Origin of the sequence: Agromyces sp. Marseille-Q5079 (genome assembly GCF_051016555.1) — a bacterium.
In the GTDB taxonomy this organism is placed as follows: Bacteria; Actinomycetota; Actinomycetes; order Actinomycetales; family Microbacteriaceae; genus Agromyces.
In genome coordinates this window covers 112,822-337,671 of the sequence record NZ_JBPEJF010000001.1, presented here as the reverse complement: position 1 = coordinate 337,671, position 224,850 = coordinate 112,822, and the positions used below count along the sequence as shown (strand labels likewise).

At 70.2% G+C, this 224,850-nt stretch carries 223 protein-coding genes, 5 tRNA genes and 1 pseudogene (1 of these 229 only partly in view); 169 read left to right on the top strand and 60 right to left on the bottom strand.

Annotated features, from left to right (window positions below; genetic code table 11):
• Positions 1-249, bottom strand: the 5' portion of a protein-coding gene (gene mobF / locus ACR3IO_RS01635) for a MobF family relaxase (protein WP_434069413.1). Its footprint begins 2,388 nt before the window's first position; 249 of the gene's 2,637 nt are visible here — the first part of the coding sequence; it begins with the start codon at positions 247-249; the stop codon falls past the left edge of the window.
• 371 nt (positions 250-620) lie between these two features.
• Between mobF and ACR3IO_RS01630 the strand changes: the two genes are divergently transcribed.
• The 5 genes from ACR3IO_RS01630 to ACR3IO_RS01610 all read left to right on the top strand — a co-directional run bounded on the left by ACR3IO_RS01630 (position 621) and on the right by ACR3IO_RS01610 (position 6,829).
• Positions 621-1,472, top strand: a complete 852-nt coding sequence (locus ACR3IO_RS01630; protein WP_434069412.1) for a bacteriophage abortive infection AbiH family protein — start codon at positions 621-623, stop codon at positions 1,470-1,472.
• Between the two features lie 596 nt (positions 1,473-2,068).
• Positions 2,069-4,000, top strand: a complete 1,932-nt coding sequence (locus ACR3IO_RS01625) for a KAP family P-loop NTPase fold protein (protein ID WP_434069411.1) — start codon at positions 2,069-2,071, stop codon at positions 3,998-4,000.
• A 2-nt stretch (positions 4,001-4,002) separates the two neighbouring features.
• On the top strand, positions 4,003-4,770 hold the full coding sequence (locus tag ACR3IO_RS01620) for a hypothetical protein (RefSeq protein WP_434069410.1): 768 nt from the start codon (positions 4,003-4,005) through the stop codon (positions 4,768-4,770).
• A gap of 2 nt (positions 4,771-4,772) precedes the next feature.
• Positions 4,773-6,065 (top strand): hypothetical protein, encoded by a 1,293-nt coding sequence (locus ACR3IO_RS01615; RefSeq protein WP_434069409.1) that lies wholly within the window; start codon positions 4,773-4,775, stop codon positions 6,063-6,065.
• The gene (locus ACR3IO_RS01610) at positions 6,062-6,829 is read left to right on the top strand and encodes a TatD family hydrolase (RefSeq protein ID WP_434069408.1); all 768 of its coding nucleotides are present in this window, start codon (positions 6,062-6,064) and stop codon (positions 6,827-6,829) included. The genes ACR3IO_RS01615 and ACR3IO_RS01610 overlap by 4 nt, the downstream gene beginning before the upstream one ends.
• A 650-nt stretch (positions 6,830-7,479) precedes the next feature.
• Here ACR3IO_RS01610 and ACR3IO_RS01605 read toward each other — a convergent pair.
• The 3 genes from ACR3IO_RS01605 to ACR3IO_RS01595 all read right to left on the bottom strand — a co-directional run bounded on the left by ACR3IO_RS01605 (position 7,480) and on the right by ACR3IO_RS01595 (position 9,862).
• A complete protein-coding gene (locus tag ACR3IO_RS01605; RefSeq protein ID WP_434069407.1) occupies positions 7,480-8,178 on the bottom strand; it encodes a hypothetical protein in 699 nt (232 codons plus the stop codon).
• Positions 8,132-9,070 (bottom strand): hypothetical protein, encoded by a 939-nt coding sequence (locus tag ACR3IO_RS01600; RefSeq protein WP_434069406.1) that lies wholly within the window; start codon positions 9,068-9,070, stop codon positions 8,132-8,134. The genes ACR3IO_RS01605 and ACR3IO_RS01600 overlap by 47 nt, the downstream gene beginning before the upstream one ends.
• 102 nt (positions 9,071-9,172) lie before the next feature.
• Complete coding sequence (locus tag ACR3IO_RS01595; protein WP_434069405.1) at positions 9,173-9,862, bottom strand: hypothetical protein; 690 nt, start codon at positions 9,860-9,862, stop codon at positions 9,173-9,175.
• A gap of 139 nt (positions 9,863-10,001) precedes the next feature.
• Between ACR3IO_RS01595 and ACR3IO_RS01590 the strand changes: the two genes are divergently transcribed.
• Together ACR3IO_RS01590 and ACR3IO_RS01585 are read left to right on the top strand one after the other, a co-directional pair.
• Positions 10,002-10,199, top strand: coding sequence for a hypothetical protein (locus ACR3IO_RS01590; protein WP_434069404.1), 198 nt, complete (start codon positions 10,002-10,004; stop codon positions 10,197-10,199).
• Complete coding sequence (locus ACR3IO_RS01585; protein WP_434069403.1) at positions 10,199-11,428, top strand: tyrosine-type recombinase/integrase; 1,230 nt, start codon at positions 10,199-10,201, stop codon at positions 11,426-11,428. The genes ACR3IO_RS01590 and ACR3IO_RS01585 overlap by 1 nt, the downstream gene beginning before the upstream one ends.
• A 34-nt stretch (positions 11,429-11,462) precedes the next feature.
• Here ACR3IO_RS01585 and ACR3IO_RS01580 read toward each other — a convergent pair.
• From ACR3IO_RS01580 to ACR3IO_RS01570, 3 genes are all read right to left on the bottom strand, one after another.
• Positions 11,463-11,538: transfer RNA gene (locus ACR3IO_RS01580), tRNA-Phe, on the bottom strand.
• Between the two features lie 70 nt (positions 11,539-11,608).
• Positions 11,609-11,682, bottom strand: a tRNA-Asp gene (locus tag ACR3IO_RS01575).
• Positions 11,683-11,765: 83 nt separating this feature from the next.
• Positions 11,766-11,838 (bottom strand) — tRNA-Glu (locus ACR3IO_RS01570).
• Positions 11,839-12,080: 242 nt separating this feature from the next.
• Here ACR3IO_RS01570 and ACR3IO_RS01565 point away from each other — a divergent pair.
• On the top strand, positions 12,081-13,376 hold the full coding sequence (locus ACR3IO_RS01565) for a M23 family metallopeptidase (protein ID WP_434069402.1): 1,296 nt from the start codon (positions 12,081-12,083) through the stop codon (positions 13,374-13,376).
• Complete coding sequence (locus tag ACR3IO_RS01560; protein ID WP_434069401.1) at positions 13,369-14,718, top strand: C40 family peptidase; 1,350 nt, start codon at positions 13,369-13,371, stop codon at positions 14,716-14,718. The genes ACR3IO_RS01565 and ACR3IO_RS01560 overlap by 8 nt, the downstream gene beginning before the upstream one ends.
• Before the next feature lie 86 nt (positions 14,719-14,804).
• Here the strand turns inward: ACR3IO_RS01560 and ACR3IO_RS01555 are convergent, their stop codons facing one another.
• Positions 14,805-15,290, bottom strand: coding sequence for an inorganic diphosphatase (locus ACR3IO_RS01555; protein ID WP_055862396.1), 486 nt, complete (start codon positions 15,288-15,290; stop codon positions 14,805-14,807).
• 195 nt (positions 15,291-15,485) lie between these two features.
• Here ACR3IO_RS01555 and tilS point away from each other — a divergent pair, with 195 nt between their 5' ends.
• The 19 genes from tilS to ACR3IO_RS01460 all read left to right on the top strand — a co-directional run bounded on the left by tilS (position 15,486) and on the right by ACR3IO_RS01460 (position 34,877).
• Positions 15,486-16,490: a tRNA lysidine(34) synthetase TilS gene (gene tilS, locus ACR3IO_RS01550; protein ID WP_434069826.1), complete on the top strand. Its 1,005-nt coding sequence runs from the start codon at positions 15,486-15,488 to the stop codon at positions 16,488-16,490.
• A gap of 160 nt (positions 16,491-16,650) precedes the next feature.
• A complete protein-coding gene (hpt, locus tag ACR3IO_RS01545) occupies positions 16,651-17,202 on the top strand; it encodes a hypoxanthine phosphoribosyltransferase (RefSeq protein WP_434069400.1) in 552 nt (183 codons plus the stop codon).
• Positions 17,203-17,233: 31 nt separating this feature from the next.
• The gene (locus ACR3IO_RS01540) at positions 17,234-18,931 is read left to right on the top strand and encodes an MFS transporter (RefSeq protein ID WP_434069399.1); all 1,698 of its coding nucleotides are present in this window, start codon (positions 17,234-17,236) and stop codon (positions 18,929-18,931) included.
• A 61-nt stretch (positions 18,932-18,992) separates the two neighbouring features.
• Entirely contained in the window at positions 18,993-19,715 is a 723-nt protein-coding gene (locus ACR3IO_RS01535; RefSeq protein ID WP_434069398.1) for a DUF2652 domain-containing protein, read from the top strand.
• 60 nt (positions 19,716-19,775) lie between these two features.
• Positions 19,776-21,794, top strand: coding sequence for an ATP-dependent zinc metalloprotease FtsH (gene ftsH, locus ACR3IO_RS01530; protein WP_434069397.1), 2,019 nt, complete (start codon positions 19,776-19,778; stop codon positions 21,792-21,794).
• Between the two features lie 40 nt (positions 21,795-21,834).
• Positions 21,835-22,449 (top strand): GTP cyclohydrolase I, encoded by a 615-nt coding sequence (gene folE / locus ACR3IO_RS01525; RefSeq protein ID WP_434069396.1) that lies wholly within the window; start codon positions 21,835-21,837, stop codon positions 22,447-22,449.
• Positions 22,446-23,264 carry a dihydropteroate synthase gene (gene folP / locus ACR3IO_RS01520; RefSeq protein WP_434069395.1) on the top strand — a complete coding sequence of 273 codons (819 nt, stop codon included), beginning with the start codon at positions 22,446-22,448 and terminating at the stop codon, positions 23,262-23,264. The genes folE and folP overlap by 4 nt, the downstream gene beginning before the upstream one ends.
• The gene (gene folB / locus ACR3IO_RS01515) at positions 23,257-23,628 is read left to right on the top strand and encodes a dihydroneopterin aldolase (RefSeq protein WP_434069394.1); all 372 of its coding nucleotides are present in this window, start codon (positions 23,257-23,259) and stop codon (positions 23,626-23,628) included. The genes folP and folB overlap by 8 nt, the downstream gene beginning before the upstream one ends.
• Positions 23,625-24,113 (top strand): 2-amino-4-hydroxy-6-hydroxymethyldihydropteridine diphosphokinase, encoded by a 489-nt coding sequence (gene folK / locus ACR3IO_RS01510; protein WP_434069393.1) that lies wholly within the window; start codon positions 23,625-23,627, stop codon positions 24,111-24,113. The genes folB and folK overlap by 4 nt, the downstream gene beginning before the upstream one ends.
• Positions 24,110-24,583 (top strand): DUF3180 domain-containing protein, encoded by a 474-nt coding sequence (locus tag ACR3IO_RS01505; protein WP_434069392.1) that lies wholly within the window; start codon positions 24,110-24,112, stop codon positions 24,581-24,583. Before folK ends, ACR3IO_RS01505 begins: the two co-directional genes overlap by 4 nt.
• Positions 24,576-25,154, top strand: a complete 579-nt coding sequence (locus tag ACR3IO_RS01500) for a PH domain-containing protein (RefSeq protein WP_434069391.1) — start codon at positions 24,576-24,578, stop codon at positions 25,152-25,154. Before ACR3IO_RS01505 ends, ACR3IO_RS01500 begins: the two co-directional genes overlap by 8 nt.
• Positions 25,151-26,938 carry a PH domain-containing protein gene (locus tag ACR3IO_RS01495; RefSeq protein WP_434069390.1) on the top strand — a complete coding sequence of 596 codons (1,788 nt, stop codon included), beginning with the start codon at positions 25,151-25,153 and terminating at the stop codon, positions 26,936-26,938. The genes ACR3IO_RS01500 and ACR3IO_RS01495 overlap by 4 nt, the downstream gene beginning before the upstream one ends.
• A complete protein-coding gene (locus ACR3IO_RS01490; RefSeq protein WP_434069389.1) occupies positions 26,931-27,686 on the top strand; it encodes a Rossmann-like and DUF2520 domain-containing protein in 756 nt (251 codons plus the stop codon). The genes ACR3IO_RS01495 and ACR3IO_RS01490 overlap by 8 nt, the downstream gene beginning before the upstream one ends.
• A 26-nt stretch (positions 27,687-27,712) precedes the next feature.
• Entirely contained in the window at positions 27,713-28,567 is an 855-nt protein-coding gene (gene panC, locus ACR3IO_RS01485) for a pantoate--beta-alanine ligase (protein WP_434069825.1), read from the top strand.
• Between the two features lie 80 nt (positions 28,568-28,647).
• Positions 28,648-30,174 (top strand): lysine--tRNA ligase, encoded by a 1,527-nt coding sequence (lysS, locus tag ACR3IO_RS01480; protein WP_434069388.1) that lies wholly within the window; start codon positions 28,648-28,650, stop codon positions 30,172-30,174.
• Positions 30,175-30,202: 28 nt separating this feature from the next.
• Positions 30,203-30,346 carry a hypothetical protein gene (locus ACR3IO_RS01475; RefSeq protein ID WP_434069387.1) on the top strand — a complete coding sequence of 48 codons (144 nt, stop codon included), beginning with the start codon at positions 30,203-30,205 and terminating at the stop codon, positions 30,344-30,346.
• A gap of 79 nt (positions 30,347-30,425) precedes the next feature.
• Positions 30,426-30,626 carry a hypothetical protein gene (locus ACR3IO_RS01470; RefSeq protein WP_434069386.1) on the top strand — a complete coding sequence of 67 codons (201 nt, stop codon included), beginning with the start codon at positions 30,426-30,428 and terminating at the stop codon, positions 30,624-30,626.
• Between the two features lie 5 nt (positions 30,627-30,631).
• A complete protein-coding gene (gene cls, locus ACR3IO_RS01465) occupies positions 30,632-32,107 on the top strand; it encodes a cardiolipin synthase (protein ID WP_434069385.1) in 1,476 nt (491 codons plus the stop codon).
• A 199-nt stretch (positions 32,108-32,306) separates the two neighbouring features.
• The gene (locus ACR3IO_RS01460; RefSeq protein WP_434069384.1) at positions 32,307-34,877 is read left to right on the top strand and encodes a M14 family zinc carboxypeptidase; all 2,571 of its coding nucleotides are present in this window, start codon (positions 32,307-32,309) and stop codon (positions 34,875-34,877) included.
• A gap of 123 nt (positions 34,878-35,000) precedes the next feature.
• Here the strand turns inward: ACR3IO_RS01460 and ACR3IO_RS01455 are convergent, their stop codons facing one another.
• Positions 35,001-36,056 carry a pirin family protein gene (locus ACR3IO_RS01455; RefSeq protein ID WP_434069383.1) on the bottom strand — a complete coding sequence of 352 codons (1,056 nt, stop codon included), beginning with the start codon at positions 36,054-36,056 and terminating at the stop codon, positions 35,001-35,003.
• A gap of 56 nt (positions 36,057-36,112) precedes the next feature.
• On the opposite strand from ACR3IO_RS01455, the gene ACR3IO_RS01450 reads away from it, so the two are divergent.
• Positions 36,113-36,583, top strand: coding sequence for a hypothetical protein (locus ACR3IO_RS01450; protein ID WP_434069382.1), 471 nt, complete (start codon positions 36,113-36,115; stop codon positions 36,581-36,583).
• Here ACR3IO_RS01450 and ACR3IO_RS01445 read toward each other — a convergent pair.
• Entirely contained in the window at positions 36,576-36,818 is a 243-nt protein-coding gene (locus ACR3IO_RS01445) for a helix-turn-helix domain-containing protein (protein WP_434069381.1), read from the bottom strand. The genes ACR3IO_RS01450 and ACR3IO_RS01445 overlap by 8 nt on opposite strands.
• On the bottom strand, positions 36,818-37,435 hold the full coding sequence (locus ACR3IO_RS01440) for a hypothetical protein (RefSeq protein ID WP_434069380.1): 618 nt from the start codon (positions 37,433-37,435) through the stop codon (positions 36,818-36,820). The genes ACR3IO_RS01445 and ACR3IO_RS01440 overlap by 1 nt, the downstream gene beginning before the upstream one ends.
• A gap of 202 nt (positions 37,436-37,637) precedes the next feature.
• Between ACR3IO_RS01440 and ACR3IO_RS01435 the strand changes: the two genes are divergently transcribed.
• The 4 genes from ACR3IO_RS01435 (at position 37,638) to ACR3IO_RS01420 (ending at position 42,121) form a co-directional block, all read left to right on the top strand.
• Positions 37,638-40,163 (top strand): ATP-dependent Clp protease ATP-binding subunit, encoded by a 2,526-nt coding sequence (locus ACR3IO_RS01435; RefSeq protein ID WP_434069379.1) that lies wholly within the window; start codon positions 37,638-37,640, stop codon positions 40,161-40,163.
• A 165-nt stretch (positions 40,164-40,328) separates the two neighbouring features.
• Positions 40,329-40,835, top strand: coding sequence for an amino-acid N-acetyltransferase (locus ACR3IO_RS01430; RefSeq protein ID WP_434069378.1), 507 nt, complete (start codon positions 40,329-40,331; stop codon positions 40,833-40,835).
• Between the two features lie 86 nt (positions 40,836-40,921).
• A complete protein-coding gene (locus ACR3IO_RS01425; protein ID WP_434069377.1) occupies positions 40,922-41,557 on the top strand; it encodes a hypothetical protein in 636 nt (211 codons plus the stop codon).
• A gap of 144 nt (positions 41,558-41,701) precedes the next feature.
• Positions 41,702-42,121: a dehydrogenase gene (locus tag ACR3IO_RS01420; protein ID WP_434069376.1), complete on the top strand. Its 420-nt coding sequence runs from the start codon at positions 41,702-41,704 to the stop codon at positions 42,119-42,121.
• Between the two features lie 188 nt (positions 42,122-42,309).
• Here ACR3IO_RS01420 and radA read toward each other — a convergent pair whose 3' ends face one another.
• A complete protein-coding gene (gene radA, locus ACR3IO_RS01415; protein ID WP_434069375.1) occupies positions 42,310-43,671 on the bottom strand; it encodes a DNA repair protein RadA in 1,362 nt (453 codons plus the stop codon).
• Between the two features lie 138 nt (positions 43,672-43,809).
• On the opposite strand from radA, the gene ACR3IO_RS01410 reads away from it, so the two are divergent.
• Positions 43,810-43,899: transfer RNA gene (locus tag ACR3IO_RS01410), tRNA-Ser, on the top strand.
• A 56-nt stretch (positions 43,900-43,955) separates the two neighbouring features.
• Here ACR3IO_RS01410 and ACR3IO_RS01405 read toward each other — a convergent pair.
• Both ACR3IO_RS01405 and ACR3IO_RS01400 read right to left on the bottom strand, forming a co-directional pair.
• Positions 43,956-44,795, bottom strand: a complete 840-nt coding sequence (locus ACR3IO_RS01405) for an alpha/beta fold hydrolase (protein WP_434069374.1) — start codon at positions 44,793-44,795, stop codon at positions 43,956-43,958.
• 161 nt (positions 44,796-44,956) lie between these two features.
• Positions 44,957-46,483 carry an MFS transporter gene (locus tag ACR3IO_RS01400; RefSeq protein ID WP_434069824.1) on the bottom strand — a complete coding sequence of 509 codons (1,527 nt, stop codon included), beginning with the start codon at positions 46,481-46,483 and terminating at the stop codon, positions 44,957-44,959.
• 215 nt (positions 46,484-46,698) lie between these two features.
• On the opposite strand from ACR3IO_RS01400, the gene ACR3IO_RS01395 reads away from it, so the two are divergent.
• A complete protein-coding gene (locus tag ACR3IO_RS01395) occupies positions 46,699-47,844 on the top strand; it encodes a DUF998 domain-containing protein (RefSeq protein WP_434069373.1) in 1,146 nt (381 codons plus the stop codon).
• The gene (locus ACR3IO_RS01390) at positions 47,841-49,280 is read left to right on the top strand and encodes a DUF2252 domain-containing protein (protein WP_434069372.1); all 1,440 of its coding nucleotides are present in this window, start codon (positions 47,841-47,843) and stop codon (positions 49,278-49,280) included. Before ACR3IO_RS01395 ends, ACR3IO_RS01390 begins: the two co-directional genes overlap by 4 nt.
• Positions 49,281-49,373: 93 nt before the next feature.
• Here the strand turns inward: ACR3IO_RS01390 and ACR3IO_RS01385 are convergent, their stop codons facing one another.
• Together ACR3IO_RS01385 and ACR3IO_RS01380 are read right to left on the bottom strand one after the other, a co-directional pair.
• Positions 49,374-50,261 (bottom strand): EamA family transporter, encoded by an 888-nt coding sequence (locus tag ACR3IO_RS01385; protein WP_434069371.1) that lies wholly within the window; start codon positions 50,259-50,261, stop codon positions 49,374-49,376.
• 216 nt (positions 50,262-50,477) lie between these two features.
• Positions 50,478-50,843: a DUF2255 family protein gene (locus ACR3IO_RS01380; RefSeq protein ID WP_434069370.1), complete on the bottom strand. Its 366-nt coding sequence runs from the start codon at positions 50,841-50,843 to the stop codon at positions 50,478-50,480.
• Between the two features lie 186 nt (positions 50,844-51,029).
• Here ACR3IO_RS01380 and ACR3IO_RS01375 point away from each other — a divergent pair, with 186 nt between their 5' ends.
• Genes ACR3IO_RS01375 through ACR3IO_RS01365 form a run of 3 tightly spaced genes read left to right on the top strand, consistent with a single transcriptional unit; the run spans position 51,030 to position 53,548 of the window.
• The gene (locus ACR3IO_RS01375) at positions 51,030-52,076 is read left to right on the top strand and encodes a zinc-binding dehydrogenase (RefSeq protein ID WP_434069369.1); all 1,047 of its coding nucleotides are present in this window, start codon (positions 51,030-51,032) and stop codon (positions 52,074-52,076) included.
• Positions 52,077-52,119: 43 nt separating this feature from the next.
• Positions 52,120-53,106, top strand: a complete 987-nt coding sequence (locus ACR3IO_RS01370; protein WP_434069368.1) for an aldo/keto reductase — start codon at positions 52,120-52,122, stop codon at positions 53,104-53,106.
• A 37-nt stretch (positions 53,107-53,143) separates the two neighbouring features.
• Complete coding sequence (locus ACR3IO_RS01365; RefSeq protein ID WP_434069367.1) at positions 53,144-53,548, top strand: (R)-mandelonitrile lyase; 405 nt, start codon at positions 53,144-53,146, stop codon at positions 53,546-53,548.
• A 51-nt stretch (positions 53,549-53,599) separates the two neighbouring features.
• Here ACR3IO_RS01365 and ACR3IO_RS01360 read toward each other — a convergent pair whose 3' ends face one another.
• Positions 53,600-54,487 carry a helix-turn-helix transcriptional regulator gene (locus ACR3IO_RS01360; protein ID WP_434069366.1) on the bottom strand — a complete coding sequence of 296 codons (888 nt, stop codon included), beginning with the start codon at positions 54,485-54,487 and terminating at the stop codon, positions 53,600-53,602.
• A 187-nt stretch (positions 54,488-54,674) separates the two neighbouring features.
• Between ACR3IO_RS01360 and ACR3IO_RS01355 the strand changes: the two genes are divergently transcribed.
• The 10 genes from ACR3IO_RS01355 to ACR3IO_RS01310 all read left to right on the top strand — a co-directional run bounded on the left by ACR3IO_RS01355 (position 54,675) and on the right by ACR3IO_RS01310 (position 66,318).
• Complete coding sequence (locus tag ACR3IO_RS01355) at positions 54,675-55,217, top strand: GNAT family N-acetyltransferase (protein ID WP_434069365.1); 543 nt, start codon at positions 54,675-54,677, stop codon at positions 55,215-55,217.
• Between the two features lie 155 nt (positions 55,218-55,372).
• Positions 55,373-57,370 (top strand): glycoside hydrolase family 127 protein, encoded by a 1,998-nt coding sequence (locus tag ACR3IO_RS01350; protein WP_434069364.1) that lies wholly within the window; start codon positions 55,373-55,375, stop codon positions 57,368-57,370.
• A 70-nt stretch (positions 57,371-57,440) separates the two neighbouring features.
• Positions 57,441-59,132 carry an ABC transporter substrate-binding protein gene (locus ACR3IO_RS01345; protein WP_434069363.1) on the top strand — a complete coding sequence of 564 codons (1,692 nt, stop codon included), beginning with the start codon at positions 57,441-57,443 and terminating at the stop codon, positions 59,130-59,132.
• A 5-nt stretch (positions 59,133-59,137) separates the two neighbouring features.
• Entirely contained in the window at positions 59,138-60,097 is a 960-nt protein-coding gene (locus tag ACR3IO_RS01340; protein WP_434069362.1) for an ABC transporter permease, read from the top strand.
• Positions 60,097-61,092, top strand: coding sequence for an ABC transporter permease (locus tag ACR3IO_RS01335; protein ID WP_434069361.1), 996 nt, complete (start codon positions 60,097-60,099; stop codon positions 61,090-61,092). The genes ACR3IO_RS01340 and ACR3IO_RS01335 overlap by 1 nt, the downstream gene beginning before the upstream one ends.
• Positions 61,089-61,949, top strand: coding sequence for an ABC transporter ATP-binding protein (locus ACR3IO_RS01330; RefSeq protein WP_434069360.1), 861 nt, complete (start codon positions 61,089-61,091; stop codon positions 61,947-61,949). Before ACR3IO_RS01335 ends, ACR3IO_RS01330 begins: the two co-directional genes overlap by 4 nt.
• Positions 61,946-62,794 carry an ABC transporter ATP-binding protein gene (locus ACR3IO_RS01325; RefSeq protein WP_434069359.1) on the top strand — a complete coding sequence of 283 codons (849 nt, stop codon included), beginning with the start codon at positions 61,946-61,948 and terminating at the stop codon, positions 62,792-62,794. The genes ACR3IO_RS01330 and ACR3IO_RS01325 overlap by 4 nt, the downstream gene beginning before the upstream one ends.
• On the top strand, positions 62,791-64,110 hold the full coding sequence (locus ACR3IO_RS01320; RefSeq protein ID WP_434069358.1) for an alpha/beta fold hydrolase: 1,320 nt from the start codon (positions 62,791-62,793) through the stop codon (positions 64,108-64,110). Before ACR3IO_RS01325 ends, ACR3IO_RS01320 begins: the two co-directional genes overlap by 4 nt.
• Positions 64,107-65,606 (top strand): aminopeptidase P family protein, encoded by a 1,500-nt coding sequence (locus tag ACR3IO_RS01315; protein WP_434069357.1) that lies wholly within the window; start codon positions 64,107-64,109, stop codon positions 65,604-65,606. The genes ACR3IO_RS01320 and ACR3IO_RS01315 overlap by 4 nt, the downstream gene beginning before the upstream one ends.
• 40 nt (positions 65,607-65,646) lie before the next feature.
• Positions 65,647-66,318 (top strand): GntR family transcriptional regulator, encoded by a 672-nt coding sequence (locus ACR3IO_RS01310; RefSeq protein ID WP_434069356.1) that lies wholly within the window; start codon positions 65,647-65,649, stop codon positions 66,316-66,318.
• Positions 66,319-66,349: 31 nt separating this feature from the next.
• On the opposite strand, the gene glsA is transcribed toward ACR3IO_RS01310, so the two are convergent.
• On the bottom strand, positions 66,350-67,612 hold the full coding sequence (glsA, locus tag ACR3IO_RS01305; protein WP_434069355.1) for a glutaminase A: 1,263 nt from the start codon (positions 67,610-67,612) through the stop codon (positions 66,350-66,352).
• Positions 67,613-67,805: 193 nt separating this feature from the next.
• Here glsA and ACR3IO_RS01300 point away from each other — a divergent pair, with 193 nt between their 5' ends.
• The 9 genes from ACR3IO_RS01300 to ACR3IO_RS01260 all read left to right on the top strand — a co-directional run bounded on the left by ACR3IO_RS01300 (position 67,806) and on the right by ACR3IO_RS01260 (position 76,029).
• Positions 67,806-68,990 (top strand): NAD(P)/FAD-dependent oxidoreductase, encoded by a 1,185-nt coding sequence (locus ACR3IO_RS01300; protein WP_434069354.1) that lies wholly within the window; start codon positions 67,806-67,808, stop codon positions 68,988-68,990.
• Positions 68,990-69,313, top strand: coding sequence for a (2Fe-2S)-binding protein (locus ACR3IO_RS01295; RefSeq protein ID WP_434069353.1), 324 nt, complete (start codon positions 68,990-68,992; stop codon positions 69,311-69,313). Before ACR3IO_RS01300 ends, ACR3IO_RS01295 begins: the two co-directional genes overlap by 1 nt.
• Positions 69,310-70,794: an FAD-dependent oxidoreductase gene (locus tag ACR3IO_RS01290; RefSeq protein WP_434069352.1), complete on the top strand. Its 1,485-nt coding sequence runs from the start codon at positions 69,310-69,312 to the stop codon at positions 70,792-70,794. The genes ACR3IO_RS01295 and ACR3IO_RS01290 overlap by 4 nt, the downstream gene beginning before the upstream one ends.
• Positions 70,791-71,708: a dihydrodipicolinate synthase family protein gene (locus ACR3IO_RS01285; protein ID WP_434069351.1), complete on the top strand. Its 918-nt coding sequence runs from the start codon at positions 70,791-70,793 to the stop codon at positions 71,706-71,708. Before ACR3IO_RS01290 ends, ACR3IO_RS01285 begins: the two co-directional genes overlap by 4 nt.
• Positions 71,709-71,744: 36 nt before the next feature.
• A complete protein-coding gene (locus tag ACR3IO_RS01280) occupies positions 71,745-72,746 on the top strand; it encodes a proline racemase family protein (protein ID WP_434069350.1) in 1,002 nt (333 codons plus the stop codon).
• Positions 72,747-72,819: 73 nt separating this feature from the next.
• Positions 72,820-74,304 carry an aldehyde dehydrogenase (NADP(+)) gene (locus ACR3IO_RS01275; protein WP_434069349.1) on the top strand — a complete coding sequence of 495 codons (1,485 nt, stop codon included), beginning with the start codon at positions 72,820-72,822 and terminating at the stop codon, positions 74,302-74,304.
• A gap of 75 nt (positions 74,305-74,379) precedes the next feature.
• A complete protein-coding gene (locus ACR3IO_RS01270) occupies positions 74,380-74,649 on the top strand; it encodes a GlsB/YeaQ/YmgE family stress response membrane protein (RefSeq protein WP_434069348.1) in 270 nt (89 codons plus the stop codon).
• 156 nt (positions 74,650-74,805) lie between these two features.
• Positions 74,806-75,096, top strand: a complete 291-nt coding sequence (locus ACR3IO_RS01265) for a DUF6412 domain-containing protein (RefSeq protein ID WP_434069347.1) — start codon at positions 74,806-74,808, stop codon at positions 75,094-75,096.
• 96 nt (positions 75,097-75,192) lie between these two features.
• Positions 75,193-76,029 (top strand): YidC/Oxa1 family membrane protein insertase, encoded by an 837-nt coding sequence (locus ACR3IO_RS01260; RefSeq protein ID WP_434069346.1) that lies wholly within the window; start codon positions 75,193-75,195, stop codon positions 76,027-76,029.
• 39 nt (positions 76,030-76,068) lie between these two features.
• On the opposite strand, the gene ACR3IO_RS01255 is transcribed toward ACR3IO_RS01260, so the two are convergent.
• Positions 76,069-76,812 carry a glutamine amidotransferase gene (locus ACR3IO_RS01255; RefSeq protein ID WP_434069345.1) on the bottom strand — a complete coding sequence of 248 codons (744 nt, stop codon included), beginning with the start codon at positions 76,810-76,812 and terminating at the stop codon, positions 76,069-76,071.
• Positions 76,809-77,528, bottom strand: a complete 720-nt coding sequence (locus tag ACR3IO_RS01250) for a LysR family transcriptional regulator substrate-binding protein (RefSeq protein ID WP_434069344.1) — start codon at positions 77,526-77,528, stop codon at positions 76,809-76,811. The genes ACR3IO_RS01255 and ACR3IO_RS01250 overlap by 4 nt, the downstream gene beginning before the upstream one ends.
• Positions 77,529-77,716: 188 nt before the next feature.
• Between ACR3IO_RS01250 and ACR3IO_RS01245 the strand changes: the two genes are divergently transcribed.
• A complete protein-coding gene (locus tag ACR3IO_RS01245; RefSeq protein ID WP_434069823.1) occupies positions 77,717-78,127 on the top strand; it encodes a DUF5997 family protein in 411 nt (136 codons plus the stop codon).
• A gap of 4 nt (positions 78,128-78,131) precedes the next feature.
• Here ACR3IO_RS01245 and ACR3IO_RS01240 read toward each other — a convergent pair whose 3' ends face one another.
• Positions 78,132-78,770, bottom strand: coding sequence for an alpha/beta hydrolase (locus ACR3IO_RS01240; RefSeq protein ID WP_434069343.1), 639 nt, complete (start codon positions 78,768-78,770; stop codon positions 78,132-78,134).
• A 41-nt stretch (positions 78,771-78,811) separates the two neighbouring features.
• Between ACR3IO_RS01240 and ACR3IO_RS01235 the strand changes: the two genes are divergently transcribed.
• Positions 78,812-79,396 carry an NUDIX hydrolase family protein gene (locus ACR3IO_RS01235; RefSeq protein WP_434069342.1) on the top strand — a complete coding sequence of 195 codons (585 nt, stop codon included), beginning with the start codon at positions 78,812-78,814 and terminating at the stop codon, positions 79,394-79,396.
• Here ACR3IO_RS01235 and ACR3IO_RS01230 read toward each other — a convergent pair.
• The 5 genes and pseudogenes from ACR3IO_RS01230 to ACR3IO_RS01210 all read right to left on the bottom strand — a co-directional run bounded on the left by ACR3IO_RS01230 (position 79,363) and on the right by ACR3IO_RS01210 (position 83,856).
• Entirely contained in the window at positions 79,363-79,887 is a 525-nt protein-coding gene (locus ACR3IO_RS01230) for a nitroreductase/quinone reductase family protein (RefSeq protein WP_434069341.1), read from the bottom strand. The genes ACR3IO_RS01235 and ACR3IO_RS01230 overlap by 34 nt on opposite strands.
• Before the next feature lie 258 nt (positions 79,888-80,145).
• The gene (locus tag ACR3IO_RS01225; RefSeq protein WP_434069340.1) at positions 80,146-80,652 is read right to left on the bottom strand and encodes an N-acetyltransferase family protein; all 507 of its coding nucleotides are present in this window, start codon (positions 80,650-80,652) and stop codon (positions 80,146-80,148) included.
• Positions 80,653-80,848: 196 nt separating this feature from the next.
• Positions 80,849-82,412 (bottom strand): annotated as a pseudogene (locus ACR3IO_RS01220) (DEAD/DEAH box helicase).
• Positions 82,413-82,675: 263 nt separating this feature from the next.
• Complete coding sequence (locus tag ACR3IO_RS01215) at positions 82,676-83,305, bottom strand: DUF1684 domain-containing protein (RefSeq protein ID WP_434069339.1); 630 nt, start codon at positions 83,303-83,305, stop codon at positions 82,676-82,678.
• Complete coding sequence (locus tag ACR3IO_RS01210; protein WP_434069338.1) at positions 83,302-83,856, bottom strand: hypothetical protein; 555 nt, start codon at positions 83,854-83,856, stop codon at positions 83,302-83,304. Before ACR3IO_RS01210 ends, ACR3IO_RS01215 begins: the two co-directional genes overlap by 4 nt.
• A gap of 101 nt (positions 83,857-83,957) precedes the next feature.
• Here ACR3IO_RS01210 and ACR3IO_RS01205 point away from each other — a divergent pair, with 101 nt between their 5' ends.
• Both ACR3IO_RS01205 and ACR3IO_RS01200 read left to right on the top strand, forming a co-directional pair.
• Positions 83,958-85,220: a hypothetical protein gene (locus ACR3IO_RS01205; RefSeq protein WP_434069337.1), complete on the top strand. Its 1,263-nt coding sequence runs from the start codon at positions 83,958-83,960 to the stop codon at positions 85,218-85,220.
• A 47-nt stretch (positions 85,221-85,267) separates the two neighbouring features.
• Positions 85,268-85,954 carry a 2-phosphosulfolactate phosphatase gene (locus ACR3IO_RS01200; protein WP_434069336.1) on the top strand — a complete coding sequence of 229 codons (687 nt, stop codon included), beginning with the start codon at positions 85,268-85,270 and terminating at the stop codon, positions 85,952-85,954.
• A 46-nt stretch (positions 85,955-86,000) separates the two neighbouring features.
• Here the strand turns inward: ACR3IO_RS01200 and ACR3IO_RS01195 are convergent, their stop codons facing one another.
• From ACR3IO_RS01195 to ACR3IO_RS01185, 3 genes are all read right to left on the bottom strand, one after another.
• Positions 86,001-86,645, bottom strand: coding sequence for a CGNR zinc finger domain-containing protein (locus ACR3IO_RS01195; protein ID WP_434069335.1), 645 nt, complete (start codon positions 86,643-86,645; stop codon positions 86,001-86,003).
• Between the two features lie 190 nt (positions 86,646-86,835).
• Positions 86,836-87,330 carry a SprT-like domain-containing protein gene (locus tag ACR3IO_RS01190; RefSeq protein ID WP_434069334.1) on the bottom strand — a complete coding sequence of 165 codons (495 nt, stop codon included), beginning with the start codon at positions 87,328-87,330 and terminating at the stop codon, positions 86,836-86,838.
• A gap of 41 nt (positions 87,331-87,371) precedes the next feature.
• Positions 87,372-88,556, bottom strand: a complete 1,185-nt coding sequence (locus ACR3IO_RS01185) for a PQQ-dependent sugar dehydrogenase (protein WP_434069333.1) — start codon at positions 88,554-88,556, stop codon at positions 87,372-87,374.
• A 38-nt stretch (positions 88,557-88,594) separates the two neighbouring features.
• On the opposite strand from ACR3IO_RS01185, the gene ACR3IO_RS01180 reads away from it, so the two are divergent.
• The 3 genes from ACR3IO_RS01180 to ACR3IO_RS01170 are packed head-to-tail and all read left to right on the top strand — an operon-like array spanning position 88,595 to position 90,863.
• On the top strand, positions 88,595-89,356 hold the full coding sequence (locus tag ACR3IO_RS01180; protein ID WP_434069332.1) for a LamB/YcsF family protein: 762 nt from the start codon (positions 88,595-88,597) through the stop codon (positions 89,354-89,356).
• Positions 89,353-89,979 (top strand): 5-oxoprolinase subunit B family protein, encoded by a 627-nt coding sequence (locus ACR3IO_RS01175; RefSeq protein ID WP_434069331.1) that lies wholly within the window; start codon positions 89,353-89,355, stop codon positions 89,977-89,979. Before ACR3IO_RS01180 ends, ACR3IO_RS01175 begins: the two co-directional genes overlap by 4 nt.
• On the top strand, positions 89,976-90,863 hold the full coding sequence (locus ACR3IO_RS01170) for a biotin-dependent carboxyltransferase family protein (protein WP_434069330.1): 888 nt from the start codon (positions 89,976-89,978) through the stop codon (positions 90,861-90,863). Before ACR3IO_RS01175 ends, ACR3IO_RS01170 begins: the two co-directional genes overlap by 4 nt.
• 98 nt (positions 90,864-90,961) lie before the next feature.
• Here the strand turns inward: ACR3IO_RS01170 and ACR3IO_RS01165 are convergent, their stop codons facing one another.
• The 3 genes from ACR3IO_RS01165 to ACR3IO_RS01155 form a co-directional block, all read right to left on the bottom strand.
• Positions 90,962-91,822 (bottom strand): spermidine synthase, encoded by an 861-nt coding sequence (locus ACR3IO_RS01165; RefSeq protein WP_434069329.1) that lies wholly within the window; start codon positions 91,820-91,822, stop codon positions 90,962-90,964.
• Between the two features lie 27 nt (positions 91,823-91,849).
• Positions 91,850-92,605, bottom strand: a complete 756-nt coding sequence (locus ACR3IO_RS01160; protein ID WP_434069328.1) for a spermidine synthase — start codon at positions 92,603-92,605, stop codon at positions 91,850-91,852.
• A 96-nt stretch (positions 92,606-92,701) separates the two neighbouring features.
• Entirely contained in the window at positions 92,702-93,595 is an 894-nt protein-coding gene (locus ACR3IO_RS01155; protein ID WP_434069327.1) for a hypothetical protein, read from the bottom strand.
• A 325-nt stretch (positions 93,596-93,920) separates the two neighbouring features.
• Here ACR3IO_RS01155 and rpoB point away from each other — a divergent pair, with 325 nt between their 5' ends.
• The 3 genes from rpoB (at position 93,921) to ACR3IO_RS01140 (ending at position 102,659) form a co-directional block, all read left to right on the top strand.
• Positions 93,921-97,409 carry a DNA-directed RNA polymerase subunit beta gene (gene rpoB, locus ACR3IO_RS01150; RefSeq protein ID WP_434069326.1) on the top strand — a complete coding sequence of 1,163 codons (3,489 nt, stop codon included), beginning with the start codon at positions 93,921-93,923 and terminating at the stop codon, positions 97,407-97,409.
• A 43-nt stretch (positions 97,410-97,452) separates the two neighbouring features.
• On the top strand, positions 97,453-101,349 hold the full coding sequence (gene rpoC, locus ACR3IO_RS01145; RefSeq protein ID WP_434069325.1) for a DNA-directed RNA polymerase subunit beta': 3,897 nt from the start codon (positions 97,453-97,455) through the stop codon (positions 101,347-101,349).
• Between the two features lie 170 nt (positions 101,350-101,519).
• Entirely contained in the window at positions 101,520-102,659 is a 1,140-nt protein-coding gene (locus tag ACR3IO_RS01140; protein WP_434069324.1) for a hypothetical protein, read from the top strand.
• A gap of 22 nt (positions 102,660-102,681) precedes the next feature.
• Here ACR3IO_RS01140 and ACR3IO_RS01135 read toward each other — a convergent pair whose 3' ends face one another.
• The gene (locus ACR3IO_RS01135; RefSeq protein WP_434069323.1) at positions 102,682-103,452 is read right to left on the bottom strand and encodes a hypothetical protein; all 771 of its coding nucleotides are present in this window, start codon (positions 103,450-103,452) and stop codon (positions 102,682-102,684) included.
• Complete coding sequence (locus tag ACR3IO_RS01130; RefSeq protein WP_434069322.1) at positions 103,452-104,000, bottom strand: hypothetical protein; 549 nt, start codon at positions 103,998-104,000, stop codon at positions 103,452-103,454. Before ACR3IO_RS01130 ends, ACR3IO_RS01135 begins: the two co-directional genes overlap by 1 nt.
• A 101-nt stretch (positions 104,001-104,101) precedes the next feature.
• Here ACR3IO_RS01130 and ACR3IO_RS01125 point away from each other — a divergent pair, with 101 nt between their 5' ends.
• From ACR3IO_RS01125 to ACR3IO_RS01115, 3 genes are all read left to right on the top strand, one after another.
• The gene (locus tag ACR3IO_RS01125; protein WP_434069321.1) at positions 104,102-105,181 is read left to right on the top strand and encodes a hypothetical protein; all 1,080 of its coding nucleotides are present in this window, start codon (positions 104,102-104,104) and stop codon (positions 105,179-105,181) included.
• 25 nt (positions 105,182-105,206) lie between these two features.
• Entirely contained in the window at positions 105,207-109,538 is a 4,332-nt protein-coding gene (locus ACR3IO_RS01120) for an FtsK/SpoIIIE domain-containing protein (protein ID WP_434069320.1), read from the top strand.
• Positions 109,539-109,599: 61 nt separating this feature from the next.
• Positions 109,600-110,220: an FHA domain-containing protein gene (locus tag ACR3IO_RS01115; protein WP_434069319.1), complete on the top strand. Its 621-nt coding sequence runs from the start codon at positions 109,600-109,602 to the stop codon at positions 110,218-110,220.
• Between the two features lie 128 nt (positions 110,221-110,348).
• Here ACR3IO_RS01115 and ACR3IO_RS01110 read toward each other — a convergent pair whose 3' ends face one another.
• Together ACR3IO_RS01110 and ACR3IO_RS01105 are read right to left on the bottom strand one after the other, a co-directional pair.
• The gene (locus ACR3IO_RS01110; protein WP_434069318.1) at positions 110,349-111,095 is read right to left on the bottom strand and encodes a hypothetical protein; all 747 of its coding nucleotides are present in this window, start codon (positions 111,093-111,095) and stop codon (positions 110,349-110,351) included.
• Positions 111,095-111,715 (bottom strand): hypothetical protein, encoded by a 621-nt coding sequence (locus ACR3IO_RS01105; protein WP_434069317.1) that lies wholly within the window; start codon positions 111,713-111,715, stop codon positions 111,095-111,097. The genes ACR3IO_RS01110 and ACR3IO_RS01105 overlap by 1 nt, the downstream gene beginning before the upstream one ends.
• Positions 111,716-111,889: 174 nt before the next feature.
• Between ACR3IO_RS01105 and ACR3IO_RS01100 the strand changes: the two genes are divergently transcribed.
• The 19 genes from ACR3IO_RS01100 (at position 111,890) to ACR3IO_RS01010 (ending at position 130,793) form a co-directional block, all read left to right on the top strand.
• Positions 111,890-112,183 (top strand): WXG100 family type VII secretion target, encoded by a 294-nt coding sequence (locus ACR3IO_RS01100; protein WP_056010942.1) that lies wholly within the window; start codon positions 111,890-111,892, stop codon positions 112,181-112,183.
• 64 nt (positions 112,184-112,247) lie between these two features.
• Entirely contained in the window at positions 112,248-112,901 is a 654-nt protein-coding gene (locus ACR3IO_RS01095) for a WXG100 family type VII secretion target (RefSeq protein WP_434069316.1), read from the top strand.
• A complete protein-coding gene (locus tag ACR3IO_RS01090) occupies positions 112,894-113,205 on the top strand; it encodes a WXG100 family type VII secretion target (RefSeq protein ID WP_434069315.1) in 312 nt (103 codons plus the stop codon). Before ACR3IO_RS01095 ends, ACR3IO_RS01090 begins: the two co-directional genes overlap by 8 nt.
• A gap of 76 nt (positions 113,206-113,281) precedes the next feature.
• The gene (locus ACR3IO_RS01085) at positions 113,282-116,086 is read left to right on the top strand and encodes a hypothetical protein (protein WP_434069314.1); all 2,805 of its coding nucleotides are present in this window, start codon (positions 113,282-113,284) and stop codon (positions 116,084-116,086) included.
• A 91-nt stretch (positions 116,087-116,177) separates the two neighbouring features.
• Positions 116,178-116,609 (top strand): hypothetical protein, encoded by a 432-nt coding sequence (locus ACR3IO_RS01080; RefSeq protein ID WP_434069313.1) that lies wholly within the window; start codon positions 116,178-116,180, stop codon positions 116,607-116,609.
• A 113-nt stretch (positions 116,610-116,722) separates the two neighbouring features.
• Positions 116,723-117,142 (top strand): hypothetical protein, encoded by a 420-nt coding sequence (locus tag ACR3IO_RS01075; RefSeq protein WP_434069312.1) that lies wholly within the window; start codon positions 116,723-116,725, stop codon positions 117,140-117,142.
• Between the two features lie 61 nt (positions 117,143-117,203).
• On the top strand, positions 117,204-118,094 hold the full coding sequence (locus tag ACR3IO_RS01070; RefSeq protein ID WP_434069311.1) for a hypothetical protein: 891 nt from the start codon (positions 117,204-117,206) through the stop codon (positions 118,092-118,094).
• A gap of 397 nt (positions 118,095-118,491) precedes the next feature.
• Complete coding sequence (locus ACR3IO_RS01065; protein ID WP_434069310.1) at positions 118,492-123,732, top strand: toxin glutamine deamidase domain-containing protein; 5,241 nt, start codon at positions 118,492-118,494, stop codon at positions 123,730-123,732.
• Between the two features lie 4 nt (positions 123,733-123,736).
• Entirely contained in the window at positions 123,737-124,021 is a 285-nt protein-coding gene (locus tag ACR3IO_RS01060) for a hypothetical protein (RefSeq protein WP_434069309.1), read from the top strand.
• A 122-nt stretch (positions 124,022-124,143) separates the two neighbouring features.
• Positions 124,144-124,503, top strand: coding sequence for a hypothetical protein (locus ACR3IO_RS01055; protein WP_434069308.1), 360 nt, complete (start codon positions 124,144-124,146; stop codon positions 124,501-124,503).
• Between the two features lie 101 nt (positions 124,504-124,604).
• The gene (locus ACR3IO_RS01050) at positions 124,605-124,979 is read left to right on the top strand and encodes a hypothetical protein (RefSeq protein WP_434069307.1); all 375 of its coding nucleotides are present in this window, start codon (positions 124,605-124,607) and stop codon (positions 124,977-124,979) included.
• Positions 124,980-125,204: 225 nt separating this feature from the next.
• On the top strand, positions 125,205-125,555 hold the full coding sequence (locus tag ACR3IO_RS01045; RefSeq protein ID WP_434069306.1) for a hypothetical protein: 351 nt from the start codon (positions 125,205-125,207) through the stop codon (positions 125,553-125,555).
• A 4-nt stretch (positions 125,556-125,559) separates the two neighbouring features.
• A complete protein-coding gene (locus ACR3IO_RS01040) occupies positions 125,560-125,925 on the top strand; it encodes a hypothetical protein (RefSeq protein ID WP_434069305.1) in 366 nt (121 codons plus the stop codon).
• Between the two features lie 187 nt (positions 125,926-126,112).
• Entirely contained in the window at positions 126,113-126,973 is an 861-nt protein-coding gene (locus ACR3IO_RS01035; protein ID WP_434069304.1) for a T6SS immunity protein Tdi1 domain-containing protein, read from the top strand.
• Positions 126,973-127,314 carry a hypothetical protein gene (locus ACR3IO_RS01030; RefSeq protein ID WP_434069303.1) on the top strand — a complete coding sequence of 114 codons (342 nt, stop codon included), beginning with the start codon at positions 126,973-126,975 and terminating at the stop codon, positions 127,312-127,314. The genes ACR3IO_RS01035 and ACR3IO_RS01030 overlap by 1 nt, the downstream gene beginning before the upstream one ends.
• A 107-nt stretch (positions 127,315-127,421) precedes the next feature.
• The gene (locus tag ACR3IO_RS01025) at positions 127,422-127,733 is read left to right on the top strand and encodes a hypothetical protein (protein ID WP_434069302.1); all 312 of its coding nucleotides are present in this window, start codon (positions 127,422-127,424) and stop codon (positions 127,731-127,733) included.
• A 34-nt stretch (positions 127,734-127,767) separates the two neighbouring features.
• Entirely contained in the window at positions 127,768-128,151 is a 384-nt protein-coding gene (locus ACR3IO_RS01020) for a hypothetical protein (RefSeq protein ID WP_434069301.1), read from the top strand.
• A 190-nt stretch (positions 128,152-128,341) separates the two neighbouring features.
• Positions 128,342-130,237, top strand: a complete 1,896-nt coding sequence (locus ACR3IO_RS01015; protein ID WP_434069300.1) for a hypothetical protein — start codon at positions 128,342-128,344, stop codon at positions 130,235-130,237.
• Between the two features lie 79 nt (positions 130,238-130,316).
• Positions 130,317-130,793, top strand: a complete 477-nt coding sequence (locus tag ACR3IO_RS01010) for a DUF6121 family protein (RefSeq protein ID WP_434069299.1) — start codon at positions 130,317-130,319, stop codon at positions 130,791-130,793.
• Between the two features lie 11 nt (positions 130,794-130,804).
• On the opposite strand, the gene ACR3IO_RS01005 is transcribed toward ACR3IO_RS01010, so the two are convergent.
• The gene (locus ACR3IO_RS01005; protein ID WP_434069298.1) at positions 130,805-131,446 is read right to left on the bottom strand and encodes a YigZ family protein; all 642 of its coding nucleotides are present in this window, start codon (positions 131,444-131,446) and stop codon (positions 130,805-130,807) included.
• Positions 131,447-131,582: 136 nt separating this feature from the next.
• Between ACR3IO_RS01005 and ACR3IO_RS01000 the strand changes: the two genes are divergently transcribed.
• The 6 genes from ACR3IO_RS01000 to ACR3IO_RS00975 all read left to right on the top strand — a co-directional run bounded on the left by ACR3IO_RS01000 (position 131,583) and on the right by ACR3IO_RS00975 (position 138,252).
• Positions 131,583-132,230, top strand: a complete 648-nt coding sequence (locus ACR3IO_RS01000) for a spermidine/putrescine ABC transporter substrate-binding protein (RefSeq protein ID WP_434069297.1) — start codon at positions 131,583-131,585, stop codon at positions 132,228-132,230.
• 249 nt (positions 132,231-132,479) lie between these two features.
• Positions 132,480-132,854: a 30S ribosomal protein S12 gene (gene rpsL / locus ACR3IO_RS00995; RefSeq protein WP_022889720.1), complete on the top strand. Its 375-nt coding sequence runs from the start codon at positions 132,480-132,482 to the stop codon at positions 132,852-132,854.
• On the top strand, positions 132,854-133,324 hold the full coding sequence (gene rpsG, locus ACR3IO_RS00990) for a 30S ribosomal protein S7 (RefSeq protein ID WP_055860217.1): 471 nt from the start codon (positions 132,854-132,856) through the stop codon (positions 133,322-133,324). The genes rpsL and rpsG overlap by 1 nt, the downstream gene beginning before the upstream one ends.
• An 82-nt stretch (positions 133,325-133,406) precedes the next feature.
• Positions 133,407-135,521, top strand: a complete 2,115-nt coding sequence (gene fusA, locus ACR3IO_RS00985; protein ID WP_434069296.1) for an elongation factor G — start codon at positions 133,407-133,409, stop codon at positions 135,519-135,521.
• Positions 135,522-135,632: 111 nt separating this feature from the next.
• On the top strand, positions 135,633-136,826 hold the full coding sequence (tuf, locus tag ACR3IO_RS00980; RefSeq protein WP_434069295.1) for an elongation factor Tu: 1,194 nt from the start codon (positions 135,633-135,635) through the stop codon (positions 136,824-136,826).
• 199 nt (positions 136,827-137,025) lie between these two features.
• A complete protein-coding gene (locus tag ACR3IO_RS00975; RefSeq protein WP_434069294.1) occupies positions 137,026-138,252 on the top strand; it encodes an acyltransferase family protein in 1,227 nt (408 codons plus the stop codon).
• A gap of 65 nt (positions 138,253-138,317) precedes the next feature.
• Here ACR3IO_RS00975 and ACR3IO_RS00970 read toward each other — a convergent pair whose 3' ends face one another.
• Entirely contained in the window at positions 138,318-138,791 is a 474-nt protein-coding gene (locus ACR3IO_RS00970) for an OsmC family protein (RefSeq protein WP_434069293.1), read from the bottom strand.
• 569 nt (positions 138,792-139,360) lie between these two features.
• Here ACR3IO_RS00970 and rpsJ point away from each other — a divergent pair.
• The 35 genes from rpsJ (at position 139,361) to glmM (ending at position 162,059) form a co-directional block, all read left to right on the top strand.
• Complete coding sequence (rpsJ, locus tag ACR3IO_RS00965) at positions 139,361-139,669, top strand: 30S ribosomal protein S10 (RefSeq protein ID WP_030147986.1); 309 nt, start codon at positions 139,361-139,363, stop codon at positions 139,667-139,669.
• A gap of 8 nt (positions 139,670-139,677) precedes the next feature.
• Positions 139,678-140,334 (top strand): 50S ribosomal protein L3, encoded by a 657-nt coding sequence (gene rplC, locus ACR3IO_RS00960; RefSeq protein ID WP_156999946.1) that lies wholly within the window; start codon positions 139,678-139,680, stop codon positions 140,332-140,334.
• 3 nt (positions 140,335-140,337) lie between these two features.
• Complete coding sequence (rplD, locus tag ACR3IO_RS00955; protein ID WP_434069292.1) at positions 140,338-141,000, top strand: 50S ribosomal protein L4; 663 nt, start codon at positions 140,338-140,340, stop codon at positions 140,998-141,000.
• On the top strand, positions 140,997-141,299 hold the full coding sequence (gene rplW, locus ACR3IO_RS00950) for a 50S ribosomal protein L23 (protein ID WP_022889726.1): 303 nt from the start codon (positions 140,997-140,999) through the stop codon (positions 141,297-141,299). The genes rplD and rplW overlap by 4 nt, the downstream gene beginning before the upstream one ends.
• A gap of 16 nt (positions 141,300-141,315) precedes the next feature.
• Entirely contained in the window at positions 141,316-142,155 is an 840-nt protein-coding gene (gene rplB, locus ACR3IO_RS00945) for a 50S ribosomal protein L2 (RefSeq protein WP_157428794.1), read from the top strand.
• Between the two features lie 12 nt (positions 142,156-142,167).
• Complete coding sequence (gene rpsS / locus ACR3IO_RS00940; protein ID WP_055860184.1) at positions 142,168-142,449, top strand: 30S ribosomal protein S19; 282 nt, start codon at positions 142,168-142,170, stop codon at positions 142,447-142,449.
• Between the two features lie 26 nt (positions 142,450-142,475).
• Entirely contained in the window at positions 142,476-142,841 is a 366-nt protein-coding gene (gene rplV / locus ACR3IO_RS00935) for a 50S ribosomal protein L22 (RefSeq protein WP_055860181.1), read from the top strand.
• Positions 142,841-143,593, top strand: a complete 753-nt coding sequence (gene rpsC, locus ACR3IO_RS00930) for a 30S ribosomal protein S3 (protein WP_434069291.1) — start codon at positions 142,841-142,843, stop codon at positions 143,591-143,593. Before rplV ends, rpsC begins: the two co-directional genes overlap by 1 nt.
• Positions 143,594-143,595: 2 nt before the next feature.
• A complete protein-coding gene (gene rplP / locus ACR3IO_RS00925) occupies positions 143,596-144,015 on the top strand; it encodes a 50S ribosomal protein L16 (protein ID WP_022889731.1) in 420 nt (139 codons plus the stop codon).
• Entirely contained in the window at positions 144,015-144,338 is a 324-nt protein-coding gene (rpmC, locus tag ACR3IO_RS00920) for a 50S ribosomal protein L29 (RefSeq protein WP_434069290.1), read from the top strand. The genes rplP and rpmC overlap by 1 nt, the downstream gene beginning before the upstream one ends.
• 2 nt (positions 144,339-144,340) lie before the next feature.
• Positions 144,341-144,646 carry a 30S ribosomal protein S17 gene (gene rpsQ / locus ACR3IO_RS00915; RefSeq protein WP_156999951.1) on the top strand — a complete coding sequence of 102 codons (306 nt, stop codon included), beginning with the start codon at positions 144,341-144,343 and terminating at the stop codon, positions 144,644-144,646.
• A gap of 32 nt (positions 144,647-144,678) precedes the next feature.
• The gene (gene rplN / locus ACR3IO_RS00910) at positions 144,679-145,047 is read left to right on the top strand and encodes a 50S ribosomal protein L14 (RefSeq protein WP_156999952.1); all 369 of its coding nucleotides are present in this window, start codon (positions 144,679-144,681) and stop codon (positions 145,045-145,047) included.
• A 2-nt stretch (positions 145,048-145,049) separates the two neighbouring features.
• Positions 145,050-145,409, top strand: coding sequence for a 50S ribosomal protein L24 (rplX, locus tag ACR3IO_RS00905; protein ID WP_434069289.1), 360 nt, complete (start codon positions 145,050-145,052; stop codon positions 145,407-145,409).
• Positions 145,409-145,993, top strand: a complete 585-nt coding sequence (gene rplE / locus ACR3IO_RS00900; RefSeq protein WP_434069288.1) for a 50S ribosomal protein L5 — start codon at positions 145,409-145,411, stop codon at positions 145,991-145,993. The genes rplX and rplE overlap by 1 nt, the downstream gene beginning before the upstream one ends.
• Before the next feature lie 127 nt (positions 145,994-146,120).
• Positions 146,121-146,519: a 30S ribosomal protein S8 gene (gene rpsH, locus ACR3IO_RS00895; RefSeq protein WP_434069287.1), complete on the top strand. Its 399-nt coding sequence runs from the start codon at positions 146,121-146,123 to the stop codon at positions 146,517-146,519.
• Positions 146,520-146,523: 4 nt separating this feature from the next.
• Complete coding sequence (rplF, locus tag ACR3IO_RS00890) at positions 146,524-147,060, top strand: 50S ribosomal protein L6 (RefSeq protein ID WP_434069286.1); 537 nt, start codon at positions 146,524-146,526, stop codon at positions 147,058-147,060.
• A gap of 2 nt (positions 147,061-147,062) precedes the next feature.
• The gene (gene rplR / locus ACR3IO_RS00885) at positions 147,063-147,422 is read left to right on the top strand and encodes a 50S ribosomal protein L18 (protein ID WP_156999956.1); all 360 of its coding nucleotides are present in this window, start codon (positions 147,063-147,065) and stop codon (positions 147,420-147,422) included.
• A 26-nt stretch (positions 147,423-147,448) separates the two neighbouring features.
• On the top strand, positions 147,449-148,120 hold the full coding sequence (gene rpsE, locus ACR3IO_RS00880; protein WP_372493386.1) for a 30S ribosomal protein S5: 672 nt from the start codon (positions 147,449-147,451) through the stop codon (positions 148,118-148,120).
• Entirely contained in the window at positions 148,120-148,305 is a 186-nt protein-coding gene (rpmD, locus tag ACR3IO_RS00875; protein WP_055860148.1) for a 50S ribosomal protein L30, read from the top strand. The genes rpsE and rpmD overlap by 1 nt, the downstream gene beginning before the upstream one ends.
• The gene (gene rplO / locus ACR3IO_RS00870; protein ID WP_434069285.1) at positions 148,305-148,973 is read left to right on the top strand and encodes a 50S ribosomal protein L15; all 669 of its coding nucleotides are present in this window, start codon (positions 148,305-148,307) and stop codon (positions 148,971-148,973) included. Before rpmD ends, rplO begins: the two co-directional genes overlap by 1 nt.
• A 115-nt stretch (positions 148,974-149,088) precedes the next feature.
• On the top strand, positions 149,089-150,408 hold the full coding sequence (secY, locus tag ACR3IO_RS00865) for a preprotein translocase subunit SecY (RefSeq protein ID WP_434069284.1): 1,320 nt from the start codon (positions 149,089-149,091) through the stop codon (positions 150,406-150,408).
• The gene (locus ACR3IO_RS00860) at positions 150,405-151,037 is read left to right on the top strand and encodes an adenylate kinase (protein WP_434069283.1); all 633 of its coding nucleotides are present in this window, start codon (positions 150,405-150,407) and stop codon (positions 151,035-151,037) included. The genes secY and ACR3IO_RS00860 overlap by 4 nt, the downstream gene beginning before the upstream one ends.
• A gap of 5 nt (positions 151,038-151,042) precedes the next feature.
• Positions 151,043-151,870, top strand: coding sequence for a type I methionyl aminopeptidase (gene map, locus ACR3IO_RS00855; protein WP_434069282.1), 828 nt, complete (start codon positions 151,043-151,045; stop codon positions 151,868-151,870).
• Between the two features lie 150 nt (positions 151,871-152,020).
• A complete protein-coding gene (gene ptsP, locus ACR3IO_RS00850) occupies positions 152,021-153,688 on the top strand; it encodes a phosphoenolpyruvate--protein phosphotransferase (RefSeq protein ID WP_434069281.1) in 1,668 nt (555 codons plus the stop codon).
• 234 nt (positions 153,689-153,922) lie between these two features.
• Positions 153,923-154,144, top strand: coding sequence for a translation initiation factor IF-1 (infA, locus tag ACR3IO_RS00845; protein ID WP_021759551.1), 222 nt, complete (start codon positions 153,923-153,925; stop codon positions 154,142-154,144).
• A 68-nt stretch (positions 154,145-154,212) separates the two neighbouring features.
• Positions 154,213-154,326: a 50S ribosomal protein L36 gene (gene rpmJ / locus ACR3IO_RS00840; protein ID WP_047561540.1), complete on the top strand. Its 114-nt coding sequence runs from the start codon at positions 154,213-154,215 to the stop codon at positions 154,324-154,326.
• A gap of 173 nt (positions 154,327-154,499) precedes the next feature.
• The gene (gene rpsM, locus ACR3IO_RS00835) at positions 154,500-154,880 is read left to right on the top strand and encodes a 30S ribosomal protein S13 (RefSeq protein WP_156999964.1); all 381 of its coding nucleotides are present in this window, start codon (positions 154,500-154,502) and stop codon (positions 154,878-154,880) included.
• 32 nt (positions 154,881-154,912) lie between these two features.
• A complete protein-coding gene (rpsK, locus tag ACR3IO_RS00830) occupies positions 154,913-155,311 on the top strand; it encodes a 30S ribosomal protein S11 (protein WP_156999966.1) in 399 nt (132 codons plus the stop codon).
• Positions 155,312-155,488: 177 nt separating this feature from the next.
• Positions 155,489-156,475 carry a DNA-directed RNA polymerase subunit alpha gene (locus ACR3IO_RS00825; protein WP_055860115.1) on the top strand — a complete coding sequence of 329 codons (987 nt, stop codon included), beginning with the start codon at positions 155,489-155,491 and terminating at the stop codon, positions 156,473-156,475.
• Between the two features lie 48 nt (positions 156,476-156,523).
• Entirely contained in the window at positions 156,524-157,042 is a 519-nt protein-coding gene (gene rplQ, locus ACR3IO_RS00820) for a 50S ribosomal protein L17 (RefSeq protein ID WP_434069280.1), read from the top strand.
• Between the two features lie 202 nt (positions 157,043-157,244).
• Positions 157,245-158,537, top strand: coding sequence for an acyltransferase family protein (locus tag ACR3IO_RS00815; RefSeq protein WP_434069279.1), 1,293 nt, complete (start codon positions 157,245-157,247; stop codon positions 158,535-158,537).
• 84 nt (positions 158,538-158,621) lie between these two features.
• Positions 158,622-159,560 carry a tRNA pseudouridine synthase A gene (locus ACR3IO_RS00810; RefSeq protein WP_434069278.1) on the top strand — a complete coding sequence of 313 codons (939 nt, stop codon included), beginning with the start codon at positions 158,622-158,624 and terminating at the stop codon, positions 159,558-159,560.
• 136 nt (positions 159,561-159,696) lie between these two features.
• Complete coding sequence (gene rplM, locus ACR3IO_RS00805; protein WP_156999971.1) at positions 159,697-160,143, top strand: 50S ribosomal protein L13; 447 nt, start codon at positions 159,697-159,699, stop codon at positions 160,141-160,143.
• 41 nt (positions 160,144-160,184) lie between these two features.
• Complete coding sequence (gene rpsI / locus ACR3IO_RS00800) at positions 160,185-160,670, top strand: 30S ribosomal protein S9 (RefSeq protein ID WP_434069277.1); 486 nt, start codon at positions 160,185-160,187, stop codon at positions 160,668-160,670.
• A 21-nt stretch (positions 160,671-160,691) separates the two neighbouring features.
• A complete protein-coding gene (gene glmM / locus ACR3IO_RS00795) occupies positions 160,692-162,059 on the top strand; it encodes a phosphoglucosamine mutase (RefSeq protein WP_434069276.1) in 1,368 nt (455 codons plus the stop codon).
• Positions 162,060-162,141: 82 nt separating this feature from the next.
• Here glmM and coaA read toward each other — a convergent pair whose 3' ends face one another.
• Entirely contained in the window at positions 162,142-163,098 is a 957-nt protein-coding gene (gene coaA, locus ACR3IO_RS00790) for a type I pantothenate kinase (protein ID WP_434069275.1), read from the bottom strand.
• Between the two features lie 88 nt (positions 163,099-163,186).
• Here coaA and glmS point away from each other — a divergent pair, with 88 nt between their 5' ends.
• The 10 genes from glmS (at position 163,187) to ACR3IO_RS00740 (ending at position 171,203) form a co-directional block, all read left to right on the top strand.
• Positions 163,187-165,037, top strand: a complete 1,851-nt coding sequence (gene glmS / locus ACR3IO_RS00785; RefSeq protein ID WP_434069274.1) for a glutamine--fructose-6-phosphate transaminase (isomerizing) — start codon at positions 163,187-163,189, stop codon at positions 165,035-165,037.
• Positions 165,038-165,056: 19 nt separating this feature from the next.
• Positions 165,057-165,419, top strand: coding sequence for a holo-ACP synthase (locus ACR3IO_RS00780; RefSeq protein WP_434069273.1), 363 nt, complete (start codon positions 165,057-165,059; stop codon positions 165,417-165,419).
• On the top strand, positions 165,416-166,552 hold the full coding sequence (gene alr / locus ACR3IO_RS00775) for an alanine racemase (protein WP_434069272.1): 1,137 nt from the start codon (positions 165,416-165,418) through the stop codon (positions 166,550-166,552). The genes ACR3IO_RS00780 and alr overlap by 4 nt, the downstream gene beginning before the upstream one ends.
• Entirely contained in the window at positions 166,552-167,079 is a 528-nt protein-coding gene (gene tsaE / locus ACR3IO_RS00770) for a tRNA (adenosine(37)-N6)-threonylcarbamoyltransferase complex ATPase subunit type 1 TsaE (protein ID WP_434069271.1), read from the top strand. Before alr ends, tsaE begins: the two co-directional genes overlap by 1 nt.
• Before the next feature lie 9 nt (positions 167,080-167,088).
• A complete protein-coding gene (tsaB, locus tag ACR3IO_RS00765) occupies positions 167,089-167,709 on the top strand; it encodes a tRNA (adenosine(37)-N6)-threonylcarbamoyltransferase complex dimerization subunit type 1 TsaB (protein WP_434069270.1) in 621 nt (206 codons plus the stop codon).
• Entirely contained in the window at positions 167,706-168,284 is a 579-nt protein-coding gene (rimI, locus tag ACR3IO_RS00760; RefSeq protein WP_434069269.1) for a ribosomal protein S18-alanine N-acetyltransferase, read from the top strand. The genes tsaB and rimI overlap by 4 nt, the downstream gene beginning before the upstream one ends.
• Positions 168,281-169,336 carry a tRNA (adenosine(37)-N6)-threonylcarbamoyltransferase complex transferase subunit TsaD gene (tsaD, locus tag ACR3IO_RS00755; protein ID WP_434069268.1) on the top strand — a complete coding sequence of 352 codons (1,056 nt, stop codon included), beginning with the start codon at positions 168,281-168,283 and terminating at the stop codon, positions 169,334-169,336. The genes rimI and tsaD overlap by 4 nt, the downstream gene beginning before the upstream one ends.
• 129 nt (positions 169,337-169,465) lie before the next feature.
• Complete coding sequence (locus ACR3IO_RS00750; protein WP_434069267.1) at positions 169,466-170,050, top strand: DUF4190 domain-containing protein; 585 nt, start codon at positions 169,466-169,468, stop codon at positions 170,048-170,050.
• 29 nt (positions 170,051-170,079) lie between these two features.
• Entirely contained in the window at positions 170,080-170,667 is a 588-nt protein-coding gene (locus ACR3IO_RS00745; protein ID WP_434069266.1) for a DUF4190 domain-containing protein, read from the top strand.
• A gap of 5 nt (positions 170,668-170,672) precedes the next feature.
• The gene (locus tag ACR3IO_RS00740; RefSeq protein WP_434069265.1) at positions 170,673-171,203 is read left to right on the top strand and encodes a DUF4190 domain-containing protein; all 531 of its coding nucleotides are present in this window, start codon (positions 170,673-170,675) and stop codon (positions 171,201-171,203) included.
• On the opposite strand, the gene ACR3IO_RS00735 is transcribed toward ACR3IO_RS00740, so the two are convergent.
• Positions 171,182-172,402: a THUMP-like domain-containing protein gene (locus tag ACR3IO_RS00735; protein WP_434069264.1), complete on the bottom strand. Its 1,221-nt coding sequence runs from the start codon at positions 172,400-172,402 to the stop codon at positions 171,182-171,184. The two genes, ACR3IO_RS00740 and ACR3IO_RS00735, sit on opposite strands and share 22 nt — an antisense overlap.
• Before the next feature lie 130 nt (positions 172,403-172,532).
• On the opposite strand from ACR3IO_RS00735, the gene groES reads away from it, so the two are divergent.
• The 3 genes from groES (at position 172,533) to ACR3IO_RS00720 (ending at position 175,504) form a co-directional block, all read left to right on the top strand.
• Positions 172,533-172,829, top strand: a complete 297-nt coding sequence (gene groES, locus ACR3IO_RS00730; RefSeq protein WP_434069263.1) for a co-chaperone GroES — start codon at positions 172,533-172,535, stop codon at positions 172,827-172,829.
• Positions 172,830-172,986: 157 nt separating this feature from the next.
• On the top strand, positions 172,987-173,940 hold the full coding sequence (gene rarD / locus ACR3IO_RS00725; RefSeq protein WP_434069262.1) for an EamA family transporter RarD: 954 nt from the start codon (positions 172,987-172,989) through the stop codon (positions 173,938-173,940).
• A gap of 277 nt (positions 173,941-174,217) precedes the next feature.
• The gene (locus tag ACR3IO_RS00720; RefSeq protein ID WP_434069261.1) at positions 174,218-175,504 is read left to right on the top strand and encodes an ABC transporter substrate-binding protein; all 1,287 of its coding nucleotides are present in this window, start codon (positions 174,218-174,220) and stop codon (positions 175,502-175,504) included.
• A 613-nt stretch (positions 175,505-176,117) separates the two neighbouring features.
• On the opposite strand, the gene ACR3IO_RS00715 is transcribed toward ACR3IO_RS00720, so the two are convergent.
• From ACR3IO_RS00715 to ACR3IO_RS00700, 4 genes are read right to left on the bottom strand one after another with little or no spacing between them, the layout of a single operon-like run.
• Complete coding sequence (locus ACR3IO_RS00715; RefSeq protein WP_434069260.1) at positions 176,118-176,858, bottom strand: ABC transporter ATP-binding protein; 741 nt, start codon at positions 176,856-176,858, stop codon at positions 176,118-176,120.
• On the bottom strand, positions 176,855-177,853 hold the full coding sequence (locus ACR3IO_RS00710) for an ABC transporter ATP-binding protein (protein ID WP_434069822.1): 999 nt from the start codon (positions 177,851-177,853) through the stop codon (positions 176,855-176,857). The genes ACR3IO_RS00715 and ACR3IO_RS00710 overlap by 4 nt, the downstream gene beginning before the upstream one ends.
• Before the next feature lie 52 nt (positions 177,854-177,905).
• On the bottom strand, positions 177,906-178,886 hold the full coding sequence (locus tag ACR3IO_RS00705) for a branched-chain amino acid ABC transporter permease (protein WP_434069259.1): 981 nt from the start codon (positions 178,884-178,886) through the stop codon (positions 177,906-177,908).
• Positions 178,887-178,895: 9 nt separating this feature from the next.
• Positions 178,896-180,179: an ABC transporter permease subunit gene (locus ACR3IO_RS00700; RefSeq protein ID WP_434069258.1), complete on the bottom strand. Its 1,284-nt coding sequence runs from the start codon at positions 180,177-180,179 to the stop codon at positions 178,896-178,898.
• Between the two features lie 327 nt (positions 180,180-180,506).
• Between ACR3IO_RS00700 and guaB the strand changes: the two genes are divergently transcribed.
• Positions 180,507-182,009, top strand: a complete 1,503-nt coding sequence (gene guaB, locus ACR3IO_RS00695) for an IMP dehydrogenase (RefSeq protein WP_434069257.1) — start codon at positions 180,507-180,509, stop codon at positions 182,007-182,009.
• Positions 182,010-182,070: 61 nt separating this feature from the next.
• On the opposite strand, the gene ACR3IO_RS00690 is transcribed toward guaB, so the two are convergent.
• The gene (locus ACR3IO_RS00690; RefSeq protein ID WP_434069256.1) at positions 182,071-183,222 is read right to left on the bottom strand and encodes a MalY/PatB family protein; all 1,152 of its coding nucleotides are present in this window, start codon (positions 183,220-183,222) and stop codon (positions 182,071-182,073) included.
• Between the two features lie 162 nt (positions 183,223-183,384).
• Here ACR3IO_RS00690 and ACR3IO_RS00685 point away from each other — a divergent pair, with 162 nt between their 5' ends.
• The 7 genes from ACR3IO_RS00685 (at position 183,385) to ACR3IO_RS00655 (ending at position 192,387) form a co-directional block, all read left to right on the top strand.
• A complete protein-coding gene (locus ACR3IO_RS00685) occupies positions 183,385-185,085 on the top strand; it encodes an ABC-F family ATP-binding cassette domain-containing protein (RefSeq protein WP_434069255.1) in 1,701 nt (566 codons plus the stop codon).
• Between the two features lie 124 nt (positions 185,086-185,209).
• A complete protein-coding gene (locus tag ACR3IO_RS00680; protein ID WP_434069254.1) occupies positions 185,210-186,334 on the top strand; it encodes a GuaB3 family IMP dehydrogenase-related protein in 1,125 nt (374 codons plus the stop codon).
• Positions 186,335-186,466: 132 nt separating this feature from the next.
• A complete protein-coding gene (locus ACR3IO_RS00675; protein WP_434069253.1) occupies positions 186,467-188,263 on the top strand; it encodes a glycerol-3-phosphate dehydrogenase/oxidase in 1,797 nt (598 codons plus the stop codon).
• A 133-nt stretch (positions 188,264-188,396) separates the two neighbouring features.
• Positions 188,397-189,209, top strand: a complete 813-nt coding sequence (locus ACR3IO_RS00670) for an SURF1 family protein (protein WP_434069252.1) — start codon at positions 188,397-188,399, stop codon at positions 189,207-189,209.
• A gap of 44 nt (positions 189,210-189,253) precedes the next feature.
• Positions 189,254-189,751, top strand: coding sequence for a DUF3817 domain-containing protein (locus tag ACR3IO_RS00665; RefSeq protein ID WP_434069251.1), 498 nt, complete (start codon positions 189,254-189,256; stop codon positions 189,749-189,751).
• Positions 189,748-191,331 (top strand): glutamine-hydrolyzing GMP synthase, encoded by a 1,584-nt coding sequence (gene guaA, locus ACR3IO_RS00660; protein ID WP_434069250.1) that lies wholly within the window; start codon positions 189,748-189,750, stop codon positions 191,329-191,331. Before ACR3IO_RS00665 ends, guaA begins: the two co-directional genes overlap by 4 nt.
• A gap of 111 nt (positions 191,332-191,442) precedes the next feature.
• The gene (locus ACR3IO_RS00655; RefSeq protein ID WP_434069249.1) at positions 191,443-192,387 is read left to right on the top strand and encodes an L-lactate dehydrogenase; all 945 of its coding nucleotides are present in this window, start codon (positions 191,443-191,445) and stop codon (positions 192,385-192,387) included.
• Between the two features lie 136 nt (positions 192,388-192,523).
• Here the strand turns inward: ACR3IO_RS00655 and ACR3IO_RS00650 are convergent, their stop codons facing one another.
• Positions 192,524-193,333 carry a Bax inhibitor-1/YccA family protein gene (locus ACR3IO_RS00650; protein ID WP_434069248.1) on the bottom strand — a complete coding sequence of 270 codons (810 nt, stop codon included), beginning with the start codon at positions 193,331-193,333 and terminating at the stop codon, positions 192,524-192,526.
• A 157-nt stretch (positions 193,334-193,490) separates the two neighbouring features.
• Between ACR3IO_RS00650 and ACR3IO_RS00645 the strand changes: the two genes are divergently transcribed.
• Positions 193,491-194,546 (top strand): glycerophosphodiester phosphodiesterase family protein, encoded by a 1,056-nt coding sequence (locus ACR3IO_RS00645; protein ID WP_434069247.1) that lies wholly within the window; start codon positions 193,491-193,493, stop codon positions 194,544-194,546.
• A 94-nt stretch (positions 194,547-194,640) separates the two neighbouring features.
• Here ACR3IO_RS00645 and acs read toward each other — a convergent pair whose 3' ends face one another.
• A complete protein-coding gene (gene acs, locus ACR3IO_RS00640) occupies positions 194,641-196,593 on the bottom strand; it encodes an acetate--CoA ligase (protein ID WP_434069246.1) in 1,953 nt (650 codons plus the stop codon).
• Between the two features lie 463 nt (positions 196,594-197,056).
• Here acs and ACR3IO_RS00635 point away from each other — a divergent pair, with 463 nt between their 5' ends.
• From ACR3IO_RS00635 to ACR3IO_RS00615, 5 genes are all read left to right on the top strand, one after another.
• Positions 197,057-198,202, top strand: coding sequence for a TadA family conjugal transfer-associated ATPase (locus tag ACR3IO_RS00635; RefSeq protein ID WP_434069245.1), 1,146 nt, complete (start codon positions 197,057-197,059; stop codon positions 198,200-198,202).
• 95 nt (positions 198,203-198,297) lie between these two features.
• Entirely contained in the window at positions 198,298-199,260 is a 963-nt protein-coding gene (locus tag ACR3IO_RS00630) for a type II secretion system F family protein (RefSeq protein WP_434069244.1), read from the top strand.
• A 166-nt stretch (positions 199,261-199,426) separates the two neighbouring features.
• A complete protein-coding gene (locus ACR3IO_RS00625) occupies positions 199,427-199,603 on the top strand; it encodes a DUF4244 domain-containing protein (protein ID WP_434069821.1) in 177 nt (58 codons plus the stop codon).
• 16 nt (positions 199,604-199,619) lie between these two features.
• Positions 199,620-199,928: a TadE family type IV pilus minor pilin gene (locus tag ACR3IO_RS00620; protein ID WP_434069243.1), complete on the top strand. Its 309-nt coding sequence runs from the start codon at positions 199,620-199,622 to the stop codon at positions 199,926-199,928.
• Positions 199,928-200,353 (top strand): Rv3654c family TadE-like protein, encoded by a 426-nt coding sequence (locus ACR3IO_RS00615; protein ID WP_434069242.1) that lies wholly within the window; start codon positions 199,928-199,930, stop codon positions 200,351-200,353. Before ACR3IO_RS00620 ends, ACR3IO_RS00615 begins: the two co-directional genes overlap by 1 nt.
• A gap of 29 nt (positions 200,354-200,382) precedes the next feature.
• Here the strand turns inward: ACR3IO_RS00615 and ACR3IO_RS00610 are convergent, their stop codons facing one another.
• Positions 200,383-200,619: a hypothetical protein gene (locus ACR3IO_RS00610; protein ID WP_434069241.1), complete on the bottom strand. Its 237-nt coding sequence runs from the start codon at positions 200,617-200,619 to the stop codon at positions 200,383-200,385.
• Positions 200,620-200,832: 213 nt separating this feature from the next.
• Here ACR3IO_RS00610 and topA point away from each other — a divergent pair, with 213 nt between their 5' ends.
• From topA to ACR3IO_RS00555, 11 genes are all read left to right on the top strand, one after another.
• The gene (topA, locus tag ACR3IO_RS00605; RefSeq protein WP_434069240.1) at positions 200,833-203,685 is read left to right on the top strand and encodes a type I DNA topoisomerase; all 2,853 of its coding nucleotides are present in this window, start codon (positions 200,833-200,835) and stop codon (positions 203,683-203,685) included.
• Positions 203,682-204,302 carry a dTMP kinase gene (tmk, locus tag ACR3IO_RS00600; protein ID WP_434069239.1) on the top strand — a complete coding sequence of 207 codons (621 nt, stop codon included), beginning with the start codon at positions 203,682-203,684 and terminating at the stop codon, positions 204,300-204,302. The genes topA and tmk overlap by 4 nt, the downstream gene beginning before the upstream one ends.
• 57 nt (positions 204,303-204,359) lie before the next feature.
• Positions 204,360-205,559, top strand: a complete 1,200-nt coding sequence (locus tag ACR3IO_RS00595; protein ID WP_434069238.1) for a DNA polymerase III subunit delta' — start codon at positions 204,360-204,362, stop codon at positions 205,557-205,559.
• Positions 205,556-207,133, top strand: coding sequence for an alpha/beta hydrolase (locus ACR3IO_RS00590; RefSeq protein ID WP_434069237.1), 1,578 nt, complete (start codon positions 205,556-205,558; stop codon positions 207,131-207,133). Before ACR3IO_RS00595 ends, ACR3IO_RS00590 begins: the two co-directional genes overlap by 4 nt.
• A gap of 79 nt (positions 207,134-207,212) precedes the next feature.
• A tRNA-Thr gene (locus ACR3IO_RS00585) sits at positions 207,213-207,288 on the top strand.
• A 54-nt stretch (positions 207,289-207,342) separates the two neighbouring features.
• Positions 207,343-207,732 carry a PPOX class F420-dependent oxidoreductase gene (locus ACR3IO_RS00580; RefSeq protein ID WP_434069236.1) on the top strand — a complete coding sequence of 130 codons (390 nt, stop codon included), beginning with the start codon at positions 207,343-207,345 and terminating at the stop codon, positions 207,730-207,732.
• Positions 207,733-207,766: 34 nt separating this feature from the next.
• Positions 207,767-208,750, top strand: coding sequence for a Gfo/Idh/MocA family protein (locus ACR3IO_RS00575; RefSeq protein ID WP_434069235.1), 984 nt, complete (start codon positions 207,767-207,769; stop codon positions 208,748-208,750).
• A 102-nt stretch (positions 208,751-208,852) separates the two neighbouring features.
• Entirely contained in the window at positions 208,853-210,664 is a 1,812-nt protein-coding gene (locus ACR3IO_RS00570) for a D-alanyl-D-alanine carboxypeptidase/D-alanyl-D-alanine-endopeptidase (protein WP_434069234.1), read from the top strand.
• Between the two features lie 136 nt (positions 210,665-210,800).
• Positions 210,801-211,430 carry an isochorismatase family protein gene (locus tag ACR3IO_RS00565; protein WP_434069233.1) on the top strand — a complete coding sequence of 210 codons (630 nt, stop codon included), beginning with the start codon at positions 210,801-210,803 and terminating at the stop codon, positions 211,428-211,430.
• Positions 211,430-212,275 carry an alpha/beta fold hydrolase gene (locus ACR3IO_RS00560; protein WP_434069232.1) on the top strand — a complete coding sequence of 282 codons (846 nt, stop codon included), beginning with the start codon at positions 211,430-211,432 and terminating at the stop codon, positions 212,273-212,275. The genes ACR3IO_RS00565 and ACR3IO_RS00560 overlap by 1 nt, the downstream gene beginning before the upstream one ends.
• 197 nt (positions 212,276-212,472) lie before the next feature.
• Complete coding sequence (locus ACR3IO_RS00555) at positions 212,473-213,138, top strand: hypothetical protein (protein ID WP_434069231.1); 666 nt, start codon at positions 212,473-212,475, stop codon at positions 213,136-213,138.
• 110 nt (positions 213,139-213,248) lie between these two features.
• Here ACR3IO_RS00555 and hpaD read toward each other — a convergent pair whose 3' ends face one another.
• From hpaD to ACR3IO_RS00495, 12 genes are all read right to left on the bottom strand, one after another.
• Positions 213,249-214,364: a 3,4-dihydroxyphenylacetate 2,3-dioxygenase gene (gene hpaD / locus ACR3IO_RS00550; RefSeq protein WP_434069230.1), complete on the bottom strand. Its 1,116-nt coding sequence runs from the start codon at positions 214,362-214,364 to the stop codon at positions 213,249-213,251.
• A 97-nt stretch (positions 214,365-214,461) separates the two neighbouring features.
• Complete coding sequence (gene hpaE / locus ACR3IO_RS00545; RefSeq protein WP_434069229.1) at positions 214,462-215,970, bottom strand: 5-carboxymethyl-2-hydroxymuconate semialdehyde dehydrogenase; 1,509 nt, start codon at positions 215,968-215,970, stop codon at positions 214,462-214,464.
• Positions 215,967-216,674, bottom strand: coding sequence for a GntR family transcriptional regulator (locus tag ACR3IO_RS00540; RefSeq protein ID WP_434069228.1), 708 nt, complete (start codon positions 216,672-216,674; stop codon positions 215,967-215,969). The genes hpaE and ACR3IO_RS00540 overlap by 4 nt, the downstream gene beginning before the upstream one ends.
• Entirely contained in the window at positions 216,671-218,230 is a 1,560-nt protein-coding gene (locus tag ACR3IO_RS00535) for a fumarylacetoacetate hydrolase family protein (protein WP_434069227.1), read from the bottom strand. The genes ACR3IO_RS00540 and ACR3IO_RS00535 overlap by 4 nt, the downstream gene beginning before the upstream one ends.
• Before the next feature lie 72 nt (positions 218,231-218,302).
• Positions 218,303-219,124: an HpcH/HpaI aldolase family protein gene (locus ACR3IO_RS00530; RefSeq protein WP_434069226.1), complete on the bottom strand. Its 822-nt coding sequence runs from the start codon at positions 219,122-219,124 to the stop codon at positions 218,303-218,305.
• Positions 219,109-219,894, bottom strand: coding sequence for a 2-oxo-hept-4-ene-1,7-dioate hydratase (hpaH, locus tag ACR3IO_RS00525; protein ID WP_434069225.1), 786 nt, complete (start codon positions 219,892-219,894; stop codon positions 219,109-219,111). Before hpaH ends, ACR3IO_RS00530 begins: the two co-directional genes overlap by 16 nt.
• A 530-nt stretch (positions 219,895-220,424) precedes the next feature.
• A complete protein-coding gene (locus ACR3IO_RS00520; protein ID WP_434069224.1) occupies positions 220,425-220,688 on the bottom strand; it encodes a hypothetical protein in 264 nt (87 codons plus the stop codon).
• 106 nt (positions 220,689-220,794) lie between these two features.
• On the bottom strand, positions 220,795-221,781 hold the full coding sequence (gene trxB, locus ACR3IO_RS00515; protein WP_434069223.1) for a thioredoxin-disulfide reductase: 987 nt from the start codon (positions 221,779-221,781) through the stop codon (positions 220,795-220,797).
• Positions 221,774-222,424: an arsenate reductase ArsC gene (locus tag ACR3IO_RS00510; protein WP_434069222.1), complete on the bottom strand. Its 651-nt coding sequence runs from the start codon at positions 222,422-222,424 to the stop codon at positions 221,774-221,776. The genes trxB and ACR3IO_RS00510 overlap by 8 nt, the downstream gene beginning before the upstream one ends.
• Positions 222,425-222,451: 27 nt before the next feature.
• The gene (locus ACR3IO_RS00505; protein ID WP_067872561.1) at positions 222,452-222,871 is read right to left on the bottom strand and encodes an arsenate reductase ArsC; all 420 of its coding nucleotides are present in this window, start codon (positions 222,869-222,871) and stop codon (positions 222,452-222,454) included.
• Between the two features lie 24 nt (positions 222,872-222,895).
• Positions 222,896-223,651 carry an MIP/aquaporin family protein gene (locus ACR3IO_RS00500; RefSeq protein ID WP_434069221.1) on the bottom strand — a complete coding sequence of 252 codons (756 nt, stop codon included), beginning with the start codon at positions 223,649-223,651 and terminating at the stop codon, positions 222,896-222,898.
• A gap of 16 nt (positions 223,652-223,667) precedes the next feature.
• Positions 223,668-224,552: a metalloregulator ArsR/SmtB family transcription factor gene (locus ACR3IO_RS00495; RefSeq protein ID WP_434069220.1), complete on the bottom strand. Its 885-nt coding sequence runs from the start codon at positions 224,550-224,552 to the stop codon at positions 223,668-223,670.
• Positions 224,553-224,850 lie beyond the last annotated feature (298 nt).

The window sequence follows — 224,850 nt, the reverse complement described above, 5'->3', positions numbered from 1 at the left end:
GTCGCCGGCGTGGCGGGGCGTGCCCATCGACTCGCCGGTGAGCGGGTTGATCCAGTCGACCCACTGGGCGTACTGGTCGGGGGTGAGTGCGCCCTCGCCGATCAGATCGCCGTCTCCGTCGACGACTGAGAACTCAGCCAGCGCCGTGCCGCCCTCGAGGTAGTAGTCGTCGGCGCGGGAGCGATCGGACTCGAGGTATCGGCGCGCATCTGCGCCGGAACCTCGGTACAGGATCACTCCACCTCGCATCGCCTTCCTCCGGCTAACTCAGGTTCTTGCAACTACCTACGGTAGTATACGTCCATTCGCTCGGAAATGGGGTGACGCAGGGGGTGTGACATTAGAGCGACCTCGGAGCAGTTCGCATAGAAACTCTTTGCGTGCCTGGTAGTAGTGCTCAGCAGCATGCGAGGATCGCGTGATTGGGTCGTTGGTGGAGAGCCAAAGGCCCCTGCACGATGATGGGGCGTCCAGGAGCGACACCCAACCGGGCGGGGAGCGATTGACGCACCGCCGGGGTGCGCTCGGTCCAGATTGTGATCTTCGGGCGAGCGTCGAAGGGGCCCGCACGAACCTGTACGCTTCACGGCGGGTGTCAGGTCGGGTCGGGAGGACGTTGGGTGTCGACGCTGTTTGTGCTGGGTAACGGTTTCGACTTGCAGCATGGTCTACCGACCAGATACGACCCGGACCTTAAGGCCCTTGCTCTCAAAGCGGAGCGTTTCCCGGGGGAATGGGAGAGCTACAGCATCGAGGGGGACCTTTGGTCCGACGTGGAGGCGCAACTTGCCCACCCGGATGTCGACCTCGTCTTGGAGCACCTGGGGCAGTACTGTCCGGATTACTCGTCGGATCGAGAGAGCGACCGGGATGGGGTCATCCACGAAGCAGAGCAGCTCCTCACCTTTCCTTTGGACGAGTTCGCGCAGAACGCAGATGACGAGCTCGACGGCGTCACGCCGCTCCACAAGTTCTCTGGCTTGTTCGGCAGAGACGACTACTTTTTGACGTTCAACTACACGCACACTCTTGAGCGCCTCTACGGCGCTGACCCCTCGCGCGTCCTGCACATACACGGCGAGGTTGGCGTGAGCCGGCTCATGCTTGGCTACACGCCCGGCTCTCTGCAAGGGACCGAGGTGCTGCGCAAGTGGGATGACGAGGAAAGTTTCGAGTTCTATCAGTCCCGCGCATACGGGGCGGTTGCACAACGGCTCGCCACCTTCGAAAAGCCATATCAGCACGAAGCGCTGATCGAATTCACGTGTCAGATCAGCCGGAGGCCAGCTCAGGTCTTTGTCTACGGCCACTCGTTCGGGAGCGTAGACAGACCTTATTTCGAGCACGTGGCGCGGAGATTCATCAATGTGCCTTGGACGGTGGCCGCCTACAACGAGCGAACCCTCGATGAGGTCTGCGGAGCTCTACACGCCTATGAGTTGGGGATCGCGTATGAGCGCAGCGTCTTCTGAGCTCGGAGCGCTGCCGCGGGGTTCTCGGCCGCTCCGGTTCCGCCGTGGCCTCGTCTCTCGACCCTCGACCGAGGGATCCCGATCCGGCCGCTGCGCGTACGTGGCTCCGCTGCGTGCAACGTGGACTCTACGAGTTTCCTATCCCCTCGAACTCTCCCACTGTCGGCGACGCTTGGTCTCGTGCACGCCAGCAATAGCGCGTGGCAGTTCGCATCCCTGACGCGCATCCCGGGGGGCGAAACGTACATCCTTTACGACCAGGAGTATGCCTGCTTTTACCAGGCAATCTGCGCGTGCGCAATTGTTCGCACGATTGTTCTCGCGCGCCCGAGCGACGACGACACCTTGCTGGAAGGGTTCGCCGGACTCTCGGATGAACTCCAACTCGCCACGCACCCGCTGACCAGATAGACCTCCGCGCGAGCGGCGCTCCGGCATCTGAATCTCACGCGAGCGCTACTGTTCGCTATACATGACGGAGTAGATGGGTCGATCGCTTACGTCAGCGAATGTCTGTGGTGGCAAATTCAGACGTACAGCGAAGCATCTGCGAGTTCGAGGATGAAGCGCGGAGAGCTCTATTGGGGGACTTGAGCATGACAGAACTGGAGGAAGGCATTAGCGATTCGAAACGCTACCCCCTTCTACTCGATGAGCCGACGGAAGTTGACCTGCTCTCCTTTGATGCTGTCGCGTCGACGGTGGTGGATGCAGTCCTCGATCCCCGCCTCGATCCCATTGCTCTCGGCCTTTCTGGTAGCTGGGGCAGCGGCAAGACCTCAGTGCTTCGTCTAATCGGACGCCAGCTGCGCCCAGCCGCGGGCGCGAAGTCGACCCGCATCGTGATCGAAACCGACCCATGGCGCTACGATCCCCAGCTCGGCATCAAGGAATCGCTGATCGGCGAGATCCTCACTGCCATCGAGGCCGCACTCCCAGCCGATGGCCTGGGCGAGAAATCGAGGTCGCTTCTCAAGCGGCTAGTAAGACGTGTCGACTGGACCAAGGCGATGAAGCTCGCGGCGACCTCAGCGATTACGGTCACCCTGCCGTCCGTCGACAAGGTGCTCGAACTTGTGAAGCCGAAGGGTGAAGTCGAGGGCGATGCGCAGCCTGAACCGATTACTGACATGGTGCAGTTCCGAGCCGAGTTCGAGAAGCTTCTCGAGTCCGAGGGATTGGCTGAGATCGAGAACGTCGTGGTGCTGGTCGATGACCTCGATCGCTGTCTTCCCGAGACTGTAGTTGAGACGCTCGAGACCATCCGACTGTTCCTGTCGGTGCCGAAGATGTCCTTCGTTATCGCCGCCGATGAGGAGCGAGTTGCGGAAGCGATCGCGACCCGGTTCTCGGATAACGGCGAGATCGGTGAGGAGTCCCCGGCGCGGCTGTATCTCCACAAGATCGTCCAGACTTCCGTGCCAGTTCCGGCGCTCAGCGATTTCGACACTGAGGCCTACCTCGTGCTCCTTCAGATTCGCTCGCTCGTGCCGGACGATGCTGACTATGAAGTGATCGTCGCTGAGGTTGCGGAAGCGCGTCGCGCGGCCGCGACCCTCGAGTCCGTCAAGTCATTGCAGCGCGCAGACTTCGCCGAACAGCGCAACAACGCGGCGCGCATCCGTCCGATCATCCACGAAAAAACCCGTGGCAACCCGCGCCGCATTAAGCGGTTCCTGAATGACCTCTCCGTGAGGCTCTCGATCGCTGCTAAGCGGGGTATCGCACTCGATGAGGCGACGATCGCCAAGCTGATGGTGCTTGAGCAGTATTTTCCCGAGGACTTCAAGACCCTGACGGATTGGCTGCGTCAGCGCACACTTCGCACAAACCTCGAAGCGCTCGAAGCTTTCGCGGGCACGCCAGAAGCGACCGAGTCGACTGAAGAGACGCCCGGTAGCGAGGTCGCCGAGTCTGCAATCGAGCCCAAATCTGATGCGAAAGGCAACTCTGACGTAGAGGGCTCAAAGAAGGCGGTCACGAAAGCTGCGAAGCCCGAGCCGGAAGCCAAGCCTCAGTTCAGCGAGGGTCTTGTTCGGTGGGCTCGGCTCTCGCCCGCTCTCGCGAAGAAGGACATCACGCCGTACCTCGTCTTCGCGGCGAGCTTTAAGAGCGTCTTCCTCGAGTCTGACGCGCTTCCGGAGTCGACCCGTGACATGGCAACGCAACTGCTTTCTCGTTCTGTGGGTGAGGCTCGTCGCGTCACTGACGGAATGCTTCAAAGGCTCGAGCCAACCAATGCGACGCGCCTCGTCGCGTATATCGGCGGCGTCATTGTGGACGAGCCGGCTCGTCAGACGCAGGGCGTCATCGCGATGCTGCGCATCGCCCGGCTGCAAACGAACTCAGTCGAGTCCGTGGTGAATGCACTCAAGCGCATCAAGCCTTCCGATCTCAAGATCTCTTCGCTTACGACCCTTCGTGCCACCGATGCTCCCGAGATCCTTGCGCAATTTGAGGCGATGACGAGCGCCAGCGGCAAGGAAGCGCTTGTGGGCGCGTTCGGTGCCGTGAAGGAGGGCATCTAGTCGTGGGAACGAGCTCGTCCTACAAGGGCTCGACGGGTAAAGCCGCGAGTGCGCTGCGCAGCGGCGTTGATTCTTGGTCGCAGTCGCAGACCGACGGATCCAAGACTCCGGTACCACCGAGCGTGGTCGCGCAGGCGCTCAGAATCCCTGTCTTCTCGCGCTCGGGTGGCGGTTCCGGAGGAGGAGGCGGCGCTGCTGGTGGAGGAAGTCGCCAAGGCGGAGGCCCGAAGAAGCAGAGTTCCCCTCGCCGCGATGCGCGTGCCTACGCTTCAACCGCTAGTCGTGCCGCCGGGCTCGCAAGGGCGTTTCGGGAGGGCGACCGCGACGCGCTCGCCAAGGCGGGCCTCGACTTCGATCGTCTTTCCGAACTCCCATCTCGCTCCGAGCTCGTGCGAGCGATTCTCGATGTCGTCTGCGACGCTGACATGGGTAGCGACATCCCAGCTGAGGAACAGCGGGATATTGCTGCGCATCTGCTCGACTGGATGTTCGACACGGAAGAGAACCCGGCTTTGCCGGACGCTGTCGCGACGGCTGAGCATGCCATTGGGCTGATCGTTGCCGAGATTTTCTTGTCCGAAGCTGGTGAATTCACGTCCACCGATGCGCTGTCGCGAGAAGAATTCGTTAGCGGCGTGTACGAGTCCAGCCAACAGCTCGCGGCGGGATCGAACCTGGCCCAGACCGGCGCAAGCCAACAGGAGATCGACAAAGCCATTCAGCGAGGACTGCGGTGGCTTCGCCGCGCGCATCGAAAGGATGAGGCGTAGACATGTTTGAGTTTCGCCTCTCGGTCCTTCCCCCGACCGATCCGCTCCCGGCGGACGCGGCCACAACGTTCTTCTGGCACAGTAAGCACAGCCTGCCGTACTTTCATGCCAATGTTGGGCCGCGTCTTGCGGAGTATGGGCTGGTCAAGCCCCGCAACGTTGACTTCGTCCGAATTGCCGCAGCGGTGCTTGCTGCTGATCGATCAGCCAGCCGCTCGGGGCGGCTGTCGCGATGGAACCAGCGGGACATCTCACTCACAATCGACGTTCTCGCCGTTGGGCCGTGGAATGCAGTTAGGGCGGATCTTGAACGGCTCTTGGGCTTCCTGACCGGCGATGCCTGGTCGCTCACCTTCCGGCGCGAGGTCGGAGCGTCGGAACAACTCGGTAGCGCTGCAGTTGGAGCAGAGCGCGCCGTCCTGCTTAGTGGCGGGGCGGACTCCGCCACCGGTGCACTGCTCTCGGCGATCGACCTTGCGAGTCGAGGCGAGAAGCAAGTGCTCGTGTCTCACTGGGCTTCGACCAACCTGCGCCCTCTTCAGACGCGTGTCGCCAGCGAGATCGAGCGCATCGCTAGGGGGACTACTGCGGATCACATCAAGGTGCGCATCGCGCGGGGTCGCCACGCGCCGGGCGGTGAGTCGTATGGACGTGAGGACTCGACTCGTTCGCGTTCCCTGCTCTTCATCGCGCTTGGTCTTGCCGTGGCGTCGGTCCGGGAGCTGCCCCTTTGGCTCCCGGAGAACGGCTACGCTTCGATCAACCCACCGCTCTCGAAGAGCCGGCGTGGAAGCCTCTCGACGAAGACGACGCACCCGAAATTCATTGCTGACCTCAAGAGGGTCCTTGCGGCGGTGGACGCTCATCATGACGTGGTAAACCCGTACGCCTACTCAACCAAGGGCGAGATGTTCTCGTCGGTGAGCGACGCGATCGGTGCAGCGGAAGCCAGCACATTCTTGTCCGTGACGTGGTCTTGTTCCCACACGGGAGCTCGCACTTACGGCAGCGGACCGAATGTTGCGTGTGGTGTTTGCTTCGGGTGTGTCCTGCGGAAAGCCTCGTTCGTGGCGAGCGGTCTCGACGATCACACGCAGTACCTAGTGCCGGCGAATGCCGAGCAGCGCAACTGGCTGGCTGACAAGACTGTTGTGTCCGCAATGCGGGACTTCCTCGCCGCACCATTCGGCGAGTATGAACTTTCTCGCCTGCAGATTCCGGCAGACATTCCGCTTGCCGATGTCGCATCGCTGGTCGACCGCGGCCGCGATGAGCTCGGACACTTGGCGCTATGAAGACTCCGCCCCCGCTGGATACTCATGCGCACCTCGATGTGGACATCGATGCATCGGCCGTCCGTAGCCTTGGCGCGTTCGTCTTCGCAATGACCCGATCTCTTGACGAGTTCGCAGCGGTCTCGCTGCGAAATGATCTTCGAGCCAGTTGGGGCGTCGGCGTGCATCCAGGGCTTGTCCGCACCATCAAGGCGTTTGACGCAACCGCCTTCAGCAGGGCCATTGCGTCTGCTGCCTTCGTCGGAGAAGTGGGGCTCGACGGAGCGAGTCGTGTGCCGATGGCCGAGCAGGTGCGGGTCTTTCGCGCTGTGCTCGAGGAGCTTGAGCGTCAGCCGCGCGTCGTCAGCGTACATAGTTCGGGGGCGCATTTTCAGCTGCTTCGTGAGCTTCACAGGACGCCAGTCTCCGGGGTCATCCTTCACTGGTGGACTGGATCGCCCGAGCTCACTGAGGAGGCTGTCCGGCTCGGCTGCTACTTCTCGCTGCCTCCCGCGATGATGTCGTCGCTCGACTTGATCGATCTCATACCGCTCGAGCGGTTGTTGCCGGAGACGGATCATCCGTATGGCGACCGCCGGACGGCTACCTCGAAGCAACCTGGGGCGGTGGGCGAGGTCGAACACCGGATCGCGAAGCTGCGCGGCCTCGAGCCACGTGACGTCCGCATTCGGTTCTGGAGGAACCTTCGCACGCTCGTCGATGACGTGGACGGTCGGGATCGGTTTGGCGCTGCATGGCAGGTGACCTTTGAGCACCTGGATTAGCTCTCTCGCCTCGTCTAGCGTTGAGCGAGAGAGAACCTCCTCGAACTCTGGTTACCGGTGTGAACACCGGGGAGCGATCGTTGACCGGGAGTAGTCAGCCAACCCGACGCCCGCTGGACGGTCGACCTCGGCTCGATTGCCGGTCGTTGATCGGTCGGCGTAGACACCGCATCGAATGTGACTGGCGTCTGGCGTGGCGGCACGAGCGACTCCCTGCAGCTCGATGCGCACGTGACCCGCTATCTCCAGCCTGCCGCAGAATGCTTCCAACGAAACGTCCGTGTGAGAGCCGTTGATACGCTCACGAATTGGACGCTCAACCTGAGCCGCTCGCGGTTATCTCGAGTATCGAAGATTGGTGGGGCGACCAACTGAGCTCCGGCTTGATCGATCGGATCGCCTCTGCTCCCTTAGAGCACCTCGAGGAATTTCACTCGCGGGGAGTCGAGATCCAAGGTCTTTACCAGCCGGGGCACCTTCCAGCGAATCTCAGGGAACGGCGGGTAGGCGAAGGCCCGTGGTTGGCACTGCGACCCACCCTTTCGAGATCCGTTGCGTCGGCCAGATGAAGCGGCCCGCCCCATGCGTCATCCTGTGACCTCTTCGGCGCAAGCATAGATTCGCCTCAGCCTCCGATGGCTATCACCATCTCAGCGATGCGAAGTTGCTACAGGTGTACTTCCGCCGTCGAGCGCGACGGTGAGCGCATCGAGTGCATCGAGGGTGTCGACGCGAAGCCGAGCCGGCGTTGCCGAAACTGTGGTCGCGCTGGGTGTGCTGAACACAAGAGGGCCTTCGCCGCGATTGTCTTCAATCGAGCGGACGAGCGTGACTGTCGGCACCATCGTCACGGTATTAAGGTGGACCGTCCGACTAGGAATCGCGTACACGGTCCCGGCGGGCACTCGACGACTCTCAATTGTCTCAAGATTGAAGCGGCCAACGAGCTCGGACGAGTTCCGGTCGCCGTAGATGATTCTGGAGCCTTGATAGGTGCCCATCGGTGTCAGAGAGGCGCGAAGAGTGGTGTCGTCCACCTCGCCGGCAAGAACAAGACTTGTGAGATCCCACGTGTGCTCGTGGAGATCGCCGAGATCATCGCGAGTTCCCGCATTGCCGAGCCAGAAATGAAATCGAAACCGTTCGCCGACGGGGGCGCCCACGCACGGTGTCAACTCTGCATGCGTAAAGCCGAGCGGATGACGACGTGTGATGACGCTCTTGGCGTCAACCGCGATCGCGCTCAGAACATCCGCCAATGTGATCGACGAGTAGGACTCGGAAATAAACGACTCGTAGATCTCACGCAGACTTGGTCCGTGTTGTGCCAGCGAGCTCAAAAACTTCACCCCAATCAGAGTCCTTGAAGCCGTGGTCCCAATTGGATGTGGCGCGGGGATTGAGTCGCACGAGTTCATCGAAGAACTCCGCGACATCCTTCCACCCCCTCGTATCGCCTGCGTCGGACGGCAGATCGAGGTGCGTCGCGTAGCCAGCCTCGAACTCGAACTCGTCGAGGAGAGACGAGTGATACCAGTTTCCCTGCTTGGTTCTCAGGCCGTTCTTATTGACGTCCGCGACAGTGATTATGAAGCTCCCTGCATTGCCGTCTAGGCGGAACGGTGAAAAGCGATGGAGGAGGGTTACATCTGCTCGAATCTTGGAACGCGATTGCCACACGACAGTCGCGTAGATGTACGCCAGCAGTTCGAGTCGGATCTGCCGAGAGTTGCCTCTGGGATCTCCCGGCTGACTCTTTTGACGATAAAGCGCGTATTTGTCGCAGAGCTCGTCCTCGAATGGCGAAATGATCTGAACCTTGTAATGAACTGGCCGGTCTGTGACCGCGGCGAGTTTTGGCAGTACCGCTTCCCGTTGCCAACGAGCTGATCCGCCTCTGAAGTACCACTCGGTAGAACCTTCGAGTAGCGAATTCAGCTCGTCTCGAATCTGCTGCGACGGCACTTCGTGCACCGCATCCCGATCCACGGAGCTGACGACAAGCGATTGAAGACCATGCATGTCGGTCGAGAGTGACTTACCTGTCTCGCGCGCGTCGATCTGCGCAAGCACTATCGCTGAGAGAGTCGCTGCTCCCAGTGCGATAACAGTTCCCAGAAACCAAGGGTCCGTCACTTTCGCAAAGGGTAGAAGCGGAACAAAGGTAAGGAGTACGAAGATCACGCTGAAAACGAACGTGATCCAATCGAGTTTGGAGAACGCGCCAAAGAACCTCTTCACGGACCTCCGCCTTCGGTGAGCAGTTGCCGTCAAACTCTACACACGGGCGGCGCTAAGTCGCTCTCCGATGCCGGGCTTCGCTTGCCACTACATCGTGGTGTCTCAGCCCGCCCGCCCGCGCCTTCCGGGCGGCAGGAGCCCACGGTCGCGGGCTTTGGTGATCCAGCCTTGCGCGGTCGATAGCGCGACCATATTGATCTGCGCCATCGTCGCGCTCGGGTTTGCGTCGCCCTGCTGCGTGAGCCGGCCATGCTGCAGCGCGACCAGCTCATAGAAGTCGGCCACTTTCTTCGGATCACCGATCGGCTTCAGTAGATCCCGCTCGCTGACCTTCCGGCCTGATGGGAGCACGATCTTGCCGCCCGTGATCGTCTCGGTCCGCTTCATCGCGAACAACCGCTTGTTGATCGCCGCCTCGATGCGGGCCGTCGGCAGCTCGCGCAGGAGCTGGCTCGTGATCGGGTCGCCTGGTCGCCACGGCAGGTAGATAACGCCCGTGATACGGATCTCCTCCGGCGCGGCGAGCAGTTGCCGCTGTAGGCGGATCATCACGCGGGTGTGTGTGGCCTCGTGCTCGAGGTAACGCCAGCGACCGCCGGTGGTCTCGTTCTGGTCGGAGTCGGCCGGCGAGCCCTGGTCGTCGTAGCCGAGCACCGCATCGATCTGCTCGCTCGCGTCGTCGTTGCGCTCGCCGGGGAACCGGCTGGGCAGGAACCAGCCTTCGGGCAGGTCGTCGGCGACGAGCAGGCCGTCGTGCGACTGGTCACCGGGGAGGGGCGTCGAGGCGGGCATGCGTCGAGTCTAACCACTCAACTCAGGTACTTGCCGAAATACGCGTGGCGGTGATATTCTCAGGTACTTGCAAATAGCCGCGCTTGCGCTGGCATGCACGAGATGCCAACACTGCGGTGATTAGCCGAAGGGGTGCATCATGGTCGACGTCGCGCTGAGGGTCGAGTATCTGAGCCGAGTCGAGGCGGCCGAGCGGTGCCGCATCCCGGTCTCGGGCTTCGACAAGCTGCGCCACGACGGCCTCATCCCCGAGCCAGACGCGCGAATGGGCAAGCACCTGCTCTGGAGTGCCGACACGATCGACGACCTGCTCGCTCGGGGCGGCACGGAGTACTGATGGCCGGGCGGCCCACCCGCGATACCCCGAGCCGTGTCGATCCGCGCACGGGTCGGCCGCTGCCCGAGGGCATCCGCTGGCGCGCCGACCGCCAGCGCTACCAGATCCGGGTCGTCGGCCCGAGCGTCGACGGGGGAGCGGCCGAGCGATCCCGCACGTTCCTGACGCTGGCCGAAGCCAAGCGCGAGCTCGCGAAGGCGGTCGCCGGCCGCAACCCTAACGGGTCGATGACCCTCGAGCAGTGGCATGAGAAGTACTGGCCGGCTATCGCGTCATCCGTCCGCCCGGCGACCGGGCGCAGTTATGGCGTGGCCTGGCGCCTGCGGGTGAAGCCGAGCCTGGGGCGGCACCGGCTCGAAGACATCACCTCGCCCATGATCGAGTCGGCGATGGTGGCGTGGTCGGGCGGGGCATCCGCCAAGAACGATGCGCTCGCCGTACTGTCTCGCCTGCTCGACGGCGCGCGCCGCTCGCGGTTCATCGACTACAACCCGGCCCGCGAGGTCAAGCGGCCGAGCATGCGCGATTCCATCTCGCCGGTCTCACGGGCGCTCACGCTCGACCAGATCCAGACCTTGCTCGATCTCGTTCCCGAGGGCGCCTACCGCGGCTATCTCGCGGCGCTCGTCTACACCGGCATGAGGGCGGGGGAGGCGACCGCGCTGCGCGTCGGCGACGTCGACTTCGAGCGCGGCATCATCCGCGTGAGCCGGTCGCTGAGTCCTGGCCAGCGCGGCGAGCTGATCGAGCAGTCGCCGAAGAGCCATAAGTCCCGCGACGTCCCGCTGATCGACGCGCTCCGTCCCTACGCCGAGGCAGCAGCCCGCGGCAAGCAATCCAACGACCTGCTGTTCGCCGGGCCCGACGGCGGCCGGCTCACGAACCACAACGCGCGTCGCGGGGCCGACTGGGAAACGCTGCGCGAGGCGATCGGCAGACCCGATCTGCGCATCCACGATCTTCGGCACACGTTCGCGACCATCCTGTTCGACGCCGGGGCCAGTGCACCCGACGTGCAGGCGACGCTCGGGCACTCGAGCCTGCAGGTCACCGAGCGCTACTCGCGGGCTCGTGAGGGCGTCGCGCTCCGTGCCGGCGCGGCGTTGAACGACGCGCTCAAGAGTGCAGCCGGCGAACCACCAAAACGAACCAGTCGGCGAGCCCCCGCCGACCTTAATGGCACATTAATGGCACAGCCTCGCGAGCGCCCCGGCGGAATCGCCCGCTGAAACAAGAAAACCCCCGGTTGCCCGGGGGTTTCAATGGTGGCTCCGACCGGCATCGATCCGGTGACCTTTCGATTTTCAGTCGAACGCTCTACCAACTGAGCTACAGAGCCTCGGGATGAGGAACACCCCGAATAAGGAGAAAGCCCCTTCTCTCGTAAGGGAAAGGGCTTGTCGCCTGAGCGACCCTGACGGGACTTGAACCCGCGACCTCCGCCGTGACAGGGCGGCACGCTAACCAACTGCGCTACAGGGCCTCGATGTGCTTTCGCACGTGAAGCTATTCAATTGTACGTGATGTTCTGAGTGCTTTTGACCTTCAGAATTTGACCTTCGTGAGTGACCCCAACGGGATTCGAACCCGTGCTGCCGCCGTGAAAGGGCGGTGTCCTAGGCCACTAAACGATGGGGCCGGAGGTCTTGCCTGGGGCATGACCGCCGAGAAGCAAGCATACGGGTCGATTCGCAGAATGGCAAAACGAGCGGATGCCGCACCTCGAAGTCCGCCTCGCGGCATCCGCCTCACGCCGTCGCGGCATCCGCCACACGCCCCGGAATTGCCCGAACCGCGCGGTGACCCGTGCCTAGGGTGAGGCTGCCACCCCTGCATGGAAGACCGAGGAGCGACGGGCCGAGCACGCCTGCACGGAGACACATGACACGCACCACCACGCGCACATCGCATCCCAGGACCCGGCGCATCGTCGCGTCGATCGCGGTGATCGCCGCGACGCTGGTGGGGGTGGTGCTGCAGCCGGTGTCGAGCCCGCAACCGGCGTGGGCCGTCGACTATCCGACGTGGGACGAGCTGCAGGCCGCGAAGGCCAACACCGAGGCGGGGGCCGCCGCGGTGAAGGAGATCACCGCGCTCATCGGCCAGCTCGAGGACAACGTCGCGGCCACCCGCGCCGAGGCCGAGCGCCGCACCGACGAACTCATGGTCGCGCAGCAGCAGTACGACGACGCCGTGCTGCGCGCCGACCAGATCCAGGGGCAGGCGGATGCCGCCGCGGCCGAGGCGACGGCCGCCGAGGAGAACGCGGGCCAGGTCGCGGCGCAGCTCTACCGCGCGGGCACCGCCGACGTGGGCGTGAGCCTGTTCCTCGACCCCGGCGACTCGACCGCGACCGACGCGCTGCTCGGCAAGCTCGGCAACATGGAGAAGATGGTCGAGCGCACGTCGGACATCTACGACGAGGCGAACGAGAAGGCCAACGCGGCGACCGCACTCGCGGGCCAGGCCGAGGTCGCCCGCGGAGAGCGCGAACGCCTCCGCATCGCCGCCGAGGAGGCGCTCGTCGCGGCCCAGGAGGCGCAGGCCGCCGCGGAGGCAGCGCTGGCGGAGTCGCAGGCGAAGAAGATCGAGCTCGACCAGCAGTTGAAGTTCCTGAAGGACACGGAGGCCAAGACGAGCGCGGCCTACGAGGAGGGCGAGCGCAAGCGCAAGGAAGAGGAGGAGCGCCGCCGCAAGGAGGAGGAGCGCCGCCGTCAGGAGGCGATGAGCCAGGGCTCTCCCGGAACGATCGCCAGCTCGGGCTGGGCCCTGCCCGCCTGGGGCTACATCACGGGCGACTTCGGCCCGCGCGCCTCGATCTGCACCTCGGGCGGATGCTCGAACAGCTTCCACTACGCGACGGACCTCGGCACCGGATGCGACGCGCCGATCTTCGCGGCGAACAGCGGCGTCGTGCGCTACGCCGGGTGGTCGGGCACGTACGGCAACTACGTCCAGATCGACCACGGCGGCGGCGTGTGGACGGGTTACGCGCACATCCGCGACGGCGGCACCTTCGTGGGCACCGGCCAGTGGGTCGAGTCCGGACAGAACATCGCCGCCAGCGGCACCACCGGGGCGTCCACCGGATGCCACCTGCATTTCGAGGTCTTCATCGGGGGTGGACGAATCGATCCGGTCCCCTTCATGGCGGAACGGGGGGTGAGCCTTGGTTGACAACCGAACCAGGCCGGTCTCGCGGGTGAAGCCCGCGACGGTCTTCTCGACGGTCGCCGTCGGCGCGGTCGCGGCATCCGTCGCGGCAGCCGGCGGGCCGGCGATGGCCGATCCCGACTACCCGTCGTGGAGCGAGATCGAGCAGGCGAAGCAGAACGAGCACACGAAGCAGGCCGAGATCGACCGGGTCGGCGAGCTGCTCGTCGGCCTCCAGACGGCGGCGGATGCCGCGGCCGAGGCCTCGATGCGAGCCGACGAGGCCTGGCGGGTCGCCGTCGACGAGCGCGACCAGGCGGCCGAGCGCGAGCAGCGCCTCCGCACGCAGGCCGACGAGGCCGACGCGGTCGCCGAGATCTCGAAGATGCGGGCGGGCCTGCTCGCCGCGCACCTCGCGAAGACCGCGGGCAACGACCTGTCGGCCGAGCTCATGTTCTCGGGCGAGGACGCGAGCGAGCTGCTGGAGCAGCTCGGCATGGCGAACCGGCTCGGCGCCCAGGCGAACGAGGTCTACGAGCAGGCGACCGCCGACCGCAACACGGCCGAGTCGCTGCGCGAGCAGGCGGCGGATGCCGCGGCCGAGCGCGAGCGCCTCGCAGCGCTCGCCGAGCAGCGGGCCGATGAGGCGAGCGCCGCCGCGGATGCCGCGATCGCCGCGGTGGCGAGCCAGCAGCAGCGCTCCGAGGAGCTCTACGCGCAGCTCGCGAGCCTGCAGGGCACGACCGCGCAGCTCGAACGCGAGCGTGCCGAGGGGCAGGCGCGCGAGGCGGCCGAGGCCGCAGCGGCAGCGCGCGCCGCGGCGGAGGCCGCAGCCGCGGCGGCCGCAGCTGAGGCCGCAGCTGAGGCCGCCGAGGAGGCCGCAGGCGGCTCGGGCGGCTCGGACGGCGGATCCGATGGCGGCTCGGGCGGCTCCGGGGGCGGCGACTCCGGGGGCGGGACGCCCGCACCCCCGCCGGCGCCCGCACCGCCGAACGCCGGCGCCGTGGAGTCCGCGATCTGGTTCGCGAGCCAGCAGCTCGGCGAGCCGTACGTGCTCGGCGGCGCGGGTCCCGGCATCTGGGACTGCTCGGGCCTCACCCAGCAGGCGTACGGGTACGCCGGCATCGGCATCGGCACCCACTCGGCGACGAACCAGTACTACACGCTCGCAGGCCAGGGAAAGGCGGTGTCGCTCTCGGACATCCAGCGCGGCGACCTGCTCTTCTGGGGCGGGGGCGGCGATTATTACCACGTGGCGATCTACCTCGGTGGGGGCCGCATCCTCGAGGCGCCGCGCGAGGGCGTGCCCGTGCGCGAGTACTTCATCTGGGGCTCGCCCGCGGCGGCGGCGCGTCCCGCCGCCTGACCCGCGAACGCGGAAGGGGCGAGCCGCAACGGCCCGCCCCTCCTGCCCACGGATGCTCGCGGCATCCGCTCGACTGCGCCTCGGTCTCAGTGACCGGGGAACGCGGTGATGCCCGCCTGGATGATGGCCTCGGCCTCGGCGGCGTCGCCCCAGCCCTCGGTCTTGACCCACTTGCCGGGTTCGAGGTCCTTGTAGTGCTCGAAGAAGTGCTCGATCTCCTTGCGCGTGAACTCGGGGATCGAGTCGACGTCCTGGATGTGGTTCCAGCGCGGGTCGCCCGCGGGCACCGCGATGACCTTGGCGTCGCTGCCGCCGTCGTCGGTCATGTTGAAGACGCCGACGGGGCGCACCTTGACGCCGACGCCCGGGAACAGCGGGTAGTCGAGCAGCACGAGCACGTCGACGGGGTCGCCGTCGAGGCCGAGGGTGTTCTCGAAGTAGCCGTAGTCGGTGGGGTAGACGAAGGTCGTGTAGAGCACGCGGTCGAGGAACACCCGGCCGGTCTCGTGGTCGACCTCGAACTTGTTGCGGCTCCCCTTGGGGATCTCGATGACGGCGGCGTACTCGCCCATGTGGGTTCTCCTTGGTTGTGGAAGCACGGTCTGAAGCGTGCGCCGGCACGGGCCTCGGGCCTGTCGCGATCGGCGGAATAAGGTTACTTGATGCCCTCTGCAACCGAACCGGATGAGTCGGCGGATGCCGCGGCCGCCGATGCCCGCGTCGCCGGCGACACGTCGTCCGAGCGCCGACCGCGCCTGACGCCGGCGATGGCCGACGTGCGTCGTGCCGTGCGCCAGGTGCTGCCGGCCGCTCCAAGCGCCGACGCGACGGCCGACGCGCCACTCGTGCTGGTGGCGCTGTCCGGAGGCGCCGACTCGCTCGCGCTCGCCGCCGCCACGGCGTTCGAGGCGCCGCGCGCGGGGCTCCGCGCGGGCGCCGTCGTCGTCGACCACGGGTTGCAGGAGGCCTCCGCCGAGGTGGCCGAGCGCGCGGCGGACCAGGCGCGCGGCCTCGGGCTCGACCCGGTCATCGTGCAGCGCGTCGAGGTCACGGGCGACGGCGGGCCCGAGGCATCCGCTCGCCAGGCCCGCTACGCCGCACTCGACGAGACGGCGCGAGCGACGGATGCCGCGTGCGTGCTGCTCGGGCACACGCTCGACGACCAGGCCGAGACCGTGCTGCTCGGGCTCGCCCGCGGGTCGGGGGCGGCGAGCCTCGCGGGCATGCCCGCTCGGGCGGGGCGCTACGCGCGGCCGCTGCTCGGCATCCGGCGCGCCACCACGAGGCAGGCCTGCCTCGACGCCGGGATCGAGCCCTGGGACGACCCGCACAACCTCGACCCCTCCTATGCGCGGGTGCGCGTGCGCGAGCGCGTGCTGCCCGTGCTCGAGGCCGAGCTCGGACCGGGCATCGCCGAGGCGCTCGTGCGCACCGCCGAGCAGCTGCGCGAAGACGACGACGCCTTCGAGGCGCAGATCGAGGAGTTCATCGAGGAGATCTGCGAACCCGCCGAGGCGGGCATCGCGATCTCGGTGGGCGCGCTGTCGGCCAACCCGGCCGCGCTCCGGCAGCGCATCATCCGCCACGTCGTCGGCAGCGAGTTCGGGGTGTCGCTCTCGCGCGTGCAGACGCTCGAGGTCGCCCGGCTCGTGACCGACTGGCACGGCCAGGGGCCGCTCGAGCTGCCCGACGGCGTGCGCGCGACCCGCTCGGGCCGGCACGTGGTGTTCTCCACGACCGGCTCGACCGAGGTGCTGCCGCACGACCACTGAACGCGGTGCCGCACACAGGGTCGTCTCCCGGGCGGACGGCCCGAACGCACGGCGGGCACGAACTCAGCGCCGCCCCGGCGGGGGCGATTAGGCTCGTGGCATCCGTTCGCCGCGCACCCACGGCCGACGTGCCCCGATCGCCCCACCAGGAGGAGCAGCAATGTACGCGAACGAGATCGAAGCCGACCTCACCGAGGTGCTCGTCACCGAAGCCGAGATCCACGCGAAGCTCGCCGAACTCGCGCGTCGCATCGAGGCCGACTACGAGGGCAAGGACCTCTTGCTCGTCGGGGTGCTGAAGGGCGCGGTCATGGTCATGGCCGACCTCGCGCGCGAACTCCGCACGCACCTCAGCATGGACTGGATGGCCGTCTCCAGCTACGGCGCCGGCACGAAGTCGTCGGGCGTCGTGAAGATCCTGAAGGACCTCGACACCGACCTCACCGGTCGCCACGTGCTCATCGCCGAGGACATCATCGATTCGGGACTGACCCTGTCGTGGCTGCTCGAGAACCTCGAGTCCCGCGGTGCCGCATCCGTGGAGATCTGCGCACTGCTCCGCAAGCCGGATGCCGCCAAGGTCGAGGTCGACGTCAAGTACCTCGGCTTCGACATCCCGAACCAGTTCGTCGTCGGCTACGGCCTCGACTACGCGGAGCGCTACCGCAACCTCCGCGACGTGGCGATCCTCGCGCCGCACGTCTACTCCTGACACCGCGGGCACAGGGGCCTAGAGTCATCGCATGGGCGATGGCCGGCGCCGAAGCAGAGTGCGCGACGCTGCCGCTGCGTTCTCGAGCAACTGGCGCAACCCCAACCTCCGTCGCGCACAGCTGAGCTTCCTCGGCGCCTGGACCGCCGAGTGGGCGTTCACGGTCGCCCTCGGCATCGTCGCCTACCGCGACGGCGGCGCCGTGGCCGTGGGCCTCGTCGGGCTCCTGCGCATGGTGCCCTCGGCGATCCTCGCGCCGCTCCTCTCGCCGATCGCCGACCGGGGCCGACGCGAACGGGTCCTCATCCTCGTGTCCGTGCTGCGGGGCATCGCGACGGCGGGGGCGGCCGTCGTGCTCGCACTCTCCGGCCCCACCGCCGTCGTCTACGCGCTCGCCGTGCTCTCCACGATCGCCGCGACGCTCTACCGCCCGGCGCACTCCGCGTTGCTGCCGTCGCTGTGCCGCACCGGCCACGAACTCGCGAGCGCCAACATGGTGCGAGGGCTGCTCGACTCGTCGGCCACGCTCGTGGGGCCCCTGCTCGCCGCGGTGCTGCTGGCGTTCACGGGTGTCGACGTCGTGTTCGCGGTGGCCGCGGCGGCATCTTTCATCGCGGCCGCGTTGCTCGTGGGCATGACCTACGACGCCCCGCCCCGCCCCGCGGCGCCCAGCCGGCCCAACCTGGCGAGGGAGGCCGCCGACGGGGTGCGGGCCGTCGCGGGCAACCGCGACCTGATCCTCATCCTCGGCCTCGCCGCCGCGCAGGCCATGACCCGCGGCGCCCTGACCGTCCTCTCCGTGGTCGTGGCGATCGAACTGCTCGGCACGGGGGAGCCGGGCGTCGGCGGCCTCATGACCGCGGTCGGCGTGGGCGCGGTCGTGGGTTCGCTGGCCGCCTCGTTCCTCGTCGGCACCGGTCGCCTCGGTGCGTGGTTCGCGGTCGGGGTCGCGCTGTGGGGCCTGCCGCTCACGCTCGTCGGACTCGTGCCGCAGCAGTCGGCCGCCCTCGTGTTCCTGGCGTTCATCGGTGTCGGCAACGCGCTGATCGACCTCGCCGGCTTCACCCTCATCGCCCGGATGGCGCCCGACGACGTCCTCGCGCGCGTCTTCGGCGTCCTCGAGAGCCTCGTCGCGGTCGCCATCGGCGTGGGCGCCGTCGTCGCGTCGGCCATGATCCAGTGGCTCGGCGTCCAGGGGGCGCTGATCGCCATCGGGCTCGTGTGCCCACTCCTCGCGGTCGCCTCCTGGCGGCGCCTGCGCACGCTCGACCGCTCGGTCGACGTGCTCGATGCGGACGTCGGCCTGCTCGGGATGGTGCCGATGTTCCGCACGCTGCCGCTGCCGTCGATCGAGCAGCTCGCCCGGAGTCTCGAGCCCGTCTCCGTGCCGGCCGGCACCGCGGTGTTCGCGCAGGGAGACCGAGGCGACCGCTACTACGTGATCGAGACGGGCGAGGCCGAGGTGCTGGGCGACGGACGCCTCGTCGCGACGCTCGGGCCGGGGGAGGGCTTCGGCGAGATCGCCCTGCTCCGCAGCACGCGTCGCACCGCGACGGTGATGGCCGGGAGCGCGCTCGAGCTCCGCGCGCTCCGGTCGGAGCGGTTCCTCTCCGTGGTGCTCGGCTACACCGCGAGCGCGCAGGCCGCGGCCGCGGGGGTTGACGGACAGCTCGATCGGTTCGCCCCCAAGGAGCCGTTCGGCGGCGACGCCCCCGCGCCACCGCCCTGAGGCGCGGCACCCCCCCCGAAGTGAGTATTGAGGAGTCCTCGCATCGGTGGGATGGTGGGGCATGATCTCCGGCCGTGCCGTCCTGCTGATCGCCGATATCGGTGGCTACACCGACTACATGAGCTCCCACCGCATGAGTCTCGCCCACGCCGAGGTCAACACGGCTCGGATGCTCGAGCGCATGATCGATGCGGCACCCGGGTTCGACCTCATCGAGATCGAGGGCGACGCGGCCTTCCTCTCACGTCAGGCCGAGGCGGGCGACGCCGACGGCACCGACACGCTCGTCGGGATCCTGCAGGCCGCATCGGCCATGCACCACGCCTTCCACCTCGAGCGGCAGTACGTCGCGGCCAACCTGTGCCCGTGCTCGGGCTGCAAGGGCCCCGACGGACTCAAGCTGAAGTTCGTGGCGCACGTCGGCGACGTGGCGACCCAGAGCATCCGCGACCGCACCAAGCTCGTCGGCATCGACGTGATCCTCGTGCATCGCATGCTGAAGAACCCGGTCGAGATCCCCGAGTACGTCCTGCTCTCCGAGGAGCTCTACCGCACGGGCGAGGGATCGGTGCCGGGTCCCGTGCACGAGGTCTCGCCCGAGTTCGAGGGGTTCGGAGAGGTGCGGGCCTACTTCGTGGACGTCGGCGACCTCGACTACCCGCTGCCGACGGTCGCCGCCCCGACCTGGCGCGGCCGGCTCGGGCGCACGTTCGGCGCCGTCGGCCGCGGACTGCCCTACATGGTCGGCATCCGACGCCCCCAGCACGTCGTCCCGGCCGGGTGAGATAGCCCACAGCGAACATTCGGCTCCTCGTCAGCGGCCGCGGGGTAGCCTGTCAACACCATGAACATCAAGAAGATCCTGCGCGGGCCGATCATCTACATCCTGTTGGCGATCGTCGCCGTCTGGATCGGATCGAGCCTGATCACCGCCTCCGGTTTCAAGGAGGTGTCGACGCAGCAGGGTCTCGAGTTCCTGCAGGACGGCAAGGTGTCCGAGGCGAAGATCGTCGACGGCGAGAATCGCGTCGACCTGACCCTCACCAAGGCCGACGAGGAGTACGGCGACCAGGTGCAGTTCTACTACGTGACGCCCCGTGGCGCCGACGTGGTGGCGGCCGTCGACGACGCGAACCCCAAGGACGGCTACAACGACGAGGTTCCGCAGCCGAACTGGTTCCTCTCGATGCTCGGCATCCTGCTGCCGCTCGTGCTCATCGGCCTCTTCTTCTGGATCATGCTCTCGGGCATGCAGGGCGGCGGCAACAAGGTCATGCAGTTCGGCAAGTCGAAGGCGAAGCTCGTCTCGAAGGAGAGCCCGAAGGTCACCTTCGAGGACGTCGCCGGCTCCGACGAGGCCATCGAGGAGCTCGAGGAGATCAAGGACTTCCTGAAGGAGCCCGCGAAGTTCCAGGCCGTCGGCGCACGCATCCCCAAGGGCGTGCTGCTCTACGGCCCTCCCGGCACCGGCAAGACGCTGCTCGCCCGCGCGGTCGCGGGTGAGGCGGGCGTGCCGTTCTACTCGATCTCGGGTTCCGACTTCGTCGAGATGTTCGTCGGCGTCGGCGCGAGCCGCGTGCGCGACCTCTTCGACCAGGCCAAGCAGAACGCCCCGGCCATCATCTTCGTCGACGAGATCGACGCCGTCGGCCGTCACCGCGGCGCCGGCATGGGCGGCGGCCACGACGAGCGCGAGCAGACCCTCAACCAGCTGCTCGTCGAGATGGACGGCTTCGACCCCAAGACCAACGTCATCCTCATCGCGGCGACCAACCGCCCCGACATCCTCGACCCCGCGCTGCTGCGCCCCGGCCGCTTCGACCGCCAGATCGGCGTCGACGCGCCCGACCTCAAGGGCCGCCACCGCATCCTCGAGGTGCACTCGAAGGGCAAGCCGCTCGCCAAGGGCGTCGACCTCGAGGTGCTCGCCCGCAAGACGCCCGGCTTCACCGGCGCCGACCTGGCGAACGTGCTCAACGAGGCCGCGCTGCTCACCGCACGGTCGAACGCGCAGCTCATCGACAACCGCGCGCTCGACGAGGCCGTCGACCGCGTCATCGCCGGTCCGCAGCGCCGCAGCCGCGTCATGAAGGACAAGGAGAAGCTCATCACGGCCTACCACGAGGGCGGACACGCGCTCGCGGCGGCGGCGATGAACTACACCGACCCCGTGACGAAGATCACGATCCTCCCTCGCGGTCGGGCACTCGGCTACACCATGGTGATGCCGCTCGAGGACAAGTACTCGATCAGCCGCAACGAGCTGCTCGACCAGTTGACCTACGCCATGGGCGGGCGCGTCGCCGAGGAGATCGTGTTCCACGACCCCTCGACCGGCGCCTCGAACGACATCGAGAAGGCCACGTCGACGGCGCGCAAGATGGTCACCGAGTACGGCATGAGCTCCAACGTCGGGGCGGTCAAGCTCGGACAAGCGCAGGGCGAGGTCTTCCTCGGCCGCGACATGGGCCACCAGCGCGACTACTCCGAGGAGATCGCCATGCAGGTCGACGGCGAGGTCCGCTCGCTCATCGAGCAGGCGCACGACGAGGCCTGGCAGGTGCTCAACGACAACCGCGACATCCTCGACCGCCTCGCGGCCGAGCTCCTCGAGCACGAGACCCTCGACCACAACCAGATCGCCGAGATCTTCAAGGACGTGCGCCGTCTTCCCGAGCGCCCGCTCTGGCTCTCGAGCGACAAGCGGCCCGTCTCCGACATCCCGCCGATCTCGTTCCCGACCGACAAGGCGCCGATCGACCCGGGCGCGGTCGACGGCGGCATCGACTCGAGCGAAGAGCCGATCGAGGAGCCCGCTCCCAAGCGCTCGCCTCGACAGAACCCGCGCCCCGCGACGGCGTAACCCGCCGTCGGCGCCCACCGCCGACCTGAGAGGGCCTGCCATGGCCGGTGTCGACACCGAACGCATCGAACGCGCCGTGCACGAGATCCTGCTCGCCATCGGCGAGGATCCCGAGCGGGCAGGGCTCGTGCGCACCCCGCAGCGCGTGGCCGAGGCCTACGCGGACTTCTTCGGCGGGCTCGCGGTCGACCCGCTGAGCCACCTGGCCGATGCGGTCCCGATCGGCGCGTCCGAGGCCGGCGTGCCGGCGACCTCCGACGCGGTCGTGCTGCGCGACCTCGCGTTCCGGTCGGTGTGCGAGCACCACCTGCTGCCCTTCGTCGGCACCGCGCACGTGGCCTACCTCCCGGGCGACCGGGTCGTCGGGCTCGGCCGCATCCCGGCCGTCATCGACACGCTCGCGGCACGGCCGCAGCTGCAGGAGCGCCTCGCCGAGGAGATCGCCGACGCGCTCGAGACCGGACTCGAGCCGCGAGGCGTGCTCGTCGTGCTCGATGCGCAGCATCGCTGCGTGACCACCCGCGGATCGCGCCAGGAGCGCAGCTCCACGATCACGGTCGTCGGTCGCGGCGCCCTCTCCGAGCCGGTCGCCCGCGCCGAGATCATCGCCCTCATCGGCGGGCACGCGGCATCCGTCCCTCCGGAGCGGGCATGAGCCTCGCCGAGCCGACGCTCGTCATGGGCGTCGTGAACGTGACGCCCGATTCGTTCAGCGACGGCGGCGAGTGGTTCGACGCCGAGCGCGCCGTCGCCCACGGGCTCGACCTGGTCGCGGCCGGCGCCGACATCCTCGACGTCGGCGGGGAGTCCACCCGTCCCGGCGCCGCACGCGTCGAACCCGCCGAGGAGCTGCGACGCGTCGTGCCCGTCGTGCGGGAGCTCGCGGGGCGCGGCATCCGGGTGAGCGTCGACACCATGCGGGCCGCGACCGCGCGTGCGGCCGTCGAGGCGGGCGCCGAGATCATCAACGACGTCTCCGCCGGCCTCGCCGATGACGCGATGGTGCCCACGGTCGCCGAGACGGGCGCCCTCTACGTCGCGATGCACTGGCGCGGGCACTCCGATCGCATGGACTCCCTGATCGAGTACACCGATGTCGCCGCCGAGGTGCGCGACGAACTCGCCCGCCGGGTCGACGTGCTCACGGCGGCCGGCGTCGCGTCCGAGCGCATCATCCTCGACCCGGGGCTCGGCTTCTCGAAGACGGGCGCGCAGAACTGGGAGGTGCTGGGGCGGCTCGACGTGCTCGGCGCGCTCGGGTTGCCGATCCTGATCGGCGCGTCGCGCAAGCGGTTCATCGGGTCGCTGCTGCCCGACGACGCCCCGATGACCGATCGCGACCTGCCGACGGCCGTCGTCAGCGCGCTCTCGGCGCGGGCGGGCGCGTGGGGCGTCCGGGTGCATGACGTGCAGTCCACGCGCCGCGCGCTCGACGTGGTCGGAGCGTGGCAGAGTGGAAGCCGTGGCTGACACGCGCGATCGCATCACCCTGACCGGACTCCGAGTCACGGCTCATCACGGCGTCTTCGACTTCGAGCGCGAGCAGGGCCAGGAGTTCGTCATCGACGTCTCGGTCGTGGTCGACCTCGGTGCCGCGGCATCCGACGACGACCTGTCCAAGACCGTGCACTACGGCGAACTCGCCGAGGCGGTGGTCGCGGCGGTCGAGCGCGACCCGGTCGACCTCATCGAGACCGTCGCCGAGCGGGTGGCCGAGGTGGCCCTCTCCTTCCCGGCGGCGCTCGAGGCCGCCGTCACGGTGCACAAGCCGCAGGCGCCGATCACCGTCCCCTTCGCGGATGTCTCGGTGTCGATCGTCCGGAGTCGCTCATGAGCCGCGCCGTCATCGCCTTCGGGGCGAACCTCGGCGACCGCGAGGCGACCATCGCCGGAGCGGTGCGCGATCTCGCCGAGATGTCGGGCGTCGAGCTCGTCGCGATCTCGCCGATCTACGAGACCCCCGCGCTCACCGACGCCGGCGTCGACCATGACGCACCCGGCTACCTCAACGGCGTCGCCATCGTCGAGACGTCGACGTTCACGCCGCACCAGCTGCTCGCCGCACTGCACGACATCGAGGCGTCGCACGGGCGTCAACGGCTGAAGCACTGGGGCGACCGCACGCTCGATCTCGACCTCATCGACGTCGACGGGCTCGTGATCGACGACACCGGCCTGCAGCTGCCGCATCCGAGGGCGTGGCAGCGCGCGTTCGTCCTGCAGCCGTGGCTCGACCTCGACCCCGACGCGGTGATTCCCGGTCGTGGCCGCGTGGCAGACCTCCGTGCCGGCGCGCACGACGAGGTGACCAGGCGATGAGGCGAACCCACCCGAGCGCCGTGGTGATCGCGGTGATCGTCGGTGCCGCCGTCGGCTACCTCCTCGACCTGGCCGTCGTCTCGGCGGGCGGCAAGGCGATCGTGCCGCCGCTCTCCCTGTCGATCACGCTCGTCGGCATCGCCGCGGTGGTGGTCGCCCTCGCCTGGCCCATCCGGCGGGCCGTGAAGCAACGGGCGACGAAGCACCTCGACCCGTTCCGGGCGATGCGCATCGCCATCCTGGCCAAGGCGAGCAGCCTGAGCGGGGCGCTGCTGCTCGGCCTCGGCCTCGGCATCACGCTCTACCTCCTCACGCGCACCGTGCTGCCGCCCGCCTCGACGGTCTGGCTCGCCGTCGCATCCGCCATCGGGGCCGCCGTCCTGCTCGTCGGAGGGCTCGTCGCCGAGCACTTCTGCACGCTTCCGCCCGATGACACCGACGCCGAGAAGGAAGAGCACGCGCATGCCTGAGCCCGAGGCGCCGACGCCCGCTGCCGAGGCATCCACCGGGGCGGACCCGACCGCCGAGGCATCCGTCGAGGCGTCGGGCCACGCGGCCCTCGGCCATGAGGTGCCAGAAGACGCGCACTGGCACCGCGTCTCGCCGAAGTACGTCATCGTCGAGGTGGTGGGCTCGCTCGTCGGCGCCGTGATCTTCGTGGCCGCGTTCCTGGTCGCCTACTTCCTGTTCGACTGGTGGTGGGCGCTGTGGGCCGCCATCGCGGTCGGCGTCGTCTCGCTCGTCTCGATCGCCTTCGAGCCGCGCCGGGTGAGGTCGATCGCCTATCGGCTGCGCGACGACGACCTGCTGTTCCGGCGGGGCATCATGTACCAGCGCCAGGTCGCGGTGCCCTACGGGCGCATGCAGCTCGTCGACATCACGCGCGGGCCGGTCGCACGCGCGCTCGGCCTCGCCGACCTGAAGTTCGTGACGGCGTCGGCCGCCACGGGGGTCTCGGTGCCGGGTCTCCCGATCGACGACGCCGAGCGCCTTCGCGACGAGCTGGTGGCGCTGGCGGAGTCCCGTCGGGCGGGGCTGTGACCGCTCCGGTCGCCCCGAAGACGGTCACGGCGCTGGCCGACGGCGAATGGCATCGACTCCATCCGGCGAGTCCGCTCCTGCGTGGCGGGCTCGTGTTCATCGCCGTGCTCGGGTTCGTGCTCGCGAACCTGCGCGAACGCATCGTCGACATGTTCGTGGTCGTCTTCGTGCCCGACATGGGCGACGAGTTCGACGGCCGCTACGGCGAGTGGCAGAACGACTGGGCCAATGATCCCGTGGGCGCGATCGTGGTCAGCGGTCAGACGGGCTGGGCGCTGCTCGCCGTCGCGGTCGTCGTCATCGGCGTCGTCATCGGCTTCTGGCTGTCGTGGCGCATGCACACCTTCCGCATCACGCACGAGGCCGTCGAGGTGCGCAGCGGCATCCTGTTCCGGTCCCACCGCTCGGCGCGGCTCGACCGCGTGCAGGGCGTCAACCTCAGTCGTCCGCTGTTCGCGCGCCTGTTCGGCACGGCGAAGCTCGACGTCTCGGTCGCCGGCCAGTCGGGCAACGTGCAGCTGTCGTACCTCGGGTCCGCGCTGGCCGACGGCCTCCGCGCCGACATCCTGCGCCTCGCCTCCGGAGCGCGCGCCGAGCGGGCGAAGCCGACCGCGCCGGAGGATGCCGCGAGCCCGGCGAATTCCGCGAGCCCGGCGAATTCCGCGACGGACGCTCCTGCGGCATCCGCTCACGGCCAGGTCTCCACGGTGATCGGGCGCCGGGTCGACGAGTTCCTCGCACCCGAGCTGGACCCCTCGCTCGCGCCGCCCGAGTCGGTCGTGCACCTCTCGATCGGTCGCGTGATCGGCTCGACGCTGCTCGGCGGCACGACGATCTCGATCCTCGTGTTCGTCGGCATCATCGTCGCCGGCATCGCGATGGGGCAGACCTGGGTGCTCTTCTCGTTCATCCCCGCGGTGATCGGCCTCGTCGGGTACCTGTGGTCGCGCATCACGAAGTCGCTCCGGTACTCGATCGCGGGCACGCCCGACGGCGTGCGCATCGGCTACGGCCTGCTGTCCACGGCGAACCAGACGATCCCGCCGGGGCGGGTGCACGCGGTCGCGGTCACGCAGTGGATCCTCTGGCGCCCGTTCGGCTGGTGGACGATCAAGGTCAACCTCGCCGGGCACTCGATCAGCTCGTCGAGCGAGCAGAACCAGCGCACGATCGTGCTCCCGGTCGGCACGGCCGACGACGTCCGGCGCGTGCTGGCGCTCCTGCTTCCCGAGCCGGCCGACGCACTCTCGCCGCTGCTCGCGACGGGGCTGACGGGGCGCGGCGCCGGTGCCGGGTTCACGGCGACGCCGCGGCGCGGCGCGTGGCTGCGGCCCTTCTCCTGGCGCCGCATCGGCTGGGCCGCCGAGGCCGGGGTCGTGCTGTTCCGCACGGGCGCGCTCACGCGGTCGCTCGTGCTCATGCCGTTGGCGCGCATGCAGTCGGTGGCGATCTCGCGCGGGCCAGTTCGACGCCTGCTCGACCTCGCCTCGATCCGCGTGCACACCGTCATGGGGCCTGTCGTCGTCGAACTCGGCGTCATCGAGGCGCACGCGGCACGGGACCTCTTCGAACGGCTCTCCGCCGATGCCGTGGCCTGGGCCGCGATGGACGAGAGCGACCACTGGGGCGCTTCGCGCGACGACGCCGCGTCACCCGTCGCCCCCACGGCGGCCCTCGTGGCTCCGGCACCCGCGGCGACGGCGACCCCGACCTCCGCGCCGCCGGAGTCTGCGGAGCCCGCTTCCGCGACATCCGCCCACGCACCGGAGGGTTCCCATGACTGACCGCCCCGGACGCCTCGGCGTCGGCACCATCGGCGCCGGACGGGTGGGCGCCGTGCTCGCCTCGGCACTCGCGGGGGCGGGGCACGGGCTCACGGGCATCGCCGCGGTCTCCGACGCGAGCCGTGAGCGGGCGGCGGCCATGCTGCCGTCGGTGCCGGTGCTCACGGTTCCGCAGATCGTCGAGCGCAGCGAGCTCGTGCTGCTGGCCGTGCCCGAGGAGGAGCTCGCGGCGCTCGTCGCCGGGCTCGCCGAGGCGGGCGTCTGGCAGCCCGGGCAGCTCGTGCTGCACACGAACGCGCGCCACGGCACGGCGGTGCTCGACCCGGCTCGTCGCGCGGGCGCGATCCCGCTCGCGGTGCACCCCGCCATGACGTTCACGGGCACGAGCATCGACCTCGCCCGGCTGCCGGGCACGTGGTTCGCGGTCACGGCTCCGGCTCCGGTGCTGCCGATCGGGCAGGCGCTCGTCGTCGAGATGGGCGGCGAGCCGTTCGTCGTCGCCGAGGCCGATCGAGCGGCCTACGGCGAGGCGATCGACACGGCGGTCTCGTTCTCGAGCGCGATCGTCGACCAGGCCAGCGGGCTCCTCGAGGGCATCGGCGTGCCGCGAGCCGGGGCGATCCTCGCACCGCTCGTGCGCAGCACCGTCGAGAACGCGCTCGCCCGACACGACCCGGGGCCGCGCCTGCACGAGGCGAGTACGATCGACGAGGCCGACGACGATCGGCCGCTGGGAGGTGCCACGTGACCGAGGTGGCGACGAGCGTCCGCACGATGAACACCATCGCCGAACTGCGCACCGCGCTCGACGAACGACGCCGAGGCGGGGCATCCGTCGCCCTCGTGCCGACCATGGGCGCGCTGCACGAGGGTCACCTCGCGCTCGTGCGCCGGGCCCGCGAGCTCGCCGACGTGGTCGTCGTGTCGATCTTCGTGAACCCGCTGCAGTTCGGTCCGACCGAAGACCTCGACCGCTATCCGCGCACCCTCGACGCGGATGTCGCGGCGCTGTCGGGGCTCGGCGTCGACGTCGTCTTCGCGCCCGACGTGAGCGAGATGTACCCGCGCGGGTCGGCCGCCGGCACGACGGTGAGCGCCGGTCCCGTGGGCGCCCGCTACGAGGGCGCCTCGCGGCCCGGGCACTTCGACGGCATGCTCACGGTGGTCGCCAAGCTCTTCTCGATCGCCCAGCCCGATGTCGCGGTGTTCGGGCAGAAGGACGCCCAGCAGGTCTTCCTCGTGTCCCGCATGGTCGCCGACCTCGACCTGCGCGTGCGCGTCGAGGTCGTGCCGACGGTGCGCGAGCACGACGGCCTCGCGCTCTCGAGCCGCAACCGCTTCCTCGACGGCACCGGCCGAGCCGCGGCGCTCGTGCTCGCCGAATCGCTCGACGCCGCGGCCGCCTCCGCCGACGAGGGAGCGTCGGAGCTGCTCGCCGAGGGCGTCGCCGCGTTCGGCGACCACGACGGCGTCGAGCTCGACTACCTCGTGGTCGTGGACCCCGACACGTTCCTGCCGATCGACGACGCGTTCCGAGGTCGGGCCCTCGCGCTGGTCGCCGCGAAGGTCGGCTCGACCCGGCTCATCGACAACGCGTTCGTCGAGGTCGGTCCGAGCCCGTCCGAGTAGTACCGGCGGTCGGCGCGGAGCAACCGTCCAGTCCGGCTGAGTAGGCTGGTCGGGCACGTGCCCCGCGACGAGAGAGAACGATGGCCGAGACCCAGACGGATTCCGCCCAGCCCGCAGACGAGCCCACCGCGGCGGAGATCTCCGAGCAGAAGGCGGTGCGCCTCGCCAAGCGCGAACGCCTCATCGCGGCATCCGACGACCTGGGTGGCGGCGCCTACCCGGTGCGCCTGCCCATCACCGCGACGATCCCGCAGGTGCGCGACCGCTTCGTGAGCCTCGGCGTCGACGAGGCGAGCGGCGAGCAGGTCGGCCTCGCGGGCCGCGTCGTGTTCTCGCGCAACACGGGCAAGCTCTGCTTCGCCACGCTGCAGTCGGGCGACGGCAGCCGCATCCAGGCGATGGTCTCCCTCGCCGAGGTGGGCGAGGCCTCGCTCGCCGACTGGAAGGAGCTCGTCGACCTCGGCGACCACGTCTTCGTCGCGGGCGAGGTCATCACGAGCCGTCGGGGCGAGCTCTCGATCATGGTGAAGGAGTGGCGCATCGCCTCCAAGGCGATCCTGCCCCTGCCGAACCTGCACAACGACCTCAACGAGGAGACGCGGGTCCGCAGCCGCTACCTCGACCTCATCGCGCGCGAGCAGGCACGCAAGAACGTGCTCGACCGGGCGAAGACGAACGCCAGCCTGCGGCGCACGTTCGCCGGCCTCGGGTTCGTCGAGGTCGAGACGCCCATGCTGCAGGTCATGCACGGCGGCGCGTCCGCCCGCCCGTTCGTGACCCGCTCGAACGCGTTCGACACCGAGCTCTACCTGCGCATCGCGCCCGAGCTGTACCTCAAGCGCGCCGTCGTCGGCGGCATCGAGCGCGTGTTCGAGATCAACCGCAACTTCCGCAACGAGGGCGCCGACTCCACGCACAGCCCCGAGTTCGCGATGCTCGAGGCCTACGAGGCCTACGGCGACTACACCACCATGGCCGACCTCACGCAGCGCCTGATCCAGGATGCCGCGCTCGAGACGAGCGGCTCGCACGTCGTCACCTGGGCCGACGGCACCGAGTTCGACCTCGGCGGCGAGTGGGACCGCATCTCGATGTACGGCACCCTGTCCGAGGCCGTCGGCGAGCAGATCACCGCCGAGACCCCGATCGAGCGCTTGAAGCAGCTCGCCGACGAGGCCGGCGTCGAGGTCGAGCACCCGCTGCCCGGCAAGTACGTCGAAGAGCTGTGGGAGCACCACATCAAGGGCGGCCTCGTGCGCCCCACCTTCGTCATGGACTTCCCGCTCGACACCTCGCCCCTCGTGCGCGCGCACCGCAGCACGCCCGGCGTCGTCGAGAAGTGGGACCTCTACGTGCGCGGCTTCGAGCTGGCCACCGGCTACTCCGAGCTCGTCGACCCCGTCGTGCAGCGCGAGCGCTTCGTCGAGCAGGCGAAGCTCGCCGCGGGCGGCGACCCCGAGGCCATGCGCCTCGACGAGGAGTTCCTGCGCGCGCTCGAGTTCGGCATGCCGCCGTCGGGCGGAATGGGCATGGGCATCGACCGCCTGCTCATGGCGCTCACCGGCCTCGGCATCCGCGAGACGATCCTCTTCCCGTTGGTCAAGTGACCCGGGCGAACCGGAACGGATGCCGCGAATGAACGACTACCTCCCCAAGGGCGAACTCGAGCCCGAGCAGGACCCGAAGCGCCCCTCGAACGCACGCCTCCTCATCTGGATCGTCGTCGCCGCCGTCGGCCTCTACCTGGTGGGCTCGGGCATCTGGGGCCTCATCACCTGATCTCCTCGGGCGGATGCCGCAGCCGGCCGGCCGGCCGCGGCATCCGGATTCCCAGCAGAAGCACGTATCCTGAAGCCCTATGAATGATTTCTGGGCGAATGCGATCTGGTCGCTCGCGCCGACCGTGCTCATCGGACTCATCTTCTGGTTCGTGATGCGCTCGATCCTGCGCGCCGACCGCACCGAGCGTGCCGCATATGCGCAGATCGAAGCCGAGGAGCGCGCGAAGCTCGGACTCGAGCGCCGCCCCGACCGCGGCGCAGAGCGCACTGCCGACTGACCTCGATGACGTCGGAGGAGGCCGCGACGGTCACGGCGATCGTGACGTTCGCGCTGCTCGCGATCGACCTCGTCATCCGCGTGATCGCGATCATCGTGGTCCCGCGCAATCGCCGACCGACCGCCGGCATGGCGTGGCTGCTCGCGATCTTCTTCATCCCGTACATCGGCGTGCTCTTCTTCCTGCTCATCGGCAATCCGAAGCTGCCGAAGAAGCGGCGTGAGAAGCAGGCGCAGGTCGACGAGGTCATCCGCGACTCCACGCACGGCTACGAGCGCGTGAGCGACTCGCGCACCTGGCCGTCGTGGTTCGAGGGCGTCGTGCACCTGAACCGCAACCTCGGGTCGATGCCGCTCATCGGCTCCAACAGCGCGAGCCTCATCGGCGGCTACCAGGAGTCCCTCGACGCGATGACCGCGGCGGTCGCCGACGCCGAGCGGTACGTGCACGTCGAGTTCTACATCCTCGCGCTCGACCCGACGACCGAGCCGTTCTTCGCCGCCCTCGACGATGCCGTCGCGCGGGGCGTGAAGGTGCGGGTGCTGCTCGACCACGTCGCGTCGCTCCGCTCGAAGGGCTACCGCAAGACCCTGCGCCGGTTGCAGCGGTCGGGCGCCGACTGGCGCCTCATGCTGCCCGTGCAGCCCTTCCGGGGCCGGTACCAGCGCCCCGACCTGCGCAACCACCGCAAGATCCTCGTGGTCGACGGCGACGTCGCCTTCATGGGCTCGCAGAACATGATCGACCGCAGCTACAACAAGCGCGGCAACATCCGACGCGGCCTGAAGTGGAAGGAGCTCGTCACGCGGGTCGAGGGGCCGATCGTGTCGGGCCTCGACGCGATCTTCCGCACCGACTGGTTCCTCGAGTCCGGCGAGGAGCTCACCCGCGACATCCCCGACGCGTTCGACCAGCCGAGCGAGGCGCAGGATCTCGACTGCCAGGTGGTGCCGAGCGGACCCGGGTTCCCCAACCAGAACAACCTCAAGCTCTTCCTCGCGCTGCTCTACGCCGCGAAGGAGAAGCTCATCATCACGAGCCCGTACTTCGTGCCCGACGAGGCGATGCTCTACGCGATCAGCGGTGCCACCCAGCGCGGCGTGCACGTCGAGCTCTTCGTCTCCGAGATCGGCGACCAGGCCCTCGTCTACCACGCGCAGCGCTCGTACTACGAGGCGCTCCTGCGGGCGGGCGTCAAGATCTACATGTACAAGTCGCCGTACATCCTGCACGCCAAGCACTTCACGATCGACGACGACGTCGCGGTCATCGGCTCCAGCAACATGGACATCCGCTCGTTCGAGCTGAACATGGAGGTGTCCCTGCTCGTGCGGGGTCGCTCGTTCGTCGACGAGATGCGCGCGGTCGAAGACGGCTATCGCGCCGACAGCCGCGAGCTCACGCTCGAGGACTGGATGCGCCAGCCGATCCGCTCGACCGTGCTCGACAACCTCGCCCGGCTCACCTCGGCGCTGCAGTAGCGCGCGGATGCCGCGAACGAGCGAATCTCGCGAGATCGTTTACGCAGACGCAACAAATCCCTCTGGAAAGCGCCTCCGCCGACTGCCAGAGTGATATGTACCGCCGTACGACGCAGGATTCCATCACCACGGAACGCCGTCGATCGCGCCTGCCCGCCGACCGCGGCATCGGGTGCGCCGACCCACCATCCGAACTCGCATGAATTGGAGCACCATGTCGTTCCATCGCATCATCGCCGGAGTCGGCGTCGCGGGGGTCATCGCCGCGACGCTCGTCGTCGGCACGGCACCGGCCGTCGCCCTCGAGATGACGACCGCGATCCCGATCTCGACCCCGATCTCGCCGCTCGTCTCCCCGCCGAAGAGCTATCCCTCGCAGCCGGTGCTGCCGGTCGAGCCCGACAACCCGGCCGATGCGTCCATCGCCCGCGGCGCGACGCCGTACGACGACATCGCGCCGAAGCTCAACGCGCTCATGGCGAAGAGCGACCGCATCTCGGCCCAGGTCGTCGGGAAGTCGGCACTCGGCCACGACATCCACCTCGTCACGCTCACGGCGAAGGAGACCCCGGCGCAGACCCGCAAGCAGGCCGAGTTCCGCGAGCAGATCAAGCACGACCCGGTCGCGGCCGCGAAGAACAAGCCGCTCCAGAACCAGTACAAGGTGCCCATCTGGTTCAACGGCAACATCCACGGCAACGAGTGGGAGGGCGCTGACGCGATCCTCGAGTCCGTCGAGTACCTCGCGACGGCACCGTGGCCCGAGGTCAAGGACGTCCTCCAGAACTACCGCGTGTACTTCACCGTGACGAACAACCCCGACGGCCGCATCCTCGGCCAGCGCGCGACGGGCGACGGGTTCGACGCCAACCGCGACCTGATCACGGGCGTGACGCCGGAGGCCCGCGTCATCCGGGACCTCGCCGGCGTCATCCAGCCCACGTTCTACGTCGACCTGCACGGGTACACGGGCATCCTGCAGGTGGAGCCCTGCGGCCCGCCCCACGGCGAGAACTACGAGTACGACCTGTTCCTGCCGCACGCCTACGAGATGGCGCTCGAGATCGAGAAGGCGGTCACCGCGGCGGACATCCCGGGCAACACCTACCAGGATGCGAACGGCAACCCGACCACCGAGAACACGGGCAAGATCCTGATCCCGTTCCGCGACATCCGCAGCGGCTGGGACGACTGGCCCCCGATCTTCACGCCGCAGTTCGTCGCCTATCAGGGCGCGGTCACGAACACCGTCGAGCTGCCGCTCGGCCGCACCGGCGACCCGGCCACGAACCAGGCCAACTCGAAGATCGACGTCGAGGTCGCGGGCGTGGTCGTCGACACGGCGGTCGACTACGTCGCCGAGCACCGCGACGCCCTGCTCGCGAACCAGATCGAGATCTTCCGTCGGGGCGTCGCCGGCGAGCCGATCGAGACGATCCCCGCCGACGTCGACCCCGCACAGGTGCCCGAGCCGAACTCGTGGGCGGATGTCTGGGACGAGACCGATGTCTACGCCACCGAGCTGCCGCGTGCCTACGTGATCCCGGTCGACGAGACCCAGCGATCGGTGACGGATGCCGCGACCCTCGTCGACCAGCTCGTCGCGAACGGCGTCGAGGTCTCGCGGGCCACGAGCACGTTCACGGCGGAAGGCGTGGACTACCCGGCCGGCACCTACGTCGTCGACATGCACCAACCGCTCCGGGGCATGGCCAACGTGCTGCTCGCCGACGGCTCCGACATCTCGGAGCGGGTGCCCGACATGTACGACATCTCGGCGTGGAGCCTCGCGTTGCTCTGGGGTGCCGATGTCGAGGCGATCGGCTCGACGACGGATGCCGCGTTGCCGGTCGCGGTCGAGCACGTGACCGAGTCGGCGCCCACGGGCTTCGTGCCCGCCGTCGGCGCGTACCTCGAACTCGCCACGAGCGGGGTCGCGGAGTACCAGGCGGTGAACGAACTGCTCGAGGCGGGCATCGCCGTGACGGCGTTCGAGGACGGCAGCGTCATCCTCGGCGCGGATTCCGCGACCCGCAGCGCGGCGAGCGACGTCGCCGACGCCTACGGCGTCGCGTTCACCGAGTCCGACGGATCACGTCTGGCGACCGAGGAGAGCGTCGAGCTCGAGGACCTCACGGTCGGCTACACGGGCACGCAGGATGAGCGCGTCACCCTGGGCAAGCTCGGCTTCGACGACCTCGTGCCGGTCACCTCCGCGACGCTCACGAGCGGCGCGGTCGCGCTCGACGACGTCGACGTGCTGTGGGTGGGCGCGAACCTCGCGTTCAACGCGTCCCAGGCGGCGGGTCGTGCCGAGGTCGCGGAGTTCCTCGCGGCGGGCAAGGGCGTGGCCGGCAAGGGGACCGCGATCGCGGCCTTCTCGAACACGTTCGGACTCGTCACCTCGACGGCCACGCAGGGCACGAGTGGATCGAACGGCATCGTGTCGGTGTCCGACGTCGAGGGCGGCCTGCTCTCGACCTACCCGCAGGACACGGCGTTCGTCTATCCGGCGACGTGGTACTCGGGCCTCGGCGCGAACGCGACGGTCGAGCAGACCTACGCTGCCGGCGACCCGTTCGTCTCGGGGCACTGGCGTGCCAGCGCCGGACGTGCTCAGGCGGATGCCGCGGGCAAGCCCTCGATCGTCTCGGCCGAGTCCGCGGCGGGCAACAAGGTGCTCATGTTCGGCACGTCGCTGAACTTCCGCACGCACCCCGTCGGCGGATTCAGCCAGCTGGCACGCGGCCTCTTCTGGGCGGCCGGATGACGCGCCCGCCGGTCGGGTAGCCGCAGAGCGGCGCGTCGGGGCCATCTCCGTGGGAACGGGGGTGGCCCCGACGCGTGTCGTCCTTCGCCGGCGACGGCCGTCGTGGCCATCGTGGAGTCGTGGCTACGCGCGCGGCTTCAACCGCACCGTCGGCAGCTCGGGCGCCGGGAGCGGGGGGCCGTCGAAGCCCTCGACGGTGCCGAAGCGCCCGTCGGCGTCGCCGCCGGAGATGACATCGGCCTGCCATTGCCGTCGGAACTCGGCGACCTCGTCGTGGTTCCGCCCGATGAAGTTCCACCACATCACGAGCTCCTCGCCGAACGGGACGCCGCCGATGAGTATCACTCGGACGGGCGCGCTGCTCGCGGCCCGCAGGCGGACGCCCTCGTGTCCGAGCGCGACGTAGCCGAGTTCGCTCCGTTCGAGGTGCGTCGAGTGGCCGGTGACCGCGATCGGGTCGGCGTCGGCCGGAGCGTCGTCGGCCTCGCCCTCGATGGGCGGGATCGTCGCCGTGACGGGGCCGAGGTCGACGAGCAGGCCGTGCTCGAACGACGGGTCGAGCTCGATCCACGCCTCGCCGCCCGCCGGCAGCTCGATCTGCGCACCGACGAGGGGGGAGAAGACGGTCACGGATGCCTCGGCGTCGACGCCCGGCAGCGATCCGGCGAACACGCGCACGATGGCGTCGTCGATCGCCACGGGCTCCGTGTCGGCATGCTCGAAGAACGGGGCGACGCGTCGCGAGGCATCCGGGAGCGCGACCCAGAGCTGCACGCCGTGCAGCCTCGTCGTGCCGGGCGTGGAGACCTCGGAGTGGGCGATGCCTCGGCCGGCGGTCATGAGGTTGACCGCGCCGGGGCGCACGAACTCGGCGCTGCCCGTGCTGTCGTGGTGCTCGATCTCGCCCTCGAAGAGCCAGCTGACGGTCTGCAGCCCGGTGTGCGGGTGCGGCGGCACGAGCATGCCCCCGGATGCCGCCACCTCGTCGGGCCCGTAGTGGTCGGCGAAGCACCAGGCGCCGATCGTCGTGCGACCGCGCTGGGGGAGCGTGCGCCGCACGTTCATGGCCCGCGGCCCGCCGAGCGGCACGTCGCGCGGCGCGAGCACCTGGATCGCGGTCGCATGCGAGGGCGCCGGAGGACCCACCAGCTCGACGGGGTCGCGTTCGAGATTGCTCATGCCCGCATGCTAGCGCCGACGCGCGCCGACGTCGGCCGAACCGATACCATTACGGCATGCGCTCCTCCCTCATCCTTCGTCGCGCGGGCGTCGTGGCCGTGGCCGTGGCATCCGTGTTCCTGCTCTCCGCCTGCAACCCCAGCCCCCGGGCCGTCGAGAACTTCGCCGGCATGCCCGTGAGCGACCACGTGGGCGAAGAGGGCACCGGAGACGACGAGGGCGTCGCCGACGAGGAGTCGGCCACCGAGGGCCTGTCCGCCCAGTGGCTCGGCGACGGCGGACAGCTCGCCGTCACGATCTCGGGCAGCTCGACCTGCCCGCCCGTCGGCACGCGCGTCAACGTCGAGGACCGCGCCGGCGAGGGCAACCGCGTGTCCGTCGACCTCGCCGAGCAGCCCGCAGACCAGGTGTGCACCATGGACTTCGTGCCGCACACCACGATCTTCTGGAGCCCCGTCTTCGTGACCACGACCGAGCCGCTCGTCGTCGAGGTCGGCGACCAGTCGATCACCGTCCCGATCAAGTAACCGGGCGGGCGCGGCGCACCAGCAGTTCGCCGATCTCGCAGTCGAGCGCCTCGCAGATCGCCTGAAGGGTCGAGAAGCGGATGGCGCGTGCGCGGTCGTTCTTCAGCACGCTGAGGTTCACCACCGTGACGCCGACGAGCTCGCTCAGGCGGGCGAGGGTCATGCCGCGGGCTTCCAGCAGTTCGTCGAGCCGGCAGTGCACATCGGATGCCTCGTCGGGTTCGGCCGGCGCCATCAGACGAGTCCTTCGCTGTCGCGCTGCAGGCGCTCGCCCACCTGGAACGCCGCACCGATCGCGGCGATCGCGAGGATGCCGAACATCGCCCCGAAGTTCGTGCCGAACGTGATGCCCTCGTACTGGTAGTCGCTGATCGCCGAGAGCGCCCCGTTCACGGACATGGTGGTGAACAGGCTGCCGACCACCCAGCCGATGGCAAGCGTGCCACCACCCCAGCCGATGATGCGCACCGTGCTCCGGGTGAACGCGCGGCCCCGGGCGAGGTTCCAGCAGAGCAGCCCGAGCAGGGTGATGCCCGCGATGATCGCGAGTCCGTAGACGATCGGCTCGGCGACGATGGCGAACTGCGTGGCCGCGGCCGGATGCGGCACGATCACGGTCGCCTCGTCGACCGCGACCTCGATCGGCGCGCCGTCGGGGCCGATCGGCAGGTCGGCGGTCTCGCCGACGAAGGGCACGCGCACCGGGACGTCCGTGCCCGGCAGCACCTCGACCAGCCGGGCGAGCATCGTCCAGGCGGCGACGGCGATGCCGATGAGGCCGAGCACGATCGTGACGTAGAGGCCGACGCGGTCGCTGCGGCCGAGGCGCGTGCCGTCGGTGTTCGTGGACATGATGGCTCCTTCATCCGTCGCTGGACCTCGCGTCACAGCATATCGAAAAACGATGGTATCGATGATCGATAGGTTACGAAGTCGGATGTCCCGCTGTCAAGCCCCGGTGCGCCCACGGCGAACACCGGCCCACGCGGCATCCGTGCTGGTTACGCTCGATGTATCGGCGCCCCCTGCCCTGAGGGGTCGAGAGGAGTAGAGCATGTTCGAGAGATTCACCGACCGAGCCCGTCGTGTCGTCGTCCTGGCCCAAGAAGAGGCCAAGATGCTCAATCACAACTACATCGGCACCGAGCACATCCTGCTCGGGCTCATCCACGAGGGTGAAGGCGTCGCCGCCAAGGCACTCGAATCGCTCGGCATCTCGCTCGACGCGGTGCGCGAGCAGGTGCAGGACATCATCGGCCAGGGCCAGCAGCAGCCGACCGGGCACATCCCGTTCACGCCGCGCGCCAAGAAGGTGCTCGAGCTCTCGCTCCGCGAGGCGCTGCAGCTCGGCCACAACTACATCGGCACCGAGCACATCCTCCTCGGCCTCATCCGCGAGGGCGAGGGCGTCGCAGCCCAGGTGCTCGTCAAGCTCGGCGCCGACCTCAACCGCGTGCGCCAGCAGGTCATCCAGCTGCTCTCGGGCTACCAGGGCAAGGAGCAGGTGCAGGTCGGTGCGAACGACCAGCAGCAGCCGCAGGGCGGCTCGCAGATCCTCGACCAGTTCGGCCGCAACCTCACGCAGGCCGCTCGCGAGTCCAAGCTCGACCCCGTGATCGGGCGCGAGAAGGAGATCGAGCGGGTCATGCAGATCCTCTCGCGTCGCTCCAAGAACAACCCCGTGCTGATCGGCGAGCCCGGCGTCGGCAAGACCGCCGTCGTCGAGGGCCTCGCGCAGGCGATCGTCAAGAACGAGGTCCCCGAGACGCTGAAGGACAAGCAGCTCTACTCGCTCGACCTCGGCTCCCTCATCGCCGGAAGCCGCTACCGCGGCGACTTCGAGGAGCGCCTGAAGAAGGTCACCAAGGAGATCCGCACGCGCGGCGACATCATCGTCTTCATCGACGAGATCCACACGCTCGTGGGCGCGGGCGCCGCCGAGGGCGCGATCGACGCCGCGTCGATCCTGAAGCCGCTGCTCGCCCGCGGTGAACTGCAGACCATCGGCGCCACCACGCTCGACGAGTACCGCAAGCACTTCGAGAAGGATGCCGCGCTCGAGCGCCGCTTCCAGCCGATCCAGGTGCAGGAGCCGTCGCTGCCCCACGCGATCAACATCCTCAAGGGGCTGCGCGACCGCTACGAGGCGCACCACAAGGTGTCCATCACCGACGGCGCCATCGTCGCCGCGGCGAACCTCGCCGACCGCTACATCAGCGACCGTTTCCTGCCCGACAAGGCCATCGACCTGATCGACGAGGCCGGCGCACGCCTTCGCCTCTCGATCCTGTCCAGCCCGCCCGAGCTGCGCGAGTTCGACGAGAAGATCGCCGTCGTGCGCGCCGCCAAGGAGACCGCGATCGAGGAGCAGGACTTCGAGAAGGCCGCGTCGCTCCGCGACGAGGAGAAGAACCTCCTCGGCGAGCGTCTGCGCCTCGAGAAGCAGTGGAAGGCCGGCGACGTCAAGACCACCGCGGTCGTCGACGAGGGCCTGATCGCCGAGGTGCTCGCACAGGCCACCGGCATCCCCGTCTTCAAGCTCACCGAAGAGGAGAGCTCGCGCCTCGTCTTCATGGAGAAGGCCCTGCACGAGCGCGTCATCGGCCAGGAGGAGGCCATCTCGGCGCTCTCCAAGACGATCCGCCGTACCCGCGCCGGCCTCAAGGACCCGCACCGCCCGTCGGGCTCGTTCATCTTCGCCGGCCCCACAGGCGTCGGCAAGACCGAGCTCGCGAAGGCGCTCGCCGAGTTCCTCTTCGACGACGAGGCGGCGATGATCTCCCTCGACATGTCGGAGTACGGCGAGAAGCACACGGTCTCGCGCCTGTTCGGCGCCCCTCCCGGATTCGTCGGCTTCGAAGAGGGCGGCCAGCTCACCGAGAAGGTGCGCCGCAAGCCGTTCTCGGTCGTGCTCTTCGACGAGATCGAGAAGGCCCACCCCGACATCTTCAACTCGCTCCTGCAGATCCTCGAAGAGGGTCGCCTGACCGACGGCCAGGGTCGCGTGGTCGACTTCAAGAACACCGTCATCATCATGACGACGAACCTCGGCACGAAGGACATCTCGAGCGGGCCGGTCGGCTTCGCCCTCGAGGGCGACTCCCGCACGGGCTACGACCTCATGAGCGGCAAGGTGAAGGAGGAGCTGAAGAAGCACTTCAAGCCCGAGTTCCTGAACCGCGTCGACGAGATCATCGTGTTCCCGCAGCTGTCCAAGTCCGAGCTGCTCGAGATCGTCGACCTGTTCGTGAAGCGCCTCAGCGACCGCATGCTCGACCGCGACATGACGATCCAGCTCACGGTGCCGGCCAAGGAGCGACTCATCGAGCTCGGCTACGACCCGGCGCTCGGTGCACGCCCGCTGCGCCGTGCCGTGCAGCGCGAGGTCGAAGACGCCCTGTCCGAGAAGATCCTGCACGGCGAGCTCAACGCGGGCGACCACGTGCACGTCGACTTCCAGGACGGCAAGTTCGTCTTCACGACGACCCAGCGCGCCCTGCCCGTGGGCATCGGCGTCAACACCGGGGCGGCCATCGGCACCGGGCCGGCGACGCCGGACCTCGCCGCGACCGCCGACTGAGCACCGAGCGGATGCTTGGGCCCACGCGCCCGAGGCTCCGCGCATCGCGAAGCGATGTGTGGAGTGGCGTGGGGAGGCATCCTCCGACAGGGGTCGGGCCTTCGGGCCCGGCCCCTTCGTCGTCTCGGTGCGTCATGGCCGCACGCACGCGAATACGATGAACGGATGAGCCGGTACACGGTGCGCCCGGCGCGCACGAGCGACGTTCCCCAGATCATCTCCCTGGTCGAACCGCTCGTGTCCCGACGCATCCTGCTCGGCAAGGAGCGGGTCGACCTGTACGGGGCGATCCAGGAGTTCCGCGTCGCCGAGGTGCTCGACAGCGGCGAGATCATCGGAGCCGGCGCGCTGCACGCCATGTGGGAGGACCTCGGCGAGGTGCGCACGCTCGTCGTCGCCGACGACTGGCTCGGCCACGGGGTCGGCCACGCGATCGTCGAACGGCTCGAGGCCGACGCACGCGAGCTCGGACTCAGCCGGCTGTTCTGCCTCACGTTCGAGGTCGACTTCTTCGCCCGTCACGGCTTCGAGGACATGGGTGAGGAGACCGTGGCGCCCGAGGTCTATGCAGAACTCGTGCGATCGCACGACGACGGCGTCGCCGAGTTCCTCGACCTGGCCCGCGTGAAGCAGAACACGCTCGGCAACACGCGCATGCTGAAGCGGTTCTGAATCGGCGTGAACCTCGGTTTCATCGGGCATTTCGGCGCGCCGAGCGCGCGCCCGCGGCATTCGGCCGCCGGTCGTACCCTGTGAACATGTCGACGAATCAGGCACCGGCACGACGGCACTCGCCGCAGGTGTACCGTCGGCGAAGGCTGGTCGTGCTGCTCGGCCTCCTCGCCGTGGTCGTCGCGGTGGTGCTCATCATCGTGCGCCCGGGCGGCGCGCAGGGCGAACCCGGCGCGACCCCCAGCCCGACCGCGCCCGCATCGAGCACGCCCGAGGCGACGACGATCCCGACCGAGGCGACCGCGCTCGACGGCGACCCGTGTTCGCCCGAACAGGTCACCGTCGAACCGGTGACCGACAAGACCGTGTACGAGGCCGGCGAGCAGCCGCAGCTCTCGGTCACGATCACGAACACCGGCAAGAACGTCTGCGTGCTGAACGCCGGCACCGCGGCGCAGGTGTTCACCGTGACGAGCGGTGACGAGCCGTACTGGACCTCGACCGACTGCCAGTCCGATCCCGTCGACGCCGAGGTGTCGTTGAAGCCCGGTGTCCCCGTGAGCTCGGCGGCACCCATCATCTGGGATCGCACGCGCTCGACGCCCGACACGTGCGACGGCGCCCGCGAGGCGGTACCCGCCGGCGGCGCGTCGTACCACCTGTCGGTGTCGGTCGACGGGTACGAGTCCGCCGACCTCACCAAGCAGTTCCAGCTGTACTGACGCCCGCCTGGCCGGCTCACCAACCAGCGAGTGGTGGGCGGAGCGCGCGGGTAGCGCAGGGCACCGCGGTGACGGTGACCGGGCTGCTCCCGACGTGGGCCGGCTCCCGGCATCCGGTCGGCGTGCGCTGGGTACGCTTGGGGGATGGCGCAACGCAAGAAGTCGGGTCGGCCGGGCAAGGCTGCCGAGCCCGTGGAGTTCACGTCGCCGGCACTCGCGGCCGCGCTCGAGAAGCAGGACATCGCGGCGGTCGCGCTCGCACTGCGCCACGGCAACACGGTCGTGCCGCTCGTGAAGCCGGGCCCGCGCGACAAGCCGCTCGACGGCGGCGAGGTGTGGACCTACCGCGACCCCAACACGGGAGAGGTGGCGCTGCTGCTCTTCAGCGACGCCGCGAACAAGCCCGACAACCTGCCGCCCGCGGTCGGCCTGCAGAGCCCGGCGTGGTTGCGCACGTTCCTCAAGCGCTACGAGTCGACGATCACGACGGTGTTCCTCGACATCGCGGGCCCGCACCCGATGCAGGCGCCGCCCGCGGAGCTGCTCCGGGCGCTCGAGGCCTGACCTACCGGGTCCGATCCCGCGGGCCCGGTACCGACGTGAGTCGGCGTCGGTGCTCGCGGTAACCGGATGGAAGTCGGCACCGTGGTAGCCGGCATCGACGTGAGTCGGCGTCGGTGCTCGTCGGTAACCGGATGCGAGTCGGCGCCGCTGTAGCGGGCACCGCTGCGAGCCGGCACCGATGCGAACGGTCAGAACGCGGCGTCGAGTTCGCGCTCGCGCGCCGAGGCACCTGCGGCGAGGGCCTGGCCGACGGCGGCCTGCACGCTGCCCGCCTCGACGTCGAGGATGGTCGTGTAGCCGAGGCGGCGCGCCTCGCTGCCGCGCTGCCGGGCCGAGCTCACCGGCCGCACCTCGCCCGCGAGGCTGATCTCGCCGAACGCCGCGAGGTCGTGCGGCACGGCGCGGTCGCGCATGGCCGAGGCGATGGCGATGGCGATGGCGAGGTCTGCACCGGGCTCGACGAGTCGCACCCCGCCGACGGTCGAGACGTACACGTCGTGCTCGCCGATCTGCCGGAGTCCGGCACGACGTTCGAGCACGGCGAGGATCATGGCGACGCGCGACGGATCGACGCCGTTGACCACCCGGCGCGGCTGCGGCGCCTTGGTGGCCACGACCAGCGCCTGCACCTCGACGGGCAGCGCACGGCGGCCCTCGAGGGCGACCGTCACGCACGTGCCGCTCACGCCGGCTCCGCGGCTGAGGAACAGCCCGCTCGGGTCGGGCACCTCGCTGATGCCGTCGCCGGTCATCTCGAAGCAGCCGACCTCGTCGGTGGGTCCGAAGCGGTTCTTGAGCGCCCGCACGAAGCGCAGCGCGGTCTGGCGGTCGCCCTCGAACTGGCAGACGACGTCGACGAGGTGCTCGAGCAGGCGCGGGCCGGCGATCGTGCCGTCTTTCGTGACGTGGCCGACGAGCAGCACGGGCAGCTCGCGCTCCTTCGCGAGCCGGATGAGCGTGGATGCGACCTCGCGCACCTGGCCGGGCTGGCCGGCGATGCCGTCGTTCAACGAGCTCGTGACGGTCTGCACGGAGTCGACGATGAGCAGTTCGGGCTGCACCGCGTCGACCTGGCCGATGACGGTCGCGAGGTCGGTCTCGGCGGCGAGGAACAGCTCGGGCTGCATGGCGCCCGTGCGGCCCGCGCGCAGGCGCACCTGGGCCACCGATTCTTCGGCGCTCACGTAGAGCACCCGGCGACCGGATGCCGCGACGCGGGCGGCGACGTCGAGGAGGAGCGTCGACTTGCCGACGCCGGGCTCACCGCTCAGCAGGATGGCGGCTCCGGGCACGATGCCGCCGCCCAGCACGCGGTCGAACTCGCCGACGCCGCTCGGCCAGTGCCCGCGCTCTTCGGTGGTGACCTCGGTGATCGACCGCGCGACCTGCGACGCGCCGATGGCGACGGGCTTCAGGGTGCGCGTGATGCCGGTCGGCTCGCCGGCCTCGACGACGGTGCCCCACTGCTGGCACTCGGCGCACCGGCCGACCCACTTGACGGTGCTCCACCCGCACTCGGTGCAACGGAACGCGGAGACGGGTTTGGCCATGGTGAGAGCGTAGGGCCGACCGCCGACATCGACGCCGGGCGCCGCGCGCCGGGCGTGGCATCCGCTCATCCGGTCGCCGCCGAAGGCCGGAGCGCGCTCGTTTTGGTCGATTGCGCGGTGTCGTCTAACATTGACCCCGGTACCGTGTCCGAGCGGCCGAAGGTGCAACTCTCGAAAAGTTGTGTGCGTGAAAGCGCACCGTGGGTTCAAATCCCACCGGTACCGCCACAGAACGCCCCGCCTCCCGTCAGGGAGGCGGGGCGTCCGCCGTTCAGGGGGCGTGGCTACTGCGCGGCGTCGAGGATCACGTCGACGACCTCGCCCGGGTGGCTCATCATGACCACGTGCGAGCTGTCGATCTCGACCGTCGTCGACCCGGCCCGTGCGGCCATGGCGCGCTCGGCCTCCGGCGGGATCGTGTGGTCCTCGGATGCCACGACGTACCAACTGGGGATGCTCCTCCAGGCCGGCTCGCCCGAGGGCGTGAACAGCGCCTGCAATGCCGCCGGACGCTGCGAGGCGGCCAGCACGGCGGCCTGCTTCTTCGGCAGGTCCGCGGCGAACAGCTCGCGGAAGTAGGCGGGGTCGATGTATCCGTCGGCGTCGCCCTCTGGCGCACCCGGATACGGCCGGATGACGAGGTGTTCGGCCAGTGAGGAGTGCCCGCCGCCGAGTTCGTTCGCATCGATGAGGCGCTCGCCCGCATCGAGGGCGTAGGCGGCGACGTAGACGAGCGAGACCACGTTCGGGTTGCCCGTCGCGGCATTCGTGATGACGGCCCCGCCGTAGGAGTGGCCGACGAGCACGATCGGGCCCTCGATGGTCGCGAGGATCGACTTCACGTACTCGGCATCCGTGCTGAGGCCGCGCAGCGGGTTGGATGCCGCGAGCACGGGGTAGCCGCGCTTCTGCAGGCGCTCGATCACGTCGTTCCAGCCCGAGGAGTCGGCGAATGCGCCGTGCACCAGCACGACGGTCGGCTTCGGTGCGGGCGCCGGGCGACGCGCATCCTCGATGGCGGCGGCAGGGAGCGCGACCGACACGGCGGTCAGGGCGGCGGCGCCGGCGAGCGCGAGCGCGATGCGCACCGGTCGTCTGCGCCCTCGGGCGTGTGTGCTGGGCATGGAGGTCTCCTCGCATCGGTGGACGACGGCGATGGATGCCCGGAACGGGCTCGGCCGTCCTGCACATGCTCCCGCCGGCCGGGCCGGGCCCGCACCACGCATGCCGCGTAGTCGTTGCAGCGCCGGCTCACGGCCGATGGGCGTCGCGGCGCGACGGATGCTCAGCCGAGGAGCATGCCCTCGGCCGCGTCGTTCGGCTTCGGATCCGGTTGGCGTCGCATGCGGAAGCCGTTGAGGAGACCCAGGAGGGCCGCGATGAGCGGGATGAAGAGGGCGACCTGCAGGGCGATCGGCCGCGCCTCGGTGTTGATGCGCACGATCTCGTCGGCGATCGCCTCCGGCTGCTCGACCAGCAGTTCGTCCAGTTGCACGTTCGACATGATCTCGGCGTCCTCCTCGAGGACCTGGGCGACCTGCGCCTTCTCGTCGGCGGGGAGCACCGCGCTCGAATTCGCCATGCTGGTGAACGTCAGCGAGAGCACGGCGAGCATGATGGCGCCGGCGAAGGCGAGGCCGAAGGACAGGCCGAAGGACCCCGCCGCGGAATTCACGCCGGCCGCCTCGCTCACGCGCTCGTTCGAGATCGGCGAGAGCGTGTAGTTGTTCAGCTGGGAGACCAGCAGGCCGAGCCCGGTGCCGGCGACGATCAGCGGACCGAGGAGCCACCAGCCGGAGTCCGCGCGGGGCACGATCGGGATCAGGATGCCGAGGCCGACCGTGAGCAGCACGAATCCCCAGAGGATGAGGTTCGCCGGTCGTCGCCCGCCCGCCCGACGGCCGACGAGCATCGCCACGACGAACATGCTGAGCGAGAGGGGTGCGATCGAGAGTCCGGCGAGCAGGGCGTTGTAGCCGAGCACCATCTGCAGGTAGATCGGGAGCACGATCATCGTGCCGCCGAGTGCGATCTGCTGCAGCAGCTGCCCGGTGATGCCGAGCCGGAACAGCTTCGATGCGAACAGCGCCGGATCGATCAGGGTCGGCTTTCCCTGACGCTTGCGCCGGACCAGCCAGTACGCCAGGCTGCCGAGCCCGACCAGGCCGACGGCGATCAGGATGCCGACCGCCTCGCCGCCCTCCTGCCACACGAGAATGCCGATGACGACGCCGCCCATGCCGAGCACCGACAGGACGGAGCCGACGAGGTCGATGTGCCGTGGCCCGGTGTAGGGCACGTCGTGCACGAGACGGATGCCGGCGAGGACCACCGCGATGATGACGGCCTCGAGGAGGAAGGAGACCCGCCACGACAGGAACGTCGTGATGACGCCGCCGATCAGCGGGCCGACGGCGGCGGCGATGGCGGCCGAGGCGCCGACCATGGCGTAGACCCGCGTCTGCGCCTTGCCCTCGAAGTTGCCGTGGATGAGCGACTGCATCGAGGGCAGGAGCAGCGAGGCGCCGAGGCCGCCGATGACGGCCCAGAAGAGGATGATCGGCACGAGGCTCTGCGCGAGGGTCATCGCCAACGCGCCGGTGGCGTAGCAGAGGAGCCCGATCACGTAGGCGCGCTTGCGCCCGATGAGGTCGCCGACCTTGCCGCCGATCAGGATGAACGCGGCGGAGACGAGCGCCTCGAGCGCGATCGCCCCCTGCACGCCGCTGACGGTGGTGCCGATGTCCTCGACGACCGCGGAGATCGACACGTTCATGATCGACGTGTCGACGACGAGCACGAACATCGCCATGGACAGGAGAAGCGCGAGCTTTCCGTTGAACGTCGGGGTCTCGGTGTTGTCGGGTGCGCTCACGGGGCCTCTCCTCCGAGCAGGTGACGTCTTTCGCCAAAACTAGCCCGAAAGCCGACGGAAAGTCATGCTTCTCCGGCAAGTCCTGTGGGGGTACTCTCCGAATTGGGAGCGCAGAGCACGCCGACTGCGTCGAGCCCGAGACGGAGGTTCCCGTGAGTCAGCCGACATCCCTCGTCCGCATCATCCGCCATCCCATCGCGGATGCCGAGTCCCGCGAGTCCTCCGCGCTCCTCGTCGGCACCGTCGCCTTCGTGGTCGGCGTGGTTCCCGCGCTCGTCCTCTTCTGGGGGCGCGACCTGCCGATCGCGGGCCGCGGATCCGTGGGCGACGCCGCCGCCGTCGGGTCGGCGATCGCGGCCCTGCTCGCCTTCGGGTACGGATGCCTCCTGCGCCGGGCGGAGCACCGTCGAACCCTCGCCGACGGGCGAACCCCGACCCGCGTCTGGCGTCGCCTGCGCTGGTTCGACGTCGCGGCCCTGTGCCTCGCGCACGCCGTCATCGCACTGCTCGGGTGGATCAGCCTCGCGGCGGTCTTCAGCTCGGGCTTCGAGGGGGCGCGGATCTACGCGACCGCGGCTGCGGCCCTCGTGGGGGTGGCCATGGCGATCACGGCCTACGCCGCGTTCCTCTCGGCCGTGAACCTCACGCCGATGCTGCTCTCGATCGTGCTGGCGCTCTTCCTCGTGGTCGGCACGCTCGCGAGCACCCTGAGCGCCTCCGACCCGCTCTGGTGGCAGAAGAACCTCAGCACGCTGGGCATCAGCGACGACATCTCGGCCCTGGCGTTCAACCTCACGCTGATCATCGCCGGCGTGATGGTGACCACGATCTCGCACTACGCCACGGCGTGGCTGCCGACCACCACGCCCGCCGAGGCGCGGGGCCGGAACCTGGTGCGCCTGGGCCTGATCGTCATCGGCATCCTCCTCGCCTGCGTCGGGCTGTTCCCGGTCGACGACTTCCTCGAGATGCACAACCTGTCGGCGTCGGGCATGGCGGTCGTCTACGTGGCGATGGTCGTGGCCCTCCCCGTGCTCGTGCCCTCGATGCCGAGGGTCTTCATCCTGCTCGGCTACGTGTTCGTCGGCGTCATCGTTGTGCTCGCGGTCTTCTTCATCACGGGGTACTACAACCTGACCGCGGTGGAGCTGGTGGCGTTCGCGCTCATCTTCGCCTGGCTGATCATGTTCCTGCGGAGCGCGGGATCGGTCGCCCCGACGACCGAACCCGATCCGGCGGCCGCGCCGAACGCGTCGGCGTCGCCGATCGGCACCGAATCGACGGAGGTGGGCGCATGACCGAGGCCGATGCGGCATCCGTGGCCCGGCTGGCGCCGGCGTCACCCGACTTCGAGGCACGCCGGGAGGCGGGGCGTGCCCTGCGGGCGCGCATGCCCCGCTCGAGTCACGCGGAGTGGTCGCCCTCGCCGACGCGGGCCGATCCGGTCTCGCTGCTCGAGGAGCAGGCCGCGCAACGGGACCCCGAACTCGTGCCGATCCGGCACGGACGCATGCGGGTGTCGCCGTTCGCCTTCTTCCGCGGCGCCGCGCTGATCATGGCGGGGGATCTCGCCCCGAGGCCGGACAGCGGGCTCGTCGTCCAACTCTGCGGCGACGCGCACCTCTCGAACTTCGGACTGTTCGGCACACCGGAGCGCCGGCTGGTGTTCGACATCAACGACTTCGACGAGACGCTGCCCGGCCCGTTCGAGTGGGATGTGAAGCGGCTCGCCGCGAGCTTCGAGATCGCCGGTCGGCATCGGGGATTCACCGACGACGAGCGGCGCGACCTGCGACGCGAGGCCGTCCGCGGCTACCGGGAGCAGATGCAGGGCTCGGCCGAGGCATCCGTGCTCGACGCGTGGTACGACTCCGTCGCCATCGAGCGACTGCAGGAATGGGTGCGCCGCGAACGTGCCGCGGACCATATCGGGAAGCGGCAGGTGAACCAACTCGACTCGATCGTCGCGAAGGCGTTCACCAAGGACCGGATGAAGGCCTTCTCGAAGCTGGTCGCGGTCGAGGACGGTCGCATGAGGATCATCGCGGACCCGCCGATCGTCGTGCCCATCGAGGACTTCGAGGGCGTCGGGCAGGCCGTGACCGCGGACGTGATGCACGACGTGCTGACCTCGTACCGGTCCACGCTCGTCGCCGATCGCCACCCGCTCGCCGAGTACTCCTACGTGCACATGGCTCGCCGGGTCTCCGGGGTCGGCAGCGTCGGCACGCGCGCCTGGATCCTGCTGCTCAAGGGACGCGACGACGGCGATCCGATCCTGCTGCAGGCGAAGGAGGCGCAGGCGTCCGTGCTCGAACGCTTCCTCGGGTCGAGCGAGTTCGAGAGCCACGGCGAACGCGTCGTGCGCGGCCAGCGGATGATGCAGGCGTCGGGCGACATCTTCCTGGGATGGCAGCGCGGCATCGCCGACGCGACCGGGCGGCAGCGGGACTTCTACGTGCGCCAGCTCCATGACTGGAAGGGCTCGTTCGACCCCGAGGGGATGGTGCCGGCCGGTGGGATGCTCTACGCCCGGCTCTGCGGGCAGACGCTCGCGAGGGCGCACGGGCGCACGGGCGACCGCGTGCAGATCGCGGCCTACCTCGGACGCTCGCACGTGTTCGACGAGGCGATCTCCGACTTCGCCGTGACCTACGCCGACCAGAACGAGGACGACTTCCGCACGTTCACCCGGGCGATCGAGAGCGGTCGGCTCGAGGCCGTCGACGCCTGACCCCGCTGGAGTCGTCGTTCGGCCAGCCCTGGCGCCTCGACGGGTTCGCACCGATCGCCCGAAGCCCCAGAGCCGCGATCCGGCGCACCTGGGTCACGTCGCCATGAGCGCGACCCCGGCGACGACGAGCACGGATGCCGCGACGCGCCATCCGGCGCGCCCCTCGCGAAGGGCGATCGCCCCGAAGAGGCTGACGAGCACGACGCTGACCTCCCGCATGGGCGCCACCAGCGCGACCGGGGCCATGGTCATCGCGACGAGCACGAGGATGTACGACAGCGGCGAGAGCAGGCCGAAGAGCAGCAGGCGCGGCCAGTGGCCGCGAGCGACCGCGCCGACCTCGCGCCAGCGCCGGCCGAGCGCGGCGCCGAAGAGCACGAGCTCGCCGAGCGTGCAGCCGACCATGAAGGCGACCGGGGTGACCGACCAGTCGCGCACGGCCTGGGCGTCCCAGATCGTGTAGGCGGCGATCGCGACCCCGGTGACGAGTCCCCACACGATGCCGGCGTCGAGTCGAGGTCGGCGCCCGTGCTGCGGCATCGCTGTGGATGCCGCACGTCCGCGGTCGAGCATGCCGATCGCGACGACCGCGCCGATGATCACCGCGACGCCGGCGAGCGCCCATCCCGAGGGTCGTTCGCCGAGCACGAGCACCGCGACGAGCACGCTGATCGTGGGGCCCGTGCCGCGGGCGGTCGCGTAGACCGTGGACAGGCGGCCCGTGGCGTAGCCGCGCTGGAGCACGAGCATGTAGGCGCAGTGCAGCACGGCCGAGACCGCGACGGCCAGGGCGAAGTGGCTCCACGACGCCTCGCCGAGGCCGCCGGTCAGGGGCACGAGCGGAAGCCAGAGGACCGATGAGGCGACGGCCCCCAGCCAGAGGAACGGCAGCCCGATGCGGCTCACGCCGTGCGCGAGGATGTTCCAGGCCGCGTGGCAGACGGCGGCGGCGAGCACGAGGACGAGCGCGATGGGGGACAATCCGGGACCCTTCAGGTCGCCGCGGGCGCGACGAACCGGGTCCTCCGGGCTTTTGTCCTGTCAGATGACGCCCGCCGTCGGACGGCTGGCGTGGCGCCGCTCGGACCAGGCGGACCTCACGATCCCGGAACCCTAGGCGCTATCGCGGGTGACGTTAGCACAGCCCCGTGAACGGGCCGTTCACCTGTTCACCCGTGCACGTCGGCCGGTCTCGGCTCAGCTCGGGTCGATTCGCAGCGTCGTCTGCCTCGCGACGTCGCTCGTGATCGACTGGCTCGCCGACCCGCGTCCGTACTTGGCGAAGTAGGCGTCGTCGATCGCATCGTCGTGCGAGGCGTCGAGCGTGTACGAGACCTCGCGCGTCTGCCCGCCCCAGGTGATCGTGCCTGTGCCGTTTCGCATGACGCCCACGAACCACTTGCCCTCGGGGCCGCGGACCGAGCGGGCGTAGAGCACGCCGTCGATGACGACGTGCCAGATGATGACGGGCGTTCGCAGGGATCCGTCGTCGCGGCGTCCGGCGACGCGGATCTCGCCCGCGCGGTCGAGCGTCTCGAGTTCGTCGGCGGTCCAGGTGCTCATGGTCTTCCCTTCGCGGCATCCGCTCGGCTGCGGCATCCGCTCATCATGATCCTCCCGACGCGCATCGGGAGACAGGGTCTGTCGGTACCTGTTCCGTCAGGGGCTCCCGGGCGCGGGCGCATGCGCGTGGAATGGGAACCGTCGCGATGCCGACCGGCTCGCGACGAAACCGATGCGAAGGATTCCATGAAGGCGACATTCATGTACGGCGCGGGCGACGTGCGGGTCGAGACCGTGCCCGACCCCGTCATCCGCCACGAGACCGATGCGATCGTGCGCGCGGTGCGCGCGTGCGTGTGCGGCAGCGACCTGCACCCCTACCACTCGATGCCCGGCAGCGCGCACGGCACGGCTATGGGCCACGAGCTCATCGGCGTCGTCGAGGAGATCGGCTCGGCCGTCACGACCCTGCGGCGCGGCGACCTCGTGGTCGCGCCGTTCGCGTTCCAGGACAACACGTGCGTGTTCTGCCGCGAGGGGTTCCAGACCTCGTGCGTGCACGGCGGCTGGTACGGCGGCGACAACGGCGGCCTGCAGGCCGAGCTGGCCCGCATCCCGCAGGCCGACGGCAGCCTCGTGGTGGTGCCCGGCATCGACCCGGCCATGGCCGACGAGCGACTGCTCGGGTCGCTGCTCGCGCTGTCGGATGTCTACCTGACGGGCTATCACGCGGCGCACATGGGCCGGGTCGCGCCGGGGAAGACCGTCACCGTGATCGGCGACGGCGCGGTCGGCCTCTCGGCCGTGCTCGCGTCGCGGCAGCTGGGCGCCGAGCGCGTCATCCTCATGGGCCGCCACACCGCCCGCACCGACCTCGGCGTCGAGTGGGGCGCGACCGACGTCGTCGCCGAGCGCGGCGACGAGGGCATCGCGCGGGTCATGGAGCTCACGGGCGGCGAGGGCAGTCACGTCGTGCTCGAGGCCGTCGGCCACATGCCCGCGTACGAGCAGGCGTACGGCGTCGTGCGTCCGGGCGGCGTGATCTCGCGGGTCGGCGTGCCGCAGTACGAGGCCGCGCCCATCGGGTTCGGCTCGCTGTTCGGGAAGAACGCCACCCTCACGGGCGGGCCCGCCCCCGTGCGCGCCTACCTCGAGCCCGCCATCGGGCAGGTGCTCCGCGGCGAGATCGACCCGGGTCGCGTGTTCGACCGCACCGTCTCGATCGACGACGTGCCCGCCGGCTACGCGGCGATGGACGCCCGCGAGGCGCTGAAGGTCATGGTCGCCTTCTGAGCCCCACCGGTTCATGATCGAACACAGAGCGAAGGAGCAGCAGATGCACACGCGAACACTCGGCCAGGGCCTGGAGGTCTCGGCCATCGGGCTCGGGGCCATGGGCATGTCCATGAGCTACGGCCCGAACCCCGGCGACCGCGACGACATGATCGGCGTGCTGCGGTACGCCGTCGAGCAGGGGGTGACCTTCATCGACACCGCGGAGGTCTACGGCCCCTGGGTCAACGAGGAGCTCGTCGGCGAGGCGATCGCCCCGATCCGCGACCGGGTCGTGATCGCGACGAAGTTCGGCTTCAATCTCGTCGACGGGCAGATGCGGGGCACCGACTCGCGCCCCGAGCACATCCGCGAGGTGGCGGATGCCTCGCTGCGGCGTCTCGGCGTCGACGTGCTCGATCTCTTCTACCAGCACCGGGTCGACCCCGACGTGCCGATCGAGGACGTCGCCGGCACGGTCGGCGAGCTCGTCGCCGAGGGCAAGGTGCGCCACTTCGGGCTCTCGGAGGCCGGAGCCGGCACCATCCGCCGCGCGCACGCCGTGCACCCCGTGACCGCCGTCCAGAGCGAGTACTCGCTCTGGACCCGCGACCCCGAGGCCGAGGTGCTGCCGACGGTCGCCGAGCTCGGCATCGGCTTCGTGCCCTTCAGCCCGCTCGGCAAGGGGTTCCTCACGGGATCCGTGTCGGCCGACGCGACCTTCGCCGAGGGCGAGATCCGCGCCAGGGTCCCGCGCTTCGAGCGCGAGAACCTCCTGGCCAACCAGGCGCTCGTCGATCACGTGCGCGCGCTCGCCGAGGGTCGCGGCGCGACACCCGGCCAGGTCGCGCTCGCGTGGCTGCTGGCGCAGCATCCGTTCATCGTGCCGATCCCGGGCACGCGTCGCCGCGAGCGCATCGACGAGAACGCGGGCGCGACGTCCGTCGCCCTCTCGGCCGACGACATCGCCGATCTCGACGCGCTCGTCGACCGCATCGGCGTGGCCGGCAACCGCTACGACGACGCGGGCATGGCCGCGGTCGGCCTGTGACGCACGAACGAATCCATCACGAAGGAGAACAGGGACGATGAGCACCGAGCTGCAACCGAAGACCCCCACCGTCAAGGGACCCGAGGCGTGGTTCACGGGCGACGTGTACTTCAACGCGTACTACGCCGGCGAGCAGCCCTCGCGCACCCGCCTGAACCTCGTGCGGTTCACGCCGGGCGCGCACACGGCCTGGCACCGGCACGCCGTCGGCCAGACGCTGCACGTGACCGAGGGGCTCGGATACGTGCAGAGCCGCGGCGAGGAGCTCATCGTGCTCCGCCCCGGCGACACGGTGTACACGCCGCCGGGCGAATGGCACTGGCACGGTGCGACGGCCGAGCACTTCATGTGCCACCTCGCGCTCTGGGAGTCGCCCGGCGCGGGCGAACCCGAGACGGAGTGGGGCGACCTGTTGGCCGATGGGGAGTACCCCGGGAGCTGATCACGGCGACGAGCGGATGCCACGGCGCGGCATCCGCTCGTCGCGTGGTCGTCAGCCGGCGGCGGGCGACGGCGCGTCGGCCGTGAGGGCGGCCTCGTTCGTCGCGGCCCACGACGCGAGCAGCTTCAGGGCGTCGGCCGACGCGGAGCCCGCCGGCGCCGTGTAGACGTTCAGCACGAGGCCCGGCTCGCTCGGCAGTTCCATCGACTCGTAGTTCAGGTCGAGATCGCCGACGACCGGGTGGTGCAGGCGCTTCAGCCCGCTGCGGTGGAACTTCACGTCGCGCGACGCCCACCGCTCGCGGAACAGCTCGCTCTGCGTCGACAGCTCGCCGATGAGCCGGATCAGGTCGGGATCGTGCGGGGTGCGCCCCGCCTCGAGCCGCAGCATCGCCGCGGCATCGTGCGTGATCTGGTCGTAGTCGCGCCAGAACTCCCTCGCGGCCGGGTTCAGGTACGCGAACCGAGTCGTGTTGACCGGGCGGCGCGGGTCGTCGAAGACGGGGGAGTACAGGGCGCGCGCGAGCAGGTTGGCCGCGAGGATGTCGTGGCGCCCGTTGCGCACCCACGCCGGGGCGTCGCCGATGGCGTCGAGCACCTGCTGCACCGCGGGCCGGACCGTGTTCTTCGGCTTCGAGGCGCGCCGGGGCGCCGGCCCGGCGGCACGGGCCAGGTCGAAGAGGTACTCGCGCTCCGCGTCGTCGAGCTGCAGCGTGCGCGCGAGCGCGTCGAGCACGCTCTCGGATGCCCCGGCCAGGTCGCCGCGCTCGAGGCGCACGTAGTAGTCGACCGAGACGCCCGCGAGCATCGCGACCTCCTCGCGTCGGAGCCCCGGCACGCGGCGGTTGCCTCCGTACGCGGGCAGCCCGGCCTGTTCGGGCGTGATGCGGGCGCGGCGGGAGCTCAGGAACTCCTTGATATCGGCGCGGACGTCTTCCATGCCTCCACGCTACGTCGGACGGCGCGCGCAAGGGAGGCCCTGCGGGAACCACGTTCGCGCGGCGACAACGGGGTCGGCGCCGACGCCGCGAGGACGTCGCAGGGCCGTTCCTGCCCGCAGGGGCGGCTGCTAGCGTGGTTGGCTGCCCCGCGGCATCCGCGGTGCCCACCGCAGGGGAGGAGATCGCATGCGCGACCCGGTCGAGCTCGACGACGGCATCGTCGTGCGGTTGCTCGCCGACGACGACGGGCCCGCGCTCGCCGAGGCGTACCGGCGCAATCGCGAGCACCTCGCGCCGTGGGAGCCCGAGCGCTCCCCGGGCTTCTTCTCCGATGCGGTGCACGTGCGCGAGGTGAGGGCGCTCCTCGAGCGGTACGCGTCGGGCCGGGCGATCCCGCTCGTGCTCGTCGACGACGACGACGAGATCGTCGGCCGCGTGAACCTCTCCGACATCGTGCGCGGCGTCTTCCTGAACGCGAACCTCGGCTACTGGGTCGACGGCCGACTCACCGGTCGCGGGCTCGCGACCACGGCGGTCGGCGTGGCCCTCCACGCGGCCCGCGAGCACGGCCTGCACCGCGTCCAGGCGGGCACGCTCGTGCACAACGCCGCCTCGCAGGCCGTGCTCGAGCGCAACGGCTTCGAGCGCATCGGCCTCGCACGCCGATACCTGCGCATCGCCGGGAGCTGGCAGGACCACGTGCTGTTCGAGCGCCTGCTCGAGGACTGAGCCGTCGGTCGAGGGCGAACGTTTCGATCGCGTTAAGCCTGACCCGAACGTCCCGTCCTGGCTTGACCGGGCCACGGTCCGCGTGAGTAATATGTCACCCACTACAAAGTGCCGTAGTGTGATGTGTCACACGGTACAGAAGGGCCTGAATCGTCATGTCAGACATCGTCGTCGGATCGACCGCGCATGCGACCGCCGCTGCGAGCGCGACTCCCGCGGGCGTTCGCCGCCCGGCCGTCGCCCCCATCGCGAGTGCGCGGGTCCCGCTCGGCGCCGACGCCGCGCGGATCACCGGCGGCGTGCTGGCGACCTGGCAGCGGCGCAATCGCGACGAGACCGTGCCGCACACGCTCGGCGAGCTCCGCACGGCCGGCAACCTCGAGAACCTCCGCCGCATCGCCGAGCCCGAGACGCTCGCGCGGACCGCCTACCGCGGCCGCTACCCGTTCCTCGACACCGACGTCTTCAAGACGCTCGAGGGCCTCGCCTACGAACTCGCCCGGCCCGCCGGTGAGCGAGCGGATGCCGCGACCGAGGCCTTCTACGAGGAGGCGGTCGACCTCATCGAGCGGGCCCAGCGCGAGGACGGCTACCTGAACTCCTACTACCAGGCGCCCGACGTCCCCAAGGAGCCGTGGGAGGACCTGGCCTGGGGGCACGAGCTCTACAACCTCGGCCACCTGATCCAGGCCGCCGTCGCCGCCGCCCGCCAGCTCGGCGACGAGCGCCTGCTCACCGTCGCGCGCCGCTTCGCCGACCTCGCCGTCGAGCGCTTCGGCCCGACCGGCGCGGAGGCCGTGTGCGGGCATCCCGAGATCGAGATGGCCCTCGTCGAGCTCACCCGCGAGACGGGGGACGACCGCTACCTCGACCTCTCCCGTCGCTTCATCGACCGGCGCGGGCACGGCACCGTCGAGCTCCGCGTGTTCCCGGCCGAGTACTTCCAGGACAGCGCCCCGCTCCGCGAGCTCGACTCCGTGACCGGGCACGCGGTGCGCATGACCTACCTCGCGGCCGGTGCTGCGGACGTCGCCCTCGAGACCGGCGACGCCTCGCTCGACGCCGCCATGCGCCGGCTCTGGGACGACATGCTCGCCTCCAAGCTCTACATCACCGGCGGCCTCGGCGCCCGGCACTCCGACGAGGCCATCGGCGACCGGTTCGAGCTGCCGTCGGAGCGCTCGTACAGCGAGACCTGCGCGGCGATCGCGACCATGCAGTGGGCGTGGCGCATGTTCCTCGCCTCGGGCGAGGCCGCCTTCCTCGACACGTTCGAGACCGTGCTCTACAACGCCTACGCCGCCGGCCTCAGCGACGACGGCCGGGCGTTCTTCTACGACAACCCGCTGCAGCGCCGCCCCGACCACCAGCAGCGCACGGGTGCCGAGCCCGAGGGCGAGCTGCTCCGCCGCGGCTGGTTCGTCTGTCCCTGCTGCCCGCCGAACATCATCCGCTGGACCGCCGAGCTGCAGGACCACCTCGCCGTGCTCGACGGCGGAACCCTGCACGTCGCCCAGTACGCGACCTCGGACCTCGACGTCGACGGGCTCGCCCTCTCCGTCACGACCGACTACCCGTGGGACGAGCGCATCGCCATCGACGTGCGCGCCGCCGACGGGCGCACTCGACTGGCCCTGCGCATCCCCGCCTGGTGCCGGGGTGCGAGCCTCACGATCAACGGCGAGCAGGTCGAAGCGGATGCCGCGGCCGGCTGGCTGCACGTCGACCGAGTGCTCGCGGCGGGCGACCGGCTCGAGCTCACGCTGCCGATGCCCGTGCGCGCGCACGGCGCCGACCCGCGCGTCGACGGTCTGCGCGCCTCGCTCGCCGTCGCTAGAGGGCCGGTCGTCTACTGCGCCGAGCAGGCCGACACCGACGCAGACCTCGACCTCGTGGTCGTCTCGCCGGCCGCCGTGCCGACGGCGCGCACCGAATCCCGCCGCGTGACCCCGAACAGCGAGGCGAGCACACGCGTCGTGCTGCTCGACGCCGGCGTCGCGCCCCTGCCGACCGACGGGCTCTACCCCGAGCTCGTCGCCGATCGGGTGACGGATGCCGCGGCATCCGCCGCCACCACCGTCACGCTCGTGCCCTACCACCTCTGGGGCAATCGCGGGGCGGCGGCCATGCGCGTGTGGCTGCGCCGGGCCTGAACTGCACCACCCGTCGTCGGGGCGTCCGCCCCGAACGCAGAAGAACCCGAACACAGAGAGAGAACAGAGCATGAAGAGACGCACTGCGTTCCTCGGACTCGCGATCGCGACGTCCATCGCCCTGGTGGGCTGCACCGCCTCGAACACCGGGTCAGGGTCGACCGACGGTGTCGGGGGCCAGCCCGTCGAGGGCGGAACCCTGCACGTGCTGCAGAACACGGACTTCTCGCACCTCGACCCCGCGCAGGGCTTCGACGGCGGCGTGAACAACTTCTACCGCCTCATCTACCGCACGCTCACCACGCAGGGCGTCGGCGAGGGCGCGAAGGGCACCGAGATCGTCCCCGACCTCGCGACCGACACCGGCACGCCCAACGAGGACGCCACCGTCTGGACCTTCACGCTGAAGGACGACATCTTCTTCGAGGACGGCACCCCCATCACGAGCGCCGACGTGAAGTTCGGCGTCGAGCGCTCGCTCGACCCCTCGATCTCGATCGGCTCGCCCTACGCGAAGATCGTGCTCGACATGCCCGAGGACTACCAGGGCTTCTACATCTCGGGCCCCCTCGACACCATCGAGACGCCCGACGAGAAGACCATCGTCTTCCACCTCAACCAGCCGTACGCCGACTTCGCGGCCGTGGTCGGGCAGGCGCCGTTCACCCCGTTCCCGGCCGACGAGGGCGTGACGACGACCTCGATCGACCAGCAGCCCATCGCGTCCGGCCCGTACCGGGTCACCGAGTACCAGCGCGGCAGCACGCTCGTCCTCGAGCGCAACGAGCACTGGGATGCCGCGACCGACGACGTGCGCAAGGCGTACCCCGACTCGTTCGAGTGGACCTTCGGGCTCGACGGCGCCACGATCGACGAGCGCATGATCGCCGGCCAGGGCGCCGACAAGGACGCCATCGCGGGCTCCGTGCAGGCGGCCTCGATCGCGCGCATCCAGACCCCCGAGATCCAGGAGCGCACCATCCAGGGCCTCCAGGGCTGCACCACCTACATGCCGCTGAACACCACGAAGCCCGGCATGGACAACCCGCTCGTGCGCCAGGCGATCAACCTCGCCGTGAACAAGCAGGCCGTCAAGGACGGCACCGGCGGCAGCCAGCTCGCCGACATCGCCACCACGATGATGCCGCCGACCGTCGCGGGCTTCACCGAGTTCGACCTCTACCCGAGCGAGAACTCCGAGGGCGACCCCGAGGCCGCGAAGGCGCTGCTCGCCGAGGCGGGCTACCCCGACGGATTCGAGTTCACCCTCGACATCCGGAACAACCCGAAGATGCAGGCGCAGGCCGAGGCGATCCAGCAGGCGCTCGCCCAGGCCGACATCACGGTCGAATTCAACCTCATCGACTCGGCGACCTTCTACGAGGTCATCGGCACGACGTCGCAGCAGCACGACGCGGCGATCACGGGCTGGTGCCCGGACTGGGCCTCGGGCGCGACCTTCCTGCCGCCGATCTTCGAGGGCACCCAGATCTTCGAGAAGGGCAACTCGAACGTCGCCCAGCTGAACGACCCCGACGTCAACCAGCGCATGACCGAGATCCGCGCGATGACCGACGTCGAGGAGGCCAACGCGGCCTGGGGCGCGCTCGACGAGCAGATCATGGAGCTCGCACCCGCCGTGCCGCTGCTCTTCGAGAAGGCCGTCATGGTCGTCGGCTCCAACATCGCGGGCGCCTACGCGCACGCGGGCTTCTCGGGCGGCATCGACTACGTGTCGGTCGGCCTGGCCAGCGCCGAGTAGGTCCCATGTCGACGGTTCCCAGCGAGCTGGCCGTCGAGACGGAGCCGAAGGGGGTGCTGCCCACGGGCAGCGCCCCCACCCCCGCTCGACGCGTGATCTCCACGCTCAGAAAGTCCCCCGCAGTCGTCTTCAGCGTCTGCATCATCGTGTTCATCGTGCTGCTCGCGGTGTTCGCGCCCGTGCTCTCGGCGATCACCGGCTGGGATCCGTACGAATTCGACCCGACCGCCATCGACTCCGACCTCGGCGGCATCCCGATCGGCCCGCTCGGCGGCATCAGCGCGTCGCACTGGCTGGGCGTCGAGCCCGGCAACGGCCGCGACATCCTCGTCCGCATCGCCTACGGCGCGCGCGTCTCGCTCATGATCGCCGTCTCGGCGACGATCATCACGACCACCTTCGGCGTCATCCTCGGCATGATCGCCGGATTCTTCGGCGGTCTCGCCGACCAGATCATCTCGCGCGTCATGGACTTCCTCATGGCGTTCCCCTCGCTCATCTTCATGATCGCGCTGCTGTCGGCGCTGCCGTCCGGCAATCGGCCCGCCCTGCTCGTGCTCGTGCTCAGCATCTTCGGATGGCCGTACACCGCCCGCGTCATCCGCGGCCAGGCCATGTCGTTGCGCAACTCCGAGTTCGTCGAGGCGGCCAGGGCCTCGGGCGCTCGGCCGGTCAAGATCGTGTTCCGCGAGGTGCTCCCCAACCTGAGAGGCACCATCATCGTGCTCGCGACGCTCGCCGTGCCCAGCTACATCGGCACCGAGGCGGGGCTCTCCTTCCTCGGCGTCGGCGTCATGCCGCCCACCCCCTCGTGGGGCCAGATGATCTCGACCGCGGTCGGCTGGTACGCCGTCGACCCGATGTTCTTCCTCATTCCCGGCACGTTCCTCTTCCTCACGGTGTTCGCGTTCACTGTGCTGGGCGACAACCTGCGCCGCGTGCTCGATGCGGGGGATGCCGCGTAATGGCCCTCACCATCCTCCGTCGTCTCCTCGCCGCCGCGGGTGTGCTGCTGCTCATCTCGCTGTTCACGTTCATGATCTTCTTCTGGCTCTCGCCCGACCCCGCGGTGCAGATCTGCGGCAAGACGTGCACGCCCGAGCGCATCGACCAGATCCGGGCCCAGCTCGGCCTGAACCTGCCGTTCTGGGAGCAGTACTGGCAGTTCCTCTCGGGCATCTTCACCGGCCGCACCTACGGCGAGGGCGCGGCGGCGATCGAGTGCGCCGCTCCGTGCCTCGGGTTCAGCTTCCAGACGAACCAGCCGGTGACCGACATGATCGTCGATCGGATGCCGGTCTCGGTCACGCTCGCGGTCGGCGCCGCGGCCCTGTGGCTGCTCGCCGGCATCGGCGGCGGCCTCCTCAGCGCCGTCAAGCAGGGCACCGGCTGGGACCGCGGCGTCATGATGTCGGCGCTCGCCGGCATCAGCCTGCCGAACTACTTCGTCGCGCTGCTCCTGCAGTACCTGCTCGTGGTGCAGCTGCGCTGGCTGCCGTTCCCGCAGTCGGTGACCTTCGCCGAGGATCCGCTCCTCTGGTTCCAGTCGTACCTGATGCCGTGGCTCGTGCTCGCCTTCGGGTACGCGGCGATGTACTCGCGCATCGTGCGCACGAACGTCATCGACACGCTCGGGCAGAACTTCATGCGAACGGCCAGGGCCAAGGGCCTCGACGCCCCGGTGGTGCTCCGACGCCACGCGCTGCGCCCGTCGCTCACGCCCGTGGTCACGCTGTTCGGCATGGACTTCGCCGGCCTCCTCGGCGGCGCGCTCATCACCGAGACGGTCTTCGGCCTGAACGGCGTCGGCAAGCTCACCGCCGATTCGATCGCGAAGAACGACCAGCCCGTGATCATGGGCGTGACCCTGCTCGCCGCGGCGCTCGTGGTGATCGCGAACATGGTCGTCGACGTCGCGTACACGTACCTCGACCCGAGAGTGAGGGTGAAGTCCGCATGAGTCTCACCGCACCGCGAACCATCTCGATCCCCGTGCCCGGGGCGACCCTCCTCGAGGTCGAGCACCTCACCGTGACGTTCCCGACCTCGGCCGGGCCGGTCGAGGTCGTGAAGGACGCCTCGTTCCGCGTCGAGGCGGGCGACACGCTCGGCATCGTCGGCGAGTCCGGGTCGGGCAAGTCGATGACCTCGCTCGCGATCATGGGCCTGCTGCCGCGCGGCGGAACCGCGACCGGCAGCATCCGCCTGAACGGCCACGAGTTGCTGGGACGCACCGACCGCGAGATGCGGCGCGTGCGCGGCGACAAGGTCGCGATGGTCTTCCAGGACCCGCTCTCGTCGCTGAACCCGTACTACACGGTCGGCCTCCAGATCGAGGAGGCCTACCGGGCCCACAACGGCGGCAGCCGCAAGGACGCCCGCAGGGTCACCATCGAGGCGCTCGAGCGCGTGCGCATCGCGGATGCCGCGCGTCGCGTCGACCACTACCCGCACCAGTTCTCGGGCGGCATGCGCCAGCGCATCATGATCGCGATGGCCCTCTGCCTCGAACCCGACCTGCTCATCGCCGACGAGCCGACCACGGCGCTCGACGTGACCGTGCAGGCGCAGATCCTCGAGTTGCTCGCCGACCTCCAGCGGGAGACGGGCACGGGCATGATCTTCATCACGCACGACCTCGCGGTCGTCAGCCAGGTCGCGCAGGACGTGCTCGTCATGAAGGACGGCGCGCAGGTCGAGAGCGGCACGGCCGAAGAGATCTTCTCGAACCCGCGGGCGCCGTACACCCGCGCCCTGCTGGCCGCGCTGCCTCGCATCGACGACCCGTTCGAGGAGCTGAAGGGAACGATCCGATGACCGACGCCATCCTGACGGCGAGCAACCTGACCAAGGAGTTCACGACCCGCGGCGACGGCGCCTTCATCGCGGGCACGAACACCTTCACGGCGGTCGACGACGTGAGCTTCGAGGTCCCGCGGGGCAGGACGCTCGGCATCGTCGGCGAGTCCGGCTCCGGCAAGTCGACGACCGCGCGCATCGTCGCGAAGCTCATCGATCCGACGCGCGGCACGCTCGAGTTCGACGGCGTCGACGTGACGAAGGCGAGCGGCCGGGCCCTGGCGTCGTTCCGGTCGAACGTGCAGGTCGTCTTCCAGGACCCGTTCTCGTCGCTGAACCCGCGCCACACGGTCGAGAAGATCATCACGGCCCCACTCGACTACCAGGGCATCTCGCCGAAGGGCGGCAAGCGCGCACTCGTGCGGGAGTTGCTCGACCGTGTCGGGTTGAACCCCGACCATGCCCAGCGCTATCCCGCCCAGTTCTCGGGCGGCCAGGCGCAGCGCATCGGCATCGCCCGGGCACTCGCCGTGAGCCCGAAGCTCGTGATCTGCGACGAGGCGGTGTCGGCGCTGGACGTCTCGGTGCAGGCCAAGGTCATCAACCTCCTGAACTCGCTGCAGGCGGAGCTCGGCCTCAGCTACGTCTTCATCGCCCACGACCTCGCGGTCGTCCGCCAGATCGCGGACACCGTGGCCGTGATGAGCCGGGGGCGTATCGTCGAGCAGGGCGACCGGGACGCGATCTTCGAGCGCCCCCAGCACGAGTACACGAGGGCGCTGCTCGCCGCGGTGCCGAAGATCGACCCCGAATGGGAGCTCCGACGTGCTCGGATGCTCGCCGAGGAAGGAGCCGGCGCGTGATCACCGCCGAGTACACGATTCCGGGCATGCACGTGCGCGACCACGTCGTCGAGGTGCCGCTCGACTGGTTCGACGACGACGACGCCCGCACGATCCAGGTCTTCGCGCGCGAGCTCGTCGACCCCGTCAAGCGACGCGACGACCTGCCCGTGCTGGTCTACCTCCAGGGAGGCCCGGGTGGCAAGGGCCCACGGCCCACCGGTCCCGACGGTTGGGTCGGCGAGGCGCTGAAGGAGCATCGGGTGGTGCTCCTCGACCAGCGCGGCACGGGCCGCAGCTCGCGCATCGACGGCCGCCTCATCACCTCGATCGGGGATGCCGCGGCGCAGGCCGAGTACCTCGCCCACTTCCGCGCGGACTCGATCGTGGCCGACGCCGAGCACCTGCGGAAGGCCGTGTTCGGCGGCCGCCGCTGGTCGACCCTCGGCCAGAGCTACGGCGGATTCATCACGCTGGCCTACCTCTCGCACGCCCCCGAGGGCCTCGCCGCCTGCTACGTCACGGGCGGCCTCGCGAGCGTCCGTCCTGATGCCGCGGAGGTCTACCGACGCACGTACCCCCGCGTCGAGGCGAAGAACCGCGAGTTCCGAGCCCGCTATCCGCATCACGAGGCCACGCTCGCGCGCATCGCCGACCGCCTCGACTCGGGCGACGTGCTCCTGCCCGGCGGCGACGTCCTCACGGTGCGCCGGTTCCAGAGCCTCGGCATCGACTTCGGCATGAAGCCGGGATACGAGCGCCTGCACTTCCTGATTGACGAGGCCTTCGACGCGGCATCCGACGAGCTCACCGACACCTTCCTCGCACAGGTCGAGGCGCGCAGCTCGTACAGCGACAACCCGCTGTTCGCGGTCATGCAGGAGTCGATCTACGCGTCGGATGCCACGGGCGCGACGAACTGGGCCGCGCAGGCCGAGCGCGACCGGCTGCCGCAGTTCGCCGAGTCCGCCCGGCCGCTGCTCATGACCGGCGAGATGATGTACCCCTGGATGTTCCGCGAGATCCGCGCGCTGCAGCCCTTCGAGGCGGCCGTCGAGCTGCTCGCGGCGCGCACCGAGTGGAGCGCGCTGTACGACCTCGACCGCCTCGCCGCGAACGAGGTGCCGCTCGCGGCGGCCGTGTACTACGACGACATGTACGTCGACGCCGGCCTGCAGCTGGAGACCGCCGAGCACGTCGGCAACGCCCGCGCGTGGGTGACGAACGAATACGAGCACGACGGCATCGGGGCGGAGCGGGTCGTCCCGCGACTGTTCCGACTCGTCGACGAACTGGGCGGACCGATCCGCGACCGAGCAGAGGAGCACGCAGCATGACCGAGGCCACCACCACCACGACCTCCCACGCCGGCCACGGCCACGAGGGTTCGGCGCAGGCGTCGGCGTCCGCAGCCGCGTCGATGCCCGCGCCCGCCACCCGCGATCCCCGCCTCCCGAGGCTGCGCGAGGTGCCCGCGTTCCTCGAGTACATGGCGACCGGATGGGACACCCCCGATCGCACGCCCCCGACCGAGCCCGGCGTCGCCGCGGCATCCGCTGCCCATCGGGCCCGCCTGAGCGCCGCGCTGCCCGGTCGCACGATCGTCGTGGCCGCGGGCCGCGCCCCGGTGCGGGCGAACGACACGAACTACGACTTCCGGCCCGACAGCGACTTCTTCTGGTTGAGCGGATGCTCCGCCGAGGACGCCGTCGTCGTGCTGACCCCCGCCGGAACCGGCCACGACGCGACCCTCTTCGTTCCGGCACCCGCGTACCCCGGCAACCCCGACTTCTTCGCGAACGCCGCGCACGGCGAGCTCTGGGTCGGCTCGGCGCCCGACATGGGCGACTGGGCCGCCGCGCTCGAGATCGACGTGCGCCCGCTCGAACGACTCGCCGAGGCCGTCGGGCGAACGGGCGAGGTGCTGCTGACCGGCACCCTGAACTCCGGGCATCCCGCGCTGTCGGGCGTCGCACGGTCGACGGAGCTCGGCCGCGTGCTCGCCGAGCTCCGCATGATCAAGGACGACTGGGAGGTCGAGGAGCTGCGGCGCGCCGTCGACAGCACCGTCGAGGGGTTCCGCAGCGTCATCCGCGAGGTGCCGAACGCGATCGAGTTCGGCGGCGAGCGCTGGCTGCAGGGCACGTTCGACCGACACGCGCGCACGTTCGGCAACGGCCCGGGCTATTCGACGATCGTCGGGTCGGCGGAGCACGCGCCGACCCTGCACTGGGTCCGCTGCGACGGGCCGGTGAAGCCCGACGAACTGCTCCTGCTCGACATGGGCGTCGAGAACCGCACCTACTACACGGCGGACGTGACGCGGACGTTCCCGGCATCCGGGACCTTCAGCTCAGCGCAGCGCGAGGTGCACGACCTCGTCGAGCGATCGCACCGCGCCGGGCTCGCGGCCGTGGCTCCAGGACGGCCCTTCACCGACTTCCACACGGCCGCCATGGAGGTCATCGCGAACGGCCTCTCCGACTGGGGGCTGCTGCCCGTCTCGGTCGACGAGGCGCTCTCGCCCGAGGGTCAGCATCACCGTCGCTACCTCGTGTGCGGCATCGGCCACCACCTCGGCCTCGACGTGCACGACTGCGCCCAGTCGAGCTACGAGGCGTACCAGGGCAGCGTCATGACGCCCGGCATGGTGCTCACGGTCGAGCCGGGCCTGTACTTCCACGCGTTCGACACGACCGTGCCGCCGGAGCTCCGCGGCGTCGGAGTTCGCCTCGAAGACGATATTTTGGTCACGACCGGCGGCTCCGAGGTGCTGTCGGCGGCGCTGCCGATCGACGCGACCGGCATCGAGCAGTGGATGCGAGCGCAGTGACCTGCACCTCGTCAGCACCTCCGACAGAGAGGACATCGAGATGGCCGTCACGGCGATCCGACCGGTCGAAGCACAGCTGAGCCTCCGGGCGCGCGTGGAGCAGGCGCTGTCGGCGGCGATCATCTCGGGCGAACTCGCGCCCGGCGAGCTGCTGACCGTGCCGACGCTCGCGGCGCAGTTCGACGTCTCCGCCACGCCCGTTCGCGAGGCGATGCTCGACCTCGAGAGCCGCGGGTTCGTCGAGCCCGTGCGCAACAAGGGATTCCGCGTCACCACGGTGAGCCCAGAGGCACTGCGCGAGATCGTCGAGGTTCGCCAGCTGCTGGAGCCGCCCGCCATGGAGGAGCTCGCCCGCCGGTTCCCCGCCGACCGGCTGCCCGCGCTGCAGGCGCTCGCCGAGCAGATCGTCGACGGTGCGAGGTCGGGCGACCTGCGGAGCTACCTCGAGGCCGACCTCGAGTTCCACCTCGCCCTCACACGGCTGCTCGGCAACCGGCTGCTCGTCGCCACCGTCGCCGACCTGCGCTCGCGCACCAGACTCGTCGGCCTCTCCGACATGCTCGAGACCAAGCGCCTCGACGAGTCGGCGGCCGAGCACCTCGTGCTGCTGCGTCACCTGGCCGAGGGCGACGCCGCAGCGGCGCGGGCGCTCATGCACCGGCACATCCACCACACGCTGGGGTGGTGGGCGGGCAACCCCGAGGGGGAGTAGCCCGCTCCGACCTCGCGCGGCCCGCGCGCCGTCAGGCGCCGAGCACGCCATCGGGGTCGCGCAGCTCGACGCGCGCGCGACCGTCGGCCGTCTCGCCGAGGGCCTCCGCGGCCCACCGGAAGATGCGCGCCGCCGGCTCGCCCACCCGGGTCACGGAACCGAAGTCGAGCGTGATGCTCCGCTCGGACTCGAGCAGCGGCAGCAGGCGGGTGAGCACCTCCTCGGCGTTGCCGAACGTCAGGTCTCCGCGCAGCATCGCGACGACGTCGTCGCCCGCGACCTCGGAATCGGCGCCCGCCCCGCCGACCGAGATCTCGCCGATCGGCGACAGCGGCGCATCGCGGTGCTCGAGCATGTGCAGGCCGTGCCGTTCGCTGAGCTCCTCGAGCATCGCGACGCCGCGCACGCTGTTGCCGCGCCCGTCGAGCCTCGGACTGAACGTTCCGATGCCGAACTCCTCGGGCTGCAGCGCCGCGATTCCGCCGCCGACCCCGCTCTTGGCGGGCAGCCCGACGCGCACGAGCCATTCGCCCGACGCGTCGTACATGCCGCTGCTGGTCATGACCGCGGTCGTCCATCGGGCGACGTCCTCGCTCACGACCCGTTCGCGCGTCACGGGGTTCACGCCGCCTCCCGCGAGCGTGGCGGCCATGATGGCGAGGTCGCGGGCGGTGACGGTCACCGCGCACTGGCGGAAGTACGCGGTCGTCGCGACCTCGGAGGTCGAGGCGAGCGTGCCCGCGGCGCGCGCGAGGTACCCGAGGGCCCGATTGCGGTCGCCGGTGTCGGCCTCGGACGCGAACACCGCCTCGTCGACGTCGAGCGTGCGCCCGGCGAACGCCGAGAGTCCGGCGTCGATCACCGCGAACTTCTCGTCGGCGCCGTCTCCCCGGATGAGCGAGGTGGTCACGATCGCGCCGGCGTTGATCATCGGATTGAGCGGTCGTCCCGTCGCCTCCTCGAGGCTGATGGCGTTGAACGGCTCGCCGCTCGGCTCGAGGCCGACGTGCCGGGTGACGGCCGCGAGTCCCGACTGCTCGAGCGCGAGGGCGAAGACGAACGGCTTGGACACCGACTGGATCGTGAACTCCGCGTCGCTGTCGCCCGCCTGGTGCACGGTGCCGCGCACGCTCGCGAGGGCGATGCCGAGCTGTTCGGGGTCCTCGTTCGCGAGTTCGGGGATGTAGGTGGCGACCGCGCCGGAGGTCTTCGGCCGTGCATGCTCGAGGACCGAGCCGAGCACGGCGGCGAGTGCGGAATTCAGCGGGCTCGGGGCGGACTCTGCGGCGGCCATGCCGTCAGCCTAGGTGCCCCGGTCGTCGCGGCGGTCGGGACACGGCGTCGGCGGCGCGGGGATTGCGCGCCGCATGGCGTCGCCACGACACTGAACGCATCGATGAGCCGGCGCGCCGTGCACGAGGGCGTTGAATCCGCCATCGATATGTGACATATTACTGTTGTCGGACCAGACGCGGAGAGGAGCGCCCATGACCAGCGACGTCGTCATCGTGGGCGCGGGCATCATCGGTGCGGCCTGCGCCCGGGCGCTCGCCGTCGCAGGGCTGCGCGTCACCGTGCTCGAGCGCGGAGCCGCGGCATCCGGAACCAGCGCGAAGGGCGAGGGCAACCTCCTCGTCTCCGACAAGGGGCCGGGCGCCGAGCTCGAGCTCGCGGTCTACGCGTCGTCGCTCTGGCCGAGCCTCGTCGCCGAGCTCGCCGACGAACTCGGGCCCGCGTTCCCGGCGCTGGAGTACGAGCGCAAGGGCGGACTCGTGGTCGCCACGACCGAGGCCGGCGCCGAGCCGCTGCTCGCCTTCGCCGAGGGCCAGCGCGCCGCCGGCGTCGACGCCCGCGCGGTCCGCATCGCGACCGCCCTCGAGCTCGAGCCGTGGCTGAACCCCGCGATCACCGCGGCCGTGCACTACCCCGACGACGCGCAGGTGCAGCCCGTCATCGCCACCGAGGCGCTCCTCGCCTCCGCGCGCAGGCACGGTGCCGTCGTGCGCACCGGCGTCGAGGTCACCGGCGCGACGCGCGACGCATCCGGGCGCATCGTCGGCGTCACCACCACCGAGGGCGACGTGCTCGCGGGTGCCGTGCTCATCGCGGCCGGCCCCTGGTCGGGCGAGGTCGCCCGATCGTTCGGCGCGACCCTGCCGGTCCGGCCGCGCCGCGGCATGGTGCTCGTGACCAGCCGCATGCCGCACCGGGTCTTCCACAAGGTCTACGACGGCGACTACTTCGGTGCGACGCAGTCGTCGGATGCCGCGCTGCAGACCTCGAGCGTCGTCGAGTCCACCGCCGCCGGAACCGTGCTCCTCGGCTCCAGCCGCGAGCAGGTCGGGTTCGACGAGCGCCTCCGCGTCGACGTGATCCGGGAGATCGCCGGAAAGGCGCTGCGCCTCTTCCCCTTCCTCGCGGACGCCTCGATCATGCGCACCTACGGCGGGTTCCGGCCGTTCATGCCCGACCACCTGCCGGTCATCGGCGAGGACCACCGCGCCGCGGGACTCTGGCACGCGAGCGGGCACGAGGGCGCCGGCATCGGGCTCTCGCTCGCGACGGCCGAGATGCTCGTCGCCGGCATGCTCGGCTCCGAGCCCCCCATCGACGCCGCGCCGTTCGCCCTCGATCGGGCGAGCCTCGCCCCCCACCTGGAGGAGGTCTCCTGATGGCCGCACGCATGGTGCCCGCCAAGCGCGATCCGATCCGCCCCGCGCCGGCGAACCCGATCGTGATCTCCATCGACGGCGACCCCGTCGCGGGCGTCGAGGGCCAGACCATCGCGGGCGTCGTGCTCGCGGCCGGCCGGCTCGCCTGGCGCAGGACCTCGGTCGACGCCCGTCCGCGCGGGCTCTTCTGCGGCATCGGCGTCTGCTTCGACTGCATCGTGACCGTGAACGGCGAGCGCGACGTGCGCGCGTGCCAGCGGCGCGCCGGCGACGGCGACGTCGTGCGCTCGCAGCACGACGAGCTCCCCGAGGTCGCGCGATGACCGCCCGCACGGTGCTCGTCGTCGGCGCGGGGCCGGCCGGCCTCGCCGCGGCCAGGGCGGCGCGCGAGCGCGGGGCATCCGTCACCCTGCTCGATGCCGCCGACGCCACGGGCGGCCAGTACTGGCGGCACCTGCCCGAGGCCCGGCCGTCGGCGAACGAGCGCGTGCTGCATCACGGCTGGTCCACCTACCGGGCGCTGCACGAGGAGCTCGAGCGCGACCCCGGGTGCGAGATCGTGCTCGGCGCGCAGGTCTGGGCGATCGAGCAGACCGATGATGCGGGTGCTCCGGATGCCGCGGGCCGGGCCGCCCCCGTCGCCGTGCACGTGCTCGTGGGTCCGCCCGACGGCGCGCGCCGCACCGGGCGCACCTTCCGGCCCGACGCACTCGTGCTCGCGACCGGCGCCCACGACCGCACGCTGCCGTTCCCCGGGTGGGACCTGCCCGGGGTGTTCACCGCGGGCGCGGCCCAGGCCTTCGCGAAGGGGGAGCGCGTCGCGCTCGGGGAACGCGTCGTGATCGCGGGCGCCGGCCCGTTCCTGCTGCCCGTCGCGGCCTCCGTCGCGGCCACCGGCGCGCGCGTGCTCGGCGTCTACGAGGCGAGCCGCGTCCCGGGCCTCGTGAGGGGCTGGCTGCCGAAGCCGTGGCAGCTCCTCGGCGCCGCGAAGAAGGGCGGCGAGCTCGCGGGCTACGTGGGCACGCACCTGCGCCACCGCATCCCCTACGTGACCGGGCGGGCCGTCGTCGCCGCCCACGGCACCGACCGGGTCGAGGCCGTGACCATCGCCGACGTCGACGCGAACTGGGCCCCGATCGCCGGAACCGAGCGTCGCATCGAGGCCGACGCGGTGTGCGTCAGCCACGGCTTCACGCCGCGCCTCGAACTGCCGATCGCCGCGGGCTGCGAGCTCACGGGCGACCGGTTCGTCCGCATCGACGACGGCCAGCAGACGAGCGTTCCCGGGGTGTACGCCGCGGGCGAGATCACCGGCATCGGCGGCGTGGACGCGGCCCTGGCGGAGGGCGCCATCGCCGGACACGTCGCGGCCGGCGGCAGCGCCGACGACACCGGGATCGCCGCGGCCGTCCGCGCCCGATGCACCTTCACCGGCTTCGCCGCCCGCATCGAGGCGGCGCACGGCATCCGCCCGGGCTGGAGCGGCTGGCTCGAGGACGACACGCTCGTCTGCCGCTGCGAGGAGGTGCCCTACGGCCGCCTCCGCGAGACGCGCGAGGCGACCTGCGGCAGCGGCCTGCGCTCGATGAAGCTCACCACGCGCGCCGGGCTCGGCATCTGCCAGGGCCGCATCTGCGGGCGGACGGTCGAGGAGCTCGTCGGCGCGCCCGCGGCATCCGTCACCACCGACCGCCGGCCCATCGCGTCGCCGATCCGCATCGGCGAGCTCGCGGCGGGCCACCACGAACCATCGGACCACGCGTCCGAGACCCTCACCACCGACGTCCGGAAGGGACACCCATGACCACGCAGAAATTCGACCTCGGCGGCGTCGTCGTCGCGACGACCCTCGCCTTCAAGGAGGACGCCTCCGCACCCGCCGGCCTCGCGGTCGACTACGACCGGTTCGCCGAGCACTGCGACTTCCTCATCTCGAACGGATGCCGCGGCGTCGGTCCGAACGGCTCGCTCGGCGAGTACTCGTCGCTGACCGACGAGGAGCGCCGCAAGGTCATCCAGGTCGCCGTCGAGGCCGTCGACGGGCGCGGCCTCGTCGTCGCGGGCGTGCACGGCGTGGGCTGGCACCAGGCCGTGAAGTGGGCCGAGTACGCCAAGGAGGACGGCGCCGACGGCGTGCTGCTGCTGCCGCCGACGATCTACCGCGCGAACCGCGCCGAGGTCATCGAGCACTACTCGCGCGTGAACGAGGTCGGCCTGCCGATCATGCTCTACAACAACCCCTTCGACACGAAGGTCGACCTCACGCCCGACCTCGTCGCCGAGCTCGCGCAGCTCGAGAACGTCGTTGCGATCAAGGAGTTCACGGCCGACATCCGCCGCGTGCTCGAGATCAAGGAACTCTGCGACATCGACGTCATCGCGGGTGCCGACGACCTGCTGTTCGAGTCGCTCGTCGTGGGCGCGACCGGCTGGTTCGCGGGCTACCCGAACGCGTTCCCCAAGGAGGCCGTCGAGATCTACGACCTCGTCAAGGCCGGGCGCATCGACGAGGCGCGCACGCTCTACACGCAGCTCGTCGCGGTCTTCCGCTGGGACTCGAAGACCGAGTTCGTGCAGGCGATCAAGCTGTCCATCGACATCGCCGGGCAGAGTTACGGTGGACCGACACGTCCTCCGCGCGGCCCGCTGTCGGCCGAGCACGAGGCGCAGGTGCGCCGCGACACGCAGAAGGCGCTCGACTACATCGCGAGCCGCTGAGCTCGCGCCGAATCGGACTGAAGGGCTGGAGGACGAATGCGCTCGAACCGGGTGATCTCGGCCGTCGACTCGCACACCGAGGGCATGCCGACCCGTGTCGTGACCGGAGGCGTCGGGGTCATCCCGGGCGCCACCATGAACGAGAAGCGGCTCCACTTCATGGAGCACCTCGACGACCTGCGGCTGTTCCTCATGAACGAGCCGCGGGGGCACGCCGCGATGAGCGGCGCCATCCTCCAGCCCCCGACGCGGCCCGACTGCGACTGGGGCGTCGTCTACATCGAGGTGAGCGGGTGCCTGCCGATGTGCGGGCACGGCACCATCGGCGTCGCGACGGTGCTCGTCGAGACGGGCATGGTCGAGGTCGTCGAGCCGGTCACCGAGATCCGCCTCGACACGCCCGCCGGCCTGGTGATCGCGCGCGTCGCGGTGAGCGACGGGCACGCCGACTCCGTGACGATCGAGAACGTGCCGAGCTACGTCGACGTGCTCGACACCACCGTCGAGGTGACGGGCTACGGCACGATCCCGTACTCCATGGCCTTCGGCGGCAACTTCTACGCCATGGTCGACCTCGACGCGGTCGGGCTGCCCTACGAGCGCTCGCGCCAGCAGGACATCATCGCCGCCGGACTCGCGATCATGGAGGCGATCAACGAGACCGCCCCGCCGCGGCATCCGAGCATCGAGGGCCTCGACCACTGCCACCACGTCGAGTTCATCGCACCGGGGTCGGATGCCGCGCTGTCGCGCCACGCCATGGCCATCTACCCGGGTTGGTTCGACCGGTCGCCGTGCGGCACGGGCACGTCGGCGCGCATGGCCGAGCTCTGGGCGCGCGGCGAGCTGGCCCTCGACACCGACTTCGTGAACGAGTCGTTCATCGGCAGCCGGTTCGTCGGGCGCCTCATCGCCGAGACCGAGGTCGACGGCCGCCCGGCCGTGATCCCGACCATCACGGGTCGCGCGTGGGTCACGGGAACCGCGCAGTACCTGCTGGATCCGAGCGACCCGTTCCCGACCGGATTCCAGTTCTGACGATCGCGCACGCGCACCCGCGCCCCGTTCCGACCAGCCCGACCGCGGCGCCTCGTCGCACCCAGGAGAGAGCATGACCCCCGAACTCGAGACCATCGCCGCGAACGCAGCGGCTGCCGCCCAGCCGTTCGCCGACACGAACCCGCGCGATCGCGCGCGGGCGCTCGTCGCCGTCGCCGACGCGATCGAGGCGAACGCCGACGCGCTCGTGCCGATCGCCATGGCCGAGACCGGGCTCGCCGAGGCGCGCCTGCGCGGGGAGCTCCGCCGCACGGCCGTGCAGCTGCGGCTCTTCGCCGAGGCCGTCGCCGACGGCGCCTACCTCGACGTGCGCATCGATGCGGCCGACCCCGAGTTCGCGCTGGGGCCGCGCGCCGACGTGCGCCGCTACCTCGTGCCGCTCGGACCGGTCGTGAACTTCGCCGCGTCGAACTTCCCGTTCGCGTTCTCGGTCGCGGGCGGCGACACCGCGTCGGCCCTCGCCGCCGGATGCCCGGTGATCCTCAAGGGTCACCCCGGGCACCCCGAGCTCACCGGACGCACGGCGGCGATCGTCGCCGAGGCGCTCGCGGCCGCGGGCATGCCCGACGGCGTGTTCCAGGTCGTCATGGGCCAGGAGGAGGGCGTCTCGATCCTCCAGGACCCGCGCGTGAAGGCCGGCTCGTTCACGGGCTCGATCCCGGCCGGGCAGTTCCTCGCCGGCATCGCCGCCGCACGCGAGGTCCCCATCCCGTTCTTCGGCGAGCTCGGCAGCCTGAACCCCGTCTTCGTGACCGAGGGCGCGCTCGCCGAGCGCACCGACGAGATCGTCTCCGGCTTCGTCACGAGCGTCAGCGGGTCGGCGGGCCAGCTCTGCACGAAGCCCGGCTTCGTCTTCGCGCCGACCGGTCACGGTCTCGACCAGGGCATCGCGGATGCCGCGGCATCCGTCGCCCCGCACCGACTGCTGAACCCGCGCATCGCCGAGGGCTACGTCGCCCGGCGCGAGGCCGTCCTCGCATCCGCGGGCGTGCGCGCCATCGCGGAGGGCCGCGTCGAGATCGACGGTGCCGGTCAGGGCTGGGTCACCCCGACCATCGTCGCCGTCTCCCTCGACGACCTCGTCGCCGCCCGCGCGACGCTGCTCGAGGAGTCCTTCGGCCCGCTCGCGGTGGTCGTGGAGGTCCCGCCCTCCACCGACCTCGCCGCGCTCGTGCCGACGCTGCTCGACGGCAACCTCACCGCCACCGTGCACGCCGCCGCGGGGGAGGCCACGCCCGAGCTGCGATCGCTCGTCCGGGTGCTCACCGAGCACGCCGGGCGGGTGCTGTTCGGCGGATGGCCGACCGGGGTCGCCGTCACCCCCGCCATGCAGCACGGCGGACCGTGGCCGGCCACCACGAACGACTCGTCCACGTCGGTCGGCACCGCCGCGATCACCCGGTTCCTGCGGCCGGTCGCGTACCAGGGCGCACCCGAGGAGCTGCTGCCCGAACCACTGCAGACCGCGAACCCGTGGGGCGTGCCGCAGGCCGTCTCACCGGCCGGCGAGTCGACCGGGTGGGGTGCGAACCTCTGACGCGCCGAATCAGCGCTTGCGCGCAGGCCCCGCGAGTGGTTGGTTGAGGAACAACGCCAGAGTAAGGAGCACATCATGGGTTTCTTCGCATTTCTGATCCTCGGCCTCATCGCCGGGGCGATCGCCAAGCTGATCCTGCCGGGCAAGCAGGGTGGCGGCTGGTTCATCACGCTGCTGCTCGGCGTCGTCGGAGCGTTCCTCGGAGGCTGGCTCGGCAGCCTGATCTTCGGGGTCGGCCTCAACGAGTTCTGGTCGTGGAGCACGTGGCTCCTCGCCATCGCCGGGTCGATCATCCTCCTGCTGATCTACGGCCTCGTCACGCGCAACAGCCGCAAGGCCGCGTAGCGGGCCACGACATCGGGTCGCGAACGAGCGGATGACGGTCGATCCGTCATCCGCTCGTTCGCGTTCGGCGTCACATTCCCCCATCGGCGGCGGGTCCGCCGGTGCTAGCGTGAGAACGCGATCGCACCATGCGTCATCGCCCGGAAGGAGACCGTCGTGGAACACGTCGTCGCCCTCCTCCGCCTGATCGGCGGGCTGCTCGAACCGCAGCTCGCGGGCGACGGGCACGTCTCCATGCTCGTCATCGGGGCGATCGGCATCGCGGCCGTCGCGGTCCTCGTCACCGCGTACCGGGCCGTGCCCGCTCTCGTCGGCGCCGATCCGACGGGCGCCGCCGTACGACTCCGGCAGACGGCCGATCCCGGCCGGCTCATCGCCCAGAGCGACCCCGACGCGGCAGGGCGCCCGCGCCCCAGGGCGCCGGGACGCGGCATCCAGGCCGCGTAGCGACATCCGCCCACCCGACCCGCGAACGCGGGTGCACCGGCGACCCCTGCCTCGCGGCCAGACGGATCCCCTTCCGCTCCGACCGCTAGGACTCCCTTGGACCTCTACGCCTTCCCGCCCATCGCCGCCGTGCTCGACCTCGCCTACGGGCTGCTCATGGCGCTCTCGAACCTCCTCGAGCCCCTCGCGGGCGCATCGAGCGCCGCGCTCGCCATCGTGCTCGTGACGCTGCTCGTGCGGGCCGCGCTCATCCCCGTCGGCATCTCGCAGGCCAAGGCCGAGCGCACGCGTGCCCGGCTCGCCCCGAAGCTCGCCGAGCTGCAGCGCAAGCACAAGGCGAACCCCGAGCGCCTGCAGCGCGAGATGATGGCGCTCTACGCCGAGGAGGGCACCTCGCCCCTGGCGGGCTGCCTGCCGATGCTCGTGCAGATCCCCGTCGTCGGCGTCATCTACGCCCTGTTCATCCTCCCCGTCATCGCGGGGCACCCCAACGAGCTGCTGACGCACACGCTGTTCGGCGTGCCCCTCGGGTCGAGCCTCGCCGGGTCGCTCGCCGCCGGCACGGTGACCCCGACCGTCGTGGCCGTGTTCGGGGCGATCGTGCTGCTCATCGCCCTCGTCGGCGAGATCACGCGTCGCGCGTTCCGACCCGTGCCCGGTGCTCCGGTGGTTCCGGGAGCTCCGATCGGCGCGCCGTCCGGGGCATCGGCGGGTGCGTCGACGGGGGCGGGGATGTCGCCGGCCGGCGTCGCGCGCATGCAGGGCGTGCTCGGCCTGCTGCAGTTCATCACCGCGGTCGTGGCGATGTTCGTCCCGCTCGCCGCGGCGATCTACCTGCTCGTCACGGTAACGTGGACGCTCGGCCAGCGCCTCGTGCTGCGCCGCGCGTACCCGGCCGTGCCGCCGCAGGTGCCGCCCGCACTGCCGGCGTGAGTCGCGCCGACGCCTGGGGTCGGGGCCCGATGCCCGACGTCAGGCGTCGGCGAGTGCGGCGAACCGTCGCAGCAGCTGTTGCGGCTCGGTGACGGATGCCGCGGCCAGCCGCTCGCTCACCGCGCGCAGCTCCGCTGCGGGGAAGTACCCGTGGTGGCGGTACACGTTCGCGCGGGCGACGAAGTCGGTCGCCGTGACCTCGGGGTGGAACTGGGTCGCGTAGACGCCGCTGGTGCCGACCCGGTAGACCTGCACGGGGCACGCGACGGACGAGGCGAGCAGCACGGCGCCCTCGGGGAGCCGCTCGGTGGCCTCCTTGTGCCCGACGAGCGCGTCGAAGCGCCGGGGGAGGACACCCGTGAGCGGGTCCTCGACGCCGGCCTCGGTGAGCGTGATCTCGACCGCGGCGGCATCCTCGCCGTGCTCGGTGCCCACCTCGCCCCCGAGCAGGCGGGTCAGCACGCCGATGCCATAGCAGGTGAAGAGCAGCGGACGGCCACCACCGAGGGCGGACTCGGCGACGCGCGCGAGGTCGTCCTCGACCCGCCGCTGCACGGGGTGCTTGTGCTCGTCGGCCGTGGTCACGTTGTACGGGCTGCCGCCGACGACGACTCCCGCGTAGCGCGCGAGGTCGGACGACCGCAGGGTCTCGACGTCGAGGCGCACATGTTCGAGGCGGTCGGAGTCCACGCCCATCGCCCGGCGGACCGACTCGTACTCGGGCCCGACGGCCTCGACCTCGGGCCGCGCCGAGAGGAACAGGAACGGCCTCGCCCCGGTCATCGACCTCTCCGCTGGTTGCGCTGCTTGCCGCCGGTTCGCGGCGCCGGCCGCGAGGTCCTGCCGCCCTTGCCCGACTTCGCGCCGCCCTTGCCCTTGCCGGCCTTCGCCGCCTCGGCGGCGCGTCGTTCGGCGGCCGCCTTCTTGGCCGCCTTCGCGGGCGAGAGCGCCGGCTCGTCGTCGTCACGGCCGCGCGAGCTCTTCGCTCCGCGGCCGCGCACGACGCCGACGAACTCCTGGATGTCGGCGTCGTCGCGCGCGAGGGTCCAGACGAGCGCGATGCGCGTGGTCGCGCCATCCGTCACCGGGATGGCGACGACGTCCTTACGTGCGTGCAGGCGCGCGACGCCGTGCGGCAGGATCACCATGCCGGTGCCGGCGGCCACGAGTTCGATGGTCATCGCGGCGTCGTCCTGCACCGGGGCGAGCGGTTCGTCGGCGAGGTCGGCGAGGGTCAGCGACGTCTCGTCGGCGAACGCGTGGTCCTTCGCGAGCACGACGACGGGCTGCTCCTCCCACAGCGGGATGACGTGCAGGCCCTCGTCGTCGACCGGCAGGCGCACGAACGCGACGTCGACCTCGCCGTCGCGCAGACCGGCGAGCTGCGACGCCTCGTCGACCCGGTGGGCCTCGAGCGGCAGGTCGGGTCGCCGCTCGTTCCAGGCCCGGAGCCATCGTGCGGGGCTGACCCCGGCGACATAGCGCAGTTGCAGGGTCATCTCGCCCCCTCCTGTACCGCGGAAACGCCCACCACAGGCTATCGCGCCGCAGCGGTCGGTCGTGGGCCGCGCGCGGGCGCGATCCACCGAGCCGCGGATCCGGGCGATGACGGAGGCCAGAGGGGACGGCGGCGGATGCCGTACACAGGTGGACCGGCTAACGTGTGAGGGTGAACGCCTCCCAGTCGATGAAACCCGAGACCGCCGCCAAGAAGCTCGGGATCCTCCTCGACGCGACCCCCGAGGAGTTCCGCGAGGGCGACGTCACGCGCGCCGAGCTCGCCGAACTGCAGGCCGACCCGCCCGCGTGGCTCGAGACGCTGCGTCGTGAGGGCCCGCACCCGCGCACGGTCGTGGCCGCGAAGCTCGGCATCTCCAACTCCGGTCTCGCCCGCGGCGGCGTCACCGAGCCGCTCACGAGTGCCGAGATCAAGTCGCTGCTCGAGGCGCCGCCGCAGTGGCTCGTGCAGGAGCGCGCCACGCAGGCCGCCGTGCGCCAGGAGAAGATCCGCGTCGGCGAGCGCGACAAGGAGCGCGCCGCGCGCTGGGCCGCCGAGGGCCGCACCTCGGGCGGCGGCGGTGGCGGCGCCGGCGTCTGATCCGTCAGGCCGCGTACTGCGCGCGCACGAACGCCGCGACATCCGCGAGTTCGAGCTCGGAGACCGAGTGGGCGAGCCCCTCGTAGATGCGCTCGTCGAGCGACGAGTGCGACGGCAGCCAGGTGCGGGTGCGCTCGACCGAGGCATCCGGAATCACCGTGTCGGCCGTGCCGCGCCCCCAGAACACCGGCGGCGCGAGCTCGGCGAGCCGCGCGTCGCCGTCGCCCGGGCGTTCGCCCGGGAGCACGAATCCGGCGAGGCTCACGGCGAACGCGAAGCGCTCGGGCGCGCGCCGGAGCAGTTCGAGCGCCATCGCGCCGCCCTGCGAGAAGCCGAGCAGGCCGACGGATGCCGCGTCGGGCGCGACCCGGTCGAGCCACGCGAGGATCGCGTCGGTCGCGGCATCCGCCCCCTGCACCGACAGCTCGGCACCCTCGGCGAGCAACGGGAACCAGGCGTACCCGTAGCCCGTGAACTCGGGTGCCCGCAGCGAGGCGAGCGTCGGCTCGAGCGGGAGGTACGGGCCGAGGCCGAACAGGTCGCCCTCGTTCGAGTTGAAGCCGTGCAGGAGCACGAGCAGCGGCCGGCCGGCACGGTCGGCTTCGGAGGCCGACCAGAGCACCGCCTCGTCATCGATTCGCATCCACGCATCGTATCCCGGCCGGGCTGGGGCAGAATCGAGGCATGAGCGTGCGCACCCCCGACCCCGACTGGAACGGCGACGAGCCCGTGAACCAGCCGGCGTCCAACCCGACTCCCGGCTGGCTGACCGACATCGAGTTGGCCGAGATCCGCGGGCGGCTGCCCCTGCTCTACGTCGAGGCGGTGCCGGTGCGCGTCGACGGGCTGGGGCAGGTCACCGAGGTCGGCGTGCTCCTCCGCGCGAACGCGGTGGGCGAGATGACCCGCACGCTCGTGTCGGGACGGGTGATGTTCGGCGAGACCGTGCGCGACGCCCTGTTCCGCCACCTCGAGAAGGACCTCGGGCCGATGGCGTTCCCGCTGCTGCCCGCGAGCCCCGTGCCGTTCACGGTGGCCGAGTACTTCCCGATGCCCGGCATCTCGCCGTTCACCGACGACCGGCAGCACGCCGTGTCGCTCGTCTTCGTCGTGCCCGTCACCGGCACGTGCGAGCCGCGCCAGGACGCGCTCGAGGTCACCTGGATGACGCCCGCCGAGGCCTCCTCCGACGCGGTCGGCGATGAGTTCGAGGGCGGCCGCGGCCTGCTCGTGCGTCAGGCGATGGCATCGGTCGGCGCGCTGCGCTGACGCGGGTTCCTCGGCTCGAGCACGACCACCGCGGTCTCGCGGCTGCGGCGGGCCGACAGCGCCTCGATGTCGTCGCCGAAGGTCTGCCAGGCGGCCCACAGGCGTGCCCGCTCCGCGCCGACCGCCGCGTGCGCCCGCACGAGGCGCTCCCCGGTCGGCAGCACGACGGTCGCCTCGGGGTGTGACAGCAGATTGAGCCACCAGGCCGGCTCGGGCTCGGCCCAGCCGTTCATCGCGAGCGTGACGAGGTTCGGGCCGTCCTCGAAGTACGCCACGATCACCGATCGTTCGCGGCCTGTACGGCGACCCGTCGTCGTGAGGCGCATGGTGCCCCACCGCTCGGGCTTCGGGGGCCAGAGGCCCTTGCGGCCGCGCGTGACGCGGTAGATGCCCCGATGTACGACCCAGGCGCTCCGCACGAACCAGCGGGGTGGGAGTCGTGGGGGCCGGCCGGCCTGGGCCGAGGGTGCGTCTCTCGCCGTGTCGTCCATCGTGGACCGCCCTCCTCGCCCGTGCTCCGCGGGCGGTCCCACAGTTGCCGAGCGGGCGCGCGGCGTCAATCGGCCGATCGGCCGAGTCCGGGCGGCCGGCTCGGTCGATCGGGCGATCATGCGGCGTGGCCGTGTTCACCCGACCGCGAGCAGCAGGACGGGCGGCGCGGTGATCCCGCGTCGCCCGTTCGTCGGTTCGAGAGAGCGGATGCCGCGGCATCCGCTCGGGCTCATGCCCGCCGTCGTCGAAGCGATGCGTCAGCGCACCATCCGGAGTTCGTGGATGACCTCGCCGAGGAACGGCTCGTCGTGCGAGGCGCCGTCGGCCGTGAAGCCGTTGCGCTCGTAGAAGCCGATCGCGTGCGTGTTGGCCGAGGGCACCCAGAGGGTGACGGCCTCGTCGCCGACGGTGGCATCGAAGAGCTTCTGCCCGATGCCGTGGCCGTGGTGCGAGTCGAGCAGGTGGATGAAGAACAGCTCGCGCTCGCGGGGCGCGTCGTCGTCGCGGGCCGGCCCGGCGCCCGCGAAGCCGACGATCTCGCCGTCGACGAGGGCGGCGAAGTAGGTGTGCGCATCGCCCTGTCCGAGCCGGTGGGCCCAGAGCTCGGCCATGCGGCGGGGGGAGAGGTTCGCGAGGGTGGCCTCGTCGACCAGTTGGTCGTAGTCTTCGTGCCAGCACTGGGCGTGGACACGCCCGAGTGCTTCGGCGTCGGAATCGCGGACCGGACGGATCACAAGGGCTTCGGCAACGACTTCGGTGCTCATACCGAGAGGCTAAGCCAGGGTGCGGCGCACGACAAATCGAGGCGGCTGTCGCGCTGGATCGTTGTCCATCGGTGACAATGCGTCGTCGCCGGGCGACTCTCCCGTGCCCGTCGGCGTGGCATGGCACCCGCCCGCAGACGAGGACGGCCCCGGCGAGCGGATGCTCGTCGGGGCCGTCCGGGCGCTCAGGCGGTGATCAGCCCTGTGCGCGGCGGTTCGTGCGCGCGGGCTGGCCGACGAGGCTGCCGACGCGGAGCGGCTGCTTCGCGGGGCGACCGGATGCTCCGCGCTGCGCGCCCGTGGTCTGCGCACCGCGGCTGTGGCCGGAGCCCTGCTTGGGCGCGTTGGACTTCGCCTCGGCGGGACGGCCGGAACGGTCGCGACGGGGAGCGCCGGGAGCGACATCCGAGGATCCTGCGCCGCCGGTGCCGCGTCCGCCGCGACGGCGTCCGCCGCCCTCGGCACGGGCCTCGCGGGCGACGGGTGCGCCGTCGCGGGCCGCGCGCTTGCGCTGCGCGTTCGCGCCCTGCGAGCGACCGCCGCCGCCCTGCTGCTGCACGGCAGCGCGGGGAGCGGGCTTGACGTAGGGAGCGACGTCGCCGACGAGCTTCACGACCGACGGGGACTTCGCGGTCACGCGCTCGGGGACGACCTGGATCGCGGCCTTGCGGAGCAGGGTCTTGAGGTCCTGCTTCTGCGACGGGAGGCAGATGGTGACGACGTCGCCCTCGCTGCCGGCACGGGCGGTGCGGCCCGAGCGGTGCAGGTACGCCTTGTGCTCCATGGGCGGGTCGACGTGGATCACGAGCTCGACGTTGTCGACGTGCACGCCGCGGGCCGCGACGTCCGTGGCCACGAGGACCTTGACCGAGCCGTCGCCGAACGCGGCGAGGTTGCGGTCGCGCTGCGGCTGCGACAGGTTGCCGTGCAGGTCGACCGCGGGGATGCCCTGGTCGGTGAGCTTCTTCGCGAGCTTCTTGGCGTGGTGCTTGGTGCGCATGAAGAGGATGCGGCGGCCGGTGCCCGAGGCGAGCGCGGTGATGAGGTCGTTCTTCGCGTCGACGTCGTCGACCTCGAACACGTGGTGGGTCATCGCGGCGACGTGCGAGGTGGCCTCGTCGACCGAGTGCAGCACCTCGTTGTGGAGGAAGCGCTTGACGAGCTTGTCCACGCCGTTGTCGAGGGTCGCCGAGAAGAGCAGGCGCTGGCCCGACTGCGGGGTCTTGTCCATGATGCGCGTGACGACCGGCAGGAAGCCGAGGTCGGCCATGTGGTCGGCCTCGTCGAGCACGGTGATCTCGACGGCGTCGAGGGTCACGAAGCCCTGCTTCATGAGGTCCTCGAGGCGGCCGGGGCAGGCCACGACGATGTCGACGCCGGCGCGGAGGGCGTCGACCTGGCGCTTCTGGCTGATGCCGCCGAAGATCGTGGTGGTGGTCATGCCGTACGCCTTGGCGAGGGGGCGAGCACGGCGTCGATCTGGGTCGCGAGCTCGCGGGTGGGGGCGAGCACGAGGCCGAGGGGCGGCCGGGGCGGCGCTTGCCGCCGGCGAGCTCGCCGCCGAGGCGCGCGGCCATCGGGATGGAGAACGCGAGGGTCTTGCCCGAGCCGGTCTTGCCGCGGCCGAGCACGTCGCGTCCGGCGAGCGTGTCGGGCAGGGTGTCGACCTGGATCGGGAACGGGCTGGTCTTGCCGTCGGCGGAGAGTGCCGCGACGATGGGCGCGGGCACGCCGAGCGTGCTGAAGGTGGTGTCGGTCATGGGTGCCTTTCGGGGCGCACCGCACGGTGACGCCGCCGTACGTGCGTTCGCATGTGCGTTCGCGTGGTGCGGCGGATCGGCCCGGCGGTGGGATTGGCGAAGGCGCCGGTCGGCGCATCCGTTCGCCGTATGAGAGTCAACGGGCCCCCTCTGAGAGGGCGGCCCGGAAAGCGTTTCTACGACGCAGGCGGCGCGTTCGTCGCGCACACCATCGATCAGCATAGCGGATGCCGCCGGATCGAGGCTGTGAGCGCCGGTCGCGGTCAGCGGGGGAGCAGTTCGCCGACCGGGATCTTCTCGCGCACCGTGTTGCCGGGCTGCGCCAGCGGGCACGACCACGAGGGGTCGTAGGCGCACGACGGGTTGTAGGCGAAGTTGAAGTCGATGATGAGCGAGTCCACGCCGCCGCCGGGCCCGAGGTCGGCGCCCTTCACGGTGTCGAGCAGGTAGCGTCCGCCGCCGTAGGTGCCGCCGGGCGCACCCGCGAGGCCGTCCTTGACCGGCACGAACAGGCCGCCCGCGTACTGGCTGAGCCGCCACACGTCGAGCGTGCCGAGGTACGGGATGCGGACCGTGCCGAGCAGCGAGAACCGGATCCTGCCGTCGGTCGCGCTGTCGACGACGAGCTTCTGCGGCTCCTCGGCGGGCCGCACCTCCAGCTCGAAGCGCCAGTCGGGGTCGTACGACGCGATCGGCAGGCCGGTGAAGGATGCGCGGTCGTCGGGCAGCAACGGCGACTGCGGATGCCCCGCGAAGAGCTCGTCGCGACCCGATCGCCACAGTTCGTGGCCGGCGGCCGGGTCGTGCGCGCTGAGCTGGCGCACCCCCGAGTACAGGCCGAACACGCGCCGCCGCCAGTCGGCGAGCTGCAGGGTGGGCAATGAGTCGGTCATGCGGGCAGTCCTCTCGGTGCGGCGTCGTCGGGTGCTCCGGAGCCCGATCGGCTCGCGGCATCCGCCGTACCGGGCGGATCGAAGGACCAGGTCGGGGCGAGCGTGCGCAGGCGTCGCCCGCGCCATTGCCAGAACGCCCACGTCGGGTACCAGGCCACGGCGTCCAGCGCCCCCGCGTGGGCGATGAGGCGGTCGCGGTAGAGGGTGCGGCCGCCGGGCAGGGCCGAGACGGCCATCCGGTGGTCCCATCGGTCGAAGAGGGCGAACGGGCCGCTGATCGCGCCACCGCTGTCGCGCAGCATCCGCACGCCGTCGGGGAGGTTCCCCGGATAGCCGAGGTCGATGACCTCCTCGCCGATCGGGACGCGTCCGAACGCGCGCGGCTGCACGCGGTGGCGCCCCTCCGACCAGGTCGTGGGCAGCCCCTCGTCCTCGAGAGATCCGAAGTCGAGCCAGGGCGCCACGACCTCGCGCAGCACCGCGGGGCTGTGCAGGGCCCGCCACGCGGCATCCGGAGTGCACTCGAGCTCGAGTTTCAGCAGGACCCGCATGAGCAGACCATACGACCGGCGGATGCCGCAGCCAAGCACCCGCGCGGATTCGCGGTCGGCGCGCCGAACTCGCGCCCACCCCGCGCCCGTAGAATCCGGGCATGCCCGACGGACTCTGGTGGTTGCCCTCCCTCCTCGTGCTGGGCGTGGCCGCGATCGCCCTCGTCGGCGGCGTCGCCGGGTTCCGGCGCCTCGGTGCCCGCCGCGAGCAGGCCGCCCTGGAGGCAGGCCGGGACGACGAGGTGCGGGCCAAGTCGCGTATCGTGCAGGCCGATTCCGCGGTGCGCGACGCGCTCGGCGAGGTGCTCTTCGTCGAGGCCCAGTTCGACGCGGCGACGGCGGCGTCGATGCGCGAGTCCGTCGACGCGGCGCAGCGGCGCCTGCGCGAGGCCTTCCTCCTCCAGCAGCGGCTCGACGACGCCGAGCCCGACACCGCCGCCCAGCGACGGGCCTGGGCCGGGCGCATCATCGAGCTGTGCGACTCGGCGCTCGCCACCCTGCGCACCGCGGATGCCGCGCTCGACGCCCGGCGGCAGGCCGAGCGCGGAGCCACGTCCGACGCCCCCGTGCTCGGCGGCCGACGTCGTGCGCTCTCGGCGCGCGGCGCCGCGGCGGCCGAAGCGCTCGACCGCCTCGGGCTGCGGTTCGCGCCGTCCGCGCTCGGCAGGGCGCGGGCCGCGCTGCACCGTGCGGAGGCCGCGCTCGCCGCCGCGGCAGACCGGCTCGAGACCGCCCGGGGGCGCCTCGATCGTGGGCAGGGGGCCGCCGAGGAGACCGCGGCGGCGGCGGGGCTGCTCGATCGCGCGGCGCGCACGCTCGACGAGGCCGAACGCGTCGAGTCCGACCTCGAGGTCGCCGCCGACGACGCGCTGACGCAGGCGGCCGATCTCGCGTCCGAGCTCGACGCCGCCCGCACCGAGCGCGACGCGACCGACGATCCCGAGTCGCGCGCGGCGCTGGCCAGGGCCGTCGACGCCGCCGCCGAAGCCCGAGGCGCTTCCCCCGAACGCGCGTCGGACCCGTTCGCGGCTCGCGATCGACTGCGCGTCGCCCGCGATCGGCTCGAGGTCGCACGGGCCGCGGCGCGGGCCTCGCAGTCGCGACTCGACGGCGCCCGGGGCGCGCTGGCCGGAGCGATCGCCATCGCCGAGAGCCAGCTGCGGGTGGCGGGCGACGCGATCCGGCGAGGCGGCACGCGGGTCGGCGCCGACGCGCGCACACGGCTCGCCGAGGCGGAGCGCCAGCTCGTGATCGCGCGTCAGGAGCCCGACCCCGTCGCCGCGCTGGACGCCGCGCGGCGGTCGGCGTCGCGCGCGAGCGACGCCGAGGCGCTGGCCGCGTACGACCTCATGACGGGTCGCTGAACGTCACGCAGCGGTGGCGGCGGCGCGCTCGGGAGTAGCCTGTCGCGGTGAGCGAAGCGACGAACGCCCTCGGGCAGGCGAAGTACCAGGTCCGGTTCGACTGGGGGGTCGAGGGTGCCGCACGCATCCTGCCCGGCGCGCACATCGTCGTCCTCGTCGACGCCCTGCTCGCCACCACGCTGGCGGTCGTCGCGGCCGAGCACGGCGAGACCTTCGCGGTGTCCGCCCACGCCGGCGGCGACGCGGCCCGGGATGCCGCGGGCACCGAGACCGCCGCGATCGCCGAGGCGCTCGCCGGGCACGACGTGGTCGTGCTCGCCGCGTCGCTCCGCAATCGCGAGGCCGTCGCCCGACGCGTCCTGGCGCTGCAGGAGGCCAGGGGCGAGCGACTGCTCGTCGCGGTCGTCGCCGCGGGGGAGCGCGCCGGCGCCGACGAGTCCGCCGACGCCGCGGCCTCAGGCGGCGGCATCCGCTTCGCCATCGAGGACCAGCTGACCGCCGGCGCCGTGATCGACGCCCTCGTGCGGCTCGGCATCGATCACACGTCGCCCGAGGCCGCCGTCGCCTGCGCCGCGTTCGAGGGTCTCCAGCACGCTGCGGTGCACCTCATCAGCGCATCGGGCAGCGGGGCGCGACTGGCCGAGGCCGGCCGCAAGCCCGACGCGCGTCTCGCGACGCAGCGCGACGTGACCGACCTGGTGCCGGTGCTGCGCGAGGGCGTGTTCGGGGCCTGAATCGACGGGGTGTCGTGGCGTCGCCGCGTCGGGGCGACGCGACGCGTCAGGCGGCCGTCTGCTCGACGAGCCGGTTGCCCGCCTTGCGGGCGCGGTGCGCGCGCACCTTGGCCCGGTTGCCGCAGCGCTGCATCGAGCACCAGCGGCGCGTGGCCGCGCGCGACGTGTCGAGGTAGACCATCGTGCAGTCGGGGCCGTCGCACTCGCGGAGCCGGCCCTCGTTCTCGGGCGAGAACACGTCGACCGCGTCACGGGCGATGGTGGCGAGGGCCTGCGACACCGTGTGCACCGAACGGCCTGCCTGGCGGGTGCCGCCCGAGAGCGAGGGCGGGATGTCGGGCGTCGCCGCGTAGAGGTTCACGATGTCGACGTCGGTGCCGCGGAGCTGCTCGCCGCGGGCCGAGCACCGTGCCATCCTGGCGACCGCGTCTCGGAGCGCCACCGCGTCGAAGAGGTCGCGCGACCGGGCCGTGCCCATCTGCACCGGGAAGCGGTCGCGGAGCCACTCGGTCAGGTCGTCGGGGGCGTGCAGTCGCTCGTGCGGCGGGGCGTCGTCTGCGGGGGCCTGCTCGCCGAGCGAGCCCGTGGTGGCGAAGTCGAGCGCGAACGAGCCGGAATCGAACCACCACCGCACGCCCTCGGGGGAGACGAGCCATTGTCCGACGGGGATCGCAACGGTGGAGACGGGCACCCGGCAATGCTAGCGCTCTGCGGGCACCCCTGGGACCGCTCTCCCGAGCGTGCGGACGCGCTCTGCGAGGGGGAGCGAGGATGCCGCCCCGCGCGCATTCCGGAAGGCGCATATGCGCGCCGTGGCGGGCGTGGATCCCGGCGACGCGGAGCGCCGACGACGTGCCTCGGCAGCGCTGCGCCGGGTCGGATCAGCTCGCGGCGCTCGCCGCACGGCGCCGCACGGCGGCCGTGATCTCGCGGCGTCCCCACACGATGAGGTTCGCCCGGTCGAAGCCGCGGTGGCAGACGCCGCAGCTGAGCGGCCGCGTCGGCTGTCGGTAGCGGAAGTGCTCGTGGCCGGCGGGGCATCGCCCGACCCAGGGGGCGAGTTCGTGCGCGACCTCGCCGTCGTGGGTGCGGCGGCCGATGTAGCCGAGCTCTGCGGCGACCCGGCGCCACTTCGGCCCGTGGCCCGCGCGCGGACCGGCCATGGCGTGGGCGACCTCGTGCAGGAGGATCTGGTGGATCTCGTCGTCGTCGTACCTCGCCGCGAGGTAGCGCGAGACCGAGATGCGCTTCGACGTGTAGTTGCAGAGGCCGGCGCGCTTCTTGGCGTTGTCGAAGCCGAAGCTCCAGATGGCCGGATCCAGGTGCAGCACGATGAGCGCATCGGCCCAGCGTCGCACCCGTTCGAGATCCGCCATGTGATGAGAATAGTCCCGGTGAGGTCCCGATCGGGAGGTCTTCAGCCGCCGGTGAGTCGCACGCGGAGCAGGCGATCATCGCCCGCGATCGGGCTCCCACGGCCGTCGGTGTTGTTCGTGATCACCCAGAGCTCGCCATCGGGTCCGGGCACGGCGTCGCGCAGTCGTCCGAACTCGCCGGCGAACGCGGCCTCGGCTGCGGGGGCACCCGTGCTCGCGGGGGCGGCGACCCAGAGGCGCTCCCCGCGGAGCGCGGCGAGGAAGAGCGAGTCGCCGACGACGGCGAGCCCGCTGGGGCTGGCCTCGGCGGTCGACCACTGCAGCACGGGGTCCGCGTACCCGGCCGCCCCGGCGCGCCCCTCGACCACCGGCCAGCCGTAGTTGCCGCCGGGCACGATGAGGTTGAGCTCGTCCCACGCGTCCTGTCCGAACTCGGCGGCCCAGAGGCGGCCCTCCGCGTCCCAGGCGAGACCCTGCGGGTTGCGGTGCCCGATCGAGTACACGAGGGTGCCGAACGGGTTGCCGGCGGCGGGCCCTCCGTCGGGCGTCATCCGCAGGATCTTGCCCGAGAGCGAGTCGGGGTTCTGGGCCGCGTCGCGGTCGCCGCCGTCGCCGACGGTCGCGTAGAGGTCGCCGTCGGGACCGAACGCGAGGCGCCCGCCCTGGTGGTTCGAGAGCCCGCGGGGGATGCCCGCGAGCACGGTCTCGGCCGCACCGAGCCCGAGCGACCCGGGAGCGCCCGTCAGCGGCATCCGCACGATGCGGTTCTCGGCTGCCGCGGTGAAGTACGCGTAGACGTGACCGGCGCCGCCGTCGTCGCCGGGGCGATATGCGAGGCCGAGCAGGCCGCCCTCGCCCCCGGGCACGACGTCGGCGACCGTCGCCGCGACGCGGAGCGAGCCGTCGCCCAGCACCTCGACGATGCGAGCGGTGTCGCGTTCGCTGACCAGCACGCCCCCGCCCGGGAGCCGGAGGATCGACCACGGCGCCTGCAGTCCCTCGGCGATGGTCTCGACGACCCCGGTCGGGCGCTGCACGACGGGCGGTGCCGTCGGCGAGGGGGAGGGGGTCGGTGCGGGCGTCGTCGCGCTCGCCGTCGGCGATCCCGGCGGCGTCGAGGGCGGCACGGTCCGCTCGGACGGGGCCGAGCAGGCCGTGAGCGCCGCCACGACGGCGATCGCGGCGGACGCGGTCGCGGTCGCGCGGACGACGGTGGCGATGCGCACCTGCCCAGTCTGCTCGTCGCTTCGGCAGAATGGAACGCATGCAGCCGACGATCGACCTGAACAGCGACCTCGGCGAGAGCTTCGGGGCATGGCGCGTCGGCGACGACGACGCGATGTTCCAGGTGATCACGAGCGCGAACGTGGCCTGCGGCTTCCACGCGGGCGACGCCCTGACCATGGCGCGGAGCTCTGCGGCGGCGGCGCGCGAGGGCGTGACGCTCGGCGCCCACCCCGGCTACCGGGATCTCGTGGGCTTCGGCCGGCGCGCGCTCGACACGAGCCCGGCCGAGATCGCGGCCGAACTCCTGGTGCAGCTCGGCTCGCTCGACGGGGTGGCGCGCGCCTCCGGCATCCGGGTCCACTACGTGAAGGCGCACGGCGCGCTGTACCACCGGCTCGTGACGGATGCCGCCGCGGCCCACGCCTTCGCGGACGCGGTGGCCACGTACGACCCGGCGCTGTCGGTGCTCGGTCCGCCCTCGAGCGAGCTCGAGCGGGCCGCGGATGCCGCAGGCCTCCGGTTCGCGCGCGAGGCGTTCGCCGATCGCGGGTACCTCGCCGACGGATCGCTGGTGCCGCGCGGCGAGCCGGGCGCGATCGTCGACGACCCGGCGGCGGCCGCAGACCGGGCGATCGAGCTCGCCGAGACGGGCGGCATCACGGCCGACGACGGCAGCCGGGTCGAGCTCCGTCCCGATTCGCTCTGCCTGCACGGCGACACCCCGGGGGCTGCGGCCATGGCCCGCGCGGTGCGCGACGCGCTCGAACGCGCGGGCGTCGAGATCCGGGCGTTCGCATGAGCCGCCGCCTGCTGCCGAGCGGAGAATCGGCACTGCTCGTCGAGTGCGACTCGCTCGACGAGGTGCTCGCCCTGCACGACGCGCTCGCCGAGGCCCGGCCGCCGGGCGTCGTCGAGCTCGTGCCCGCCGCACGCACGCTGCTCGTCGCCGTCGACCCCGAGCGGATGCCGCTGGAATCCGCCGCGACCTGGATCCGCCGCATCCCCGCTGAGGCCGGCTCGCGGGTGGCCGGGGCGCACGCCGATCCGGTGACCGTCCCGGTGACCTACGACGGCGTCGACCTGGCTGCGACCGCTGCCGCGCTCGGGGTGTCGGTCGAGGCGCTCGTCGCCCGGCACTCGGGCATCGAGTGGCGGGTCGCGTTCGTGGGCTTCGCTCCGGGCTTCGGCTACCTCGTGAGCGACGAGTGGCCGTTCGAGGTGCCCCGCCTCGACGCGCCGCGCCCGAAGGTGCCCGGCGGGTCGGTCGCGCTCGCCGGGGCGTTCGCGGGCGTCTACCCGAGGCAGAGCCCGGGCGGCTGGCGCATCATCGGCAGCACCGGCGCGACCCTGTGGGATCCGGCCGCCGCCGATCCCGCGCAGTTCGTGCCGGGCCGCACCGTGCGGTTCGAGCCGGCCCCATGACCGGCGGCCCGGGGCCCCTCGGCCCCGGAACCCTCACGATCGAGCGGCCGGGCGCACAGACGCTCGTCGAGGACCTCGGGCGACCCGGCCTCGCGCACCTCGGCGTGCCGGCCTCGGGCGCGCTCGACCGCGGCGCACTCGCCCTCGCGAACCGCCTCGTCGGCAACCCCGACCATGCCGCGGCACTCGAGATCGTCATGGGCGGCTTCCGCGCACGCGTCGACGCCGAGACGTGGTTCGCCGTGACGGGCGCGTGGGGCGACGTGCGGCTCGACGGTCGGCGCATCGCGCCCTACACGGCGGCGCGGGCGACCGCGGGCGCGGTGCTCGAACTCGGGACGCCTGATCGCGGCATCCGCTACCTGCTGGCGTTCCGCGGCGGCCTCGAGGTGCCGCCCGTGCTGGGTTCGCGCTCGCGCGACACCCTCTCGGGCATCGGCCCCGAGCCCCTGCGCGCGGGCGACGTGCTGCCGATCGGCGCGGAGCCCGCGGCATCCGTGCCGCTGCTCGATCGCGAGGCCGCGTTCCCGCCGCCCGCCGGTGCCGTGACCCTCGCCCTGCTGCCCGGCCCCCGGGCCGACCGGTTCACGGATGCCGCGCACCGCACGCTCTACGAGCGCCCCTGGCGCATGTCGGAGCAGGCCGACCGCATCGGCGCGCGGCTCACGGGCGACGCGCTCGAGCGCCTGATCCCCGGCGAGCTCCCGAGCGAGGCGACCGTGCCCGGCTCGATGCAGGTCGCAGGCGACGGTCGTCCGACGATCCTGCTCGCCGACCGGCCGGTCACCGGCGGATACCCGGTCATCGCGGTGGTGAGCGCGGCATCGCTCGACCGGCTCGCGCAGGTGCGGCCGGGCCAGGAGGTGCGCTTCCGCCACGCGTGAGCGGCTGGGCGCCGCGAGTCCTGCCGGCCGCGCGAGTCCTGCGGGGCAGCGCGATTCCTGCGGGCAGCGCGCGAGTTGCGGACGCCGACCGAGCGGCGTCAGCGCTTGAGGAAGATCGACCGCGCCGGCGGCGGGGACGGCACCGCCGTGGCATCCGTCACGACCGGGGCCCCCGCGACGAAGTTGCGGAGCTCCGCGCCGTCGAGCATGCGCGCGGGCGCCGGATCGCTCGCGAGCCGCCGCGGCAGGCCCGCGAACGGCAGTTCGGCGTTCGACGCGTACATGACGACGTTGCCGAAACGGCGCCCCTTCAGCATCGACGCGTCGGCCGCGATCGCGACGTGCTCGAAGACGTGCGCGAGCGTGGCCGCCTGCGACCGGGCGAACGCGAGGCCCGCGCCGTCGGCGACGTTCGCGACCGCGATGCCCTGCGGGGCGAGTCGCTTCGCGAGCAGCTCGTAGAACTCGACGCTCGTCACGTGCGCGGGCGTGCGCGCACCCGAGAAGATGTCGACGATCGCGATGTCGACCGCGCCGTCGAGGCCGGCGGGCAGCTTCGCGAGCACCTCGCGGGCGTCGCCGTGGCGAACCCGCACCTGCGCCCCGCGCGGCAGCGGCAGGTGCTCCCGCACGAGGTCGACGAGTTCGGACTCGAGCTCGATGACCTGCTGCCGCGAACCGGGCCGGGTCGCGGCGACGTACCGGGGGAGCGTGAGCGCGCCGCCGCCGAGGTGCAGGGCCGTGATCGCCTCGCCCTCCGCCCGCACGAGGTCGACCGCGTGTCCGATGCGGCGCACGTACTCGAAGCCGAGCCAGTCGGGTCGGTCGAGCTCGACATGCGACTGCGGGGTGCCGTCGACGTAGAGCGTCCACGAACCGGGCACCTGGCGGGACTCCTCGAGGTGCGCGAGGTGTCCGCTCACCGAGAGGCGGCGTTCGAGTTCGGGGTCGGAGGGCACGGATGCCACGCTACCGGCCCCCTGCGCTCAGCAGGCGCCCCAGAGCACGAAGTCGAGCTTCGCACCGGCCAGCACCGTGACGGGGAACGGCCCGCCCGCCTCGAGCCGCATCGCGATCGCCGCGGGCAGGGTTCCGGAGGTCGCGACGAGCACGGTGTTGCCCTCCTCGCCGCCGTCGATCACGTGCGTGTCGGCGACCGCGAGCAGATCGGCGCCCGGATCGGCCCGCGCGAACGCACGCGCCGAGGTGCGCAGCCTCGCGAGCCCCGCGGCATCCGCGATGTTCACGACGACGACGCCGTCGTCGCGCAGCAGCCCGAGGCACGCGGCGAGGAAGTCGGGGTCGTCGACGAACGCGGGCGCGTCGAGGTGCGTGTACACGTCGACCACGACGAGGTCGAAGCGCTCGCCGCGTGCGGCCGAGGCGCGAACGGCCTCGGCCGCGTCGACGATGCGCACCTCGATGCCGGATTCCGGCCACGGCGCCCTGGCCCGCACCACCTCGATGAGCTCGGCGTCGTGGTCGACGACCACCTGGATCGATCCCGGCCGCGTGGCGTCGACGTACCGGGGGAGCGTCAGCGCGCCGCCGCCGAGGTGCAGCGCCGCGATCGGTGCCCCCGACATGGCGATCGCGTCGACCACGTGGCCGACGCGGCGCAGGTACTCGAAGAACAGCCGCGTCGGATCCTCGAGGTCCACGTGCGACTGCGCCGACCCGTCGACGAGGAGCGTCAGCCCGTGCGAGCTGAAGACATCGGCCTCGAACTCGATGCGCGTCATGCAGGCATCGTCCCACGCGGCGGGGCCCCCGGTCCCGGGATGCTGCGCTGCTGCTGGGGCAGCCGTTGCCCGCTCGTCTCGGACGGGCCGTCGTCGTTACTCGGCCGGCGATTCCGCGGCGTCCGCGTGGCGCGCCTCGAAGTCGTCGAGGGCCGCTTCGAGCAGCGCCGTGCGATCCAGTCCGGTGCGCTCGGTCAGTCCGGCGATGCGCTGCTCGAGGGCGTCGGGAGCGGATGCCTCGGCCGGGCCCCCATCGAGGCGCGGCGCGTCGGAACCATCCGTCGCGCCCGTGGCGGGCGTCTCCGCGCTCGCCACCGGCTGCTCTCGAACGAGCAGCGCGACCACGGGGAGCACGATGGTGCCGAGTGCGTCGACGATCGCGATCACGCCGAACCACCGCCAGTACTCGCCGCCGTCGTCACCCGGGATCTCCCAATCGCTGAGGAGCGGGAGGACGAGCATCACCGCGACGACGGCGATGGCCGCGAGCGTGATCGCGAGCGCGGTGCGCACGGCGCGGCGCCGCCGGCCCGACAACTGCAGGAGCAGGTTCGCGTGCGCGAGGCTCGCCGCGATGATCGACGTGATGCCGAACCATCGCCAGAGATCGACGGGCCATCCGCCTCCGTCGTCGTACCACGGGGTCCAGATCAGCAGCAGGCCGATGACGAGGGCGACGGCGCTCGCGCCGAGGCCGACGAAGCCGACCACGCGAACGGGGCGCCCGACCACGCTGAGATGGCAGAGCGCGAGGATGCTCGCGCCCGCGATGAGGAGCGTCGTGCCGAGCACTCGGCCCTGCACCTCGCCGAAGTCGCCGCTCAGGAGCGTCACGATCCCGACCACGGCCGTGATCGACAGCGACGCCACGAGCGCGACGATGGCGATGCGGCGGTAGCCCCGCAACGCCTTCGCAGCGGGCGCGGGCGTCGGTGCGCCGGCTGCCGGTTCGGTCGGCGCGTGTCGCAGTTCGGGTGCGTCCTGGGTCACTCGGACCTCCTCGTCGTCGCGGTCGGCGGAGCGCCGTGCAGACTCGGAATCGTATGCGGATCGGCGGTTCTGGGGGCGCATCACGCGCCGTCGCGGCATCCGAATTCTGGGTTATACCTGAGACCGCCGCACAAATCAAGAATCGACTGGACATGGCGCGTCGCAAAGTATATGGTTAACCTTTGCGCTCCCAGACCCACTATGCCTTCATATTGCGGTCGGCTTCGCATGTCGGGTTCAAATCCGGCATCGGCACGCGTCTCGGGGCAATTCTCTCCGCTACCGACAGTGAACCGGCCCGACGGGGCCGATGGAGGTTATTCACTTGGCTGCTGCGCGCAACGCGACCACGCCCACTCCCAAGAACGGACGCGGTGCAAGCCGTCTCTCGTTCGCCAAGGTCACCGACACCCTCACCGTACCCGACCTGCTCGCCCTGCAGACCGAGAGCTTCGACTGGCTCGTCGGCAACGATGCGTGGAAGGCACGCGTCGAGGAAGCAGTCGAGGCCGGCCGCAAGGACCTGCCCGAGGCCACCGGACTCGAGGAGATCTTCGAGGAGATCTCCCCGATCGAGGACCTCGGCGAGACCATGCAGCTCTCGTTCACGAACCCCGAGCTCGAGCCGCCGAAGTACACGATCGACGAGTGCAAGGAGAAGGGCAAGACCTTCTCCGCACCGCTGTACGTGAACGCCGAGTTCATGAACCACCTCACGGGTGAGATCAAGACGCAGACGGTCTTCATGGGCGACTTCCCGCTCATGACCGCGCGCGGCACGTTCGTGATCAACGGCACCGAGCGTGTCGTCGTCTCCCAGCTCGTGCGCTCGCCCGGCGTCTACTTCGAGCGCACGCCCGAGAAGACGAGCGACAAGGACATCTACTCCGCTCGCGTCATCCCGAGCCGCGGTGCCTGGCTCGAGTTCGAGATCGACAAGCGCGACCAGGTCGGCGTCCGCATCGACCGCAAGCGCAAGCAGAGCGTCACCGTGTTCCTCAAGGCCCTCGGCCTGACGAGCGAGGAGATCCTCGAGCAGTTCGCCGGCTACGAGTCGATCGCCCTCACCCTCGAGAAGGACAACATCCTCACGAAGGAAGAGGCGCTCAAGGACATCTACCGCAAGCTCCGTCCGGGCGAGCAGGTCGCTGCCGAGGCCGCGCGTGCGCTCCTCGACAACTTCTACTTCAACCCGAAGCGCTACGACCTCGCGAAGGTCGGTCGCTACAAGATCAACAACAAGCTCGGCCTCGAGGCTCCCCTCACCGACTCGGTGCTGACCGTTGAAGACATCGTCGCGACGATCAAGTACCTCGTCGCCCTGCACGACGAGCGCACCACGCTGCCCGGCCGTCGCAACGGCAAGGACATCGAGCTGCGCCTCGACGTCGACGACATCGACAACTTCGGCAACCGTCGCATCCGCGCGGTCGGCGAGCTGATCCAGAACCAGGTCCGCACCGGCCTGTCCCGCATGGAGCGCGTCGTCCGCGAGCGCATGACCACGCAGGACATCGAGGCGATCACCCCGCAGACCCTGATCAACGTGCGCCCCGTCGTCGCCGCGATCAAGGAGTTCTTCGGCACGTCGCAGCTGTCGCAGTTCATGGACCAGAACAACCCCCTCGCGGGCCTGACGCACAAGCGTCGCCTCTCCGCGCTGGGCCCGGGTGGTCTGTCCCGTGACCGCGCCGGCGTCGAGGTCCGTGACGTCCACCCCTCGCACTACGGCCGCATGTGCCCGATCGAGACCCCTGAAGGCCCGAACATCGGCCTGATCGGCTCGCTCGCGTCGTTCGCGCGCATCAACTCCTTCGGCTTCATCGAGACCCCGTACCGCAAGGTCGTCGCGGGCAAGGTCACCGACGAGATCGAGTACCTGACCGCCATGGAGGAGACCGGCGAGATCATCGCCCAGGCGAACGCGCCGCTCAAGTCCGACGGGCACTTCCAGGAGGACCGCGTCCTCGCCCGCAAGACCGGCGGCGAGGTCGACCTCATCCCCGCCGACGAGATCGGCTACATGGACGTCTCGCCGCGCCAGATGGTGTCGGTCGGTACGTCGCTCATCCCCTTCCTCGAGCACGACGACGCGAACCGCGCCCTCATGGGTGCGAACATGCAGCGTCAGGCTGTGCCGCTGCTCCGCAGCGACTCGCCGTTCGTCGGCACCGGCATGGAGGGCTACGCGGCCATCGACGCCGGTGACGTGGTCACCGCCGACAAGGCCGGTGTCGTCACCGAGGTCTCGGCCGACGCCGTCACCGTCCAGCTCGACCAGGGCGGCACGCAGACCTACTACCTGCGCAAGTTCGACCGCTCGAACCAGGGCACGTCGTACAACAACCGCGTGGTCGTCACGGCCGGCGAGCGCATCGAGGTCGGCGAGGTCATCGCCGATGGTCCCGCGACCGACAACGGCGAGCTCGCGCTCGGCAAGAACCTCCTCGTGGCGTTCATGCCGTGGGAGGGTCACAACTTCGAGGACGCGATCATCCTCAGCCAGAACCTCGTGAAGGACGACGTGCTCTCGTCGATCCACATCGAGGAGTACGAGGTCGACGCCCGCGACACGAAGCTCGGCAAGGAGGAGATCACGCGTGACCTCCCCAACGTCAGCCCCGACCTGCTGGCCGACCTCGACGAGCGCGGCATCATCCGCATCGGCGCCGAGGTCCGCCCCGGCGACATCCTCGTCGGCAAGGTCACGCCGAAGGGCGAGACCGAGCTCTCCGCTGAGGAGCGCCTGCTCCGCGCGATCTTCAACGAGAAGAGCCGCGAGGTCCGCGACACGTCGCTGAAGGTGCCCCACGGTGAGCGGGGAACCATCATCGCCGTCAAGGAGTTCTCCTCCGAGAACGACGACGAGCTCGGCTCGGGCGTCAACCAGCGCGTGGTCGTCTACATCGCCCAGAAGCGCAAGATCACCGAGGGCGACAAGCTCGCCGGCCGCCACGGCAACAAGGGCGTCATCTCGAAGATCCTGCCGGTCGAGGACATGCCGTTCCTCGCCGACGGCACTCCGGTCGACGTCATCCTGAACCCGCTCGGCATCCCCGGTCGAATGAACTTCGGCCAGGTGCTCGAGACCCACCTCGGATGGGTCGCCAAGCAGGGCTGGAAGGTCGAGGGCAACCCGTCCTGGGCCAAGAAGCTGCCGAAGGACGCGCACGAGGCCGCCCCCGGCACCAAGGTCGCGACCCCGGTGTTCGACGGCGCCTTCGAGGAGGAGATCGCAGGTCTGCTCGACTCGACCCTCCCCAACCGCGACGGTGAGCGCCTCATCGACTCGACCGGCAAGACGCACCTCTTCGACGGTCGTTCGGGCGAGCCCTTCCCGTACCCGGTCTCGGTCGGCTACATGTACATCCTGAAGCTGCACCACCTCGTCGACGACAAGATCCACGCTCGTTCGACGGGCCCGTACTCGATGATCACCCAGCAGCCGCTCGGTGGTAAGGCGCAGTTCGGTGGTCAGCGATTCGGTGAGATGGAGGTGTGGGCCCTCGAGGCCTACGGCGCCGCATACGCGCTCCAGGAGCTCCTCACGATCAAGTCCGACGACATCCTCGGCCGCGTCAAGGTGTACGAGGCCATCGTCAAGGGCGAGAACATCCAGGAGCCCGGCATCCCCGAGTCCTTCAAGGTGCTCATGAAGGAGATGCAGTCGCTCTGCCTGAACGTCGAGGTGCTCTCGGCAGACGGCACCGCGGTCTCCCTCCGCGACACCGATGACGAGGCATTCCGCGCAGCGGAAGAGCTCGGCATCAACATCTCCGCGCGCTTCGAGTCGTCGAACATCGACGAGATCTAAGCCTGGCCAGTAGACGACTACAGAGACTTTCCAAGGAGAGAAATTGCTCGACGCAACCACATTTGACGAGCTTCGCATCGGTCTGGCCACGGCAGAGGACATCCGCAAGTGGTCCTACGGTGAGGTCAAGAAGCCCGAGACCATCAACTACCGCACCCTGAAGCCCGAGAAGGACGGCCTGTTCGGAGAGCAGATCTTCGGACCGAGCCGTGACTGGGAGTGCGCGTGCGGCAAGTACAAGCGCGTTCGCTTCAAGGGCATCGTGTGCGAGCGCTGCGGCGTGGAGGTCACCAAGTCCTCCGTGCGCCGTGAGCGCATGGGCCACATCGAGCTCGCCGCTCCCGTGACCCACATCTGGTACTTCAAGGGCGTCCCCTCGCGCCTCGGGTACCTGCTCGACATGGCGCCCAAGGACCTCGAGAAGGTCATCTACTTCGCGGCCTACATGGTCATCGACGTCGACGACGAGGGTCGTCACGCCGACATGCCCGGCCTCGAGAACGAGATCCGCCTCGAGATCAAGACGATCGGCGACCAGCGCGACGCGCGCATCGCCGAGCTCATGAAGCGCAAGGAGGACGAGCTCGCGGCCCTCGAGGCCGACGGTGCGAAGTCCGACGTGCGCAAGCGCGCCGAGGCCGCCGCCGACAAGGAGATGACCGGCGTCCGCAAGTCGGGCGACGAGCAGATCGCGCACCTCGAGCGCGTGTGGGAGGACTTCCGCACCCTCAAGGTCGGTGACCTCAAGCCCGAGGACTCGGTCTTCCACGAGCTCCAGGACCGCTTCGGCATGTACTTCGACGCCTACATGGGCGCCGAGGCCATCAAGAAGCGCCTCCTCGCGTTCGACCTCGCGGCCGAGGCCGACGACCTGCGCCTGCAGATCGCCGAGGGCAAGGGCCAGAAGAAGATCCGTGCCATCAAGCGCCTGCGCGTGGTGAGCTCCTTCCTGCAGACCGGCAACTCGCCGGCCGCGATGGTGCTCGACGTGGTCCCCGTGATCCCGCCGGAGCTGCGCCCGATGGTGCAGCTCGACGGTGGCCGCTTCGCGACCTCCGACCTCAACGACCTCTACCGTCGTGTGATCAACCGCAACAACCGCCTGCGTCGTCTGCTCGACCTCGGTGCTCCCGAGATCATCGTGAACAACGAGAAGCGGATGCTGCAGGAGGCCGTCGACGCGCTGTTCGACAACGGTCGTCGTGGCCGCCCGGTCACGGGTACCGGCAACCGCGCCCTCAAGTCCCTGAGCGACATGCTCAAGGGCAAGCAGGGTCGATTCCGTCAGAACCTGCTCGGCAAGCGCGTCGACTACTCCGGCCGTTCGGTCATCGTCGTCGGCCCGCAGCTGAAGCTGCACCAGTGCGGTCTGCCCAAGCAGATGGCGCTGGAGCTCTTCAAGCCGTTCGTCATCAAGCGCCTGATCGACCTGAGCCACGCTCAGAACATCAAGGCCGCCAAGCGCATGGTGGAGCGTTCGAACCCGCACGTGTGGGACGTCCTCGAGGAGATCATCCGCGAGCGCCCCGTGCTGCTGAACCGCGCACCCACCCTGCACCGTCTCGGCATCCAGGCGTTCGAGCCGCAGCTCGTCGAGGGCAAGGCCATCCAGCTCCACCCGCTCGTCTGCGCCGCGTTCAACGCGGACTTCGACGGCGACCAGATGGCCGTGCACCTTCCGCTGTCGGTCGAGGCCCAGGCCGAGGCGCGCATCCTGATGCTCGCGTCGAACAACATCCTGAAGCCGTCCGACGGTCGCCCGGTGACCCTGCCCTCGCAGGACATGATCATCGGCCTGCACCACCTGACGACCCAGAAGCCCGGCGCAGCCGGCGAGGGCCGTGCGTTCTCGTCGATCGCCGAGGCGATCCTCGCGTTCGACCAGAACCGTCCGGGTCAGATCGAGCTCGACCTCAACGCGACCGTGCGCATCCGTCTCGACGGCGTGCACTTCGCGGAGGGCGACGCCCCCGAGAACTTCGTCGAGGGCAAGCCGTACCTCATGGAGACCACGCTCGGTCGCGCGCTCTTCAACGAGGCGCTCCCGGTCGACTACCCGTTCTTCAACGAGCAGGCAGGCAAGGGCCAGATCTCCGCGATCGTCAACGACCTCGCGGAGCGCTACCCGAAGACCGAGGTCGCGGCGACCCTCGACCGCATCAAGGACGCGGGCTTCCGCTGGGCGACCCGCTCGGGCGTCACCGTGGCGCTCTCCGACATCATCACGCCCCCGAACAAGGGCGAGATCGTCGGTCGCTACGAGAAGCTCGCCGCGAAGGTGCAGTCGCAGTTCGAGAAGGGCCTCACGACCGACGCCGAGCGTCGTCAGGAGCTCATCCAGATCTGGACCAAGGCCACCGACGAGGTCGCCAAGGCCATGCAGGAGAACTTCCCGACCGACAACACCATCAACCGCATGGTGACGTCGGGTGCTCGTGGTAACTGGCTCCAGGTTCGCAACATCGCCGGTATGCGCGGTCTCGTGAACAACCCGAAGGGTGAGATCATCCCTCGCCCGATCATCTCCTCGTACCGCGAGGGGCTGTCGGTCGCGGAGTACTTCATCGCGACGCACGGTGCCCGCAAGGGTCTGGCCGACACGGCCCTCCGTACGGCCGACTCGGGCTACCTCACGCGTCGACTCGTCGACGTCTCGCAGGATGTCATCATCCGCGAGGAGGACTGCGGCACCGGCAAGGGCCTCGAGCTCCCCATCGGCGCTGTGGACTCCGAGGGCGTGCTCGTGCGCGACCCGAACGTCGAGAACTCGGTGTTCGCCCGTTCGCTCGCGGCCGATGCCGTGAACGCCAAGGGCGAGGTCGTCGCCGAGGCCGGTGAAGACGTCGGTGACGTGCTCATCGACAAGCTCATCGCGGCCAACGTCGAGTCGATCAAGGTCCGCTCGGTCCTGACCTGCGAGTCCGCCGTCGGTGTCTGCGCGAAGTGCTACGGCCGTTCGCTCGCGACCGGCAAGCTCGTCGACATCGGCGAGGCCGTCGGCATCATCGCGGCCCAGTCGATCGGCGAGCCCGGCACGCAGCTCACGATGCGTACCTTCCACACCGGTGGTTCGGCCTCGGCCGACGACATCACGCAGGGTCTTCCCCGCGTGCAGGAGCTCTTCGAGGCGCGTACCCCCAAGGGTGCGTCGCCCATCGTCGAGGCCGCCGGTCGCATCACGATCGACGAGTCGGACCGCCAGCGCAAGGTGATCCTCACGCCCGACAACGGCGACGAGCCGATCGCGTACAACGTGCTCAAGCGTTCGACCCTCCTGGTCGAAGACGGACAGCACGTCGAGCTCGGTCAGCAGATCATCGTCGGCACGGTCGACCCCAAGGAGGTCCTCCGGGTCAAGGGCGTGCGCGAGGTGCAGAAGCACCTCGTCGACGGTGTGCAGGGCGTCTACCGCTCGCAGGGTGTGCCGATCCACGACAAGCACATCGAGGTCATCGTCCGCCAGATGCTCCGCAAGGTCACCGTCGTCGACCACGGCGACACCGACCTGCTCCCGGGCGAGCTGGTCGACCGGTCGAAGTACAACGAGATCAACCGCGCCACGCTCACCGAGGGCAAGAAGACGGCGTCGGCCCGTCAGGAGGTCATGGGTATCACCAAGGCTTCGCTGGCGACCGAGTCGTGGCTCTCGGCCGCGTCCTTCCAGGAGACGACCCGCGTGCTCACGCAGGCCGCCATGGAGGGCAAGTCCGACCCGCTGGTCGGCCTCAAGGAGAACGTGATCATCGGAAAGCTGATCCCCGCGGGCACCGGTCTGAACAGGTACCGGAACGTCGCGGTCGAGGCGACCGAGGAGGCGAAGGCGGAGCGGTACCCGAACCGCATCTTCACCGACGACGCGTCCTTCACCGAGGGCGACCTGAGCTTCGTCGACTTCGATGCGTTCTCGAACGACGACTTCACGCCGGGCAACTACAGCTAGGCGCGATTCGCTCGACCGAAGGGCTCCGGGGTTCTCCCCGGGGCCCTTCGGCGTACCCGGGCGCGGCTCGGCTCTGAGAAGCACCGCGCGCGCTCCCCGGCGGGGACGCCGCCCGTTGCTAGCATGGGCCGACCGACCGCGGGTGCGTGGCGCCCGGAAGGAGCGCGATGATGAGCGACACGACGAGGGACCCCGACGAGACCGGCGCGATTCCGGCCGACGAGGGTGACACGACCGAGACGCCGACGACTGCGGATGCCGCGGCCGACGTTCCCGCCGAGAAGTCCGCGTCGACCGGGGCCGACGACGTCGCCGACGCAGCCTCGGAGCCCGAGCCCGTTGCAGCACCCGAGCCGGTGGCGGATGCCGCCGCGGAGACGCCTGAGGCGCCGCCCGTCCTCGACGAGCCCGCGTTCGACACCGCGGCCGACGCGGAGGCGGCTCGCACAGCTCGCCTCGACGAGGCCGTGCAGCGCGCCAATGCCGGGGCCCCGGCATCCGAGGAACCCCTCGTGACCGCTTCGGAACCGACGACACCCGTCGAAGCCGTGCACGGTGAGCCCGTGTACGCGGAACCCGTCGACGCCGACCTCGTCGACGCGGAGGTCGCGCCCGAGCCGTTGCCCGTGCCGGTCGCGGCCGACAGCGTCCGGCGGGAGACCTACGTACCGCCGGCGCCCGAGGCGGTCGCCGCGGCCGGGGGAGCGGCGACGCTCGCCGCCGAGCCGGTGCCGGTGCCGGCGCCGCAACCGCAGACGATCTACGTGCAGGCGCCCGTTCCGCCGAAGAAGCAGGGCAACCGCGGGTTCGGCGTGCTCGTCGCCGCGATCGGCGCGGTCGCCTTCGCGGTCCTCTACGCGGCGGTCGCCTACCTGCTGCTGCTCGGCCGCGGCGACAACACGAAGGCGACCGACGTCTTCGTGTCGTTCCTCGGCAGCGCCGTGTTCTGGGTCCCGCTCGTCGCCGTGTTCCTCGGGTTCGCGGTCCTGGCTGCGATCGTCAATCGCGGGCCGTGGTGGGTGTACGCGGTGTTCGGCCTGCTGGTGGGCGTGTTCGTCTACTTCTCGTACATCGGCGCGGCGCTGCTCACCGTGCAGGCCTGGACCCTCACGTACGACGAGGCGATGACCTTCATCGCCGGGCGCTGGCTCGATCCGTTCGCGATCGCGGCGGCCGTCATCGCCCGCGAGATCCCGATCTGGTTCGGCGGATGGATCGCGGCGCACGGGCGCACGGTCACCGAGCGCAATCGGCTCGCACGCGAGGCCTACGACCGCGAGCTCGCGGCCGGTCCCCGGCCCGTCGCCTGACCGCGACGGCGAGGCGAGGGCGTCAGCCCTCGGGGCAGGCGAGCTCCTCGGCGGCCGCGGAGGGATCCGCGTCGACGCCCCAGTCGGCGAACGTGAAGCTCGCGTCGCCGCTCTCGTCGGCGGCGGTGAACGTGCGGGGGAGCGGCGGTCCGTATCGCTCGACCGTGAGCACGCCGAGCGCGGCCCCCTCGCCGATCACGATCTCGAGCGCGTCGTCGTCGCGGACGGGATCACCCACCGCGAGCGGCGCGCTCTCGAGCAGGGTCGACACGAGTGCAACCGGATCGAGCATCGGCGCCCAACGCTCGACGACGGGCTCGGCGCCGACCGTGCACACGACGACGCCGGCGGTCTGCGGGGCGTCGATCGACTTCGCGTAGGCCGTGTTGCCGAGGACGTGCGCGACGTTGCCGTCGACCACGATGCGGGCCGAGGAGGAACCGGCGCCGACCCGGGCGTCGAACGATCCGGCGCGCCCGCGGAAGTCGACGGAGAGTTCGCGGCCGCGTACGAGGTCGGACTCGGGGTCGGGCCGCGTGGTCTCGGTGAAGCTGCCGGCGGCGTGCACCGGACCCGCGGCGCGCACGGCGGCGAGCACCTCGTCGGCGATGCCGTCGCCCGAGACGAGCCAGAGGCCGTTGCCGTCGGCCTCGTCGAAGGATTCGAGGTCGACGCCCGCGGGCGGGGTCGGTGCGGGCGGCGCCTGGGCGCAGCCCGTGAGGAGCGCGACCGAGAGGCCGGCGAGAGCCCAGGTGCCGAGCACGGCTCTCCGCCGGAACGGGGTGCGTCGCATCACGCGTCCGCGTCGGCCGCGCAGATCCCGGCCCCGCGCTGGGCATCGAGCGAGGCCGCGTCGAGGCTGACCTCCGCGGTCTGGTCGGCCGGACGCACGACGAAGCACGTCGAGTCGTCGGCGACGCCGGCCGCGGCCGGAATCCAGGCCTCGGTGCCGCGCACGAGCTGGGTGAGATCGGTGACGGCGCCGTCGCCGTCCACGGCGTAGAGCGCGTATGCGGCGTCGGGGCCGCCCCAGTCGAGGTGCAGGTTGCCGCCCTCGACGGACGCCGTGAGTCCGTCGACGCGCACGGAGTCGTCGGTCACGATCGAGACGATCCACCAGGCCGAGGCCGCGCCGAGGGCGACGATCGTGAGGATCATCGAGACGAGGAACGCCGGATGCCGCCACCAGCTGCGCTCGCGCTCGGGGGCCTCCGCGAGTTCGGGGAGGACACTCGTTCCGGCGCCGAGAGCGCGGGCGCCGGCGTGCTCGCCGAGCGCCGGCTGGCCGGGCGCGTGCCCCAGGACGGCGTGGCCGGAGGGTGGCATGAGCCGATCGGTCATCGCCGTTCCTCCTGGTCGCCGCGGTCGGCGGCACCGACCGCGTACCATGCTATATCGACCCCCGAACGAGGTCGGTCCATGGGAGGAGCACGGTGAGGCGCATGGCACGGATGAGGTCGCTCCTCATGGTCGTGCCGGTGGTCGTGCTGCTCCTCGGCGTCGGTGGGGCGCCCGCGCTCGGCGCCGACGACGTGGTCGCACCCGAGTCGGCGAACGCCGCCGAGATCGAGGTCCCGTACCTCGAGACCGCCGAGATCCAGCCGTCGCCGCCGTGGCGCATCGCCGACTGCGCTGGCCCGACCGCCGCGACGCCGCTCGTCGTCGCATGCGACGCGGAGCACATCCAGCTGTCCGCGCCCGACTTCGATCCCGAGGCGGGCGTCACCGTCCTCCCGGTCGAGCTCACCGACGGCACGGTGTCGATGACCGTGGCGTATCGGGTGAGCCTGGGTGCCCCGCCGGCGCCAGAGGCCGCACCGTCCGCGAACGTGCGGCCCGTGGCATCCGGAAGCCTCCTTCGCATCCCGTTCTCCGACCTGGGCACGACCTGCACGCGCTGCGCGGGCGGCGCCGGACTCGTCGCCGTCGGGGTCGAGCCGGCTTCGGCCGGAACGGCGTGGGCCACCCCGACGCACCTCGTGTTCCGTGCCTCGTCGACGTTCACGGGTCCCGCCGAGATCGGCTTCGGCATCGTCGACGAGTTCGGCACGACGAGCGAGGGCACCATCCCCGTCGGCGTCTACCGGGCGGATGTCCCGCTCATCGCCCTCGACGTGTACGCGGCGCTCGACGACGACGGCGACGCCGAGATCGACCTCGCATCCCTCGTCACGTCGATCGCCGGCGACGACGTCGTCTTCGTCGGCTGCGGTGCGGCGCTGCACGGCAGCGTCGCGTGCGATGCCGACGGCACGGCGCGGTACGCGGGCTCGGGCGCGGTCGACCAGTTCGGCTTCCAGGTCGCCGCGGGCGGCGAACAGGCGTCCGGGTCCGTCACCCTGGTCCCCGCCGACACCGACCTGAACCTGCCCTCCTCGGGGCCCGTCCCGACCGCGCCGACCGGCGCGCACGGCGACGAGCCCGTCACGACCCCGTTCACCCCGCCGGCGCCCAGCGAGCACGTCGCCGCCGACGGGCCGTTCGACGCGTTCATCGCCGTCCTCGACCGCACCGGCCGATGACGACCACCCCCGAAAGGCAGCACCCATGAGCCTCCGACTCACGCTCGACCAGCGCGCCGGCGACGCCGCAGGCTCGTGGATGCTCGACGTCGACGAGGGCACCACCGTCGGCGAGGTCGCCGAAGCGCTCGGGGTGCCCGAGTCGATGCTCGGCGCCGACCCCGCCCCGACGACGCCGCTCGCCGACAGCGCGGTGCTCTCCGGCGGCCAGGTGCCGCAGGCGGTGCACACCGACACCCCCGTCGGCGGCCTTCGACTCGAACTCGTGGGCGGGCCCTTCTCGGGCGACTCGCTGCCGATCGTGCGGGGTTCCGCGATCACGATCGGCAACGGGGCATCCGTCGGCGTCTCGATCGCCGATCCCGCCCTGCTCGCGCACCACGTGACCGTCACGGTCTCGCCGGGCGGCGCCGACGCCGACGGACGACCCATCCGCCTCGTCGCGACGGTCGAGCCGGTACAGGGGGCCGCGGTCTGGGTCAACGGCGTCGCGATCACCGAGGTGACCGAGGTCGTGCCGGCCGACCTCGTGCAGGCCGGCTCCAGCGTCTTCCGGCTCGGCGTCGCACCGGCCGGTGACGCCGACCTGACGCGAGACGCGCTCGGCGCCCGGGGATTCAACCGGCCGAGCCGCATCCGACCGGCCGCTGAGCAGCCCGTCGTCGCGCTCCCCGGCGACAAGCCCGACGACCCCGACCAGTCGCCGATGCCGTGGCTGTCGGCGATCATCCCCGTCGTGCTCGGGGTCACCATGGCGCTCGTCTTCGGCAGGCCCATCATGCTGCTGATGGCCGCCGCGAGCCCGATCATGGTGGTCGGCTCCTTCCTGGCCAACCGCAAGCTGGCGAAGAACAAGGGGCTGAAGACCGAGCAGCAGTGGATCGACGAGGTGAGGGCGACCGAGGCGCGCATCGGCGACCTCGCCAAGCGCCAGCGCATCGAGTCGTGGTACCGCCTGCCCGACCCCGTCGTGCTCTTCGACATCGCGACCCGGCCCCTCTCCCGACTCTGGGAACGGCGACGCACGGATGCCGACGCCCTCACGGTCCGCCTCGGCGTGACCGAGGTGGCCCTCGACGTCCGCTTCGAGGGCGGCGGCAAAGACCGCACGAGCGCGCGCCGCGTCGGCGTGGCGCCCGTCCCGGTCGCGGCCGACCTGCGCTCAGGTCCGCTCGGCATCGCGGGTCCCGTGGACGCGACCCGCAACCTCGCCCGCGTGATCGTCGCCGGCTGGGCGACGATGCGGTCGCCGCGTGACGCCGAGCTCGTCGTGCTCTGCCCCGACGACGCCGAGGACGCGTGGGGCTGGGTGCAGTGGCTCCCGCACGCGCAGCCGGCCGGGGCCGCCGCATCGGTCGGCAACTCCGACGACTCGCGACGCGAACGGCTGCGGGAGCTCGCCGAGCTGCTCGAGTTGCGCATGCGCATCGCGGGGCAGCGCGGGGCCGAGCCGCCGAGCAGCGTGCTCGTCGTCGTCGACGGTGCCCGCCGCCTGCGCATGCTGCCCGGCATGGTCCAGCTCCTCGAGCACGGGGCCGCGCACGGCATCCACGTCGTCGCCCTCGACACCGAGCGCGCGCGACTGCCTGAAGAGGCCAAGAGCGTCGTCGCGATCGACCCGTCCGACCCCGCGGTCGCCCGGGTCGAGACCGGCACCGACTACCACCCGGTCGTGCTGCTCGACGGGCTCTCCGTGCCCCGGGCGGAGCTCATGGCGCGCAGCCTCTGCTCGCTGCGCCACGTGAGCGGCGTCGGCGACGACGCGATGCTGCCCTCGACCGTGCGATTCGCCGACCTGCTGGCGATCGACCTCGACGACCCCGAGCCGCTCGTGCGCCGCTGGCAGACGCAGCCGCGCAACACGTTCGTCGTGGTCGGAGCGACCGGCGAGGGGGAGTTCGCCGTCGACATCTCGCGCGACGGTCCGCACGCGCTCGTGGCCGGAACCACCGGTTCGGGCAAGTCCGAGTTCCTCCAGGCCCTCGTGGTGAGCCTGGCGCTCGCCAACCGCCCCGACGCGTTGAACTTCGTCCTCGTCGACTACAAGGGCGGCTCCGCCTTCGCCGACTGCGAGCGGCTGCCGCACACCGTGGGAATGGTGACGAACCTCGACGCGCGCGAGACTGAGCGCGCCCTCGCATCCCTCGACGCCGAGCTGAAGCGCCGCGAGAAGGTCCTGCGCGACATGGGCGCCAAGGACGTCGATTCCGCGTGGGCGAGGGATGCCGACACGGCGGCGCGTCGTGGCCTCGCCCGACTGATGATCGTCATCGACGAGTTCGCCGAGTTGCGCACCGAGCTTCCGGAGTTCATCGACGGGCTCGTGCGCATCGCCCGCGTCGGTCGATCGCTCGGCGTCAACCTGGTGCTCGCGACCCAGCGGCCCTCCGGCGTCGTCACGCCCGAGATGCAATCGAACATCAACCTGCGCGTCGCGCTCCGCGTGACCGATCGCACCGACTCGTCCGACATCCTCGGATCCGGCGAGGCCGCGCTCATCAGCCCCACGACCCCCGGTCGCGGGTTCGTGCGGACGGGCCCCTCGTCAGCACCCGTCGCGTTCCAGACGGCCCGCGTCGCCGGCATCCGCCCCGGTGTCCAGCGCAGCGTCAAGGTGCTGCCCCGCAAGGCGCCGCTGCAGTGGGACCTGCTCGGGTTCCCCGCGAAGTACCCGAAGGCCGCGTCCACGCAGGCGCAGATCACCGACCACGACGACACCGACCTTCGCGCGCTCGTGAACCTCATCACCGCGGCGACCCAGCAGCTCGGCATCCCGAAGAACCCGTCGCCGTGGCTCGTGCCGCTGCCGGCCGTCCTCCCGCTCGAGAAGTTCCAGGACCAGCCCGTGCCGGAGCGCTCGATCGTGCTCGGCCTCGAGGACGTCCCGGGCGAGCAGTCGCAGCGCAGCCTCACCTGGAATATCGAGACCGACTCGCACGTGCTCTTCCTCGGCGGTTCCCTGTCGGGCCGCACGACGGCGCTGCGCACCATGCTCGGTCAGCTGGTGCAGGAGTTCACCCCGGCCGACCTGCACCTCTACGTCATCGACTTCGGCAACGGAGCCCTGCTCCCGCTCGTGGACGCGCCGCACACCGGCGCCGTGGTCACCCAGCTCGACTCCGACCGGCTTCCACGCCTCGTGCAGCGGCTCCTCGAGGAGCTCGGACGGCGCCAGTCGGTGCTGTCGGCCGCCGGCGTCGGCCACATCTCGGAGCAGCGCGCCCAGTCGGATGCCGCGACCCGCCTCCCGTACGCCGTCGTCGTCGTCGACGGCTGGGAGCGGATGCTCTCGACCATGAACGCCGACCAGCTCGTCTCCTTCCGCGACCAGTTCATGCGCGTCCTCCGGGAGGGCCCTGCGGTCGGCGTCCGCGTGCTGATCACGGGCGACCGCGGCATCTCGGGCGACAAGGTCTCCTCGTTCATCGACGAGCAGTACGTGCTGCCGCTGCGGGACCTGTCCGACTACCGCACGGCCGGCATCCTCGCGAAGGACGTCCCGATGGACCTCCCGCCCGGACGCGTCCTCTTCGGTGCTGCGGGCGCGGAGGCCCAGCTCGCGGTGCTCGTGCGCGACACGAGCGGCGAGGCGCAGACGACGGCACTGCGCCGCATCGTCGAGCAGGTCCACGACCACTTCGATCAGTTCCCGCAGCTCGCCGGCCTGCCGCAGCCCGTCCGCGTCGACCCGCTGCCCGGTCATTTCGCGCTCACCGCCGCGTACGACCTGCCGCTCGGCGACTCCGGCCCGGCCGATGGTCCGGTCGTCGCGGTCGGCGGCGACGTGCTCTCGCGGTTCACCGTCGACTGGCCCGCCGAGGGCGGACTGCTCGTCACGGGTCCGCGCAAGTCGGGCCGCTCGTCGGCGCTGGCCGCGATCGTGCACCAGCTCGCGTGGCGCAAGACGCCGCTCGTGGTGGTCGCACCGCGCGAGTCCGTGCTCACCGAGGTCGCGGCAGGGCACGGCGTGCCGGTGATCTCCGCCGGCGACACCGATCCCGCCACCGTCCAGCAGGTGCTCGACGCGGCCGGTGAATTCGTCACCGTGGTCGTCGACGATGCGGAGCAGTACAAGAATGCCCCGATCGAGCACGCGCTCACGGGCGCCAAGCATCGTGCGGTGTTCATCGTCTCGGCCGACTCGGAGTCGCTGTCGACCCTCTTCGGCGGCCCGGTCGTCGAGGCGAAGCGCGCCCGTCGGGCGCTCGTGCTCCGGCCCGAGTCCGCCGTCATGGGCACGCAGGCCATCGGGTCCCCGATCCCCAAGTTCATGCTCGGGCGTGGAACCGCCGGATACGCGGTGTTCACCACGCCCTCGGGCTGGCTGCCCGTACGGGTGCCCGACATCCGCCAGTGACCCGGCGGCGACGCACGTAGACTGACCCGGGCGAATCGCCCACTCGAGGAAGGACCGACTCGTGGCTTCTGCCCGCTGCGTCTATTGCGATGCGACGCTGCAGCCGAACAGCATGTACTGCGTCGAGTGCGGCCAGCTCATCCCGCAGCAGCCCGCACGTCCGCCGGTGCCCGCGCAGTTCGAGGCGCCGCAGCGCGTCGTTCCGGCGGTGGCTCCCGCGCAGGTTCCGGGTGCACCGGCCGGTGCCGTCGCTCCGGTTCCGCTGCCCCGCACGCTGCCATGGCAGCAGTCCGGAGCAGGGGCGGATGCCGCGGCGCAGGCCTCACCGGCCCCGGTCGCGCCCGCAGCGGTCGAACGCGTCGAACTCGCGTTCTCCACGGGGCAGCGCGTCGTCGTGTCGGGCAGTGCCGTGATCGGACGCAAGCCGGCCGATACCGCGCTGGCCATGGGGGTCCGCGCCGTCGAGGTGCAGGACGACACCAGGTCGGTGTCGCGCGTGCATCTCTTCGTCGACGTGGCCGACGGACGCATCCACGTGGGCGATGCCGGTTCGGCGAACGGCGCCCGACTCGAACGGGCGGGCCGCTTCCAGCAGCTCGAGTCCGCCGGCACGCGGGTCGAGGCGGTCGTCGGCGACACCGTCTGGCTCGGCGACCTGTCGTTCGAGATCCGCCCCGCCTGATCGAGGTCCATCGCGGCGCGCGGCCGGACGCGTCGGGATCCGGCCGCCGCCCAGTCCGGCTCGGGCCCGAGCGGTTCCCCGCTCAGCAGCGCTTGGGCCCAGTCGCGCTCGGGCTCAGCAGATCGGACTCAGCCGAGCTCCGCGGGCCAGTCCGGATCGAGGAGCGGCCCCTTCCACTTCATGAAGCCGAAGGTCGACTCGTGCATCGCGTGCGGGATGCCGCGGGCCTGCGCCTCGGCGAAGAGCACCCGCACGACGGCCTGCACGGTCTCCTCCGACAGCACGGAGTCGAGCAGGAGCGGCAGCAGTCCCCGACGCAGCCCGTCGGCCCACCGCCCGTACAGGCTGACGCGCTTCGCGGCGCCCCGGTCGGGGAATCCCGCGCGCAGCGCCTCGCCGTCGCGCACCGCGATCTCGCAGAGGATGGTGCCGTTTCCGGCCTTCAGGGCGAGGGAGCCGAACCAGCCGAACACCGGGACCGAGCGAAGCCGGGCGGTGCGCGCCCGGTCGTTGAGCACTCCGATGAAGACGACGTCGGACCACGGGATGAAGGGCGAGTTCGCGAGGGCCACGCCGCTCTCGGAGACCGAGCACGCGACGGCACCGTCGCCGGCGAGGAGTCGGAGGATGCGTCCTCGGAGCACGCTCGTCACGATGAGCGAGATGCTGAGCAGGCCGAACACGACGACGAGCGTGATCGTGAACCAGGACCCGAATCCGGTCGCGAGCATGACGGCGATGCCCACCGCGGCCGCGGCGACGAGCAGCGCGCCCGTCGTGATGAATCCGGTGTTCCAGCTCCGTGCCGAGTTCGCCTTCACCGGGTCGACGAGGGCCTGGAACCCCGCCTGATCGGGTGTCGCGTCGAACGTCATCAGCCGAGCAGCGTGGGGTCGATCGTGCCGGCGCCGCCCGCGCGCCGCGAGAAGTCCTCGGGAGCGAGGCGCTTCAGGTCGACGAACGCCCGGTCGCGCATCGTGATGAGCGGCCACGAGGGGGCTTGCGACCCCTTGCCGTTCTGGATGGTGACGTACGCCAGTCGATCGGCATCCGCCCGGTAGACGGCCACGCGGATGCCGCCCTTCTTGTGGTTCGGAACGGGGAGATACTGCGCGGGGTCGCCCGTCGCGAAGCGCGCGTGCAGGGCGTCGGCGACGTCGGGGCCGCCTGCGACGAAGAAGTATCGCGGCTTCAGCCTGGTGCCGGTCTCGACACGCTCCCACCGATGCGAACCACCGATCGCCACCCACGCGAACGCCACCGTGAAGAAGGCCGTGACCAGGACGAGAGCCGGTGCCACGATGCCGCGAAGGCCCGAGCGCCGCCCGGTCATGTCGCTCGCATCGTCGCGGATCGCCTCGAAGTTCGCGAGGACGAGCACGAGGCCGACGAGCGCGAGCACCGACAGGATCGCGAAGACGGTGGTCGGAACCGTGGAACGCGCGTAGCGGAACAGTTGGGGGCGAGCGGCGAGAGTGGCGTCGTCGGGGCGCACGAGTGGCCTTTCCGTCAGGAGATGGGGGACGCCTCGACTGTACCCACTCGGAGCACGGGGAGTCCTGCCCATCGGAATCCGGTGGTGTAGCCGGTAACGTGTTCGACGCACGGGGATTCGGAGCGGGCCTCCATTCCCGGCTCAACCGAGGCATCCACTCAACGGAGGAAAATCATGGCGGAGATCCGCGTCACGTCCGACTCGCTCGCCGGCGTCGCCGGGCAGCTCTCGAGCGGTTCGCAGTCCATCGAGTCGCAGCTGTCGAACCTGAAGTCGCTCGTCGAGGGACTCATCTCCGGCGACTGGTCGGGCACGGCGTCGCAGAGCTTCAACGAGCTCTACTCGCAGTGGGACCAGGCTGGCCTGCAGCTCAAGGAGTCCCTCCAGGGCATCAGCGACCTGCTCAACCAGGCCGCACTGTCCTACGAGGACAGCGAGAACGCGATCGCCGGCACGTTCAACGGCTGACATCGTCTGACACGAGCGCCGGGGCCGACACGCCCCGGCGCTCATCCGGTGGAAAGGGAACCTGGTGGTCTCATTCAGAGTCCGCGCGACCGCGCTGAGCGAGGTGGCGGCGCTGCTCGGCACCGTGCTGTCGACGTTCGACACCAACCTGTCGACGGTCGACGCGCAGGTCAAGGGCACCGTCGACGTCACCTGGAAGGGCGAGGATGCCGAGAGCTTCGCCGAGGGGTGGGCGACGTTCATGACCACGGCCGGGTTCGTGCGCCAGTCGCTCGCGGCGCTGCAGTCCGGTCTCATCGCCGCTGACGGGTCGTACACGCAGAACGAATCCGGCGTACAGCGCTCGTTCAACGGCCGTGCGCCCGCCGTCGCCGCGATGCGGTCGAACTCGGGCAAGCTCGGGGCGAGCGTCGAGCGAGGCGAGGAACGCGCCGAGGACATGGCCGAGTTCTTCGGCCGCGACTACGCCGGCGACGGCGAGGCCGAGCTGTACGGCGGCGGCATGCTCGGGGCTCGCAAGAGCACCGGCCAGGCGACCGGCGGCGGTGCCGGCGACAGCGACCGCGACGGCGACGACGACTCGATCGGCGACGGCGTCTTCCGCGTCGGCGAAGACGGCGAGCCGGCGCAGGTCGACGGCGTGGCGCCGGTTCAGATCGGCGAGGTGCCCGTCATCGACGCGTCATCCGAGAACGCGACAGGGGAGAACGATGTCTGAGCAGCAGGCCGACACGGCCGACCTCAAGGCGCTCGCCGACATGCTCGGCGAACTCGTGACGTACTGCACGGCGCTGAAGCAGGGGGCGAGCGGGTTCGCCTACATGCTGCCGGCCGAATGGCAGGGTCCGGCGATGAGCAACTTCATCAGCATGTTCGAGAAGTGGCAGCTCGGTGCCGAGGCCATGTCCCAGGCGGCCGAGGGGCTTCAAGACCAGGTCGACGGCGCGCACAAGGCCTACACCGAGACGATCGAATCGCTCGACGAGTCCTGGAGCAAGCTCGCCTCGGGTCTCAGCGCCTGAGCATTCTCTTTCCCGGCGCGGCCGGTCGAGGCGTTCCTCGACCGGCCGCGCCGGCCTGATGCCCGGAGATTCATCGATGCCCCACCTCCAACTCGACGCTGCTCGCCTCTCGAACGACGGCACCGCCCTGTTCTCGATCGCGCAGTCGGTGTCGTCTGCGGTTCGGGCGTGCGAGTCTGCGTTGGGTGGCACGGGTGGGATGGCCGGTGATGATGAGTCGGCTGAGGTGTTCGCGCACGGGCAGGATGGCGAGCCGGGGTACGACCAGTATTCGGTCGATGTGATGAAGTCGGCGCTGGGCATGGCGAATGCGTTGCGGATCGTGGATGCCGCGTTGGGCAACACGGGTCGTGCGTATGACGGTGCGCAGTTGGTAGGGGCGTTCAAGCCTGCGGCGTCGTCGGGGATTCCTGAGGAGACGCCGTCGATCGTGCCGCCGTCGGCGTCGGTGCCGACGTCGCTCGGCAAGGGTCCCGAGGGTCCGTTGGGGGAGTTCGGCGATTTCCTGAAGGATGCGCTGGCGATGCTCGGCGTGATGCTGCCGTCGGCGGATCGGGGCAAGCTCTCGAACGCGGAGTCGGCGTGGAGTGAGTTGTCGGGTGCGATGACGCGGGCGCAGTCCCGCGTCGATGGCGCCTTCACGAGCGTGTCGTCGATGACGTTGCCGCAGAAGTCGAGCATGCTCTCGTGCCAGCGGTCGCTGGGGTCCTCGTTCGGCAAGGTCGCCGATTCGGCGGACTCGATGGCCGGGTTCGCGCGGGGCATGATCGACGCGGTCGACAAGGCGTGGGAGGAGATCGGCTGGTTCATCGCGCAGATGGCGGTCGAGATCGCGATCGAGATCGGTGTCGGCGCTCTGCTCGGCATGGTCACCTTCGGTGCGGGTGCGGCGGCGATGGCGGCGAAGATCATGTTGACCGTGACGCGGTGGGCGATCAAGATCGCGACGTTGTGCCGCAAGCTGCGCACGCTGATCATGATGGCGTTGCGTGCGGCGCGTATGGCGATCCGTGGCGGCATCCGGGTGGCTCGTGAGTCGATCTCCGCGGGTCTGGCGAGTGGTATCACGACGGTGTCGTTCAACTCGGTGCGTGGTGCGTTGGATCCGAACTACCAGCCGCAGAACGTGTTGAACGCGGCGCTGTCGGCCGCGGCCGGCGGTGCGACAGGCGGAACGTTCTCGGGTGCGGCAGGTCGGTTGACGAGCAGCGTGCCTTCCGGTGGCATGCAGCAGGTCACGCATTTCGCGGCCGAGGTCGGTGGCGGTGCGATCGACGGCCTCGGCGAAGGACTGGCGGGCTCGGCGTTGTCCGGTCAGGCGTTCGAACCGTTGTCGGCGATGGCCGCGGGCGCGTTGCTCGGCGGAGCCCTGTCGGGCCGACCAGGCGGGGCGCATTCACCTTCATCGCCGTCTGCGCCCTCGGCACCGGGCGGTTCGAGCAGCCCCGTGGCGTTGCACGACATCGACACGAGCGGCGTCCCGTCGGGCACCGGCACGAATGCGAACGGGGGTACTCCCGGCGGCAGTGGTGCGGTGGGCATCTCGAACGACGCCCCGACGACGGGCTCCGGAGGCGGTGGGTCGAGCACGTCCGGTGGCGGTGGCCAGGTCGACGTGTCCAACGACGCACCGACCCCGAGCGCTGGCGGCCCCGATGTCGCGGGTGCTGGTGATGGTGGTGGTTCGGTCGACCTGCCCGGTGCGGTTGATTCCGGTGGTGTGGATCTGCGTGACGGGTCCACCGCGAACGTTCCTGCAGCGGATGCCCCGACCGCCGATGCTCCTGCAGCGGATGCCCCGAATGCGGACGCTCCACCCGCTGAAGCTCCGACGGCGGCTGGAGCGCTGAGCGCGGATGTGCCCACGCAAGGCGCTGACGTACCGGCCGCTGACGCCTCGACGCATGCGGATGCGTCAGCGGCGGATGCCCCGACTGACACGGATGCTCCGACGCACGCCGAGGCGCCGACGCCGGACGCCCCGAAAACGGACGCACCTGCTCACTCGGGTACCCCGACTCCGGATGCTCCGGCCGAGCCTTCGCCGTCCTCTGCTCCCCCCGAGGCGTACCTCGTTGACTCGGGCGGCGCGCCGGCGTCGGATGTCTCGCCGCACACGGTCACCCTCGCCGATGGAACGACGCACGACGTCCGGAGCTCACGTGCGCAGATAGCGGCCAGCCCTGATGCCGAGGCGGCCGTCGAGGCGGCGGCGGCTCGCGAAGGGCTCTCGATCCAGGAGGCGCACGACCTGATCTACAAGACTCCGGTCGACCAGCTCACGCCCGATCAGGCGCAGGCGCTCGTGCGGATTCGCGACAGCGTGCCGCCCATCCGCGATGGCGAGACGATGCAGAAGGTGTTGGCGATCAAGCACGAGCAGGGCATGTTCGATCCAAACAACGACTTTCGCGCCGAGGTGTCGGGGTTCGTCGCACGTGCTGCTGACACGCAGCGTCTGGAGACGCCCGACGACCTGCTGCACGGCATCGGCCTCGACTATGGTCTCGACGCGACGGGCAAACCGACAGCCAATCACGACTTCATGAATCCTGATGGTTCGGCCAAGCCGATGCTCGCGGTTCGGTTCGAGAAGACCGCAGAAATAGACCCGCAGGTGCCGATGAAGCATCTCGGTGACCAAGCCGGTGAGCCTGATCGATATCACCCTGGCAAAATGGATGCGCCCGGCGGCTTGAACCCGTATCTCGGCAACGGGTTCGTGGGCAAGGGCGGCAAGGAGATCGTTCCCGAGTACCATCTCGAGAACAAGGTGGAGAACGCCTTCCGGCCGGGATCGGAGCTCTGGCGCGTCGAGCCGGATGGAACGGAGACGTTGATCGGTGTCTTCTCCGGAGGGGTCTGGGTCCGTGTCGTCTGAGTGGCCTGATGAGTGGGGGCGTCCTGGTCCTGACTGGGTGCGTTCGGGCGGCCCCTATGCCGAGTGGCGTGGGGAGTGGTTTCGGAGCAGCATGCCGGGCACGGACGGCACGCTCGAGTTGTATTCGACGCCGCAGCAGCTTTCCGCGATGGACTGGCTCCCAGAGGCGGCGAATGTGGCCGGTACCGTGAAGTTGCGTGTCGAAGACTTGGCGCGGTTGATCGCGACGCGGAGTTTCGTCTCGTACTCGGGGCGTCGGGGCAGACTGATGGCGACGATGTTCCCGGACGGGCAGCGATACGGATGGGTTGAGATGTCCGCGCCGGGCGCGAGCGCCGCACTCGAGTATGCCGGTGATGAGTACGAGTGGGCGGCTGCGCTTCCGGGTTTCGAGGCGAGGGACGTGCGGGATTCGTACGGCTATGGCGTTCGGGGACGTGTGCCGTTGTCGGAGGTCACCGACTTCACGCAGGAGATCACCGAGTATCCGGTCGGGACGTCACCGCGGCCGAGTGCAGAGTGAGCCGGCGGTCCGTGTCGTCTGAGTGGCCTGATGAGTGGGGGCGTCCTGGTCCTGACTGGGTGCGTTCGGGCGGCCCCTATGCCGAGTGGCGTGGGGAGTGGTTTCGGAGCAGCATGCCGGGCACGGACGGCACGCTCGAGTTGTATTCGACGCCGCAGCAGCTTTCCGCGATGGGCTGGCTCCGAGAGGCGGCGAATGTGGCCGGTACCGTGAAGTTGCGTGTCGAAGACTTGGCGCGGTTGATCGCGACGCGGAGTTTCGTCTCGTACTCGGGGCGTCGGGGCAGACTGATGGCGACGATGTTCCCGGACGGGCAGCGATACGGATGGGTTGAGATGTCCGCGCCGGGCGCGAGCGCCGCACTCGAGTATGCCGGTGATGAGTACGAGTGGGCGGCTGCGCTTCCGGGTTTCGAGGCGAGGGACGTGTGGCATCCGTACGGGTACGGTGTCGACGGCGACGTGCCGTTGTCGGAGGTCACCGATTTCACGCAGGAGATCACGCAGCATCCGATCATTCCGTCGACTCGGTAGCGGCGACAGTGCTCGGTAATGTGAGGTCGATCCAGAAGGGCGGCGAACGTTGACGCAGTTCGTGCAGAAGGCAGTTCTTCCCGCGCGGGAGCGCGCGTGGCTGAGTTTCGGCGACGAGGTCGTCTGCGGGTACGTGGTACGCGCCGAAGACGCGGTCTGGGCTGATACGCCCGAGAAGATCCACCGTCTGCACGGGCTCGGGTTCCCGGGGTCGCCGCTGTCGCCGACGTTCCCATTTCTCGATGTCGTGCGGATCCCGGTGACCCCGTTCCTCCAGCTCGAGAACGCGACGGGCGGCACGAGCCCCCATGAAGCGCAGCTGACCGGTGGGCGCTTCATCGACCACCCGCCTTTCTCGGGAAACGGGTTCGTCACCGGGGTCCCCGAACGCATCGTGCCGTTGTGGTGGCTGCATCCGACCCGGATTCCGGCCGGTGCGGAGGTCTGGCGCGTGTATGCCGACGCGCACGAGGAGCTCGTCGCCGTGTTCCCCGATGTCGCGAGCGGATGGCAGACGGTGGGCGAGTACGCGTTCGAGCCCGAGGGTCGGCGTGCGCCGTCTCCGGTCCTGAACGTCTTCGGTGACTGGAACTCGCACCGGGTGTTCGCCGACCGACTGGCCGACGGTCGCACGGCGATCGCCTCGTTCGAGGAACTGCCGGGGATGACCCGGTCGCGACGGGGCCTGTGGGGGGCGCGAGTCGAGTCCGACGAGGTCACCGCAGTGTCCGCGGTCCGGTTCACCTGTTCATGGAATGGCATGCCGTTCCAGATCATCGACCGTTTCGACGGCAACGGCGGCGTCACGGCGCAGTTGGTCTATCTCGGCGGTGACGTCCTGCAGGCTGAGGCGTCGCGCCTGACCAAGACCGACGCGGGCGTCTACGAGGCATCCGTGCCGTGGAATGAGCTCACCGAGGTCCAGGGCGTCGAGGTCGTACCGACCGCGTGATTCGCGCGGCCGTGACGTGACGTGGCGTCGACCGGTGGGGATACCATTCCTCGAGACGTTGCCGCGCGAAGGACGCCGGCGCATGGAGAGTCCTCCCCATGGCGAGGACGCGGTCCATATGGTTCCCTGAAACAGTCGGAACCTCACCACCCACCATGAGCTCGGGAGTTTCATGTCGCACATTCAGCTCGACGCGGCGCGGCTTGCCGCGGATGGCACCGCCCTGTTCTCGATCGCGCAGTCGGTGTCGTCTGCGGTTCGGGCGTGCGAGTCTGCGTTGGGTGGCACGGGTGGGATGGCCGGTGATGATGAGTCGGCTGAGGTGTTCGCGCACGGGCAGGATGGCGAGCCGGGGTACGACCAGTATTCGGTCGATGTGATGAAGTCGGCGTTGGGCATGGCGAATGCGTTGCGGATCGTGGATGCCGCGTTGGGTAACACGGGTCGTGCGTATGACGGTGCGCAGTTGGTGGGGGCGTTCAAGCCTGCGGCGTCGTCGGGGATTCCTGAGGAGACGCCGTCGATCGTGCCGCCGTCGGCGTCGGTGCCGACGTCGCTCGGCAAGGGTCCCGAGGGTCCGTTGGGGGAGTTCGGCGATTTCCTGAAGGATGCGCTGGCGATGCTCGGCGTGATGCTGCCGTCGGCGGATCGGGGCAAGCTCTCGAACGCGGAGTCGGCGTGGAGTGAGTTGTCGGGTGCGATGACGCGGGCGCAGTCCCGCGTCGATGGCGCCTTCACGAGCGTGTCGTCGATGACGTTGCCGCAGAAGTCGAGCATGCTCTCGTGCCAGCGGTCGCTGGGGTCCTCGTTCGGCAAGGTCGCCGATTCGGCGGACTCGATGGCCGGGTTCGCGCGGGGCATGATCGACGCGGTCGACAAGGCGTGGGAGGAGATCGGCTGGTTCATCGCGCAGATGGCGGTCGAGATCGCGATCGAGATCGGTGTCGGCGCTCTGCTCGGCATGGTCACCTTCGGTGCGGGTGCGGCGGCGATGGCGGCGAAGATCATGTTGACCGTGACGCGGTGGGCGATCAAGATCGCGACGTTGTGCCGCAAGCTGCGCACGCTGATCATGATGGCGTTGCGTGCGGCGCGTATGGCGATCCGTGGCGGCATCCGGGTGGCTCGTGAGTCGATCTCCGCGGGTCTGGCGAGTGGTATCACGACGGTGTCGTTCAACTCGGTGCGTGGTGCGTTGGATCCGAACTACCAGCCGCAGAACGTGTTGAACGCGGCGCTGTCCTCGGCTGTGGGCGGAGCCGCGGGTGCAGGATTCTCGGGTGCGGGCGGCCGGCTGACCGGTGGCGTGAACCCGGGTGCGATGCAGCGGGTGACGCATATCGCGGTCGAGACCGGTGGCGGTGCGGTCGATGGGCTCGCGTCGGGCCTGGCGGAGTCGGGCCTGTCCGGTCAACCGTTCCAGCCGTTGTCGGCGATGGCGGCGGGAGCGTTGCTGGGTGGCGCGTTGGCTGGTCGTCCGGGCGGCGGGCACGGGCCTTCGACACCGGGTGGTCCGGGCGGTTCGGGGGGTCCTGGCGGTGCCGGGACCGACATCGACACGAGCGGCATCCCGTCGGGAACGGGCACCAGCGCGAATGCGGGCGCTCCCGGCGGCGGTGGCTCGGTGGACATCTCGAACGATGCGCCGACCCCGGGCACCGGTGGCGGTGGGTCGAACACGTCCGGCGGTGGTGGATCGGTCGACGTGTCCAATGACGCGCCGACTCCCGGTTCCGGTGACGGCGGTGGCGGCACCGGCGGTGACGGCGGCGGTTCGATCGATCTGCCGAGCGCGGTCGACTCGAGCGGTGTCGACTTGAGCAACGGCGGCTCCGGAGCGGATGCCCCGACTGCGGACGCCCCGACTGCGGATGCCCCGACGCACGCTGATGCTCCTGCTGCGGATGCTCCGACTGCGGATGCCCCGGCTGCAGATACTCCGTCGCACGCTGATGCTCCTGCGGCAGACGCCCCGAGCCACGCCGATGCTCCGACCCATGCGGATGCCCCGTCGCAGGCCGATGTTCCGACGCACGTGGATGCTCCTACGGCGGATGCCCCGACCCATGCGGATGCCCCGTCGCAGGCGGATGCCCCGACGCATGCGGATGCTCCCACGGCGGATGCCCCGACGCATGCGGATGCTCCCACGGCGGATGCCCAGACGCATGCCGATGCCCCGACGCAGGCCGATGTTCCGACGCAGGCCGACGCTCCGACGCATGCGGATGCTCCCACGGCGGATGCTCCAACCCATGCCGACGCCCCGACGCACGCGGACGCCCCGACGCACGCCGATGGTCCCGCGGTCGAGTCGCAGCCGGCCGACGCGCAGGCGGCGGCTCACGCGGTGGACGCGGGAACCGCGGCCCCGACCGACGCCGACATCGCGGCGTCCGCCGATGCAGTGACCGATGCCGGCCCCGAGGCGAATTCGCCCGCTGACGAGGCCGGTTCAGATGCGGCATCCGATGCCGATGCGAACGACGGCATCGACACCGACGGCCTCGATGTCGAGGACGCTGCGGCGGCCGGCGGCGCGGCCGTCGCGGCAGGCGCCGCGGCACTCGCATTCAAGCCGTCCTTCCTCCCGTCGCACACGCCCGGCGGTTCGGCGCCCGCGGCCCCGGCCCCGAACGGCTCGACGCCGGCTGCAGCCGGCCAGTCCGGAACGCCCTCCGCCGACGCGCCGACGAACGGCTCGTCGTCGACGGGTCAGGGCGACGGCGCCAACCAGGGCGCCGGCGATGGGCAGACACCGCCCGCGAAGGATCCCGCTGCGAACAACACGACCACGCGCAGCGTCGAGGAGATCGATGCGGCGCTGCAGTCGATCAACCCGAACTTCGACCCGTCCGACCCCGCGAACGGCTACGCCACCAACTGCGGCAACACGTCGTCGAACCTCAACGACTTCCTGAACGGCTCGTCGAGCGTCGAGGCGTCCACCGGCACGCTCGACGTCGCGCAGATGGAGGCACGCACCGGAAACCCGCAGACGCCGATGACGCCCGACCAGATCGCATCCACGCTGACCGCGATGGGACCGGGCTCGCACTGCGTGGTCGGCATCGACCGGTCGACCGGCGACGGCCACTGGTTCAACGCCTACTTCGACGGCGACACCGTGTGGGCACTCGATGCGCAGACCGGGACCCGCACTCCGTGGCCGCCGGCCGAACCCGACGCCACGAACTGGGATGCCTCGATCCAGCCCGAGCTCGTCACGAACCCCGACGGCACGACGCCCAACGCGACCCCGGCGGGTCCGGATGCAGCGGCGTCGACGCCCGACGCGCCGGCACCGGCGTCGGCCGCTCCGGCGACCGTCGCCGACCCGTCGACGGGAAGCGCCGCCGACTCGGCGCCGAGCACGACCGGAACCGACTCCGACGCGGCGGCCGATGAGCCGCAGCGCGGGTGGTCCAGCAAGGCGACGGTCGGCCCTGATCACGCCTCCGACGGCTCGGACGGACCGGGCAGGACCTACAACGGCTACGACATCTCGGAGCTCACGCCCGAGATCCGTGCCCAACTCGACGCCCTCGCCGCCGAGGCCGACTCGCCCATCGTCAGGAACGCCGATGGCACATACGCGTTGAGCACGCCGATCGACGTCGACGCCTTCACCCGGACGAACCCGGATCACGACTGGGCGGAGTTCCAGCGGCAGGTCGGCCTGCAGCAACAGGGGCTGAACCAGCTCACGGTCGCCGAATGGCGTCACAACGTCGAGTTCTATCGTCGCGAGAACCGCGTCGCCCAGAGCCAGCAGGGCCGCGCGATCAAGGCGCTGAAGAAGCTCGGGGTGCCGTTCACCAATCCCGCGGTGCTGCACGGCCCCGACCAGTCGGCCGGCGGTCGCGCCAACCGATTCGACGGTGCGGGCGACTCCCCGGTGAACAGTTCGCTCGGCGGCGCATGGAGCGGTCGGCGAATCGCGGACCTCACCTCGGATGTCCTCGGGGTGTACGTCGAGGTCGACCCGAAGCTCCTCGCGCACGTCCACATGAACGTGCACCTGGGTGCGACCGATGCCCTCTCGACCCCGAACGCGACCGCGACGCAGGCGACGCTGACGGGAGCCCGACCGATCACCGGCCCGGCGACGACGAGCGGTGCGACTCCGAGCGCCGCTGCTCCGGGCGGGCCGGGCGCTCCGGCGCCGGCGAGCGGGTCGACGGGTGCGTCGACCACGTCGGCTCCGGCGGCCGCCAGCGCGCCGGCGACCCCGACGACAGCGGCTTCTCCTGCAACGCCCGCGCCTGGCACGGCGGCGGGCTCGTCGGCTCCCACCGCTGCTGCGGGTTCCGGCCCGTCGGCACCGACCTCCCCGACCGCCTCTCCCTCGACGGCGAACCCGGCGACGACCGCCTCGAGCGGTTCGAACCCGACGACGGCCCCGTCGACGAGGGCGGGCACCTCCTCGCCCCTGACCGCGCCGACGACGCCCGCGGCCGGACTGGGTGCCGGGAGCCCGGCGGCGACGACCGGTGAAGGTGGAGACCCCAGCCACGCGGGCGCCGTGCCCGGAGAGGCCAGGGCCTCTCACTCGAGCGAGACCGCCTCGGCGGAGTCGCCCGAATCGGAGCAGACCGGGGCTGACCAGTCGCCCGAATCGGAGCCGGTCTCGCCCGAGCAGTCGGCCGATTCGGAGGCGCACGCTCCGGTCGACGACGCGGCAGCTTCGGACGTGCTCTCCGACGACGCCGGCGATGGCGACGATGCGGCCGACCCGACGGCCGCGGCCCGCCACGGGCGCCACGCGATCCTCGACAACGCGTACGCCTGGCGCGGCCCCGAATCGGCCGCGGCGAGCGTCGCCGCCGTCAACCAGGGTTTTCGACTCAACGCTCGCTATAGGTTCAACTGCCACTTCGTGGTCAACGCACTCGAGCTCCGGCTCCGGGGTTATGACGTCGAGGCGAGCCCGACTGCGCCGGGCAGGCCCGTCCCCGAGATGCGGGGTCCGTTCGCGATCGCGCGCGACTGGCAGCAGGCCGATGGAACGACTCGCGAGTTCGAGCCGCTGGCCGGGCACGGGAACACGGTCGATGAGGCGCTCGCGCATCTCACCGCCGACTGGGAGATCGGTGCACGCGGCTTCATCGGCGGCATGTACACGAGCGGTGGTGGCCACATCTTCACGATCGTCAGGGAGGCCGACGGGCTCAAGTTCTACGACGGGCAGTCGAACATCATCGACGCCTCGGCCTATCTCGCGCAGATGGACTTCAACCCGTCGTCCGGAGACCCCGGCCTCGGTATCACTGTGCTCCGGGTCGACGATCTCGAGCCCACCGAGCGGATCCTGAAGACCTCGATGCGGCTCGAAGAGGGCGCGGCGGTCCGTGACGCGTACTTGACCCAGACGAATGCGGCCCGACTGCGGGACCGCGACGTCGCGATGGGCATGCATTGGCAGCACCACAACGCGCTGGACATCCACCAGCTCGACGCCGTCGTCGCTGATCCGACCACGGATGCGGTCACGCGTTCCCGGGCGGCGGAAGTGCGTCGCGGTCTCTACGACCAGTACGTGCGGCTGCGGCAGTGGGAGCAGTATTTCCTGCAGCAGATGTCGCCGCCGCCGGCTGGCGGGAACGCAGGTGCGACGACTCCGAATGCGGGAGACTGAACCCATGCTCACACTGGATGAGGCGCGAGCCGCCTTCGATCGTTACGCGGCGCGGGAACCACTGCTCGTCGAGGGAACGCTGTACGTGAAGGAATGGTACGAGGACGACTCCGACTTCCTTCCCGTCTGGGGTGCCCGCGAGTTCTACGTGGACAACGACCATTCGTACGCCCGCTGGGACCAGCGAGTGGTGTTCATCGACAAGCGGACCGGCGAGGTGCGCGTCGAGTTGATGCCCGACCACCTCGCGAAGACCGGTGCGATGACGCGGGTCTCCGCGGAGGCGTGAGCGGGCCCGGGCTCGGCATGGGTACGGAACTGCCGATCGACTGAGACCCGGGCGCGGACCTGGTCACCCGCGCCGCGCAGCGCCGGCGGTACGCTCGAGGTATACGACCGAAGGGAACACCGATGCTGGATGCCGTGACGATCGCCTTCGTCGAACAGGCGGTCGCCCTCCCGCCGCAGGTGCTCACGGAGGCGTTCGGCCGCCAGGTCCGTCTCCGTGCCAAGGGCGGCAAGGAGGCGAGTCGTGCCGCGGTCCCGTCCGCGAGCGAGAACTCCGATCTCGAGCATCGGCTCAACACCGCGCTCCGCGCCCGCACCGATGAACTCGACGGCATGATGATGGAGGCGTACGCGGTCATCCAGACGGCGGCGCGCGCGGTCCTGAAGCGCGCGAAGCTGACCGAGGAGCAGTACGACGTACTCGTGCGCCCGTTCGCCGACGCCGGGGTCGAGGTGCCGTCGTACCGGGTCGCCGAGGCGTGACCGGCGTGACCTCGTTTCCTGCGGTACGACGCGCGTCAGCGCGGATCGACTCGCTCGAGCACGCCGGAGCCGACCAGATCGCGGATCTGTAGGCCTCTGGAATGACGACGATCGATCCTTCCCTCGGGGCGTTCCTCGCCACCGTCTCGCTACTGGCTCCCGAGCAATTCGACGCGATTCGCGTGAATGGACGCCGGATGGGCCCCGCGCGCCGCATCGCGGCACGCAAGGCCGCGAAGCTGTCGGCCTCCGAGTTCAGCTCGCTTGACAAGCGCGTGCGAGACACGATCCAGCGACACGACGCGGAGCTCGGCCGGATCGGAGACGGTGCGCTGACCGCGGCGATCAACGACACCTTGCTCGCCGCGCATGCGGTCGGGTACGCCGACCGGCTCTCCGACGAGGAGTACTCGGTGCTGGTTGCGCCATTCGTCGAAGCCGGCGTGCCGGTGCCGCCGCGACAACTGAGACCCTGACCCTTCTGTCGTATGGACGAGTTCGTCGTCTTCGTCGACGAGCGCATCGGCGCGGTTCGGCGCCAGAAGGAGGTGCCGGTTTCGACGTGGTCACGGCCCGCACCGCGCTCGATGGAAGGGCCACTCCAGTAGGCTCTCGCCAGACATGGACGGGTCGGGCGGCCCTGCTGCTCGAAGAAGTGAGGAGGCGGCGTGTCGTTGTTGCCCGTAGAGGTCGAAGCGTTCGTGGATGCGGCATCCGTGCTGAGCGCCGAAGCCTTCGATCGCATCCGGCGGGCGGCCGCGGCCGCCACCGCGGCCGGTTCGCTCGACCCGTCTGCTGCGCCCACCTTGTCGGCTTCGGAGTTCAGTGCCCTCGACAGGCGCGTTCGCGATCTCATCTCCCCCCGGGCTGAGGAGCTGACCGAGAAGCCCGGCGGTCTGCGGTCGGCGATCGCGCTCACCAATCTCGCGGCGCGATCGATCTGGCGGCGCGAGCGGATCGCGGCCGACCAGTACGAGGCGTTCGTCGGCCTGTTCCGCGCCGAGGGTGTCGAAGTCGGACCTGGCGATGGCTCCCGGCGGCTGCGGAGGTGAACCGATGACGACCGATCCGGCGAAGGCGGTCGAGGAGTTCCTGCTCGCGGTCGGCACCCTGCGTGGTGATCAGTTCGCGCAGGTCGGTCGCGCGGCGATCGCGGCCGGCGCGAAGGCCCGATCGACCGCGCGGAGGTCGGCGAGGCTCTCGGCCGCCGAGGCGGGTGCGCTCGAGAAGGCGGTGCGTCAGGCGATCGAACCCCTGCACGGGGAACTCCTGGCGCTCGGCCCGGGCGCCCTCGCTTCCGCGATCTCCGACACCATGTCCGCGTCGCGAGCGATCCTGAAGCGGGCCTCGCTCACGCCCGAGGAGTACGCCGTGCTGACCGGCCCGTTCGCCACGGTCGGGGTCGCCCTGCCGCCCGCCTGATGCGCGAGATCGAGGAAATCGGTCCGGAAGCAGCTCACGCGACGAGGTCATGGTCGTCCGTCGCATGGGCATGGCTCCCCATTGGCGGGCGGCGGGGGATGGATAGACTCGCCGGGGTGGCTCGGCCACCGTCCGTTCGGGTTCGGCGCGAGGCATCCGCCGCCCGTGTTCCTGGAGGAAGGCCACGATGACCTCGTTCCGCACATTCGACCCGGTCGCACCGATCAGCGACGAGACGATCGAGCGCTATCGCGCGCAGGTGCCCCCCGAAGTCGCCGAACTCTGGCGCTCGCAGGGTGCAGGCTTCGTCGGCACCGACGGGTTCTTCCGGGTGGTCGATCCGGCCCGCGCCGCCGAGATGCTCGCGGATGTGCTGAGCGTGCCCGACGGCGCGACGGTGCTGTTCACCACCGCCCTCGCCGACGTGATCGCGTACGCCAACGGCCTCTACCTCGTCTTCAAGCCGCGGTTCGGCGCGCTGGACGTGATCCAGGACACGAGCTTCGACGAGCTCGTCGCCCACCTCGAAGACCCGGCGCAGCGCGACGAGGCGTGGGAGTGGGAGCCGTACCCCGCAGCGCGCGACCGTGAGGGCATTCCCGGGATCGAGGAGTGCTACGGGTTCGTCCCACTGCTCGCCATCGGCGGACGGGCCGACGCCGAGCACCTGCAGCGTGGCGGACTCTACGAGCACCTCGCCGTCATCGCGCAGTTGGCCGGACAGCCCGAGGTCCGCCGGGTGATCGAATTCGCCCCTGCGGCGCCGTCGGATGCCGCGGCCGACCAGGATCGCCTCGTATCGGTCGGGCTCGCGCTGTTCGCGAAGCTCACCGATGCCACGAACCTGACCGTCATCCACCTGCCCGACGGACTGGGCGTCTGCATCGTCCACGCCGTTCGTGGCGGCGGCAAGATCTACGTCGCGCCCGATGAATCGGCACTGTTCGTCGGCTCATCCGTCGACTACGAGGCCGGGCTCGGCGCGTTCCGCGACGGCGTGCGCACTCCGCTCGAGAAGTTCGACATCGACCGCGGCGGAAACCGCTGATGGCGGACACCCTCGAACAGCGCTGCGAGCGGCTCCGCCAGCCCGTCACCGAGCTCGTCGCCATGAGCCTCGCGGCCGTCTACCGATCGCAGGACCTTCCCGAGCTGTCACGTGCGATCGGCGCGGTCCGCGCGATCCTCGCCGAGGACGCCTCCGAACTTCCTGCCGGCGCGTTCCGCGAGTGGCTGCCGACGGCGCTGCGCAACCTCGACCGCATGGGCGAGGCCGTCGACGCCGGCGACGGGGCGAAGTCGTACGCGATCCTCACCGACAAGCAGGACGGCTTCATCCGCCTCACCGACGGCTGCGCCGGGTTCCCGGGCTGGTCGGCGACCGGCTGACCGCCCGTTCTTCCGAGCGCATTCCTCGCCGATCCGGCGACGGCGACCGGCTTCGTCGAAGGATGTCGTCGCCGAGAACACGATTCGCGGACGAGATGGTGACGAAGATGGGGGAGACCGAGTCGATGCTGACCCTCCACGACGCCCGCGCCGCGTTCGCGCGGTACCTCGCTGTCCACCCGCTTCCCGTCGTCGGCACCTTCCATATTGACGGGTGGTACGAGGACGACGACGATTTCCTTCCGGTGTGGGGTTCGCGTGAGTTCTCCGTCGACCACAGGCGCGAGTTCGGGCGCATGGACAGCCTCGTCGTGTTCATCGACAAGCGCACCGGCGAGGTGCGTCGCGACCTCCGTTTCGGACACGTCGAGAAGCTTCGTGCGATGACCCCCGTCGAAGACCGCGACGGCGTCTCTTGAAGCGCGCCTCGACAACGCCACGAGGAGGGCGAACGTGACCACCACCCCGAACGCCGATGTGCGGGCCTTCCTGGTCTCGGTGCAGACGTTGTCAGCGGGGGAGTTCGCTCAGGTCGGTGTGGCAGCGCTCGAGATCGGCGCATCGGCACGGATCGCGGCCCGCAAGATGGCGAAGTCCTCCGCGGCCGACTCCCGTGCGCTCGAGAAGGCCGTCCGCGACGCGCTGGAGCCGGTGCATGACCGACTCGCGACGCTCGAGCCGGGCTCGATTCGAAACGCCGTCGCCGACACCCTCTCCGCAGCACGCGCGATCACGCACCGAGTCGACCTGACCGCGGAGCAGTACGACGCGCTGGTGGGACCCTTCGTCGTCGTCGGCGCCGCGGTCCCACACCATCCGAACGCAGGAAGGCACTGATGACGACGTCCCGTCATTTCGACCCCGCCGCCGCTCGACGGCCTGCGCTACATCGTGGCAACCGCGACCGCGACCGCGACCGCGACCGCGACCGCGACCGCGACCGCGACCGCGACCGCGACCGCCGAAGGACGTCGGACGCGCCGTGCTCCGTTGCGACCGCGCACCCGAGCCCGCACTGGAGTGCGTCGTGAGCGGGACGCTACGTCTCTCGGGTTGGGCGACGTTCAGGGGCGAACGGGTCGAGGTCGGGGAATCGAAGGTGCCGGGTTGCCTGGAGGTGTTCGCCGAGCACGAGTTGCTCGCCGATTTCGATCCGCATCCGCCCGACATGACGTACATGTACTCACGGGATTCGAGAGGGCTCGCGGATGTCCCGGTCGAGCAGCTCTCGCGCATCGTGCTGGTCGAGGAGCGAAGCACCCCGATCTCGGTGATGTCCGATGCCGACGTCGGGGTGTTCGCGTCCGTCGACGGGGCGTGGGCGCGGTTGGCGAACACTTCGGGCTTCGTGCGCGACGGCGAGGCGATGCTCCAGCTCCTGCGGACGGACGGACAGGGGGTCGTCCGGGTGACGGATGTCGCTCGCGCCGACGTCGGCACGGTCGAGCGGCGCGAGGTCCGCGGGGACTGGCGTGGTGTCGAGGTCGTCGTGGTGGCGGCCGGTCCCCAGGGCGTGCTGGTGAAGGGCAGTGGCCACGCGAGGCCGCAGACAGAAGAGGGCGTCCATCCGGCGGACGTCCGGTCCCCGCGCGAGCCCTGGTCGGCGCTGGTCGAGCCGGCCGAGGTGCAGCCGCTGGAGTCGTCGTCGTGGCGTCGTTCGCTGGAACCGGCGAGCTTCCCGTCGCCGATCGCCGAGGTCGATGGGGTGTGGTGGCCGCTGGGTTCGGTGTCGGTGGTACCCGATGGTCGGGTGACCGGTGCTGCGGGGGAATGGTTCGTGGTGCAGACCTGGGTTGCGCCTGATCCGTCGATGAGGTGGTACCCGGGTACGCGGCTCGGCGGATCCCCGTGGCGGCGGTGCGTGACGGAGGCGGAACTCGCTCGCGTCGAGTGGCCGGAGACGAGTGCGCTCGTCGATGGGGAACGGGTGCGGATCGACTGGATCACCGACCGTGACGTCCTCGCCTTCGATGGTCAGGGGGCGCTCGTGCCGTTCGAACGGATCGAAGCCATCGGGTATACGTCGGGGCCGGCGTCGCTGCCGTCGGTGCCCGAGATCGGCTACCGGCGCACGTACCTCGAACTCATCGGCGTCGACGGACTCGACGAACTGGGCCAGGGCCCGGGGCGCGACGGCGCGACCGTGATGCAGAAGGCGGTGACGCCGGAGCAGGCGACGGCGATCATCACGCACGGACTCGACGTGATCACGGGCCTAGTGGTGACTCGGGCCGATGCGGCTGCAGCGCGAACGCCGGCGGAGCTCTTCGAGGTGCACGGATTGGGCTACGACGGTTCGCCGTTCGTGGCCGATGAGCCGGTGAACGTGCTCCTGTTCGAGTCGACGCCGGCGATGCGGTTCGAGCGGGCGGCAGAGGAAGACCGCCCGGCCGTGCCGGGGTGGTGGCTCGCGCCGACCCGAGTTCCGCCTGGCGCTCGTCTGGTGGAGTTCCAACGGGGCAAGGAGCCGAGAGTCTCCATGACGTACGGCGATGTCGGCACGGGATGGCTCGTGCCCCGTCCGCTCCCTCGTCGGCCGGCCGAACCCTCGGCATGCGTCGGCACGCAGGCGACGATGAACGGTGTCACCCGCCCTGCGGATGTGATCGGCGACCGGGTCGTGTTCGTCGAGCCGCCCGACGGGACGCGGGTGGAGGTCCCGCGCGACGCGGTGGAGGCGGTCTCCGTGGTCGAGGTGCTCGGTTCCTGGAACGGCCTCGATATCCAGGTCGTCGCGACCTGGTCGGGCGACGAAGGCCGGCTGTGCCGCGTCGTGCTGCTCGGGCACGATGCCGAGCGCGCTGCGGCACACGGCCTGTCGATGGTCGAGCCGGGCGTGTACGAGGCAACGGTGCCCGAGGCCGAGCTCGACGGCCTGCGCACGGTCGTGCGGCCATTGGCGGAGGCCGAGGCCGAGGCGTAGGCCACGCCGTCGGACTTCGCGGTCCGGAGTCGGCAGGCGGGCGGGACCGCGCGGCGTCATCACGCGTACGCTCGAGAGCATGGACCCCCGCCGGAACGCCTGGACCGTCGCTGGTTTCGCGGCGGCGCTCGACCTGGCGCTCGTCGTCTGCGCGTACGGATTCGTGAGCCTGCTCGCCGACGTCGAGGTCGTGGCCGACGCCGAGGTCGGCGTGCTCGTCGCACCCGTCGCGGTCGGGGCATCCGTGCTCGCGGTGCTGCTCACGTTGGGCCTGCGCCTCGTGCGGCCCGAGCGGATGGCGGCCACCGTCGTGCTCACCGCGGTCGGGAGCTGGCTCGCGCTCGTCGTCGTCGCGGTCGTCGGGCATGTGGTCTCCTCGACGGGGTCGGTCATGCAGTCCGTCGCGTTCGGGGTGCTGTACGGCTTCGGCTGGTTCGGACTGCTGGTGCCCGTCGCCGCCGCGATCGTCGCGGTGCTCGCCGTCCTCGTCGCACGTGGGAGGCAGCACGGCATGGCCCGGCCCCGATGGCCTTGGGAGCGCGACGAGGACGAGTGACGGATGCCGCGTCAGGCCGGGTCGTCGACGTAGACGGTCTCCGTGGCGGCGCACGGCACCGCGCCTGCGGTGAGTTCGGCGATGCGCGCCGCGAACGCGGCGACCTCCGAGGGCGCGACACCGACGTCGATGCGCATGTCCGCGCCGTACTCGACGTGCAACGGCACGTGGCCGATCCGGCGAAGCTCCGCCTCGAGCGCCGGACCGCGCTCGTAGTCGGCGCGCACCTCCATCCTCGTGCGGAGGCTCCGGCGGACCCTGGTCGCCGCTCGCGTGGACTCCTGCACCGATGCCGTGTACGCGCGCACCAGGCCGCCGGTGCCGAGCAGCACCCCGCCGAAGTACCGGGTCACGACCGCGACGACATCGCCGAGCCCCTCGCCGCGGAGCGCCTCGAGCATGGGTTGCCCCGCGGTGCCCGACGGCTCGCCGTCGTCGCTCGAGCGGGCGAGCTCGCCGTTCGCGCCGACGAGGAACGCCGTGCAGTGGTGCCGAGCCTTCGGCTGTGCAGCGCGAACGCCCGCGATCACCTCGCGCGCGGCATCCTCGCTCCCGATGCGGGCGAGCGTGCAGATGAAGCGGGACCGCTCGATCTCGATCTCGGTCTCGACGCGTGCGGCGATCGTCTCATAGCTTCCGGATGCCGCGGCCATCCCGCCATTCTCCACGAGCGGCGTGCGCCACCGGCCCGCGCCGACGCGCCCTGACGCGCCCTCGGCACGCCTCTCGGCGCGCCAGTCGACCGCCGTGGCGGGGCGTCGGCGCGCCCGCGGCGCTATCGTGAACCACGTGGAGGGTTCGATCGAGGCGCGCGTGAGCCACGAGGTCGATCGCTGGCTGCAGTGGCTGCCGCGATGGCGACCGGGCACGCACCGTGCGCGCGTCCGACTCTGCCAGCGCTGCTTCGGCTCGCCGATCCTCGCCGCCGCCGGGCTCGACGTCGATGTGCCGCATCCGGTGCAGCACGCCTTCTCGATGCGCATGAAGGGGGTCATCGACCTCGCCGTCGACGACTACACCGCCCGCAACCTGCCCATGCTGCACCGCGAGATCCGGCTCGCCGAGGAGCGCAAGGCCAGGCGGCCGTATCGCGCGGGGGAGGGGCTCGACCCCGAGTACGCCGGCCTCGACGTGGACCCCGAGCCCGTCGCCGACCAGCCGTTCCTGTTCACGCTCGGCGGACTCGAGGAAGCGGCCGCGGCCGAGGCGGCGGAACCCGCCCCCCGCCCCTTCACGCCCGAGGAGAAGGAGGCGCTCCGCGAGGAGGTGCGCCTCGCCGACGACTTCGCCAAGCAGCTCGGGCGTCGCATCTGCGTCGAGCTCGCACAGCACCGCTACCGCATCGGCAACGCCGTCGAACGCCTCATCGAACCGCAGGTCGCCGACATGCTCGCCGACCTCGACCGCGAGCTCGATTCGCCCGGTTGGCCGACCTGAGCAGGACCTGCGAGACGGCTGGGCAGGCGCCCGTGGCATCCGCCCTCATTTGACCGCAAGGTTACGCGGGATTACCATAGATCGGGTGTGCGCGTTTCGGCGTGCTCACGCAGGGCTGCCGCGCCATCTTGCGGTCCGCCCCCACGGCATACCCACCACTGACATGATCACGCAGTTCTGCGTGGTCGGTGGGTCGTGATGTGAAATCCATCAAACGCTGTCACCGTGCAGCACCAACAAGGAGAAGCAGTGCCAACCATTCAGCAGTTGGTCCGCAAGGGTCGCTCGCCCAAGGTCACCAAGACCAAGGCGCCCGCCCTGAAGGCCAACCCCCAGCAGCGCGGCGTGTGCACGCGTGTGTACACCACCACCCCGAAGAAGCCGAACTCCGCGCTCCGCAAGGTCGCTCGTGTGAAGCTCTCCAACGGCACCGAGGTCACCGCCTACATCCCCGGTGAGGGCCACAACCTGCAGGAGCACTCGATGGTGCTCGTTCGCGGCGGTCGTGTGAAGGACCTCCCGGGTGTCCGCTACAAGATCATCCGCGGTGCCCTCGACACGCAGGCCGTGAAGAACCGCAAGCAGGCTCGCAGCCGCTACGGCGCGAAGATGGAGAAGAAGTAATGCCTCGCAAGGGACCCGCTCCGAAGCGCCCCGTCGTCGCAGACCCCGTCTACGGCTCGCCGGTCGTCAGCCAGCTCGTCAACAAGATCCTCGTCGACGGCAAGAAGGACCTCGCTCAGCGCATCGTCTACGAAGCGCTCGAGAACGTGGCCACCAAGTCCGGCCAGGACGCCGTCACGGTGCTCAAGAAGGCGCTCGACAACGTGCGCCCGACCCTCGAGGTGCGTTCGCGCCGCGTCGGCGGTTCGACCTACCAGGTCCCCGTCGAGGTCAAGCCGCACCGCGCCAACACCCTCGCCCTCCGCTGGCTCACGAGCTACGCGAAGGCCCGTCGCGAGAAGACGATGACCGAGCGTCTCACCAACGAGATCCTCGACGCGTCCAACAGCCTCGGTGCAGCCGTCAAGCGTCGTGAAGACACGCACAAGATGGCCGAGTCGAACCGCGCATTCGCCCACTACCGCTGGTAGCAGGCCGAGCGGATGCCGCGGCTTCGGCTTGCGGCATCCGCTCCCCTTCCCCTTTCGTTCCTGAACATCCGGAGGAACCCCCGTGGCACAAGACGTGCTCACTGACCTGAACAAGGTCCGCAACATCGGCATCATGGCGCACATCGATGCCGGCAAGACCACCACGACCGAGCGCATCCTGTTCTACACGGGCGTCAACCACAAGATCGGCGAGACCCACGACGGTGCCTCGACGACCGACTGGATGGAGCAGGAGAAGGAGCGCGGCATCACGATCACGTCTGCCGCCGTGACCTGCTTCTGGAACAAGAACCAGATCAACATCATCGACACCCCCGGCCACGTGGACTTCACGGTCGAGGTGGAGCGTTCGCTCCGCGTGCTCGACGGTGCGGTCGCCGTCTTCGACGGCAAGGAGGGCGTCGAGCCCCAGTCCGAGACCGTCTGGCGTCAGGCCGACAAGTACGAAGTGCCCCGCATCTGCTTCGTCAACAAGATGGACAAGCTGGGCGCCGACTTCTACTTCACCGTCGACACCATCGTCAGCCGCCTGGGCGCCAAGCCGCTCGTGCTGCAGCTGCCGATCGGTGCCGAGTCGAGCTTCGAGGGCGTCGTCGACCTGGTCGAGATGCGCGCACTCACGTGGCGCGGCGATGCCAAGGGCGACGTCGAGATGGGCGCCAAGTACGCCATCGAGGAGATCCCCGCCGACCTCGTCGAGAAGGCCGCCGAGTACCGCACCGCGCTGCTCGAGACCGTCGCCGAGACGAGCGACGAGCTCATGGAGAAGTACTTCGGCGGCGAAGAGCTGACCGTGGCCGAGATCAAGGCCGCGATCCGCAAGCTCACCGTCAACGGCGAGATCTACCCCGTGCTCTGCGGCTCCGCGTTCAAGAACCGCGGTGTCCAGCCCATGCTCGACGCCGTCATCGACTACCTCCCGTCGCCGCTCGACGTTCCCGCCATCGAGGCGCACGACGCTCGCGACGAGGAGAAGGTCGTCATGCGTCACGCGGATGCGACCGAGCCGTTCACGGCTCTCGCGTTCAAGGTGGCCGTGCACCCGTTCTTCGGTCGCCTCACCTACGTCCGCGTCTACTCCGGCCGCCTCGACAGCGGTGCCCAGGTCATCAACTCGACCAAGGGCAAGAAGGAGCGCATCGGCAAGATCTTCCAGATGCACGCCAACAAGGAGATCCCCGTCGAGTCGGTCACCGCCGGCAACATCTACGCGGTCATCGGCCTGAAGGACACCACCACCGGTGACACCCTGTGCGACCCGAACAACCAGGTCGTCCTCGAGTCGATGACCTTCCCCGAGCCCGTCATCGAGGTCGCGATCGAGCCGAAGACGAAGGCCGACCAGGAGAAGCTGGGCACCGCGATCCAGAAGCTCGCCGAAGAGGACCCGACGTTCCGCACCGAGCAGAACCAGGAGACCGGTCAGACGGTCATCAAGGGCATGGGCGAGCTGCACCTCGACATCCTCGTCGACCGGATGAAGCGCGAGTTCAACGTCGAGGCCAACGTGGGCAAGCCCCAGGTCGCGTACCGCGAGACCATCAAGCGCGCGGTCGAGAAGCACGACTACACCCACAAGAAGCAGACGGGTGGCTCGGGCCAGTTCGCGAAGATCCAGTTCGCGATCGCGCCCCTCGAGATCGAGGGCGACAAGACCTACGAGTTCGAGAACAAGGTCTCCGGCGGCCGCATCCCGCGCGAGTACATCCCCTCGATCGACGCCGGTTTCCAGGACGCCATGCAGTACGGCATCCTGGCCGGGTACCCGATGGTCGGCGTGAAGGCGACGATCCTCGATGGTGCCGCGCACGACGTCGACTCCTCGGAGATGGCGTTCAAGATCGCCGGCTCGATGGGCTTCAAGGAAGCCGCTCGGAAGGCGAACCCGGTTCTGCTCGAGCCGCTCATGTCCGTCGAGGTCCGCACCCCTGAGGAATACATGGGTGATGTCATCGGCGACCTGAACTCGCGTCGCGGTCAGATCCAGTCGATGGAGGATGCCGCAGGCGTGAAGGTCGTGCGTGCGCACGTCCCGCTCTCGGAGATGTTCGGCTACATCGGCGACCTGCGGTCCAAGACCTCGGGCCGTGCGGTGTACTCGATGGAGTTCGAGAGCTACGCGGAGGTCCCGAAGGTCGTCGCCGACGAGATCGTCCAGAAGAACAAGGGCGAGTAGCCCTCCGACGCACGAACCACCCGGTTCGCGTAACATATCTACAAACCCCGTAGACCGCCGGTCGCAATCCAGCGCCCGGAGGCTCTACACGAGTCCTGAGGAGGACCCACAGTGGCTAAGGCCAAGTTCGAGCGGACCAAGCCGCACGTCAACATCGGAACGATCGGTCACGTCGACCACGGCAAGACCACGCTCACCGCGGCGATCTCGAAGGTGCTTGCTGACAAGTACCCCTCGGCGACCAACGTTCAGCGCGACTTCGCGTCGATCGACTCGGCTCCCGAAGAGCGTCAGCGCGGCATCACGATCAACATCTCGCACGTCGAGTACGAGACGCCGAAGCGCCACTACGCGCACGTCGACGCTCCTGGTCACGCCGACTACATCAAGAACATGATCACCGGTGCGGCTCAGATGGACGGCGCGATCCTCGTGGTCGCCGCCACCGACGGCCCGATGGCTCAGACGCGTGAGCACGTGCTGCTCGCCAAGCAGGTCGGCGTGCCCTACCTGCTCGTCGCGCTGAACAAGTCCGACATGGTCGACGACGAGGAGATCCTGGAGCTCGTCGAGCTCGAGGTTCGCGAGCTGCTCTCGAGCCAGGGCTTCGACGGCGACAACGCCCCCGTCGTCCGCGTCTCGGGCCTCAAGGCTCTCGAAGGCGACGAGAAGTGGGCCGACTCGGTCCTCGAGCTCATGAACGCCGTCGACGAGTCCGTGCCGGACCCGGTGCGCGACCGCGACAAGCCCTTCCTCATGCCGGTTGAAGACGTCTTCACGATCACCGGTCGTGGCACCGTCGTCACGGGCCGCGCCGAGCGTGGCACGCTGAAGATCAACTCCGAGGTCGAGATCGTCGGCATCCGCCCGACGCAGAAGACCACGGTCACGGGTATCGAGATGTTCCACAAGCAGCTCGACGAGGCCTGGGCCGGCGAGAACTGCGGTCTCCTGCTCCGTGGTACCAAGCGCGAGGACGTCGAGCGCGGCCAGGTCGTCGTGGCCCCCGGCTCGGTCACCCCGCACACGGACTTCGAGGGCACCGCGTACATCCTGTCCAAGGATGAGGGTGGGCGTCACAACCCGTTCTACGCGAACTACCGTCCGCAGTTCTACTTCCGCACCACCGACGTCACCGGCGTCATCACGCTGCCCGAGGGCACCGAGATGGTCATGCCCGGCGACACCACCGACATGACGGTCGCGCTGATCCAGCCGATCGCCATGGAGGAGGGCCTCGGCTTCGCCATCCGCGAGGGTGGCCGCACCGTCGGCGCCGGTACCGTCACGAAGGTCATCAAGTAAGTCCTTCGCGATCGCGACCTTGAACGGGGTCGGACCTTCGGGTCCGGCCCCGTTCTGTCGTTCCAGGCCCTCGAGCGAGGTTCGCGGCCCGGAATGACGGGCCGGAATCGACGGGCCCGAACGGGACGGATCGGACTCACGGTTCGGCGTAACCTGCCGGACATGGCGTACCCCCCGTATGCGGGTTACGCTCGAGGGGATGGCAAACGACCAGCTCGATCGACGAACGACGACGATCCGGCCCGAGGTCCAAGCGCTCCGGGCCGTCGCCGTCGCGGCCGTCGTGCTCCATCACGGGTGGCCGGCCGTCGCACCGGCGGGGTACATGGGCGTCGACGTGTTCTTCGTGGTGTCGGGGTACCTGATTACGGCGCTCCTGGTCCGTGAGGTGGAGCGCACCGGGCGCCTGTCGCTCTCCTCGTTCTACGTGCGCCGGGCCCGTCGCATCCTCCCGGCCGCGATGACCGTGCTCATCGCGGTCTCGATCCTCACGCTCGCCCTGGCCCCGTACCGGGACTGGGCCGCGTACTTCCGCGAGATCGTGGCCAGTGCCTTCTACGTCGAGAACTGGCGGCTGGCGATCGACTCGCAGAACCCGGCGTCCGCGGCGCTCGAGTCGACGCCCGTGCAGCACTTCTGGTCGCTCTCCGTCGAGGAGCAGTTCTACCTCGTCTGGCCGCTGCTGATCCTCGCGGCGCTGGCCTTCGCGCGCCTCCGGCGCGGGCGCGCGGTGCCGATGCTCGCGGTGGTGCTCGGAGTGACCACCGTGGCATCCTTCATCGCCTCGCTGGCCCTCACGGCCGCCGACCACAACCTCGCGTACTTCTCGACCTTCGGTCGCGCGTGGGAGTTCGGCGTCGGGGGACTGCTCGCCCTGGTGCTCGGCTCGAGCCGGTTCAGGGCCACGGCGGCGCCCTCGCTGCGGGCGGCGGCATCCTGGGTCGGCATCGCCCTCATCGTCGTGCCGATCGCGACGTTCCGCGACGACGCGGCCTTCCCCGGGCTCTGGGCCCTGCTCCCGGTGACCGGGACCCTCGCGATCATCTGGGCCGGGATGCCCGAGCCGCGGTGGTCGCCGGCGGCGCTCGTGCGGCTGAAGCCGGTGCAGTGGACCGGCGACATCTCGTACTCGCTCTACCTCTGGCACTGGCCGATCTTCATGTTCACGCCGATGCTCCTCGGCATGCCGAGCCCGCCGTGGCTCATGGTGCTGCTCGTCGGGCTCTCGCTCGCCGTGGCCGCGGCATCGAAGCGGTGGATCGAGGACCCGTTCCGACGCCGCACGGGCGCGGTCGGGGCGCATCCGCGCGTCGTGATGGCGGCATTCACGGCGGCCCTGATCGGAGTGCTGGCCACGGGGGCGTACGCGCCGCAGGTGGCGGCGGAGGAGATGCAGGTCTGCCGGAGCACCCGCGACGCGGAGTGAGCGGATGCCCCGGCGCACTCGGGCAGCCAGGGACTCGGCCCGCACGGCCGTCGTGTCGGCCGGAGTCAGCCGTCGACGTCGACGTCGACGATCTGGCGCTCGAGGTCGATGTCGTGCTCGACGCTCCTGGCGACGGTGCAGCTGCGATCGATCGAGGCGTCGATGAGGCGTTCCAGCTTCGCGCGCTCGTCGGCGTCCAGGCCGGCGAGGGGGAGCAGGAGCTCCTCGACGATGCGGTCGTACCGGTTGTCGGGCTCGGACGTGCCGTGCGCCCAGACGGTGTACGCGACATCCTCGCCCAGGCGGCGAGAGATGACGCGGTCGGCGCTCATGCCCGCGCAGGCGGCCAGCGCGAGCTTGAGCAGCTCGCCGGGCGTGAAGTGCCCCTCGGCCTCGGCATGGCCGATCCGGATGGTGGCGCCGCGTTCGTTGAGGCCCTCGAACGTGCGATCGCCGGTGCGGGCGACCGAGACGCTGCCCGGTCCGATCCGCTCGCTGATGCGGTGCGCGCGGGCGAGGTCTTCTCCATCGGTGGTCATGTTCCGATTCCATCATGTCGGCCGAGCTGACGCGGAAGTCCGGTGCGCGCGCCCGGAAGACTCTCAGGCCTGCGTGGGAGAATCGGGCTACCGATGAGCGGTATTCGGCCATCCGCAGCGGCCGGGAGCGTGCGCGACACGCCCGGGTTGCAGCAATGTGCCGAATATGGCAAACTTGGTGAGTTCAACATTTCGAGCGCGCGTTACGGCACGCGCTCGAATCACTGCCAGGCAGTGCATAACCACCCGCGCACAGGCGCGATGTCCACGGACACGATGCCAGGGTGCGCAAGGGGTCAGGTTAGGCCGCGGGCAGCAGAACACTGAACCGAATCCCACACAACACGCCATGGGCGATCCATGTCTTCCGCCAGGACGACACGCCCGGGCGCGGGGGTCGGGGATACGGCTCGCGGGTCGAGCGTGCCGAGGTCACCGAGTCACGGTGGTTTCGACAGGCTCGATCACGGCCTTTGACAGATGAACAGTGGTTGCTTCACCAGAAGTCGCTACGCGGCGTCCAATGCCCTCGGAAGGGGTACGACGCCTTGACAGAGAGAGAGTCCGAGATGGCGGGACAGAAGATCCGCATTCGACTGAAGTCGTATGACCACGAGGTCATCGACAGCTCGGCGCGCAAGATCGTCGACACGGTGACCCGCGCGGGCGCCACGGTCGTCGGCCCCGTGCCGCTTCCGACCGAGAAGAACGTGGTGTGCGTCATCCGTTCGCCCCACAAGTACAAGGACAGCCGCGAGCACTTCGAGATGCGCACCCACAAGCGCCTCATCGACATCGTGGACCCGACGCCCAAGGCCGTCGACTCGCTCATGCGTCTCGACCTGCCGGCCGACGTCAACATCGAGATCAAGCTCTGAGGTAACAGATGTCTTCCGCTACCAAGAACGTGAAGGGTCTGCTCGGCACCAAGCTCGGCATGACCCAGGTGTGGGACGAGAACAACAAGCTCGTTCCCGTGACCGTCATCGAGATCGCCCCCAACGTGGTCACCCAGCTCCGCACCGTCGAGCGTGACGGCTACGAGGCTGTGCAGATCGCCGCCGGCGCCATCGACCCGCGCAAGGTCAACCAGCCCGCGACCGGCCACTTCGCCGCCGCAGGCGTGACCCCCCGCCGCCACCTGACCGAGGTCCGCACCGCGGATGCCGCGTCGTACTCCCTCGGCCAGGAGCTCCCCGTCGAGGGTGCCTTCGAAGCCGGCCAGCTCGTCGACGTCGTCGGCACGAGCAAGGGCAAGGGCTTCGCCGGTGTCATGAAGCGCCACAACTTCAAGGGCGTCTCCGCCTCGCACGGTTCGCACCGCAACCACCGCAAGCCCGGTTCCATCGGTGCCTCGTCGACGCCCAGCCGCGTCTTCAAGGGCATGCGCATGGCCGGCCGCATGGGTGGCGAGCGCGTGACCGTGCTCAACCTCCGCGTGCACGCCGTCGACGCCGAGAAGGGCCTGCTGCTCGTCAAGGGCGCCGTCCCCGGTGCGCGTGGCCGCCTCGTTTTCGTCCGCAACGCAGTGAAGGGGGCGTAGTCCATGGCTACCGCGACCAACACCATCGACACCCTCGACGTCACCGGCAAGAAGTCCGGCACCGTTGAGCTCCCCGCCGAGCTCTTCGACGTGCAGACCAACGTGCCGCTGATCCACCAGGTCGTCGTCGCCCAGCTCGCCGCCGCGCGTCAGGGCACCCACAAGACCAAGACCCGTGGTGAGGTCTCCGGCGCCGGCCGCAAGCCGTTCAAGCAGAAGGGCACCGGCCGCGCTCGTCAGGGCTCGATCCGCGCTCCTCAGATGACCGGTGGTGGCATCGTCCACGGCCCGCAGCCGCGTGACTACGCGCAGCGCACCCCCAAGAAGATGATCGCCGCCGCCCTGCTCGGCGCCCTCTCCGACCGCGCACGCGGCGGCCGCATCCACGCGGTCGAGGGCTTCGTCGCCGGCGAGGTCGCCAAGACGAAGGACGCGCTCGCGCTGCTCACGGCAATCGCCCCGGCGAAGCGCCACCTCGTGGTGCTCACGCGCGACGAGGAGCTCTCGGAGCGCGCCGTCCGCAACATCCCGACCGTGCACGTGCTGCGGGTCGACCAGCTGAACGCCTACGACGTGCTCGTCTCGGACGACATCGTCTTCAGCACCGCTGCGCTCGAGGCGTTCATCGCCGCGAAGACGGCGAAGAAGGAAGAGGTCTCGGCATGAGCGCCGCACACAACAAGGACCCGCGCGACATCATCATCGCGCCGGTCGTCTCGGAGAAGAGCTACGGCCTGATCGACGAGGGCAAGTACACGTTCACCGTGGACCCCCGCTCGAACAAGACCGAGATCAAGCTCGCCATCGAGAAGATCTTCAACGTCCAGGTGGCGTCGATCAACACTCTGAACCGTCAGGGCAAGACCCGTCGTACGCGTTTCGGCATGGGCAAGCGCAAGGACACCAAGCGCGCGATCGTCACCCTCAAGTCCGGCTCGATCGACATCTTCACGGCTGTCGGCTAAGGAGCAGAGGAAGAACATGGCTATTCGTAAGTACAAGCCCACGACGCCCGGTCGCCGCGGTTCGTCCGTCGCCGACTTCGCGGAGATCACGCGCTCGACGCCCGAGAAGTCGCTGCTCAAGCCGCTCTCGAAGACCGGTGGTCGCAACAACCAGGGCCGCATCACGACCCGTCACATCGGTGGTGGCCACAAGCGCCAGTACCGCGTGATCGACTTCCGTCGCAACGACAAGGACGGCGTGCCGGCCAAGGTCGCTCACATCGAGTACGACCCCAACCGCACCGCCCGCATCGCGCTGCTCCACTTCGCCGACGGCACCAAGCGTTACATCCTCGCTCCGGCGAAGCTGTCGCAGGGCGACCCCATCGAGTCGGGCCCGAACGCCGACATCAAGCCGGGCAACAACCTGCCGCTGAAGAACATCCCCACCGGTACCGTGGTGCACGCGATCGAGCTCCGCCCCGGCGGCGGTGCCAAGATGGCCCGCTCGGCCGGTGCGTCGGTGCGTCTCGTCGCCAAGGACGGCCCCTACGCGCAGCTCCGTCTGCCGTCGGGCGAGATCCGCAACGTCGACGCGCGCTGCCGCGCCACGATCGGCGAGGTCGGCAACGCCGAGCAGTCGAACATCAACTGGGGCAAGGCCGGCCGCATGCGCTGGAAGGGCGTCCGCCCGACCGTGCGTGGCGTCGCCATGAACCCGGTCGACCACCCGCACGGTGGTGGCGAGGGCAAGACGTCCGGTGGACGTCACCCCGTCAGCCCCTGGGGTCAGAAGGAAGGCCGCACGCGTAAGCGCGACCTCCCCAGCGACAAGCTCATCGTCCGTCGTCGCACCGTCGGCAAGAAGCGCAAGTAGGAGTAAGAGAAGATGCCTCGCAGTCTTAAGAAGGGCCCCTTCGTCGACGAGCACCTGCTTCGCAAGGTCGTCGTCGCAAACGAAGCCGGTTCCAAGAACGTCATCAAGACGTGGTCCCGTCGCTCGATGATCATCCCGGCCATGCTCGGGCACACGATCGCCGTGCACGACGGCCGCAAGCACATCCCGGTGTTCGTCACCGAGACCATGGTGGGTCACAAGCTCGGCGAGTTCGCCCCCACCCGCACCTTCCGTGGACACGTGAAGGACGACAAGAAGGGTCGCCGCCGCTGACGCGGGGGCGAAAAAGGAGGAGAGAAATGGTGGAGTCGATCGCACGCGTGCGTCACATCCGCGTGACCCCCATGAAGGCCCGTCGCGTCGTCAACCTGATCCGCGGCAAGCAGGCACAGGAGGCACTCGCCATCCTGAAGTTCGCACCCCAGAGTGCGAGCGAGCCGGTGTACAAGCTCGTCGCCTCGGCCATCGCGAATGCTCGCGTCAAGGCCGATGCAACGAACACCTACCTGGACGAGCAGGACCTCTACATCAGCCGCGCATTCGTCGATGAGGGCACCACCCTCAAGCGTTTCCAGCCGCGTGCTCAGGGTCGTGCCTTCCGCATCAACAAGCGAACGAGCCACATCACCGTCGTGCTCGCCACTCCCGAGGAGGGTACGAAGTAATGGGTCAGAAGGTAAACCCGTACGGCTTCCGTCTCGGCATCACCACCGACCATGTGTCGCGGTGGTTCTCCGACTCGACCAAGCCCGGACAGCGCTACGCCGACTACCTCGCCGAGGATGTCAAGATCCGTCGCCTGCTCCAGACGTCGCTCGACCGCGCGGGAGTCTCGCGCATCGAGATCGAGCGCACCCGTGACCGTGTGCGTGTGGACATCCACACCGCGCGTCCCGGCATCGTGATCGGCCGCCGCGGCGCCGAGGCCGAGCGCATCCGCGCCGACCTCGAGAAGCTCAGCGGCAAGCAGATCCAGCTCAACATCCTCGAGGTCAAGAACCCCGAGGCCGACGCCCAGCTCGTCGCCCAGGGCATCGCCGAGCAGCTCACCGCACGTGTGGCGTTCCGCCGCGCGATGCGCAAGGGCCTGCAGGGCGCTCAGCGCGCCGGCGCCAAGGGCATCCGGATCCAGGTGTCGGGCCGCCTCGGCGGCGCCGAGATGAGCCGGTCGGAGTTCTACCGCGAAGGCCGTGTGCCCCTGCACACGCTTCGCGCGAACATCGACTACGGCTTCTACGAGGCGAAGACCACCTTCGGTCGCATCGGTGTCAAGGTCTGGATCTACAAGGGCGACATCACCAACAAGGAGCTCGCCCGCGAGCAGGCTTCGCAGAAGCCCTCCCGCGGCGACCGCAATGACCGTCCCCGCCGTGCGCCCAAGGCGCAGGAGCCGGTGGCAGCAGGAGTTGAGGCATAACCATGTTGATTCCCCGTCGAGTCAAGTACCGCAAGCAGCACCACCCCGGCCGCTCGGGCCAGGCCACCGGTGGCACCAAGGTGTCGTTCGGTGAGTACGGCATCCAGGCGCTGACGCCCGCTTACGTGACCAACCGTCAGATCGAGTCCGCTCGTATCGCCATGACGCGTCACATCAAGCGTGGCGGCAAGGTGTGGATCAACATCTACCCCGACCGTCCGCTCACGAAGAAGCCGGCCGAAACCCGCATGGGTTCCGGTAAGGGTTCGCCCGAGTGGTGGGTCGCGAACGTCAAGCCGGGACGGGTCCTCTTCGAGGTCTCGGGCGTCTCCGAGGAGCTCGCCCGCGAGGCCATGACCCGTGCCATCCACAAGCTGCCCCTCAAGGCACGCATCATCAAGCGCGAGGAGGGCGACGCATAATGTCCGTCGGAACGAAGGAGCTCGCCACCGTCGAGCTCGACACCTTTGAAGACGAGCGACTCGTCGACGAGCTGAAGAAGGCCAAGGAAGAGCTGTTCAACCTGCGCTTCCAGTCGGCCACCGGTCAGCTCGAGAGCCACGGCCGCCTGCGCGCGGTCAAGCGCGACATCGCCCGCATCTACACGGTCATCCGTGAGCGCGAGCTCGGCATCCGTGCCACTCCCGCACCGGTCGAGGCTCCGGCCAAGGCTGAGAAGAAGACGAAGAAGGCCAAGGCCGAGGCTGCTGCCCCGGCCGAGACCGAAGAGACGAAGGAGGCCTGATCATGGCTGAGACCAAGAAGGCTGCTGCAGCCGAGGTCGCCGAGTCGGCCGAGCTCGTTCGCGGGTACCGCAAGGTTCGTCGTGGCTACGTCGTCAGCGACAAGATGGAGAAGACCATCGTCGTCGAGGTCGAGGACCGCGTGAAGCACCCGCTCTACGGCAAGGTCATTCGCCGCACCTCGAAGATCAAGGCCCACGACGAGCAGAACTCCGCCGGCATCGGCGACCTCGTCGTGATCACCGAGACCCGTCCGCTCTCCGCCACGAAGCGCTGGCGCCTCGTCGAAATCGTCGAGAAGGCCAAGTAAGCCTCTGGCTTGCTTGTTAGAAGGAGACAACAGTGCTTCAGCAGGAATCACGAGTCAAGGTCGCCGACAACACCGGCGCCAAGGAGCTGCTCACCATTCGCGTGCTCGGCGGGTCCAAGCGTCGCTACGCCGGCCTGGGTGACGTCATCGTCGCCACGGTCAAGGACGCGATCCCCGGCGGCAACGTCAAGAAGGGCGATGTGGTCAAGGCCGTCATCGTCCGTACCGTCAAGGAGACCCGTCGTCCCGACGGCTCCTACATCAAGTTCGACGAGAACGCCGCGGTGATCCTGAAGAACGATGGTGACCCTCGCGGCACCCGTATCTTCGGACCGGTCGGTCGCGAGCTTCGCGACAAGAAGTTCATGAAGATCATCTCGCTGGCACCGGAGGTTATCTAGTCATGGCCAACATCAAGAAGGGTGACCTCGTTCAGGTCATCTCGGGCCGCAGCCAGGCTCGCGGCGGAGACCGCGGCAAGCAGGGCAAGGTCATCGAGGTGCTCGTCGCCGAGAACCGCGTCGTCGTGCAGGGTGTGAACTTCGTCACCAAGCACGTGCGCGTCGGCCAGACGCAGCGCGGTTCGAAGACCGGCGGCATCGAGACCCACGAGGCGCCGATCCACGTGTCGAACGTGGCTCTCATCGACCCCGAGACGAAGAAGCCGACCCGCGTCGGCTTCCGCGAAGAGCAGATCACGAAGGACGGCGTCACCAAGACGGTCCGCGTTCGTTACGCAAAGAAGTCAGGCAAGGACATCTGATGACCGACACGGCTACGCAGGCTGGCAAAATCCAGCCGCGACTGAAGACCAAGTACCGGGACGAGATCTCGAAGACCCTCACCGAGGCGCACGGCTACACCAACGTGCACCAGGTCCCGGGCCTCGTGAAGATCGTCGTGAACATGGGTGTCGGCGAGGCAGCACGCGATGGCAAGGTCATCGACGGCGCGATCGCCGATCTCACCAAGATCACCGGTCAGAAGCCGCAGGTCACCAAGGCACGTAAGTCCATCGCGCAGTTCAAGCTGCGCGAGGGCCAGCCCATCGGCGCGCACGTCACCCTCCGTGGCGACCGCATGTGGGAGTTCCTCGACCGTCTGCTCTCGCTCGCACTGCCCCGTATCCGCGACTTCCGCGGTCTCTCGGACAAGCAGTTCGACGGCACCGGCAACTACACCTTCGGTCTCACGGAGCAGTCCGTGTTCCACGAGATCGACCAGGACAAGATCGACCGCGTTCGCGGCATGGACATCACTGTGGTGACCACGGCCAAGAACGACGACGAGGGTCGCGCGCTGCTCAAGGCGCTCGGCTTCCCGTTCAAGGCCACCGAGTCCAAGTGAACCTCGGATGCCGCGGGCTCGCCCCGCGGCATCCGACCCGGTTCCGGCATCCGTCGGAACCAACCACCACAGGTCAGCACTCGTGTAACGGATGCTGAAACCTGGTGAACGTTAGGAAACATCTGTCATGACGATGACCGACCCGGTCGCTGACATGCTGACCCGCCTTCGCAATGCGAACTCGGCGCACCACGATTCCGTGAAGATGCCGAACTCCAAGCTCAAGTCGCACATCGCCGAGATCCTCACCAAGGAGGGTTACATCGCCGGCTTCGAGATCTCCGACGCCCGCGTCGGCACGGAGCTCACGCTGACCCTCAAGTTCGGCCCGAACCGCGAGCGCTCGATCGCTGGCATCAAGCGCGTCTCGAAGCCCGGCCTCCGCGTCTACGCGAAGTCGACCGAGATCCCCAAGGTGCTCGGCGGCCTCGGCGTCGCGATCCTGTCCACCTCCAGCGGTCTGCTGACCGACCGCCAGGCCGAGAAGAAGGGCGTGGGTGGGGAAGTCCTCGCCTACGTGTGGTAGTTCCATGTCACGAATCGGACGACTCCCCATCGACATCCCCGCCGGTGTCGAGGTCAAGATCGACGGCTCCGCCGTCGCCGTCAAGGGCCCCAAGGGCGAGCTCGCGCTCACCATCGCGTCGCCCATCGAGGCCAAGGTCGAGGAGAACCAGGTTCTCGTCACCCGCCCCGATGACGAGCGCGCGTCGCGCTCGCTGCACGGTCTCACCCGCACGCTGATCGCGAACCAGATCATCGGCGTCACTCAGGGCTACTCCAAGGGCCTCGAGATCGTCGGTACCGGTTACCGCGTCGCGCAGAAGGGTTCCGCGGTCGAGTTCGCACTCGGCTTCTCGCACCCCGTCACGGTCGAGGCCCCTGCGGGCATCACGCTGACCGTCGAGGGCAACAACAAGATCACGGTCGCCGGCATCGACAAGCAGGCCGTCGGCGAGACCGCTGCGAACATCCGCAAGATCAAGAAGCCCGAGCCCTACAAGGGCAAGGGCATCCGCTACGCCGGCGAGGTCGTGCGTCGCAAGGCCGGAAAGTCAGGTAAGTAATCATGGCTGTGAAGACCAAGACGGCTGCGCGTTCGCGCCGCCACACCCGCCTTCGCAAGAAGGTCGTCGGCACCGAGCTGCGCCCGCGCCTCGTCGTCACGCGTTCGGCCCGTCACGTGTTCGTGCAGGTCGTCGACGACAGCAAGGGCCTGACCGTCGCCAGCGCCTCGACCATGGAGGCAGACCTCCGTGCGTTCGACGGCGACAAGACCGCCAAGGCCAAGAAGGTCGGCGAGCTCGTCGCTGAGCGTGCGAAGCAGGCCGGCATCGAGTCGGTCGTCTTCGACCGCGGCGGCAACAAGTACGCCGGTCGTGTCGCAGCGATCGCCGATGGAGCGCGAGAGGCAGGGCTCAACCTGTGAGTGAGAACACTGTTAAGGAGACCGAGGTGACTGCAGAGGCACCCGTCGAGACGGCCGCAGCCTCTGAGCCGGCTCGCAACGAGCGCGACAACCGCCGTGGCGGCGGTCGCGACCGCAACCAGGGTGGCCGCGACCGCGGTGGCCGCGACGCCGAGAAGAGCCAGTTCCTCGAGCGCGTCGTGACCATCAACCGCGTGTCGAAGGTCGTCAAGGGCGGCCGTCGCTTCAGCTTCACGGCGCTCGTCGTCGTGGGTGACGGCAACGGACTCGTCGGCGTCGGCTACGGCAAGGCGCGCGAGGTCCCGACCGCGATCTCGAAGGGCGTCGAGGAGGCGAAGAAGAACTTCTTCCGCGTGCCTCGCGTCGGTTCGACGATCCCGCACCCCGTGCAGGGTGAGGCGGCCGCCGGTGTCGTCCTCCTGCGTCCGGCTTCGCCCGGTACCGGTGTCATCGCCGGTGGTCCGGTGCGCGCCGTCCTCGAGTGCGCGGGCATCCACGACGTGCTGTCGAAGTCGCTCGGCTCGTCGAACACGATCAACATCGTGCACGCAACCGTCGAGTCGCTGAAGCAGCTCGAGGAGCCGCGCGCCGTGGCCGCCCGTCGTGGTCTCGACTACGACCAGGTCGCACCGGCCCGTCTGCTGCGTGCCGAGGCTCAGGCGGCCGAGGCCGCCGCAGCAGCGAAGGCAGGTGCCTGATGGCCAAGCAGCTCAAGGTGACCCAGATCAAGTCCAAGGTGAGCGAGAAGCAGTACCAGCGTGACACGCTGCGCAGCCTCGGGCTCAAGCGAATCGGCCAGTCGGTCGTGCGTGAGGACAACCCGCAGAACCGCGGGTACGTCAACACCGTCGCTCACCTCGTGAAGGTTGAGGAGATTGACTAATGGCTGACGAGAAGATCGACGCCGCCGCAGAAGCCCCCAAGAAGGCTCCCGCGAAGAAGGCGGCTGCAAAGCCCGCCACTGAGAAGGCCGCCCCCAAGGCGACCGCTGCCAAGAAGGCGCCGGCCAAGGCCGCCGCCGCGAAGGCCGACGACGCAGCTGCCGAGAAGGCTCCTGCGAAGAAGGCGCCCGCGAAGAAGGCCGCCCCCAAGGCGGACGTCGCCGAGAAGCGCGAGCCCGTGCTCAAGGTGCACCACCTTCGTCCGGCCCCCGGTGCCAAGAAGGACAAGACCCGCGTCGGACGCGGTGAGGGTTCCAAGGGCAAGACGGCCGGTCGCGGCACCAAGGGTTCGAAGGCCCGCAACAACATCCGCCCCGGCTTCGAGGGTGGCCAGCTTCCGCACCACATGCGTGCGCCGAAGCTGCGTGGCTTCAAGAACCCGTTCCGCGTCGAGTACCAGGTCGTGAACCTGGACAAGCTCGCAGAGCTGTACCCGAAGGGCGGCGACGTCACCATCGCCGACCTGGTCGACAAGGGTGCCGTCCGCAAGAACGAGCGCGTCAAGGTGCTCGGCAACGGCGACCTCCAGGTCAAGCTCAACGTCGCGGTCGACAAGGTCTCCGGCTCCGCTGAGCAGAAGATCGTCGCCGCCGGCGGTTCGGTCAAGTAGACCAAAGCACCACAACCGGTTCGAGCCTGTCGGGACCTCGCGTATGATTCACGGGGGTCTCGACAGGCTCGAGCCATATTTGGACTGACTCCACGACGGAGCAACAGGAGGACGAGTGTTCAACGCCATCGGGCGGATCTTCCGCACGCCGGATCTACGCCGCAAGCTCGGGTTCACGCTGGGCATCGTCGCCCTGTTCCGACTCGGCTCGTTCATTCCGGCGCCGTTCGTGGACTTCAGCAACGTGCAGGCCTGTCTTGCCGCCAGCCAGACCACGACGGGCCTCTACGAGCTCGTGAACCTCTTCTCCGGCGGAGCGCTGCTCCAGCTGTCGATCTTCGCGCTGGGCATCATGCCCTACATCACGGCGTCGATCATCGTGCAGCTGCTCCGCGTGGTGATCCCCCACTTCGAGACCCTCTACAAGGAGGGCCAGTCGGGCCAGGGCCGCCTCACGCAGTACACGCGTTACCTGACCATCGCCCTCGCGGTCCTGCAGTCGACGACGCTCATCACGGTCGCACGCTCCGGCGCGCTCTTCCCGTCGAGCGACCCGTCCTGCTCGCAGCTGATCACGAACGACGCCTGGTACGCGATCCTCCTCATGGTCATCACCATGACCGCCGGTACCGGCCTCATCATGTGGATGGGCGAGCTCATCACCGAGCGCGGCATCGGCAACGGCATGTCGCTCCTGATCTTCACGTCGATCGCCTCGAGCTTCCCCGGCTCGCTCTGGTCGATCGCGCAGGCCCGCGGCCTCGACACGTTCTTCGTGGTGCTCGCCGTCGGAATCCTGGTGGTCATCGCGGTCGTCTTCGTCGAGCAGTCGCAGCGTCGCGTGCCGGTGCAGTACGCCAAGCGCATGGTCGGTCGGCGCACGTACGGCGGCAACAACACGTACATCCCGATCAAGGTCAACATGGCCGGCGTCGTGCCCGTCATCTTCGCCTCGTCGCTGCTGTACCTGCCCGCGCTCATCGCGCAGTTCAACCAGCCGGCGGCGGGCGAAGAGCCCCAGGCGTGGGTCGTGTGGATCACGAACTACCTCACCAAGGGCGATCACCCGCTCTACATGCTCCTGTACTTCCTGCTCATCGTCGGATTCACGTACTTCTACGTCGCGATCACGTTCAACCCCGACGAGGTCTCCGAGAACATGAAGAAGTACGGCGGCTTCATCCCCGGCATCCGTGCCGGCCGCCCGACCGCCGAGTACCTCGACTACGTGCTCACCCGCATCACCCTGCCGGGCTCGTTCTACCTCGGCGCGATCGCCCTGCTCCCGCTCATCGCGTTCAGCCTCGTCGGCGCCAACCAGAACTTCCCGTTCGGCGGCGCCTCGATCCTGATCATCGTCGGCGTCGGTCTCGAGACCGTGAAGCAGATCGATGCGCAGCTCCAGCAGCGCCACTACGAAGGGCTCCTCCGATGACGGCGTCCGCCACCGACTCTGCCAGGTTCCTCATCGTGGGACCTCAGGGCTCCGGCAAGGGCACGCAGGGCGTGCTCGTCGCGGAGGCGTTCGGCGTGCCCCAGGTGGCCACGGGCGACATCTTCCGTGCGAACGTCGCGGGCGGCACCGAGCTCGGTGTCCGCGTGCAGGCGATCATCGAGGCCGGTGACCTCGTCCCCGACGAGCTCACCAGCGAACTCGTTCGCGACCGCCTCGAGCAACCGGATGCCGCGCGCGGTTTCCTGCTCGACGGGTATCCCCGCAACCGCGGGCAGGTCGACGACCTCGCGGCGTTCCTCGGTGGTCGCGGCGAGTCGCTCGACGCCGTCATCGAACTCGACGTCCCCCGTCAGGAGAGCATCTCGCGACTGCGCGATCGTGCCGTTCAGCAGGGGCGCACCGACGACACCGAAGAGGTCATCGCCAACCGTCTCGCGATCTACGAGCGCGAGACCGCTCCGATCCTCGACGTGTACCGCGAGCAGGGCGTCGTGGTGAAGGTCGACGGCGTCGGCACGCTCGACGAGGTCACGCAGCGCATCTTCGACGGACTCGCGGGCCGCGGCCTGGTCGTGAGCGGTTCCGGCGGCAACGGCGCCGCAGCCTGACCCGCGTGTTCCGCCGGTCGATCTACAAGTCGCCGCAGGAGCTGCGCGACATGCGCGCCGCCGGTGCGGCGACCGCCGCCGCGCTGGCTGAGGCACGTCGGCTCATCCTGCCGGGAGCGACCGGCCTCGACCTCGACGCGGCCGCGGAGCGGGCGATCCTCGATCGAGGCGGACGCTCGAACTTCAAGCTCGAACCCGGCTACCGCCACACGCTCTGCGTGTCGGTCGACGACGACGTGGTGCACGGCATCCCGGGAGACCGTCCGTTCCGGCCGGGCGACATCGTCTCGGTCGACGGCGGCGCCGAGGTCGGCGGATGGAACGGCGACGCGGCGTTCACGACGGTGATCCCCGACCCCGATCGGCCCGACGTCGTCGCGGCGCGAACGCGACTCAGCGAGGTCACCGAGGCCGCGCTGTGGCACGGCATCGCGGCGCTCGCGAGCGTTCGGCGCCTCAACGAGGTCGGATTCGCCATCGAGGAGTTCGTCGAAGGCGAAGGCGAGTTCGGCATCCTCACCGACTACGTCGGCCACGGCATCGGCCGGTCGATGCACGAGGAGCCGCCCGTGTTCAACTACCGCGTCGACCGGCGCGGTCCGGTCGTGAAGCCCGGACTCGTCGTGGCGATCGAGCCCATGATCGTGGCGGGTTCGATCGAGACCTTCATCCGCGACGACGGCTGGACCGTGACGACGTCCGATGGCGCCGATGCGGCGCACTGGGAGCACTCGGTCGCCGTGCACGCCGACGGCATCTGGGTCCTCACCGCCGAGGACGGCGGTGCCGCGGCGCTCGCGGCGTTCGGCATCACGCCCGTTCCGATCGGCTGAACGGCCTGGTTGGGCCCTCGCGGCGACGACGATCGGGCTGCGGCATCCGCCCCGAAGCGCGAGTTCCGTGCGAGGACTAGGGTGAAACGCGGGGGAGTCGACGCGGAGCACTCGAGACCGCTCCGAGCGGCACGACGGGGAGGACGACGGATGCTGATCAGGGGTACGGGCATCGGCGGGGGAGTCGCGGTCGGCACGGTGGCCCGAATGGCGGACCCGCTTCCGGAGCCCGAGGACCGGCGGAGCACCCTCGGCGTCGATGCCGAGATCGACCGGGCGAACCAGGCGCTCGCCCGTGTCGCGGCGGACCTCGAGGAACGCGGCGACGCCGCGGGCGGCCCCGCGAAGCAGATCCTCGAGGCGCAGGCGCTCATGGCGAAGGATCCGACGCTCGTCGGTCAGGTCGTCGAGCGCATCGGCGAGGGCGCCACGGCCGAGCGCGCCGTGTTCGAGGGCCTCGCCGGCTATCGCGAACTCCTGGTCGGCCTCGGCGGCTATCTCGCCGAACGTGCGGCCGACGTCGACGACGTCTCCCAGCGGGTCAGGGCGAGCCTCGCCGGCGTGCCGACGCCCGGCGTGCCCGATCCGGGGCATCCGTTCGTGCTGGTCGCCCGCGACCTCTCGCCGGCGGATGCGGCGACGCTCGATCCCGAGCAGGTGCTCGCGCTCGTGGCCGGTGAGGGCGGCCCCACCTCGCACACGGCGATCATCGCCCGTGAGAAGGGGCTCGTCGCGGTCGTCGGCGCCCCCGAGGCGCTCACGCTCCAAGACGGTGCGGATGTCATCGTCGACGCGGCGCACGGGACGGTCACGCTCGAGCCGACGGCCGACGAACTCGCCGCCGCGACGGCGCGCATCGCGGAACGGGCGGCCCTGGCCGAGGCGCCGGTGCAGCCGGGCGCCCTCGCCGACGGGACGCCGGTGCCGCTGCTCGCGAACCTCGGCTCGACCGACGGGCTCGACGACGCCCTGCGGCGTGGCGCCGAGGGGGTCGGCCTCTTCCGGACCGAGTTCCTCTTCCTCGAGGCCGACGAGGCGCCGTCCGTCCAGGCCCAGCAGGAGCAGTACACGCGCCTGCTCGCGGCGTTCCCGGGGCGCAATGTGGTCGTCCGCGTGCTGGACGCCGGCGCCGACAAGCCGTTGGCGTTCCTGGACACGCAGGACGAGCCGAACCCCGCCCTCGGACTCCGCGGCATCCGGTCGCTGCGCGCATCGGAGCAGGTCCTGCGCGACCAGCTCACGGCACTGGCGAGGGCGGATGCCGCGACCGACGCCGTTCTCGAGGTCATGGCGCCCATGGTGGCCACGGTCGACGAGACGCGGTACTTCACCGCGCTGGCGCGGGAGCTCGGCATCCGGACCGCCGGAGTCATGGTCGAGACGCCCGCCGCCGCGCTGACCGCGGACCGCATCCTCTCGGTGGCCGACTTCGCGTCGATCGGCACGAACGACCTGGCACAGTACACGATGGCCGCCGACCGGCTGCTCGGCTCGGTCGCGCACCTGCAGGACCCGTGGCATCCGGCCGTGCTGCGACTGGTCGGAGAGGTCGGCGCCGCTGGAGCCGCGCTCGGCAAGCCCGTCGGCATCTGCGGCGAGGCCGCCGCCGACCCGCTGCTCGCGGTGGTGCTCGTGGGGCTCGGCGCCACGAGCCTCTCGATGTCGCCGTCCGCTCTCGCCGACGTTCGCGCCTCGCTCGCGGAGTTCGGCCGTGCCGATGCCGAACGACTGGCCCGCGTCGCCCTCGCGGCCGAGGGCGCCGACGAGGCCCGCGCCGCCGCCGAGGCCGAAGCCGCGGCGATCCACACGGCGGAATGACGCCGCCGGTGAGCGCAGCCGACCGCGCCCGGTGCCTTCGCGTTCCGGCGTGAGCGTCGCACGCGGAGGGGCGACCGTGCTCGACTGGCTTAATCGCCCGGAATGACCTAGAGTTGACCCTTGGTGCTCTGCACGTGTGCCTTGGCATGCCCGACGACTCGTCTGGCGGCCCGGCATTCGCTTCGAAGCATCATCGCACGACCAGCATCCCAAACTCCAAGCGATAGTGAGGCTATGGCCAAGAAAGACGGCGTCATCGAGATCGAAGGCTCGGTCGTCGAGGCTCTCCCGAACGCAATGTTCCGGGTCGAGCTGACGAACGGACACAAGGTACTCGCACACATCTCAGGGAAGATGCGCCAGCACTACATCCGAATCCTCCCCGAGGACCGCGTGATCGTGGAGCTGAGCCCCTACGACCTGACGCGCGGACGCATCGTCTACCGCTACAAGTAAGCGCTGCTGGAAAGTAACGGCCCGAGGCACCCCGCGGGCACGAAGACAGCGAAATCAAGGAAACACTCATGAAGGTCAACCCCTCCGTCAAGCCCATCTGCGACAAGTGCAAGGTCATCCGCCGCCACGGCAACGTCATGGTGATCTGCGAGAACCCGCGCCACAAGCAGCGCCAGGGCTAGTCAGAAGACTTCGGGCCGCCCCTCGGGTGCGACTCGTCCCCCATAACTGAACATCGCATATCGGCAACACCAGAACCGCCTCATCCAGTGGATGAGGCGGGGACACCTCGGGGCGGAGGCCCGGGCACCGGTGTTGCTCCACACCTCCACTTCGAAAACAGGAGAAGCCACCCATGGCACGTCTTGCAGGAGTCGACATCCCGCGCGAAAAGCGCGTGGAGATCGCACTTACCTACATCTACGGCGTCGGCCGCACTCGCGCGCTGAAGACGCTCGCGGACACCGGCATCGACGGCAACATCCGCGTCAAGGACCTCAGCGACGACCAGCTCGTCGCGCTGCGCGACTACATCGAGGGCAACTACAAGGTCGAGGGCGATCTTCGCCGCGAGGTTGCCGCCGACATCCGCCGCAAGGTCGAGATCGGCTCGTACGAGGGCATCCGCCACCGTCGTGGCCTCCCGGTCCGCGGTCAGCGCACCAAGACCAACGCTCGTACCCGCAAGGGCCCGAAGCGCACCGTCGCCGGCAAGAAGAAGCCCGGCCGCAAGTAACCGCTCGTCGCCAGATCTAGGAGATTTCACACATGGCAGCATCCAAGGCGGCTACTCGCAAGCCGCGCAAGAAGGAAAAGAAGAACATCGCCGTGGGCCAGGCCCACATCAAGTCGACGTTCAACAACACGATCGTCTCGATCACCGACACCACCGGTGCGGTCATCAGCTGGGCTTCGTCCGGTGGCGTCGGCTTCAAGGGTTCGCGCAAGTCGACCCCGTTCGCCGCTCAGCTCGCCGCCGAGTCGGCCGCGCGTCAGGCGCAGGAGCACGGCATGAAGAAGGTCGACGTCTTCGTCAAGGGCCCCGGCTCGGGCCGTGAGACCGCGATCCGCTCGCTTCAGGCCGCTGGCCTCGAGGTCGGCAGCATCAACGACGTGACGCCCCAGGCTCACAACGGATGCCGCCCGCCGAAGCGTCGCCGCGTCTAGTCCCACTCACGCTGGTCGAGCAGGGCGCGCAGCGCTCGTATCGGGTCCCCGCGGCATCCGCGAGTCCCGATACGGCCCTGCCGGGCCTGCTCGACCGGCGGACCAGTTCTCTCACAACTCAAGATCCTCGAACTCGCAGGTGTCATATAGCGGACACCCTGCCGAAAGGAATCCACAGTGCTGATCGCACAGCGCCCGACGCTCACCGAAGAGAACATCTCGGAGTTCCGTTCGCGTTTCGTGATCGAGCCCCTCGAGCCGGGCTTCGGTTACACCCTGGGCAACTCGCTCCGGCGTACGCTCCTCTCGTCCATCCCGGGCGCGGCCGTCACGAGCATCCGCATCGACGGCGTGCTCCACGAGTTCTCGACCGTTCCCGGTGTGCGTGAAGACGTCACCGAGATCATCCTGAACATCAAGAACCTGGTCGTCTCGAGCGAGCACGACGAGCCCATCACGGCGTACCTGCGCAAGCAGGGTGCCGGCGAGGTCACCGCAGCCGACATCTCGGCTCCGGCTGGCGTCGAGGTGCACAACCCCGAGCTCGTCATCGCCACGCTCAACGAGTCGGCGAAGTTCGAGCTGGAGCTCACCATCGAGCGCGGCCGCGGCTACGTCTCGGCCAGCCAGAACCGCAACGAGTACTCCGAGGCCGGCCAGATCCCGGTCGACTCGATCTACTCGCCGGTCCTCAAGGTCACGTACCGCGTCGAGGCCACCCGTGCCGGTGAGCGCACCGACTTCGACCGCCTCGTGGTCGACGTCGAGTCCAAGCCGGCCATCAGCCCGCGCGACGCGATCGCGTCGGCTGGTCGCACGCTCACCGAGCTGTTCGGCCTCGCCCGCGAGCTCAACGTCGCCGCAGAGGGCATCGAGATCGGCCCCGCGCCGGTCGACGCCGTGCTCTCGAGCGAGCTCTCGATCCCGATCGAAGACCTCGACCTCTCGGTGCGCAGCTACAACTGCCTCAAGCGCGAGGGCATCAACACGGTGTCCGAGCTCGTCGCCCTCTCGGAGTCGCAGCTCATGAACATCCGCAACTTCGGCCAGAAGTCGGTGGATGAGGTCAAGGACAAGCTCACCGAGATGGGTCTTTCGCTGAAGGACTCGGTTCCCGGTTTCGACGGCGCCCACTTCTACACGGGCTTCGAAGAAGAGAACTAGTCGACCGCGCCCGTCGCACTCACCCCCGAATACTGGAGATAACGAACCATGCCGAAGCCCACCAAGGGCCCCCGCCTCGGCGGCGGACCTTCGCACGAGCGGCTCATGCTCGCAAACCTCGCGGCTGCGCTGTACACGCACAAGTCGATCACCACGACCGAGACCAAGGCGAAGCGCCTTCGTCCGCTCGCCGAGCGTCTCATCACGTTCGCCAAGCGCGGCGACCTGCACGCCCGTCGTCGCGTCCTCGCCGTGATCGGCGACAAGGCCGTCGTCCACGAGCTCTTCACCGTGATCGCTCCCCAGGTCGCCGACCGTGAGGGTGGCTACACCCGCATCACGAAGATCGGCAACCGCAAGGGCGACAACGCTCCCATGGCCGTCATCGAGCTCGTCCTCGAGCCCGTGACGCCGAAGGTGCGCGCCGCCAAGCCGGCTGCCGCGCCGGTCGCCGACGAGGCTCCCGCCGAGGAGCCCGTGGTCGAGGCCGAGGAGACCACCGAGGCCGCCGACGAGACCGTCGAGACCGAGGCTGCTGCCGACGAGGAGTCGGCCGACGCCAAGTAGTCGACCCGCATGAGAACGGGCCCCGGTGCACTGCACCGGGGCCCGTTCTCGTCCCCGGCGCGGCAGCGGTACGGCGTCCGACCGCGCCGGACGCGGCCTTGTCCACAGCGGACGGGGTCCGTTGCGCATCTGTGCCAGAATCAGGCTCGGTTCGGGCGCATCCGCCCGTCGAGGTGAAGGGTGCGCGCAGTTGCGAACACAGGTGAGAATCCCCGAAGACCGCGATCTCTCGATCGACTTCGCGCGGGCGCTCTGCCTCCCGGTCGTGGTGCTCCTGCACGCGCTGCAGATGGGAATCGGGGGCGATCCGCTTCGCGCCTTCAACGCCCTCGCGGGGTTCGAGCCGCTGGCCTGGGCGACGTGGCCGCTCATGATCATGCCCGTCTTCTTCATCTGCGGCGGGTTCGCGTCGATCACGCAGTGGCGCCGCCTCCGCGGCCACGGTGAGACGGTCGCGCACTACCTCAGGGTGCGTGCGGTGCGACTCGCGCAGCCGGTCGTCGCCCTCACGGCGGCCGTCGGCGCGGTGCTGGCGCTGATGCTCGCGTGCGGGGTCGACGCCGGGTTCGTGCAGAGCTTCGCGTTCCGGCTCGCCGAGCCGCTCTGGTTCATTCCGGTCTACCTCATCTGCACCGCTGCGGTCCCGGCGATGTCGTGGCTCCACCGGCATGCGCCCTGGGCGACGTACCTCGGTCTCGCGGCTGCAGCGGTGCTCGTCGACATCCTGTCGCGGGGGTTCGATCTGCCGCTCGGGGCGCTCAACTGGATCTTCGTCTGGCTCTTCGCCCAGCAGCTCGGCTTCGGCCTGCGCGACGGCTGGTTCTCACGGCGATCGCCGTGGCTCCTCGTCGCCGTCGCCGCCTTCGCCTACGGGTTCATCGGGTTGCTGGTCGGCGTGTTCGGCTACTCGCACGACATGCTCGACAACCTCAATCCGCCGAGCGTGGCCATTCTCGCCCTGGCGCTCGGCCAGGCCTGCCTGTTCGCGCTGCTGCAGCCCGCGATCCGGCGCCTCGTCGAGCGGCGTGCGGTGCTCGGGGTCGTGATCGTGTTCGGCGTGTACGGCATGGTGATCTACCTCTGGCACACGTTCGCGATGGCGGTCGTCACCGGTGGCCAGCTGTTGCTCGGGCTCCCGTTCCCGCCCGTGCTGTCGCCCGAGTGGTGGGCGACCCGCCCGACGTGGATCCTCGCGATCGCGCTCGTCGTCGCCGGCTGCTGCCTCGTCGTGCCGAGGGTCGAGTCGAGGTGGCCGAAGCCCGTCGAGCGTCGTACCCCGCTCGCGGCCGTCATCCTGTGGACGACCTGCGCGGTGGTCGGCGTCGGGGTGTTCCTGACGCTCGGCTACGTTCCGTGGCAGCACGGCCTCGCGGGCTGGTCACTCGTGACCCTCGCAGTCGTCGCCCTCATCGTCGGCGGGCCCGGAGCCCGCTCGCCTGGTGCCCGCGCGGGCGAGATCGAGTCGGCGGCGGCGGCCTCCGCCCGCGCGGTGTAGCGCGGTGCTCCGGCGACGGGGCGCCGCAGCCGAGCGGATCCGCCGTGCCGAAAGCGCGGCCCGCGGCGTCCTAGGCTTGTACGCATGAGTGCGATCGATGAGTCCGAGGTGCCGGCGGCCGACGTCGGCCCCGGGGCATCCGCCGTGCGCATCAGGCTCGACGTCGCATACGACGGCACCGACTTCTCGGGCTGGAGCCGGCAGCCGCGCCTGCGCACCGTGCAGGGCGTCATCGAGGACGCGCTGGCGACGCTGTTCCGCCGGGCGGGCGAGCGGCCGCGGCTGACGGTCGCGGGCCGCACCGACGCAGGCGTTCACGCGCGGGGTCAGGTCGCGCATCTCGACGTGTCGGCCGCGGCGCTCGCATCGGTGACCTCACGGCGACGTGGCCACCGCGAGGAGGCTCGCGATCCGGCCGCCGTGCTCGTGCGCCGGCTCACCGGCATCCTCGGTGCCGACTCCGACGTGGTGATCGCGCGCGCGTCGATCGCGCCCGATGGATTCGACGCCCGCTTCTCGGCGGTCTGGCGCCGCTACGAGTACCGGGTGGCCGATGCGTCGGCCGGGCACGATCCGCTCGTTCGCCGCAACACCGTCTCGTATCCGCGGCGCCTCGACGTCGAGGCGATGGACGCCGCGGCGGGCTCGCTGCTCGGCCTGCACGACTTCGCCGCATACTGCAAGCCGCGCGAGGGCGCGACGACCATCCGCACGCTGCAGGTGTACCGCTGGCGCCGGGACGCAGACGGCGTGCTCGTCGCATCCCTGCAGGCCGACGCGTTCTGCCACTCCATGGTGCGTGCGCTCATCGGGGCCTGCGTCGCAGTGGGGGAGGGCCGGCTCGAGACATCCGACCCGGTCGTGCTCATGCGGGCGGCCGAGCGCACCAGTGCGTTCAAGGTCATGCCGGCGAAGGGGCTGGTGCTGACCGAGGTCGGATATCCGGGCGCCGATGAGCTCGAAGCCCGTGCAAGGCAGACGAGGGCGCGTCGCGAATTGCGCGTGGATGGGGTCGTCGGCTAGGCTGTCTCTTTGGTATCGCCATCTGCGTCGATACCCGAAGTTGAGCCCTCCACCGGGTCGCTCGTCCGCATCGCGGGGGAACGCCCATCGGAGTGGGATTCACGAACCCCTCACTCGATCAGAAAGCAGCACTACTGTGACGCGCACGTACACCCCCAAGGCGAATGAGATCCAGCACGACTGGGTCGTCATCGACGCCACCGACATCGTTCTCGGTCGTCTCGCGAGCCACACCGCAGCCCTGCTGCGCGGCAAGCACAAGCCGACCTTCGCGAACCACATGGACACCGGTGACTTCGTCATCATCGTCAACGCCGAGAAGGTGGCCCTCACCGGCCAGAAGCTCGAGCAGAAGAAGGCCTACCGCCACTCGGGCTACCCGGGCGGCCTGAAGGCCGTCGGCTACGCCGAGCTCCTCGAGAAGAACCCCGTCCGCGCCGTCGAGAAGGCGATCCGCGGCATGCTCCCGAAGAACTCGCTCGGGCGCGCCCAGATCAAGAAGCTGAAGGTCTACGCGGGCGCGGAGCACCCCCACGCCGCTCAGCAGCCCAAGCCGTACACCCTCACCCAGGTCGCGCAGTAGTTCCGGCGCCCTCGACGTTCTCGAAAAGGATTCACACCACCATGGCGAAGATCGCAGACCAGCTCGACGCGGCTCCTGAGAGCTACACGACTGAGAGCACCCCCGCGGCTGCTCCCACCACCCCCCGTCCCGTGCTCAACGTGTCCGGCGCAGCCGTCGGCCGTCGCAAGCAGGCCATCGCGCGCGTGCGCGTGGTTCCGGGCGCAGGCAACATCACGGTCAACGGCCGTGAGTTCGCCGCCTACTTCCCGAACAAGCTGCACCAGCAGCTGATCACCGACCCCTTCACGGTGCTCGAGCTCACGGGCTCGTACGACGTGATCGGCAAGATCACCGGCGGCGGCCCCTCGGGCCAGGCCGGCGCTCTGCGCCTCGCGATCGCGCGTGCGCTGAACGAGATCGACCGCGAGAACAACCGTCCCGCCCTGAAGAAGGCCGGCTTCCTCACCCGTGACGCCCGCGTCATCGAGCGCAAGAAGGCCGGTCTCAAGAAGGCCCGCAAGGCACCTCAGTTCTCGAAGCGCTGATCCGGGTCTCCGGTTCTCCGAATGCCTCGGCTCTTCGGAACTGACGGGGTCCGGGGCCTGGCCAACCGTGAACTCACGGCTGACCTGGCCCTGGGCCTCGCCCAGGCGGCTGCCGCCGTCCTCACGCAGGGGCGGCACGCCGATGAACTCCGCGCCGCGGGACGTCGTCCCGTCGCGGTCGTGGCGCGCGATCCGCGCGTCTCCGGTGAATTCCTCACCGCTGCCGTCTCAGCAGGCCTCGCGAGCTCCGGCGTCGACGTGCTCGATGCCGGTGTCATCCCGACGCCCGCGACGGCATTCCTGATCGATTCGATCGGGGCCGACTTCGGGGTCATGATCTCCGCGTCGCACAATCCCGCGCCCGACAACGGCATCAAGTTCTTCTCGTTCGGCGGCACGAAGCTCCCCGACGAGGTCGAGGACCGCATCGAGTCCTTCCTCGGCAAGCAGAAGCTCGCTCCCATCGGCGGCGGGGTGGGCCGCATCCGGCGCTTCGCCGATGCCGAGGACCGCTACGTCGTCCACCTGCTCGGCACGCTGCCGAACCGCCTCGACGGCATCCACGTCGTGCTCGACTGCGCCCACGGCGCGGCGGCGGGCGTCTCGCCCGAGACGTTCCGCGATGCCGGCGCGAAGGTCACCGTGATCGGTGCTGATCCCGATGGCATGAACATCAACGACGGGGTGGGCTCGACCCACCTCGACCAGCTCTCCAGGGCCGTGCTCGAGCACGGCGCCGACGTGGGCATCGCGCACGACGGCGATGCAGATCGCTGCCTCGCCGTCGACGCCGACGGCAACATCGTCGACGGCGACATGATCATGGCCATCCTCGCGGTGGCGATGCACGACCGCGGCGCCCTCACCGACGACACCCTGGTCGTCACCGTGATGTCCAACCTCGGCCTGCGCCGGGCGATGGCCGAGCGCGGCATCCGCGTCGTCGAGACGAAGGTCGGCGACCGCTACGTGCTCGAGGCGCTCGCGGCCGAGAACCTCGCACTTGGGGGCGAACAGTCGGGCCACGTCATCATGAGCGAGCACGCGACGACGGGCGACGGCGTGCTCACCGGCCTCCACCTGGTCGCCGAGATGGCGCGAACCGGCAAGTCGCTGGCCGAACTCGCGAAGGTCATGACCGTGTACCCGCAGGTACTCGTCAACGTGCGCGGCGTCGACCACCACGCCATGGCCGGCGACGAGGCGATCGCCGCCGCCGTCGCCGCGGTCGAGGCCGAGCTCGGCGACGGCGGCCGAGTGCTGCTCCGTCCGTCGGGCACCGAGCCGATGGTTCGCGTCATGGTCGAGGCGCTCAGCCAGGAGGACGCCGAACGCCACGCGGCATCCCTCGCCGAGGTCGTGAAGGCCCGACTGGCACTGCCGGCCTGATCCATCCGTCGCGTCCGCTCCGATGTCGGAGTCGGCCGGGGCGCACGTACCGGCGGATGCCGCGAGCAGTCGCGCGGCCCGATCAGAGCTTGCGGAGCAGCACGGTCGACACCGAGTGGTCGGCGCTCTTGCGCAGCACGAGCGAGGCGCGCGACCTGGTCGGGCGGATGTTCTGGAGCAGGTTCGGCTCGTTGATCGACCGCCAGATCTCGCTCGCCCGTGCGCGGGCCTCGTCTTCGGTGAGGCTGGCGTACCGGTGGAAGTAGGAGCGCGGGTTCGCGAAGGCGCCGCGCTGCAGCTTCAGGAACCGCTCCTCGTACCAGCGGGCGATGTCGCTCGTGCGCGCGTCGACGTAGATCGAGAAGTCGAAGAGGTCGCTCACGGCGAGGCGGTGGCCCGGTCCGGGTGGCTGCAGCACGTTGAGCCCCTCGACGATGAGCACGTCGGGTCGCCGCACGGTCACGGCGGCATCCGGCACGATGTCGTACGCGAGGTGGGAGTAGAACGGGGCCCGCACCTCGGGCGCGCCCGCCTTGATCTCGCTCACGAATCGGAGGAGTGCGCGACGGTTGTAGGACTCGGGGAAGCCCTTGCGCGTCATGAGCCCCCGACGTTCGAGCTCCGCGTTCGGGAAGAGGAACCCGTCGGTGGTGATGAGTTCGACCCGCGGCGTGTGCTCCCACCGGGCGAGCAGTTCGCGCAGGACTCGGGCGATGGTCGACTTGCCGACGGCGACCGAGCCCGCGACGCCGATGACGAACGGCGTGGACTCGACACGCTCGCGGAGGAACTCGCCGGTCGCGCTGCGGAGGGCCTTCGTGCCGCCCACGTAGAGGTTCAGCAGCCGGCTGAGGGGCAGGTACACCTCGGCGAGCTCGCGCATGTCGAGCGGTTCGCCGAGGCCTCGGAGCTGCACGATCTCGGTCTCGCTGAGCGGAGCGGGCACGGACGGGGCGAGCTCGGACCAGTCGGCACGGGGGAGCTCGATAAAGGGCGAGAACTGCGAGACGGGAGTCGACGAGGTCTGCGGATCCGGCACCTCGACAGTCTAGTGTCGCGGTGCTCGCCACCCGGAGAACGGGAGGCGGCCGGAGGGCGCACAGCGCGGGCCACGTAGAATCGACCCCATGTGTGGAATCGTCGGATACGTGGGTGCTCGCAGCAGCATCGACGTGCTCATGGGAGGCCTGAAGCGCCTCGAATATCGCGGCTACGACTCGGCGGGAGTGGCGATCGTCGACGACGACGGCGTGATCGAGACCGCCAAGCGGGCCGGCAAGCTCAAGGTGCTGGCCGACGAACTGGCGGCGCACCCGCTGCACGAGGGGCGCACGGGCATCGGGCACACGCGCTGGGCCACGCACGGCGGGCCGACCGACCGCAACGCGCACCCGCACCTCGGCGACGAGGGCCGCCTCGCCCTCATCCACAACGGCATCATCGAGAACTTCTCCGAGCTCAAGCACGAGCTCGAGGCCGAGGGCTTCACGTTCGAATCCGAGACCGACACCGAGGTCGCCGCCGTGCTCCTCGGCCGTGAGGTGCGTCGCACCGGCGACCTGCGCGAGGCGTTCCGCCTCACCGTCGCCCGCCTCGAGGGCGCCTTCACCCTGCTCGCGGTGCACCGCGACGCACCCGGGCTCGTTGTCGGCGCCCGTCGCAACTCCCCGCTCGTGATCGGCCTCGGCGAGGGCGAGAACTTCTTCGGCTCGGATGTCGCGGCCTTCGTCGAGTACACGAAGCGCGCCGTGGCGATCGGCCAGGACCAGATCGTCTCGATCACGGCCGACGAGGTCCAGGTCACCGACTTCGACGGCGTCCCCGTCGAGGTCGAGCCGTTCGAGGTGGCCTGGGATGCCTCGGCCGCCGAGAAGGGCGGCTGGAGCTCCTTCATGCGCAAGGAGGTCTCCGAGCAGCCCGAGGCCGTCGCGAACACGATCCGCGGCCGCATCGTCGACGGCGAGGTGCACATCCCCGAGCTCGAGTCCTTCGGCGACGAGGAACTGCGTGGCATCCGTCGCATCACGATCGTGGCGTGCGGCACGGCGTCCTACGCCGGCCAGGTCGCGAAGTACGCGATCGAGCAGTGGGCGCGCGTGCCCGTCGAGGTGGAGCTCAGCCACGAGTTCCGGTACCGGGAGCCGGTCATCGACGACACCACGCTGGTGCTCTCGATCAGCCAGTCCGGCGAGACCATGGACACGCTCATGGCCGTGAAGTACGCGCGGGAGCAGGGCGCGCGCACGATCTCGATCTGCAACACGCAGGGTGCGACGATCCCGCGGGAGTCCGACGCGGTCGTCTACACGCACGCCGGACCCGAGGTCGCGGTCGCGTCGACGAAGGCGTTCGTCGCCCAGATCACGGCGCTCTACCTGTTCGGACTGCACCTCGCGCGCGTGCGCGGCACCTTGTCGGAGCAGGCGCTCACCGAGGCCCTCGCCGAACTGCAGGCGATCCCCGCGAAGATCGTGACGGTCCTCGAGGAGTCCGAACGCGTCGCGCAGCTCGCGCACTGGATGGCCGACACCCGTTCGGTGCTCTTCCTCGGGCGCCACGTCGGGTTCCCGATCGCCCTCGAGGGCGCGTTGAAGCTCAAGGAGCTCGCGTACATCCACGCCGAGGGCTTCGCTGCGGGCGAGCTGAAGCACGGTCCGATCGCGCTCATCGAGCCGGGCCAGCCCGTCTTCGTGGTGGTTCCGAGTCCTCGCGGGTCGGCCAGCCTGCACCCGAAGGTGGTCTCCAACATCCAGGAGATCCGTGCGCGCGGTGCGCGGGTCATCGCGATCGCCGAGGCCGGCGACGCCGCGGTGCTGCCGTTCGCCGACGAGGTGATCCGCATCCCGCTCGCGGCTCCCCTCTTCGAGCCGCTCCTCGCGGTCGTGCCGCTGCAGATCTTCGCCATGGAGCTCTCGCAGGCGAAGGGCCTCGACGTCGACCAGCCGCGCAACCTCGCCAAGTCGGTGACGGTGGAGTGAGCCGGTCCGGGAGGCCTTCGTGATCATCGGCATCGGCATCGACGTGGTCGACATCGCCCGCTTCGAGCGGTCGATCACGCGGACGCCGGCGCTCGTCGAACGTCTGTTCGCCGAGAGCGAACGGGGGCGTCCCGCCCGATCCCTGGCCGCCAGGTTCGCGGCGAAGGAGTCCCTCATCAAGGCGCTCGGCGGCCATGCCGTCGTGCGCTGGCATGAGATGCGCGTCGTGCAGGACGTCGAGGGCAACCCCGACTTCGAGCTCTCGGGCGGGCTCGCCGAGCACGTCAAGACGCTCGGCGTCGACCGGGTGCACCTCTCGATGAGCCACGACGCGGGCATCGCGAGCGCGTTCGTGATCCTCGAGGCCGGAGCGGGGGCATGACCGCGGGCTCCGACGCGCCGGCGCGCGAGGCTCGCGTCGACCTCGATGCGGTGCGTCGCAACGTCGCCGCGATCGCCGAACGCGTGCGGCCCGCCGAGGTCATGGTCGTCGTGAAGGCCGATGCCTACGGGCATGGCGCCGTTCCGGTCGCCGAGGCGGCGATCGACGCAGGGGCCGCCTGGCTCGGCGTCGCCGACCTCGCCGAGGCCTTCGCGCTCCGCGATGCGGGCATCACCGCGCCCGTGCTCGCCTGGCTGCACGCACCCGATGCGCCGTTCGTCGAGGCCGTCGTCCGCGACATCGACCTCGGCATCTCCTCCGCCGACCAGCTCGAACTCGCCGCGCGCGCGGCGGGCGAGGCCGGGTCGACCGCGAACGTGCACCTCAAGATCGACACCGGCCTGAGCCGCAACGGGGTGCCCCCCGAGCAGTGGGAGGCCGTCGTGGCGGCGGCGGCCGAGCACGAGCGCGCCGGCCGCATCCGGGTCCGCGGCGTGTTCAGCCATCTCGCCAACACGAGCCCGGCAACGGATGCCGCCCAGTGCGCTGCGTTCGAGCACGCGCTCGCCGCGGCATCCGCCGCCGGACTCGAGCCCGACGTGCGGCACCTGGCCTCGACCGCGGCGGCGCTGGAACGCCCCGACGCCAGGTTCGACCTCGTGCGCATCGGCATCGGCACGTACGGCGTCTCGCCGTACGGCGACGGTCGCACGGCCGCCGACCTCGGCCTGACGCCCGCGATGACCCTGCGCGCGCGGGTCGTCGCGGTCCGGCGCGTCGAGCAGGGGACGGGCGTCTCCTACGACCACACCTGGCACGCCGAACGCGCGACCACGCTCGCGCTCGTGCCACTCGGCTACGCCGACGGCGTGCCGCGCCAGGCGTCCGGTCGCGGCGAGGTGCTGCTCGCCGGCCGTCGCCGGCCCGTGGTCGGCCGCATCGCCATGGACCAGTTCGTCGTCGACGTCGGCGACGACGAGGTCGCGGTCGGCGACCCGGTCGTGCTCTTCGGCGATCCCGCGACCGGGGCCCCGTCGGCCGACGACTGGGCCGCCGCCGCGGACACGATCGGGTACGAGATCGTGACGCGCATCGGCGCCCGCGTTCCGCGCACGTACCCGGAGCCCGCCTAATGCGCGTCGAGATCGCGGATGCCGCGGGCATGGAGGAGTTCGGCCGCGACCTGGGTGCGCGCCTGCGCGCCGGCGACCTGCTGATCCTGGCCGGCCCGCTGGGTGCGGGCAAGACCACGCTCACGCGCGGCATCGGTGCGGGGCTCGGCGTGCGCGGCCCCGTGCAGTCGCCGACCTTCGTGCTCGCGCGCACGCATCCGAGCCTCGTCGGCGGCGCGCCGCTCGTGCACGTCGACGCCTACCGCCTCGGCAGCGCCGAACTCGTCGAGGACCTCGACCTCGACTTCGCCGGCTCGGTGGTCGTCGTGGAGTGGGGCGAGGGCCTGCTCGACGGGGTGAGCGAGTCCTGGCTCGAGGTCGGGATCGAGCGTCCCCGTGGGGCCGGCGAGGCCCCGGATGCGGCGCAGAGCGCCGATGGCCTCGACGACGCCGACGCGGAGTTCCTCGGCGTCGACGAGCCCCGCATCGTCTCCCTGCGCGGGTTCGGCCCGCGCTGGGCGGACACCGCCTACGCCGACCCTCGGTAGGCTTGACGCATGCTGCTCGCGATCGACACCTCGACGGGCACGAGCGTCGCCGTGGTCGACCACGATGCCGGCGTGATCGCCGAGGTCGGCACCCCCGACACCATGCGGCACGCCGAGGTCGTCGGCGAGCTCATCCGCGAGGCGCTCGAGGCGGCCGGGGTCGCGCCGGGGCGGCTCTCGGGCGTGGCGGGCGGCATGGGTCCCGGCCCGTTCACCGGACTCCGGGTCGGCATCGCCGCCGCGCACGCATTCGCGCTCGGCATCCGCCGCCCGTTCGTGCCGGTCGTCAGCCACGATGCCGTCGCCTTCACGTGGTACCGCGACGGCGGCACCGGCCCCATGCAGGTCGTGACCGATGCGCGCCGCCGCGAGTTCGCGGTGTCCGCCTACGACGGGCTCGACGAGGCGGGGCTGCCGGTGCGGGCGATCGGTCCCGTGCTCGTGCCGCGCGACGAAGTGCCCGAGCGCGACGGCACCCGCGTCGACGCGTCGACGGTGTCCGCCGGCGGCATCGGCATGGTCGCCGAACTCGCGTTCGCCGCCCGGCGGCTGCCGCTCACCGGAGACGCCCCGCTGTACCTGCGCGCGCCCGACGTCACGCCGTCCGCCGGCAAGCGGGTGCTGCGATGAGCGCCCTGATGCGGCGAGCCCGTGCCGCCGACCTCGACGAGATCATGGCCCTCGAGCGCGCCACGTTCGCGACCGACGCCTGGTCCGAGTCGATGATGCGCGCCGAGATCGAGGGCGAGCACGGCTACTACCTCGTCGCCGTCGACGACGAGGCCGACGACCCCGAGAAGCGGCTCATGGGCTACGCCGGGCTCTACGCACCCGCCGGCACCGGAGACGCCGACGTGCAGACGATCGCCGTCGCGCCGTTCACGCGCGGCATCGGGCTCGGTCGCGGGCTCATGCACGCTCTCATCACGCATGCTCGGCGCATGCACGTCGCGCGCGTCTTCCTCGAGGTCCGGGCCGACAACCCCATCGCGAAGGCGCTCTACGACTCGCTCGGTTTCGTCGAGATCGGCATCCGGCGCGGCTACTACCAGCCCGACGGGGTCGATGCCATCGCGATGCGCCTCGACGTGCCCGAAGCGGTGGCCAGGCCCGCGGTGACGGACACCGTACGCCGACCCGCATCCGGCACCGCCACGACGCCGGCCCGCGGCATCCGCTCGTCGACGGCCGGAGGCGCCGCATGAACCGCGACGAACCCCTCGTGCTCGGCATCGAGACCTCGTGCGACGAGACCGGCATCGGCATCGTGCGCGGCACGACCCTGCTGGCGAACGTGATCGCGTCCTCCATGGACGAGCACGCGCGCTACGGCGGGGTGGTGCCCGAGGTCGCCGCCCGGGCCCACCTCGAGGCCCTCGGTCCGTCCATCGACGCGGCGCTCGAGGAGTCCGGCGTGGCGCTCGACGACCTCGACGCGGTCGCCGTGACCAGCGGCCCCGGCCTCGCCGGTGCGCTCATGGTCGGCGTCGGCGCGGCGAAGGCGCTCGCGCTCGCGCTCGAGAAGCCGATCTACGCCGTCAACCACCTCGTCGGGCACGTCGGAGCCGACCTGCTCGACGCCGATGCCCCGTTGGAGACCCCGACGATCGCCCTGCTCGTCTCGGGCGGGCACACGTCCCTGCTCGTCGTGCGCGACCTCGTCTCCGACGTCGAGTTGCTCGGCGAGACGGTCGACGACGCAGCCGGCGAGGCGTTCGACAAGGTCGCGCGCGTGCTCGGCCTGCCCTACCCCGGCGGTCCCGAGATCGATCGTGCGGCCGTCGGCGGCGATCCCAAGGCCATCCGGTTCCCGCGCGGGCTCACCCAGCCGAAGGACCAGGCGGCGCACCGTTACGACTTCAGCTTCTCGGGTTTGAAGACCGCCGTGGCGAGATGGGTCGAGCAGCGGGAGGCCGCCGGCGAGCCGGTGCCGATCGCGGATGTCGCGGCGAGCTTCCGCGAGGCGGTCGCCGACGTGCTCGTGACCAAGGCGATCGCCGCGTGCACCGACCTGGGCGTCCCACGGCTCCTGCTCGGCGGCGGCGTGATCGCCAACGCACGCCTGCGCGAGCTCGCGCAGGAGCGGGCGGATGCCGCGCGCGTGGCGCTGCGCATCCCGCCGCTGTCGCTGTGCACCGACAACGGGGCGATGATCGCCGCGCTCGGCGCGCAGCTCATCATGGCCGGGCACGAGCCGTCGGGCCTCGGCTTCGGCGCCGATTCGACGCTGCCGGCCACCGAGGTGCAGGTGGCCTGACGCCGCCGGTCACGGGGTGTGCGGGGGGTGCGTCCCGCGCTAAAGTGGCGAACGGGGGCGGATGTCGCTTCCGCACGCATCGATCCGAAGCGGCCGCGACCGCTTCGGCACAGCATCGAGGAGATCATCGTGACCGATCCGAACGTTCCGAGCAAGCCCGAGGGCACTCCCGAGGGCGCGCCCGACGTGCCGCCCGTGCCGGATCTTCCCGAGACGACCGACGCCGCGGCTCCCGAGGCGCCGAGCGCACCCGAGGCCCCGGCCGCGCCGCCGGCCGCTCCCGCCGTCGATTTCGGCGCGGCCGCGCCCTCGGTCCCGCCCGTGCCGCCGGCGCCCGCCTACACGGCGCCCGAGGCGCCTGCTGCGCCCGCCTACGGCGCCCCGGCGGCGCCCGCGTACGGCGCACCCGCTGCGCCCGCCTACGGCGCGCCCGCGTACGGGTCCAGCGAGGCCTCCAAGACCAACGTGCTCGCGATCGTCTCGCTCGTCGCCTCGCTCGTCGGGTTCTTCACTGGCGTCGGCTTCATCGTCGGCATCGTCTGCGGTCACATCTCGCTCAGCCAGATCAAGAAGACGGGCGAGCAGGGCCGCGGCATGGCCATCGCCGGCCTGGTCATCGGCTACATCGGCCTCGTCGTCACGGTGATCCTGACGATCGTGTTCATCGCGATCTTCGCCTCGCTGGCAGCGGTCGGCGGCTCGTACACCTACTGATCCGACCACAGAGACGGAAAGGCCAGACCATGAGCGATCCGACGCCACCCGCAGGGGGATCCGAGCCGCAGGTCCCGGGCGCACCCGGGAACCCCGGCGCCCCCGAGACGCCGAGCGTGCCCGAGGTGCCGAGCGCGCCGAACCCGCCTGCCGCGCCCGAGGCGCCGGCGCCCCCGGCACCGCCGGTCCCGCCGTCGTACGGCGCGCCGACGACGCCGCCCGCGCCCCCGGCCCCGCCCGCGTACGGCGCACCTGCGGCGGGCTCGTACGGTGCCCCGGAGGCTGCCGCGCCCGCATACGGCGCGAACCCGTACGGCACCTCGCAGCCGTCGAAGCCGACCCCCGTGTACAGCCTCATCTCCCTCATCGCAGGAGTCATCGGGCTCATCGGGTTCTTCGTGGTGTTCATCCCGATCGTGGGCGGCATCATGCAGTTGTTCATCCCGGCGGCCGCGGTCGTGCTCGGATTCATCGGGCGCAAGCGCGAGCCTGCGGCCAAGGGCATGTGGCTGACCGGCATCATCCTGGGCTTCGTGGGGTTCGCGATCGGCCTGATCTCGATCATCCTGTGGTCGATCTTCATCGCGGCGTCCACGAACTCCTACACGTACTACTGAGCCGGATGAGCGAACCGTTCCGGAACGCCGAGGTGCCGGATGCCCCGCTCGGGGCATCCGGCACCACGGCTCCCGCGCCGGGGGATCGATCGAGCGGGCTCCCGCCGGTCGAGCCACTCCCGACGGTCGATCCCACGACGGGCGCCCCGATCCCGCTCGCGGTCGCACCGCGCAAGTTCGACATGCCCCTCGACACCGGTGAACTGCGCACCGTGCCCACCGGGCAACTGCTCATCGTGCACCGGCCCGAGACGTACGACGAGCCGATCGACCTCGTCGAGGAGGAGACCCAGCGCCGCGTGTACAGCTGGGTCGGCGCCGTCCTCGGCGTGCTCGGCGCCGCGGCGTCGCTGTTCGTCGGCTGGATGCTGCCGCTGTCGATCGCGGCGATCATCTTCGGCGTGTTCGGGCTCCGCCGGGAGGAGCACGGCCGCACGCTCGCGTTCGTCGCCATCGGCACGGGCGTCGGCGGCCTGGTCTTCTCCGCCGTGTGGATCGGCTACTACGCCATCGTCTACGGCGCGCTCGAGACCTGAGCCGCGCCGCGAGGCAGCCGCTCCACGAGGAGCGCCACGTGTCGGCCCTCCTCCCTGGTCATGACGAGCGTCGCGGATGCCGCGCCCTGCAGCTTGAGCCTCGTGCGGAGCGCCGCGGGATCGACGTCGGTGCCGCGCTTCTTGATCTCGAGCGTGCCGATGCCACGTGCGCGCAGCGCCTGCCGGAGCTGGCGTTCGTCGACCGGCAGGCGTTCGACCACGCGGAAGCCCTGGGCGAACGGCGAGTCGAAGGCGGTGTCCGCCGTGAGGTACGCGATGCCCTTCGACAGCATCCAGGCGCCGTGGGATCGGGCGAGGTCCCCGATGAGCCTGGCGCGGATGACGGCGCCGTCGGGTTCGTACAGGAAATCGCCGAGGGGACCGACGGGCGCATCCTCGCTGTCGGCCGGGGCGGTGATCTCATCGGCGCCGTGATCGCCGATCACGAGGGCCGCGCGACCCACGCCCGGCCGTGCGACGGCCCCGAACCAGACGCCGAGCTCGACGACGTCGCCGCCCACCGAGACCCACTGGGCCTCGGCGCCCGCAGGGATCACCTCGCGGTCGGTGCCGGGCCCGAGCTTGACGCCGACGGCCATGCGGTCGGCCAGGCCGAACGCGAAGTCGAGGCTCGGCGTGTAGTCCGCGGCATCCGCGAGTCGTCGGGTGCGCCCGCCGCTGGTGACGCGGCGGGCGGGGTCGAGCCACGCGCCGCCGATGCCGCCCAGGTGCACGTCTTCAGCGCGCTCGTGCAGCACGCGCGCCTTCTCGAAGGGCGTGAGGTTGAACGCGGCGACGGCCGCGGTGACCTCGTCGGCCTCGGCCGCGGTCACCTCGAGGTCGACGGCGGCCAGCGCGAGCGAGTCTCCGCCGATGCCGCAGCCGAGGTCGGCGACATGGCCGATGCCGGCCCGCGCGAAGCGGCCGGCGTGCAGCGCGGCGACCCGGAGTCGGGTGGCCTGCTCGAGCCCGGCCTCGGTGAAGAGCATGCGCGCGGCGAAGTCGCCGAACTTGGCACGCGCCTTCGCGCGCAGCTTCGACTGCGTGAGCACGGCGGCCACGAGCGAGGGGGAGTGGCCCTGACGCCTGAGGTCGGACACCGCCCCGACGATGTCGGTCTTCGCCTGCCACTCGGGCAGGGAGTCGAGGAGCCGCAGGCCCTCGGGGGAGAGCAGTTCGACGAGCTCGGCGCGGTCCACCCGGCCACGCTAGCACCCTGCTCCGACGTGTTGGCACTCACGTTGCATGAGTGCCAAATCGCGCCTAGACTCGATTTAGCACTCTCGCTCCGAGGGTGCTAACCAGTCTTCATTGAGAAAGAGGTCAACCGTGTCGGTTTCCATCAAGCCGCTCGAGGATCGCATCGTCATCAAGCAGGTCGAGGCCGAGCAGACCACCGCATCGGGTCTGGTCATCCCCGACACGGCGAAGGAGAAGCCCCAGGAGGGCGAGGTCATCGCCGTGGGCCCCGGTCGCATCGACGACAACGGCAACCGCGTTCCGCTCGACGTCGCCGTCGGCGACAAGGTGATCTACTCCAAGTACGGCGGCACCGAGGTCAAGTTCGGCGGCGAGGACCTCCTCGTGCTGTCGGCCCGCGACGTGCTCGCGGTCGTCGTCCGCTAGTCGACACGCACCTTCCGAGGCCCGGATGCCCCTTGCGGCATCCGGGCCTCGTCGTGTCCGGGCAGGCCTTCGACCGGCCCGTCCTTCGGCCGGATCTCGACGATGAACGGCAGGCGGCACGGCATCCCCCGTCGTGGGCCGGGCGTACTGTTGGCGAGTGACATCCGGCTCCGACACCCAGGTCTCCACCGCACCCGCCCGCGGCGAGCTCAGCCGATCCGGCCTCGCCTTCGCGATCGGGTCCTACCTGCTGTGGGGCTTCCTCCCGCTGTACTTCCTCGCCCTCGCCCCATCGGGCCCGTTCGAGATCGTGGGCTGGCGGGTGACGCTCTCGCTGGTCTTCTGCGCGGTCCTCATCACGGTGACCCGGGCCTGGCGGCCGTTCGTCGTGCTCGTCCGCGATCGGCGCATCCTCTTCACCATGGGCCTCGCGGGCGTGCTCATCTACGTGAACTGGCAGACCTACGTCTACGCGGCGGTGTCGGGGCAGGTCGTCGAGGCCTCGCTCGGGTACTTCATCAACCCGATCGTCACCGTCTTCCTCGGGGTGCTCGTGATGCGGGAGCGCCTGAACGCCACCCAGTGGGTCGCGGTCGGCATCTCCATCGTCGCGGTCGTCGTGCTCGCCGTCGGGTACGGCCAGCTCCCGTGGATCGCCCTCGTGCTGGCGTTCTCGTTCGGGTTCTACGGCCTGATCAAGAAGCGCGTGGGCCCGAAGGTCGACGCCCTGTCGGGGCTGACGCTCGAGACGGCATGGCTGACCCCGCTCGCGATCGTGCAGCTCGTGATCGTGAGCACCACCACCGGACTCACCATCGGCACCGTGAGCACCTGGCACACCGTGCTGCTGCTGCTCGCCGGCGCGGTCACCGCGGTGCCGCTGCTGCTGTTCGCGGCGGCCTCGCGAAGGCTGCCGCTGATCTACATGGGCTTCATCCAGTACTTCGCCCCGTTCATCCAGTTCCTGGTCGGGGTCGTGGTGCTCCAGGAGCCCATGCCGCCCGAACGCTGGGTTGGGTTCGGGCTCGTATGGCTCGCCCTGCTCGTGCTCACGTTCGACCTCGTGCGCGGTGCGCGAGCGGCACGTCGGCAGGTCGTCGAACTCACCTGATCGTCGCGCCCTGCGAGCGGATGCCGCGACCGCCCGGTCGTGTCCCGTCGCCGTCTCGCCCCCCGAACCGGGGTGGACGATCCGGGGCCCAGATGGTGGAATCGTGCGCGAAAGGGGGCTCTGGCGCCCGGAATGTGACGGATGGGTAACACTTCGTACAGTGTTATCGGGTTGTGACCGGGATTCCTTTGCGAAGCGCCACTCGCCGAATACTGTGACAGAACGGCGTGCCTCAGCCCGCCGGTTTGGATCATTTCCTTCAGTCCCAAGGAGCAACATGAGCGTATTCGGCAAGTCCCGACCGGCTCGTTCGCGCGGCAAGGTCTGGACGGGCGTCGCGATCACCGCTACGAGCGCCCTCCTCCTCTCCGCTTGCGCGAGCGGAGATGCCGATTCCGGGTCCAGCGAGAGCGCGGGTCCCCGCGACGAGCTGGCCCTCACCATCGGTACGGCCCTGCCGCAGACCGGCAACCTCGCCTTCCTCGGCCCGCCCGAAGAGGCCGGCGTCGCCTACGCCACGTCGCAGATCAACGAGGTCGCCGACACGACCGGCCTCTCGCTCGACGTCGTCTACGGCGACTCCGGCGACACCGACAACAAGGCGTACGAGACCGAGATCCCGCGTCTGCTGGGTGAAGACGTCTCCGCCGTCATCGGCGCCGCCTCGTCCGGCACGTCGCTGCAGTTCATCGACCAGGTCGTCGGTGCGGGTGTCATCCAGTTCTCCCCGGCGAACACGTCCGACGCCTTCACGACGTACGACGACAACGGGCTGTACTTCCGTACCGCTCCGTCCGACGTGCTCCAGGGCGAGGTCCTCGGCAACCTGATCGCCGAAGACGGCAACCAGACGCTCGGGCTCCTCGTGCTGAACGACTCGTACGGCACCGGCCTGGCGAAGTACGTCACCGAGGCCTTCGAGGCCGCCGGTGGCGAGGTCGTCGCGGCGCCCACCTACAACACGGGTGACACGACGTTCGACGCGCAGATCAGCGAGATCCTCGCCGCCGACCCCGACGCGATCGCCCTGGTCACGTTCGACGAGGTGTCGACCATCCTGCCGAGCCTGTTCGGACAGTTCCCCGCCGACAAGCTGTACTTCGTCGACGGCAACCTGAAGAACTTCGCCGACGCGTTCCCCGCGGGCTCCCTCACGGGTGCGAAGGGCACGCTGCCCGGTCTGACGATCGACTCGATCTCGGACTTCACCGGCGAGCTCGACTCGTTCCTCGAGTCCGAGGGCACTCCGGCGCTCGAGGACTACAGCTACGCTGCCGAGTCCTTCGACGCGACCGTGCTGCTCGCCCTCGCCTCGCTCGCGGCGAACTCGACCGACTCTGCTGCAATCGCGGAGAAGCTGATCGAGGTCTCCGGCGGCGCCGGCGACGGTGAGAAGTGCTCCAGCTTCGCGGAGTGCGCCGACATCATCGTGGGCGGCGGCACCGCCGACTACGACGGTATCTCCGGACCGATCACGTTCGACGAGGTCGGCGACCCGACCGAGGCATCGATCGGCATCTACCAGTACGGCGACGACAACAACTACGTCGCTTACGAAGGCTGATCCTGAACCCGGCCTGACCTGAATGCGAACGGCCCCGGTCCTCGGACCGGGGCCGTTTCGCGCGCCCGGCGGGGCAGGACGGCATGCTGGGGCATGACGGTGTGGCGGGCCGTCGTCAGCAACGGGCGCGGCTGGTGGGTGCGGCGCTGATCGACCAGCGCCGTGGTCGGCGAACCTCCGGGGCGGCAGGGTAGGCGCGTGGTGGGCGGGCCATGCCGGGCAGGGGCGGCTGGGCAGGGGGCAGGGCAGGGGGCGGCCGGGGACCGGACGTGGAGTGGGATCCTGACTGAGGGCCATGGCGACGTGACGTCACGGACCGTACGCCGAGTGGTCACGATCGGCGCTCTCCGGGGATACGGAAGCAGCCGTTCGTGACCTGTCGCGGGTGGGCGTCTGCGTGTCGCGGTGGCTCGTGCGTGTCCGCGCGTGCGCGGGTGCGCGCATGCCCGTGTGCGCCTCTGACCGTGCGCCCGCATGCCCGCATGCCCGTGTGCATGCGTGCTTTCCCTTCACGCCACGCAGCTTGGCGCGGCGCGGCGCGCGACGACGGCCGGCGGGGACGAGAAAGGGGCGGATGCCGCAGCATCCGCCCCTTCGTCGTGGTGTCGGTGGATCAGGTGCCGAGCGTCCCGAGGTAGAGCTCCGTGACCTTGGGGTCGTTCAGCAGTTCACGGCCGGTGCCGGTGTAGGCGTCGCGGCCCTGGTCGAGCACGTAGCCGCGGTCGCAGATCTGCAGGCAGCGCCTGGCGTTCTGCTCGACCATGATGCACGTGACGCCGGCCTTGTTGATCTCGGAGACGCGGATGAACGCCTCGTCTTGACGGACGGGCGACAGACCCGCGGAGGGCTCGTCGAGCAGCAGCACCTTCGGGTCCATCATGAGTGCGCGGCTCATGGCGACCATCTGCCGCTCACCGCCCGAGAGCGAGCCCGCGCGCTGCTTCAGGCGCTTGCCCAACTCGGCGAAGATGCCCGTGACGAACTCGAGGCGCTCCTTGTACACACCGGGGTTCTGGTAGAGCCCCATCTGCAGGTTCTCCTCGATGGTGAGGCTCGGGAACACGTTGTTCGTCTGCGGGATGAAGCCGACGCCGCGCGAGACGAGCTTGTTCGCCTTCAGCCCGGTGATGTCGTCGCCCTCGAGCGTGATGGTGCCCTGGCGAACGTTGACCTGCCCGAAGATCGCCTTCAGCAAGGTGGACTTGCCGGCGCCGTTGGGGCCGATGATGCCGATGAGCTCGCCCTGCTCGGCCACGAGGGAGCAGCCGTTCAGGATGTTGACCCCGGGCAGGTACCCGGCGTGCACCTCGTCGACGACGACGACGGGTGTTGCGGTCGCGGTCGCGTTCGTCACTTCTTCTTCTCCTCGGTGTCGGGCTCGAACTCGGCCTCGGCCTCGGCCATGCCGGCGCTCGCGAGATCCGCGGCATCGACGGTCGTCGAGGCGGCGGCATCCGTGGTCGGGTCCGCCTCCTCGGCCGTGACGCGGCCGGTCACGACGCCGAGGTCGAGTTCCTGGTGCGCGCCGAGGTAGGCGTCGATGACGGCCGGATCCTTCATGACCGTGTAGGGGTCGCCTTCGGCGACGACCCTGCCTTCGGCCATCACGACGACCCAGTCGGCGATGTGGCGCACCATGTGCATGTCGTGCTCGACGAAGAGCACGGTCATGCCCAGATCCTTCAGGTCGAGGATGTGGTCGAGCAGCGACTGCGTGAGCGCCGGGTTCACGCCGGCCATCGGCTCGTCGAGCATGACGAGCTTGGGCTCGCTCATGAGCGCCCGGGCCATCTCGAGGAGCTTGCGCTGCCCGCCGGAGAGGCTGGCGGCGAAGTCGGGCGCCTTCGTGTCGAGCTTGAACTTGGCGAGGAGACCCATCGCGCGCGCCTCGATCTTCGCGTCCTGCGACCGCCACACGGCGGGGATGAGGCTCGTCCAGAATCGCTCGCCCAGCTGGCCCTTCGCGCCGAGCTTCATGTTCTCGAGCACGGTGAGCAGCCCGAGGGCCTTCGTCAGTTGGAAGGTGCGAACCTGGCCCAGTCGGGCGACCTTGTACGCGGGCACGCCCGACAGCGACTTGCCGTCGAACGTCCAGGTGCCCTCGTTGGGCTTGTCGAAGCCGGTGAGGAGGTTGAACAGCGTCGTCTTGCCGGCGCCGTTCGGGCCGATGAGGGCCGTGATGGCCCCCCGCGGGATCTCGAGGTGCTCGACGTCGACGGCCGTTAGGCCGCCGAAGGTGCGACGGACGCCGTCGGCCACGATGATCGGGTCGACCTTGGCGACACCGGGCTTGGCGTCGCCGACGTGGAGTCCGGTGGTCTTGGCGCGTTCGACGGGTGCGCTCGGCATGGCGTGCGGGTCGTGCACGGCATCTGGGGTGGGCTCGATGGGAGCCGGGATCTCACTTGACAAAGGTCAGCTCCTTCTTGTTGCCGAGGATTCCCTGCGGCATGAAGATCACGAGCAGCATGAGCGCGACACCGACGAGGATGAAGCGCAGGGTGCCCGCCTGGATCTGCGTCATGAACGGCAGGACGCCGGCCTGGACGAGTGCGGGAAGGAAGTTGCTCAGGAAGGTCTGCAGCACCCAGAAGATGAGCGACCCGAGCAGTGGTCCGAAGACCGTCGCGGCACCGCCGAGCAGGAGGGCCGTCCAGACGAAGAACGTGAGCGAGGTCACGTAGACGCCGGGACTGACCGCGGATGGCAGTGCGTACACGATTCCGCCCGCCGCGGCGAGCACGCCACCGAGGACGAGGGCCTGGAGCTTGTACGAGAATGCGTTCTTGCCGAGGGCGCGCACGGCGTCCTCGTCTTCGCGGATGCCCTTGAGCACGCGGCCCCAGGGGCTGCGCATGAGCATCCACACGACGAGCACGGCGACCGCGAGCGTGACGAGGCCGAGGATGCGCACCCACCAGTCGTTCGCGTTGTACGTCCATGGGCCGATGCCGTACGTGCCTTCTGGCAACGGATTGGCCTCGCGGAAGCTGCCGTGGTAGCCGCTGAGGCCGTCGGCCGAGCCGGTGATGTCGTCGAACGCCGTCGTCAGGAACAGCAGGCGCACGACCTCGGCGGCCGCGATGGTCACGATCGCGAGGTAATCGCCTCGCAATCGGAGCGTCGGGACACCGAGGATGAGGGCGAACACGGCGGATGCCGCGAGGCCGATGAGTGCGCCGAGCCACCACGGGAGATCGAACGAGAGGATCGAGATCGCGTAGCCGTAGGCGCCGATGGCCATGAAGCCGGCGATGCCCATGTTGAGGAGGCCGGCGTAGCCGAAGTGCACGGCGAGGCCGAGCGCGGCGAGGGCGTATCCGATCGTCGCCGGGCTGAGGATCGACGACGCGGTGTTGGAGAGTATCTGAAGCCAGTCCATGATGCGTGCCTAACCGATTCTCTCTCGTCGGCCCAGGATGCCCTGTGGCCGGAACAGCAGGATGACGATGAGGATGACGAGCGCACCCGCGTACTTGAGGTCGTCGGGGATCCAGAGGCCCGAGACCTCGACCAGCACGCCGACGATGAGCGAGCCGATGAGCGCGCCGTAGGCCGTGCCGAGACCGCCGAGGGTGACGGCGGCGAACATGAGCAGCAGCACCTGCGCGCCCATGTCCCACTTGATGCCCGGCCGGTAGTAGGCGTAGAGCACACCGGCGAGACCGGCGAGGCCGCCGGCGATGATCCAGACGACGCGGACGACGTAGTCGACGTCGATGCCGGATGCCGCGGCGAGCGAGGGGTTGTCGCTGATCGCGCGCGTCGCCTTTCCGAGCCGCGAGCGGGTCAGCCACACCGCGAAGCCCACGATCACGACGATGCAGATGGCGATCGACCCGATGTCGATGCCGCTCAGCTGAACGGGACCGAACGAGATCTTCTGCGCCGACGCGTACGGCAGCTGGGTCGTGCCGCCGCCGATGAAGAACTGGAACGTGTAGCGCATGGCCAGCGAGAGGCCGATGCTCACGATCATGAGCTGCACGACTCCGACCCTGCGACGACGCAGGGGACGCCACAGCACCATGTCGAGCGCGAGCCCGAGCCCGGCGCTCAGCACCACGGCCAGCGGGAGGCCGATCCAGAGCGGCAGTGCCATCGATCCGGCGCTCACGAGGAAGGATGCCGCGACCGCACCGAAGGTCACCATCTCGCCGTGGGCGAAGTTGGAGATGCCGGTCGTGCCGAACACGAGCGACAGGCCGATGGCCGCGAGCGCGAGCATGAGCCCGAAGTTCAGGCCCTGCACCGTGCGCTGGAGGAACTGGTCCCAGATGCTCGTGACGTTGCGTTCGCCCTCGCCGATGAAGAAGTTCACGCTCACGCGCCCGCCGGCGCCGACCGTGACCTCCTTCTCGTTCGGAGAGTCGTCTTCGGGGTCGACGACCGCGATGCCCTCGGGGAGCGTGTCCTCGTCGAGCGTGACGGTGTACTCGTCCTTCTCGGGGACGCTCACGCGCCACTGGCCGTTCTCGTCGGTCTCGACGGTCTGCTTGCCGCCTGGCCCGTCGATCACCAACTTCACGCCTTCGAGTGGCTCACCGTCGAGTTGGACGTTGCCGCTGATGCGATATGGATCGCCCTCGGCGGCCATGGCCGGTGATGCGGACAGTGCGAAGACGCCGAGCATGGCGGCGGTCACGGCGAGGATGACGCCGAGGAGCCGGATCATGCGACCGGGTGGGTGCGCGACGACAGGGGATGGGGATCTCACGAAACCTCCAGGTTGGGACACCACGGCGACAGGAGTCCCATCGACCGTGAAGGAGACGTTATGAGCGTAGTGTGTCGTCCGTGTTTCACATGCCCCACGTTCGGGAACCGCAGCCGAATCGTGAGAAACGCGTGATATCCGCCCTGTGGCGTCGCCCGCGCGCACAGGACGCGCGTGGGGAATACTCCAAGGTCCCGCTCGCTTAGAATCGGTAGACACCGTGCAAGGCCCTTCGCGCCCGCGGCGGTGCATCTCGATGCCGACCACGCGATAAGGGGCGCCCCAATGGACCAGCACGACCCGTTCGGATTCATCGGACTCACGTACGACGACGTGCTGCTGCTCCCGGGGCCCACCGACGTCATCCCGAGCGAGGCCGACACGAGTTCCCGACTCACGCGTCGCATCACCGTCGCGACGCCGCTGCTCTCCGCGGCGATGGACACCGTGACCGAGGCGCGCATGGCGATCGCCATGGCCCGGCAGGGCGGCATCGGCATCCTGCATCGCAATCTCTCGATCGCCGACCAGGCCGAGATGGTCGACCGCGTCAAGCGCAGCGAGTCGGGCATGGTCTCGAACCCGGTGACGACCACGCCTGATGCCTCCGTGGCCGACGTCGACGAGCTGTGCGCCACCTACCGCGTCAGCGGGCTCCCGGTCGTCGATGCCGACGGCGTGCTCGTCGGCATCATCACGAACCGCGACATGCGCTTCGTCTCGGACTTCGAGAAGCGCTCGACCCCCGTCCGCGACGTCATGACGAAGACGCCGCTCATCACGGGCCGCGTCGGCATGGACCCCGACGAGGCGATCGCGATCTTCGCGCAGCACAAGGTCGAGAAGCTGCCGCTCGTCGACGACGCCGGTCGCCTCACCGGTCTCATCACGGTGAAGGACTTCGACAAGTCCGAGCAGTACCCCAACGCCACGAAGGACTCCGAGGGCCGCCTGCGCGTGGGTGCCGCGATCGGCTTCTTCGGCGACGCATGGGAGCGCGCCGAGGCCCTGCGTGATGCGGGAGTCGACGTGATCGTCGTCGACACGGCCAACGGCCACTCCGCGGGCGTGATCGAGATGGTGCGCCGCATCAAGTCGGACCCCACGTTCGATCACATCGACGTCATCGGCGGCCAGGCGGCCACCCGCGAAGGCGCGCAGGCGCTCATCGACGCGGGCGTCGACGCGGTCAAGGTCGGCGTCGGTCCCGGTTCGATCTGCACCACCCGCATCGTCGCCGGTGTCGGTGTTCCGCAGGTCACCGCGATCTACGAGTCGTACCTCGCGGCGCGCGAGGCGGGCGTGCCGATCATCGCCGACGGCGGCCTGCAGTACTCGGGCGACATCGCGAAGGCGCTGGTCGCCGGTGCCGACACCGTCATGGTCGGTTCGCTGCTCGCGGGCACCGACGAGTCGCCCGGCGACGTGGTGTTCCAGGGCGGCAAGCAGTTCAAGCTGTACCGGGGCATGGGCTCGCTCGGCGCCATGCAGACGCGGGGCAAGAACACCTCGTACTCGAAGGACCGCTACTTCCAGGCGGATGTCCCGAGCGACGACAAGCTGATCCCCGAGGGCATCGAGGGCCAGGTCGCATACCGCGGTTCGGTCGCGGCCGTGACGCACCAGCTCATCGGCGGCCTGCGTCAGTCGATGTTCTACGTCGGCGGCCGTACCATCGCCGAGCTCAAGGCGAAGGGCAAGTTCGTGCGCATCACGGCGGCCGGACTCAAGGAGTCGCACCCCCACGACGTGCAGATCGTGGTGGAGGCGCCGAACTACAAGCGCTGACGCTCGGCGCCGCTGCAGGTCAGTGCCGGCGCGGAGCGACGCGCTTCAGCGCCGCGACCGGTCACCGGGCGTCGGCCAGGCGCGTGATCGCCTCGGCGAGCACCTCGGGAGAGCATGCGAAGTTGAGCCGGACATGGCCTCGGCCGACCTCCGAGCCGAAGGCGGGTCCGCCCAGGAGGGCGACCTTGGCGCGCTCGAGGGCGATGGTCGCAGGATCATCGCCCCAGCCGAGCGCGCGCAGGTCGAGCCACGCCAGGTAGGTGGCATCCGGAACCCGGTACCCGACATCGGGCAGCTCCTCCTCGAGCAGGTCCGCGAGCAGGCGGCGGTTGTCGTCGAGGCTGGCGAGCACGCCGTCGAGCCAATGCCCGCCCTCGGTGAACGCGGCGATCGTGGCGATGGCGCCGAAGTGGCTCATGCGCCACGCGACCTCGTAGGGCATGGCCTCGCGCAGCCGGTCTCCGCGCTCGCTCGCGCTGAGGATCAGCGCGGCCTTCAGTCCGGCGATGTTGAAGGCCTTCGTGGCCGCGGTGACGGCGACGCCGTGCTCGCGCGCGGCATCCGACACGGTGAGGAAGGGCGTGTACGCGGCCGTGGGCTGCGTGAGCGGGCCGTGCACCTCGTCGCTCACGATCGTGGCGCCGACGCCCGCGGCGAGCTCGGCGAGCGACGCGAGGTCCTCCGATGCTGGAACCCACCCGGTCGGATTGTGCGGGTTGCAGAGCAGCATCGCCCGTGCGCCTGCGGCGAAGGCCGACTCGATGCCGGCCAGGTCGAACGACCACCCCTCGCGGATGCCGCCCTGCAGCGGGATCTCCTCGACGACGCCGCCCGCCTCGGTGACCAGGTCGAAGAACGGCGGGTAGATCGGGGAGGTCACGATCACGCGGTCGCCGGGCGAGATCGCCTGGCGGAGGACCTCGACGAGGCCCATCGACACGTCGGTCGTGCAGGTGACGCGGTCGGGGTCGGGGTCCCAGCCGAACCGGGTCGAGACGAACCCGCGGAACGCCTCGGCGACCGCGGGCCCGAGCGAGGAGTACCCCGTGTCGGAGCGGTCGATCGCCCGGTGCAGGGCGTACGCGATCGGTTCGGCGAGCGGGTAGTCCATCTCGGCGACGGGCAGCGGCAGCACGTCGGCTCCGTGCTCGCGCCACTTCACGCTCGTGCGTGCGCGCAGCAGGTCGATGGGGTCCGCGTCGATGCGATGCATGCCTCCAGCATGCCGCATCGATCTGTGCGCGGCCGGGGCCGTTGCGCGGCACCCGTCAGCCGCCTTCCGGCGTCGGCTCGCGACATCAGCTCGGGGACGATATCCTGATCGGCTGCCTTGTGCGCCGCGACGGATCGTCGCGAAACGGAACGGATGTCTCGCATGGGGTTCATCGACGTCAACGGCGTCTCCTTCTCGCTGCCCGACGGCCGGCCGCTCCTGGCCGACCTCGCGTTCCGCGTCGTCGACGGGCGCACGACCGCGCTCATCGGCGCCAACGGCGCGGGCAAATCGACGCTGCTGCGCATCATCCGCGGAGACCTGCGGCCCGACGAGGGCAGCGTGCAGGTCGACGGCGGTCTCGGCGTCATGGACCAGTTCATCGGGCACGGGCAGTCGGCGGCCGGGGCCTCTGCGACGGTGGCGGGGCTGCTCGTCTCGGTCGCTCCCGAGCGGATCCGTGCCGCGGCCGTCGAGCTCGAGGCATCCGAGAACGCGCTGATCGAGGCGGATGACACGGCGAACCAGATGCGCTACGCGACCGCGCTCGCCGAGTACGCGGAGGCCGGCGGCTACGAGCAGGAGGTGGTCTGGGACCACTGCACGACGGCGGCGCTCGGTATCCCGTTCGAGCGGGCGAGGTGGCGCGAGCTCGGCACCCTCTCGGGAGGCGAGCAGAAACGGCTCGCGCTCGAGGCGCTGCTGCGCGGGCCCGAGCAGGTGCTCCTGCTCGACGAGCCCGACAACTCGCTCGACGTTCCGGGCAAGCGCTGGCTCGAGGGGGCGCTCCGCGCGACGCCGAAGACGGTGCTGCTCGTCTCGCACGACCGTGAGCTGCTCGCCCGGGCGGCCGACCGCATCGTGACGCTCGAGGCGAGCCCCGCGGGCAGCTCCGCGTGGGTGCACGGCGGCGGGTTCGACGGCTACCACGCCGCACGCGAGGAGCGCTTCGAGCGCCTCGACGAGCTGCGCCGGCGATGGGACGAGCAGCACCTCGCGCTGAAGACCCTGGTGAACACCCTGAAGGTCAAGGCGACGTACAACGACGGCATGGCCTCGCGCTACCAGGCGGCGCTCACCCGCCTGAGGCGGTTCGAGGACGCGGGTCCGCCCGAGGAGCGCCCGCCCGCCCAGGCGGTGACGATGCGATTGCGGGGCTCGAGAACGGGCAAGCGCTCGGTCGTGTGCGAGCAGCTCGAGCTCAGCGGGCTCATGAAGCCGTTCGACCTCGAGGTCTGGTACGGCGACCGGGTCGCGGTCCTCGGGTCGAACGGATCTGGCAAGTCGCACTTCCTCCGGCTGCTCGCCGGCGGCGGCACCGAGCCCGACCGCCTCCTCGGCCACGTCACCACGGTCGGCGAGGCGCTCGCCCGGGTGCCTCACGAGGGCCGTGCCGTGCTCGGCGCCCGCGTCGTTCCCGGGTGGTTCGCGCAGAACCACGAGCACGCCGAGTTCCGGGGTCGCACCCTGCTCGACATCCTGCATCGAGGCGACGCGAATCGCGACGGGATGCCGCGGGAGGCCGCGAGTTCCGCGCTCGACCGGTACGGGTTGGCGGGCGCCGCGCTGCAACGGTTCGACGAGCTCTCGGGCGGCCAGCAGGCGCGCCTGCAGATCCTGCTGCTCGAGCTGAGCGGTGCGACCCTGCTGCTGCTCGACGAACCGACCGACAACCTCGACCTGGTCTCGGCCCAGGCGCTCGAGGACGCGCTCGCGCGCTTCGACGGCACCGTGCTCGCCGTCACGCACGATCGCTGGTTCGCGAGGAGCTTCGATCGGTTCGTGGTGTTCGCCGCCGACGGCCGGGTCGTCGAGGCCGATGCGCCGGTCTGGGACGAGGCCAGGGTCGAGCGCGTGCGCTGACCCGCGGCGCCCGCCCGCGGCATCCGCTCGTCAGCCGAGCGCGACCGTGACGCAGCAGTCGAGGGGGACGACCTGCTCGATCGTGCGTCCGACGAGCGGAGACGCCGTTCGGTAGGCTGGGCTGGTGACCCAGGAGATCGAGATCGGCCGCTCCAAGCGGGGCCGTCGCGTCTACGCGTTCGACGACATCGCCATCGTGCCCAGCCGACGCACCCGAGACCCCGAAGACGTCTCGACCACGTGGTCGATCGACGCGTACCAGTTCGACATCCCGTTCCTCGCCGCGCCCATGGACTCCGTGGTGTCGCCGAAGACGGCGATCATGATGGGCCAGCTCGGCGGCCTCGGCGTGCTCGACCTCGAGGGTCTCTGGACCCGGTACGAGGACCCCGAGCCCGTGCTGGCCGAGATCCGCAACCTCGCGCCCGAGCAGGCCACGCAGCGCATGCAGCAGCTGTACGCCGAGCCCATCAAGCCCGAACTCGTCACCGAGCGCCTCGCCGAGATCCGCGCGGCGGGCGTCACGGTCGCCGGTGCGCTCTCGCCGCAGCGCACGCAGGAGCTCTACGGCACCGTCGTGGCCGCGGGCGTCGACCTCTTCGTCATCCGCGGCACCACGGTCTCGGCCGAGCACGTGTCCAAGAACCAGGAGCCGCTGAACCTCAAGCGCTTCATCTACGAGCTCGACGTGCCCGTCATCGTCGGCGGGGCGTCCACGTACACGGCGGCCCTGCACCTCATGCGCACCGGTGCTGCCGGCGTGCTCGTCGGCTTCGGCGGCGGCGCGGCGTCCACGACGCGCGCGACGCTCGGCATCCATGCGCCCATGGCCACCGCGGTGGCGGATGTCGCGGGCGCGCGCCGCGACTACCTCGACGAGTCGGGCGGCCGCTACGTGCACGTCATCGCCGACGGCGGACTCGGCACCTCGGGCGACATCGTCAAGGCCATCGCCTGCGGTGCCGACGCGGTCATGCTCGGCGCCGCGCTCGCGCGCGCGACCGACGCCCCTGGCGGCGGCTACCACTGGGGCGCCGAGGCGCACCACTCCAAGCTGCCCCGCGGCCGTCGGGTCCAGGTCGGCCAGGTCGCCGCGCTCGAAGAGGTGCTGTACGGGCCGGCGCCCGCAGCCGACGGCAGCGCCAACCTCGTCGGCGCGCTGCGCCGCTCGATGGCCACCACCGGCTACTCCGACCTCAAGGAGTTCCAGCGCGTCGAGGTCGTCGTCGCGCCGTACCAGTCGTTCTGACCGGTCCGCGACGATCCGATCCGGCTTCCCGTCGATCGGATCCCGCGGGTCCCTCCTGATCCGGCCCGCGCTCCGGTAGCGTGGAAGCGGATCACGCGGTCGCCGTCTGCGATCGCGAGGATGGGGACGACGATGGCGACACAGAAGCCGGCTTCGACCGGAACCGGGCGTGCAACGGCGGCGACGCCCACGTCGAGGGCGGATGCCCCGGCAACCGTCGCACGATCGACGAAGCTCGGTCCCGACGAACGCGAGGCCGCGATCGCGCGGCTGAAGGAGAAGGAACTCGACATCCTCGTCGTGGGCGGCGGCATCGTCGGCACGGGCGCGGCACTGGACGCGGTCACGAGAGGGCTCTCCACCGGGCTGCTCGAGGCGCGCGACTGGGCCTCGGGCACGTCGAGCCGATCGTCGAAGCTCGTGCACGGCGGCATCCGCTACCTCGAGCAGCTCGACTTCCGCCTGGTGCGCGAAGCGCTCATCGAACGCGGCCTGCTGCTGCAGCGCATCGCGCCGCACCTCGTGAAGCCGGTGCGATTCCTCTACCCGCTCAAGAAGCGGTTCTTCGAGCGCCTCTACATCGGCGCCGGCATGCTGCTCTACGACGTCTTCAGCTACACGGGCGGGCGCCCTCCGGGGGTGCCTCACCACCGGCACCTCTCGAAGCGACAGGTGATGCGCGCGATCCCGTCGCTCTCCAACGACGCCCTCGTGGGCGGGCTCACGTACTACGACGCCCAGGTCGACGACGCCCGCTACGTGGCATCCCTCGCCCGCACCGCCTCGTCGTACGGCGCGCACGTCGCGTCGCGCGTGAAGGTCGAGGGGTTCATCAAGGTGGGCGAGCGCGTCGTGGGCGTGCGGGCCCACGACCTGCAGACCGACGAGCACTTCGAGATCCGTGCGAAGCAGGTCGTGAACGCCACGGGCGTCTGGACCGACGACACGCAGCGCATGGTCGGCGAACGCGGCACGTTCAAGGTGCGCGCGTCCAAGGGCATCCACCTCGTGGTGCCGCGCGACCGCATCCAGTCCGCCATGGGCATGATCTTCCGCACCGAGAAGAGCGTCCTCTTCGTCATCCCGTGGGGGCGGCACTGGCTCATCGGCACGACCGACACCGACTGGAACCTCGACAAGGCGCACCCGGCGGCCACGGCGGCCGACATCGACTACGTCCTCGAGCACGTGAACGCGGTGCTCGCGATCCCGCTCACCCGTGAAGACGTCGAGGGCGTGTACGCCGGCCTTCGGCCGCTGCTGGCGGGCGAGAACGACCAGACGTCGAAGCTGTCGCGCGAGCACATCGTGGCGCACACGGTGCCCGGTCTCGTCGTCGTCGCGGGCGGCAAGTGGACGACCTACCGCATCATGGCGATGGACGCCATCGATGCGGCGGCCGACGCGCTCGACGGGCGGGTGCCGAAGTCGACGACGCAGGACATCGCGCTGCTGGGGGCCGAGGGGTACCAGGCCGCCTGGAACAAGCGCAGCAAGATCGCGCGGGCGTTCGACGTGCACAAGGTCCGCATCGAGCACCTGCTCAACCGCTACGGCACCCTGACCGACGAACTGCTCGACCTCATCAAGGCGGATGCCTCGCTCGGCGAGCCCCTGCCCGGCGCCGACGACTACCTCGCCGCCGAGGTCGTTTACGCGGCATCCCACGAGGGCGCCCTGCACCTCGACGACGTGCTGGCCAGGCGCACCCGCATCTCGATCGAGGCCTGGGACCGCGGCGTCTCGGCCGCACCGGTGGCGGCGAAGCTCATGGGCGGCGTCCTCGGATGGGACGAGGCCCGCGAGCAGCTCGAGGTCGATCGCTACCTCCAGCGGGTCGCGGCCGAGCGGGAGTCGCAGCTCCAGCCCGATGACGAGTCGGCCGACAAGGCACGCCTGCACGCGCCCGACATCGTGAAGGTCGACTGACCGAACGGGTCGCACCGTCTCGCCGGAGTCGGCGCCGTGATGCGGCGCCGACTCCGCGACGTAGACTTGACGGCATGCCCGACGCCATCCCCTTCGCCCGCGCGCGAGGCATCGGGGCCTGATGCTGCAGATGATGCTGCGCCCGCGATGGGTGCTCGCGCTGATCCTCGCCCTCGGCGTCGCGACCGGGTTCGCGCTCCTCGGGCAATGGCAGATCGATCGGGCCGTCGAGCAGTCGACGACCGTCGAGCGGCCGACCGAGGACGTGCTCGCGTTCGGCGACCTCGTGAAGCCCGATGAACCGACCGAGCAGCTCGCCACCGCCCAGCGCGTCGAGGTGCACGGCACCTTCGTCCCAGGCGACACCGTGCTCGTCGAGGGCCGGCTCAACGACGGCGTCGCCGGCTACTGGGTGGTCGCCCACCTCGAGGTGACGGATGCCGCGCCGGGCGGCCTGCCCGTCGCCGTCGGCTGGGCTCCCGACCGCGACGCCGCGCAGTCGGCCGCCGACGCCGTCGACGCCGCGGCCGACGGATCCGAGGTCGCGGTCGTCGGCCGCTTCCTGCCGAGCGAGGCGCCCGTCGAGCCCGACGACGAGGGCGATCCGTACGCGATGACGACGGTCGCGGTCGCGCAGCTCATCAACGTCTGGGCCGGGTACGACGACCGGCCCGTCTACTTCGGCTACATCACGACGACGGATGCCGCGGCCGGCCTCGAGCCGATCGCGTCGCCGCCGCCCGAGACCGAGGTCGAGCTCAACTGGCTGAACGTGTTCTACGCGGTCGAGTGGGTCGTCTTCGCGGGCTTCGCGGTCTACCTCTGGTACCGGCTCGTCCGCGACGCGGTCGAACGCGAGCAGCAGGAGGCCGAGGAGGCCGCCGCGGCGCTCGCCGGGGTCCCGGCCGGCTCGTCGCCGCCGTCGGGCGAGCCGCCCCGGGGCTGAGCTCCCGGCTCGCACTCGGATTCGGGCCACGTAGACTGGTGACCATGCCCCTCGAGCCCAAATCCGCCGATCTGCCGCGCATTCGCGGGGCGCTGAAGCTCTACGCCGTCACGTCGGTCATCACCGGCGTCATGCTGCTCCTGCTCTGCGCCGAGATGATCGTCAAGTACGTCTTCCACTACGAGCTCTTCGCGTTCGGCCCGGCCGGATTCCTCACGCTCGCGCCCGTGGTCGACACCCCCACCGGGCTCGTCTCGACGGGCGAGGGGGTCAACCTCTCGACCGGCATCCTCATCGCGCACGGGTGGTTCTACGTGCTCTACCTCTTCAGCGACTTCCGCCTCTGGAGCCTCATGCGCTGGCCGTTCTCGCGGTTCCTGCTCATCGCGCTCGGCGGCATCATCCCGTTCCTCTCGTTCTTCCTCGAGGGCCGCATCGCGCGCCAGGTCAACACCTACCTCGAGCAGCGCGAAGCGCTCGACGCCGCGTCGCAGGCGCCCCAGACCACATCCGACGCCGACACCGTGGAGGCCCAGCCGTGACCGACCAGCCCACCGAGCAGCGTCCCGTCCTCGTCGTCGACTTCGGCGCGCAGTATGCGCAGCTGATCGCACGACGTGTGCGGGAGGCATCCGTCTACTCCGAGATCGTGCCGCACACGATCACGGCCGACGAGGTGCGTGCCCGCAACCCGATCGGCATCGTGCTCTCCGGCGGGCCGTCGTCGGTCTACGAGGAGGGGGCGCCCTCGCTCGACGAGGGCATCCTGAAGCTCGGCGTTCCCACGCTCGGCATCTGCTACGGCTTCCAGGTCATGGCCCAGCAGCTCGGCGGCGAGGTCGCGCACACCGGCCACCGCGAGTACGGCGCGACCGCGGTCACCGCGCGCACCGACGACGAGAACGCGCTGCTCGGCGGACAGCCCGAGGCGCAGATCGTGTGGATGAGCCACGGCGACTCCGTCGCGGTCGCACCCGCGGGCTTCGAGGTGCTCGCCTCGACGGCCACCACGCCCGTCGCGGCGTTCGCCAACGACGAGCAGGGCTTCTACGGCGTGCAGTGGCACCCCGAGGTCAAGCACTCGGAGTTCGGCCAGAAGGTCATCGAGAACTTCCTGCACCGTGCCGCCGGCATCCCCGCCGACTGGAACTCGGGCAACGTCATCGCCGAGCAGGTCGCCCGCATCCGCGAGCAGGTGGGTTCGGCTCGCGTGATCTCCGCCCTGTCGGGCGGCGTCGACTCGGCGGTCTCCACGGCCCTCGTCCAAGAGGCCGTCGGCGACCAGCTCACGGCGGTGTTCGTCGACCACGGCCTGCTCCGGCAGGGCGAGCGCGAGCAGGTGCAGCAGGACTACGTGGCCGCCACGGGCGTGCGCCTCGTCACCATCGACGCGGTCGACACGTTCCTCGACGCACTCGCCGGGGTCACCGATCCCGAGCAGAAGCGCAAGATCATCGGGCGCGAGTTCATCCGCGCGTTCGAGCAGGCCGAGCGCGACCTCATCGCCGAGGCCGCGGCCGATGGCCAGCCCATCAAGTTCCTCGTGCAGGGCACGCTCTACCCCGACGTCGTCGAGTCGGGCGGGGGCACCGGCACCGCGAACATCAAGAGCCACCACAACGTGGGCGGCCTGCCCGAAGACCTGCAGTTCGAGCTCGTCGAGCCGCTGCGTACGCTCTTCAAGGACGAGGTGCGGGCCATCGGCCGCGAGCTCGGCCTCCCTGAGGAGATCGTCGGGCGCCAGCCGTTTCCGGGGCCAGGCCTCGGCATCCGCATCGTGGGCGAGGTCACCCGTGATCGTCTCGATCTGCTCCGCCAGGCCGATGCGATCGCGCGCGAGGAGCTGACGAACGCGGGCCTCGACCAGGAGATCTGGCAGTGCCCCGTCGTGCTCCTCGCCGACGTGCGCTCGGTCGGCGTGCAGGGCGACGGCCGCACCTACGGCCACCCGATCGTGCTGCGTCCCGTGAGCTCCGAAGACGCGATGACCGCCGACTGGACGCGCCTTCCCTACGACGTGCTCGCACGCATCTCGAACCGCATCACCAACGAGGTGGCCGAGGTCAACCGGGTCGTGCTCGACGTCACGTCGAAGCCGCCGGGAACCATCGAGTGGGAGTGATCGCTCCCTGATCGCGAACGAACGGCCGCCCTCGGGCGGCCGTTCGTCGTTCATCCGGCATACCGATCCGCGCTCCTGACATTCGTCGCCGATGACGGCAGGATGGGAAGGGTGAATGTCGTCGAGAATGCCAAGGTCACCGTCGTCGGAGCCGGGAGCGTGGGCACCAGCCTCGCCTACGCCACCCTCATCAGGGGAGCCGCGAGCGAGGTCGCGCTGTACGACATCGCCCGCGAGAAGGTCGAGGCCGAAGTGCTCGACCTTGCGCACGGCACCCAGTTCACCGGGGCGAGCGTGAGCGGTGGTGCCGACCTCGGCGTGGTCGAGGGCTCGCACGTCGTGGTCATCACGGCGGGGGCGAAGCAGCAGCCGGGCCAGACGAGGCTCGACCTCGCAGGCACGAACGTGCGCATCCTCGAGAACCTGCTGCCCGGCCTGCTCGAGCGCGCGCCCGACGCGATCTACGTGCTCGTCACCAACCCGGTCGACGTCATGACGGTCGCGGCGCAGCGCATCTCGGGGCTGCCCGCCAACCGCATCTTCGGCTCCGGAACGGTGCTCGACACCTCGCGGCTGCGCTGGCTGCTCGCGAAGCGCGCGGGCGTCTCGACGTCGAGCGTGCACGCCGCCATCGTCGGCGAGCACGGCGACACCGAGTTCCCGTTGTGGTCGCAGGCGGGCATCGGGCCCGTGCCGATCCTCGACTGGAGGGGCGGCGAGCCGTTCACGCTGCCCGAGCTCGACCAGATCGCCGACGAGGTTCGCAACGCCGCCTACACGGTCATCAAGGGCAAGGGGGCCACGAACTACGCCATCGGACTCGCGGGCGCCCGCATCGTCGAGGCGATCGTGAACGACGAGCGCGCCGTCCTGCCGGTCAGCACGGTGCTGAGTGGCATCCGCGGGCTCGACGGCATCGCCCTGTCGATCCCTTGCATCGTCGGCGGCGAGGGCGCGTTCCCGATCGCCGAGGCGCCCATGTCCGACGACGAGGCGGACCTGCTCGAGGTCTCGGCGCGGGCGATCCGCGACTCGCTCGCCTCGCTCGGGCTCTGATCTCGCAGGTCGGCCACGACCACGACCGAGGGGCGGATGTCGCAGCACGCGGCATCCGCCCCTCGTCGCGTGCTTCGCCGGAGACGACGAAACGGGGCCGCCCGAAGGCGACCCCGTTCGTTCGAGCGAGCCGGCGCTAGTCGCGCGCGATGGCGATGAAGCGGAGGATCTCGAGGTAGAGCCAGATGACGGTGACCATGATGCCGAAGGCGCCGGACCAGCCGTACTTCTTCGGGGCGCGGTTGCGCACGCCCTGCTGGATGGCGTCGAAGTCGAGCACGAGCGAGTAGGCCGCCATGAGGATCACCAGGATGCCGATGACGATGCCCCACGGGATCTGGGTGCCCGGGATGGTCGCGCCGTACAGGCCCCACGGGTCGTTGTTGACGCCGGTCCACATGAGGATCATGTTGATGACCGCGAAGACGAGGTAGCCGACCATCGCGATGAGGAAGACCTTCGTGGCCTTCTTCGACGCGCGGACCTTGCCGCTCGCGAAGAGGGCCAGCGTGACGCCGAAGACGGCGAGCGTGCCGATGATGGCCTGCGCGACGATGCCGGAGTAGGCGCCCTCGTAGATCTGCGAGATGCCGCCGATGAAGATGCCCTGTGCGCCCGCGTACGCGAGGATCAGGGGCGGCGACGGCTCCTTCTTGAAGATGTTGACGAGCGCGAGCACGAAGCCGATGATCGATGCGACCCAGAACAGCGCCGGCATGGCGGGCGTGACGACCCAGCCGATCGAGGCGCCCACGAGCAGCACGGCGAAGGCGCCGACCGTCTTGGCGATGGTGTTCTCGACCGTCATGACCTCGCGGTCGGGCAGCGTCGCGGGCTGGTTGTACATCTCGTGCAGCTGCTGCGCCGAGACGTCTTGCGCGACGGCCTGGGCTCCCTGCGAAGAGAAGGCGGGATTCCGCGAGAAGGCGGGATTGTCGAGAGCCATGGTGTTCCTCTGCTTTCGGCTGTCGTCGGTGCGGGGGAAGGGGTCGGATGCTGCATCCGGTGCAACATCCAATCTATCCGGTGAATTCCGTGACGATGCCGTGAATTCACGCGGATTTCCGCCGTCAGCACCGGTCGCGGCGGTTACGCTGAGGCGCATGCCGGACGAACGCCAGCCGAATCCGCTCGTCATCGGACACCGCGGCGCCTCCGGGTACCGGCCGGAGCACACCCGATCGGCCTACGAACTCGCGTTCGCGCTGGGCGCCGACGCGGTCGAGCCCGACCTCGTGGCCACGCGTGACGGCGTGCTCGTGCTCCGCCACGAGAACGAGATCTCGGGCACGACGGATGTCGCCTCCCGGCCAGAGTTCGCCGGGCGGCGCACCATCCGCGAGATCGACGGGTCGCCGCTCACCGGCTGGTTCACCGAGGACTTCACGTGGGCCGAGCTCGCGACGCTGCGGGCGAGGGAGCGCCTCGGCGCGCTCCGGCACGCGAGCGCGAGCTTCGACGACCGCTACCCGGTGATCCGGTTACGGGACCTGTTCGAGATCATCGACCGAGCGGCGGGGGAGCAGGGGCGGCTCCTGCGGATGGTCGCCGAGTTCAAGCACGCGAGCCACTTCGCCTCGATCGGGCTTCCGCTCGACGAGCTCTTCGCGGCCGAGCTCGGCGCGGCCGGGTGGGGCGCCGGCGACGAGCGGCTCATCATGGAGGCGTTCGAGCCCACCGTGCTCGACGAGCTGGCCGCCCGCGGCATCCGCGGTTCCCGGGTGCTGCTCGTCGAGGGATCGGGTGCGCCCGCGGACCTCGTGCGCACCGACGGCCCGGCTGCGCCGGCATACGACTCGTTCGTGACGGGCACAGGGCTGCGCGCGCTCGCCGGCCGCTTCGACGGCGTGAGCGTGGGCGTGCCCCGCCTGCTCGGGGGGCACGGCGACGCGCGTTCGGGCACTGCCTCCGATCGCCCGCTCGTCGGCGCCGCGCTGGTCGACGCCGCGCACGCGGCGAGGCTCAGCGTCTTCACCTGGACCCTGCGGCCCGAGAACCGGTTTCTGCCGGCGCCGTATCGGCGCGGCAAGGGCAAGGCCTCGTGGGGCGATTGGATCGGCGCGTTCGGAGACGTGCTGGCCACGGGCGTCGACGGCGTCTTCGTCGACCACCCCGACCTCGGGGTCGAGGCCCGCGCCCTGGCCGCCGCCCCTTCCTGAGTCGCGCCCGCCGTGTCGGCGACCGGCCGGGAAACGACGGATGCCGCGGCGGGAAGGCTCCCCGGCCGCGGCATCCGTGATTCGGCGCTGTCGCCTACTTCACCTGGTCGCTGATCGTCTGCATGATCGACGTGTCGGCGAGGGTCGTCGTGTCGCCGATGTCGCGGCCCTCGGCGAGGTCGCGGAGCAGGCGCCGCATGATCTTGCCCGAACGCGTCTTCGGCAGCTCGTTCACGATGAACACCTGCCGAGGCCGTGCGATGGCGCCGATCTGCGTCGCGACGTGCTTGCGCAGCTCGTCGCTCGCCGCCGTGAGGTCGGTGACCCGTTCGGCCTGGCTGGCCTTCAGGATGACGAACGCGACGACCGCCTGACCCGTGGTCTCGTCGGCGGCGCCGACGACGGCGGCCTCGGCGGTCCAGGGGTGTGCGACGAGGGAGGACTCGATCTCGGCGGTCGAGAGCCGGTGCCCTGAGACGTTCATGACGTCGTCGACGCGGCCGAGCAGCCAGATGTCGCCGTCGGCGTCGCGCCGTGCGCCGTCGCCCGCGAAGTACTTGTCGCCGAACTTCTCCCAGTACGTCTCCTTGAAGCGCTCGGGGTCGCCCCAGATGCCGCGGAGCATCGACGGCCAGGGCTCGGTGACCACGAGGAGCCCGCCGTCTTCGCCCTCGACGGGGGAGCCGTCATCGCTCAGGATGTCGATCGAGATGCCGGGGATCGGGACCTGGGCGCTGCCCGGCTTGATGTCGGTGATGCCGGGCAGGGCCGAGATCATGATCGCGCCGGTCTCGGTCTGCCACCACGTGTCGACCACGGGGATGGAGCCGCCGCCGATGACGTGGCGGTACCAGATCCAGGCCTCGGGGTTGATCGGCTCGCCGACCGAGCCCAGCAGGCGCAGCGAGCGCAGGTTGAACTCGTGCGGGATCTGCCGGCCGAGCTTCATGAACGAGCGGATGGCGGTGGGCGCCGTGTAGAGGATCGAGACCTTGTACTGCTCGACGATCTCCCACCAGCGGCCGGGATGCGGGGTGTCGGGCGTGCCCTCGTAGAGCACCTGCGTGGCGCCGTTCGCGAGAGGGCCGTAGACCACGTACGTGTGGCCGGTGATCCAGCCGACGTCGGCCGTGCACCAGTAGACGTCGGTCTCGGGGTGCAGGTCGAACACGTTCTTATGGGTGAAGGCCGCCTGGGTGAGGTATCCGCCGCTCGTGTGCAGGATGCCCTTGGGCTTTCCGGTGGTGCCCGAGGTGTAGAGGATGAACAGCGGGTGCTCGGCCTCGAAGCTCTCGGCCTCGTGCTCGTTCGACGCGGTGCCGACGGTCTCGTGCCACCAGAGGTCGCGCTCGTTCCATGCGATCTCGTTCTCGCCGCGACGCACCACGAGCACGTTCGCGACCGATCCGGAGACCGACTTCGTGATGGCCTCGTCGACGACGGGCTTCAGCGGGAAGACCTTGCCCTTGCGGTAGCCGCCGTCGGCCGTGATGACGAGGGATGCCTCGGCGTCGTCGATGCGCGAGGCGAGGCTGTCGGCGCTGAAGCCGCCGAACACGACGGAGTGGATCGCGCCGATGCGGGCCACGGCCAGCATCGAGACGACGGCCTCGGGGATCATGGGCAGGTAGATGGCGACGCGGTCGCCGGAGCCGACGCCGAGGCCGGTGAGCACGTTCGCGGCGCGCTTGACCTCGTCGGTCAGCTCGGCGTAGGTGATGTCTCGGGAGTCGCCCGGTTCGCCGACCCAGTGCAGGGCGACGCGGTCGCCGTTGCCGGCTTCGACGTGCCGGTCGAGGCAGTTGACGGCGACGTTGAGCTCGCCGTCCTCGAACCACTTGGCGAACGGCGGGTTCGTCCAGTCGAGGGTCTTGGTGAAGGGCTTCTCCCACTGGAGGAGCTCGCGGGACTGGTCGGCCCAGAAGCCGAGCCGGTCGGTCTGGGCGGCCTCGGCGAGGCCGGCATCGGCGATGGCATTGGCGGCGAACTCGGGGCTCGGGCGGAATCGCCTGATCTCCTCGAGCGCGTGATCGATCTGAACGGTCATGGTTCTTCAGTCGCTCCTTCGCGAAATGGATCTTCGTTGGGTCGCCTGCCCCAAGAAGCACCCTACCTCGCACCCGCGATGCGTTTCGTTCGGTGTCGCGGACACCCGAGCGAAGCTCTTCCCCTGTGGAGAACTCACCGTTACTGTGCTTTTGCGCAGAGAAATCTGTATGTCCGCACAAATGAGGACAGAAAGTAGTTGCGAAGGCATCGGAAGGCCGTATGCTGAGTACCGCCCGAACTTCGTTTCGCGGCCTGCAGCACTCGTGATTCCCCCCAATCCTTGTGCTGCCGAGGCGGCACCTGTTCCCCCCAATGGGTGCCGCCCCCTTTCGTTAAGGGCTGCTGTTCACGAACAGCGCTGAAAGATCGAGTCCTCCTCCACAACGGTGTGGGGGAGGCTCTTTCCATTTCAGCGGTCCAACGGATGCCGCGGGCCGTCGGCCGTCCGTACCGTCGACGTCATGTCCGCCCCCTTCGTCGCCTCGCCCTCGTGGCTGGCACCCCGCCGCGACCCGGCGTGGTCCGCCGTGCCGTCGGCGTTCGCCCCGCCCGCCGCACCGGTGCGCCCGGATGCGGACCTCGCCGACGACGGCCCAGCCGCCGTCGAACCCGACCTCGACGCGTCCGGTGCCGGTGCTGCCGGCACGGGCGGAGCGCACGCCGACGCCCATGACCTCGAGGCACTGGGCCCGCTCGCGCCCTATGCGGCATCCGGCCGCGTCACCGACCTCTTCGTGAACGGGGCGACCGGGCTCTGGGTCGACCGCGGCCACGGCGCCGAACGCCAGCACGCCTGGACGGCCGACGAGGCGGCCGTGCGTGCGCTCGCGGTACGGCTCATCGCCAGGGGCGGGCGCCACATCGACGAGGCGACGCCTGCGGTCGACGTCAGGCTCGGTCGCGGCATCCGCGTGCACGCCGTGCTGCCGCCGCTCTCGACGGCCGGCACCGTCATGTCCATCCGCATCCCGCGCCCGGGGGGCTTCACGCTCTCGTCCCTCGCGCACGACGGCGCGATCACCGCAGACGAGGAGCGGCTGCTCCGCGACGCCGTCGTGCAGCGCAAGAACCTCCTCGTCACCGGGGCGGGCGGCACGGGCAAGACGACCCTGCTGGCCGCGCTGCTCGCGGAGGCGCCCTCGCACGAACGCATCCTCGTCATCGAGGACGTCGCAGAGCTCCAGGTCGCGCACCCGCACGTGGTGAGCCTCGAGGCGCGCCAGGCGAACATCGAGGGCACGGGGCGCATCGGACTCGACACGCTCCTGCGCGAGGCGCTCCGCATGCGACCCGACCGGCTCGTGGTCGGCGAGTGCCGCGGGGCCGAGCTTCGAGAACTCCTCTCGGCGCTGAACACCGGCCACGACGGCGGGGCCGGAACCCTGCACGCCAACTCCCTCGCGGATGTCGCGGCGCGACTCGAGGCGCTCGGCTCGGTCGCCGGCATGTCGCCCGCGGCCGTCGCACGTCAGGCCGTGAGCGCCTTCGACCTCGTCGTGCACCTCGAACGCCTCGACGGACGGCGCCGCCTCTCCGGCATCGGACGGTTCCGCCTGGCGGGCGACGCGCTCGCCGTCGAGGCGCTGGGTCAGGGGGAGTGGCGATGACCGGCGCGGTCGATGCTCCACGACCCGGGGCTCCGGGTTCGACGTGGGTCCCAGCCGGTGTCCGCCTCGCTCGACGGCTGCGCGAGCGGGTCCCGATGCTCCGCGCACGAGTCGATGACGCCGCCGAGGTCGACGAGGTCGCGGCCGTGGTCGAGCGCCTGGCGGTGCTGCTCTCCGCCGGGGTTCCCGCCTCGACCGCGTGGCGCTACCTGTCGGAGGCGAGCGACGCGCCGGTCCTCGACGCCGCCGCGACCGCGGCCGAGCACGGGACCTCGGTCGCGCTCGCCGTCGATGCGGCGACGAGTCCGTCGATCGCGCCTGGGCGACGGCGCGTCGAGCATCCGGGCGATCGAGTGCGGGGATGGGCCGTGCTGGCGGCTGCATGGTCGGTTGCGAGCGAGTCTGGCGCGCCCCTGAGCGCGACGCTTCGCGAACTCGGCTCATCGCTCCGTGACGAGGCGCACCTGCGACGCGAGATCCGCACGTCCCTCTCCGCTCCGGCAGCCAGCGCGCGCCTGGTGCTCGCGTTGCCCCTCGTCGCACTCGCCTTCGGGTCGGTGCTCGGCTTCGACACGGCCGGCGTGCTGCTCGGCAACCCGATCGGCGTGCTGTGCCTCCTGCTCGGCCTCGCATTCCTCGCCATTGCCCGGAGGTGGAGCGCGTCGCTCGCCCGGCGGGCCGCCGCGTTCGACGACGACGCCGGGCTGGAGCTCGAGCTGCTCGCCATCGCCATGGCGGGCGGGGCCTCCGTCGAGCGCGCGCGGGCGTGCGTCGCCTCGGCGCTCGCGGCGCACCGCATCCCGCCGGCGTCCGGAGCCGCGGTCGCCGAGACCATCTCGCTCGCCGAACGCGCCGGTGCGCCGCTCGTCGACCTGCTCCGCGCCGAGGCCCGTCGGCATCGGCGCATCGCGCGCACCGAGGCCGCCACGAGGGGCGCTGCGCTCGGGGTGCGCCTCATGCTCCCGCTCGGGGCCTGCGTGCTCCCCGCGTTCGTGCTGCTCGGGGTCGCCCCGCTGCTCATCTCCGTCGTCACGGGCACCCTCGGCGGTGCCGCATGAACGACGCCCGATCGTGCCACCCCCTCGCCGGCGAGCCGGCCCCAACGGAAGGAACCGCTCCATGTCCACCACCGCCCACCACCGCGCCCCCGACGACGACGCACCAGCAGGAGCCCTCATCGCCGACCCTGCCTCAACCGACCCGAGCCCGACCGAGCGTCCTCGCCTGCTCGAACGCGCGCGATCGCGGCTCCGCGCCGAGCGAGGCGCGGCCACGGCCGAGTACGCGGTCGCCACGATGGCCGCGGTCGGATTCGCCGGACTCCTCGTCGTCATCCTCCGCGGCGACGAGGTCCGCGGCATCCTCACCGACCTCGTGCGCAACGCGCTCACCGTCGGCTGAGCGCGAGCGCGGCAGCGTGACGGCGGAGTTCGCCGTCGCGCTGCCCGCGATCATGCTCGTGCTCGCGATCTGCCTCGCCGCGGTGCACCTGGTCGCCCTCGACGTGCGGTTGACGGATGCCGCCGCGGCCGCCGCACGATCGCTCGGCCGCGGCGAGTCGGTGGGCGAGGCGTCGGCCATCGCGGGCCGCATCGCCGCGCCCACCTCCTTCGAGACCGTCGACGACGGCACCTTCGTGTGCGTCACCCTCGGCGCCTCGGGCGGGGGACTGCTCGCGGCCCTGCCGCTGCGGAGCGAGTCGTGCGCGATGTCGGGAGGCCGCTAGTGGCGAGGGGCCGCGCCCGGGCGGCGATGTGCGCCCGCGCGACCGACCGCGCCACCGCTCACGCGTCCGCCGCGCGCCGTTCGGCCGACGGTGGCGCGGCGAGCGTCGTCGCCGTCGGCATCCTCGGGGCGGTCGTCGTGCTCGCGACGCTCTCGCTCGGCGTCGTCGCGACGTACGTCGACGTCCGCCGCGCGGCGGCCGCGGCCGATGCGTCGGCGCTCGCCGCAGCGGACGCGGCGTCGGGTGCGCTCGTGGGAACGCCGTGCGACCTCGCGGCCACGCTCGCGGTGCGCAACGGCGCACGGCTGGTGTCGTGCACGGTCGACGGCGCGATCAGCAGCGTCGTGGTCGCCGTCTCCGGTCGGGTGCCGGGCGTCGAGCCCGTGGCATCCGCCCGCGCCGGACCGCCCGGGAGCGACCGATGAACCCGCGCGTCAGTCGAGCCGGCGTCGACTCACTCGAAGACGGTCTCGAGGAATCGGTACTCAACCGCCGTGGGGCGGTCGTCGTCGTCGGCGGCGAACTCGAGACCGGCGCCCCGCCCGTAGACGTAGTGCTTGCCCTGCTCGACGTTGAGCTCGAGTCTCGGTCTGGGGTCGCCCGAGTCGAGGAAGGCGGTCGCGACCGTCTTGCCCTCGAGCGGCCCGTCGATCAGCTTCGCGGTGTAGGTGCTCGTGGAAGAGGTGTCCATGGTCTCGATTGTCCTCCGCTCCGGGCGGAACGCAAGGGTTCGAGCGGGCGTTCCCGCGGATCATCCGGCCCTGCTGGACGGCCCTCGAATCGGTGCGCTCACGGTCAGTATGTGTATGGTGTGGCTTGTCGGGGCGCATTCGTTCTCCCGGCGGCACACCGCTCGGGGGCGCGGTCCGCGTGCGATCTCCATCACGGAATACAGAGGAGTCTGGTGTCAGGCGCGAAGAAACTGGTCATCGTCGAGTCGCCGACCAAGATGAAGTCGATCGCCCAATACCTGGGCGACGGCTACGAGGTGCTCTCGTCGGTCGGTCACATCCGCGACCTCATCGAGCCCAAGAACCTCCCGCCCGAACTGAAGAAGGGCGGCCTCGGCAAGTTCTCGGTCGACGTCGACAACGGCTTCGAGCCGTACTACGTCGTCTCGGACTCCAAGAAGAAGACCGTCGCCGAACTCAAGCGCGCACTCAAGAACGCCGACGAACTCCTGCTCGCAACCGATGAGGACCGCGAGGGCGAGGCCATCGCCTGGCACCTCCTGCAGGAGCTGAAGCCGAAGGTGCCCGTGCGCCGCATGGTCTTCCACGAGATCACGAAGGACGCGATCCAGCGCGCCAAGGACAACACGCGCGAGCTCGACACGGCGCTCGTCGACGCCCAGGAGACGCGCCGCATCCTCGACCGGCTGTACGGCTACGAGGTGTCGCCGGTGCTCTGGCGCAAGGTCGGCCCCGGCCTCTCCGCCGGTCGTGTGCAGTCCGCCGCCACGCGGCTCGTCGTCGACCGCGAGCGCGAGCGCCTCGCATTCGTCTCGGCCGAGTACTGGGACCTCATCGGACGGTTCGCGCCCGAATCCGCCGCGGCATCCGCCTTCGACGCCAAGCTCGTGCGCCTCGGCGGCCAGCGCATCGCCGCCGGCCGCGACTTCGACGACCTCGGCCGGCTCAAGGGCAGCGCCGCCGTGCTCGACGAGGCGACCGCCCAGGCGCTCGCCGAGGCGCTCCGCGCGCCGGGAGTGCGCCGCACGGTCTCGAAGATCGAGCAGAAGCCGTGGACGCGCCGCCCCCCGGCCCCATTCACCACGTCGACCCTCCAGCAGGAGGCCGGCCGCAAGCTGCGGCTCTCGGCCCGCGACACGATGCGCGTCGCGCAGTCGCTGTACGAGAACGGCTACATCACCTATATGCGCACCGACTCGGTCTCGCTCTCGAAGCAGGCGATCGATGCTGCACGGGCCCAGGCGACCGCACTGTACGGCGCCGACTCGATCCCGGCCGCGCCCCGCGTCTACACGGGCAAGTCCAAGAACGCGCAGGAGGCCCACGAGGCCATCCGCCCCTCCGGCGAGGTGTTCCGCACGCCGTCGGAGCTCGCGAGCGTGCTCCGCGGCAGCGAGTTCAAGCTCTACGACCTCATCTGGAAGCGCACGGTCGCCTCGCAGATGGCCGATGCCAAGGGGCAGACGGCGACCGTGACCATCGAGGTCGGACCGACCGCGACCGACGCCGCGTCGCCCGAGGCCGCGACCGCCGCGATCGGCGGCACGATCGCCGAGTTCACGGCGAGCGGCACCGTCATCACCTTCCCGGGCTTCCGTTCCGCCTATGAAGAGGGGCGCGACGAGGAGCGCAACGCCGAGGACGCCTCTGGCGAGGCCAAGCTGCCCCCGTTGAAGGAGGGCCAGGAGATCGGCCTCGAGCACGTCGAGGCCAAGGGGCACGAGACCAGCCCGCTCCCGCGCTACACCGAGGCGAGCCTCGTGAAGCGACTCGAGGAGCTCGGCATCGGTCGCCCGTCGACCTTCGCGTCGATCATCTCGACGATCATCGACCGCGGGTACGTCACGCAGCGCGGCCAGGCCCTCGTGCCCAGCTGGATCGCGTTCTCGGTCGTGCGCCTGCTCGAGGAGCACTTCGCCGACCTCGTCGAATACGACTTCACCGCCGAGATGGAGGACGACCTCGACCGCATCGCCTCGGGCGAGGCCGACCGCGTCGACTGGCTGAACGGGTTCTACTTCGGCAACGACACGCACCGCGGGCTCCGTCAGGTGGTCGACAACCTCGGCGACATCGACGCACGCGAGATCAACTCGATCCCGATCTCCGAGGGCATCACGCTCCGCATCGGCAAGTACGGTCCGTACCTCGAGACCGTCGACCCCGAAGCCGCAGCCGACGCACCGCCTCGACGCGTCAACCTGCCGCTCGACCTCGCTCCCGACGAGCTCACGCCAGCCAAGGCGCAGGAGCTCATCGACGCGCCGGTGCAGACCGACCGCGTGCTCGGCGCCAACCCCGAGAACGGCAAGCAGGTCGTCGTGAAGGACGGCCGCTTCGGCCCCTACGTCACCGAGCTCGAGCCCGAGACGTCGGATGCCGCGACCGTCGACCCGGCGACCGGCGAGGTCGTCGAGGCGCCCAAGCCGAAGCGGGGCGCCAAGAAGCCCGTCGCGGTCAAGCCCCGTACGGCGTCGCTGTTCAAGAGCATGCAGATCGAGGAGATCGACCTCGACACCGCGCTGAAGCTCCTCGACCTGCCGCGCGTCGTCGGTCTCGACCCCGAGTCGGGCGAGGAGATCACCGCGCAGAACGGCCGGTACGGACCGTACCTGAAGAAGGCGGCCGAGACCCGGACCCTGCCGAGCGAGGACGCGATCTTCGACATCGACCTCTCCGGGGCACTCGAACTGCTGGCCCAGCCGAAGTACGGGGCCCGTCGTGCGTCGAGCGCGCTCAAGGAGTTCGCCGAGGACCCGGTCAGCGGCAAGCCGATCAAGGTCAAGGACGGCCGCTTCGGACCGTACGTGACCGACGGCACGACGAACGCCACGATCCCGCGGGCCGAGTCGGTCGAGGAGATCACCTTCGAGCGCGCGGTCGAGCTCCTGCAGATCAAGCGCGACAAGGGCCCCGCCGCGCCGCGTGCGAAGAAGGCGCCGGCGGCGAAGAAGCCTGCCGCGAAGAAGCCCGCGGCGAAGACCACGGCGGCGGCGAAGACCACCACGACGGCCGCGAAGCGGCCCGCAGCCAGGAAGACGACGACGAAGCCGAGCGAGGCGTGAGCCGCGGCGTCTTCATCACCCTCGAAGGCGGTGACGGCACCGGCAAGACCACCCAGTCCGAACTGCTGGAGTCCTGGCTGACTGGGCAGGGGCGTGCCGTCGTGCGCACCCGGGAGCCCGGCGGCACGGAGGTCGGCGTCGAGGTGCGCGAGATCGTGCTGCACCACCGGGGCGACATCGCCCCGCGCGCCGAGGCGCTGCTCTACGCGGCCGATCGCGCGCACCACGTGGCCACCCTCGTGCGCCCGGCCCTCGAGCGCGGCGACGTGGTCATCCAGGATCGCTACGTCGACTCGTCGGTGGCATACCAGGGCGCCGGGCGTGTGCTCGATCCCGAGGCCGTCCGCGGCCTCTCCGAGTGGGCGACCGAGGGCCTGCAGCCCGACCTCACCGTGCTGCTCGACCTCGACGCGACGTCGGCGCGCGCCAGGCTCGACGGCGCGCGCACCCGGTACGACCGGCTCGAGGCCGAGGCCTCCGAGTTCCACGACCGGGTCCGGGCGGCCTTCCTCGCGCTCGCCGCAGCCGAACCCGGGCGCTTCCTCGTCGTCGACGCGTCGCAGCCCGTCGAGGCGATCGCCGAGGTCATCCGCTCGCGCGTCGCCGCGCTGCTCTGACGTGCGCGCGTCGCCCGCGACGGCTCCGCTGTCGGCGTCGGAAGGTAGCGTGGAGCCGTGAGCGTGTGGAGTGAGTTGACCGGGCAGGATGCCGCGATCGCGGTGTTCCGCGCGGCCGCCGAGACGGCGGGCGGCGTGACCCCCGAGGCATCCGCGAGCCGAGTCGGCGGGTCGCAGCAGATGACGCACTCCTGGCTCGTCACCGGGCCCCCCGGTTCGGGGCGGTCCAACCTGGCGTACGCGTTCGCCGTCGCGCTCATCTCGGGGCGGCCCGACGGCGACGAGCAGACGCGCATCCAGGTGCAGGCGCGCAGCCACCCCGACCTGCACGTGCTCGCCACCGAGGGCGTCATCATCAAGCGCGACGACGTGCGCGAGATCGTCAAGCGCTCCCACTACGCGCCCTCGATCGGCCGTCATCGGGTCATCATCGTCGAAGACGCCGACCGCATGACCGAGCAGACCTCCAACTTCCTCCTGAAGGAGCTGGAGGAGCCGCCCGAGCGCACCGTCTGGATCCTGTGCGCGCCGAGCGAGGCCGACCTCATCCCGACCATCCGGTCGCGCGTCCGCTCGGTGCGGCTGCTCATGCCGAGCGTGGCCGACGTCGCCGACCTCCTCGTGCGACGCGACGGCATCGACCCCGAGCTCGCCGAGCGGTGCGCACGCGAGGCGCAGAGCCACATCGGCATGGCCCACCGGCTCGCCACGAGCGACGAGGCGCGCCAGCGACGCGCCGAGACGCTGCGGCTCGCCCTCGAGGTGCGGTCGGCGGCCACGGCGGTGTCGACCGCCGCGCGGTACCTCGAGATCGCGGGCGACGACGCGAAGGCGATCACCGCCCTCCGCGACGCCGAGGAGCGCGAGCACGCACTGCACTCGCTCGGCATCGCACCCGGGCAGGCCGTGCCCTCGGCCCTTCGCCCGCAGATCAAGGCGCTCGAAGACGACCAGAAGCGGCGCGCCACGAGAAGCCTCCGAGACGGCATCGACCGCATCCTCGTCGACCTGTCGACGCTCTACCGCGACGTGCTGCTCCTCCAGCTCGACGCGCAGGTCGAGCTCGTCAACCGCGAGCTCTTCGACGCCCTGCGCCGCGCCGCGGCATCCGCGACACCCGCGAAGACCCTCGCGACGCTCGATGCGATCCAGGAGGCGCGCGAGCGAATCGAGGGCAACGTCGCACCCGCACTCGCGCTCGAGGCCATGCTGGTCTCGGCGATCCGACGACCCGACACCGAACGAGGGGCCGCATGACCGAGCCAACCCGCCGCACGCCAGCTCGAGACCGGTCGCGAGGCCGGATGCCGCGTGGCGCGCGAGTGGCCGCCCTCGCCGCATCGCTCGCGGCGCTGCTCGCGCTCACGGCGTGCGTGCCGTCGTTCCTGAAGCCGGCGAAGTCGGAGTCGACGCCGACCGGCGAGCAGGTCGAGGCGGAGCTCGAGCCGTTCTACGCGCAGACCCTCAGCTGGGAGGGCTGCGGCGATTCCCTCGACTGCGCCACGGCGACCGCACCGCTCGACTGGAACGACCCCGCTGCCGGAGAGGTCGACCTCGCGCTCGTGCGGCACCGGGCCACCGGTGAACGTCTCGGGTCGCTGCTCGTCAATCCCGGCGGCCCCGGTGGCTCCGGCTACGACTTCATCGCCGACTCGCTCGACTACGCCGTCGGCGAGCCTCTGCAGCAGCACTACGACGTGATCGGGTTCGACCCCCGCGGCGTCGGCAGGTCGTCCGCGGTCGCCTGCTACGAGCCCGCCGAGATGGACGACTTCCTCTTCGGCATCGTGCCCGGCGAGCGCGGCAGCGATGAGTGGATCCAGAACACCCTGCAGGTCAAGACGGACTTCGGCGCCGCCTGCGGCGAGAACACGGGCGACCTGCTCGGCGAGGTCGACACGAAGAGTGCCGCGCGCGACCTCGACATGCTCCGGGCCGCACTCGGCGACGACAAGCTCAACTACCTCGGCTACTCGTACGGCACCTTCCTCGGCGCCACCTACGCGGGCCTGTTCCCCGATCGCGTCGGTCGCCTCGTGCTCGACGGGGCGATCGATCCGCAGGCGAACGAAGAAGACGTCTCCCGCGAGCAGGCCAAGGGCTTCGAGTCCGCGCTCCGCGCCTACCTCGCCGACTGCCTCGCCGGCACCGACTGCCCGTTCACGGGCACCGTCGACGCGTCGATGGACGAGATCAGCCGGCTCCTGGCATCCGTCGATGCGAGCCCGATGCGCGGCACCGACGGGCGCGAGGTCGGCGCCGACACGCTCGTGACGGCGATCGTCTACCCGCTCTACAGTGCCGACTCGTGGCCGTACCTCAGCCAGATGTTCGACGCCGTGATGCTCGGCGACGCCGACGCGGCGCTCGCATTCGCCGACGGATACTACGGGCGCAACGAGGACGGCACGTACAACGACAACTCGACCGAGTCGTTCCTCGCGATCAACTGCCTCGACTACAGCTACCAGTCCGACGTCGCGGTGATGCGCGAGAAGGCGGCGGGCATCGCCGCCGCCGCACCCGTCATCGGCCCGTACTTCTCGTATGGCGACCTCGGCTGCATCCAGTGGCCCGTCGCATCCACGGCCGAGCGCACGGCGATCCACGCCGAGGGCGCGGCGCCGATCGTGGTCATCGGCACGACCAACGACCCCGCGACGCCGTACACGTGGGCCGTCTCGCTCGCCGACCAGCTCGACAGCGGCGTGCTCCTGACGTACGAGGGCGAGGGTCACACCGCGTACAACAAGTCGAACGAGTGCGTCGACGGCGCCGTCGAGGAGTACTTCGTCAACGGCACCGTGCCCGCCGACGACACCACGTGCTGAGGGTGGTCAACGGGGCCTCGAAGATCCGGTAACATGGTCTCTCGTGCCGGTCGGTGCTTTCGAGCGCTGGTCATCACTGGCCGCCTTAGCTCAGTCGGCAGAGCGTCTCACTCGTAATGAGAAGGTCGTGGGTTCGATTCCCACAGGCGGCTCCACTTGAAGGCCCGGACGTAGTCCGGGCCTTCGGCATTTCTGCGAACGGAGCGAGCATGGCGACACCCGGTTCCATCGTGGCGGGCAAGTACGTGGCGCTCACGACCTTCCGCAAGGACGGAACCCCCGTGTCGACGCCCGTCTGGTTCGCCCTCGACGGCCCGCGCATCGTCGTGCAGACCCCCGCCGGCACGGGCAAGCTGAAGCGCCTCCGCCGCGACGACCGCGTGCTCGTCGCTCCCTGCGACTTCCGCGGGAGGGTGCGCGCCGGTGCGCCCGAGTCCGCCGGCACGGCCGAGATCGTCACGGACACCGCCGAAGCCGAGCGGCTGCAGGGCCTGCTGCGTCGCCGCTACGGCCTCCTCTACTCGATCGCGAGCGCGATCATCACGCCTCGCGGAAAGGACCGCGCCCCCGACGTGCTGCTGCGCATCGCGCTTGGCTGATCCCGGATCCCGGCGGCCTCGGTAGGCTGAGCGCATGACCGAACGACTGCGCTGGGGCATTCTCGCGACCGGCTGGATCTCGCACCTGTTCACGAGCGACCTGAAGGCGAACGGCTTCGACGTGCGCGCCGTCGGCTCGCGTTCGCAGGCCGGCGCCGACGCGTTCGCCACCGAGTTCGACATCCCGAACTCGCACGCGAGCTACGAGGCGCTCGTCGCGGATCCCGAGGTCGACGCGATCTACATCGGCACCCCGCACCCCATGCACGCGGCCAACGCGCGGCTCGCGCTCGAGGCCGGCAAGCACGTGCTCGTCGAGAAGCCGTTCACGCTGAACGCCGCCGAGGCCCGCGAGATCGCCGAGCTCGCGGCATCCAAGGGGCTGCTGCTCCTCGAGGCCATGTGGACCAGGTACCTGCCGCACATGGTGCGCATCCGCGAGATCATCGCGAGCGGTGCGCTCGGCGAGGTCCGCTCGCTCATCGCCGACCACACGCAGAAGCTGTCCGACGACCCGGCGCACCGCATCAACGCGCTCGAGCTCGGCGGCGGGGCGCTGCTCGACCTCGGCATCTACCCGGTCTCGTTCGCGTGGGACCTCTTCGGCGAACCGACCACCATCCAGAGCACCGCGACGTTCAAGTCGACCGGCGCCGACGCGCAGATCGCGGTCGTGTTCGGCTACGACGACGGTCGAGTCGCGACCACGGTCTCGGCGAGCGACCTCAAGGGGCCGAACGTCGCGAGCGTGCTCGGCACCGAGGCGCGAATCGACATCGACGCCGTCTGGTACACGCCGACGTCGTTCCGCGTGGTCGGCCATGACGGCACCGTGATCGAGACGTACGAATCCGAGGTCGTCGGGCGAGGCATGCACTTCCAGGCCGCGGCCGTCGAGCGCCTCGTCGCCGCCGGAACCCTCGCCGGCGACCTGCTGACGATCGACGAGACCGTCGCGATCATGGCCACGCTCGACGCGATCCGCGAGCAGATCGGGCTCCGCTACCCGGGGGAGTGACGCCGGCGCGGTTGCGTTGCGCGCACGTCGCGACGACTCGCGTGCAGGGGTTTTTCGGCCCGTGATCAGGCTTCGCTCTGGTGCGGCCCGTAGAATCCCCGGATGACCGACGAGACGGATGCCACGGGCGAGCCCGACGCGACCCCGCCTCCGGTCGACCCAGAGCACGCTCCCGACGCTGCTGATGCAGCGCCTGAAGGCGACGCCGAGACGGTCGCGAACGAGTCGAGTGGCGACGCCGAAACGGTCGCGAACGAGTCGAGTGGCGACGCCGAAACGGTCGCGAACGAGTCGAGCGGCGACGCCGAGACCGTCGTGTTCGCCGCAGCAGACGATGCCGAGACCGTCGCGTTCGAGCCGGGCGACGCCGCGGCATCCGCTCGCACCGAGCCGCTCGTCGATGCCCAGGCATCGGTCGACGCGGAGGCATCCGCCGACGAGATCGGCGCCGCTCAGGCCTCCGCTTCGACCGAGCCCGCAGCGCCCGCGGCATCCGCCCTCGCCTTCATCCGCCGGCACCGCCGTGCGCTCGCAGTGACCGCCGGCGTGGTCGCGTTCGCGCTGCTCGGCGTCGGCGCCGTGTTCGCCGGCACCGCCCTGAACACGCGGGAGGCGGTGCCGGTCGCGCTGGTGACCGAGACCCCGACGCCCACGCCGACCGCGGACCCCGGTCGCCCCGCGCCCGCGAACGTGGCGGCGCCGAGCGCGATCGAGACGAGGATCCGAACGTGCTCGGTCGCCGACCGGGCCGCCGACCCGCGCCTCGCGAACCTCCAGGCGCAGGTCGTGAACGCCGCGACCGGCGAGGTGCTCTACGACCGCGGCGGCAGCACGCCGTCGCGCACCGCGAGCGTCATGAAGGTGCTCACCACGGCGGCCGCGCTGAACGTGCTCGGGCCCGACTACCGCGCGACGACCACCGTGGTGAAGGGTGCCGAACCGGGCTCCGCGGTGCTCGTCGGCGGCGGCGACGTGACGCTGTCGCGCACCCCCAGCGGCAGCGAGACCGTGTATCCGGGCGCGGCGCACCTCGACGACCTCGCCGCGCAGGTGCAGGCGGCGTGGGCGGCCGACCCGTCGAACCCGCCGCTGACGAAGCTGATCCTCGACGCGAGTTACTTCGGCGGCGACGAGTACCAGGCGAGCTGGGACACCGTCGAACGCGACGACGGGTACATGTCGAACATCACGGCGCTCCAGGTCGACGGCGACCGCGACGACCCGTACTCGAACACCTCCTGGCGCAGCACCGACCCGATCGGCCGGGCCGGGCAGGCCTTCGCCGACACGCTCGGCGGCATCGGCGCCATCGAACGCGGCACCGCGCCGGCGGGCGCCCAGCAGCTCGGCGCCGTGAGCTCGCCGACCGTGGCGCAGCTCGTCGACAAGGCGCTCGTCGTCTCGGACAACACCGTGGCCGAGATGCTTGCACGCCTCGTCGCGATCCAGACGGGCTCGGGCAACACCTTCGACGCGATCAACGCGGGCGTGCTGCAGGGCCTCGCCGACTACGGCGTCGACACGTCGGGCATCACCGTCGTCGACGGCTCGGGGCTCAGCGACGACAACGCCGTGCCGCCGTCGTACCTGACGCAGCTCTTCGTGAAGATCAATGCCCGGGAGGGCAACCTCGGCGTGCTCATGGACGGCCTCCCGGTCTCGAACCAGCGTGGATCGCTCTCGTACAGCGACCGGTTCGCGGGCGACAACTCGGTGGCGGCCGGCGCCGTCTCGGCGAAGACGGGGTGGATCAACACGGGATACACCCTCGCCGGAGTCGTCCGCGCCCAGGACGGCTCGACGCTGACGTTCGCGATCTACGCGCTCGGCGACGTGACCGACGAGGCCAAGCAGGCGATCGACACGCTCACGACCGGCTTTTACCTCTGCGGCGACGAGCTCTCCAACGAGTAGCAGCCGGTGCGTCGGTATACGGCAAGCGGATGCCGCGACGCGGCGTGACTGGAAGAATGGATGCACCTGCGGCATCCGGTGGCTGCGGCATCCGTTGCCTGCCGTCGTCCGGTGCCCCGATCGGCGGGAGTGAGCCATGACCAGGGCCCTGTTCATCATCGACGTGCAGAACGACTTCACCGAGGGCGGTGCGCTCGGGGTCGACGGGGGAGCGGCCGTGGCGGCGGGCATCACGCGGCACCTCGAGGCGCACCGCAGCGACTACGCGCTCGTGGTGGCCTCCCGCGACTGGCACTCGGGCGAGAACGACAACGGCGGGCACTTCGCCGTCGATGCGGAGCCCGACTTCGTCGACACCTGGCCGGCGCACTGCGTTGCGGGCACCCCGGGCGCCGAGTACCACCCCGACCTCGCGACGGCCGGCATCGACGTGCACATCCGCAAGGGGCAGGGCGTTCCCGCCTACTCGATCTTCGAGGGCACGGATGACGCGGGCGCGTCGATCGGCGAGGTGCTGACCGCCCACGGCATCACCGAGGTCGACGTCGTCGGCATCGCGACCGACTACTGCGTGCGCGCGAGCGCCCTCGACGCGCTCGAGCACGGGCAGCACGTGCGCGTGCTCACCGACCTCGTCGCGGGCGTCGCGCCCGAGTCGTCGGCGGCCGCGCTCGCCGAACTCGGGCATGCGGGAGCCGAGATCGTCGGGTCGGATGCCGCGGGGCCGGATGCCGTCGGGCCGGATGCCGCGGGGGAGACCGCGTGATGCCGTCGGCGTCGCGCGAGGCGGTGCTCTACGCCGAGTCGGAGGATGGCGTGCTCGTGGCCTACCGGGTGTTCGACGCCCCCGCGGACGACGACGCCCCCGCGGACGACGACGCCCCCGCGGACGACGACGCGCGCGCGGAGGCGGTTCCCGCGACCGAGGACGGCCGCGCACTGCCGCCGGTGCTGCTGGTGCACGGCTTCGCGTCCGATGCCGACGTCACCTGGGCGCGCACCGGATGGGTGCGTGCGCTGAACGAGGCGGGCCGACGCGTCGTGACCGTCGACCTGCGCGGACACGGTGAGAGCGACAAGCCGACGGATGCCGCGGAGTACGCCCCGGCGGCGTTCGGCGCGGACCTCGTCGCCGTGCTCGACACCGCGGGCATCGAGCGGGTCGACGCCGTGGGGTACTCGATGGGCAACCGCGTGATCTCCGCGATGGCCGCGATCGCGCCCGGCCGGCTGCGCCGCGCGGTGATCGGCGGCGCCGGTCCGACCGAGCTGTTCGCCTCGTGGAACCTCGACGAGGTGCGCGCGCTCCTGCTCCACGACGAGCCGAGCGGGCATCGCCTCATCGACCAGGTGCTCCGGCCGGCGATCGCGTCCGGCGCCGACCGCGAGGCGCTGCTCGGCGTCGTCGAGGGGTTCGCCGGCGCGACACTCGAGTTCCCTCGCGGCATCCGTTCGCTCTTCGTCATCGGCGAGGACGACCCGGTGCCCGACGGGGCCCGGGAGCTGGCCGCGGCCTGGGGCAGCGAGGTCGTGACGATCCCCGGTCGCGACCACGTCTCGACGCTCACCGCCCGGGCCTTCAAGGACGCCGCGGTCGGATTCCTCGGCTGACGCGCTCGGCGACGGGCTGCGGCCGGCCCGGATCGGATGCGCCGGGATGAGCCGGGTACCGGTCCCCATGTCGGGCGCGCGCGAGGTCCCGTAGCGTCGTCGCGAATCCACCTCCGACAGCCGGGCCGTTTCGCGCGCCTGCGATGTGGATCGCCTGCGGCCGTGAGGGGCTCGGTCGCACGACAAGGAGAAGAATGATGAAGACGTCCATCGCGTTCGTCGCGCTCGCCGCCGTTTCGCTCGCACTGACCGCGTGCACCACGGCGCCGGCCGACTCGGGCGCGAAGAAGACCGACACGACCGTCGAGGAGAGCGCGAGCGCCGAACCGACCGAGGAGTCGGCGGGCACGGTCGAGAACGCCGTCGAGGGCGAGCTCCTGCAGCCGGGCCAGACCGTCGCGCTGGGCGACTGGGGCACCTACGAGTTCGTCGACTACGACGACAAGACCGCGGTGCTGAACACCAAGCTCGTGAGCATCGAGCCGGCGACGGCCGAGCAGACCGAGGCGCTCGTCGCGGAGATCCCCGAGCTCAAGGGCTGGAACGTCTCGCTGATCCGCTACCAGCAGCAGAAGGTCTCGGGCGACGACATCACCTACGGGGCGAACTACACCGACTTCCGCCCCGCCGACGCCACCGGTGCGAAGGCGCAGGAGGTCAGCGTCATCGGCTGGGACGAGTGCGAGTCCGAGTCGTTCACCGAGGAGTTCAATGCGGGCACGGCGGTGCTCGACCAGTGCATGGTCGGCGCCTCGGTCGAGGGCGGCGAGCCGATCGGCGGCATGCTCTGGACCGGCAACAGCTCCGCCGACGAGAACCCGTTCAGCGACTACGAGGGCGAGCCGGTGCTCTTCAAGAACTAGCAGCCTCGCGCGCATGGGCTCGCCGCGCGGCGGATCCCCGGGTTCCGGGGCTCGCCGCGCGGCGTTCGTCATGTGCGGGTGCGACGCGGCCGCGCTCCACGTGGTCGGCGCTAGAGCGTGTTGCCGAGCTTGAAGCCCTTCTCCGCGTCGCCCTCGCGCGTGTACGAGAACCCGTCGGCCCCGATCGTGACCTCCATCTCGGAGTCGTCGGTGCGCGTCACCAGGGGCTGGGGCTCGCCGTCGAGGTCGAGCACGAGGCTCGCGTCGGTGTACCAGCTGGGCACGACGGGGTTGCCCCACCAGTCGCGGCGCTGGTTGTCGTGCACGTCCCACGTGACGACGGGGTTGTCGGGGTCACCGGTCCAGTAGTCCTGGGTGTAGATCTCGACGCGGTGGCCGTCGGGGTCGCGCAGGTACAGGTAGAACGCGTTCGAGACGCCGTGGCGGCCCGGCCCGCGCTCGATCGCGTCGGAGCGGCGCAGGGCGCCGAGCTTGTCGCAGATCGCGATGATGTTGTGCTTCTCGTGGGTCGCGAACGCCATGTGGTGCATGCGCGGGCCGTCGCCACCGGTCATGGCGGTGTCGTGCACGGTGGGCTTGCGGCGCATCCAGGCGGCGTACGTGGTGCCGGCCTCGTCCTGGATGTCCTCGGTCACGCGGAACCCGAGGTCCTCCATGTACGCGACCGCGCGCGGCACGTCGGGCGTGACCTGGTTGAAGTGGTCGAGGCGCACGAGGCATCCGGGGGTCTGCAGGTCGTAGCGCCACGCGAGCCGCTCGACGTGCTCGACCTCGTAGAAGAACTCGTAGGGGAATCCGAGCGGGTCCTCGACGCGCACCGAGTCGCCGATGCCCTTGGTGAAGCCGTCGGCCCGGCGCTCGACGCGGCATCCGAGCTCGGTGTAGAAGGCCACCGCCCGGTCGAGGTCCTCGGGCGTGCGCACCCGGTAGCTGAACGCGGCGACCGCGGCGACCGGGCCCTTGCGCAGCACGAGGTTGTGGTGGATGAACTCCTCGAAGGAGCGCAGGTAGACGGCCTCGTCGTCTTCCTCGGTGACGACGAGGTCGAGCACGTCGACGTAGAAGGCGCGGGAGGCGGCCAGGTCGGTGACGATGAGCTCCATGTAGGCGCAGCGCACGATGTCGGGCGCGGGCGCCGTGGGCGTGGGCACCCGGTTCGCGGGCGCGGGGATGGGGTTCCGGTCGGTGACGACGGGTTCGGTCATGGGTGGTGCCTTCTCTTCGTTGAGCGGATGTCTCGGGGAACGGATGTCTCGGTGAGCGGATGTCTCGGGTGCGGGTCTCGAACCGGCGCGGAGGCGCCTACGCGACCGGCTTCGGGCCGACGCCGAAGCGCGGGGAGTGCGCCTCGTCGAGCGTGATGTGCACGGCCTGCTGGTCGGTGTAGAAGTCGATCGAGCGGTAGCCGCCCTCGTGGCCGAGGCCGGACGCCTTGACCCCGCCGAAGGGGGTGCGGAGGTCGCGGACGTTGTTCGAGTTCAGCCAGACCATGCCGGCCTCGACCGACTGCGAGAAGTTGTGCGCTCGCTTGAGGTCGTTCGTCCAGATGTAGGCCGCGAGGCCGTAGCGAGTGTCGTTCGCCAGGGCGAGCGCCTCCTCGTCGGAGTCGAAGGGCGTGATCGCGACGACGGGGCCGAAGATCTCCTCCTGGAAGATGCGGGCGTCGGGCGCGACATCCGCGAAGACCGTCGGCGACACGTAGTTGCCGGTGTCGAGCCCTTCGGGGCGCCCACCGCCGGCGACCAGACGGCCCTCGCCCTTGCCGATCTCGACGTAGGACATGACCTTCTCGTAGTGCTCGGGGTGCACGAGCGCGCCGACCTCGGTGGCGGGGTCGTGCGGATCGCCGACCACGATGTTCTTCGCGCGCTCGGCGTAGCGGGCGACGAAACCGTCGTAGATCGCCCGCTCGACGAGGATGCGGGACCCGGCGGTGCAGCGCTCGCCGTTGAGCGAGAACACGCCGAACACGGTCGCGTCGAGCGCGGACTCGAGGTCGGCGTCGGCGAAGACGACGGCGGGGCTCTTGCCGCCGAGCTCCATCGAGAGCCCCTTGAGGAAGGGGGCGGCGTTGGCGAAGATGAGCTGGCCCGTTCGGCTCTCGCCCGTGAACGAGATGAGCGGCACGTCGGGGTGCTTCACGAGCGCGTCGCCCGCCTCCTCGCCGAGGCCGTTGACGAGGTTGAACACGCCGTCGGGTACGCCGGCCTCGCGGAAGATCTCGGCCCACAGCGAGGCCGAGAGCGGCGTGAACTCGGCGGGCTTCAGCACGACCGTGTTGCCCGTGGCGAGAGCGGGCGCGAGCTTCCACGACTCGAGCATGAACGGCGTGTTCCACGGCGTGATGAGCCCGGCGACGCCGATGGGCTTGCGGTTGACGTAGTTCGCCTGGCGCCCCGGAACCTTGTAGGTGTCGTCGCGCTGGGCGACGATGAGGTCGGCGAAGAACCGGAAGTTCTCGGCCGCGCGCTGCGCCTGGCCGAGCGCCTGCGTGATCGGCAGCCCCGTGTCGAAGGTCTCGAGCTCGGCGAGGCGTCGGTCGCTCGCCTCGACGAGGTCGGCGATGCGGTGCAGCACGCGCGAGCGCTGGCGCGGCAGCATCCGGGGCCACGGGCCCTCGGCGAATGCGCGTTTCGCCGCGGCGACCGCGAGGTCGATGTCGGCCTGCTGGCCCGCAGCGGCCTGCACGTACGTCTCGTTGGTGACGGGGTCGAGCACGTCGAACGTCTCGCCGCCGACCGAGTCGACGAACTCGCCGTCGATGAAGTGGCGGATGCGGTCGGGCAGGCCTTCGGGAACGTGGTGGGTCATGCGCGGATCTTCCGTTCGGTGGTGGGCTCGGATGCCGGCGGCGTCGCCGGCGGGGTCTGGTGCTCCGCCTGGTAGGCGAGCACGGCGTCGAGGGTCGCGAGCCGGTGCTCGCGGGCCGCGAGCTCGATCTCGAGCGGCGCCGCGCCGCGTTCGATGAGCCCGAGGATGCGATCGTGCTCCTCGACGGACTCGTGCGCGCGGCCCGGCACGAAGCTGAATGACGAGTCGCGCAGCACCTTCATGCGGTTCCAGCCGCGGTGCACGAGCTCGAGCACGTGCGGGTTGGGGCACTCCTCGAAGAGCACGGCGTGGAACTCGAGGTTCGCGGCGGTGAACGTGTGCGGGTCGAAGTCCTGCAGGCTCCGGCGCATCCGCTCGTTGACCTCGCGCGCCCGGCGCACGTGATCGGGGGTGAGCCTCGGCGCCGACATGGCGGTCGCGGCCCCCTCGACGAGCGCGAGGGTCTGCATGGTGTGCAGGTACTCGGTCTCCTTGATGAGCGCGACCTGGGCGCCGACGTTGCGCTCGAACGTGACGAGCCCCTCGGCCTCGAGGAGGCGGATGGCCTCGCGCACGGGCACGACGCTGACGTCGAGTTCGCCGGCGATCTGCCCGAGCACGAGCCGGAAGCCGGGCACGTACCGGCCGTCGTCGATGCGGTCACGTATGAAGCGGTAGGCCTGCTGCGACTTCGATTCGCTCATCGGTGCGCCTCGCCGCCCTGTGCGTCGGCCGCGCTCGGCACGGCGGGGCGAGCGGATGCCTCGTAGCGGGCCCGCCACGCGGCGTTCATGGGGAAGAGGCCGTCGACCGGCTCGCCGGCGGCGACCTGCTCGGCCACCCACGCGTCCTCGGCCTCCTGTGCGGCGGCCTCCGCGGCGACCTCGGCGGCGATCGCCGCGGGGATCACGACGGCCCCGTCGCCGTCGCCGACGATCACGTCGCCCGGCTGCACGGCGGCGCCGCCGCAGGTGATGGTGACGTCGGTCTCCCACGGCACGTGGCGCCGGCCGAGCACGCTCGGGTGGGGGCCCTGCGAGAACACGGGGATGTCGAACGCCGCGACGGCGTCGAAGTCGCGTACGCCGCCGTCGGTGACGATGCCGGCCGCGCCGCGCACCTGGGCGCGGAGCGCGAGCACGTCGCCGACGGTTCCGGTGCCGCGCTCGCCGCGGGCCTCGATGACGAGCACCTCGCCGCGATCAACCGTGTCGAACGCCCGCTTCTGGGCGTTGTAGCCGCCGCCGAACTCCGCGAACAGGTCGGGGCGGAACGGGATGAAGCGCAGCGTCTTCGCCACGCCGACGATGCGGTCGCCCGAGTGGTTCGGCAGCACGCCCTCGATGAAGACGTCGTGGTACCCGCGCTTGCGCAGCGCCGCCGAGATGGTCGCGACGGCCGAGCGGCCGAGCAGCTCGCGCACCTCGTCGGTCAGCGCGGGTGCAGGTGCCTCGACGGTGGATTCGGCGGCCGGTCCGCCGGCGCTCGCGTCGAGCGGGGAGGCCTTGCCCGCGGCGACGGCCGCGGCGTGCTCGGCCTCGCTGCCCCACGCCTCGATGCGCTGGGCGTCGTCGACGGCGGGCTTCGCGCCGAAGTCGCCGAACGCCTGCTCGCCCTGGGTCACGGTCGTGACGAGGCGGCCCGTCGACGGCGCGCCCGGTGCGCCGGGGGCGTCGACCTCGACCTCGACGACGTCGCCGGGCACGACGACGCTCGACCCGGCGGGCGTGCCGGTGAGGATCACGTCCCCGGTCTCGAGGGTCAGGTGCTGCGAGAGGTCGGCGATGAGCCGGCCGAAGCTGAAGAGCAGGGTATCGGAGGTGTCCTCCTGGGCGAGCGCGCCGTTCACCCACGTGCGCACCCGCCAGCCGTCCTCGCCGGCGACGTCGGCCGGGATCGTCGCGGGGCCGATCGGCGTGAAGCCGTCGCCGCCCTTGTTGCGCACGTTGGAACCCTTGTCGGCGGCGCGCAGGTCGTAGAGGCCGAAGTCGTTCGCGGCGGTGACCCCGGCCACGTGTCGCCAGCCCTCGGCGGGGGACACCCGGCGTGCGGGCTCCCCGATGACGAGCGCGATCTCACCCTCGAACGCGAGCAGTTCGGTGCCGGCCGGGCGCTCGATGGTGCCGCCGGTAACCGCGAGCGATGAGGAGGGCTTGAGGAAGTAGCTCGGCTGCGCGGGGGTGCGACCTCGCTGCGCGGCCCTCGACGGGTAGCTGAGGTGCACGGCGATGATCTTGCCCGGCGTGGGGATGGCGTTCATGGACGTCCTCGTCTAGTGATATTGGAAATGATATACGATCTGGCGGGATCGGCAACCCCGTGGGGCGACCCGTCAGTAGGAGGCTCGGGGCGTGCCCGCGTCATCCGTCGCCGGCTGCGGGATGAACCGGGCCGCGAGAGCCTCGGTGCTCCGGGCCAGGAGCGCGACGTCGGCGCCGACGACCACGAGCGAGGCGCCGGCGGCGAGGTAGCGGTCGGCGGATGCCGGCACGAAGGCGTTCACGGCCGACGGCTTGCCCGCGGCCTTCGCCGCCTCGATGCCCGCGAGCACCGCCGCGATGACGTCGGCGTGCTCCTGCTGCCCGAGCAGGTCCATGGACGCGGCGAGGTCGGCCGGGCCGAAGAACACGCCGTCGACCCCGTCGACCGCGAGGATCTCCTCGACGTTCGCGGCGGCCGTCGCCGACTCGACCTGCACGAACAGCGAGACGGTCGACGACGCGTCGCCGAGGTAGCCCTCGACCCGGTTCCAGCGCGACGATCGTGCAAGGGCGCTGCCGACACCGCGCACGCCGAGCGGCGGGTAGCGCACCGCGCGCACGATCTCGCTCGCCTGCTCGGCGGTGTCGACCATCGGCACCAGCAGGTTCTGCACGCCGATGTCGAGGTAGCGCTTGAGCGTCACGGCGTCGCCGAAGGGCGGTCGCACGAGCGGGGCCGCCGAGTAGGCGGCGACGGCCCGGAGCTGGTCGAGCACGGACTCGAGGTCGGCGGGGGAGTGCTCGGCGTCGATGAGCACGACGTCGAGGCCCGACCCGGCGACGATCTCGGCGTTGGTCGCGCTGCCGGCGCACGACCAGGCGCCGACGAGCGGGCGATCGGATGCCGCGATGCGGTCGCCGAGCGTCGGCGGAAGGCTCATTCGAATCGGCATGTCACGGCTCCCAGCTGTCCGTAGTCGGCGTGCACGGTGTCGCCGCGTTCGACCCACATGGGCCGGGTGAACGATCCGGCGAGGATGATCTCGCCCGCCTCGAGCGACTGCTCGTGCTGCGCGAGCTTGTTCGCGAGCCAGGCCACGCCCATCGCGGGGTGCCCGAGCACGGCCGCGGCGACACCGGACTCCTCGATGACCTGGTTGCGGTAGAGCAGCGCCGAGACCCAGCGAAGGTCGACCGCGTCGACCTTCACGGGGCGGCCGCCGACGACCATCGCTCCCATCGCCGCGTTGTCGCTGATGGTGTCGACGATCGTGCGCCCCTGCATCTCGATGTGCGAGTTCAGGATCTCGAGCGCGGGCACGACGTAGGCCGTCGCGTCGAGCACGTCGAAGATCGTGACCCCGGGACCCCGCAGCGGCTTCGCGAGCACGAAGGCGAGCTCGACCTCGATGCGCACGTTCGAGAATCGGTCGTACTCGACGGAGGCGCCGGACTCGATCACCATGTCGTCGAGGATCACGCCGTAGTCGGGCTCGGTGATGCCGGTCGCGACCTGCATGACCTTCGAGGTGAGCCCGATCTTGCGGCCGACGCGGCGGGCGCCGGCCTCGATGCGCCGCGTGGCCCAGAGCTGCTGCACGGCGTAGGCGTCGTCGATCGTCATGCCCGGGTCGCGTGCGGTGAGCAGCGGCACGACGGTGCGGTCGCGGTCGGCGGCGACGAGTTCGTCGGCGATCGCCTCGATGCGGGAGGGGTCAAGCACGGATGGGCTCCACTTCGTCGGGGTCTGCTGTGATCGTATACGATCCGCCGACGTCGTGCACCCGTCGTCGTGCACCCGTCGGCGACCGCCGGCCGATGCCGAAGCGCTCGACGATCACCTTCTCGCTGAGTTCCGACGACCACGCAACAGGAAGCGACATCTCGCCTGGCCGAGCCAACGCGCTGGGCGGGAGGCGTGCGGCGCCCGCGCAAGAGGGATGGCTTTCCGCGAGAGAGGACCACCCCGTACCTGCGGTTGAGCAATCGCTCTCAGGGGTCCAACGCGATCAGGTAGCTCTCATCGGGGCAATGTCCGCGGGCTCTCCGCAACATCGGAGGTGGCGGCCCGACAGGGCTCGCACTGAAGCGTTCAGGGCGCCGTCAGCGCGACGGCGACGCGGGCGGGCCATACGGGGCTCCCGGCCGGCTGGCTGTCGTCGGGCGCTCTGGCTCGCACGCGAGCACCGACGGGGGACCGGCATCCGCGCACTGGCCGACGGCTTCGGCATGGCGACACGCAGCCCCGAGTCGCTACCTCGGCGTACCGCGACTCCAGCCCGGCTTCTGGATCAGTCGGTCATCATGCTCGTGGCGACGGCATTGTTCGGCGAACGCGCGCGCCTTCTCTCGATCAGTGGCGTAAGCCGCGTACTCGTGGTCGCTCAGGGCGTAGTACTCCTCATAGTCCGCGGCACTATTCGACACCGGGATCGACAGGTATGCCGTGGATGACTGCTCCTCCACGCCCAGGGAGTATCGGTCGTCTCTGTCAAAGAAGGAGGCCACGAACTTCATCGCTTGAACGTACCGCCTACCCACTCGGCCCGCTGAACGCGGGATTGGCCATCGACTCCCGCTCGATGTCCGACCGGCTTGCGGGCGCCGAGAGCAGCCGGAGGGATCAGGTCGTTTCGAGAATGATCGCGGGCTGTTCCTCCACGGGATCGGCGAGTCGGCGCTCCGCGAGGTAGTGCTCGGCGTCGAGTGCGGCGGCGCAGCCGGTGCCTGCGGCGGTGATGGCTTGCCGGTAGCGCCTGTCGACGAGGTCGCCGCAGGCGAAGACCCCGTCGAGGTTTGTCCGGGTCGACGGGTGCGCGACGTTCACGTAGCCGTCGTCGTCGAGGTCGATCTGGCCGGCGACGAGGTCGCTTCGTGGGTCGTGGCCGATCGCAATGAAGAGCCCGGTCGCGTCGAGTGCAGCATCAGCGCCGGTCGTGGTGTCGCGGAGTCGGAGTCGCTCGAGCCCGTCGTCGCCTTCGACCGCGATGACTTCCGCGTTCCAGTAGGGGCGGATCTTCGGGTTGGCGAGTGCTCGTTCCTGCATGATGCGGGATCCACGGAGCGAGTCGCGGCGGTGCACGAGGGTGACCGAGTCGGCGAAGCGAGTGAGGAACATGGCCTCCTCGAGCGCGGAGTCGCCGCCGCCGACGACGGCGATGTCCTTGCCCTTGAAGAAGAAGCCGTCGCAGGTCGCGCACCAGGACACGCCACGGCCGGTCAGTCGTTCCTCGCCCTCGATGCCGAGCTTGCGGTACGCCGATCCCATCGCGAGCACGACAGCGTGGGCGCGGTACTCGACGCCGTTGATGGTGCGGATGGTCTTGACGGCGCCGGTGAGTTCGACTTCGGTGGCGTCGTCGTAGACGATGCGGGCGCCGAAGCGTTCGGCCTGTTCGCGCATCTGGTCCATGAGCTCGGGGCCCATGATGCCCGTGGAGAAGCCGGGGTAGTTCTCGACCTCCGTCGTCGTGACCAGAGCTCCGCCCGCTTCGACTGAGCTTGCGAGCACGACCGGTGCCAGGCCTGCGCGGGCCAAGTACACGGCGGCGGTGTAGCCGGAGGGTCCTGAGCCGATGACGACGACGTTCTCGATGGGGTTCTCAATCATGGGGTGCGGCCTCCAGGCTGTGCAGCAGCTGTTCGACGTTGGTTCGGATCTGGTCACGGACTCGGCGGACCTCGTCGAGGGTGAGCTCGTCGGGGTCGTCGAGGTGCCAGTCGAGGTACTGCTTGCCCGGGTAGACCGGGCAGGCGTCGCCGCAGCCCATCGTGATCACGACGTCCGCGGCGCGGACGACGTCATCGGTGAGCGGCTTCGGGAACTCCTGGGCGAGGTCGATGCCGGCCTCGGTCATGACCTGGACGACGGATGCTCCCAGGTCGGCTGCGGGCTGGGATCCTGCCGATCTGACGTGGATGCGGTCGCCGCCGAGCTCACGGAGGTATGCGGCTGCCATCTGTGATCGGCCGGCGTTCTGCACGCACACGAACAGCACCTCAGGCACCGGCTTCGCGATGGCACCCTTCGACTGCGCCAGCGCGGTCAGCCGGTCCTGCGCGAACCGCGTCGCGAGGCTGGGCAGATGGGTATTCACGGTCGCGGTGCGGGCGAGCGCGGTGTACGACTCGAAGACGACCCGTTCAACGGTCTCCTCGCTGAAGATCCCGTCGAAGCGGACGGCGAGGCGTTCGCTGGCCCGGTGCAACACGGAGTCAGGGGTGAGGAGCGGTGGCTGCACGGTGCGGTTCATGATCCTGGCCGGTTTCGTCGCGACGGGTCAGGCGGTGGCGGGCGCGGGCAGCAGTTCGCTGATGAGCTCTTCCACCCGGCGGCGGATCTCGTCACGGATCGGGCGGACGGCCTCGATGCCCTGGCCGGCCGGGTCCTCGAGCTCCCAGTCCTCGTAACGCTTGCCGGGGAAGATCGGGCAGGCGTCGCCGCAGCCCATGGTGATCACCACGTCGGATTCCTTCACGGCGTCGACGGTGAGGATCTTCGGGGTGTTGCCGGTGATGTCGATGCCCTCTTCGGACATCGCTTCGACGGCGATCGGGTTGATCTGGTCCTTCGGCTCGGACCCGGCCGAGCGGACCTCGACACGGTCCCCACCGAGCTCGCGCAGGTACCCGGCGGCCATCTGGGAGCGGCCGGCATTGTGGACGCAGACGAACAGGACGGAAGGCTTCTCAGTGCTCATACCTGAATGATAGACGGTCATCTATCATTTGGCTACTTCGGCGGGCACCTTCCCGGCGTCTCGCTCCGTCGCCGCGGCAGGCACCGGGAAGAGGAAGCCGACCAGCACGATGCCGATGACGGCGCCAACGAACTGTGCAACGACGAACGGGAGGACTGAGGCCGGGGCGATGCCGGCGAACGTGTCGGAGAAGATACGCCCGATCGTCACGGCGGGGTTGGCGAACGAGGTGGAGCTGGTGAACCAGTACGCCGCTCCGATGTACGCGCCGACCGCGGCGGGGATGATCCGGGTATTGCCGCTGCGCACAAGGGCGAAGATCACGAGCACGAGCCCGGCCGTCGCGACGACCTCGGCGAGCAGCGTCGACGGCGTCGCACGATCGGACGATGCGATCGCGGTGGGCACGTCGAACATCGCGTTCGCGAGTAGCGCGCCGGCGATCGCGCCGAACACCTGCGCGGCGGCGTAGGTTGCGACCTCGCGTGCGGCGAAGCCGGGGCCGCCGCTCCTGCGGGAGAGCCACCAGTCGACGAGCGAGACCACGGGGTTGAAGTGCGCTCCGGAAACCGGGGCGAGGACCGCGATCAGGACGGCCAGGCCGAGCGTGGTGGCGAGACTGTTCTCCAGCAACTGCAGGCCGACGTCCTCCGGAGAAAGGGCGGATGCCGCGATCCCGGAACCGACGACGATCGCGACGAGCAGCCCAGTGCCGAGGAACTCGGCGACGAGGCGGCGGGTCAGCGGGGCAGGGCTGGGCTGGGGTGACTCGTCGGTCATCGGCCCTGTCGATCGATCAGAGGGTGGCGAGCAGTTCGCGGATGCGGCGCTCGATGTCATCGCGGATCTCGCGCACCTCGGCGATGGGCTTGCCCACCGGATCGGGGAGATCCCAGTCCAGGTAGCGACGGCCGGGATAGATCGGGCAGGCATCGCCGCAGCCCATCGTGATCACGACATCCGCAGCGCGAACGACCTCGTCCGTCAGTGGCTTCGGGTATTCACCAGCCAGCGGGACGCCGATCTCATCCAGTGCTGTCAGGACAGTACTGCGCACCTCGCCGGCCGGGTCCGAGCCGGCCGTGCGTACGTGTACTCGGTCGCCGGCGAGGTGGCGGAGGATGGCGGAGGCCATCTGCGACCTTCCAGCGTTCTGGACGCACACGAACAGCACCTCTGGGACCGGGCTCGACGCCGGCGCCACGCGGGCGAGGGCATCGAGCCGGTCCGCGGCGAACTGCGCAGCGAGCGACGGGAGGCGCCGGCCTGGCGCGGGGCGTTCGGCGAGGAGGTCGTAGCTCTCGCGCACGTACCGCTCGACCGTCTCCGGACTGAAGGTCCCGCGGTACCGGTCGCTGAGATCTCGCACCACCCGCTCCAGGACCGGATCGACCGGGACGGATGGCTCCTGGGCGCGAAGGATCTCAGCGAGCCGGTCCGCGTGCTCGTCGGCCAGCGAGTACCAGGTGCGTCGCCCGTCGGGTTGACGCTGCACCAGGCCCTCGTCGAGGAGCGCCTTCATGTGGTGGCTCACGGTCGGTTGGCGTAACCCGAGTTCCTCGGCGAGGCGCCCCACGAGCACCCGACCGTCGGGGGCTTCGAGGATGCTGCGCAGGATGTGGGCCCGCGTCGGGTCGGCGACGAGACGCAACTCGCGAGCAGAGTCCACCGAAACATCCATAGACCATAGTCTATCTAACGATCGGGTGCCGGCGCGAGGTTGTCAGCTCAGCGGTGCCTCACTCGTCTCAGTATCGTCGTCGCGGCGGAGTTCGATCAGGATCCCTTTGCGGCGCCCGCCTGCATCGCATCGGTCCGATCGTTCCGTCGGTACTCAATGTCGCTTCAGAACCCGTACGCGGCCGGCGGATCCAGCTCTGACGCCCCGGCGGTACCCGTGGCTTCCTCTCGCGCCCGGATCGTGAAGGTCCTACGCTGGGTGGCGGCTTCGGCCGCGCAACAGGCATGGCCGCGCCCAC

Excerpts from the sequence above, each read along its gene's own strand:
- ACR3IO_RS01240 (WP_434069343.1), bottom strand. The coding sequence starts at position 78,770 with ATGCGAATCGATGACGAGGCGGTGCTCTGGTCGGCCTCCGAAGCCGAC.
- rplW (WP_022889726.1), top strand. The coding sequence starts at position 140,997 with ATGAGCGCCGCACACAACAAGGACCCGCGCGACATCATCATCGCGCCG.
- ACR3IO_RS01050 (WP_434069307.1), top strand. The coding sequence starts at position 124,605 with ATGACGACGATCGATCCTTCCCTCGGGGCGTTCCTCGCCACCGTCTCG.
- rplC (WP_156999946.1), top strand. The coding sequence starts at position 139,678 with ATGTCTTCCGCTACCAAGAACGTGAAGGGTCTGCTCGGCACCAAGCTC.
- ACR3IO_RS00705 (WP_434069259.1), bottom strand. The coding sequence starts at position 178,886 with ATGGACTGGCTTCAGATACTCTCCAACACCGCGTCGTCGATCCTCAGC.
- ACR3IO_RS01290 (WP_434069352.1), top strand. The coding sequence starts at position 69,310 with ATGACCGCCCGCACGGTGCTCGTCGTCGGCGCGGGGCCGGCCGGCCTC.
- ACR3IO_RS01120 (WP_434069320.1), top strand. The coding sequence starts at position 105,207 with ATGAGCCTCCGACTCACGCTCGACCAGCGCGCCGGCGACGCCGCAGGC.
- rplB (WP_157428794.1), top strand. The coding sequence starts at position 141,316 with ATGGCTATTCGTAAGTACAAGCCCACGACGCCCGGTCGCCGCGGTTCG.
- ACR3IO_RS01225 (WP_434069340.1), bottom strand. The coding sequence starts at position 80,652 with ATGAGCACCGAAGTCGTTGCCGAAGCCCTTGTGATCCGTCCGGTCCGC.
- ACR3IO_RS01175 (WP_434069331.1), top strand. The coding sequence starts at position 89,353 with ATGAGCCGCCGCCTGCTGCCGAGCGGAGAATCGGCACTGCTCGTCGAG.
- ACR3IO_RS00560 (WP_434069232.1), top strand. The coding sequence starts at position 211,430 with ATGCCGTCGGCGTCGCGCGAGGCGGTGCTCTACGCCGAGTCGGAGGAT.
- ACR3IO_RS00970 (WP_434069293.1), bottom strand. The coding sequence starts at position 138,791 with ATGACCACCGATGGAGAAGACCTCGCCCGCGCGCACCGCATCAGCGAG.
- ACR3IO_RS01205 (WP_434069337.1), top strand. The coding sequence starts at position 83,958 with ATGCCCGACGGACTCTGGTGGTTGCCCTCCCTCCTCGTGCTGGGCGTG.
- ACR3IO_RS01250 (WP_434069344.1), bottom strand. The coding sequence starts at position 77,528 with ATGACCCTGCAACTGCGCTATGTCGCCGGGGTCAGCCCCGCACGATGG.
- ACR3IO_RS01215 (WP_434069339.1), bottom strand. The coding sequence starts at position 83,305 with ATGACCGACTCATTGCCCACCCTGCAGCTCGCCGACTGGCGGCGGCGC.
- ACR3IO_RS01360 (WP_434069366.1), bottom strand. The coding sequence starts at position 54,487 with ATGGAAGACGTCCGCGCCGATATCAAGGAGTTCCTGAGCTCCCGCCGC.
- ACR3IO_RS01610 (WP_434069408.1), top strand. The coding sequence starts at position 6,062 with ATGAAGACTCCGCCCCCGCTGGATACTCATGCGCACCTCGATGTGGAC.
- ACR3IO_RS01490 (WP_434069389.1), top strand. The coding sequence starts at position 26,931 with ATGACTGACCGCCCCGGACGCCTCGGCGTCGGCACCATCGGCGCCGGA.
- ACR3IO_RS01255 (WP_434069345.1), bottom strand. The coding sequence starts at position 76,812 with ATGACCGGGGCGAGGCCGTTCCTGTTCCTCTCGGCGCGGCCCGAGGTC.
- ACR3IO_RS01085 (WP_434069314.1), top strand. The coding sequence starts at position 113,282 with ATGCCCCACCTCCAACTCGACGCTGCTCGCCTCTCGAACGACGGCACC.
- rpsH (WP_434069287.1), top strand. The coding sequence starts at position 146,121 with ATGACGATGACCGACCCGGTCGCTGACATGCTGACCCGCCTTCGCAAT.
- ACR3IO_RS00575 (WP_434069235.1), top strand. The coding sequence starts at position 207,767 with ATGACCGAACGACTGCGCTGGGGCATTCTCGCGACCGGCTGGATCTCG.
- ACR3IO_RS01295 (WP_434069353.1), top strand. The coding sequence starts at position 68,990 with ATGGCCGCACGCATGGTGCCCGCCAAGCGCGATCCGATCCGCCCCGCG.
- ACR3IO_RS01040 (WP_434069305.1), top strand. The coding sequence starts at position 125,560 with ATGACGACCGATCCGGCGAAGGCGGTCGAGGAGTTCCTGCTCGCGGTC.
- infA (WP_021759551.1), top strand. The coding sequence starts at position 153,923 with ATGGCCAAGAAAGACGGCGTCATCGAGATCGAAGGCTCGGTCGTCGAG.
- ACR3IO_RS00710 (WP_434069822.1), bottom strand. The coding sequence starts at position 177,853 with ATGCCGAGCGCACCCGTCGAACGCGCCAAGACCACCGGACTCCACGTC.
- ACR3IO_RS01055 (WP_434069308.1), top strand. The coding sequence starts at position 124,144 with ATGCTGGATGCCGTGACGATCGCCTTCGTCGAACAGGCGGTCGCCCTC.
- ACR3IO_RS01280 (WP_434069350.1), top strand. The coding sequence starts at position 71,745 with ATGCGCTCGAACCGGGTGATCTCGGCCGTCGACTCGCACACCGAGGGC.
- ACR3IO_RS01130 (WP_434069322.1), bottom strand. The coding sequence starts at position 104,000 with ATGACCGATCGGCTCATGCCACCCTCCGGCCACGCCGTCCTGGGGCAC.
- glsA (WP_434069355.1), bottom strand. The coding sequence starts at position 67,612 with ATGGCCGCCGCAGAGTCCGCCCCGAGCCCGCTGAATTCCGCACTCGCC.
- tsaE (WP_434069271.1), top strand. The coding sequence starts at position 166,552 with ATGCGCGTCGAGATCGCGGATGCCGCGGGCATGGAGGAGTTCGGCCGC.
- hpaE (WP_434069229.1), bottom strand. The coding sequence starts at position 215,970 with ATGACCCACCACGTTCCCGAAGGCCTGCCCGACCGCATCCGCCACTTC.
- folE (WP_434069396.1), top strand. The coding sequence starts at position 21,835 with ATGGCCGGTGTCGACACCGAACGCATCGAACGCGCCGTGCACGAGATC.
- ACR3IO_RS01060 (WP_434069309.1), top strand. The coding sequence starts at position 123,737 with ATGCTCACACTGGATGAGGCGCGAGCCGCCTTCGATCGTTACGCGGCG.
- acs (WP_434069246.1), bottom strand. The coding sequence starts at position 196,593 with ATGACCGTTCAGATCGATCACGCGCTCGAGGAGATCAGGCGATTCCGC.
- ACR3IO_RS00510 (WP_434069222.1), bottom strand. The coding sequence starts at position 222,424 with ATGAACCGCACCGTGCAGCCACCGCTCCTCACCCCTGACTCCGTGTTG.
- ACR3IO_RS01345 (WP_434069363.1), top strand. The coding sequence starts at position 57,441 with ATGAAGAGACGCACTGCGTTCCTCGGACTCGCGATCGCGACGTCCATC.
- rpsC (WP_434069291.1), top strand. The coding sequence starts at position 142,841 with ATGGGTCAGAAGGTAAACCCGTACGGCTTCCGTCTCGGCATCACCACC.
- ACR3IO_RS01300 (WP_434069354.1), top strand. The coding sequence starts at position 67,806 with ATGACCAGCGACGTCGTCATCGTGGGCGCGGGCATCATCGGTGCGGCC.
- ACR3IO_RS00500 (WP_434069221.1), bottom strand. The coding sequence starts at position 223,651 with ATGACCGACGAGTCACCCCAGCCCAGCCCTGCCCCGCTGACCCGCCGC.
- ACR3IO_RS01025 (WP_434069302.1), top strand. The coding sequence starts at position 127,422 with ATGGGGGAGACCGAGTCGATGCTGACCCTCCACGACGCCCGCGCCGCG.
- folK (WP_434069393.1), top strand. The coding sequence starts at position 23,625 with ATGAGCCGCGCCGTCATCGCCTTCGGGGCGAACCTCGGCGACCGCGAG.
- ACR3IO_RS01450 (WP_434069382.1), top strand. The coding sequence starts at position 36,113 with ATGCGCTCCTCCCTCATCCTTCGTCGCGCGGGCGTCGTGGCCGTGGCC.
- ACR3IO_RS01615 (WP_434069409.1), top strand. The coding sequence starts at position 4,773 with ATGTTTGAGTTTCGCCTCTCGGTCCTTCCCCCGACCGATCCGCTCCCG.
- ACR3IO_RS00645 (WP_434069247.1), top strand. The coding sequence starts at position 193,491 with ATGCCGGACGAACGCCAGCCGAATCCGCTCGTCATCGGACACCGCGGC.
- ACR3IO_RS01230 (WP_434069341.1), bottom strand. The coding sequence starts at position 79,887 with ATGGACGACACGGCGAGAGACGCACCCTCGGCCCAGGCCGGCCGGCCC.
- rpsK (WP_156999966.1), top strand. The coding sequence starts at position 154,913 with ATGGCAGCATCCAAGGCGGCTACTCGCAAGCCGCGCAAGAAGGAAAAG.
- ACR3IO_RS00810 (WP_434069278.1), top strand. The coding sequence starts at position 158,622 with ATGAGTGCGATCGATGAGTCCGAGGTGCCGGCGGCCGACGTCGGCCCC.
- ACR3IO_RS01270 (WP_434069348.1), top strand. The coding sequence starts at position 74,380 with ATGGGTTTCTTCGCATTTCTGATCCTCGGCCTCATCGCCGGGGCGATC.
- ACR3IO_RS01080 (WP_434069313.1), top strand. The coding sequence starts at position 116,178 with ATGCCGGGCACGGACGGCACGCTCGAGTTGTATTCGACGCCGCAGCAG.
- ACR3IO_RS01435 (WP_434069379.1), top strand. The coding sequence starts at position 37,638 with ATGTTCGAGAGATTCACCGACCGAGCCCGTCGTGTCGTCGTCCTGGCC.
- ACR3IO_RS01585 (WP_434069403.1), top strand. The coding sequence starts at position 10,199 with ATGGCCGGGCGGCCCACCCGCGATACCCCGAGCCGTGTCGATCCGCGC.
- panC (WP_434069825.1), top strand. The coding sequence starts at position 27,713 with ATGAACACCATCGCCGAACTGCGCACCGCGCTCGACGAACGACGCCGA.
- ACR3IO_RS01335 (WP_434069361.1), top strand. The coding sequence starts at position 60,097 with ATGGCCCTCACCATCCTCCGTCGTCTCCTCGCCGCCGCGGGTGTGCTG.
- hpt (WP_434069400.1), top strand. The coding sequence starts at position 16,651 with ATGTACGCGAACGAGATCGAAGCCGACCTCACCGAGGTGCTCGTCACC.
- ACR3IO_RS01425 (WP_434069377.1), top strand. The coding sequence starts at position 40,922 with ATGTCGACGAATCAGGCACCGGCACGACGGCACTCGCCGCAGGTGTAC.
- rpsG (WP_055860217.1), top strand. The coding sequence starts at position 132,854 with ATGCCTCGCAAGGGACCCGCTCCGAAGCGCCCCGTCGTCGCAGACCCC.
- ACR3IO_RS00610 (WP_434069241.1), bottom strand. The coding sequence starts at position 200,619 with ATGGACACCTCTTCCACGAGCACCTACACCGCGAAGCTGATCGACGGG.
- ACR3IO_RS01210 (WP_434069338.1), bottom strand. The coding sequence starts at position 83,856 with ATGCGGGTCCTGCTGAAACTCGAGCTCGAGTGCACTCCGGATGCCGCG.
- guaB (WP_434069257.1), top strand. The coding sequence starts at position 180,507 with ATGGACCAGCACGACCCGTTCGGATTCATCGGACTCACGTACGACGAC.
- ACR3IO_RS01365 (WP_434069367.1), top strand. The coding sequence starts at position 53,144 with ATGAGCACCGAGCTGCAACCGAAGACCCCCACCGTCAAGGGACCCGAG.
- ACR3IO_RS00700 (WP_434069258.1), bottom strand. The coding sequence starts at position 180,179 with ATGATCCGGCTCCTCGGCGTCATCCTCGCCGTGACCGCCGCCATGCTC.
- ftsH (WP_434069397.1), top strand. The coding sequence starts at position 19,776 with ATGAACATCAAGAAGATCCTGCGCGGGCCGATCATCTACATCCTGTTG.
- ACR3IO_RS00535 (WP_434069227.1), bottom strand. The coding sequence starts at position 218,230 with ATGAACGCCATCCCCACGCCGGGCAAGATCATCGCCGTGCACCTCAGC.
- rpsI (WP_434069277.1), top strand. The coding sequence starts at position 160,185 with ATGGCGAAGATCGCAGACCAGCTCGACGCGGCTCCTGAGAGCTACACG.
- rpsQ (WP_156999951.1), top strand. The coding sequence starts at position 144,341 with ATGGCTGAGACCAAGAAGGCTGCTGCAGCCGAGGTCGCCGAGTCGGCC.
- ACR3IO_RS00630 (WP_434069244.1), top strand. The coding sequence starts at position 198,298 with ATGCTCCGCGCACGAGTCGATGACGCCGCCGAGGTCGACGAGGTCGCG.
- ACR3IO_RS01380 (WP_434069370.1), bottom strand. The coding sequence starts at position 50,843 with ATGAGCACCTGGACCGCCGACGAACTCGAGACGCTCGACCGCGCGGGC.
- rpsM (WP_156999964.1), top strand. The coding sequence starts at position 154,500 with ATGGCACGTCTTGCAGGAGTCGACATCCCGCGCGAAAAGCGCGTGGAG.
- ACR3IO_RS00520 (WP_434069224.1), bottom strand. The coding sequence starts at position 220,688 with ATGAAGTTCGTGGCCTCCTTCTTTGACAGAGACGACCGATACTCCCTG.
- ACR3IO_RS00570 (WP_434069234.1), top strand. The coding sequence starts at position 208,853 with ATGACCGACGAGACGGATGCCACGGGCGAGCCCGACGCGACCCCGCCT.
- ACR3IO_RS01405 (WP_434069374.1), bottom strand. The coding sequence starts at position 44,795 with ATGCCCAGCACACACGCCCGAGGGCGCAGACGACCGGTGCGCATCGCG.
- ACR3IO_RS01400 (WP_434069824.1), bottom strand. The coding sequence starts at position 46,483 with ATGGCGATGTTCGTGCTCGTCGTCGACACGTCGATCATGAACGTGTCG.
- rplE (WP_434069288.1), top strand. The coding sequence starts at position 145,409 with ATGACCGACACGGCTACGCAGGCTGGCAAAATCCAGCCGCGACTGAAG.
- ACR3IO_RS01075 (WP_434069312.1), top strand. The coding sequence starts at position 116,723 with ATGCCGGGCACGGACGGCACGCTCGAGTTGTATTCGACGCCGCAGCAG.
- ACR3IO_RS01565 (WP_434069402.1), top strand. The coding sequence starts at position 12,081 with ATGACACGCACCACCACGCGCACATCGCATCCCAGGACCCGGCGCATC.
- ACR3IO_RS01455 (WP_434069383.1), bottom strand. The coding sequence starts at position 36,056 with ATGAGCAATCTCGAACGCGACCCCGTCGAGCTGGTGGGTCCTCCGGCG.
- ACR3IO_RS00590 (WP_434069237.1), top strand. The coding sequence starts at position 205,556 with ATGACCGAGCCAACCCGCCGCACGCCAGCTCGAGACCGGTCGCGAGGC.
- folP (WP_434069395.1), top strand. The coding sequence starts at position 22,446 with ATGAGCCTCGCCGAGCCGACGCTCGTCATGGGCGTCGTGAACGTGACG.
- ACR3IO_RS01350 (WP_434069364.1), top strand. The coding sequence starts at position 55,373 with ATGTCAGACATCGTCGTCGGATCGACCGCGCATGCGACCGCCGCTGCG.
- ACR3IO_RS00975 (WP_434069294.1), top strand. The coding sequence starts at position 137,026 with ATGGCAAACGACCAGCTCGATCGACGAACGACGACGATCCGGCCCGAG.
- glmS (WP_434069274.1), top strand. The coding sequence starts at position 163,187 with ATGTGTGGAATCGTCGGATACGTGGGTGCTCGCAGCAGCATCGACGTG.
- rpmD (WP_055860148.1), top strand. The coding sequence starts at position 148,120 with ATGGCCAAGCAGCTCAAGGTGACCCAGATCAAGTCCAAGGTGAGCGAG.
- ACR3IO_RS00745 (WP_434069266.1), top strand. The coding sequence starts at position 170,080 with ATGAGCGATCCGACGCCACCCGCAGGGGGATCCGAGCCGCAGGTCCCG.
- ACR3IO_RS01285 (WP_434069351.1), top strand. The coding sequence starts at position 70,791 with ATGACCACGCAGAAATTCGACCTCGGCGGCGTCGTCGTCGCGACGACC.
- ACR3IO_RS01330 (WP_434069360.1), top strand. The coding sequence starts at position 61,089 with ATGAGTCTCACCGCACCGCGAACCATCTCGATCCCCGTGCCCGGGGCG.
- ACR3IO_RS01180 (WP_434069332.1), top strand. The coding sequence starts at position 88,595 with ATGCAGCCGACGATCGACCTGAACAGCGACCTCGGCGAGAGCTTCGGG.
- ACR3IO_RS01235 (WP_434069342.1), top strand. The coding sequence starts at position 78,812 with ATGAGCGTGCGCACCCCCGACCCCGACTGGAACGGCGACGAGCCCGTG.
- trxB (WP_434069223.1), bottom strand. The coding sequence starts at position 221,781 with ATGATTGAGAACCCCATCGAGAACGTCGTCGTCATCGGCTCAGGACCC.
- ACR3IO_RS00670 (WP_434069252.1), top strand. The coding sequence starts at position 188,397 with ATGCTGCGCCCGCGATGGGTGCTCGCGCTGATCCTCGCCCTCGGCGTC.
- ACR3IO_RS01310 (WP_434069356.1), top strand. The coding sequence starts at position 65,647 with ATGGCCGTCACGGCGATCCGACCGGTCGAAGCACAGCTGAGCCTCCGG.
- ACR3IO_RS01030 (WP_434069303.1), top strand. The coding sequence starts at position 126,973 with ATGGCGGACACCCTCGAACAGCGCTGCGAGCGGCTCCGCCAGCCCGTC.
- ACR3IO_RS00860 (WP_434069283.1), top strand. The coding sequence starts at position 150,405 with ATGACGGCGTCCGCCACCGACTCTGCCAGGTTCCTCATCGTGGGACCT.
- ACR3IO_RS01325 (WP_434069359.1), top strand. The coding sequence starts at position 61,946 with ATGACCGACGCCATCCTGACGGCGAGCAACCTGACCAAGGAGTTCACG.
- ACR3IO_RS01390 (WP_434069372.1), top strand. The coding sequence starts at position 47,841 with ATGACCGAGGCCGATGCGGCATCCGTGGCCCGGCTGGCGCCGGCGTCA.
- ACR3IO_RS01190 (WP_434069334.1), bottom strand. The coding sequence starts at position 87,330 with ATGGCGGATCTCGAACGGGTGCGACGCTGGGCCGATGCGCTCATCGTG.
- ACR3IO_RS00495 (WP_434069220.1), bottom strand. The coding sequence starts at position 224,552 with ATGGATGTTTCGGTGGACTCTGCTCGCGAGTTGCGTCTCGTCGCCGAC.
- ACR3IO_RS00505 (WP_067872561.1), bottom strand. The coding sequence starts at position 222,871 with ATGAGCACTGAGAAGCCTTCCGTCCTGTTCGTCTGCGTCCACAATGCC.
- ACR3IO_RS00690 (WP_434069256.1), bottom strand. The coding sequence starts at position 183,222 with ATGCATCGCATCGACGCGGACCCCATCGACCTGCTGCGCGCACGCACG.
- rpsS (WP_055860184.1), top strand. The coding sequence starts at position 142,168 with ATGCCTCGCAGTCTTAAGAAGGGCCCCTTCGTCGACGAGCACCTGCTT.
- ACR3IO_RS00685 (WP_434069255.1), top strand. The coding sequence starts at position 183,385 with ATGGGGTTCATCGACGTCAACGGCGTCTCCTTCTCGCTGCCCGACGGC.
- alr (WP_434069272.1), top strand. The coding sequence starts at position 165,416 with ATGACCGCGGGCTCCGACGCGCCGGCGCGCGAGGCTCGCGTCGACCTC.
- ACR3IO_RS00650 (WP_434069248.1), bottom strand. The coding sequence starts at position 193,333 with ATGGCTCTCGACAATCCCGCCTTCTCGCGGAATCCCGCCTTCTCTTCG.
- ACR3IO_RS01110 (WP_434069318.1), bottom strand. The coding sequence starts at position 111,095 with ATGACGTTCGACGCGACACCCGATCAGGCGGGGTTCCAGGCCCTCGTC.
- ACR3IO_RS00675 (WP_434069253.1), top strand. The coding sequence starts at position 186,467 with ATGGCGACACAGAAGCCGGCTTCGACCGGAACCGGGCGTGCAACGGCG.
- ACR3IO_RS00665 (WP_434069251.1), top strand. The coding sequence starts at position 189,254 with ATGCCCCTCGAGCCCAAATCCGCCGATCTGCCGCGCATTCGCGGGGCG.
- lysS (WP_434069388.1), top strand. The coding sequence starts at position 28,648 with ATGGCCGAGACCCAGACGGATTCCGCCCAGCCCGCAGACGAGCCCACC.
- tsaD (WP_434069268.1), top strand. The coding sequence starts at position 168,281 with ATGAACCGCGACGAACCCCTCGTGCTCGGCATCGAGACCTCGTGCGAC.
- ACR3IO_RS01125 (WP_434069321.1), top strand. The coding sequence starts at position 104,102 with ATGGCACGGATGAGGTCGCTCCTCATGGTCGTGCCGGTGGTCGTGCTG.
- ACR3IO_RS01440 (WP_434069380.1), bottom strand. The coding sequence starts at position 37,435 with ATGTCCACGAACACCGACGGCACGCGCCTCGGCCGCAGCGACCGCGTC.
- ACR3IO_RS01275 (WP_434069349.1), top strand. The coding sequence starts at position 72,820 with ATGACCCCCGAACTCGAGACCATCGCCGCGAACGCAGCGGCTGCCGCC.
- glmM (WP_434069276.1), top strand. The coding sequence starts at position 160,692 with ATGCCTCGGCTCTTCGGAACTGACGGGGTCCGGGGCCTGGCCAACCGT.
- tsaB (WP_434069270.1), top strand. The coding sequence starts at position 167,089 with ATGCTGCTCGCGATCGACACCTCGACGGGCACGAGCGTCGCCGTGGTC.
- ACR3IO_RS00530 (WP_434069226.1), bottom strand. The coding sequence starts at position 219,124 with ATGCCGATTCGAATGAGCCTTCCGCCGACGCTCGGCGACCGCATCGCG.
- ACR3IO_RS01010 (WP_434069299.1), top strand. The coding sequence starts at position 130,317 with ATGGACCCCCGCCGGAACGCCTGGACCGTCGCTGGTTTCGCGGCGGCG.
- ACR3IO_RS01090 (WP_434069315.1), top strand. The coding sequence starts at position 112,894 with ATGTCTGAGCAGCAGGCCGACACGGCCGACCTCAAGGCGCTCGCCGAC.
- ACR3IO_RS01540 (WP_434069399.1), top strand. The coding sequence starts at position 17,234 with ATGGGCGATGGCCGGCGCCGAAGCAGAGTGCGCGACGCTGCCGCTGCG.
- tilS (WP_434069826.1), top strand. The coding sequence starts at position 15,486 with ATGGCCGACGTGCGTCGTGCCGTGCGCCAGGTGCTGCCGGCCGCTCCA.
- ACR3IO_RS01160 (WP_434069328.1), bottom strand. The coding sequence starts at position 92,605 with ATGACGCGCATCGAGTTCGAGGCCGATGTCTTCAGCTCGCACGGGCTG.
- rplX (WP_434069289.1), top strand. The coding sequence starts at position 145,050 with ATGGCCAACATCAAGAAGGGTGACCTCGTTCAGGTCATCTCGGGCCGC.
- rplV (WP_055860181.1), top strand. The coding sequence starts at position 142,476 with ATGGTGGAGTCGATCGCACGCGTGCGTCACATCCGCGTGACCCCCATG.
- ACR3IO_RS01355 (WP_434069365.1), top strand. The coding sequence starts at position 54,675 with ATGCGCGACCCGGTCGAGCTCGACGACGGCATCGTCGTGCGGTTGCTC.
- ACR3IO_RS01470 (WP_434069386.1), top strand. The coding sequence starts at position 30,426 with ATGAATGATTTCTGGGCGAATGCGATCTGGTCGCTCGCGCCGACCGTG.
- ACR3IO_RS00580 (WP_434069236.1), top strand. The coding sequence starts at position 207,343 with ATGGCGACACCCGGTTCCATCGTGGCGGGCAAGTACGTGGCGCTCACG.
- rimI (WP_434069269.1), top strand. The coding sequence starts at position 167,706 with ATGAGCGCCCTGATGCGGCGAGCCCGTGCCGCCGACCTCGACGAGATC.
- ACR3IO_RS01445 (WP_434069381.1), bottom strand. The coding sequence starts at position 36,818 with ATGGCGCCGGCCGAACCCGACGAGGCATCCGATGTGCACTGCCGGCTC.
- ACR3IO_RS01590 (WP_434069404.1), top strand. The coding sequence starts at position 10,002 with ATGGTCGACGTCGCGCTGAGGGTCGAGTATCTGAGCCGAGTCGAGGCG.
- ACR3IO_RS01420 (WP_434069376.1), top strand. The coding sequence starts at position 41,702 with ATGGCGCAACGCAAGAAGTCGGGTCGGCCGGGCAAGGCTGCCGAGCCC.
- ACR3IO_RS00635 (WP_434069245.1), top strand. The coding sequence starts at position 197,057 with ATGTCCGCCCCCTTCGTCGCCTCGCCCTCGTGGCTGGCACCCCGCCGC.
- ACR3IO_RS01340 (WP_434069362.1), top strand. The coding sequence starts at position 59,138 with ATGTCGACGGTTCCCAGCGAGCTGGCCGTCGAGACGGAGCCGAAGGGG.
- rpmC (WP_434069290.1), top strand. The coding sequence starts at position 144,015 with ATGTCCGTCGGAACGAAGGAGCTCGCCACCGTCGAGCTCGACACCTTT.
- ACR3IO_RS01245 (WP_434069823.1), top strand. The coding sequence starts at position 77,717 with ATGAAACCCGAGACCGCCGCCAAGAAGCTCGGGATCCTCCTCGACGCG.
- ACR3IO_RS01140 (WP_434069324.1), top strand. The coding sequence starts at position 101,520 with ATGAGCGACACGACGAGGGACCCCGACGAGACCGGCGCGATTCCGGCC.
- ACR3IO_RS00565 (WP_434069233.1), top strand. The coding sequence starts at position 210,801 with ATGACCAGGGCCCTGTTCATCATCGACGTGCAGAACGACTTCACCGAG.
- ptsP (WP_434069281.1), top strand. The coding sequence starts at position 152,021 with ATGCTGATCAGGGGTACGGGCATCGGCGGGGGAGTCGCGGTCGGCACG.
- ACR3IO_RS01100 (WP_056010942.1), top strand. The coding sequence starts at position 111,890 with ATGGCGGAGATCCGCGTCACGTCCGACTCGCTCGCCGGCGTCGCCGGG.
- ACR3IO_RS01430 (WP_434069378.1), top strand. The coding sequence starts at position 40,329 with ATGAGCCGGTACACGGTGCGCCCGGCGCGCACGAGCGACGTTCCCCAG.
- rpmJ (WP_047561540.1), top strand. The coding sequence starts at position 154,213 with ATGAAGGTCAACCCCTCCGTCAAGCCCATCTGCGACAAGTGCAAGGTC.
- ACR3IO_RS01535 (WP_434069398.1), top strand. The coding sequence starts at position 18,993 with ATGATCTCCGGCCGTGCCGTCCTGCTGATCGCCGATATCGGTGGCTAC.
- ACR3IO_RS01460 (WP_434069384.1), top strand. The coding sequence starts at position 32,307 with ATGAATTGGAGCACCATGTCGTTCCATCGCATCATCGCCGGAGTCGGC.
- rplR (WP_156999956.1), top strand. The coding sequence starts at position 147,063 with ATGGCTGTGAAGACCAAGACGGCTGCGCGTTCGCGCCGCCACACCCGC.
- rpsJ (WP_030147986.1), top strand. The coding sequence starts at position 139,361 with ATGGCGGGACAGAAGATCCGCATTCGACTGAAGTCGTATGACCACGAG.
- rplF (WP_434069286.1), top strand. The coding sequence starts at position 146,524 with ATGTCACGAATCGGACGACTCCCCATCGACATCCCCGCCGGTGTCGAG.
- cls (WP_434069385.1), top strand. The coding sequence starts at position 30,632 with ATGACGTCGGAGGAGGCCGCGACGGTCACGGCGATCGTGACGTTCGCG.
- ACR3IO_RS01625 (WP_434069411.1), top strand. The coding sequence starts at position 2,069 with ATGACAGAACTGGAGGAAGGCATTAGCGATTCGAAACGCTACCCCCTT.
- ACR3IO_RS01595 (WP_434069405.1), bottom strand. The coding sequence starts at position 9,862 with ATGCCCGCCTCGACGCCCCTCCCCGGTGACCAGTCGCACGACGGCCTG.
- ACR3IO_RS01475 (WP_434069387.1), top strand. The coding sequence starts at position 30,203 with ATGAACGACTACCTCCCCAAGGGCGAACTCGAGCCCGAGCAGGACCCG.
- rplP (WP_022889731.1), top strand. The coding sequence starts at position 143,596 with ATGTTGATTCCCCGTCGAGTCAAGTACCGCAAGCAGCACCACCCCGGC.
- ACR3IO_RS01005 (WP_434069298.1), bottom strand. The coding sequence starts at position 131,446 with ATGGCCGCGGCATCCGGAAGCTATGAGACGATCGCCGCACGCGTCGAG.
- ACR3IO_RS01065 (WP_434069310.1), top strand. The coding sequence starts at position 118,492 with ATGGCGAATGCGTTGCGGATCGTGGATGCCGCGTTGGGTAACACGGGT.
- rplO (WP_434069285.1), top strand. The coding sequence starts at position 148,305 with ATGGCTGACGAGAAGATCGACGCCGCCGCAGAAGCCCCCAAGAAGGCT.
- ACR3IO_RS01315 (WP_434069357.1), top strand. The coding sequence starts at position 64,107 with ATGACCGAGGCCACCACCACCACGACCTCCCACGCCGGCCACGGCCAC.
- ACR3IO_RS01375 (WP_434069369.1), top strand. The coding sequence starts at position 51,030 with ATGAAGGCGACATTCATGTACGGCGCGGGCGACGTGCGGGTCGAGACC.
- ACR3IO_RS01500 (WP_434069391.1), top strand. The coding sequence starts at position 24,576 with ATGCCTGAGCCCGAGGCGCCGACGCCCGCTGCCGAGGCATCCACCGGG.
- radA (WP_434069375.1), bottom strand. The coding sequence starts at position 43,671 with ATGGCCAAACCCGTCTCCGCGTTCCGTTGCACCGAGTGCGGGTGGAGC.
- rplD (WP_434069292.1), top strand. The coding sequence starts at position 140,338 with ATGGCTACCGCGACCAACACCATCGACACCCTCGACGTCACCGGCAAG.
- ACR3IO_RS00540 (WP_434069228.1), bottom strand. The coding sequence starts at position 216,674 with ATGAGCGAATCGAAGTCGCAGCAGGCCTACCGCTTCATACGTGACCGC.
- ACR3IO_RS01035 (WP_434069304.1), top strand. The coding sequence starts at position 126,113 with ATGACCTCGTTCCGCACATTCGACCCGGTCGCACCGATCAGCGACGAG.
- hpaD (WP_434069230.1), bottom strand. The coding sequence starts at position 214,364 with ATGACCGAACCCGTCGTCACCGACCGGAACCCCATCCCCGCGCCCGCG.
- ACR3IO_RS01555 (WP_055862396.1), bottom strand. The coding sequence starts at position 15,290 with ATGGGCGAGTACGCCGCCGTCATCGAGATCCCCAAGGGGAGCCGCAAC.
- rplQ (WP_434069280.1), top strand. The coding sequence starts at position 156,524 with ATGCCGAAGCCCACCAAGGGCCCCCGCCTCGGCGGCGGACCTTCGCAC.
- ACR3IO_RS00555 (WP_434069231.1), top strand. The coding sequence starts at position 212,473 with ATGAAGACGTCCATCGCGTTCGTCGCGCTCGCCGCCGTTTCGCTCGCA.
- ACR3IO_RS00720 (WP_434069261.1), top strand. The coding sequence starts at position 174,218 with ATGAGCGTATTCGGCAAGTCCCGACCGGCTCGTTCGCGCGGCAAGGTC.
- ACR3IO_RS01505 (WP_434069392.1), top strand. The coding sequence starts at position 24,110 with ATGAGGCGAACCCACCCGAGCGCCGTGGTGATCGCGGTGATCGTCGGT.
- ACR3IO_RS01170 (WP_434069330.1), top strand. The coding sequence starts at position 89,976 with ATGACCGGCGGCCCGGGGCCCCTCGGCCCCGGAACCCTCACGATCGAG.
- ACR3IO_RS01370 (WP_434069368.1), top strand. The coding sequence starts at position 52,120 with ATGCACACGCGAACACTCGGCCAGGGCCTGGAGGTCTCGGCCATCGGG.
- ACR3IO_RS01135 (WP_434069323.1), bottom strand. The coding sequence starts at position 103,452 with ATGCGACGCACCCCGTTCCGGCGGAGAGCCGTGCTCGGCACCTGGGCT.
- ACR3IO_RS00740 (WP_434069265.1), top strand. The coding sequence starts at position 170,673 with ATGAGCGAACCGTTCCGGAACGCCGAGGTGCCGGATGCCCCGCTCGGG.